Origin of the sequence: Pseudarthrobacter sp. BRE9 (genome assembly GCF_031844305.1) — a bacterium.
GTDB lineage: Bacteria > Actinomycetota > Actinomycetes > Actinomycetales > Micrococcaceae > Arthrobacter.
Window position 1 is genome coordinate 1 of the sequence record NZ_JAUZUY010000007.1, and the last position, 226398, is coordinate 226398.

At 66.4% G+C, this 226398-nt stretch carries 195 protein-coding genes, 8 tRNA genes, 1 pseudogene and 1 riboswitch; of the genes and pseudogenes, 125 read left to right on the plus strand and 79 right to left on the minus strand.

Going from position 1 to position 226398, the window contains the following annotated elements:
• Positions 1–224 precede the first annotated feature (224 nt).
• From Q9R31_RS13470 to xerD, 9 genes are read left to right on the plus strand one after another with little or no spacing between them, the layout of a single operon-like run.
• Positions 225–2150: a hypothetical protein gene (locus tag Q9R31_RS13470; RefSeq protein WP_311263239.1), complete on the plus strand. Its 1926-nt coding sequence runs from the start codon at positions 225–227 to the stop codon at positions 2148–2150.
• 5 nt (positions 2151–2155) lie between these two features.
• Positions 2156–3145, plus strand: a complete 990-nt coding sequence (locus tag Q9R31_RS13475; protein ID WP_311263240.1) for an HAD-IIA family hydrolase — start codon at positions 2156–2158, stop codon at positions 3143–3145.
• Positions 3146–3154: 9 nt separating this feature from the next.
• Entirely contained in the window at positions 3155–3406 is a 252-nt protein-coding gene (locus Q9R31_RS13480; RefSeq protein ID WP_311263241.1) for a hypothetical protein, read from the plus strand.
• The gene (locus tag Q9R31_RS13485) at positions 3406–4221 is read left to right on the plus strand and encodes a TlyA family RNA methyltransferase (RefSeq protein WP_311263242.1); all 816 of its coding nucleotides are present in this window, start codon (positions 3406–3408) and stop codon (positions 4219–4221) included. The genes Q9R31_RS13480 and Q9R31_RS13485 overlap by 1 nt, the downstream gene beginning before the upstream one ends.
• A 13-nt stretch (positions 4222–4234) precedes the next feature.
• Positions 4235–5260, plus strand: coding sequence for an NAD kinase (locus tag Q9R31_RS13490; RefSeq protein WP_311263243.1), 1026 nt, complete (start codon positions 4235–4237; stop codon positions 5258–5260).
• A gap of 4 nt (positions 5261–5264) precedes the next feature.
• Positions 5265–7004, plus strand: a complete 1740-nt coding sequence (gene recN / locus Q9R31_RS13495) for a DNA repair protein RecN (protein ID WP_311263244.1) — start codon at positions 5265–5267, stop codon at positions 7002–7004.
• A 27-nt stretch (positions 7005–7031) separates the two neighbouring features.
• Positions 7032–8822, plus strand: a complete 1791-nt coding sequence (locus tag Q9R31_RS13500; RefSeq protein ID WP_311263245.1) for a CTP synthase — start codon at positions 7032–7034, stop codon at positions 8820–8822.
• Between the two features lie 25 nt (positions 8823–8847).
• Positions 8848–9507, plus strand: coding sequence for an NUDIX hydrolase (locus Q9R31_RS13505; RefSeq protein ID WP_311263246.1), 660 nt, complete (start codon positions 8848–8850; stop codon positions 9505–9507).
• Positions 9507–10544: a site-specific tyrosine recombinase XerD gene (gene xerD, locus Q9R31_RS13510; protein WP_311263247.1), complete on the plus strand. Its 1038-nt coding sequence runs from the start codon at positions 9507–9509 to the stop codon at positions 10542–10544. The genes Q9R31_RS13505 and xerD overlap by 1 nt, the downstream gene beginning before the upstream one ends.
• Before the next feature lie 46 nt (positions 10545–10590).
• On the opposite strand, the gene Q9R31_RS13515 is transcribed toward xerD, so the two are convergent.
• The gene (locus Q9R31_RS13515; protein ID WP_311263248.1) at positions 10591–10905 is read right to left on the minus strand and encodes a hypothetical protein; all 315 of its coding nucleotides are present in this window, start codon (positions 10903–10905) and stop codon (positions 10591–10593) included.
• The gene (locus tag Q9R31_RS13520; RefSeq protein ID WP_311263249.1) at positions 10895–11278 is read right to left on the minus strand and encodes a hypothetical protein; all 384 of its coding nucleotides are present in this window, start codon (positions 11276–11278) and stop codon (positions 10895–10897) included. Before Q9R31_RS13520 ends, Q9R31_RS13515 begins: the two co-directional genes overlap by 11 nt.
• Before the next feature lie 78 nt (positions 11279–11356).
• On the opposite strand from Q9R31_RS13520, the gene Q9R31_RS13525 reads away from it, so the two are divergent.
• Entirely contained in the window at positions 11357–11839 is a 483-nt protein-coding gene (locus tag Q9R31_RS13525) for an NUDIX domain-containing protein (RefSeq protein WP_311263251.1), read from the plus strand.
• A 113-nt stretch (positions 11840–11952) separates the two neighbouring features.
• On the opposite strand, the gene Q9R31_RS13530 is transcribed toward Q9R31_RS13525, so the two are convergent.
• The 6 genes from Q9R31_RS13530 to Q9R31_RS13555 form a co-directional block, all read right to left on the minus strand.
• Positions 11953–13092: a bifunctional 2-methylcitrate synthase/citrate synthase gene (locus Q9R31_RS13530; RefSeq protein WP_311263252.1), complete on the minus strand. Its 1140-nt coding sequence runs from the start codon at positions 13090–13092 to the stop codon at positions 11953–11955.
• 76 nt (positions 13093–13168) lie between these two features.
• Complete coding sequence (prpB, locus tag Q9R31_RS13535) at positions 13169–14071, minus strand: methylisocitrate lyase (protein ID WP_311263253.1); 903 nt, start codon at positions 14069–14071, stop codon at positions 13169–13171.
• Positions 14072–15592, minus strand: a complete 1521-nt coding sequence (locus Q9R31_RS13540; protein WP_311263254.1) for an MmgE/PrpD family protein — start codon at positions 15590–15592, stop codon at positions 14072–14074.
• Positions 15585–16241 carry a GntR family transcriptional regulator gene (locus tag Q9R31_RS13545; protein WP_311263255.1) on the minus strand — a complete coding sequence of 219 codons (657 nt, stop codon included), beginning with the start codon at positions 16239–16241 and terminating at the stop codon, positions 15585–15587. Before Q9R31_RS13545 ends, Q9R31_RS13540 begins: the two co-directional genes overlap by 8 nt.
• A 155-nt stretch (positions 16242–16396) precedes the next feature.
• On the minus strand, positions 16397–17110 hold the full coding sequence (locus Q9R31_RS13550) for a response regulator (RefSeq protein WP_311263256.1): 714 nt from the start codon (positions 17108–17110) through the stop codon (positions 16397–16399).
• A complete protein-coding gene (locus Q9R31_RS13555) occupies positions 17107–18741 on the minus strand; it encodes a sensor histidine kinase (protein WP_311263257.1) in 1635 nt (544 codons plus the stop codon). The genes Q9R31_RS13550 and Q9R31_RS13555 overlap by 4 nt, the downstream gene beginning before the upstream one ends.
• A gap of 158 nt (positions 18742–18899) precedes the next feature.
• Between Q9R31_RS13555 and Q9R31_RS13560 the strand changes: the two genes are divergently transcribed.
• From Q9R31_RS13560 to Q9R31_RS13605, 10 genes and pseudogenes are all read left to right on the plus strand, one after another.
• Positions 18900–20246 (plus strand): cation:dicarboxylate symporter family transporter, encoded by a 1347-nt coding sequence (locus tag Q9R31_RS13560; RefSeq protein WP_311263258.1) that lies wholly within the window; start codon positions 18900–18902, stop codon positions 20244–20246.
• 230 nt (positions 20247–20476) lie between these two features.
• Positions 20477–21376: a ParA family protein gene (locus tag Q9R31_RS13565; protein WP_079597205.1), complete on the plus strand. Its 900-nt coding sequence runs from the start codon at positions 20477–20479 to the stop codon at positions 21374–21376.
• A gap of 7 nt (positions 21377–21383) precedes the next feature.
• On the plus strand, positions 21384–22199 hold the full coding sequence (locus Q9R31_RS13570; RefSeq protein WP_311263259.1) for a ScpA family protein: 816 nt from the start codon (positions 21384–21386) through the stop codon (positions 22197–22199).
• A gap of 119 nt (positions 22200–22318) precedes the next feature.
• Entirely contained in the window at positions 22319–22888 is a 570-nt protein-coding gene (locus Q9R31_RS13575) for an SMC-Scp complex subunit ScpB (protein ID WP_311263410.1), read from the plus strand.
• A gap of 135 nt (positions 22889–23023) precedes the next feature.
• Positions 23024–24232, plus strand: a complete 1209-nt coding sequence (locus tag Q9R31_RS13580) for a pseudouridine synthase (protein ID WP_311263260.1) — start codon at positions 23024–23026, stop codon at positions 24230–24232.
• A 3-nt stretch (positions 24233–24235) separates the two neighbouring features.
• Complete coding sequence (locus Q9R31_RS13585) at positions 24236–25345, plus strand: prephenate dehydrogenase (RefSeq protein WP_311263261.1); 1110 nt, start codon at positions 24236–24238, stop codon at positions 25343–25345.
• Positions 25345–26058: a (d)CMP kinase gene (gene cmk / locus Q9R31_RS13590; RefSeq protein ID WP_311263262.1), complete on the plus strand. Its 714-nt coding sequence runs from the start codon at positions 25345–25347 to the stop codon at positions 26056–26058. Before Q9R31_RS13585 ends, cmk begins: the two co-directional genes overlap by 1 nt.
• 31 nt (positions 26059–26089) lie before the next feature.
• A pseudogene (locus Q9R31_RS13595) lies at positions 26090–26768 on the plus strand (lysophospholipid acyltransferase family protein).
• Between the two features lie 10 nt (positions 26769–26778).
• The gene (gene der / locus Q9R31_RS13600; protein ID WP_311263263.1) at positions 26779–28326 is read left to right on the plus strand and encodes a ribosome biogenesis GTPase Der; all 1548 of its coding nucleotides are present in this window, start codon (positions 26779–26781) and stop codon (positions 28324–28326) included.
• 137 nt (positions 28327–28463) lie between these two features.
• A tRNA-Pro gene (locus Q9R31_RS13605) sits at positions 28464–28540 on the plus strand.
• Between the two features lie 97 nt (positions 28541–28637).
• Here Q9R31_RS13605 and Q9R31_RS13610 read toward each other — a convergent pair.
• A complete protein-coding gene (locus Q9R31_RS13610) occupies positions 28638–29507 on the minus strand; it encodes a DNA-formamidopyrimidine glycosylase family protein (RefSeq protein ID WP_311263264.1) in 870 nt (289 codons plus the stop codon).
• Between the two features lie 166 nt (positions 29508–29673).
• On the opposite strand from Q9R31_RS13610, the gene gcvH reads away from it, so the two are divergent.
• From gcvH to Q9R31_RS13635, 5 genes are all read left to right on the plus strand, one after another.
• Positions 29674–30060 carry a glycine cleavage system protein GcvH gene (gene gcvH, locus Q9R31_RS13615; RefSeq protein ID WP_018763524.1) on the plus strand — a complete coding sequence of 129 codons (387 nt, stop codon included), beginning with the start codon at positions 29674–29676 and terminating at the stop codon, positions 30058–30060.
• A 156-nt stretch (positions 30061–30216) separates the two neighbouring features.
• Positions 30217–30693: an FHA domain-containing protein gene (locus Q9R31_RS13620; protein ID WP_142121243.1), complete on the plus strand. Its 477-nt coding sequence runs from the start codon at positions 30217–30219 to the stop codon at positions 30691–30693.
• 23 nt (positions 30694–30716) lie between these two features.
• Positions 30717–31433, plus strand: coding sequence for a MerR family transcriptional regulator (locus Q9R31_RS13625; RefSeq protein ID WP_018763526.1), 717 nt, complete (start codon positions 30717–30719; stop codon positions 31431–31433).
• Complete coding sequence (locus Q9R31_RS13630) at positions 31433–31936, plus strand: bifunctional nuclease family protein (RefSeq protein ID WP_056331728.1); 504 nt, start codon at positions 31433–31435, stop codon at positions 31934–31936. The genes Q9R31_RS13625 and Q9R31_RS13630 overlap by 1 nt, the downstream gene beginning before the upstream one ends.
• A 232-nt stretch (positions 31937–32168) precedes the next feature.
• Positions 32169–32762 (plus strand): MerR family transcriptional regulator, encoded by a 594-nt coding sequence (locus tag Q9R31_RS13635; protein ID WP_018763528.1) that lies wholly within the window; start codon positions 32169–32171, stop codon positions 32760–32762.
• Positions 32763–32819: 57 nt separating this feature from the next.
• Here the strand turns inward: Q9R31_RS13635 and Q9R31_RS13640 are convergent, their stop codons facing one another.
• Positions 32820–33638 (minus strand): ParA family protein, encoded by an 819-nt coding sequence (locus Q9R31_RS13640; RefSeq protein ID WP_311263265.1) that lies wholly within the window; start codon positions 33636–33638, stop codon positions 32820–32822.
• A gap of 302 nt (positions 33639–33940) precedes the next feature.
• Here Q9R31_RS13640 and Q9R31_RS13645 point away from each other — a divergent pair, with 302 nt between their 5' ends.
• Positions 33941–37339, plus strand: coding sequence for a pyruvate carboxylase (locus Q9R31_RS13645; RefSeq protein WP_311263266.1), 3399 nt, complete (start codon positions 33941–33943; stop codon positions 37337–37339).
• A 210-nt stretch (positions 37340–37549) separates the two neighbouring features.
• Here Q9R31_RS13645 and Q9R31_RS13650 read toward each other — a convergent pair whose 3' ends face one another.
• Positions 37550–39358, minus strand: a complete 1809-nt coding sequence (locus Q9R31_RS13650; RefSeq protein ID WP_311263267.1) for an AMP-dependent synthetase/ligase — start codon at positions 39356–39358, stop codon at positions 37550–37552.
• Positions 39359–39529: 171 nt separating this feature from the next.
• Between Q9R31_RS13650 and Q9R31_RS13655 the strand changes: the two genes are divergently transcribed.
• Positions 39530–40618, plus strand: coding sequence for an ROK family glucokinase (locus Q9R31_RS13655; RefSeq protein WP_311263268.1), 1089 nt, complete (start codon positions 39530–39532; stop codon positions 40616–40618).
• Positions 40619–40646: 28 nt separating this feature from the next.
• On the opposite strand, the gene Q9R31_RS13660 is transcribed toward Q9R31_RS13655, so the two are convergent.
• From Q9R31_RS13660 to Q9R31_RS13670, 3 genes are read right to left on the minus strand one after another with little or no spacing between them, the layout of a single operon-like run.
• Positions 40647–41216 carry a hypothetical protein gene (locus Q9R31_RS13660; RefSeq protein ID WP_311263269.1) on the minus strand — a complete coding sequence of 190 codons (570 nt, stop codon included), beginning with the start codon at positions 41214–41216 and terminating at the stop codon, positions 40647–40649.
• The gene (locus Q9R31_RS13665; protein WP_311263270.1) at positions 41203–42009 is read right to left on the minus strand and encodes an alpha/beta fold hydrolase; all 807 of its coding nucleotides are present in this window, start codon (positions 42007–42009) and stop codon (positions 41203–41205) included. The genes Q9R31_RS13660 and Q9R31_RS13665 overlap by 14 nt, the downstream gene beginning before the upstream one ends.
• Positions 42006–42794, minus strand: coding sequence for an alpha/beta fold hydrolase (locus tag Q9R31_RS13670; RefSeq protein ID WP_311263271.1), 789 nt, complete (start codon positions 42792–42794; stop codon positions 42006–42008). The genes Q9R31_RS13665 and Q9R31_RS13670 overlap by 4 nt, the downstream gene beginning before the upstream one ends.
• A 111-nt stretch (positions 42795–42905) precedes the next feature.
• On the opposite strand from Q9R31_RS13670, the gene Q9R31_RS13675 reads away from it, so the two are divergent.
• Together Q9R31_RS13675 and Q9R31_RS13680 are read left to right on the plus strand one after the other, a co-directional pair.
• On the plus strand, positions 42906–43730 hold the full coding sequence (locus Q9R31_RS13675; protein WP_311263272.1) for a lysophospholipid acyltransferase family protein: 825 nt from the start codon (positions 42906–42908) through the stop codon (positions 43728–43730).
• Positions 43731–43828: 98 nt separating this feature from the next.
• Entirely contained in the window at positions 43829–45220 is a 1392-nt protein-coding gene (locus Q9R31_RS13680) for a class II 3-deoxy-7-phosphoheptulonate synthase (RefSeq protein ID WP_311263273.1), read from the plus strand.
• A gap of 74 nt (positions 45221–45294) precedes the next feature.
• On the opposite strand, the gene pknB is transcribed toward Q9R31_RS13680, so the two are convergent.
• Together pknB and Q9R31_RS13690 are read right to left on the minus strand one after the other, a co-directional pair.
• Positions 45295–47388, minus strand: a complete 2094-nt coding sequence (gene pknB / locus Q9R31_RS13685; RefSeq protein ID WP_311263274.1) for a Stk1 family PASTA domain-containing Ser/Thr kinase — start codon at positions 47386–47388, stop codon at positions 45295–45297.
• Positions 47389–47487: 99 nt separating this feature from the next.
• Positions 47488–48879 (minus strand): LysM peptidoglycan-binding domain-containing protein, encoded by a 1392-nt coding sequence (locus tag Q9R31_RS13690; protein ID WP_311263275.1) that lies wholly within the window; start codon positions 48877–48879, stop codon positions 47488–47490.
• A gap of 249 nt (positions 48880–49128) precedes the next feature.
• Here Q9R31_RS13690 and Q9R31_RS13695 point away from each other — a divergent pair, with 249 nt between their 5' ends.
• Positions 49129–49482, plus strand: a complete 354-nt coding sequence (locus Q9R31_RS13695; RefSeq protein WP_311263276.1) for an Rv2175c family DNA-binding protein — start codon at positions 49129–49131, stop codon at positions 49480–49482.
• Positions 49483–49491: 9 nt separating this feature from the next.
• Here the strand turns inward: Q9R31_RS13695 and Q9R31_RS13700 are convergent, their stop codons facing one another.
• On the minus strand, positions 49492–50586 hold the full coding sequence (locus Q9R31_RS13700; protein ID WP_311263277.1) for a polyprenyl synthetase family protein: 1095 nt from the start codon (positions 50584–50586) through the stop codon (positions 49492–49494).
• Positions 50583–51107 (minus strand): hypothetical protein, encoded by a 525-nt coding sequence (locus tag Q9R31_RS13705; protein ID WP_311263278.1) that lies wholly within the window; start codon positions 51105–51107, stop codon positions 50583–50585. The genes Q9R31_RS13700 and Q9R31_RS13705 overlap by 4 nt, the downstream gene beginning before the upstream one ends.
• Positions 51108–51230: 123 nt before the next feature.
• Between Q9R31_RS13705 and dinB the strand changes: the two genes are divergently transcribed.
• The 23 genes from dinB (at position 51231) to dnaE (ending at position 78216) form a co-directional block, all read left to right on the plus strand.
• Positions 51231–52463: a DNA polymerase IV gene (gene dinB / locus Q9R31_RS13710; protein ID WP_311263279.1), complete on the plus strand. Its 1233-nt coding sequence runs from the start codon at positions 51231–51233 to the stop codon at positions 52461–52463.
• A 253-nt stretch (positions 52464–52716) separates the two neighbouring features.
• Positions 52717–53088, plus strand: a complete 372-nt coding sequence (locus Q9R31_RS13715) for a DUF3040 domain-containing protein (protein ID WP_311263280.1) — start codon at positions 52717–52719, stop codon at positions 53086–53088.
• A 356-nt stretch (positions 53089–53444) separates the two neighbouring features.
• Entirely contained in the window at positions 53445–53873 is a 429-nt protein-coding gene (gene mraZ, locus Q9R31_RS13720; protein WP_018763545.1) for a division/cell wall cluster transcriptional repressor MraZ, read from the plus strand.
• Positions 53874–54040: 167 nt separating this feature from the next.
• A complete protein-coding gene (gene rsmH, locus Q9R31_RS13725) occupies positions 54041–55033 on the plus strand; it encodes a 16S rRNA (cytosine(1402)-N(4))-methyltransferase RsmH (RefSeq protein WP_311263282.1) in 993 nt (330 codons plus the stop codon).
• Positions 55030–55758, plus strand: coding sequence for a hypothetical protein (locus Q9R31_RS13730; RefSeq protein ID WP_311263283.1), 729 nt, complete (start codon positions 55030–55032; stop codon positions 55756–55758). Before rsmH ends, Q9R31_RS13730 begins: the two co-directional genes overlap by 4 nt.
• A gap of 48 nt (positions 55759–55806) precedes the next feature.
• Complete coding sequence (locus Q9R31_RS13735; RefSeq protein WP_311263284.1) at positions 55807–57612, plus strand: penicillin-binding protein 2; 1806 nt, start codon at positions 55807–55809, stop codon at positions 57610–57612.
• Between the two features lie 96 nt (positions 57613–57708).
• Complete coding sequence (locus Q9R31_RS13740; RefSeq protein WP_311263285.1) at positions 57709–59340, plus strand: UDP-N-acetylmuramoyl-L-alanyl-D-glutamate--2,6-diaminopimelate ligase; 1632 nt, start codon at positions 57709–57711, stop codon at positions 59338–59340.
• Positions 59341–59346: 6 nt separating this feature from the next.
• Positions 59347–60810: a UDP-N-acetylmuramoyl-tripeptide--D-alanyl-D-alanine ligase gene (gene murF, locus Q9R31_RS13745; protein ID WP_311263286.1), complete on the plus strand. Its 1464-nt coding sequence runs from the start codon at positions 59347–59349 to the stop codon at positions 60808–60810.
• On the plus strand, positions 60807–61916 hold the full coding sequence (gene mraY, locus Q9R31_RS13750) for a phospho-N-acetylmuramoyl-pentapeptide-transferase (protein WP_311263287.1): 1110 nt from the start codon (positions 60807–60809) through the stop codon (positions 61914–61916). Before murF ends, mraY begins: the two co-directional genes overlap by 4 nt.
• The gene (gene murD, locus Q9R31_RS13755) at positions 61898–63475 is read left to right on the plus strand and encodes a UDP-N-acetylmuramoyl-L-alanine--D-glutamate ligase (RefSeq protein WP_311263288.1); all 1578 of its coding nucleotides are present in this window, start codon (positions 61898–61900) and stop codon (positions 63473–63475) included. The genes mraY and murD overlap by 19 nt, the downstream gene beginning before the upstream one ends.
• Before the next feature lie 2 nt (positions 63476–63477).
• Positions 63478–64842, plus strand: a complete 1365-nt coding sequence (gene ftsW, locus Q9R31_RS13760) for a putative lipid II flippase FtsW (RefSeq protein WP_311263289.1) — start codon at positions 63478–63480, stop codon at positions 64840–64842.
• A gap of 6 nt (positions 64843–64848) precedes the next feature.
• A complete protein-coding gene (gene murG / locus Q9R31_RS13765) occupies positions 64849–65949 on the plus strand; it encodes an undecaprenyldiphospho-muramoylpentapeptide beta-N-acetylglucosaminyltransferase (RefSeq protein ID WP_311263290.1) in 1101 nt (366 codons plus the stop codon).
• Positions 65946–67322 carry a UDP-N-acetylmuramate--L-alanine ligase gene (gene murC, locus Q9R31_RS13770; protein WP_311263291.1) on the plus strand — a complete coding sequence of 459 codons (1377 nt, stop codon included), beginning with the start codon at positions 65946–65948 and terminating at the stop codon, positions 67320–67322. The genes murG and murC overlap by 4 nt, the downstream gene beginning before the upstream one ends.
• Positions 67315–68235 carry a cell division protein FtsQ/DivIB gene (locus Q9R31_RS13775; RefSeq protein WP_311263292.1) on the plus strand — a complete coding sequence of 307 codons (921 nt, stop codon included), beginning with the start codon at positions 67315–67317 and terminating at the stop codon, positions 68233–68235. Before murC ends, Q9R31_RS13775 begins: the two co-directional genes overlap by 8 nt.
• A gap of 184 nt (positions 68236–68419) precedes the next feature.
• Positions 68420–69673: a cell division protein FtsZ gene (gene ftsZ, locus Q9R31_RS13780; protein ID WP_141940876.1), complete on the plus strand. Its 1254-nt coding sequence runs from the start codon at positions 68420–68422 to the stop codon at positions 69671–69673.
• An 8-nt stretch (positions 69674–69681) separates the two neighbouring features.
• Positions 69682–70371, plus strand: coding sequence for a polyphenol oxidase family protein (locus Q9R31_RS13785; RefSeq protein WP_311263293.1), 690 nt, complete (start codon positions 69682–69684; stop codon positions 70369–70371).
• Positions 70364–71116: a YggS family pyridoxal phosphate-dependent enzyme gene (locus tag Q9R31_RS13790; protein WP_311263294.1), complete on the plus strand. Its 753-nt coding sequence runs from the start codon at positions 70364–70366 to the stop codon at positions 71114–71116. The genes Q9R31_RS13785 and Q9R31_RS13790 overlap by 8 nt, the downstream gene beginning before the upstream one ends.
• A 90-nt stretch (positions 71117–71206) precedes the next feature.
• Complete coding sequence (locus tag Q9R31_RS13795) at positions 71207–71737, plus strand: cell division protein SepF (RefSeq protein WP_311263295.1); 531 nt, start codon at positions 71207–71209, stop codon at positions 71735–71737.
• 134 nt (positions 71738–71871) lie between these two features.
• Positions 71872–72159, plus strand: a complete 288-nt coding sequence (locus Q9R31_RS13800; RefSeq protein WP_056331668.1) for a YggT family protein — start codon at positions 71872–71874, stop codon at positions 72157–72159.
• 174 nt (positions 72160–72333) lie between these two features.
• Positions 72334–73020: a DivIVA domain-containing protein gene (locus Q9R31_RS13805; protein WP_056331667.1), complete on the plus strand. Its 687-nt coding sequence runs from the start codon at positions 72334–72336 to the stop codon at positions 73018–73020.
• 94 nt (positions 73021–73114) lie between these two features.
• Positions 73115–73687: a signal peptidase II gene (gene lspA, locus Q9R31_RS13810; RefSeq protein ID WP_311263296.1), complete on the plus strand. Its 573-nt coding sequence runs from the start codon at positions 73115–73117 to the stop codon at positions 73685–73687.
• Entirely contained in the window at positions 73680–74606 is a 927-nt protein-coding gene (locus Q9R31_RS13815; protein WP_311263297.1) for an RluA family pseudouridine synthase, read from the plus strand. The genes lspA and Q9R31_RS13815 overlap by 8 nt, the downstream gene beginning before the upstream one ends.
• Positions 74607–74655: 49 nt before the next feature.
• Entirely contained in the window at positions 74656–78216 is a 3561-nt protein-coding gene (gene dnaE / locus Q9R31_RS13820) for a DNA polymerase III subunit alpha (protein ID WP_311263298.1), read from the plus strand.
• Between the two features lie 92 nt (positions 78217–78308).
• Here dnaE and Q9R31_RS13825 read toward each other — a convergent pair whose 3' ends face one another.
• Positions 78309–78809 carry a flavin reductase family protein gene (locus tag Q9R31_RS13825; RefSeq protein WP_311263299.1) on the minus strand — a complete coding sequence of 167 codons (501 nt, stop codon included), beginning with the start codon at positions 78807–78809 and terminating at the stop codon, positions 78309–78311.
• Between the two features lie 129 nt (positions 78810–78938).
• On the opposite strand from Q9R31_RS13825, the gene Q9R31_RS13830 reads away from it, so the two are divergent.
• From Q9R31_RS13830 to nrdR, 3 genes are all read left to right on the plus strand, one after another.
• A complete protein-coding gene (locus tag Q9R31_RS13830; protein WP_311263300.1) occupies positions 78939–79472 on the plus strand; it encodes a hypothetical protein in 534 nt (177 codons plus the stop codon).
• 4 nt (positions 79473–79476) lie between these two features.
• A complete protein-coding gene (hisD, locus tag Q9R31_RS13835; RefSeq protein WP_311263301.1) occupies positions 79477–80844 on the plus strand; it encodes a histidinol dehydrogenase in 1368 nt (455 codons plus the stop codon).
• A gap of 143 nt (positions 80845–80987) precedes the next feature.
• Positions 80988–81491: a transcriptional regulator NrdR gene (gene nrdR / locus Q9R31_RS13840; RefSeq protein WP_311263302.1), complete on the plus strand. Its 504-nt coding sequence runs from the start codon at positions 80988–80990 to the stop codon at positions 81489–81491.
• Positions 81492–81543: 52 nt separating this feature from the next.
• Here the strand turns inward: nrdR and ppgK are convergent, their stop codons facing one another.
• Both ppgK and map read right to left on the minus strand, forming a co-directional pair.
• Complete coding sequence (gene ppgK / locus Q9R31_RS13845) at positions 81544–82347, minus strand: polyphosphate--glucose phosphotransferase (RefSeq protein WP_311263303.1); 804 nt, start codon at positions 82345–82347, stop codon at positions 81544–81546.
• Positions 82348–82454: 107 nt separating this feature from the next.
• Positions 82455–83333 (minus strand): type I methionyl aminopeptidase, encoded by an 879-nt coding sequence (gene map / locus Q9R31_RS13850; protein WP_311263304.1) that lies wholly within the window; start codon positions 83331–83333, stop codon positions 82455–82457.
• Between the two features lie 120 nt (positions 83334–83453).
• Between map and Q9R31_RS13855 the strand changes: the two genes are divergently transcribed.
• Positions 83454–83618 carry an SPOR domain-containing protein gene (locus tag Q9R31_RS13855; RefSeq protein WP_307090788.1) on the plus strand — a complete coding sequence of 55 codons (165 nt, stop codon included), beginning with the start codon at positions 83454–83456 and terminating at the stop codon, positions 83616–83618.
• 180 nt (positions 83619–83798) lie between these two features.
• Here the strand turns inward: Q9R31_RS13855 and panB are convergent, their stop codons facing one another.
• The gene (panB, locus tag Q9R31_RS13860) at positions 83799–84710 is read right to left on the minus strand and encodes a 3-methyl-2-oxobutanoate hydroxymethyltransferase (RefSeq protein ID WP_311263305.1); all 912 of its coding nucleotides are present in this window, start codon (positions 84708–84710) and stop codon (positions 83799–83801) included.
• 294 nt (positions 84711–85004) lie between these two features.
• Here panB and glnA (Q9R31_RS13865) point away from each other — a divergent pair, with 294 nt between their 5' ends.
• The 4 genes from glnA (Q9R31_RS13865) (at position 85005) to Q9R31_RS13880 (ending at position 90747) form a co-directional block, all read left to right on the plus strand.
• On the plus strand, positions 85005–86345 hold the full coding sequence (gene glnA / locus Q9R31_RS13865; RefSeq protein WP_056331789.1) for a type I glutamate--ammonia ligase: 1341 nt from the start codon (positions 85005–85007) through the stop codon (positions 86343–86345).
• A 9-nt stretch (positions 86346–86354) separates the two neighbouring features.
• Complete coding sequence (locus Q9R31_RS13870; RefSeq protein ID WP_311263306.1) at positions 86355–89366, plus strand: bifunctional [glutamine synthetase] adenylyltransferase/[glutamine synthetase]-adenylyl-L-tyrosine phosphorylase; 3012 nt, start codon at positions 86355–86357, stop codon at positions 89364–89366.
• Between the two features lie 4 nt (positions 89367–89370).
• Positions 89371–89916 (plus strand): GNAT family N-acetyltransferase, encoded by a 546-nt coding sequence (locus Q9R31_RS13875; protein ID WP_311263412.1) that lies wholly within the window; start codon positions 89371–89373, stop codon positions 89914–89916.
• Between the two features lie 324 nt (positions 89917–90240).
• The gene (locus Q9R31_RS13880; protein ID WP_311263307.1) at positions 90241–90747 is read left to right on the plus strand and encodes a hypothetical protein; all 507 of its coding nucleotides are present in this window, start codon (positions 90241–90243) and stop codon (positions 90745–90747) included.
• A 152-nt stretch (positions 90748–90899) separates the two neighbouring features.
• Here the strand turns inward: Q9R31_RS13880 and glnA (Q9R31_RS13885) are convergent, their stop codons facing one another.
• A complete protein-coding gene (gene glnA / locus Q9R31_RS13885) occupies positions 90900–92324 on the minus strand; it encodes a type I glutamate--ammonia ligase (protein ID WP_285242527.1) in 1425 nt (474 codons plus the stop codon).
• 281 nt (positions 92325–92605) lie between these two features.
• On the opposite strand from glnA (Q9R31_RS13885), the gene Q9R31_RS13890 reads away from it, so the two are divergent.
• The gene (locus tag Q9R31_RS13890) at positions 92606–93043 is read left to right on the plus strand and encodes an RDD family protein (protein WP_311263308.1); all 438 of its coding nucleotides are present in this window, start codon (positions 92606–92608) and stop codon (positions 93041–93043) included.
• A gap of 35 nt (positions 93044–93078) precedes the next feature.
• Here Q9R31_RS13890 and Q9R31_RS13895 read toward each other — a convergent pair whose 3' ends face one another.
• From Q9R31_RS13895 to lipB, 5 genes are all read right to left on the minus strand, one after another.
• Positions 93079–94059, minus strand: coding sequence for a DMT family transporter (locus Q9R31_RS13895; RefSeq protein ID WP_311263309.1), 981 nt, complete (start codon positions 94057–94059; stop codon positions 93079–93081).
• Between the two features lie 18 nt (positions 94060–94077).
• Positions 94078–94431 carry a DUF3817 domain-containing protein gene (locus tag Q9R31_RS13900; protein WP_311263310.1) on the minus strand — a complete coding sequence of 118 codons (354 nt, stop codon included), beginning with the start codon at positions 94429–94431 and terminating at the stop codon, positions 94078–94080.
• Between the two features lie 146 nt (positions 94432–94577).
• Complete coding sequence (locus Q9R31_RS13905; protein ID WP_311263311.1) at positions 94578–95330, minus strand: DUF4191 domain-containing protein; 753 nt, start codon at positions 95328–95330, stop codon at positions 94578–94580.
• A gap of 88 nt (positions 95331–95418) precedes the next feature.
• Positions 95419–96438 carry a lipoyl synthase gene (lipA, locus tag Q9R31_RS13910; RefSeq protein WP_311263312.1) on the minus strand — a complete coding sequence of 340 codons (1020 nt, stop codon included), beginning with the start codon at positions 96436–96438 and terminating at the stop codon, positions 95419–95421.
• Entirely contained in the window at positions 96435–97103 is a 669-nt protein-coding gene (gene lipB, locus Q9R31_RS13915) for a lipoyl(octanoyl) transferase LipB (RefSeq protein WP_311263313.1), read from the minus strand. Before lipB ends, lipA begins: the two co-directional genes overlap by 4 nt.
• A 135-nt stretch (positions 97104–97238) precedes the next feature.
• On the opposite strand from lipB, the gene Q9R31_RS13920 reads away from it, so the two are divergent.
• On the plus strand, positions 97239–98897 hold the full coding sequence (locus Q9R31_RS13920; RefSeq protein WP_311263314.1) for a protein kinase domain-containing protein: 1659 nt from the start codon (positions 97239–97241) through the stop codon (positions 98895–98897).
• Here the strand turns inward: Q9R31_RS13920 and Q9R31_RS13925 are convergent.
• The gene (locus Q9R31_RS13925) at positions 98894–99796 is read right to left on the minus strand and encodes a TIGR01777 family oxidoreductase (RefSeq protein ID WP_311263315.1); all 903 of its coding nucleotides are present in this window, start codon (positions 99794–99796) and stop codon (positions 98894–98896) included. The genes Q9R31_RS13920 and Q9R31_RS13925 overlap by 4 nt on opposite strands.
• Before the next feature lie 73 nt (positions 99797–99869).
• On the opposite strand from Q9R31_RS13925, the gene Q9R31_RS13930 reads away from it, so the two are divergent.
• Positions 99870–103409, plus strand: coding sequence for a S41 family peptidase (locus Q9R31_RS13930; RefSeq protein ID WP_311263316.1), 3540 nt, complete (start codon positions 99870–99872; stop codon positions 103407–103409).
• Positions 103410–103491: 82 nt separating this feature from the next.
• Here the strand turns inward: Q9R31_RS13930 and Q9R31_RS13935 are convergent, their stop codons facing one another.
• From Q9R31_RS13935 to Q9R31_RS13955, 5 genes are all read right to left on the minus strand, one after another.
• Complete coding sequence (locus tag Q9R31_RS13935) at positions 103492–103920, minus strand: OsmC family protein (protein ID WP_142121343.1); 429 nt, start codon at positions 103918–103920, stop codon at positions 103492–103494.
• A gap of 186 nt (positions 103921–104106) precedes the next feature.
• Complete coding sequence (locus tag Q9R31_RS13940; protein ID WP_142121345.1) at positions 104107–104460, minus strand: hypothetical protein; 354 nt, start codon at positions 104458–104460, stop codon at positions 104107–104109.
• A 147-nt stretch (positions 104461–104607) separates the two neighbouring features.
• Entirely contained in the window at positions 104608–106383 is a 1776-nt protein-coding gene (gene sucB / locus Q9R31_RS13945; protein ID WP_311263317.1) for a 2-oxoglutarate dehydrogenase, E2 component, dihydrolipoamide succinyltransferase, read from the minus strand.
• Positions 106384–106499: 116 nt separating this feature from the next.
• Positions 106500–107882 (minus strand): dihydrolipoyl dehydrogenase, encoded by a 1383-nt coding sequence (gene lpdA, locus Q9R31_RS13950; RefSeq protein WP_311263318.1) that lies wholly within the window; start codon positions 107880–107882, stop codon positions 106500–106502.
• 266 nt (positions 107883–108148) lie between these two features.
• Positions 108149–109669 carry a leucyl aminopeptidase gene (locus tag Q9R31_RS13955; RefSeq protein ID WP_311263319.1) on the minus strand — a complete coding sequence of 507 codons (1521 nt, stop codon included), beginning with the start codon at positions 109667–109669 and terminating at the stop codon, positions 108149–108151.
• Positions 109670–109924: 255 nt separating this feature from the next.
• Here Q9R31_RS13955 and Q9R31_RS13960 point away from each other — a divergent pair, with 255 nt between their 5' ends.
• The 4 genes from Q9R31_RS13960 to Q9R31_RS13975 all read left to right on the plus strand — a co-directional run bounded on the left by Q9R31_RS13960 (position 109925) and on the right by Q9R31_RS13975 (position 115359).
• The gene (locus Q9R31_RS13960) at positions 109925–110863 is read left to right on the plus strand and encodes a PAC2 family protein (RefSeq protein ID WP_311263320.1); all 939 of its coding nucleotides are present in this window, start codon (positions 109925–109927) and stop codon (positions 110861–110863) included.
• Positions 110864–110941: 78 nt separating this feature from the next.
• Positions 110942–112288, plus strand: a complete 1347-nt coding sequence (locus Q9R31_RS13965) for an MFS transporter (RefSeq protein ID WP_311263321.1) — start codon at positions 110942–110944, stop codon at positions 112286–112288.
• A gap of 95 nt (positions 112289–112383) precedes the next feature.
• A complete protein-coding gene (locus tag Q9R31_RS13970) occupies positions 112384–113730 on the plus strand; it encodes a DUF4192 domain-containing protein (protein WP_311263322.1) in 1347 nt (448 codons plus the stop codon).
• Between the two features lie 315 nt (positions 113731–114045).
• On the plus strand, positions 114046–115359 hold the full coding sequence (locus tag Q9R31_RS13975; RefSeq protein ID WP_311263323.1) for an RNA polymerase sigma factor: 1314 nt from the start codon (positions 114046–114048) through the stop codon (positions 115357–115359).
• A gap of 211 nt (positions 115360–115570) precedes the next feature.
• Here Q9R31_RS13975 and Q9R31_RS13980 read toward each other — a convergent pair whose 3' ends face one another.
• Complete coding sequence (locus Q9R31_RS13980) at positions 115571–115792, minus strand: hypothetical protein (protein WP_013600696.1); 222 nt, start codon at positions 115790–115792, stop codon at positions 115571–115573.
• A 255-nt stretch (positions 115793–116047) separates the two neighbouring features.
• Between Q9R31_RS13980 and Q9R31_RS13985 the strand changes: the two genes are divergently transcribed.
• Positions 116048–118156 (plus strand): DNA topoisomerase IV subunit B, encoded by a 2109-nt coding sequence (locus tag Q9R31_RS13985; protein ID WP_311263324.1) that lies wholly within the window; start codon positions 116048–116050, stop codon positions 118154–118156.
• Between the two features lie 86 nt (positions 118157–118242).
• Here Q9R31_RS13985 and Q9R31_RS13990 read toward each other — a convergent pair whose 3' ends face one another.
• Together Q9R31_RS13990 and Q9R31_RS13995 are read right to left on the minus strand one after the other, a co-directional pair.
• Positions 118243–119235, minus strand: coding sequence for a M56 family metallopeptidase (locus Q9R31_RS13990; RefSeq protein WP_311263325.1), 993 nt, complete (start codon positions 119233–119235; stop codon positions 118243–118245).
• A 6-nt stretch (positions 119236–119241) separates the two neighbouring features.
• Entirely contained in the window at positions 119242–119625 is a 384-nt protein-coding gene (locus Q9R31_RS13995) for a BlaI/MecI/CopY family transcriptional regulator (protein ID WP_311263326.1), read from the minus strand.
• A 260-nt stretch (positions 119626–119885) separates the two neighbouring features.
• Here Q9R31_RS13995 and Q9R31_RS14000 point away from each other — a divergent pair, with 260 nt between their 5' ends.
• From Q9R31_RS14000 to cydD, 3 genes are read left to right on the plus strand one after another with little or no spacing between them, the layout of a single operon-like run.
• Positions 119886–121490 carry a cytochrome ubiquinol oxidase subunit I gene (locus Q9R31_RS14000; protein WP_311263327.1) on the plus strand — a complete coding sequence of 535 codons (1605 nt, stop codon included), beginning with the start codon at positions 119886–119888 and terminating at the stop codon, positions 121488–121490.
• Positions 121491–121505: 15 nt separating this feature from the next.
• Positions 121506–122555, plus strand: coding sequence for a cytochrome d ubiquinol oxidase subunit II (gene cydB, locus Q9R31_RS14005; protein ID WP_311263328.1), 1050 nt, complete (start codon positions 121506–121508; stop codon positions 122553–122555).
• Position 122556: 1 nt separating this feature from the next.
• A complete protein-coding gene (gene cydD, locus Q9R31_RS14010; RefSeq protein WP_311263329.1) occupies positions 122557–126006 on the plus strand; it encodes a thiol reductant ABC exporter subunit CydD in 3450 nt (1149 codons plus the stop codon).
• Positions 126007–126028: 22 nt separating this feature from the next.
• On the opposite strand, the gene Q9R31_RS14015 is transcribed toward cydD, so the two are convergent.
• Together Q9R31_RS14015 and Q9R31_RS14020 are read right to left on the minus strand one after the other, a co-directional pair.
• Positions 126029–126547 carry a DinB family protein gene (locus Q9R31_RS14015; RefSeq protein WP_311263330.1) on the minus strand — a complete coding sequence of 173 codons (519 nt, stop codon included), beginning with the start codon at positions 126545–126547 and terminating at the stop codon, positions 126029–126031.
• Between the two features lie 35 nt (positions 126548–126582).
• Entirely contained in the window at positions 126583–129102 is a 2520-nt protein-coding gene (locus Q9R31_RS14020) for a DNA topoisomerase IV subunit A (RefSeq protein ID WP_311263331.1), read from the minus strand.
• 76 nt (positions 129103–129178) lie between these two features.
• Between Q9R31_RS14020 and Q9R31_RS14025 the strand changes: the two genes are divergently transcribed.
• From Q9R31_RS14025 to Q9R31_RS14040, 4 genes are read left to right on the plus strand one after another with little or no spacing between them, the layout of a single operon-like run.
• The gene (locus Q9R31_RS14025) at positions 129179–131863 is read left to right on the plus strand and encodes a GNAT family N-acetyltransferase (protein WP_311263332.1); all 2685 of its coding nucleotides are present in this window, start codon (positions 129179–129181) and stop codon (positions 131861–131863) included.
• A gap of 41 nt (positions 131864–131904) precedes the next feature.
• Complete coding sequence (locus Q9R31_RS14030; protein ID WP_311263333.1) at positions 131905–132648, plus strand: DUF5998 family protein; 744 nt, start codon at positions 131905–131907, stop codon at positions 132646–132648.
• A 1-nt stretch (position 132649) separates the two neighbouring features.
• Positions 132650–133888 carry an alkaline phosphatase family protein gene (locus Q9R31_RS14035; protein WP_311263334.1) on the plus strand — a complete coding sequence of 413 codons (1239 nt, stop codon included), beginning with the start codon at positions 132650–132652 and terminating at the stop codon, positions 133886–133888.
• Positions 133881–134624, plus strand: a complete 744-nt coding sequence (locus Q9R31_RS14040; RefSeq protein WP_311263335.1) for a thymidine kinase — start codon at positions 133881–133883, stop codon at positions 134622–134624. Before Q9R31_RS14035 ends, Q9R31_RS14040 begins: the two co-directional genes overlap by 8 nt.
• An 85-nt stretch (positions 134625–134709) precedes the next feature.
• Here the strand turns inward: Q9R31_RS14040 and Q9R31_RS14045 are convergent, their stop codons facing one another.
• On the minus strand, positions 134710–135495 hold the full coding sequence (locus tag Q9R31_RS14045) for a hypothetical protein (protein WP_311263336.1): 786 nt from the start codon (positions 135493–135495) through the stop codon (positions 134710–134712).
• Positions 135496–135907: 412 nt separating this feature from the next.
• On the opposite strand from Q9R31_RS14045, the gene Q9R31_RS14050 reads away from it, so the two are divergent.
• Positions 135908–137422, plus strand: coding sequence for a DUF222 domain-containing protein (locus Q9R31_RS14050; RefSeq protein ID WP_311263337.1), 1515 nt, complete (start codon positions 135908–135910; stop codon positions 137420–137422).
• A gap of 110 nt (positions 137423–137532) precedes the next feature.
• On the opposite strand, the gene Q9R31_RS14055 is transcribed toward Q9R31_RS14050, so the two are convergent.
• From Q9R31_RS14055 to Q9R31_RS14065, 3 genes are all read right to left on the minus strand, one after another.
• Entirely contained in the window at positions 137533–138141 is a 609-nt protein-coding gene (locus Q9R31_RS14055) for a dihydrofolate reductase family protein (protein ID WP_311263338.1), read from the minus strand.
• Between the two features lie 98 nt (positions 138142–138239).
• Positions 138240–139562, minus strand: a complete 1323-nt coding sequence (sepH, locus tag Q9R31_RS14060) for a septation protein SepH (protein WP_311263339.1) — start codon at positions 139560–139562, stop codon at positions 138240–138242.
• 150 nt (positions 139563–139712) lie between these two features.
• Positions 139713–140201 (minus strand): DUF3093 domain-containing protein, encoded by a 489-nt coding sequence (locus tag Q9R31_RS14065; protein ID WP_311263340.1) that lies wholly within the window; start codon positions 140199–140201, stop codon positions 139713–139715.
• 104 nt (positions 140202–140305) lie between these two features.
• Between Q9R31_RS14065 and dut the strand changes: the two genes are divergently transcribed.
• The 4 genes from dut (at position 140306) to Q9R31_RS14085 (ending at position 142772) form a co-directional block, all read left to right on the plus strand.
• Positions 140306–140824: a dUTP diphosphatase gene (dut, locus tag Q9R31_RS14070; protein WP_311263341.1), complete on the plus strand. Its 519-nt coding sequence runs from the start codon at positions 140306–140308 to the stop codon at positions 140822–140824.
• 106 nt (positions 140825–140930) lie between these two features.
• Positions 140931–141644, plus strand: a complete 714-nt coding sequence (locus tag Q9R31_RS14075) for a DUF3710 domain-containing protein (RefSeq protein ID WP_311263342.1) — start codon at positions 140931–140933, stop codon at positions 141642–141644.
• Positions 141616–141999: a hypothetical protein gene (locus Q9R31_RS14080; RefSeq protein ID WP_311263343.1), complete on the plus strand. Its 384-nt coding sequence runs from the start codon at positions 141616–141618 to the stop codon at positions 141997–141999. The genes Q9R31_RS14075 and Q9R31_RS14080 overlap by 29 nt, the downstream gene beginning before the upstream one ends.
• Positions 141996–142772 carry a DUF3159 domain-containing protein gene (locus Q9R31_RS14085; protein ID WP_311263344.1) on the plus strand — a complete coding sequence of 259 codons (777 nt, stop codon included), beginning with the start codon at positions 141996–141998 and terminating at the stop codon, positions 142770–142772. Before Q9R31_RS14080 ends, Q9R31_RS14085 begins: the two co-directional genes overlap by 4 nt.
• Before the next feature lie 51 nt (positions 142773–142823).
• Here Q9R31_RS14085 and Q9R31_RS14090 read toward each other — a convergent pair whose 3' ends face one another.
• Entirely contained in the window at positions 142824–143612 is a 789-nt protein-coding gene (locus Q9R31_RS14090; protein ID WP_311263345.1) for an NAD-binding protein, read from the minus strand.
• Complete coding sequence (locus Q9R31_RS14095) at positions 143609–144283, minus strand: TrkA family potassium uptake protein (protein WP_311263346.1); 675 nt, start codon at positions 144281–144283, stop codon at positions 143609–143611. Before Q9R31_RS14095 ends, Q9R31_RS14090 begins: the two co-directional genes overlap by 4 nt.
• A 118-nt stretch (positions 144284–144401) precedes the next feature.
• On the opposite strand from Q9R31_RS14095, the gene Q9R31_RS14100 reads away from it, so the two are divergent.
• From Q9R31_RS14100 to Q9R31_RS14150, 11 genes are all read left to right on the plus strand, one after another.
• Complete coding sequence (locus Q9R31_RS14100; protein ID WP_311263347.1) at positions 144402–146378, plus strand: APC family permease; 1977 nt, start codon at positions 144402–144404, stop codon at positions 146376–146378.
• Positions 146375–147763 (plus strand): TRAM domain-containing protein, encoded by a 1389-nt coding sequence (locus tag Q9R31_RS14105; RefSeq protein ID WP_311263348.1) that lies wholly within the window; start codon positions 146375–146377, stop codon positions 147761–147763. The genes Q9R31_RS14100 and Q9R31_RS14105 overlap by 4 nt, the downstream gene beginning before the upstream one ends.
• Positions 147764–147928: 165 nt before the next feature.
• A complete protein-coding gene (locus Q9R31_RS14110) occupies positions 147929–150754 on the plus strand; it encodes an aconitate hydratase (protein ID WP_311263349.1) in 2826 nt (941 codons plus the stop codon).
• Positions 150755–150883: 129 nt separating this feature from the next.
• Positions 150884–152857 carry a 1-deoxy-D-xylulose-5-phosphate synthase gene (dxs, locus tag Q9R31_RS14115; protein WP_311263350.1) on the plus strand — a complete coding sequence of 658 codons (1974 nt, stop codon included), beginning with the start codon at positions 150884–150886 and terminating at the stop codon, positions 152855–152857.
• A complete protein-coding gene (locus Q9R31_RS14120) occupies positions 152854–153471 on the plus strand; it encodes a DUF402 domain-containing protein (protein WP_311263351.1) in 618 nt (205 codons plus the stop codon). The genes dxs and Q9R31_RS14120 overlap by 4 nt, the downstream gene beginning before the upstream one ends.
• Positions 153468–154028 (plus strand): hypothetical protein, encoded by a 561-nt coding sequence (locus Q9R31_RS14125; protein ID WP_311263352.1) that lies wholly within the window; start codon positions 153468–153470, stop codon positions 154026–154028. The genes Q9R31_RS14120 and Q9R31_RS14125 overlap by 4 nt, the downstream gene beginning before the upstream one ends.
• Positions 154029–154037: 9 nt before the next feature.
• Positions 154038–155015: an aldo/keto reductase gene (locus Q9R31_RS14130; RefSeq protein ID WP_311263353.1), complete on the plus strand. Its 978-nt coding sequence runs from the start codon at positions 154038–154040 to the stop codon at positions 155013–155015.
• Between the two features lie 6 nt (positions 155016–155021).
• On the plus strand, positions 155022–156047 hold the full coding sequence (locus Q9R31_RS14135) for a nucleoside hydrolase (protein WP_311263354.1): 1026 nt from the start codon (positions 155022–155024) through the stop codon (positions 156045–156047).
• 186 nt (positions 156048–156233) lie between these two features.
• Complete coding sequence (locus tag Q9R31_RS14140; RefSeq protein ID WP_311263355.1) at positions 156234–157100, plus strand: ECF transporter S component; 867 nt, start codon at positions 156234–156236, stop codon at positions 157098–157100.
• Positions 157101–157110: 10 nt separating this feature from the next.
• Entirely contained in the window at positions 157111–157899 is a 789-nt protein-coding gene (locus Q9R31_RS14145; protein ID WP_311263356.1) for an energy-coupling factor transporter transmembrane component T, read from the plus strand.
• The gene (locus Q9R31_RS14150) at positions 157892–159517 is read left to right on the plus strand and encodes an ABC transporter ATP-binding protein (protein ID WP_311263357.1); all 1626 of its coding nucleotides are present in this window, start codon (positions 157892–157894) and stop codon (positions 159515–159517) included. The genes Q9R31_RS14145 and Q9R31_RS14150 overlap by 8 nt, the downstream gene beginning before the upstream one ends.
• 62 nt (positions 159518–159579) lie before the next feature.
• Here the strand turns inward: Q9R31_RS14150 and Q9R31_RS14155 are convergent, their stop codons facing one another.
• The 9 genes from Q9R31_RS14155 to Q9R31_RS14195 form a co-directional block, all read right to left on the minus strand.
• Positions 159580–161742, minus strand: a complete 2163-nt coding sequence (locus tag Q9R31_RS14155; protein ID WP_311263358.1) for a 3-hydroxyacyl-CoA dehydrogenase NAD-binding domain-containing protein — start codon at positions 161740–161742, stop codon at positions 159580–159582.
• Positions 161739–163016 carry an acetyl-CoA C-acyltransferase gene (locus tag Q9R31_RS14160; RefSeq protein ID WP_311263359.1) on the minus strand — a complete coding sequence of 426 codons (1278 nt, stop codon included), beginning with the start codon at positions 163014–163016 and terminating at the stop codon, positions 161739–161741. The genes Q9R31_RS14155 and Q9R31_RS14160 overlap by 4 nt, the downstream gene beginning before the upstream one ends.
• A 120-nt stretch (positions 163017–163136) precedes the next feature.
• The gene (locus Q9R31_RS14165) at positions 163137–164471 is read right to left on the minus strand and encodes an HRDC domain-containing protein (protein WP_311263360.1); all 1335 of its coding nucleotides are present in this window, start codon (positions 164469–164471) and stop codon (positions 163137–163139) included.
• A 12-nt stretch (positions 164472–164483) separates the two neighbouring features.
• Positions 164484–165191, minus strand: coding sequence for a DUF3000 domain-containing protein (locus Q9R31_RS14170; RefSeq protein ID WP_311263361.1), 708 nt, complete (start codon positions 165189–165191; stop codon positions 164484–164486).
• 58 nt (positions 165192–165249) lie between these two features.
• Positions 165250–166347, minus strand: coding sequence for a low specificity L-threonine aldolase (locus Q9R31_RS14175; RefSeq protein WP_311263413.1), 1098 nt, complete (start codon positions 166345–166347; stop codon positions 165250–165252).
• Between the two features lie 58 nt (positions 166348–166405).
• Positions 166406–167176: an SDR family NAD(P)-dependent oxidoreductase gene (locus Q9R31_RS14180; protein WP_311263362.1), complete on the minus strand. Its 771-nt coding sequence runs from the start codon at positions 167174–167176 to the stop codon at positions 166406–166408.
• Positions 167173–168540, minus strand: coding sequence for a DUF6421 family protein (locus Q9R31_RS14185; RefSeq protein WP_311263363.1), 1368 nt, complete (start codon positions 168538–168540; stop codon positions 167173–167175). The genes Q9R31_RS14180 and Q9R31_RS14185 overlap by 4 nt, the downstream gene beginning before the upstream one ends.
• 184 nt (positions 168541–168724) lie before the next feature.
• Positions 168725–169261, minus strand: a complete 537-nt coding sequence (msrB, locus tag Q9R31_RS14190) for a peptide-methionine (R)-S-oxide reductase MsrB (RefSeq protein WP_311263364.1) — start codon at positions 169259–169261, stop codon at positions 168725–168727.
• 14 nt (positions 169262–169275) lie between these two features.
• Positions 169276–169767, minus strand: a complete 492-nt coding sequence (locus Q9R31_RS14195; protein WP_311263365.1) for a hypothetical protein — start codon at positions 169765–169767, stop codon at positions 169276–169278.
• 169 nt (positions 169768–169936) lie between these two features.
• On the opposite strand from Q9R31_RS14195, the gene Q9R31_RS14200 reads away from it, so the two are divergent.
• From Q9R31_RS14200 to Q9R31_RS14210, 3 genes are all read left to right on the plus strand, one after another.
• Positions 169937–171208 (plus strand): alpha/beta fold hydrolase, encoded by a 1272-nt coding sequence (locus Q9R31_RS14200; RefSeq protein ID WP_311263366.1) that lies wholly within the window; start codon positions 169937–169939, stop codon positions 171206–171208.
• Between the two features lies 1 nt (position 171209).
• Positions 171210–172811: a succinic semialdehyde dehydrogenase gene (locus Q9R31_RS14205; RefSeq protein ID WP_311263414.1), complete on the plus strand. Its 1602-nt coding sequence runs from the start codon at positions 171210–171212 to the stop codon at positions 172809–172811.
• A gap of 218 nt (positions 172812–173029) precedes the next feature.
• The gene (locus tag Q9R31_RS14210) at positions 173030–174814 is read left to right on the plus strand and encodes a multicopper oxidase domain-containing protein (protein ID WP_311263367.1); all 1785 of its coding nucleotides are present in this window, start codon (positions 173030–173032) and stop codon (positions 174812–174814) included.
• Here Q9R31_RS14210 and ybaK read toward each other — a convergent pair.
• Genes ybaK through Q9R31_RS14225 form a run of 3 tightly spaced genes read right to left on the minus strand, consistent with a single transcriptional unit; the run spans position 174804 to position 176758 of the window.
• Positions 174804–175328 carry a Cys-tRNA(Pro) deacylase gene (ybaK, locus tag Q9R31_RS14215; RefSeq protein WP_311263368.1) on the minus strand — a complete coding sequence of 175 codons (525 nt, stop codon included), beginning with the start codon at positions 175326–175328 and terminating at the stop codon, positions 174804–174806. The genes Q9R31_RS14210 and ybaK overlap by 11 nt on opposite strands.
• A 10-nt stretch (positions 175329–175338) precedes the next feature.
• Entirely contained in the window at positions 175339–175800 is a 462-nt protein-coding gene (locus Q9R31_RS14220; protein WP_311263369.1) for a SufE family protein, read from the minus strand.
• A gap of 31 nt (positions 175801–175831) precedes the next feature.
• Positions 175832–176758, minus strand: coding sequence for a sulfurtransferase (locus Q9R31_RS14225; protein WP_311263370.1), 927 nt, complete (start codon positions 176756–176758; stop codon positions 175832–175834).
• A 214-nt stretch (positions 176759–176972) separates the two neighbouring features.
• Here Q9R31_RS14225 and zapE point away from each other — a divergent pair, with 214 nt between their 5' ends.
• Complete coding sequence (gene zapE / locus Q9R31_RS14230) at positions 176973–178010, plus strand: cell division protein ZapE (protein ID WP_311263371.1); 1038 nt, start codon at positions 176973–176975, stop codon at positions 178008–178010.
• A 10-nt stretch (positions 178011–178020) separates the two neighbouring features.
• Here the strand turns inward: zapE and Q9R31_RS14235 are convergent, their stop codons facing one another.
• The 7 genes from Q9R31_RS14235 to Q9R31_RS14265 all read right to left on the minus strand — a co-directional run bounded on the left by Q9R31_RS14235 (position 178021) and on the right by Q9R31_RS14265 (position 180355).
• Positions 178021–179238, minus strand: a complete 1218-nt coding sequence (locus Q9R31_RS14235; protein ID WP_311263372.1) for a benzoate/H(+) symporter BenE family transporter — start codon at positions 179236–179238, stop codon at positions 178021–178023.
• A gap of 180 nt (positions 179239–179418) precedes the next feature.
• Positions 179419–179682, minus strand: a complete 264-nt coding sequence (locus Q9R31_RS14240; protein ID WP_311263373.1) for an antitoxin — start codon at positions 179680–179682, stop codon at positions 179419–179421.
• Between the two features lie 141 nt (positions 179683–179823).
• Positions 179824–179895, minus strand: a tRNA-Val gene (locus tag Q9R31_RS14245).
• A gap of 33 nt (positions 179896–179928) precedes the next feature.
• Positions 179929–180001 (minus strand) — tRNA-Gly (locus Q9R31_RS14250).
• A gap of 53 nt (positions 180002–180054) precedes the next feature.
• Positions 180055–180126 (minus strand) — tRNA-Val (locus Q9R31_RS14255).
• A gap of 38 nt (positions 180127–180164) precedes the next feature.
• A tRNA-Cys gene (locus Q9R31_RS14260) sits at positions 180165–180235 on the minus strand.
• A 47-nt stretch (positions 180236–180282) separates the two neighbouring features.
• Positions 180283–180355 (minus strand) — tRNA-Gly (locus tag Q9R31_RS14265).
• A gap of 327 nt (positions 180356–180682) precedes the next feature.
• Between Q9R31_RS14265 and Q9R31_RS14270 the strand changes: the two genes are divergently transcribed.
• From Q9R31_RS14270 to hisF, 14 genes are all read left to right on the plus strand, one after another.
• Positions 180683–180754 (plus strand) — tRNA-Val (locus Q9R31_RS14270).
• Positions 180755–180858: 104 nt separating this feature from the next.
• A complete protein-coding gene (locus Q9R31_RS14275; protein WP_311263374.1) occupies positions 180859–181719 on the plus strand; it encodes a cytochrome in 861 nt (286 codons plus the stop codon).
• A gap of 76 nt (positions 181720–181795) precedes the next feature.
• Positions 181796–182398: a peptide deformylase gene (def, locus tag Q9R31_RS14280; RefSeq protein ID WP_311263375.1), complete on the plus strand. Its 603-nt coding sequence runs from the start codon at positions 181796–181798 to the stop codon at positions 182396–182398.
• Positions 182395–183315: a methionyl-tRNA formyltransferase gene (gene fmt / locus Q9R31_RS14285; protein WP_311263376.1), complete on the plus strand. Its 921-nt coding sequence runs from the start codon at positions 182395–182397 to the stop codon at positions 183313–183315. Before def ends, fmt begins: the two co-directional genes overlap by 4 nt.
• The gene (locus tag Q9R31_RS14290) at positions 183312–185021 is read left to right on the plus strand and encodes a transcription antitermination factor NusB (protein WP_311263377.1); all 1710 of its coding nucleotides are present in this window, start codon (positions 183312–183314) and stop codon (positions 185019–185021) included. The genes fmt and Q9R31_RS14290 overlap by 4 nt, the downstream gene beginning before the upstream one ends.
• Positions 185022–185163: 142 nt before the next feature.
• Entirely contained in the window at positions 185164–185841 is a 678-nt protein-coding gene (rpe, locus tag Q9R31_RS14295; protein ID WP_311263378.1) for a ribulose-phosphate 3-epimerase, read from the plus strand.
• Between the two features lie 39 nt (positions 185842–185880).
• Positions 185881–186029, plus strand: a riboswitch (FMN riboswitch).
• Between the two features lie 167 nt (positions 186030–186196).
• A complete protein-coding gene (ribD, locus tag Q9R31_RS14300) occupies positions 186197–187336 on the plus strand; it encodes a bifunctional diaminohydroxyphosphoribosylaminopyrimidine deaminase/5-amino-6-(5-phosphoribosylamino)uracil reductase RibD (RefSeq protein WP_311263379.1) in 1140 nt (379 codons plus the stop codon).
• Entirely contained in the window at positions 187336–187998 is a 663-nt protein-coding gene (locus Q9R31_RS14305; protein ID WP_311263380.1) for a riboflavin synthase, read from the plus strand. Before ribD ends, Q9R31_RS14305 begins: the two co-directional genes overlap by 1 nt.
• Positions 187995–188753, plus strand: a complete 759-nt coding sequence (gene ribB, locus Q9R31_RS14310; protein ID WP_397428247.1) for a 3,4-dihydroxy-2-butanone-4-phosphate synthase — start codon at positions 187995–187997, stop codon at positions 188751–188753. Before Q9R31_RS14305 ends, ribB begins: the two co-directional genes overlap by 4 nt.
• The gene (gene ribA / locus Q9R31_RS14315; protein ID WP_311263381.1) at positions 188750–189487 is read left to right on the plus strand and encodes a GTP cyclohydrolase II; all 738 of its coding nucleotides are present in this window, start codon (positions 188750–188752) and stop codon (positions 189485–189487) included. The genes ribB and ribA overlap by 4 nt, the downstream gene beginning before the upstream one ends.
• Positions 189488–189536: 49 nt before the next feature.
• Positions 189537–190025: a 6,7-dimethyl-8-ribityllumazine synthase gene (ribH, locus tag Q9R31_RS14320; protein WP_311263382.1), complete on the plus strand. Its 489-nt coding sequence runs from the start codon at positions 189537–189539 to the stop codon at positions 190023–190025.
• 105 nt (positions 190026–190130) lie between these two features.
• Positions 190131–190394 (plus strand): phosphoribosyl-ATP diphosphatase, encoded by a 264-nt coding sequence (locus tag Q9R31_RS14325; RefSeq protein ID WP_311263383.1) that lies wholly within the window; start codon positions 190131–190133, stop codon positions 190392–190394.
• 83 nt (positions 190395–190477) lie between these two features.
• On the plus strand, positions 190478–191338 hold the full coding sequence (gene hisG, locus Q9R31_RS14330) for an ATP phosphoribosyltransferase (protein ID WP_142031030.1): 861 nt from the start codon (positions 190478–190480) through the stop codon (positions 191336–191338).
• A 40-nt stretch (positions 191339–191378) separates the two neighbouring features.
• Positions 191379–192155, plus strand: a complete 777-nt coding sequence (gene hisF / locus Q9R31_RS14335) for an imidazole glycerol phosphate synthase subunit HisF (RefSeq protein ID WP_311263384.1) — start codon at positions 191379–191381, stop codon at positions 192153–192155.
• An 80-nt stretch (positions 192156–192235) separates the two neighbouring features.
• On the opposite strand, the gene Q9R31_RS14340 is transcribed toward hisF, so the two are convergent.
• Positions 192236–192880: a TIGR03085 family metal-binding protein gene (locus tag Q9R31_RS14340; RefSeq protein WP_311263416.1), complete on the minus strand. Its 645-nt coding sequence runs from the start codon at positions 192878–192880 to the stop codon at positions 192236–192238.
• 112 nt (positions 192881–192992) lie between these two features.
• Between Q9R31_RS14340 and hisI the strand changes: the two genes are divergently transcribed.
• The 11 genes from hisI to pyk all read left to right on the plus strand — a co-directional run bounded on the left by hisI (position 192993) and on the right by pyk (position 208387).
• Positions 192993–193448, plus strand: a complete 456-nt coding sequence (gene hisI / locus Q9R31_RS14345) for a phosphoribosyl-AMP cyclohydrolase (protein ID WP_397428248.1) — start codon at positions 192993–192995, stop codon at positions 193446–193448.
• 105 nt (positions 193449–193553) lie between these two features.
• Complete coding sequence (locus Q9R31_RS14350) at positions 193554–195116, plus strand: anthranilate synthase component I (RefSeq protein WP_311263385.1); 1563 nt, start codon at positions 193554–193556, stop codon at positions 195114–195116.
• The gene (locus Q9R31_RS14355; protein ID WP_311263386.1) at positions 195116–195775 is read left to right on the plus strand and encodes a Trp biosynthesis-associated membrane protein; all 660 of its coding nucleotides are present in this window, start codon (positions 195116–195118) and stop codon (positions 195773–195775) included. Before Q9R31_RS14350 ends, Q9R31_RS14355 begins: the two co-directional genes overlap by 1 nt.
• A 104-nt stretch (positions 195776–195879) precedes the next feature.
• Entirely contained in the window at positions 195880–196167 is a 288-nt protein-coding gene (locus Q9R31_RS14360; RefSeq protein WP_311263387.1) for an HGxxPAAW family protein, read from the plus strand.
• Entirely contained in the window at positions 196167–196988 is an 822-nt protein-coding gene (trpC, locus tag Q9R31_RS14365) for an indole-3-glycerol phosphate synthase TrpC (protein WP_311263388.1), read from the plus strand. The genes Q9R31_RS14360 and trpC overlap by 1 nt, the downstream gene beginning before the upstream one ends.
• Before the next feature lie 135 nt (positions 196989–197123).
• On the plus strand, positions 197124–198443 hold the full coding sequence (gene trpB, locus Q9R31_RS14370) for a tryptophan synthase subunit beta (RefSeq protein WP_311263389.1): 1320 nt from the start codon (positions 197124–197126) through the stop codon (positions 198441–198443).
• A gap of 29 nt (positions 198444–198472) precedes the next feature.
• Entirely contained in the window at positions 198473–199321 is an 849-nt protein-coding gene (trpA, locus tag Q9R31_RS14375) for a tryptophan synthase subunit alpha (RefSeq protein WP_311263418.1), read from the plus strand.
• 3 nt (positions 199322–199324) lie between these two features.
• The gene (gene lgt / locus Q9R31_RS14380; RefSeq protein WP_311263390.1) at positions 199325–200491 is read left to right on the plus strand and encodes a prolipoprotein diacylglyceryl transferase; all 1167 of its coding nucleotides are present in this window, start codon (positions 199325–199327) and stop codon (positions 200489–200491) included.
• A 264-nt stretch (positions 200492–200755) separates the two neighbouring features.
• Positions 200756–205369: a glutamate synthase large subunit gene (gene gltB, locus Q9R31_RS14385; RefSeq protein ID WP_311263391.1), complete on the plus strand. Its 4614-nt coding sequence runs from the start codon at positions 200756–200758 to the stop codon at positions 205367–205369.
• Entirely contained in the window at positions 205362–206819 is a 1458-nt protein-coding gene (locus tag Q9R31_RS14390) for a glutamate synthase subunit beta (protein ID WP_311263392.1), read from the plus strand. The genes gltB and Q9R31_RS14390 overlap by 8 nt, the downstream gene beginning before the upstream one ends.
• A 71-nt stretch (positions 206820–206890) precedes the next feature.
• Positions 206891–208387, plus strand: coding sequence for a pyruvate kinase (pyk, locus tag Q9R31_RS14395; RefSeq protein WP_311263393.1), 1497 nt, complete (start codon positions 206891–206893; stop codon positions 208385–208387).
• A 71-nt stretch (positions 208388–208458) separates the two neighbouring features.
• On the opposite strand, the gene Q9R31_RS14400 is transcribed toward pyk, so the two are convergent.
• Positions 208459–209064 carry an ANTAR domain-containing response regulator gene (locus Q9R31_RS14400; RefSeq protein ID WP_009358190.1) on the minus strand — a complete coding sequence of 202 codons (606 nt, stop codon included), beginning with the start codon at positions 209062–209064 and terminating at the stop codon, positions 208459–208461.
• A 201-nt stretch (positions 209065–209265) separates the two neighbouring features.
• On the opposite strand from Q9R31_RS14400, the gene Q9R31_RS14405 reads away from it, so the two are divergent.
• Positions 209266–209347: transfer RNA gene (locus Q9R31_RS14405), tRNA-Leu, on the plus strand.
• 736 nt (positions 209348–210083) lie between these two features.
• On the opposite strand, the gene Q9R31_RS14410 is transcribed toward Q9R31_RS14405, so the two are convergent.
• The 7 genes from Q9R31_RS14410 to Q9R31_RS14440 form a co-directional block, all read right to left on the minus strand.
• The gene (locus Q9R31_RS14410; RefSeq protein WP_311263394.1) at positions 210084–210905 is read right to left on the minus strand and encodes a fumarylacetoacetate hydrolase family protein; all 822 of its coding nucleotides are present in this window, start codon (positions 210903–210905) and stop codon (positions 210084–210086) included.
• A gap of 111 nt (positions 210906–211016) precedes the next feature.
• Complete coding sequence (locus Q9R31_RS14415; protein ID WP_311263395.1) at positions 211017–211931, minus strand: CoA ester lyase; 915 nt, start codon at positions 211929–211931, stop codon at positions 211017–211019.
• 16 nt (positions 211932–211947) lie between these two features.
• Positions 211948–212259, minus strand: coding sequence for a hypothetical protein (locus Q9R31_RS14420; RefSeq protein ID WP_311263396.1), 312 nt, complete (start codon positions 212257–212259; stop codon positions 211948–211950).
• Positions 212256–213335 (minus strand): tartrate dehydrogenase, encoded by a 1080-nt coding sequence (locus Q9R31_RS14425; protein WP_311263398.1) that lies wholly within the window; start codon positions 213333–213335, stop codon positions 212256–212258. Before Q9R31_RS14425 ends, Q9R31_RS14420 begins: the two co-directional genes overlap by 4 nt.
• Before the next feature lie 36 nt (positions 213336–213371).
• The gene (locus Q9R31_RS14430; protein ID WP_311263399.1) at positions 213372–214319 is read right to left on the minus strand and encodes a phosphoglycerate dehydrogenase; all 948 of its coding nucleotides are present in this window, start codon (positions 214317–214319) and stop codon (positions 213372–213374) included.
• 116 nt (positions 214320–214435) lie between these two features.
• Positions 214436–215812, minus strand: a complete 1377-nt coding sequence (locus tag Q9R31_RS14435) for a cation:dicarboxylate symporter family transporter (RefSeq protein WP_311263400.1) — start codon at positions 215810–215812, stop codon at positions 214436–214438.
• Between the two features lie 93 nt (positions 215813–215905).
• The gene (locus Q9R31_RS14440) at positions 215906–217072 is read right to left on the minus strand and encodes a mandelate racemase/muconate lactonizing enzyme family protein (protein WP_311263401.1); all 1167 of its coding nucleotides are present in this window, start codon (positions 217070–217072) and stop codon (positions 215906–215908) included.
• 222 nt (positions 217073–217294) lie between these two features.
• Here Q9R31_RS14440 and Q9R31_RS14445 point away from each other — a divergent pair, with 222 nt between their 5' ends.
• Entirely contained in the window at positions 217295–217969 is a 675-nt protein-coding gene (locus Q9R31_RS14445; RefSeq protein WP_311263402.1) for a GntR family transcriptional regulator, read from the plus strand.
• A 315-nt stretch (positions 217970–218284) separates the two neighbouring features.
• Here Q9R31_RS14445 and Q9R31_RS14450 read toward each other — a convergent pair whose 3' ends face one another.
• The 5 genes from Q9R31_RS14450 to Q9R31_RS14470 form a co-directional block, all read right to left on the minus strand.
• On the minus strand, positions 218285–218443 hold the full coding sequence (locus tag Q9R31_RS14450; RefSeq protein ID WP_157238407.1) for a hypothetical protein: 159 nt from the start codon (positions 218441–218443) through the stop codon (positions 218285–218287).
• 342 nt (positions 218444–218785) lie between these two features.
• Entirely contained in the window at positions 218786–220108 is a 1323-nt protein-coding gene (locus Q9R31_RS14455; RefSeq protein WP_311263403.1) for an NtaA/DmoA family FMN-dependent monooxygenase, read from the minus strand.
• 83 nt (positions 220109–220191) lie between these two features.
• Entirely contained in the window at positions 220192–221520 is a 1329-nt protein-coding gene (locus Q9R31_RS14460) for an NtaA/DmoA family FMN-dependent monooxygenase (RefSeq protein WP_311263404.1), read from the minus strand.
• A gap of 3 nt (positions 221521–221523) precedes the next feature.
• Positions 221524–222012, minus strand: a complete 489-nt coding sequence (locus Q9R31_RS14465) for a flavin reductase family protein (protein WP_311263405.1) — start codon at positions 222010–222012, stop codon at positions 221524–221526.
• A 58-nt stretch (positions 222013–222070) separates the two neighbouring features.
• A complete protein-coding gene (locus Q9R31_RS14470; protein ID WP_311263406.1) occupies positions 222071–223549 on the minus strand; it encodes an MDR family MFS transporter in 1479 nt (492 codons plus the stop codon).
• Between the two features lie 191 nt (positions 223550–223740).
• On the opposite strand from Q9R31_RS14470, the gene Q9R31_RS14475 reads away from it, so the two are divergent.
• Together Q9R31_RS14475 and Q9R31_RS14480 are read left to right on the plus strand one after the other, a co-directional pair.
• Positions 223741–224364 carry a TetR family transcriptional regulator gene (locus Q9R31_RS14475; RefSeq protein ID WP_311263407.1) on the plus strand — a complete coding sequence of 208 codons (624 nt, stop codon included), beginning with the start codon at positions 223741–223743 and terminating at the stop codon, positions 224362–224364.
• Positions 224310–225119: an NADPH-dependent F420 reductase gene (locus Q9R31_RS14480; protein WP_397428249.1), complete on the plus strand. Its 810-nt coding sequence runs from the start codon at positions 224310–224312 to the stop codon at positions 225117–225119. Before Q9R31_RS14475 ends, Q9R31_RS14480 begins: the two co-directional genes overlap by 55 nt.
• Positions 225120–225201: 82 nt before the next feature.
• On the opposite strand, the gene Q9R31_RS14485 is transcribed toward Q9R31_RS14480, so the two are convergent.
• Positions 225202–225963, minus strand: a complete 762-nt coding sequence (locus Q9R31_RS14485) for a glucose 1-dehydrogenase (protein WP_311263409.1) — start codon at positions 225961–225963, stop codon at positions 225202–225204.
• Positions 225964–226398 lie beyond the last annotated feature (435 nt).

A 226398-nucleotide genomic window follows, 5' to 3' on the forward strand; every position in this document is an offset into this window, starting at 1 on the left:
ATGAGCTGGCGTCCCAGGAAAACCCGCCACAAATGAGCGGGCGTTGCCTGTGAAGATGGCCACGATACCGCTGCCAGGGCTCCCACTGTCTTGGGAGATTTTGTGGCTCCACTAGAATTGATGAAGATGTACGGACTTCGAAGCGCTTGATTTCGGGTCGCGTAGGAAACGAAACGAGCGGCTGCAGTTGCGCCAGTGGTCGGCTCACAACAGGAGGAATCCATATGGCCGAGCACAACGGGGGCAACCGCGGGAACGACCGTGGCGCGTTCCGCGGCAACAACAACTCCGGTGGGGATCCCCGCGGATTCCGGTCCAGGTCCGACCGCGACGGCAACAGCTCCTCCAGAGGTGGATCTGCTGGTGGCGAACGTAAGCCTTTCGGTGACCGTGATCGCAAGCCGTTTGGTGATCGCCCGCGCCGCGATGGCGAAGGTGACCGTCCGCGCCGTGATGGTGAGGGGGAGCGCCGCCAGTTTGGTGACCGTGACCGTAAGCCCTTTGGTGACCGTCCGCGCCGTGATGGTGAGGGGGAGCGCCGCCAGTTCGGTGACCGTGACCGTAAGCCTTTCGGTGACCGTCCGCGCCGTGATGGTGAGGGGGACCGCCGCCAGTTCGGTGACCGTAAACCGTTTGGTGATCGCCCGCGCCGCGATGGCGAAGGTGATCGCCCGCGCCGCGATGGCGAAGGTGACCGTCCGCGCCGTGATGGTGAGGGGGAGCGCCGCCAGTTTGGTGACCGTGACCGTAAGCCTTTCGGTGACCGTGACCGTAAGCCTTTCGGTGACCGTGACCGTAAGCCTTTCGGTGACCGTGACCGTAAGCCTTTCGGTGACCGTGACCGTAAGCCCTTTGGTGATCGCCCCCGTCGCGATGGCGAAAGCGACCGCCGCCAGTTCGGTGATCGTGATCGTAAGCCCTTTGGTGACCGTCCCCGTCGTGACGGCGAAGGCGACCGCCGTGGCTTCAGCGGCGAGAACCGCAAGCCGTTCGGGGACCGGCAGGACCGGGCGCCGCGCAGCTTTGACCGCGGTGACTCGCGTGCTGAATCCGGTCGTGGCGGCTCCGGCCCCCGTGGCTTTGGCCGCGACCGCCAGGAGGAACGCCCTGCCCGCGTGCCCAACGCCGCCGACCTTCGCAGCGCCAACCGTCCTGACCGGGAACGCTCACCTGAGATCGATGAGGACGTCACGGGCAAGGAACTGGACCGCGCCACGCACCACCAGATCAAGACCCTCGAGCCCAAGAGCGCTGAATGGGTGGCCCGCCACCTGGTGATGGCCGGCCGTCTCATCGACGACGAGCCCGAGCTTGCCTTCCAGCATGCCCTTGCCGCCAGCCGCCGCGGCGGTAGGCTCGCTGCCGTCCGTGAAGCCGTTGGCCTGACTGCCTACGCTGCCGGCCATTATGGTGAGGCACTCCGCGAGTTCCGCACCTTCCGCCGGATCAGCGGCTCCAACGTGCACCTTCCGGTGATGGCCGACTGTGAACGTGGCCTGGGGCGCCCCGACCGTGCCCTCGATGTTGCCCGCTCGGAGGAAGCCCAGGACCTTGACGCTCCCGGCAAGGTGGAACTGGCAATTGTCGCAGCCGGTGCGCGGACCGATCTCGGCCAGCCGGACGCGGCCGTAGCCGAACTTGAAATCCCCCAGCTGGACATGAACCGTGCCTTCTCCTACAGCCCACGCCTCTTCCGCGCCTACGCCGATGCACTGGCAGCGGTAGGACGCCAGGAAGAGTCGGAAAAGTGGAGCCGCCAGGCCGTAGTGGCAGAAAACGCCCTGGGCCAGGGTGTGGACGAAGAGCCCGAAATCATCGACCTCGGCTGGGACGAGGAAGAAGAGGCGCGCGAAGAGGCCGAACGGCGGAGGTTGCTGGAGCGCGCCTCCATGGCCGGCGCAGAAGCCCCCGCTGAAACCGGCACAGCCGGCTCGACGGCGGCCCAGGAGGAAAGCGGCCGTTCCACCGAAGCGGAGGCAGTGCAGGACAGCAACGTCGACGACCAGGAAGCGGACTACTTCGTCTCCGATGACGCCGAATCGGACCAGGACTCGGTGGAACACGACGAGCTCGGTTCCGCAGCTGCTGAGGACGCTGACGCGGAGGACAGCGGTGACACCCAGCATGATGAAGAGCGCCGGGAAGACTAACAGTCATGAGTGACGTTTCACTGGTCTCCCGCTTCGATGCGCTCCTCGCCGACCTGGACGGTGTGGTCTACGCCGGTCCCAACGCGATTCCCGGAGCTGTAGATTCGCTGCAGCAGCTTTCCGGCCTGGGCATCGGCCTGGGCTACGTGACCAACAACGCCTCCCGCTCCCCGGGGGAGGTCGCAGCCCATCTCCGCGAGCTCGGTGCGCCGGCCGAGGACAACCAGGTGGTGAGTTCCTCGCAGGCGGCGGCCGAACTGCTCGCCTCGCTGCTCGCACCGGGGTCCAGGATCCTCATCACGGGCAGCCCGGCGCTTGCTCGGGAAATTGAGCTCGTAGGCCTGGTGCCCGTAGGTAGCCAGGCCGAGGAACCTGTGGCCGTGGTCCAGGGCTTCAGCCCTTCCATCGGCTGGAAGGATCTGGCAGAAGCCACGTATGTGGTGTCCGCCGGGGCGCTTTGGGTGGCCACCAACACGGACATGTCCATTCCGCAGGCGCGAGGCATTGCCCCGGGAAACGGCACGCTGGTGGCCGCCGTCGCTGCCGCCACCGGCCAACAGCCCCTGGTGGCCGGTAAGCCCGAGGCGCCGCTGTTCCATTCGGCAGCCAAGCGCCTCGGGGCCGAGCGTCCGCTGGTGGTGGGCGACAGGCTGGACACGGACATCCTTGGCGGCAACAATGCCGGCTTTGCCACCGCGGCTGTCCTGACCGGCGTCGACACGCGCGAAACCATTCTCGCCGCGAGGTCAGCCGAACGGCCCAACTACATCATCGAAAACCTGGCTGACCTGCACCGCCCGTACCCCGACGTGACGCACGACGACGGCACCTACGCCTGCGGCCGGTCAACGGCGCGCGTAGCCAACGGAGCGGTGGGCATCATTGGCAGCAAGGACAACCTCGACTCCTGGCGGGCCGCATGCGCGGCCTGGTGGGCGGAGACGCCGGACATCGCAGCCCCCCAGGCGCCCAAGCTGGTCTGGCTGGATCACTAGACTGGTTCAATGACTGAGCTGACCGAACCGGACGACGCGACAGCCCAGCCGGCACCGGAGTGGCCGCAGCCAGGCGCGCAGGACATCCCGGATCCGCAGGTGGCGCAGGCCATCGCCAGGCTTTTGGACGTACCCGGGATCCCTGTCGCGGACCACGAGACTGTCTACGACGGGCTTCATGATGAACTGCTGGCCGCCCTCAACAGCGATCCTGCGGAGACTGGCCCCACCGTGACCGGGCCCGCCGGCGGTGCAGCCTGATGCCGGTGCGCCTCGACCAGGCATTGGTGGCGCGCGGGCTGGCGAGGTCGCGGACGCATGCCGCGTCGCTGATCGGCGAAGGCAAGGTCAGCTCCGGCGGCCAGGTCCTCACCAAAGCCTCGCTTCAAGTGGACGACAGCCGGGATCTCGCCGTCGAACCCGATGACCGGGACACCTACGCCAGCCGCGCCGGCCACAAGCTGGCCGGCGCCCTCGACGCCTTCCCCGATGTTTCGGCGGAGGGCAAAAGGTGCCTCGACGCCGGTGCCTCCACCGGGGGCTTCACGGACGTCCTCCTTCGGCGAGGCGCCTCGCACGTGGTGGCCGTCGACGTCGGACACGGCCAGCTGGTGCCGCACCTCCGTGACGACCCGCGCGTGGACGTCCACGAAGGAATGAATGTCAGGTACATGGCGCCGGCAGACATTGGCGGCCCGGCAGCGCTGACCGTCGCCGACCTGTCGTTCATTTCGCTCACCCTCGTGGTCCAGCCGCTGGCGGACTGCACCGAACCCGGCGGCGACCTGGTGCTGATGGTCAAGCCGCAGTTTGAAATCGGCAAGGACCGCCTGGGGCGCACCGGCGTCGTCACCTCGGAACGCGAGCGGCGGATGGCCGTGGAGAAGGTGGCCAGGGCAGCGCTCGACGCCGGCCTGGACCTCTGCGGCCTGGCGGCCAGTCCATTGCCCGGCCAGGACGGAAACGTCGAATACTTCCTGTGGATAAAACGCAGGATCAGCAAAGACTTGCCTAAGATCGAAGAGCGAGAGGCAGCAGCCGCTGCGTTGCTCGGACAAATCTGGCCGAACCACTAGAGAGCGGAACCTGATGAGCAGGCGTGTACTGGTCCTTGCCCACACCGGCCGCGAGGAGTCACTGAAAGCCGCCTGGGAAGCCTGCGCCCTGCTGCACGCCTCAGGCATGGTCCCCGTGATGCAGGAGTCCGAACTGGGGGACATGGAACGGTTCTTTGGGCACCTGGCCCAGCCGGTGGAGGTCCTCCACGACCATGTCCAGCTGCCCGATGTGGAACTGGTCATGGTCCTTGGCGGCGACGGAACCATCCTGCGGGCCGCCGAACTGGTCCGGGAAGTGGATGTGCCGCTGCTGGGCGTCAACCTGGGGCACGTGGGCTTCCTGGCCGAAAGCGAGCGTGCGGACCTGGCCCAGACCGTCGAGTGGGTTGCCAGCCGCGAGTACACGGTTGAGGAGCGGATGACCATCGATGTGCAGGTGTGGGTCCGCGGCCAGAAGATTTGGCACACCTGGGCGTTGAACGAGGCCGCCATCGAGAAGGCCAACCGCGAACGCATGCTGGAAGTCGTGACCGAGGTGGACGAACGCCCGCTCACGTCCTTCGGCTCCGACGGCATCGTGCTGGCCACCCCCACCGGCTCCACGGCGTACGCGTTCTCCGCGGGTGGACCGGTGGTTTGGCCGGAGGTGGAAGCCCTGGTGATTGTGCCGATCAGCGCCCATGCGCTCTTCGCCAAGCCCCTCGTAGTGTCGCCGCGGTCAAAGCTCGCTGTCGAGGTGCTGGGCCGTACCGACGCCCAGGGGGTGCTGTGGTGCGACGGCCGGCGCTCCGTCGACCTGCCGCCCGGCGCACGCGTGGAAGTGACCAAGTCCGCCACTCCCGTCCGGCTGGCCCGTACACACCAGACACCGTTCTCGGCCCGCCTTGTCCGCAAGTTCGAGCTGCCTATCCACGGCTGGCGGGGGCCGGTGCCCAAGTCCGATGCCGTGCACACCGGCCCCATTCCGATCGTGCGGACGCCGCGGCCCATGCCGCCGCTGCCGGTACCGCACGTGGAGAACCCCGGCAGCGAACCCGATCCGTCGACTGCAAAGTGAATCCATGCTTGAAGAACTGAGAATCCGCGATCTCGGCGTCATTACGGACGCAACGCTTCCGCTCGGCCCGGGACTGAGCGTCGTGACCGGTGAAACCGGCGCGGGCAAGACCATGGTGGTCACCGCTGTCGGACTGCTGCTGGGCGCCCGTTCGGATGCCGGGGCTGTCCGCAGCGGTGCCAAGAGCGCCACCGCCGAGGCTGTGCTGAAGCTCGACGCCGGGCACCCAGCCATTGCCCGTGCCCTTGATGCCGGCGCCGAGGCGGAGGAGTTCGACGGCGGCACTGAGCTGATCCTGGCCCGGCGCCTGGGTGCGGATGGACGCAGCCGCGCGTTTTTGGGCGGCCGGGCCGCCCCCGTGGGTGTCCTGGCGGAGATCGGCGAATCCCTGGTGGTGGTGCACGGCCAGTCTGACCAGATCCGGCTCAAGAGCGCCACGGCTCAGCGTGAAGCCCTGGACAAGTTCGCCGGCGACAACCTTGCCGGTCCATTGACTGGCTACCAGGACCTGTACAGCCGGTGGAAGTCCAGCCAGGCAGAACTGGACAGCCTCCGCAGCGCCGCCCGCGACAGGCTCCGCGAGGCAGAATCCCTGGAGGCAGCCCTCGCCGAGATCGACGATGTGGATCCGCAGCCGGGGGAGGACGAGCAGCTGAAGGCCGAGGCTGTGAAGCTCGCCAACGTGGAGGAGCTGCGGATCGCCGCGAGCACCGCGCACCAGGCCCTCATCGCCGAGGACTTCGGCGAAACCGGGGACGCCACCACACTCGTGGATTCCGCCAAACGCACCCTGGAGCACGTGGCGGAACACGACGCCGAATTGGGGTCTGCGGCCGCGCGGCTGGCAGAGGTGGGCTTCCTGCTCAACGACATCGCCACCGAACTGGCCAGCTACCAGGCCGGCCTGGACTCGGAGGGCCCCGAACGGCTCGCCGAAATTGAGGACCGGCGGGCCGCGCTGGCCAAGCTGGTCCGCAAATACGCCCCCACTATCGACGAAGTGCTGGAGTGGGCGGAAAAGGCGCGCGTCCGCTTCGACGAACTGCAGGACGACTCGACACGCATCGAGACCCTGGACGCAGAAGTGGTGCGCGCCGAGGCGGAGCTGAAAAAGCAGGCAGCCGCCATCAGCAAGATCCGCGCTAAGGCCGCCAAGGACCTGTCCGGCCGCGTCAGCGCGGAGCTCAAGGCCCTGGCCATGGCCGATGCCACGCTGGTGATCAACCTTGAGCCGGCCGGGCAGCTGGGCCCGTACGGTGCGGACGAGATCAGTTTCCTCCTGCAGCCGCATTCCGGCGCCCCGGCCCGGCCGCTGGGCAAGGGCGCGTCCGGTGGTGAACTGTCCCGCGTCATGCTGGCCATCGAAGTGGTCCTGGCCGCCGTCGACCCCGTTCCGACCTTCGTTTTCGATGAGGTGGACGCCGGCGTGGGCGGACGTGCCGCCGTCGAGATCGGCCGGCGCCTGGCCATGCTGGCCCGCCACGTCCAGGTCCTGGTGGTCACACACCTGCCGCAGGTTGCCGCCTTCGCGGACCAGCACATCACCGTGACCAAAACCTCCGTCAGGGGAGCCGACGGCAAAACGGCCACCGGCTTCACCTCAAGTGATGTCCGCCTCCTTGACGGCCCCGAACGGGTCCGCGAGCTGGCCCGGATGCTGGCCGGCCAGGAGGACTCGGAATCGGCCCAGGCGCACGCCCAGGAACTGCTGGACGACGCCAAGCTCCTGCCGCAGCGGGCCTGACGGAACAGCTACGGGAAGGCGCAATTGATGATAGGCTCGAATTCCGTGGTGCAGCGATCAAATTCCCGTGTAAATTCCCGGTTCCCGGGCTCCTCCAAGACGACCAAGCACATTTTCGTCACCGGCGGTGTGGCGTCCTCGCTCGGCAAGGGACTGACGGCGTCCAGCCTTGGTCATCTGCTGCGGGCACGCGGCCTGTCCGTGACCATGCAGAAGCTCGATCCCTACCTGAACGTGGATCCGGGCACAATGAACCCCTTCCAGCACGGCGAGGTCTTCGTCACAGACGATGGCGCCGAGACGGACTTGGACATCGGGCACTACGAGCGCTTCCTCGACGAAAACCTCGAAGGTTCCGCCAATGTGACCACCGGGCAGGTGTATTCCACGGTGATTGCCAAGGAGCGCCGCGGCGAGTACCTCGGAGACACCGTCCAGGTCATCCCGCACATCACGGATGAGATCAAGCGCCGGATGCGCCTGCCTGCCGAGGGCAAGAACGCCCCGGACGTCATCATCACCGAGATCGGCGGCACCGTGGGCGATATCGAGTCCCAGCCGTTCCTCGAATCCGCGCGCCAGGTCCGCCAGGACATCGGCCGGACCAATGTCTTCTTCCTGCACGTTTCGCTGGTTCCGTACATTGGGCCGTCCCAGGAGCTGAAGACCAAGCCCACCCAGCACTCCGTCGCCGCGCTGCGCTCCATCGGCATCCAGCCCGAAGCGATCGTCATCCGCTCGGACCGCGAAGTGCCCGAGGCCATGCGCGAAAAGATCGGCCGGATGTGCGACGTCGACATCGACGCCGTGGTGAACGCCGCCGATGCGCCCAGCATCTACGACATCCCCAAGACCCTGCACTCCCAGGGGCTGGACTCCTACATCGTGCGGGCCCTGGACCTTCCCTTCAAGGACGTGGACTGGACCAGCTGGGACAAACTCCTTGAAGCTGTCCACAACCCCAAGCACCACGTGGAAATCGCGCTCGTTGGCAAGTACATCGATCTGCCGGACGCCTACCTTTCAGTCACCGAGGCCCTGCGTGCCGGCGGGTTCGCGAACGACACCAAGGTCAAGATCCGCTGGGTTCCCTCGGACGAATGCGAAACCCGGGAAGGCGCCGTCAAGGCACTCGACGGGGTCGACGCCATTTGCGTGCCCGGCGGCTTCGGCATCCGAGGCCTCGAAGGCAAGCTCGGCGCGCTGAAGTTCGCCCGCGAAACTAAGCTGCCCGTGCTGGGCCTGTGCCTTGGCCTGCAGTGCATGGTCATCGAATATGCCCGCAACGTGGTGGGCCTGGAGGGTGCCTCCTCCAGCGAGTTCGAGCCGGATTCCAAGTACCCCGTGATCGCCACCATGGAGGAGCAGCTGGAGTACGTTGAAGGCCGCGGCGACCTCGGCGGCACCATGCGCCTTGGCCTCTACGAGGCAAAACTCGACGAAGGCTCGGTCATCGCCGGAACCTACGGCAAGACCACCGTCAGCGAACGCCACCGGCACCGCTACGAGGTCAACAACAAGTACCGCCAGCAGATTGCCGACAAGGGCCTGGTCTTCTCCGGTACCTCCCCGGACGGCAAGCTCGTCGAATTCGTGGAACTTCCTGCCGACGTCCACCCGTATTACGTGGCCACGCAGGCACACCCCGAGCTGAGCTCGCGGCCCACCCGCCCGCACCCGCTGTTCGCCGGCCTGGTCGAGGCTGCCCTCAACCACCAGAGCGCAGGCCGCCAGGGCGCAGGCCAGGAGGGCGTTGCCGACACGGCTGTGCCCGCGGCCGGGGAGCCTGCGGCATCGGGTACCGTTACCGCTAAATAGTCAAGAGAACAAAAAGGACGGCGCGATGCCTGGTACACCTGAAGCCACCCCTGCCAAACAGGTTTCGGATGCACCAAGCCCGCGCCGTCTTTTGTCCACCGAGAAGGTCTACCAGGGCCGGATCTGGGACGTCGTCAGTGACACGTTCCAGCTCTCCGAATCCGGCGACGCCCTCACCCGCGATTACATTGACCACCCCGGCGCAGTCGCGGTCCTGCCCATGAATGACGCGGGCCAGGTCCTTCTGTTGAAGCAGTACCGGCACCCGGTGGGCATGGACCTCTGGGAGGTTCCCGCCGGACTGCTGGATGTCGAAGGCGAAGGCTTCGTGGAGGGGGCGGCGCGCGAACTCGCCGAGGAGGCAGACCTGGCGGCCGCCACCTGGAACGTCCTGGCCGATGTCTTCAATTCCCCGGGATCCTCCAGCGAGGCCATCCGCATCTACCTGGCCCGTGACCTCACCGAGGTGCCGCACCACGAACGCCACGAACGGACGGACGAGGAAGCGGAGATCGAGTTCCACTGGATCAGCCTGGATGATGCCGTGGCGTCCGTCCTGGCCGGGCGCCTGCACAACCCGTCCGCCGTCGTCGGGATCCTTGCCGCCGCTGCCGCCCGGGCCGCCGGCTACGAAGGACTCCGTCCCGCCGATGCCCCCTGGCCCGCACACCCCAGCCAGCGCTGATGGCCGGTGTGTCGGTAAGCGCGGGTCTTTCGGCTGAAGAAGCACCCGCGGTGGGGCCGGCTCCGGATGCAGGAGCGGTTGCCGCGGCCCCGGCACCAGTGCCTCCCGCCATCGACCGGGGAATCACCGATTACCTCCAGCACATGGGGGTGGAACGGGGACTCGCAGCCAACACGCTGGCAGCGTACCGCCGCGACCTGGCCCGGTACGCCCGCTACCTCGCCGCGGCCGGCTGCACCCGGCCGGAGGACATCACCCGGCATCATGTCACCGGTTACGTCCGCGCCCTTTCGGACGGTTCCGACGGCGGGTCTGCCCTGGGTGTTCGCTCCGCGGCAAGGACGGTGGTGGCGGTGCGCGGCCTGCACAAGTTCTGGGCCCTCGAGGGCTACACACCGGCCGATCCCGCCCGCGACGTCCATCCACCCATGGCCGGCAAGCGGCTGCCCAAGGCCATCAGCGTTGACGAAGTAACCCGCATCCTCGAGGCAGCAGGAACGGACACCGCCGCCGGACTGCGGGACCGTGCCCTGCTCGAATTCCTCTATTCGACGGGCGCCAGGATCAGTGAAGCGGTGGGACTGGACGTTGATGACATCTCGCTCGCAGGCGCGGAATCCGGGCCTGCCATTGTCCGGCTGTTCGGCAAGGGATCGAAGGAACGGCTGGTGCCGCTGGGCTCCTACGGTGCCCGGGCGCTGGACGCCTACCTGGTCCGCGGCCGGCCGCTGCTGGCTGCCAAAGGCAAGGGCACACCCGCGCTGTTCCTGAATGCCCGTGGAGGCAGGATCAGCCGGCAGAGCGCCTGGACCATCCTGAAAGCGGCGGCGGAGAAGGCCAACATCACCCGGGATGTCTCACCGCACACGCTTCGGCACTCCTTCGCCACCCACCTGCTTGAAGGCGGCGCGGACGTCCGGGTAGTGCAGGAGCTCCTGGGCCACGCATCCGTGACCACCACCCAGGTCTACACGCTGGTCACAGCCGATACGCTCCGGGAGATCTACGCGGCAGCCCATCCCCGGGCGCTCGGCTGAAATTCCCCCCAGCTGTGGACCCCCGGCTGCCTGGGTCCAGGGACAGCTAGAACAGCGCCTCGATGGTCAGTTCCACGGGGCCCAGCAGGAAAGCCAGCACGGAGGTGCCCATGCCGGCGAGCAGCATCAGTCCCGGATGTGCAAGGCCAATCACCACCCGGCGCAGCCGTGGCCGGCCGCGGAGGAACGATTTCGGTACCCGCGAGAGCGTGGGCACCTGCCGCCAGCCGCGAAGCCTCCGCAGGAACCAGGCGCATCTGGCAACAAACCCCAGCCACAGGATGGCCACCACCAGCGGGGCCAGGGCTGCCATCAGGGTGAAGCCCAGAGCGGTCACCTCGCGCTCGGAGTCACCGGCCACGGCCTGGATGGTGGTGGAGATGGACGATGAGCACTACCGAGATGGCCCAGACCATGAATGCCGCAACGAGGGCCAGGAAACGCACGAAGAACAAGCCCAAAACCGACTCCCTTGCGGCCTTCACCTGCTGCCGGGGAGTCACGTGGAGCACTGCCAGGGTGCTGAGCAGCGTCGGCAGGGCCGCCCCGGCCACCAGCAAATACCACGTCCAGCCTGCCAGGTCCACGAATTCATCGGTAACAATCAGCGCTGTCCAGAAAGATGCCCAGGCCCAGCCCCAGTACAAAGGGTTGCGTACCAGCCACTCCGGCAGGCGGGCGTCAATGGTCGAGTTGCGGGCCGGCCGTACCCCGGGTGCTGTCTCGGGAATCACACGTAGAGTTTGGCATATCCTTGCGCTCCCTGGGGCCGCGTCCCGCTGACAACTTCCGGATCCCCTAGGCTTGAACGCATGACCGGCGCCGCTGTGACCCTTTGTTTCCTGCTCCGTGACGGGGCCGGCGGTCCCGAGGTTCTCCTTGGGCTGAAACAAACCGGCTTCGGCAAGGGCAAGATCGTGGGCATCGGCGGCCATGTGGAACCGGGGGAGTCGGACGCGCAGGCCGTCATCCGGGAGGTCCTGGAAGAAACCGGCGTAGTGCTGCAGGTGGAGGACCTGGCGGACGCCGGATCGGTCCACTTCGTCTTTCCGTCCCGGCCTGAGTGGAATATGCAGACCAGGCTCTTCACCGCACGGACCTGGCAGGGCGAGCCGGCACCCAGCGAGGAGATCCTGCCTGAATGGTTCCGCGTGGATAGGCTGCCCGTGGACCGGATGTGGCAGGACGCCGACCACTGGCTACCGGTGGTGCTGGAAGGCCGCCGGGTCAATGTCGTGGTCACCATGCATACTGACAACGAGTCCGTCGACTCGTCCCAGAGCCTGCTGGAGTAGTCAGGCAACCCAGGCAGGCAGACAGCCAGCCGCTTAAACGCCCGACGGCGGCCCCGGCACCGTTCGCATTCAAGCTAGGGTGCCCGCCCGCCGTCGGACGTTCCTTCCCGAAGCTAGGGAAGGTGCCGCTCCTCCGGGCCGATGTACTCGCTCAGCGGCCTGATCAGGGAGTTGGCGTCCCGTTGCTCCATGATGTGCGCGGTCCAGCCCGTAATCCGGCTGGCCACGAACAGGGGAGTGAACGTCGCCGTATCAAAGCCCATCAGGTGGTAGGTGGGCCCGGCCGGGTAGTCAAGGTTCGGCTTGATGCCTTTTGCCTCGTCCATCGCCGCCTCCAGGCCGTTGTACAGCCCCAGCAGTTCGGGCCGGCCGTAGTGGGCAATCATTTTGTCCAGTGCGGCCTTCATGGTGGGCACCCTGGAGTCGCCGTGCTTGTAGACACGGTGGCCGAAGCCCATGACTTTCTTCTTCTGCGCCAGGGCATCCGCCATCCATGTTTTGGCCCGGGCCGCTGCTTCTTCCAGGGACTCCTCCTGCCGGATGCCAATCTCGTCGAAGGTGTGCATCACGGCTTCGTTCGCGCCGCCGTGCAGCGGACCCTTCAGGGCCCCGATGGCACCGGTCACGGCTGAATGCAGGTCCGAGAGCGTCGAGGTAATGACCCTGGCGGTGAAGGTGGACGCGTTGAAGGAGTGCTCGGCGTAAAGGATCATCGAGACGTTGAAAGCCTCTACCACCTCCGGCACCTGTTCCTCGCCGAAGGTCATCCACAGGAAGTTCGCCGAGTAGCCAAGGTCTTCGCGGGGTTCCACTACATCCTGCCCGTGGCGGCGGCGCTGGTCGTAGGCCACTACCGCCGGCATGGCGGCGAAGAGGTCAACGGCCTTGGCCATGTTGGCTTCCCTGGACGAATCCTCCGCCAATGGGTGCCGTGCCCCCATGACGGAAGCGGCGGTCCGGCAGACGTCCATCGGGTGCGAGGTCGCCGGCAGGGCATCAATCACCTGCTTCACCACCGGATCAAGGGCGCGGCCGGCGCGCTCCTTCGCCGTGAACTCCGCAAGCTGGTCCCTAGTGGGCAGTTCGCCGTTCCAGAGCAGGTACGCCACTTCCTCAAAGCTGCACCTGGCGGCCAGTTCCTGGACAGGGTAGCCGCGGTAGAGCAGGGAGTTGGTGTCCGGGTTGACCTTGGAAACGGCGGTGTAGTCCACCACCACGCCGGCAAGGCCCTTTTTGATCTCATTTTCAGCCATGCTGAAACTCCTTTGTTCCTCAAGCCTGTTGGCCCGGCCGGGGCCGGGTTTCCGGTTGGATGTCAGGTGCCGGTTGTTACGTTCCGGGGATCTGGAAATTGAACACGCTGGTGTCAAAGCGGTTGTAGGCCTCATAGTCGACGAGGTCGTAGAGCCGGGCACGGGTCAGCATGCTTGGAACCTGTGCCTCCTGGGTGCCGTCGGATTTGATCGATTCCAGAGTACGCTCAGCAGCGCCCATGGCACTACGGAGCAGCGTGACCGGATAAATCACCATGTTCACGCCCACACCGGCCAGCTCATCCACCGTGAAGAGGTCGCTCTTGCCGAACTCGGTCATGTTGGCCAGGATCGGCACGTCCACCGCGTCCCGGATGGCCCGGAACTCGCTGAGGTCCCGCATTGCTTCGGGGAAGATCGCGTCCGCGCCCGCTTCAACGAGGGCCTTGGCGCGCTGCTGCGCGGCTTCCAGTCCGTCGGTGGCGCGGATGTCGGTCCGGGCCATGATCAGGAAGTTCGGGTCCCGGCGTGCGTCCGCGGCGGCGCGGATGCGTTTGGTTGCGGTGTCCAGGTCCACCACGTTCTTGCCGTCCAGGTGGCCGCAGCGCTTGGGGTTGAACTGGTCCTCGATATGGCAGCCGGCAAGGCCCGCGTTCTCCAGTTCCTGCACGGTGCGGGCCACGTTCATGGGTTCGCCGAATCCTGTGTCCGCGTCAACGATCGAGGGCAGGTCCGTCATGCGGGCAATCTGCCCGGCCCGGGTGGCCACCTCGGTGAGGGTGGTCAGGCCGATGTCCGGCAGGCCCAGGTCATTGGCGAGGACGGCGCCGGAAATGTACACCCCGGCGAAGCCCTTCTCCTCGATCAGCCGTGCCGAGAGCGGGTTGAACGCGCCGGGGAACTGTGCAATGGTCCCGGATGCGAGCAGCTCGCGGAACCGGATCCGCTTCTGCTCCGGCGTCGTCTTTGAGTACAGCATCTAGAACAGTCCCTTCGGCGCCGCCGCAAGGTCAATGACGCCGGGGGCGGCGGTGATGTTCAGCTGGTCCAGTTCCCCCGCGGCGAGGTGGGGGAGGCGTTCGACGGCGGCGAGGAACCGTTCGATTTCGGTCTCCTCCACCAGGCCCGCGGCCAGGGTCCGGAACTTGTTGATGTACTGTTCGCGGGCGAACGGGCGGGCGCCGAGCGGGTGGGCGTCGGCGACGGCGATTTCGTCAGTGATGACGGTGCCGTCCTTGAGCGTGATCTCCACCGAGCCGCCGAAGGCCTTTTCGGCGATGTCCAGGGAGTGGTAGCGGCGGGTCCATTCCGGATCTTCCACCGTGGTTACCTTGTGCCAGAGTTCCACGGTGTCCGGGCGAGTGGCGCGCTGCGGGGCGTAGGAGTCCACGTGGTGCCAGGCCCCGTCCTGGAGGGCGACGGTGAAGATGTACGGGATGGAGTGGTCCAGGGTTTCCCGGGACGCGGTGGGGCTGTATTTTTGGGGATCGTTGGCGCCGGAGCCGATCACGTAGTGCGTGTGGTGGCTGGTTTTGATCAGCACGGACTCGACACTGGCCGGGTCCGTGACCTCGGGGTGTCCGCGGTGCAGCTTGCGCGCAAGGTCGATCCAGGCCTGCGCCTGGTATTCGGCGGAGTGTTCCTTGGTGTACGTGTCCAGGATGGCGCGCTTGGCTTCCCCGGGAGTGGGAAGCGGAACCATGTAGGACGCGTCCGGGCCATCGAGCAGCCAGGCGATGACGCCGTCTTCGCCTTCGTAGATCGGCACGGGGGAGGTCTGGCCGCGCATGGCCCGGTCCGCGGATTCGATGGCCATCTTCCCGGCGAACGCCGGGGCATGGGCCTTCCAGGTTGAGATCTCGCCCTTGCGGGACTGGCGGGTGGCGGTGGTGGTGTGCAGCGCCTGGCCGACGGACTGGAAGATGGTTTCGACGTCGAGCCCCAGCAGGGTGCCGATCCCGGCGGCCGCGGAGGGGCCAAGGTGCGCGACGTGGTCGATCTTGTGTTTGTGCAGGCAGATGGCCTTCACCAGGTTGACCTGGATCTCGTACCCGGTGGCGATGCCGCGGATCAGGTCGTGGCCGCTGCAGCCAACATGCTGGGCGACGGCGAGGATCGGCGGAATGTTGTCACCGGGGTGGGAGTAGTCGGCAGCGAGGAAGGTGTCGTGGTAGTCCAGTTCCCGGACGGCCACACCGTTGGCCCAGGCAGCCCATTCCGGGGCCACGCGTTCCTCGATGCCGAACACCTTGGAACCTTTGCCTCCTGTGCTGGGACCGTGGGTCAGCGCCTGTGCACGGGCTGCCACGATGGGAGCCCGGTTCAGCGAAGCGATGGCCACGGAGGCGTTGTCTATGACCCGGTTAATCACCATGTCGGTCACTTCGTCAGTCACTGCCACGGGGTCCGCCGCGACCTGCGCGATCTTGTATGCGAGCTGGTCCTCACGGGCGAGGTTTTCTTCACTCCGGTAAACGCGGACGTGGTGTTCCTTAACCATGGTGCTCCTTTTGATGGGATGTGTGGGTTGCTTTGACGTGGGAGAGGCTGCGGTGCAGGTGGACAATGGTGGCCGCCTCGGCGAGCCTGGGATTGCCTGCCGCGATGGCCTCCGCGATGGCGGCATGCTCTGCGGCTGCGGCGGTGAGGCGGCGGGCGTCGTCTGCCGCAAGCCGGCGGATCCGCACCAGATGCACACGCAGGCTCCGCATGGCCTGGGCCAGGTAGGAGTTGGAGATGGCGGCGTCAATGGCTGTATCCAGCCGGCCCACCAGTTCGTAGTATTCGTGCAGGGCGGGATGGTCGCCACTGATCAACTGTGGAGCCCCGAGCAGTTCGCGCTGAAGGCGCTCGAATGTCCCGGCGTCCCCGCGGCGCGCGGCCAGGGCGGCAGCCCTGCCTTCGAGGGTTTCGCGGAGCTCGAACAGTTCGTCTATGTCTTCAAGGGAGATGTCGCTGACCACTACGCCGCGTCCGCCCGCCGTCGTCAGGCCTTCCGCCGTAAGGCGGCCCAGGGCTTCCCGCAGCGGCGTGCGCGAGACGCCCAGGCGCTCGGACTGTTCCACCTCGGCAAGGACCGTACCGGGCGCCAGGCGCCATTCGATGATGTCGTCGCGCAGGGCGGCATATGCCTTGTCACTGGCGCGCATCCCCGTCTCCTTCTTCGGTTGATTGCATCAGTGTATACACACCCCCTGCTTATTTGAGAAGAAGTTTGTGAAGAGGCGGTTCTAGGAGCTGTTTGTATACATAGCGGCGCCGACGCCTGCTGAGGGCATGGCCGGGACACCCAACCCCGAACGCCTCAGCGTGCGTTCCAGCGGTATTCGTTCTCCGGCCTGCCCGGGGTGCCGTACCGGGAGGTCCGGGATACCGTGCCGGCGTCGGCGAGATATTCAAGGTAGCGCCGCGCCGTCACCCGGGACATACCCAGGGCATCCATGACTTCCGTGGCGGACACGGCTTCCGGCTGCCCGCGGAGGAACTCCTGGACCGAGCCGAGCGTCGAGCTGGAAAGGCCCTTGGGGAGCGGGAGCTCGGACGGTGCCCGGAGGCTCGCAAACGCCTGGTCCACCTCGCTTTGCGAGGCACCCCCCTTGCCGTGGCCACCGCTGGAACCGGTCAGTTGCTGGCGGAACTGGCGGTAGTTCTCCAGCTTGTCCGAGAACGTGGCGAAGGTGAAGGGCTTGATCAGGTACTGGACCACCCCGATTGCCACGGCGCTGCGGACAATGGCAAGTTCGCGCACAGCGGTGATGGCGATAATGTCCGCGAGGATCCCCGCCGAACGCATCCGCCGCGCGATGTCCAGGCCGTGCAGGTCGGGCAGGTTCATGTCCAGCAGGACCAGTTCCACAGGCTTTCCCGCAGCAACGAATTCGTTCATTAGCCGCAGGGCTGACTGGCCGTCGGGGGCTGTCCCCGCGAGCTCGAATCCTTCCAGCCTCCCCACGTAGGCGGCGTGGGCCGCCGAAGCGATGGCCTCGTCTTCGACGACAAGGACCCGGATGTTGCTCACCGTCTGTGCTCCTTCTCCACGGTCACCGCTGCGGGCAGGAATACTTCGAACTTGGCGCCGCGCCGGCCGTTGATGGCCAGCGTACCGCCCAAACGCTGCACAGCCTGCCGGACCAGCGCAAGGCCGATGCCCCGGCCCCCGGCCCCGGCCGGCTTCGTGCTGAATCCGTGCCGGAAGATCTTTTCTGCATCGGCGGGGTCAATGGGAGTCCCGGAATCGTTGACGGCGATGTCCAGGCCTTCCTCATCGGCCTCCAGCGCCAGTACCACACTCCTGGGAGGCGGTGCATCGGCGGCGGCGTCGATCGCGTTGTCCAGCAGGTTGCCCAGGATGGTCACCAGGTCCTGGACGGCCAGCCCGGGTGCCGTGCCGGAGCCCAGGGTGGAGACTTCCAGCTGGACGCCGCGTTCGTGGGCCTCGGCCACCTTCCCCATGACCAGTGCACCCACCACCGGTTCATCGATTGAACCCACCATTTCATCGGTCAGCTGCTGGCTCAGGGCCAGGTCCTGGGTGGCAAAGTCCAGGGCTTCCCCGGTCCGGCCCAGTTCCAGGAGCGAAACCAAGGTGTGCAGCCGGTTGGCGTGTTCATGGGTCTGGGCGCGCAGCGCGTCGGACAGGGTCCGCATGGTCTGCAGTTCATTGCCCAGCGCTTCGATTTCTGTCCGGTCCCGGAGCGTGGCCACCGTGCCGTATACGGGGACCCTCCCTCGCGTCCCGTGGGACTCGGGACCCCGGGCCGGCCCCTGATTGACCACCAGCACGCGGGAATCGGTCAGGACCATCTCGTCCTTGGTGGTCCGCCCGGACTGGAACAGGCTGCGCAGTTCATCGTCCAGGGGAAGGTCTGCCAGCGAAGGGGGCCGGGTGGGATCGTTGCTGCCGGTGTCCGCCAGGCCCAGCAGTTCGGCGGCCTGGTCGTTGTACATCACAACCCGCTTGCGCGCATCGATGAGGATCAGCCCTTCGCGGACGGAGTGCAGCACCGATTCGTAGTAGGCGAACAGCTGCGCCAGCTGCTCGGGACCCCAGCCCCTGGTGACCCGGCGCAGGTACCTGCCCAGCAGCCATGACGCCAGGGAACCTCCCACCAGGAGGGCAATTCCTACGGCCAGCAGGACGGGAAGGCGTCCGGCGAAGGCGATGTCGACGCTGCGGACGGTAACGCCCACCGCCACAAGCGCCCTGACAGTCCCCGCGGAATCCTTGACCGGAACAATGGTCCGCACCGACGGGCCCAACGTGCCTGCCGTGACTTCGGTGAATGTCTGGCCCCGGAGGGCGGCGTCAATGGATCCGATGTACGGCCGGCCCAGTTCCTCATCCCTTGGGTGGGTCCAGCGGGTACGGTCCGGAGCCATGATGGTGACGAAGTCGACGTGGGCCGCGACGGTTACATCCTTGGCATATGGCTGCAGGAGGGCGGACGGGTCCGGCGTGGCAGCGGCCTGGAGCACCAAAGGATTGGCGGCGATGGACGCTGCCACCCCTTCCATCCGGCGGCCGGCTTCGTCATACGTCCGGTCCCGCGCGTCCACGTAGGCAGCCGTCCCCACGATGGCGATAAAGGACACGACGATCAGCAGGTTTGCCAGGAAGAGCCGGCGGGCAATACTCCAGCGGTGGATCATGCCTGCCTCCCTTTGAGCCTGAGCGTGCCGCGACCAATATGAACGCAACCGTGAGCTGGATCACGGGGTGCCCAATGATGGATATCACATTGGACGGACGTGTTGAGCCCAGAGACTGCGCCGCAGCGTCTATCAGAATATCCACAAGGAGACACATCATGGCTTCTCAACGAGGAGAGTCGCTCGAGACCGCGACCCCGCGGCGCAAGGGACTGGACAAGTCCCACTATCTCTACATTGCCGTTATCGCCGCCGTCGTCCTCGGCGCGGTGGTGGGCCTGCTGTTCCCGGAGGTGGGCAAGTCCCTCAAGCCCCTCGGTGACGGCTTCGTCAAGCTCATCAAGATGATGATCGCGCCGGTCATCTTCTGCACCATCGTCCTGGGCATCGGCTCCATCGCCAAGGCAGCCACCGTCGGCAAGGTCGGCGGCCTGGCCCTGGGCTACTTCATCATCATGTCGACCTTCGCCCTGGCCATCGGCCTGGTGGTGGGCAACATCATCCACCCCGGCGAAGGCCTGAAGCTCACCCCCTACGACCCCAACAAGAAGGCGGCCACTGACAGCACCGTCGACTTCCTGCTGGGCATCATCCCCAGCGATGTCCCCGTCCTGCCCACCCTGCTGGCAGCCATCCTGGTTGGCTTTGCGCTGCAGAAGATGGGCACCCAGGGCGCTCCGATCCTCAAGGCCATCGGCTACGGCCAGGCACTCGTGTTCCGCATCCTCATCATGATCATGTGGCTCGCTCCGGTGGGTGCGTTCGGCGCCATCGCCGCCGTCGTGGGCGCAACCGGCGTCCAGGCCATCGTCAGCATGTTCACCCTGATGATCGCCTTCTACATCACCTGCGCGCTGTTTATCGTTGTCATCCTGGGCGGCCTGCTCCAGGTGGTGGCCGGCGTCAACATCTTCAAACTGATGAAGTACCTGGCCCGTGAGTACCTCATCATCTTCTCCACGTCGTCCTCCGAAGCCGCACTGCCGCGGTTGATCGCCAAGATGGAACACCTCGGTGTCTCCAAGCCGGTCGTCGGCGTCACCGTTCCCACGGGCTACTCCTTCAACCTGGACGGTACGGCCATCTACCTGACCATGGCCTCCCTCTTCGTGGCCAACGCCATGGGAACCCCGCTGGACCTCGGCGCCCAGATCTCCCTGCTGGTGTTCATGATCATCGCCTCCAAGGGCGCCGCCGGTGTCACCGGCGCCGGCCTGGCCACCCTTGCAGCAGGCCTGCAGGCGCACCGTCCCGAACTGCTGGGCGGCGTGGGCATCATCGTCGGCATCGACCGCTTCATGTCCGAGGCCCGCGCACTGACCAACTTCACCGGCAACGCCGTTGCCACGGTCCTGGTGGGCACCTGGGTCAAGGAGATCGACGGCGGCCAGGTCACCCGGGTGCTGTCCGGCGAAGAACCTTTCGACGAGGCGACCATGATGGTCCACCACCACGGCGAGATGGCCCCGAAGGAAGAGGGCGCACGCGAGGCCGCCAAGGCCTAGCCGCGACCTGCGCACCCCGCGAGACCGCCCCCGCAGCCATGCTGCGGGGGCGGTTTCGCGTTCCCCGGCACCTCAACCTTCGACCTCAGCTAGAGGGTCAAGGCTCAACATCCGCGGAAAGTCAAGTTCCGTCGAATACCGTGTCGGGCGCTGTAACCTAGGGAGCAGAACGAAGGGCGCTGGTGAGCCAGCGGCAGGAAATCACCGTCATCGAAAGTGTGGACAGATACGTGAGCAGCGAACAGGGTTCAGCAACTCTGGAGGGCACGGAATTCGACCTGGAAAACGCGGTGATGGGGCCCACGGGGCGCCCATACCGGGAGTTCCCGGAACCCGCGCCGCTGTCCTCCCACGGTCCGGCCCGCGTGATCGCCATGGTCAACCAGAAGGGCGGCGTGGGGAAGACCACCTCCACCATTAACCTTGCCGCGGCGCTCGCCGAGTACGGCCGCCGTGTCCTGCTGGTGGACTTCGACCCCCAGGGTGCGCTCTCTGCCGGCCTGGGCGTCAACCCGCACGAGCTGGACCTCACGGTGTACAACGTCCTGATGGACCGCAAGGTGGATATCCGCGACGCCATCCATCAGACCGGCGTCGAGAACGTCGACCTGCTGCCGGCCAACATCGACCTCTCCGCAGCGGAAGTCCAGCTGGTCAACGAGGTGGCGCGGGAGCAGGTCCTGGACCGTGCGCTGAAGAAGGTCGAAGACGATTACGACGTCGTCCTCATCGATTGCCAGCCCTCTCTGGGTCTTCTGACCGTTAACGCCCTCACGGCAGCCCACGGCGTCATTATTCCGCTCATTTGCGAGTTCTTCGCCCTTCGCGCCGTGGCGCTGCTGGTCGAAACCATCGATAAGGTCCAGGACCGGCTGAACCCGCGGCTGCAGGTGGACGGGGTCCTGGCCACCATGTACGACGCACGGACACTGCACAGCCGCGAGGTAATCACCCGGCTGGTGGAGGCGTTCGGTGACAAGGTCTTCGAAACCGTCATCAAGCGCTCCATCAAGTTCGCAGACGCCACCGTGGCTGCGGAGCCCATCACCAGCTACGCGGGAAACCACGTGGGCGCCGATGCCTACCGCCGGCTGGCCAAGGAGCTGATCTCCCGCGGCGGCGCACCCTAACCACATCGTGGCCGAATCCAAACCCGGCTTCGAGGTGCGGCTGGCCAACTTCACGGGTCCGTTCGATCTCCTGCTGGGACTGATCGCCAAACACCAGCTGGACATCACCGAAGTGGCCATCGCCACCGTCACCGACGAGTTCATCAAGTACATCCGGAAACTGCAGCAGCTCGGCGAAGAATGGGCCCTGGACGAGGCGAGCGAGTTCCTGGTGATTGCCGCCACGCTGCTTGACCTCAAGGCAGCGCGGCTCCTTCCCGCCGGTGAAGTTGAGGACGACGAGGACATCGCCCTGCTGGAGGCGCGGGACCTGCTCTTTGCCCGCTTGCTGCAATACAAGGCCTTCAAGCAGGTGGCAGGCATCCTGGGCGAAACCCTGCACCGGGAAGGCCGGCGCTTTCCACGCCAGGTGGCCCTGGAAGAGCACTTCGCGGCGATGCTCCCCGAACTGGTCTGGAAACACACGCCCCGGCAATTCGCGGCGCTGGCCGAGGCCGCTCTCCGGCCAAAAGAGCCGGCCCAGCAGCCGCAAGTGGCACTCGGCCACCTGCATGGCAGCAACGTCAGCGTCAAGGAACAGGCCCGGATGCTGGGGCTTCGCCTTCAGCAGGAGTCGCCACAGACTTTCCGTTCCCTGATCGCCGATGCCGATTCCACCCTGGTGGTGGTGGCCCGGTTCCTGGCGCTGCTGGAACTTTTCCGGGACCGGGCGGTCTCGTTCGACCAGCTGTCCCCGCTGGCAGAGCTTGCCATCCACTGGACTGCCGAAGGCAGCGGCTGGTCGGCAGAAAACCTGAGCGAAGAGTACGAGGAGCAACCGTGAACCCCACACCGCAGGACTTGACGCCAGCGGAGGACAGGGCGCCCCAGCAGGACCTGGACTACGGCCCGGACTTCGACGACCTCCCCGGGGGTGCCAAGGCGGCCCTCGAAGCGGTCCTCATGGTCCTGGACGAACCCGCCACGGAGGAGGAGCTGGCCGCCGGGGTGGGCCTGACGGTCAACGCGGTCCGTTCCCTCCTGGCAGAACTGCAGCGTGAGTATAACGGCTATACTGTTAAAGCCCCGGAGATGGAGGATGCCAGCCACGCTGGCATCGGTTCCAGCCCCCGGGGTTTTGAATTGCGGAACATCGCCGGTGGCTGGCGGATCTACTCGCGCACGGAGTTTGCCGACATCGTTGGCAAGTATGTGCTTGAGGGGCAGACCGCCAGGCTTACCCAGGCGGCGCTGGAAACACTGGCAGTCATCGCGTACCGCCAGCCCGTCTCCAGGGCCAGGGTGTCTGCAATTCGCGGTGTCAATGTTGATTCCGTCGTACGGACGCTTGCCCAGCGCGGGCTCATCGAGGACGCGGGAACGGATCCCGAGTCCGGCGCAATCCTCTACCGGACCACGTCCTATTTCCTCGAACGGATGGGAATCAGTTCAGTGGGGGAGCTGCCCCAGCTGTCGCCGCACCTTCCGGGGCTCGACGGGATCGCAGAGTTCTACGACGCCGGGACGATGTAGGCAGAGGCCCTGCCGGCACCGTTCCATCAGCAGGTTTTATTTATTTGGTTTTTATCAGGGCAGACGAAGTCTGCACGGCTGGCTAGGGTTGTCCTTGGACATCTCTGCCGGCCAAAACACATTGAAGGACGGGTCATGACACAGGCGGGACGCCAGGGTTCACCACGTAACGGTTCGGGACGCGGCGGCAACGAACGCAACAACTCCCAGCAGCGCAGCACACAGGGCGGCGGCTTCAGCGGAGGCTCCCGCGGTGGGACGGGCAAGCGGGCCGCAGGTTTCGGCGGGGACCGGCCGCACCGCGCCCCCAAGCCGCGCGAGGAACGCTTTATCGACCCCGATCTCGCCGGGGACCAGCAGGGACGTGCACCCGAAGGTGCCCGCGGCGCCAAGCCGTCGTCGCGCAAGCCCGCTGCCCGGAAGCCCGGCGCGAAGAAGGCCCCCGGCACTCCCGGGGCCCCCAAGCAGAAGCCGCGGACCGGCGCCCCCGGGGCAGCCGCCTCACGCGCCTTCGGCAGCGAACGCTTCGGCCAGAACCTCGGGCCGATCCGCAAGCCGTCGCGCAAGAAGGGCCCGCGCGGTGAAGTTCCACAGTCCGAACTCCACGACGCCGACGGCGTGCGCCTCCAGAAAGTGATGGCGTCCGCGGGCGTCGCGTCCCGGCGCGTCTGCGAAGAAATGATCGCGGAGGGCCGCGTTGAGGTGGACGGCCAGGTGGTCACGGAACTCGGCATGCGGGTGGACCCCAAGACCGCCGTGATCCATGTTGACGGCCTGCGGATCCAGCTGGACGAGAACCTGGTCTACATGGTGTTCAACAAGCCCAAGGGCGTGGTGTCCACCATGGAGGATCCCGAGGGCCGGCCCTGCATCAGCGACTTCCTGAAGAGCAACAAGAACACCGGCGAACGGCTCTTCCACGTGGGGAGGCTCGACGTCGCCACGGAAGGCCTGCTGCTGCTGACCAACGACGGCGAACTCGCCAACAGGCTGACCCACCCGTCCTACGAGGTTCCCAAGACCTACCTGGTGCAGGTGCGCGGGCCGTTCCCGCAGGGTGTCGGCGCCCAGTTGAAGTCCGGCGTGGAACTGGAGGACGGCTTCGCGAACGTTGACTCGTTCCGCCTGGTGGACTCCACCCCGGGCCACGTGCTGATTGAGGTTGTGCTCCACTCGGGCAAGAACCGCATTGTCCGCCGCCTCTTCGATGCCGTCGGCTTCCCGGTCCAGCGGCTGGTCCGCGTCAAGGTCGGCCCCATCGGCCTCGGCGACCAGCGCCAGGGCAGCATCCGCAACCTGGGCAAGCAGGAAGTCGGCCACTTGCTGGCATCCGTAGGACTCTGACGCATGTCCGCGTTCAGAAGCCAGGGCCCTGGCCACCTGGATGGCCCGGTGGTGGTGATTGGTACCGGACTGCTGGGCACCAGCATCGGGCTGGGCCTGCGGGGGCGCGGCGTACCGGTGTTCCTTTCCGACCCGTCGCCCACCAACCAGGCGGTGGCGGTGGACATTGGTGCCGGACGCCCCTTATCTGAGCTGGGCAGCGGCAAGCCCCAACTCGTGGTGGTTGCTGCGCCGCCGGACGTTACGGCCGACGTCGTGTGCCGGGCGCTGGCTGACTACCCCGACGCGGTCGTGGTCGACATAGCCAGCGTCAAGGCCGCCATCCTGGCCCGGCTGCGCAGCCTCGGTGCCGACCTCACGCGCTACGTGGGCACCCACCCCATGGCCGGGCGGGAAAAATCGGGTCCGGTCGCCGCGCGCGGCGAGCTTTTCACCTCGATGCCATGGGTGCTCTGCCCGTCGGAGGAAACCTCCGGCGCCGCCCTTCAGGTGGCACGGTCGCTCGCCTCGGACCTGGGGGCAGTCGTCTCGCAGTTCACCCCGGACGAACACGATGAGGCGGTCGCCCTGGTGTCGCACCTTCCCCAGGTCATGTCGTCCCTGCTGGCCAGCCGCCTCCAGGGAACTCCACTGCATGCCCTGTCGCTGGCCGGCAACGGCCTGCGCGACGTCACCAGGATCGCCGCGAGCGACCCCACCCTGTGGGTGCAGATCCTGGGCGGGAATGCGGCCAAGGTCGTCGGGATCCTCTACGGCGTCCGGGAGGACCTGAACCGCCTCATCGGGACCCTGGAACAGCCCTCGGCGCCGGGAGCCCGGCTGGACCTGGCACAGCTAATCAGTGAGGGCAACGCGGGGCAGGCCCGGATTCCCGGCAAGCACGGCGGGCCGCCGCAGGCATACTCCTGGCTCACCGTCCTGGTGGATGACAAGCCCGGCCAGATCGCGCAGCTGCTCACCGAAATCGGCGAAATCGGCGTGAATGTCGAAGACCTTCGGCTTGACCATTCCTCCGGACAGAACGTTGGCATGGTGGAATTGTCTGTGTTGCCGAACAAGCACGACCACCTGATCGAAGCTCTCAACGACCGCGGATGGCGGGTACTTCAGTAATGACACAGGAACTCCTCGAAACCATGCGCGCGCTGCGCATCGGCCGGCCGCTGGTGGTCGCCATCGACGGACCGTCAGGCTCCGGCAAATCGAGCGTGAGCAAGGAGGTCGCCCGCAGGCTGCGGCTGGCCTACCTGGACACCGGAGCGATGTACCGTGCCCTCACCTGGCACTGCGTATCCCAGGGAATCGACCTTGACGACGGCGCGGCCGTGGAGCAGGCCGCCCGGGATTTTGTGCTGGAACTGAGCACCAGCCCGCAGGAGGAATACGTCCGGGTGGGCGGCGTCGACGTCACGGACGCCATCCGTGAGCCGGCAATCTCTTCCGCGGTCAGTGCCGTGGCCACCACCCTCGGTGCCCGTACGGAGCTGATCCGCCGGCAGCGGGACCTCATCGAAAAGCACCACCGCCGCATGGTGGTGGAAGGCAGGGACATCACCACCGTCGTCGCACCCGGAGCCGAGGTGCGCATGCTCCTCACCGCAAGCGAGGAAGCCCGCCTTCGCCGTCGCGGCATCCAACTGGGCGGGACGCAGAACGCCGAGCAGCTGGCAGCGCAGGTGACCCACCGGGATGCCAAGGACTCAACCGTCGTGAACTTCACCCAGGCCGCTTCCGGCGTGGTAACGCTGGACTCCTCGGACCTGGACTTCGAGCAGACCGTCAACGCCGCCCTCGTGATCGTCACCAAGGTCCTCAACCGTGACTGACGCCCAGGCGAGCCTGCCGTCCGGCCTGACCATGGCATGGAGCAGGCCGGTGGGCTGGATCCTGGACCACCTGGTGTACCGCACCACCGTCACGGGCAGGAACAACGTCCCTACCGGCGGGCCGGTAATTTTCGCCGCCAACCACATCAGCTTCCTCGATGGGCCGGTCATGTTCGGCGCCTCGCCGCGGCCCATGCACATCCTGGTGAAACAGGAAATGTTCAAGGGTTTCCTTGGCCGGGTGCTTACCGCCTCCGGGCAGCTGCCGGTGGACCGGCAAGGGGACCGGGCTGCGCTGCAGCGCTGCAAGGACGTGCTCGACGCCGGGCGCTGCGTTGGGATTCTTCCGGAAGGGACGCGGGGGAGCGGGGCAGCGGCGGACATCAACGGCGGCGTGGCCTGGCTGGCGCTGAACTCCGGAGCGCCGGTTGTTCCGGTCGCCATCCTGGGCACGCGGCAGGGCGATGAGCACCTGGACTTCGTTCCGCGGCCGGGGCGGCGCTTCCACGTCAGCTTCGGGTCAGCCCTTACCCTGGCCCGCCGGGCCGGTGAAAGCGGGCGTGCTTCAATGGACAGGGCGGCGCAGGACATCCGTGCAGCGCTGGCAGGGCACGTCCAGGACACCATCCAACTCAGCGGGCAGCCCCTGCCCTTCGCTGACCACAACGACCTGACAGCAGTAGCCGGGGACGCCGGCAGATGACCACTAAGGACAGTGCAATGAGCGACACCACCCAGACTTCCGGGCCCTCCGGCGCCGAGGACGAATACACGCCCACCGGGACCGACCAGGTTGCCGAACGCCTGGCAGCAATTGACGACGACGAAGCGGAGATGCGTGCCGCCTCCCTCCGGGCCGGCCTCGAGGACTACGACCTTGACGAGGACGACGCCGCCCTGCTGAGCGGGGAATACGGCGACGAGGACTTTGACGGTCCGGTCAAGCTCGACCCCGTCCTGGCCATCATCGGCCGTCCCAACGTGGGGAAATCCACGCTGGTCAACCGCATCCTGGGCCGGCGCGAAGCAGTGGTGGAGGACACCCCCGGCGTCACCCGCGACCGCGTCATGTATTCAGCCAACTGGAACGGCCGCAACTTCACCCTGGTGGACACCGGCGGCTGGGAACACGACGCCCGCGGCATCCACGCCCGGGTGGCCGAACAGGCCGAGATGGCCGTGGAACTCGCAGACGCCGTGCTTTTCGTGGTGGACTCCGCCGTTGGCGCCACTGCCACGGATGAAGGCGTCATGAAGATGCTGCGCCGCAGCAAGAAGCCGGTCATCATGGTGGCCAACAAGGTGGACGACTTTGCCCAGGAAGCGGACAGCGCCGCGCTGTGGGGCCTCGGTTTCGGTGAACCGTACCCGGTCTCGGCACTGCACGGCCGCGGTGTGGCCGACCTCCTGGACCACGTCATGGACGTGCTTCCGGAGTACTCCACCATTGAGGGAACGGACCGCTCCGGCGGCCCGCGCCGCATTGCCCTCATCGGCCGGCCCAATGTGGGCAAGTCCTCGCTGCTGAACAAGCTCGCAGGATCCGAACGCGTGGTGGTGGACAACACCGCCGGAACCACCCGCGACCCCGTGGACGAATTCATCGAACTCGGCGGCCGGACCTGGCGCTTCGTGGACACTGCCGGCATCCGCCGCCGCCAGCACATGGCCCAGGGCGCCGACTACTACGCCTCACTCAGGACGCAGGCTGCGCTCGAAAAGGCGGAGGTCGCCGTCGTGCTGCTCGCCGTGGACGAGGTCCTCAGTGAACAGGACGTCCGTATCCTGCAGCTGGCCATCGAGTCCGGCCGCGCGCTGGTCCTGGCCTTCAACAAGTGGGACCTGCTGGACGACGAACGGCGCCGCTACCTGGAGCGCGAAATCGAGCAGGACCTGGCCCACGTCGAATGGGCGCCGCGGGTCAACATTTCGGCAAAGACCGGCTGGCACAAGGACCGCCTGGTCCCGGCCCTGGACCTTGCCCTGGAGAACTGGGACAAACGCATTGCCACCGGCCGCCTCAACGCCTTCCTGGGCGAGCTCGTGGCCGCGCACCCCCACCCGGTCCGCGGCGGCAAGCAGCCGCGCATCCTCTTCGGCACGCAGGCCTCCAGCCGGCCGCCCAAGTTCGTGCTGTTCACCACCGGCTTCCTGGACCCTGGGTACCGCCGGTTCATCACCCGCCGCCTGCGCGAGACCTTTGGATTCGAAGGCACGCCGATCGAGGTCAGCATGCGCGTCCGGGAAAAGCGTGGCCGGAAGCGTTAATTGCGACACACCTCGGAGCTGATCACCGGAAAGTGTCACTGGCACCCCTCCGGATCGTGTAAGCTCTTCTAGGTGGTTCGGCCGGACTGCTGATGAAAATCCTTGGATTTGAGTTCAGCGGAGAACGGCGGAACCAGCGGGCTGTAGCGCAGCTTGGTAGCGCACTTGACTGGGGGTCAAGGGGTCGCAGGTTCAAATCCTGTCAGCCCGACCAGAAAGCGGAAAGCGCCGGAGAATTTCTCCGGCGCTTTCCGCTTTTTTGGCTTTTCGCCGGTGTTTGCTTCCTGCTTTTTTGGCCATCCCACAGGTTCCTACTTCAGGAACTTGGATGTCCTCCGGTCCGCCAGGATCTTGCCTTTCGTCTGGCAGGTGGGGCAATACTGCAGGGCAGTGTCCGCGAACGAGACTTCCCGTACCGTGTCGCCGCAGACGGGGCAGGGCTGCCCGGTCCGGGCGTGAACGCGCATGTGGCTGCGTTTGACGTCCTTGAGGTCCTTGGGCGGCTTGCCGGCTGCCTCCGCCAGCGCCTCGCCCAGCACGCTGTGGATGGCGTCGTACAGCACCTGCACCGTCTCCCGGTCCAGGGATTTTGCGATGGCGAACGGCGAGACCCGGGCGGCGTGCAGGATTTCGTCGCTGTAGGCATTGCCGATGCCGGCGATGACGCTTTGGCTGCGCAGGAGTCCCTTGATCTGCTGCGAACTGCCGGCCAGAATCGCAGCAAGCATGTCGGCGTCGAACGCCTCGGTAAAGGGATCCGGACCCAGCGTGGCGATGCCCGGCACCTCCTGCGGATCCCGCACCACGTAGACGGCGAGGCTTTTCTTGGTGCCCGCTTCCGTCAGGTCCAGGCCGCGCGGCCCATCAGGGCCGGAGAAAGCCGCCCGGACCGCGATGAGGCCCTTGCCCATCCGCAGCTGGCTGCCGGCCGGGGAGTCGGTAAACCGCACCCAGCCCGCGCGCGCCAGGTGGAACACCAGGGAAATGCCGTCAGTGTCAATGCTGATGAACTTTCCGAAGCGGCGGACGCCGGACACGGTGCGGCCCTCGATGGCATTGAACGGCGGGTCGGCCGTCTTGAGCACGGCGAAGGAGACAACCTGCAGTTTGCTGACCACGCAACCCCGCAGCTGTTCGTCAAGGAACGCGGCCAGGCCGGCGACTTCGGGCAGTTCCGGCATCGCCTACCTGCCCCGTCCCCGGCATGCCGCACCGGTGCTTGCACTCATGGGTCCCATCTTGTCAGAAAGGCCCGCGCCGGCCCCGGCACTTGTGCCTATACTTTCACCGGCGGCCCGTTTTGCGGGCCCCTTTGACATTGGCGCGTACCCCGATGAAAGGCCCCCCATGAGCAACATTCCCGAAGACCTGTCCTACACCGCCGAACACGAGTGGGTTACGGCCCCGAATGCCGACGGCGTGGTCCGGGTGGGAATCACCGACTTTGCCCAGGACGCCCTTGGGGATGTCGTTTACGCCCAGATGCCCGAAGTCGGCACGAAGATTACGGCAAACGAAGTGGTGGGCGAGGTCGAGTCCACCAAAAGTGTGAGCGACATCTACGCCCCCGTTTCCGGCGAGGTTGTGGCCCGGAACGACTCCCTGGACAGCGATTCGGCCCTGATCAACACCGATCCGTACGGCGACGGCTGGCTCATCGAGGTCAAACTCGCCGAACCTGACGCCGTTGAGTCCCTGCTCAGTGCATCCGAGTACGAACAACAGGTAGGCTAAAGCTAACCGGGAATTCCGGTCCGGCCCCGCGCCGCAGGCACAGCGTCTCCGCACGTCAGCGCCGGGATCGGGTGCCGGCGCCGGACCTGCTGGCAGGGCCGGGGAGTAAACGTTGGTTGCGGGTTTGATGCCCGCAACGTCAAAGAGGAGGAATCCATGGCTGGCCACAGACACAACCCTGCCGATGGGGATTACGGCACGGGTGCGGCTAAGGCGTCGGAGACCACCTCGATCCATCTCACCCCCGTCACCGATGAACCCACCATCGCCCCGAGGCTGTCCTTTGACGAGCGCAACTCGGTAGAAGCCCTGCCTGCCGGCTCGGCGCTGCTCGTGGCCCACAGCGGCCCGAATGCCGGCGCCCGGTTCCTGCTGGATTCGGACGTGACCACTGCAGGCCGCCACCCGGACGCGGATATCTTCCTTGACGACGTCACGGTTTCGCGCCGCCACGTCGAATTCCGGCGGACGGCCCGCAGCTTCGAAGTCGTGGACAAGAACAGCCTCAACGGCACGTACGTCAACCACGACCGTGTGGACCGCGTGGAGTTGAAGTCCGGCAGCGAAGTCCAGATCGGCAAGTTCCGCCTCACCTTCTACCTGAGCCCTGCCACGGCTGCAGGCCGCAGCTGAACCGGGGACCGCTGCCTGTGGCAATGGCACAACCGGAACGCCGGGGCCCCCAGGTCCTGAACATTGGCGAAGTCCTCGCCCAGCTGAGCGCCGACTTCCCGGGCATGACTGCGTCGAAGATCCGGTTCCTTGAGGAAAAGGGACTGATCAACCCCCGGCGCACTCCTGCCGGGTACCGGCAGTATTCCGACGGCGACGTGGAGCGGCTGCGCTTCGTGCTGGCCCTGCAGCGGGACCAGTACCTGCCCCTGAAAGTCATCAAGGACTACCTTGACGCCATCGACAGGGGAGAGCGGCCGGAGAACCTGCCGCCCGGCGTCGTGGTTTCCCCGCGCATTGTCTCGGACGAACTGGCCGCCGAGTTGCAGAACCGCGGCCGGAAGCTGAGCGAGGAACAGCTGCGGACCGAATCCGGCGCCAGCGTGCCCCTGCTGCAGTCACTCCTGAGCTTTGGCCTCATCAGCCACAGCAACGGCCAGTTCGACGAACATGCCCTCCAGGTGGCCCGCGCCTGCGTCCAGCTGGAAAGCCACGGCCTGGAACCCCGGCATCTGCGGCCCTTCCAGGCAGCGGCCGAACGTGAATTCGGCCTGGTGGAACGCGCCGTGGCGCCGCTTGCCTCGCGCAAGGACTCCGCATCACAAGCACGTGCGGCGGAGGCCGCCCGCGAGATCAGCGACCTCTGCCTCACCCTGCACCGGGCCCTGGTGCAGGACCACATCTCACGCATGGACATCTGATGATCGAAGTCGAGATTGTAGGCGTTCGCATCGAACTGCCTTCCAACCAGCCGTTGGTCCTGCTCAAGGAGATGCATGGCGAACGCCACGTCCCCATCTGGATCGGCACGCCGGAAGCCAGTGCCATCGCGCTTGCCCAGCAGGGCGTGGTCCCGCCCCGCCCCATGACGCATGATCTCCTGGTGGACGTCGTGGAGTCATTGGGCCACTCCGTCGTCAGCGTCAACATCGTTGCGGTGGAGGACAACATCTTCTACGGACAGCTGCAGTTCGAGAACGGCACGACGGTGAGCTCCAGGGCTTCGGATGCGCTTGCGGTGGCGCTGCGCGCAAAGTGCCGGATCTGGTGCGCCGATTCGGTCATGGATGAGGCCGGCGTCCGCATTACCGAACACGACGAGGGCGAGGACGCGGAGCCGGGCCCCACCGTGGATGAGGAGCGCGAACTGCGCCGCTTCCGCGAGTTCCTTGACGACGTCGAACCCGAGGATTTCGACGGCTAAGGTCACGTTAAGGTTAAAGTTAAGCCTGAAAGTTTCGACACGCCTCTTCCAAGGCCCGAAGGTCTTTGACCTCGGGACCCGCCGGGCCTAACGTCGAAGTATCAAGTTCCCTTGCTTACGGCAGCCGCGCAAGTCACACTGGAAAGTGCGCCCCGCGGAAAAATTACACCCATGGTCTTCATGCCAAGGCCGCCGTATCAGTTCCGGGGAGCGTACGACAAGGAGGATCCAGGTGAGTCCCAAAGGCGAAGCAGGCGGGCTGAAACAGCCCACGGCTGGTGTTGCTGTGCCCGTGAGCGGTGCCCAGGGCCTCCTGTTCACCGAGGACCTGCCCGTACTGGACGAGGACGCCGGCTACCGTGGGCCCACGGCCTGCAAGGCAGCAGGCATCACCTACCGCCAGCTTGATTACTGGGCCCGCACGGGCCTGGTTGAGCCCGCCGTGCGCGGCGCGGCAGGATCCGGCTCGCAGCGGCTGTACGGATTCCGCGACATCCTGGTGCTCAAGGTGGTCAAGCGGCTCCTCGACACCGGCGTATCCCTCCAGCAGATCCGCACCGCCGTGGAACACCTTCGGGAACGCGGCGTCGAGGACCTGGCGCAGATTACGCTGATGAGCGACGGCGCCAGCGTCTACGAGTGCACGTCCGCCGACGAAGTCATTGACCTGGTACAGGGCGGCCAGGGCGTTTTTGGTATCGCCGTCGGGCGGGTATGGCGCGAGGTGGAAGGAAGCCTGGCATCCCTGCCCAGCGAGCACGCCGCCGAGCAGTCCTTTCCGGACGACGAACTGAGCAAGCGGCGGGCCGCCCGCAAGATCAGCTGACGCTTTAACTGCAGAGGCCGCCCCTTGGAGGGCGGCCTCTGCAGTTAACGGGACGTTCTAGCGGGTGCGGCTGCGCAGGCCCTTGCCGGCTGCCATCAGGTTGGACAAGAGCTCGTCAAACAATCCGGCCGCGGACTTTGCCGAGTCCCCGGGCCAGTGGTGGACGGGGTGGGCTGCACCCTGGATCTGTTGCCAGTTGGCCTGCTCGGGAATGCGCGGGCTTAGCAGGAGTTCGCCGAACATGGACTCCATCTCGGCCAGGCGGTAGGTGTGCTCGGAAGAGCCGCTGCGGACGCGGTTGGCCACGATGCCCGCCGGCGACAGGTTGGGCGCAAATTCCTGCTTGAACAGCTGGATGGCCCGCATGGTGCGTTCCGTGCCGGCCACCGAGAACAGGCCGGGTTCGGCAACCAGGGCAACCTTGTCGCTGGCGGCCCACGCCATGCGCGTCAGGCCATTGAGGGACGGCGGGCAATCGATGAGGACCAGCTGGTAATCGTCGGCGCCGGCGAGCACGGCGGAAAGCCTGCGGAGGTCGCGGCGGCCAAGGTCCGGCCGGTCGTAGATTCCGGTGTAGGCAGAGCCGACGGCGACATCCAGTACGGCGCGCCCGGCACCGTCTGGCGGGGTCCGGTCAGCCCAGCTGCTGCGCACCACGTTCTCGGCCAGTTTCGCCCTGCGGGGGCTCTTCAACATCCTGCCGATATCCAACTGGTCGCCCGGCTGTACGCCGAGGGCCGTCGTGGCGTCGGCGTGCGGATCGAGGTCCACCACCAGCGTGGGAACTCCGGCGGCCAGCGCCGCAGACGCCAATCCTGTGGTGACGGAAGTCTTGCCGACTCCACCCTTGAGGCTGCTGATGCTGACTACTTGCACTTGAGAGACCAAAACCTAACGCCGGATGCCGTGTTGGGGGTAATGTTTGCCTCGGCAGAGCCGAAGCCGGACGGTCCTGCCGCCCTACTCATCATATGTTGATGCGTCGGCGAATCCTGCTTTACCGGGCGTCGGCATGGCACCGGCTGTGGTGCCGGGGCGGTTTCCGCCAGGCAGGCTGAAAGCGATCAGGACATGACGGGAAAATCTGTGACTGGGGCCACAAAGATTTGTGTTTGTCCTTGTAGGTCCTAGACACTGTGACCACTCATCGATCCACCCCGCAATGATGCAGGAGAAGCATGTTTTCCAAAATTCTGGTGGCCAACCGCGGTGAAATCGCGATCAGGGCCTTCCGCGCCGGCTACGAGCTTGGCGCCAAGACCGTTGCCGTTTTTCCCCAAGAGGACCGAAACTCGATCCACCGCCAGAAAGCGGACGAGGCGTACCTGATCGGCGAGGAAGGCCATCCCGTCCGGGCGTACCTTGACGTGGCTGAGATGGTCCGGGTCGCCAAGGAGTCCGGCGCGGACGCCATCTACCCGGGTTATGGCTTCCTGTCCGAAAACCCTGACCTGGCCCGGGCGGCAAAGGAAGCCGGTATCACCTTCGTGGGCCCGCCGGCCGAGGTGCTGGAGCTTGCCGGCAACAAGGTGGCCGCGTTGAAGGCGGCCCGCGAGGCGGGTGTGCCGGTCCTGAAGTCCAGCGAGCCGTCCAAGGACCTGGACGAGCTCCTGGCTGCGGCCGATGAGATCGGATTCCCCATCTTCGCCAAGGCTGTGGCCGGCGGCGGCGGCCGCGGCATGCGGCGGGTGGATACCCGGGAGGCCCTGCCTGAGGCCCTTAAGTCCGCCATGCGCGAAGCGGACGCCGCCTTCGGTGACCCCACCATGTTCCTGGAGCAGGCGGTCCTGCGCCCGCGGCACATCGAAGTCCAGATCCTCGCGGACGCCGAGGGCAATGTCATGCACCTTTTCGAGCGTGACTGTTCCATCCAGCGGCGGCACCAGAAGGTCATCGAGATCGCTCCGGCGCCCAACCTGGACGAGGGCATCCGCCAGGCCCTTTACCGCGATGCCGTGAAGTTCGCCAAGGCATTGAACTATGTCAACGCCGGCACCGTCGAGTTCCTCGTGGACACCGAGGGTGAGCGGGCAGGCCAGCATGTCTTCATCGAAATGAACCCTCGCATCCAGGTGGAGCACACGGTCACCGAGGAAGTCACGGACGTGGACCTGGTCCAGGCCCAGATGCGGATCGCCTCGGGCGAGACCCTCGCCGACCTGGGCCTCTCACAGGACACGGTCAAGCTTCGCGGCGCCGCGCTGCAGAGCCGCATCACCACCGAGGATCCCGCCAACGGTTTCCGGCCCGACGTCGGAAAGATCACCGGTTACCGCTCGGCCGGCGGCGCCGGTGTACGGCTGGACGGCGGCACGGTCTACTCCGGTGCTGAGATCAGCCCACACTTCGACTCCATGCTGGTCAAGCTCACCTGCCGCGGCAGGGACTACCCGGCAGCCGTTGCCCGTGCCCGCCGTGCCCTGGCCGAATTCCGCATCCGCGGTGTCTCCACGAACATCCCCTTCCTGCAGGCCGTGCTGGATGACCCGGACTTCATCGCCGGGGATGTGGCCACCAACTTCATCGACCAGCGACCGGAGCTGCTCAAGGCCCGCGTCTCGGCCGACCGCGGCACCAAGCTCCTCACCTGGCTGGCCGACGTCACCGTCAACAAGCCCAACGGCGAACTGGCAGTGCACTCCAATCCCGCCCTCAAGCTGCCCGACGTCAAAGGCAAACAGGCAGCACCGGGTTCACGCCAGAAACTCCTTGAGCTGGGCCCGGAAGGCTTCGCGAGGGCGCTGCGTGAGCAGAATGCGGTCGCCGTCACCGACACCACCTTCCGTGACGCGCACCAGTCCCTGCTGGCCACCCGCGTCCGCACGCGGGACCTCGTTGCCGCCGGTCCTGCCGTCACGGCGCTCCTTCCGCAGCTGCTGTCCGTAGAGGCGTGGGGTGGAGCAACTTATGACGTCGCACTGCGCTTCCTCGGCGAGGACCCGTGGGACCGGCTCGCTGCCCTGCGTGCCGCCATGCCGAACGTCTGCATCCAGATGCTGCTGCGCGGCCGGAACACCGTTGGCTACACGCCTTACCCGGAAGAGGTGACTGAGGCGTTCGTCAACGAGGCCGCGGCCACGGGCATCGACATCTTCCGTATCTTCGACGCCCTGAACGACGTCAGCCAGATGGCACCTGCCATCCGCGCCGTCCGTGCCACCGGCACCGCCGTCGCCGAAGTGGCCCTCTGCTACACCGGGGACATGCTGGACCCGGACGAGAAGCTGTACACCCTGGACTACTACCTGGGGTTGGCGCAGAAGATCGTCGACGCCGGTGCCCACATCCTGGCCATTAAGGACATGGCCGGCCTGCTGCGTCCTGCAGCCGGGGCCAAACTGGTCGCAGCCCTCCGCGAACGGTTCGACCTGCCGGTCCACCTTCACACACACGACACCGCGGGCGGCCAGCTGGCCACACTCCTGGCAGCCGTCGACGCGGGTGTGGACGCCGTGGATGTGGCCTCCGCCTCCCTGGCCGGCACCACAAGCCAGCCCTCGGCGTCGGCCCTTGTTGCCGCTCTTGCCCACACTCCGCGGGACACCGGCCTCAGCCTCGACGCCGTGAGCTCGCTCGAGCCCTACTGGGAAGCCGTGCGGCGCGTCTACGCACCGTTCGAGTCCGGCCTGCCGGGCCCCACCGGCCGCGTGTACAAGCACGAGATCCCGGGCGGCCAGCTGTCCAACCTGCGCCAGCAGGCCATGGCACTGGGGCTGGGGGAGCGCTTCGAAGCCATCGAGGACATGTACACCGCAGCGGACCGCATCCTGGGCCACCTGGTCAAGGTGACGCCGTCCTCCAAGGTGGTGGGCGATCTCGCCCTGCACCTGGTGGGCCTCAATGCCGATCCCGCAGATTTTGAGGCGAACCCGCAGAACTACGACATCCCGGATTCCGTGATCGGATTCCTGTCCGGCGAGCTCGGTGATCCTCCCGGAGGCTGGCCGGAGCCCTTCCGCACTAAGGCCCTCCAGGGCCGCAGCGTGAAGGTCCGCGACGTCGAGCTCAGCGCCGAGGACAGCGCCGCGCTGAAGTCCGATTCGAAGACCCGCCAGCACACGCTGAACCGGCTGCTCTTCGACGGGCCCACCAAGGACTACCTGAAGAGCGTGGAGACGTACGGCAACATTTCCGTTCTGGACACCCGCGACTACCTTTACGGGCTCCAGCGCGGAACCGAGCATGAGATCCAGCTGGAGCGTGGTGTCCGGCTGATCGCTTCCCTGGAGGCCGTCTCGGAGCCGGATGAAAAGGGCATGCGCACCGTCATGTGCACCCTCAATGGCCAGTCCCGTCCGGTCGTGGTGCGCGACCGTTCTGTGGTGAGCAACGTCAAGGCCGCCGAGAAAGCCGATCCCGCCCAGCCCGGCCAGGTCGCCGCACCGTTCGCCGGTGCCGTCACGGTCACGGTCAAGCCCGGCGACACCCTGAAGGCAGGAGACACGGTGGCAACCATCGAGGCCATGAAGATGGAAGCATCCATCACGACGCCGGTGGGCGGCAAGGTTGCCCGCCTCGCCATCTCAGCCGTGGAGCAGGTCCAGGGCGGAGACCTCCTGCTGGTCATCGAACAGTAAGCCGAGGCTGCACGCCAGAGACACAAAGAGGGCCGCTCCCCAAGCATGGGGAGCGGCCCTTCCGTACTCTGGCGGCCCGCGGTAGAGGCGGGGCCCGATCCTCTGCGTGCTATTCCCCACGCCCCGCTGAGGCCGCTTCGCGGCGAGCGGGGGCGTAAGGCCCCTTTTACGCACGCTGCCGGACCGGGCCCCGCCTCTTCTGATGCCTCGCTACGAGCGCGGGGCGGAGTACATCTCTTCGATGACGGTTTCGAAGTCCTTCATGACCTGGGCCCGCTTCACCTTCATCGAGGGGGTCAGGTGTCCGGAAGCCTCCGTGAAATCTGCCGGGACGATGCGGAAGGACTTGATGGCCTCGGCTTGTGAGACCGACGTGTTTGCTGCGGTGACCAGGTCCTGCACTGCTGCCTTGACCACCGGATTGTCCGCAGCCTGCTCCAGGGTGGTGTCCGCCGGAAGGCCGTGGCGCTGGAGCCAGCCCGGAAGGGCCTCCTGGTCGAGGGTCACCAGTGCTCCGATGAAGGGCCTGTTGTCGCCCACCACCAGGACCTGCGACACCAGGGCATCCGCGCGGATCTGGTCTTCAAGCAACGCGGGGATGACGTTCTTGCCGCCGGCGGTGACGATGATCTCCTTCTTGCGGCCGGTGATCCAGACGAAGCCTTCGTCGTCCAGCCGGCCGATGTCACCGGTGTGGAACCAGCCGTCGGAGAACGCATCCGCTGTCAGGTCCTCCCGCCGGTAGTAGCCCCGCATGACGCAGACTCCCTTGGCCAGGATCTCGCCGTCGTCGGCAATCTTTACGGCATTTCCGGGGAGGGGCTTGCCCACCGAGCCGATCTTGATGCGTGACGGTGTGTTCACCGTGATGGGGGCCGTGGTTTCGGTCAGGCCGTAGCCTTCCAGCACCTGCAGTCCGATGCCCTGGAAGAAGTGCCCCAGCCGTTCGCCAAGGGGGCCGCCGCCGGATACCGCGTGGGCGACGTGTCCGCCCATGGCCGCCCGCAACTTGCCGTAGACCAGTTTGTCGAACAAGGCGTGCCGGAGCTTCAGGCCAAGCCCCACCCGTCCGTCCTGGCGGGCTTTGGAAAATGCGATGGCCGTTTCGGCGGCCCGGTGGAAGATGGCGCCCTTGCCGCCGTCCTCGGCCTTCGTCAACGCGGAGTTGTAGACCTTTTCGAAGACCCTGGGCACCGCCAGGATGAACGTCGGTTCGTAGCTTTGCAGGTCGGCCAGAAGGTTCTTGATGTCCGGTGTATGGGCCACGGTGGTTCCCGCAGCCATGGCAAGCACTGAGATAAAGCGGGCAAACACGTGGGCCAGCGGCAGGAACATGATGGTCTTGGCGTTCTCGTGGACAATGTCGCCGATGATGGACAGTGCGTTGTCCGAGAGTTCAACGAAGTTGCCGTGCGTTAGCTCGCAGCCCTTGGGGCGCCCCGTGGTTCCGGACGTGTAAATGATCGTGGCAACGTCGTTGAGGCCGGCTGCACTGCGGCGCGATTCCAGTTCTTCGTCACTGACGTCCCTGCCGGCGTCGCGAAGGCTGTCCAGGCCTTGGCCCTCGAGCTGCCACACGTGCTGCACGGCCGTAAGGCCCTCGGCCGTGACCGCCTGGCGGATGACGTTCTCGTGGTGGGCAGACTCGCCGAACGCGGCCACGGCACCGGAATCGCCCAGATTCCAGGCAACCTGGGAGGGGGAGGAGGTTTCATAGATGGGCACCGACACGGCACCCGCGAACCAGATGGAGAAGTCAACAAGTGCCCACTCATAACGGGTGCGGGACATGATGCCAACGCGGTCACCGGCACCGACTCCACTGGCGATGAGCCCCTTGGCCAGGGCCTTCACGTCGGCAAGGAATTCGGTAGCGGGCACGTCACGCCACGAGCCTGCTGAGTCCAGGCGCGAAAACAGTGCCGGGTTGCCGGGCTTGGCCGCCTGCCGCAAGACCAGATCGGTGATGTTGGTTTCGGGTGGGACAACAACCAGGGGCGGAACACTGAATTCGCGCACTATAGCTCCTTTGATATCTGAAGTCCCGCGCAGGGGTTTGCCTAAAGACTAGTACCCCTGCCGGTACTGTGCAGTACACAAACCTACTGGCGAGTAACTTAGCAGTCAATGGACCCGGCGTGCGGAGCTTCATGTCAAGACAATCCTTGCGCCCGCCTAGAATGGTGCACTATGTACGGACCCTCGTCCGGCGATCAGGCCGGCCCCCTCAAAAGACCAGCGCCCTGGCGCCGCCGTCCCGCCGCGCACCGTGCCGGACAGCTGCACGGGGGTGTCGGCGGGCACCTTCGCCTCGGCCGCAAGGGGCTCGCCATCGGGATAGACATCGGGGGAACCAAGGTAGCCGCCGGCGTCGTGGACGCCGAAGGCAGGATCCTCAGTGAGGCACGCCGTTCCACCCCGGGAACTGATCCACGGGCGGTGGAGCAGGTCATCGTGGAACTGGTGGCGGAACTGGGCCGGGGGCATCGCATCTGGTCCGTGGGCATTGGCGCTGCCGGGTGGATGGACCTGGCCGGCGGCACTGTGCTCTTCAGCCCGCACCTGGCCTGGCGCAACGAACCGCTGCGTGAGAACCTCCAGCGGCTCCTCCGCCGTCCGGTGCTGCTGACCAACGACGCCGACGCTGCGGCGTGGGCCGAGTGGCGCTTCGGCGCCGGGCAGGGGGAGGACCGGCTGGTCTGCATCACGCTGGGCACCGGCATCGGGGGCGCCATGGTGATGGACGGCAGGGTGGAACGCGGCCGGTTCGGCGTGGCAGGAGAGTTCGGCCACCAGATCATCGTGCCCGGTGGCCACCGTTGCGAATGCGGCAACCGCGGATGCTGGGAACAGTACGCGTCCGGCAACGCGCTGGGCCGGGAAGCCAGGCTCCTTGCCCGGTCGAATTCGCCGATGGCCCAGGACCTGCTGGCAGCCGTGGGCGGCCATCCCGACGCCATCACCGGAGCCGTCGTGACCGAACTGGCACTGGCCGGAGACCCCGCCTCACGGGAGTTGATCGAGGAAGTCGGCGAATGGCTCGGTTTGGGGCTTGCCAACCTGGCGGCGGCGCTGGACCCGGGCCTCTTCGTGATCGGCGGCGGGCTGTGCTCAGCAGGTGACCTGCTCGTGGAACCGGCACGCAAAGCGTTCGCCCGGAACCTGACGGGCCGCGGCTTCCGTCCGGCCGCGGGGATCGAACTGGCAGCCCTCGGCCCCAACGCCGGCCTTATCGGCGCCGCCGACCTTTCGCGCGTAAGCAGCCGGGTCCACGGTTGACGACGGCGGCGGGACGGCGGGAAAGACGCTAGACCCGTGCGCCGTCGTCGTCCCCGTTCTTCTCGTCGGGCAGCTTCATGATCAGGTACACCGTCCCCAGCACGAACGCGGCAACAATGCCGACGAGGGCCAGCAGGGGCGCGGTGCGCCAGAACATCGCCGACAGCAGCAGGGCCACGGGTCCGCCTACGGCCCCGAGCCACGCCAGCATAGTCAGGGGATCCGTGCCGGCCAGGCTCGGCGGCTCCTCCGGCACGAACTCCTCGCCGTCGTCGTCCACCGCATAGTCCCGCGGTCCCTCCGGAGATTCGTCTGCCGTGTGGGCGTTCGGCCCGTCTCCCGCCGCCTGGCGCTGCGCTGCCGACAGTTCGGCGGGCGGCGTCCCCGCCAGGCCCAGGGGATCGAAGTCGCGGAAGGAGGGCGGCACCGGCGTTTCCGGCGCAGCGGGTGCCGTCCCGATGGGCAACTGCTCTCCGGTTACCGGGGAATCGGGGCGAATGGCCACAGTATCCGATTCGAGCCGTGCCACCAGGTCCAGCCACACGGCGTCGTCCTGGTTGGCACCCTGGTCCGGCTGGCCGGAGTCAGGCCTGTTCACTGCGGACCTCCTGTCCCGGTTCCGCCGGATTCTCCGGGCCGGACTCCAGCACCCGCCGGATAAAGTCCACCGACCCCTCGAAAATGCGGTCGGCGTCGTTATCCAGGGTGGCGACGTGGTAGCTGTTCTCAAGCCGCACCACTTCCAGGGGAGCGTGTGCCAGCCAGCGCCGAAGAACCTCCATGCTCGCGTCAGACACCACATGGTCCACGTCGGAACGGTACACCTGGACAGGTGCCGTGACCCGGGGGAGGAGCCGGACCGTGTCCTTGAACATCTTGTTGAGCTCATGCGCCGCGGCCACGGGGGTGCGGGCATAGGCGCCCTCGTCCACCCCTGCCTTGAGGATGTCATTGCCAATTGAGGGTGTGCTCTTCAACACCAGCTTGAGGAGTCCGGCCAGGGACGCCCGGGGATCGTCAATCACCAGGGCGGGGTTTACCAGAAGCACTCCGGCGACCGGGCGGGTGGCGGCGATGCGCAGGGCCAGGGCCCCGCCCATGCTCAGGCCCGCCGCGAAGACCTGGTCGCACTCGGCATCCAGTTCCAGGAAGGCGTCATCCAGGGAGCCGTGCCATTGCTGCCAGCGTGTCCGCGCGAGGTCCTGCCACCGGGTCCCATGGCCCGGCAGCAGTGGCATCCGGACGGCAAAACCAGCCGCGGCAAATGCCCTGGCCCAGGCACGCAGCCCATGGGGGCTTCCCGTGAAGCCGTGGGAAAGGACGACGCCCGCACGTGGCCCTTCGCCGCTGAAGGCGCTGCTGAAGGGGCTGTGGTCCGGAACGGACGTCATGTCGTCTCCAAAGTGCTGGTGCGGCGGGCGTGGGCGGCGAAGAAATCTGCCGAGCTGGTGAAGATTTTGGGCGCGTCAACGTCCAGAGTAGCCACATGCCCGCTGCTGGCAAGGCCGGTCACCTCCACGAGGTTCCGGCCCAGCCCTTTGCGCAGCAGTGCCAGCGACGTCGGCGGAACAACGGCGTCGGTGCGCGACTTGAAGACCTGGACGGGGGCGTCCACGCGGGGCAGCCCCCGCACCGCTGCCCCGAAGAGTTTCTTGAGCTCATGCACGGCAGCCAGCGGAGTCAGTGAATAGTCGCCGTCGTCCGTGGCTGGTGCCCCGGTCTGGTCCTCCTGGATGGGGATGGTGGTCCGCTGGAAGTATTTAAGGAGGCCGATGATCCGCACGCGCCGGTCATAAAAGCTCAGGCCGGGGTTGACCACGCTGACCCCTGCGACGGGGTGGCGGGACGCGGCGAGCAGCGCGATGGCGCCGCCCATCGACAGTCCCGCGGTGAAACAGGCGTCGGTCCGCCCTGCCAGCTCGAGGAATGACTCCTCGTAGCTGCGGTACCAGTCCTTCCACCCTGTCCGTGCAAGCTGGCGCCAGTCCGTGCCGTGCCCGGGCAGCAGGGGTACGGACACCGCATACCCCAGCTCCGCCAGGTGCTGCGCCCACGGCAGGATGCTCAACGGGCTGCCTGTGAATCCGTGGCAGATGGCCACTCCAATGCCGGCATTGGCGCCGTGGCCTGGATAGCTGAAAGCGGCCGGACGGGACGGGATGCTGCTTTCAGTCATGACTCCATCGTGTCACTGTTCCAGCCAAATCTCACTAGAGTAGGGTTGCATTGAATCGCTGGCCAGGCCCGATGCAGGGCCAGGGGGCTGCCTTCCGGAGAGGTTCACCACGTGTTCTATTGGGTCATGAAAAGGATCTTCCTCGGTCCGGTGATCAAGCTGCTGTTCCGGCCCTGGGTCAAGGGCCTGGACAATATTCCGGCGCAGGGGGCCGCCATCATCGCCTCCAACCACCTGTCATTTTCCGATTCCATCTTCATGCCGCTCATGGTGCGGCGGCCCGTGGTCTTCCTGGCCAAATCGGAATACTTCACGGGCACGGGAATCAAGGGCAGGCTTACGGCTGCGTTCTTCCGCCTCACCAACCAGTTGCCCATGGACCGGTCCGGAGGCGCTGCCTCCGCCGCATCTTTGAACGCCGGCATGGAAGTACTCAGCGGAGGCGGCCTGCTGGGCATTTACCCGGAGGGCACACGCAGCCCCGACGGGCGGTTGTACCGCGGCAAGGTGGGTGTGGCCAGGCTGGCCCTGCAGGCCGGCGTCCCAGTGATTCCGGTAGCCATGATCGGCACTGACAAGGTCCAGCCCATCGGCAAGCGGCTGCCAAACATCCGGAGGATAGGAATGATCTTCGGCGAACCGCTGGACTTCAGCCAATACCGGGAGCAGGCGGAGGACAGGACAGTCCAGCGCAAGGTCACGGATGAGATCATGTCCAACCTGTTGAAGCTGTCCGGGCAGGAATACGTGGATGAATATGCCGCGGTGGTGAAGCTGCGGCTCGCCGGCAAGCCCGGCGAATCAGTCGCCGCAGCCGAGCCACTCGCCGCTCCCGTGGCTGCCGAGGGCAAATTCGTCCAGGACGCCGGTTCCCGCAGCCCGGCCGCCGGGGACCCCGGTGTGGAGGACGACGCCGGCACATCAGCGGCAGGGTAGCGCAACCTTCGGCGGGACGCACCACGGTTGTGACGGAGGGAGCAGGCAGCGTGACGGCCCGGTGCCCGGCGGCCCCGCCCTCACGTTAGTCTTAGAGGGTGACTGAGCTATCTGCAAAACCCGCCTTTTCGCTGTCCAGCACCGCCCAGAGCGGAGCCGCCAACTATCCCGGACTGGACGACTGGCGGGACCTTCCCATCTCCCAGCAGCCCAGTTGGCAGGACCGGGATGTTTTTGAGGCTTCGGTGAAGGAACTGTCCGTCCTCCCGCCGCTGGTGTTCGCCGGCGAAGTGGACGTCCTGCGTGAGCGCCTCGCTGCTGCCGCCCAGGGCAAGGCGTTCCTGCTGCAGGGCGGCGACTGCGCCGAAACCTTCGAGGCCGCCACGGCTGACAAGATCAGCGCCCGCGTCAAGACCATCCTCCAGATGGCGGTGGTGCTCACCTACGGCGCAGCGATGCCCGTGATCAAGATGGGCAGGATGGCGGGCCAGTTCGCCAAGCCCCGTTCCTCCAACGACGAAACCCGTGACGGGGTCACCCTGCCTGCCTACCGCGGCGACATCGTCAACGGCTACGACTTCACCCCCGAGTCGCGCGGTCACGACGCGTCCAGGATGCTGCGTGCCTACCACACCTCGGCGTCCACGCTGAACCTGATCCGGGCCTTCACGCAGGGCGGCTTCGCGGACCTGCGCTCGGTGCACCAGTGGAACAAGGGCTTCACTGAGAATCCGGCCCATGCCCGTTACGAGTCGCTGGCCCGGGACATCGACCGGGCCATCAAGTTCATGGCGTCCTGCGGGGCCGATTTCGAAGCACTCAAGCGGGTGGAGTTCTTCGCAAGCCACGAGGCGCTGCTGCTTGATTACGAACGCGCCCTGACCCGCATCGACTCCCGCACCGGCTTCCCGTACGACACCTCGGCGCACTTCCTCTGGATCGGGGAGCGCACCCGGGAGCTGGACCACGCCCACGTCGACTTCCTTTCACGGGTGCGCAACCCCATCGGCGTCAAGCTCGGGCCGTCCACCACCGGTGATGACGCCCTCCGCCTCATCGACAAGCTGGACCCGGAGCGCGAACCCGGCCGGCTCACTTTCATCACCCGCATGGGCGCCGCCAACATCCGCGAAAAGCTCCCCGCCGTCGTCGAAAAGGTCACCGCTTCCGGCGCCCAGGTCCTCTGGGTCACGGACCCCATGCACGGCAACACCGTCACGTCTCCCAACGGCTACAAGACGCGTAATTTCGACGACGTCATTGACGAGGTGCGCGGCTTCTTCGAGGTGCACCACGGGCTGGGGACGGTGCCGGGCGGCCTGCACGTCGAGATGACCGGCGACGACGTTGCCGAGTGCCTCGGCGGCGCGGACCCGATCGACCAGGAGGCCTTCCTGGACCGCTACGAGTCAGTCTGCGATCCCCGCCTGAACCACATGCAGTCCCTTGAGATGGCGTTCCTGGTGGCCGGCGCCCTCGCCAAGCACTAGGGACTTACCCAAATACACCACCAGGGAAAGGGTGGGCCGGCGGCGCCGGCCCACCCTTTCCCTGCATGCCGTGGCTACACCACGGTGATGGTGATGACCGAGCCCTCCGGAACTTCCCTGTTCACCGGCGACTGGTCACGGACCGTGCCGAAAAAGCCGCCCAGGATGTTGTTCACGTTGACTTGGAAACCCAGGGCCTCCAGCGCCTTGCGGGCTTCGGCTGCCTGCTTGCCGATGTAGCTTGGCACCGCCACCATTTTGGGGCCCTTGGAAACGGTCAGGGTGACAGTGCCGCCACGGGTCAGTGTCCCGTTGGCAGGGGACTGGCTGACGACGGCGCCCGCCGGGATCTTCCGGTCGAATACTTTCTCCGGGGCGACTTCGGCCGTGAGGCCTGCTGCCTTGACCGCGGCCACGGCGTCATCGGCTGACTTCCCAACCACCGAGGGGACGGGGATGGGCTGCGGGCCCTTGGAAACAACAATCGCTACGGGTGTACCGTGCCGGGCTGGGGTGCCGGCAGCAGGGTCCTGCGACAGGACGGTGCCGGCTGCTGTCTTGTCGTCGAATTGTTCAGTGACAGTGCCTAATGCCATTTGGTCGGCATTGAGGGAGTTCTTCGCCTCCGCCAGGGTTCCGCCGGTGAGTTTGGGCAAAGGAAAGAGCTGGGGGCCTTTTGAAACCAGCAGGGAGACGGGCTGGAACTTCCGGATTTCCGTCCCTGCGGCGGGCTCCGTGCCTACCACCAGTCCTGTAGGCACCTGGTCGTCGAAGACGTCGCTCGTGGTGGACCGGAAGCCCACCCCGCCCAGCAACTGCTGGGCCTGGGCCACCGTCTTGTTGGCGACGGCCGGTATGGCGGCGGCAGCCCCCGGTCCCATTCCGAAGAACCATCCGGCACCCGTGGCCAGGAGTGCGGCGATGATGAGGACCAGGACCCACAGGATGCCGCGGCGGCGGGGATTCCCCTCGCGCAGGGAGCGCACGGGCGTAGCGGCGGCCAGTGCGCGGAGTTTCTCGTCTTCCTTGTCCGCCCGGCGTTGGGCCCGCTTGCCCAGCCGGGGCGGCGGGGGAGACCATCCGCTGTCAGCATCGTCGTCGTCGGGCAGTGCCAGCCCGGGACGCCGCTGGTAGTCCACCTCGGCGGCCGGCCCGGCCTCTACCGGCCCGGCCAGTGCCCCCGGCTGCCGTCCCGGCGGGTAGGCAGGCGCGGCGGGACGGGAGGGAGGCATCAGCGTTGTGGGGTTGCTGCGGCGGGCAAGGACCTCCGTCTGGTGCTGGGAAGTGGCGGCAGCGGCGGCAGGAGGCTGCAGGTCCAGTTCGGCATCAGTGAGGTTGGTCCGGATGTGGCGCAGTTCCTGCAGCAGCGCATTGCCGTCCACCGGCCGGTTCTCCGGATCATTGGCAGTACACCACTGCACCAGTTCGTCCACTTCCCCGGCGAGCCCCGGAACCAGGGCCGATGGAGGGCCCACCGTTCCGTTGACATGCTGGTAGGCCACCTGGATAGGGACTTCACCCTCAAACGGCTGCCTGCCGGTCAGCATCTCGTACAGCATGATGCCCACGGAATAGACGTCACTGCGCGCGTCCGCCGGCTTGCCCAGCACCAGTTCCGGCGAGATGTAGGCCACGGTTCCGATCAGTGCCCCGGTGCTGGTTGAGCTGGTGACGGCGCGGGCCAGCCCGAAGTCACCAATCTTGATCCTGCCGTCATCGGCGATCAGCACATTCTCCGGTTTCACGTCACGGTGGATGAAACCGGCGGCGTGCGCCGCGCCCAGTCCCTCCACCACCGGATCGATCAGTGCCAGTGCCAGCCGGGGTGGCAGGGCGCCCCGGTCCCTGAGGACGTCCCTCAGCGTGTGGCCTTTGATGTATTCCATGACGAGGTAGGCCGTGGTGCCGTCGTTGCCCTGATCCAGGACGCCCACCACGTGCGGATGCGACAGCCGGGCGGCCGCCTTCGCCTCCCGGCCCAGCCTGTCCAGGAAGTTTTCGTCAGCAGCGAGGTGGGGGTGCAGCACCTTCAGTGCCACCTCACGGTCCAGCCTTTGGTCCACGGCCAGGTAGACAGTGGACATTCCGCCACGGGCAAGCCTGGAGGTGACTGCATAGCGGTTGTCCACCAGGGTCCCTGCAACTGGGTCTGAGACGTGTTCCTGCACCTTACGATCCTAATCCCGCAGCAAAACGCATCCGACACGAAAACGGGTCCGAACCGGTAACGGTTCGGACCCGCACTCAGGAACTGGCCTGTGGCCGGTTCAGCTGAAGTTTTTCTGGTGCGCCTTGATGGCAGCGAGGTACGCCTTGGTGTCGTCGTACATGCCGTACTTGCTCACCGAGTATTGGCCCTGGTAGTAGCCCGCGATGGCGGTGTCCTGGTCCTTGCTGGTAGCCAGCAACTGCCGGATGATGGCCACGCCGGCAGTGGCATTGTCGTACGGGTCCAGCAGGTTCAGCTTCCGTCCCACCAGGTCCGAGGCCCATTGCCCGGAACTGGGAATGACCTGCATGGTGCCGATGGCATTGGCCGGTGACACGGCCCGCTGGTTGAAACCCGATTCCTGGAAGGCGAAGGCAAGGGCCAGGGAAGGGTCCACGCCCATCCGCCGCGCTGTGTCGGCAACGATGTTCTTCATTTCGTCCCGGGAGGGAACGGGCGAGGCATTCAGCAGCGCCTTGTTTTCATTGGCGGAGCTGACCACGGCGGCCGGGTAGCTGAAACCCAGGAAGGAACTGGGCACCAAGGGAGCGGCGGCAGGCTGCGGTGCCGCAGCCGGCTGCGGAGCCGGCTGGCCGGAGCCGCCGGGGATAGTCAATTTGCTGCCGGGGTAGATGATGCTGGTCATGCCCAGCTTGTTCGCGGAGAGCAGGTCTGCGAGCTTCACCCCGTGCCGGGATGCAATCGCCGAGAGTGTGTCTCCGGCTTTGATGGTGTAGGAGCCCGCTGCCGGTGCTGAGGTTGTTGCCAGCGCAGGTGCCGGAGCGGCCGGGGCGGGCGCCGCCGGGGCAGGGGCGGTGTCGCCGCCACCGACTTTGATCTTCTGCCCCGGGTAGATGATGGAGCGCATGGAGAGGTTGTTCCAGGCTAAGACGTCGGAGAGGGCCACGTTGTGCTTTGCTGCGATGGCACCCAGGGTGTCGCCCGGCTTCACCGTGTAGGTGGCCCCACCCGCAGGGGATGGAGCTGCAGGGGCAGCCGCCGGTGCAGGAGCGGCCGCGGGTGCAGCCGGTTCGGCCGGGCCGGACAGCTTGAGTTTCTTCCCGGGGTAAATGATCGTGTTGGCCTGCAGGTTGTTCAGCTTGAGGATTTCCCCGGTGTCCAAGCCGAAACGGGCCGCAATCGCACTGACGGTGTCGCCGCGGACAATCGTGTACTCGGCAGGTGCCGCCGGTTGAGCAGGCTGGAAGGCCGCCGGGATGGTGGTGGAGACAACAGCAGCGGGGATGACCGTTCCGGCCGCCTTCGCGGCAGCCTGGGCTTTCATTGCTGCAGCCAGGCTGCTGGGGATGTTCCGCGCTGGCTGCTGTGCCGTGGCCGGCTGGGCCAGGGCCAAGGATGACAATACGACCGCTGGCAGCGCCGCAGTGGTGGCGGCAATCATCGGCAGGCTCGGCTTGGGGGGCTGCTTGGGCGAGCGGGACATCGTCATCGGAAGGAATCCTCTTCTCAACTGCGGGTGCGGACGCGGACGGGGGTGCCGCTGTCAATCTTGATACTACTGTGACTTAAGTTATTAGTGTTACAACAGTGATGAATGTGAATCTCTCACGAATTTGCGATTAGCACAAGAATTTTGGGATTCCGGGTAATGCCCTGTTTATCGGAGTGTCCGCAGGCCGAGGCCGGAATGGATGGCCCCGACTAGGCGTCGCGGTGGGCAGCGTGGCAACCTTGATCCGTGAATAACGTAGAAAACCTGGTAGGCGAGTGGTTACCCCTGCCCGACGTCGCCCGTTTATTGGATGTTTCCGTGACCAAGGTCCACAGCCTGATCGACGAACACGCCCTCGCGGCATTGCGCGTTGGCGAACGGAAGATCCGGTCGGTTCCGGCGGAATTCATCCAGGACGGCCAGATAGTGGACAGCCTTAAGGGGACCATCGTCGTGCTGGCAGATGCCGGCTATTCGGACGAAGACCTTATTGGGTGGCTTTTCACCGCCGACGAGTCACTGCGCGGCCGTCCTATTGATGCCCTGCGCGAAGGCCGAAAGACCGAAATCAGGCGCAGGGCCCAGACGCTGGCCTGGTAGGTGCCGCTGTCAGGAGGCTCGGCTGACAGTCGCTTCAGCCAGCCTCCGCAAGGCGGTTTTGGGCAACTCTTCCAACTCAAGCCCGTCAAGGGCTTCGAATGCTGCCGCGCCGAATTCGGTAATAAGGACTTCGGTGGCCTGCAGCGCACCGGAATCCTCGATAATCCGCCGAATGTCGATGATGTCCGATTCGGAAAGGTCGGGCCTGCCCAGGCTGGCATCGATGAATGCTGACTCGTCCGGCGAAGCCTGGTCCAGGGCTAGGGCCACCAGGACGGTCCGCTTCCCTTCGCGCAGATCATCGCCGGCCGGCTTGCCGGTGGTGAGCGGGTCTCCAAACACGCCCAGGACGTCGTCGCGGAGCTGGAAGGCTTCGCCGAGCGGCAGGGCGAACGCGGAATAGCCGCGGAGCAGGTCGTTGGACGCTCCGGCCAGGGCTCCACCTAATGCAAGGGGGTGCTCGGTGGAGTACTTGGCACTCTTGAACCGGATGATTGATTGCGCCCTGCCAACGGCGCCGGCGCGGTCCCGGACCGGGCCCGCCACTTCTTCCAGGATGTCCAGGTACTGTCCGGCCATGACCTCGGCACGCATCAGGTTGAAGATCAGCCTGGCCCTGCTTCCCGATGCGGCCCGCTCGCCGATATCGGTGAACGCTTCCTCGCTGAAGGACAGGCAAAGGTCGCCCGCAAGGATCGCTGCCGCCTGGCCAAACCGTTCGCTGTCCAGCGCCCAACCCTGGGAGGTGTGCAGCTGGCTGAAACGGCGGTGCACGCTGGGGCCGCCGCGCCGGGTGTCCGAACGGTCGATGATGTCATCGTGGATCAGCGCGGCCGCCTGGAACAGCTCGAGCGCAGCACCGGCGGTGACCACCTGGCCGGCCCCGGCTTCCCCGCCGGCACCCCGCCACCCCCAATAGCACATCAGGGCACGGAGGCGCTTGCCGCCGGTGACCAAATTGGAGATCGATCCCATGATGGGTTCAATATCCGGGGAAATGCCGGCCATCACCGACTGCCGCGCAGTGAGGAAGCCGGTCAGCTCACCGGCAACCCCTGCCACAAAATCAGCCTGTTCATGTCTCAACTGCTCCGCGGCCGTCACTTGGCTGACTCAGCTGCCACGTTGGCACCGATGGTGAAGGTGGAAACGCCGGCGGCTTCCACCACGGAGAGGTTGACCGTCTCGTTGTCACCGCGGACGAAATCCTTGGACGCGACCCCGCCCACTTTGTCCCCGGGCACGGCCTTGAAACCCTGGCCTTCCAAGGCCTTGGAATAGAAGTCCATGACGGAAGCCGTGGGGGCCGTGACACTCCCCACGAGTGCGGCCGTTGCGGGCGCCGAGGCCTTGTCAAAGCTGCTTGATACCACCGTTGCCCCCGGCATCAGTGGCAGGAGTTGCTGGGGGAATCCCTCCACCACGGCTCCCACGGTTGCAGAAGTGTTGGGCGACGCCGATGGGCTGGGGGAAGCTGTCAGGGTGGACCGGGTGGCGGCAATGGAAGTCGACGGGGCTGTCTCTGCCTGTCCGGACGGGGTCTGGCTGCACGCCGCCAGGGTCAGTGCCCCAATGGCGGCAAGTGCGGCCAGGCCAGCTGGCTTGAAGTTTCCAATGGCCGTCACAGAGACTTTCCTCCTGGTGTTGTTGGCGGAACCAGCCTCCAGTTTAGCCAGCCTCCACTACTGTCCTGACAAACGGTGCAGTCCTGCCGAACCGATAGGATTGGGTCCGTGGGGCCCGCAGGTATGAACCAGCCAACCGCCGCGCGCCTTCCTGGCCGCCGGCTCACGTGCATCATGCACGTGGACATGGATGCTTTCTTTGTTTCAGTGGAGCTCCGGACGCGCCCCGAACTCCGCGGCAAGCCCGTCATTGTCGGCTTCCCGGGGGAACGTTCCGTGGTCCTCTCAGGGTCCTATGAGGCCCGCGCCTTCGGGGTTAAGTCGGCTATGCCCATGGCTGTGGCAATGCGCATGTGTCCGCAGGCGGTAGTCATTGAACCGCGGCACAAGCTGTACTACGAGGTGTCCGGCCAACTGATGGCCATTTTCGAATCCATCACAGGACTTGTTGAGCCGCTCAGCGTTGACGAGGCCTTCCTGGACGTCACGGGAGCGCTGCGGCGGCTTGGGCCGCCCAGGGGAATTGGCGAACTCATCCGGCGGCGCGTCGCAGCCGAGCTCGGCATCACCGCATCGGTGGGAATCGCAGAAACCAAGTTCGTGGCGAAGATCGCCTCCACCCGGTGCAAGCCCGACGGTCTGCTGCTCATCGGCCCGGACGAAACCGTGCCTTATCTTCACAGCCTCCCGGTAGGTGCCCTCTGGGGCGTCGGCGCCAAGACCGGAGAAGTGCTGGCGAAGATGGGAATCAGGACTGTGGCGGATGTGGCGGCGACCCCCGTGTCCTCCTTGAAGAAGGTCCTCGGTGCCACAGGGGAGCACGTGCACCAGCTCGCGTGGGGGATCGATCCCCGTCCCGTTACCCCGGTGCGGCTGGAAAAGAGCATTGGCGCCGAAGAGACCTTTGCAGTGGACACCACCGATGATGCCCTCCTTCGCCGGGAACTGCTGCGGCTGTCCCACCGCACCGCAACCCGCCTGCGGAGCTCTGGAATGGTGGCCCGGACCGTGGCGCTGAAGCTGCGCTTCGCCGACTTTTCCACCATCACCCGCAGCCGGACGGTCCAGACTCCGGTGGACAGCGCCCAGCTGGTCTACGCAGTGGCACTGCAGCTCCTGGAGTCGCTCGGGACCCGCGCCATGGCCGTGCGGCTGGTGGGGGTCAGGGCCGAGCAGCTGGAGGAAGCGGCCCGTACCTCGCTCCAGCTGAGCATTGACCGCAGGGAAGAGAACTGGCGGGCAGCCGAGCAGGCGCTGGACGAGGTGACGCGGAAATTCGGCAGCAAGTCCGTCCTGCCCGCGCGCCTGATGGAGCAGGAAAACCGGCCCGGAGACAGTTCCCAGCGGTCCGTTTGAGGGGTCCGCCAAAGTCATTGCCGTCTTTCAGATCAGCCCTCAACAATCTATCCTTATAAATACATAGTTTTCGAGTGAATGGACTTACTGCCGGACCCTCTTGGACATGCTCCCGCTCCCGCGTACGCATGCTGCATTCCTGTTCTGGCCACTGTCGGCGAGGCGGGAACTTTCCAGCAACAGCAGGCGTTTCAAGGAAGTAGAAGTAGTGGCTGGGATCAGCCCGGACGTTGGCCTACAAAAGGAGGTCGTGATGCCGCTGTCGGAGCACGAACAGAAGCTGCTGGAGCAGCTTGAAAAGCAGCTTCACGAGGACGACCCGAAGTTCGCGAACTCAATGGGTTCGGACCCGGGACGTTCCTGGTCCACGAGGCACGTGGTTATTGGGGTCCTTTGCGCACTTGCCGGCGTCTTCCTGTTGCTGGTTGGTGTCACCCTCCAGAACATATTCGTCGGCGTATTGGGCTTCGTGGTGATGGGTGGCGGCGTGTACTTCGCCACCATGCGCAGTTCCCGCGGCGCAGCCGGCTCCAAGGCCGGCGGGGGAAAGCCCGGCAAGCAACGGAGTTCGTTCATGAGCAACCTGGAAGAGCGCTGGGACGAGCGCCGCAGAGGCGAACCCTAAGCAGTCAGGACCCACGCCGGGTACCCGGCCCCTCCATTTCGCTCCCCTGGCAACGGGGGACCGCACGAAAAGACCCGCTACTGCGGGTCTTTTCGTGTTTAAAGGCAATTCCAGGCGTGTGCCGCTGTTCCGGCGGGTCTCGGACATCGTGGCCACGCTGCCCGAAGCGAAAAGTCCTCCACTTCCCACCACCGCCCGGAAACCGCGCCACTTCAAGGGCTTTTTCCCATTAGTCGACTGGCCAGGGGAGCGTTACGCGTTGACTGTGGTGGAAAGTGGAGTAATGTGGAGGACATAAGAGGGTGGTTGCAACATAGGGGATGTGCAGTTCCTGACAGCGGACAGGCGGTGGGCCAGTGTTTCTGGGCACTCACTCGCCGCGTCTGGATGAAAAGGGACGGATCATTCTCCCCGCCAAGTTCCGGGAGGAACTTGCCAGCGGTCTGGTGCTCACAAGGGGCCAGGAACGTTGCATCTACGTCTTCAGCGAGAAGGAATTTGCACGGGTCCACGAGCAGATGCGGGAGGCGCCAATCTCCTCCAAGCAGGCACGTGACTACATCCGCGTATTTCTCTCTGGAGCCTCGGACGAGGTACCTGACAAGCAGGGGCGCGTGACCATTCCACCGGCGCTCCGGGAGTATGCAGGACTCGGAAGGGAACTTGCCGTTATCGGCGCCGGTACCCGCGCCGAGATCTGGGACGCCCAGGCTTGGAATGAATACCTCGCGGAGAAGGAAACAGCCTTCTCCGAAACTGACGATCCCATTCCGGGCATTCTCTGAATTCCGGAGCGGGGCGGCAGGTGGCTTCTTGGATGAGATCTCCAGCCGGCCCACCGGCTGCCAACCTGGCTCACCTTCCCCGGAGCCAGGCGGGCGGAACGGTAGGCGCGGATGGGGATCTGGTCCCAGAAGCAGCAGGTGACAACGACGGCGGGAAAGGACCAGGCATGACCGATCAACCCAAGCCCACGTCCGAACGCCATGTGCCGGTCCTCCGCGACCGGTGCATTAATTTGTTGGCACCGGGATTCGAAGCAGCAAGGCTCCGTGGCGAAACCCCCATTGCGGTCGACACAACCCTGGGCATGGGCGGTCATTCCGAGGCAATGCTCCAGCGGTTCCCCGACCTCCACCTCATCGGCATTGACCGTGACGAGGAAGCGCTGTCCCTGGCTGGGCAGCGGCTGGCTCCGTTCGCCGCCCGGACCGACCTGGTCCACGCGGTGTACGACGAGATCCAGGACGTCGTGGAAGACCTCGGCGTGGCGGAAGTGCACGGGATCCTGATGGACCTGGGTGTGTCCTCCCTGCAGCTGGACGAGCGTGAGCGCGGCTTCGCCTACTCGTTTGATGCGCCGCTGGACATGCGCATGGACACCAGCCGGGGCCAGACTGCAGCGGACGTCGTCAATACCTACAGCGAAGAGGACCTCGTCCGGATCATCCGCAAATGGGGCGAGGAAAAGTTCGCCGGACGGATCGCCAACAGGATCGTCGCGGCACGTGCCGTCAAGCCATTCGCCACCACCGGAGAACTGGTGGAGCACATTCGTTCCGTTGTTCCCGCCTCCGCGGCGAAGTCTGGTGGACACCCTGCCAAACGGACCTTCCAGGCCCTGAGGATCGAGGTCAACGAGGAACTCGACGTCCTGGAACGTGCCGTGCCTGCCGCCGTGGCTTCCCTGGCCCTCGGCGGCCGCATCGTGGTCATGTCCTACCACTCGCTGGAGGACAAGATCGTCAAGGGTGTGTTCCAGGCCCGCTCCAAGTCTTCCGCTCCCCTTGGCTTCCCCGTTGAGCTGGAAGAGCACAAACCCGAACTCAAGACCCTGACCAAAGGCACCGAGGTGCCCACCGCCGTCGAAATCGCCGAAAATCCACGCGCTGCCTCCGCCAGGCTTCGCGCGGCAGAACGAATCAGAGCCAGGAGAGCTGCATGAGCACCGCCGCCGTCAAGAACTTTCCCGTTGTCTCCGGCAGTTCGGCGGCCGATACCAGGCGCGCGGCTGAACCCGCCGGGGGACGGAAGGGCCGAACCCCGCTTTCCGTGGTCCGCACGGCGCCGCAGAAGCGGAGGGCGCCGTTTGTCGTCCTGTGCTTTGCCATGCTCGCCGTGGCATTGATGGCAGTGCTGGTCCTGAACATCTCGGTCTCTACCGCCCAGTACCAGCTGGTGGAGCTGCGCGCCAAGCAGAGCACATTGACCAAGACGAACCAGGACCTGACCCAACAGGTGCAGAACTTCGAGGCCCCCCAGAACCTGGCAGCCAAGGCCACGGAGCTGGGAATGGTGGCATCCACCGTCAAGGGCCAGATAGACCTGTCCACGTTGTCGGTGACAGGAAAAGCCACCCCTGCGGTCAAGGGTGCAGCAGCAGGAGCCGTGATCCCGTCGCCGGCGGTGGCCGGCCAGCTTATCGTGCCGCCTGCATCCAAGGGTCCAGATTCCAAGGGTGCCGAGTCCAAGGGTGCCGAGTCCAAGGGCGGAGCCGCGGACAAGTCAACGACGGCGGACGCCGGCAAGGCTCCTGCCTCCGCTCCCTCCGCCGATGCTGCCCAGGCGGCCGCTGCCCAGGCCGCCGCTGCGGCCGCTGCGGCGAAACCGGCCCCCGAGCTTCACGGTGGATCTGTTCCCGCGCCCCAGCAGAAGGTCCCCGGACAGTAGGCCAACAGGCAGGACAGGCAACAGCGTCGAGCAGCAAGGAATATCACGGTGGCGGAGACGACCGGCAAGGCAGGAACAAGGAAGGCCCCCAACGCCACCAAGCGCTTGCGACTGGGACTGGGCGTCATGCTCACACTCCTGCTCGTGGTGGGCGGGAAGCTCTTCCTGGTCCAGGGGCTGGACGTCGGCGGCATGGCCGAGGCGGCACTGAACAGCCGGATGACCTCGGCGATCCTCCCGGCCGAGCGCGGCAGCATCCTGGACTCACGCGGCACCGTCCTGGCCAACAGCGTGATCCGCTACAACATCGTGGTTGACCAGCGCGTCAACACGAAAACGGAGACTTACAAGCGGCTCGAGCCCCAGGCTGACGGGCACGACAAGCTGGTGGACGTCAGCCGCGACCGGGCGATCTCCGAACTTGCCGCGGCGCTTGGCATGGACACGAACGCCGTCCGTGACGCGGTGACCGGGCAGCAGCCCTATTACATTGTGGCCAAGGACGTGAAGCCCGACGTCGAAGACCGCATCTCGAAGCTCCAGGTCCCCGGCATCGTCGCCGAGGGCGTCAGCAAGCGCGTCTACCCGAACGGCGCCGTGGCCGGGGGAGTCGTGGGCTTCCTCCAGGACGGCACCACCGGGCAGGCCGGCATCGAGCAGACGCAGGACGACCAGCTCAAGGGCAAGGACGGCAAGCGCCTGTTCGAGATCGGCGCTGACGGGCTCCGCATCCCGGTGGGCCTTGACGAGCTGACTCCGCCGCAAAACGGCAAGGACGTCAAACTCACGCTCAACTCGGATCTTCAGTACTTTGCCCAGCAGGCCATCCAGAGCCAGGCGGACAAACTCAGCGCCGAATGGGGCGTCATCATCGTGATGGACGCCAAGACCGGGAACCTGCTTGCCCTGGCCGACACCAACTCCCCGGACCCCAACAACCCCGGGCTGGTGGCAGCCAAGGATCGTGGCGTCCGCTCCGTGACGGCTGCCTACGAGCCCGGCTCGGTGGAAAAAATGATGACGGCCGCAGCCGTGATCGATGAAGGACTGGCCAGCCCCCTGGACCGCTTCACCATTCCGCCCACCTACACGGTGGACGGCCAGACCTTCAGTGATGCGTTCACCCACGGCACCGAGGAACGGACGCTGGCAGGCATCATCGGGTACTCCATGAACACCGGAACGGTCATGGCCGGCCAGCGGCTCAGCAAGGAGCAGCGGTACGACTGGCTGAAGAAGTTCGGCATCGGCGAGGCGCCGGACGTCGGGCTTCCCGCCACCGCCTCGGGCATCCTTACACCGCCGGACCAGTGGGACGGACGCCAGCAGTACACCGTCCTGTTCGGGCAGGGCGTTTCCCAATCCACTCTCCAGACCGTCCGTGCCTACCAGAGCATCGCCAACAACGGCGTCATGCTGCAGCCGCGGCTGATCGATTCGTACATTTCCCCTGACGGCGCCGAGGAGAAAGTACCCGCGCAGCCGTCGCAGCAGATTGTTTCCGAAGGCACGGCCCAGCAGGTCCAGGACATCCTGGAAAGTGCCGTCACCGAAGGCGAAATCAAGGACGCAGGGATCGACGGCTACCGCGTGGGAGCCAAAACCGGCACATCGGAATCACCCTGCGACGACGGCAAGTCCGGCTACTGCGGGTACACGGCCTCCATCGTGGGAATGGCGCCGATGGATGATCCGCGGTTTATTGTGGAGGTGGTGCTCCAGCGGCCGAAGGGCAGCATCTACGGCATCACAAACGGACCGGTGTTCCGGTCCGTCATGAGCCAGACGCTGCGGACCTACAATGTCCAGCCTTCGACCGGCGAGCCCGCCAGAATGCCGCAGTACGCCAAGTAGCCGCTGCGCCACGCCGGAAGTACCAGCAGCATCCAGCGCATCACAGTGCCCGGCGCGAACCATGCCGGGCACGCACTAGCACCATCGGAGATCCCCTTGTCAGAGTTCACCACGCCCGGCAGCGACACTGCCCGGGACGAAAGTCCGGCCCGCTTCCGGCCCGCAGCCGTGGCGGCGGTCCCGCTGGCCGCCGTCGGGCAGGCCGTTGGCGTAGCCGTTCCTGCTCCAGCCGCCGACGTGGAAATCACTGGCATCTCAATCAACTCGCGCACAGTGGAGCCCGGCGACCTGTATGTGGCCCTGCCCGGGGCCAGCAGGCACGGCGCTGACTTCGCCACGGACGCCATTGGGGCCGGGGCCGCAGCCGTCCTCACGGACGACGCCGGCGCCCGCCTCCTTGCCCTGGCCGCGGACACCCCCGTGCCCGTGCTCGTCGTCGACAAGCCGCGCAACGAGGTGGGACCACTCTCCGCGATGATCTACCGGAGCCAGGCTGCCGACGGCCGTCCGCTGCAGCTTTTCGGCGTCACGGGGACCAACGGTAAAACCACCACCACGTACTTCATCACGTCGCTGCTGCGCGCGCTGGGGCGGCAGTCCGGCCTGATTGGCACCATCGAAATCCTGGCCGGCGGGGAGCCGATCCCCAGCCTGCTCACCACGCCGGAATCGGCCGAAGTCCACGGACTCCTAGCCCTCATGCGCGAACGCGGGCTCAATGCCGCAGCCATGGAGGTGTCCTCCCACGCCATCTCGTACCAGCGCGTGGACGGCCTCCTCTTCGACGTCGCCGGATTCACCAACCTCACCCAGGACCACCTGGACCTGCACCACACCATGGATGGCTACTTCGCCACCAAAGCGGAGCTCTTCACACCCGGGCGCGCCCGCACGGCCGTCGTGACGGTCGACGACGAGTGGGGACGCCGCCTGGCCGGCAACACGCAGGTGCCGGTCACCACGCTCAGCACCAGCGGCGGGGCTTCGGCGGACTGGACCGTCAGCGCTGCCTCGCCCCGCGGGCTCGGTACCGACTTCACGCTGACAGGGCCCGCCGGTGCCGTCCTGAATATCCACACCGGTTTGCCCGGCAGCTTCAACGTTGCCAATGCCGCACTGGCCACGCTCATGGTCCTCACGTCCGGGGTGGATGCGTCTGAGCTGCAGGCCGCGCTGGACAGCGCCGACCCGTTCACCGTGGCCGTGCCGGGACGAATGCAGCTGATCGCCGAGGAGCCCGCCGCCGTGGTGGACTTCGCCCATAACACCGACGCCCTGGCGCGGGCCCTGGAAGCAGTCCGCTCCCCGGAACCGGACTCCCGCCTGATCGTTGTCTTCGGCGCCACTGGACAGCGGGACCAGGGCAAGCGCCCGGCCATGGGAGCCATCGCCGCCCGGCTTGCCGACACCGTGATCATCACCGACGACGACCCGCACGACGAGGACGCAGCAGCGATCCGGGCCGACGTGCTGGCGGGCGCGCGGGACGCCGTGGAAAAGGAGTCACTGCGCGCCGACCTGCTGGAGGTCTTCCCGCGGGACGAGGCCATCCGGCACGCCGCAGGTTTGGCACGGTCGCACGACACCATCCTCGTGGCAGGCCGCGGCCACGAGGTCTGGCAGGAAGTGAAAGGCGTGAACCTCGCCCTGGACGACAGGGTGGAACTCCGCAACGCCTTGACAGCCAGGGGATTCAACGTTCTCCATGATGACCGGATAGAGTCCTAGACCGAGATGATTGCATTTACTGCGGCGGAAATCGCCGAAATCACCAGCGGGCGCCTGGACGCCGATCCCGGAATTACGCCCCTCTCGGTGGTGACGGATTCACGCGAAGCCACGAACGGTTCGCTTTACGTCGCAAAGCCGGGCGAGCACGCCGACGGCCATGACTTCATCGACGCCGCCTTTGCGTCCGGCGCCGTCCTGGCACTCGTCGAGCGCCGGGTGGAAGGCCCGGAAGGCACTGCCTACCCGTCCATCGTGGTTGCAGACGCGGTCCTGGCAATGGGCGCCCTTGCCGCGGAGGCGGTCCGGCGCATCCGTGCAGCCCGGGCAGAAGCGGGGGAGCAGCTGACGGTCGTGGGGATCACCGGTTCAGCGGGCAAGACCACCACCAAGGACCTGCTTGCCGGGATCCTTGCCACGCAAGGCAACACTGTCGCGCCCCAGGGCTCCTACAACGGTGAGGTTGGCGTTCCGCTGACCGTCTTCCGGGCAGACGCCGACACCCGCTACCTGGTCATCGAGATGGGGGCCACGGGGATCGGCCACATCCGCTACCTTGCGGAGATGGTCAAGCCGGACATCGGAGTGGTCCTGGCAGTGGGCACCGCACACGCCGGAGAGTTCGGCGGGGTGGAGAACATTGCGCTGGCCAAGGGCGAGATGGTTGAAGGCCTTTCCGGCGCCGGCACCGCCATCATCAATCTCGACGACGAACGCGTCGCCGCCATGCGCAGCCGTACCTCGGCCAAGGTCCTTGGCTTTTCCGCCGACGGGCGCCAGGACGCCCAGGTGCAGGCACTGAATGCTGACACGAACGCCGGGGGCAGCCCCGAATTCGACCTCCAGCTGCCGGACGGCGATGGCCCCCGCCACGTCAGCAGCCGGCTTATCGGCGCACACCACACCGGAAACCTGCTGGCAGCCGCGGCAGCCGCATGGGCTGCGGGTGTACCGGGAGACGATATTGCGGCCTCGCTGAGCAGCCAGTCCGCCGCCAGCCGCTGGCGGATGGAACGCACGGAGCGGCCGGACGGCGTCACCATCATCAACGATGCCTACAACGCCAACCCCGAATCCATGCGTGCCGCTCTCCGGACGCTGGCAGACCTCGGCCGGGGACGCCGCACCTGGGCGGTCCTGGGAGCCATGCTGGAACTGGGGGAAGACTCCATCCGCGAGCACACGGCCGTGGGCACCCAGGTGGTGCGACTCAACATCTCCCGGCTGCTGGTGGTGGGCCGGGAAGCGCGCGCCCTCTACGTTTCCGCCGTCCAGGAAGGGTCCTGGGGCGACGAGTGTCTCTTTGCCGATACCGTGGATGAGGCCCGCGAAATCCTCGACGCAGAACTCCAGCCGGGTGACCTGGTGCTGTTCAAGTCCTCCAACAGCGTCGGGCTTCGGCATTTGGGCGACCGGATAGCATTACCCCCAACCCCGACCCCTGCCGACGAAAGGAGCACTCTGCTGTGATTGCTCTGCTGATCGGCGCAGGCCTGGCCCTGCTGTTCGCCCTTGTGGGCACCCCTCTTTTCATCCGCCTCCTGGTGCACCGCGGCTACGGCCAGTTCATCCGCGACGACGGCCCCACGTCGCACCACACCAAGCGTGGAACGCCCACCATGGGCGGAACCGTCGTCGTGGCTGCCGTCCTGCTGAGCTACGGGCTCACCCACCTCATCATGCTGATGATGAACCCGGATTCCCCTGGGCCTTCCGCTTCAGCACTCATCCTGCTGTTTCTCATGGTCGGCATGGGCCTGGTGGGCTTCCTGGACGACTTCATCAAAATCTCGCGGCAGCGAAGCCTGGGCCTCAACGCCAAGGCGAAGCTCATCCTTCAGGCAGCCGTGGGCATCATCTTCGCCGTCCTGGCGTTGAACTTCCCCAACGGTGCAGGCTTGACGCCGGCATCAACGAAGATTTCCCTGGTCCGCGACCTGCCGTGGCTCGACCTCGCCTTTGGCGGAACTGTCCTCGGGGCAATCCTGTTCGTCATCTGGTCCAACCTGATAGTCACCGCCGCCACCAACGGAGTGAACCTCACTGACGGTCTCGACGGCCTCGCCGCCGGCGCATCGATCATGGTGTTCGGTGCATATACCCTCATGGGCATATGGCAGAGCAACCAGGCCTGCGGCTCGCCCAGGGAGGCAGGCAGCGGCTGCTACCTGGTCCGGGATCCCCTGGACCTGGCGCTGCTCGCGGCGATCCTGAGCGCTGCCCTGGTGGGCTTCCTTTGGTGGAACACCTCGCCGGCGAAGATCTTCATGGGCGACACCGGATCACTGGCCATTGGCGGTGCGGTGGCTGGTTTCGCCATCCTTTCCCGGACCGAACTTCTGCTGGGCATCGTGGGCGGCCTCTTCGTGCTGATCACCCTGTCCGTCATCATCCAGGTGGGCTACTTCAAGGCCACCGGCGGAAAGCGCGTTTTCAAGATGGCGCCGCTGCAGCACCACTTCGAACTGAAGGGGTGGGCCGAAGTGACCGTCGTGGTCCGGTTCTGGATCCTGGGCGGACTCTTCGTCGCTGTGGGGCTTGGCATCTTCTACGCAGAATGGGTTGTACTGCTGTGACCGTTTCTCCCCGCCTGGCAAACCTTGTCTCCTGGAACTCCGACTGGGCCGGCCTGCGCGTGGTCGTGACCGGCATCGGCGTCTCCGGCTTCGCAGCCGCAGACACCCTGATCGAACTCGGTGCACGCGTGGTGGTGGTGGACGCTGCCACTAGCGACACAGCGCGTGCACATGCCGACACCCTGAAAATCGTGGGCGCCGCCGATGTGCTGCTGGGTCCGGACGCCGTCACCCACATACCGCGCATCGACGGTGAACTTCCGGAACTGATCGTCACGTCGCCCGGATGGCGCCCGGACCAGGCCCTGCTGGCTGCAGCGGCCCGGGCACACATTCCCGTCTGGGGCGACGTCGAACTTGCCTGGCGGGTGCGGACCCGGGAAGGCCGAAAGACGGCCGACTGGCTGGCCATCACGGGGACCAACGGCAAAACCACCACGGTTGGGCTCACCGAATCGATGCTCCGGGCAGCCGGGCTCAAGGCGATCGCCGTCGGAAATGTCGGTACTCCCATCCTGGATGCCCTCCGCGACCCGGTGGAGTATGACGTCTTCGCCGTCGAACTTTCCAGCTTCCAGCTGCACTGGGCGGAATCCGTGTCGCCCGTGGCCAGCGTCTGCCTCAACGTGGCCGAAGACCACGTGGACTGGCACGGTTCCTATGACTCGTACCTCGCGGACAAAGCCAAGGTCTACGAGCGGACCCAGAAGGCCTGCATCTACAACGCGGAGCAGGTGGAAACCGAGCGCATGGTGGAAAACGCGGATGTGATCGAAGGCTGCCGCGCGGTTGGCTTCACCACCGTCACTCCCGCGGTCAGCATGCTCGGAGTGGTGGAAGGTCTCCTGGTTGACCGGGCGTTCATCGAGGAACGCAGGAACAGCGCGGCGGAGCTGGCCTCGATGACCGACCTTGGTCCGCTGGCTCCGCGCCACATGGTAGCCAACGCCCTCGCCGCCGCCGGCCTGGTCCGCGCCTATGGGGTGGACGCCAAGGCTGTCCGCCAGGGCATCCTTGACTACGTCCCGGGCGACCACCGCATCCAGCCAGTGGCCCGCCTGAACAGCGTCCTTTGGGTCAACGACTCCAAAGCCACCAACCCGCATGCCGCGTCTGCTTCCCTGTCAGCCTTCAGCAACGTCGTCTGGATAGCCGGCGGGCTCTCAAAGGGCGTGAGCTACGACGACCTGGTGAGGGAGCACGCGGCCAGGCTCAAGGCCGTGGTACTGATCGGAACCGACACCTCCCAGCTCCGGGAGGCCCTCCGGCGACACGCGCCCGATGTCCCGGTGATCGAGCCGGGGGCAGGTGACACTGAGGGAGTGCAGACTGCTTCGGCGCCCGGTGGCACGCCCGCCGGTTCCCCCGGCAACGGAGAACAGGTGATGTCCCGGGCCGTTGCGTCAGCAGCACGGCTTGCCGAACCCGGCGATACCGTGCTGATGGCTCCGGCAGCTGCTTCCATGGATCAGTTCTCTTCCTACGCTCACCGTGGTGGTACTTTCATCGACGCTGTCCGCGAGCTGGTGGAAGGGCAGGCCCAGACCGGCGAGGAGTAACAATGGTCAGCACGCCCACCCGCCCCCAGGGCAGAAAGCCCCAGGGCGGCAAGCCCCGGGGTGGCAAGCCCCGGGGTGGCACGCCGCGCCCCGGCGCCACCGCCACCCGGCAGCCTGCTGTGGCGGGCGCGAAGCTGCGGACCATCTACCGCCGGTTCTGGTCGGCGCTGGAGGGAACGGGCACGTCCCGGAACGGTTCCACCTACTACCTCATCCTCGGCGCCACGCTGGCGTTGACGGCCATCGGGATCATGATGGTCCTCTCCGCCTCCAGTGTTGAATCCATCGCTGCCGGAAAGTCACCCTACGGCGACGCGCTGAAGCAGGGTGTCTTCGCTGCGATCGGCATCTTCACCATGTTCGTGCTCTCGCGGATCAACGTCGTGTGGCTCAAGCGGCTCGCCTGGCCGGCCGTCGGGGCTGCCGTGGTGCTCCTGGGCCTGGTGCAGGTGGTGGGTGACGAGGTTAACGGCAACCGGAACTGGATCGACCTTGGCGGCATCACCTTCCAGCCTTCCGAAGCGGCCAAGCTTGCCCTGGCACTTTGGCTGGCCACGGTGCTGGCCAGGAAGGGCAAACTGCTCAGCCGGTGGCAGCATGTGCTGGTACCCGCAGTGCCCATGGCGGCCATCATCATCGTGCTGATCCTGGTGGGCAACGACCTCGGCACCGCCATGATCATCATGATGATCGTGGCGGCGGCACTGTTCTTCGCGGGTGTTCCGCTCTACCTCTTCGGCTTCGCGGGCATCATCGCCGCAGCCGGCACCGCTGTAATGGCCATCACCAGTTCCAACCGCATGTGCCGCATCACCTCGTGGTGGACCGGACAGTCCTGTGCCGACGGCATCGACGCCAACTACCAGGCCACCAACGGCATGTACGGCCTTGCCTCCGGCGGGTGGCTGGGCGTGGGCCTGGGGCAAAGCCGGCAAAAGTACAGCTGGATCCCGGAAGCCCACAACGACTTCATCTTCGCCATCATCGGCGAGGAACTCGGCCTGGTGGGAACCGTCGTCGTCCTGGTCCTCTTCGCGATCCTGGGCGCGGCGATCTACCGTGTGGTGGTGGCGCAGGAGGACATGTTCCACCGGGTCCTGGCCGGCACCATCATGGTCTGGCTGCTGGGCCAGGCCACCGTGAACATGTCCGTGGTCACCGGTTTGATGCCGGTCATCGGCGTGCCGCTGCCGTTCATTTCCTATGGCGGTTCGGCGCTGCTGATGTCACTGTGCGCCGTCGGGGTGGTGCTCTCGCTCGCGCGGGAGCAGATGGCGCCGGCCATGCGGCCCAAACGGATGCTGAAGTTCAAGGCCAGGCCAGGGCGGGACAAGAACCAACCAAAGAATTCCAGAAAGCGTGCCTAACCCCACATGACTCCGACACAACCCTCCATCGTCCTGGCCGGCGGCGGAACGGCGGGCCACATCAGCCCGTTGCTCGCCATCGCCGCCGCCCTCCGCAGCGTTGCCCCCGACGCCTCCATCCTGGCGGTCGGAACGCCCACGGGCATGGAAACCCGGCTGGTTCCGGCCGCCGGTGTCCAATTGGCCACCATCGACCGCGTGCCCCTTCCGCGCAAGCCGTCCGCGGACCTGCTCCGCCTGCCTGCCAGGCTGGCCGGCGCAGTCCGCCAGGCCGGCGCCATCCTGGACCAGGCACGGGCCGACGTGCTGGTGGGAGTCGGCGGATACGTTTGCACCCCCATGTACCTGGCGGCCCGGAAGCGCCGCATCCCCATCGTCATCCATGAAGCCAACGCCCGTCCTGGGCTCGCCAACCGCGTGGGGGCCTTCCTGAACGGCCGGGTTGCCGTGGCCTTCGAAGGCACCCCGCTGCGCAACGCCGTGCATGTGGGCATGCCCATGCGGAAGGAGATTTCCGGCCTGGACCGGAAGAGCGCCCGAGACGCGGCGCGGAAGTCCCTTGGGCTCGATCCCCACCAGCCAACCCTGATTGTCACCGGCGGTTCCTCCGGCGCGCAAAGCATCAACCGGACCATCGCTGCGGCCGTGGACCGCCTTGCCGACGCCGGCATCCAGACCCTCCACATCACCGGCCGTGGCAAAACAGTCCTGGACCAGGCCGGCAAACCCCTCACTGCGAAGGGCTACCGGCAGGTGGAGTACATCGACGGCATGGAGCTTGCCTACGCTGCGGCCGACCTGCTGCTGGCACGGTCGGGCGCGGCCACGGTCAGCGAAGTGGCCGCCGTCGGGGTCCCGGCGGTCCTGGTGCCCCTGCCCATCGGAAACGGGGAACAGGCGCTGAACGCAGCGGGCCTGGTCGCCGCAGGCGGAGCGCTGCTGGTGGCCGACCGCAACTTCACGGCGGAATGGGTTGACCAGGAGTTGATTCCCCTGATCAGCGACAAGGCACGGCTTGCCGCCATGGAAGCCAAGTCCTACCGGCTCGGAATCCGAAACGCCGACCAGCGCATGGCTGGTCTTGTCCTGGAAGCGGTATCTGCATGAGCCCCCACAACACCCCCACGCTTGAATCGCTGGGAAAGGTGCACTTCATCGGCATTGGGGGAGTAGGCGTGTCCGCCGTGGCCCGCATCATGGTGGCGCGGGGGGTCCCGGTCAGCGGATCCGACGCCAAGGACCTGCCCGTCATGGCCGACCTTGCCGCAGCCGGGGCGCGCATCGCTGTCGGCTACTCCGCCGGCAACCTGGCCGACGCTCAGACCGTGGTTGCCGGGTCGGCGATTCGGGAGGACAACCCCGAGCTGGCGGCGGCACGGCAGGCGGGGCTGCCCGTGCTGCACCGGTCCCAGGCGCTGGCAGCCACCATGGGCGGGGACACTGTGGTGACGGTCGCAGGAACGCATGGCAAGTCCACCACGACGTCGATGGTGACGGTGCTGCTGCGCGCGGCGGGACTGGATCCGTCCTTTGCCGTCGGCGCCAACATCCCCGCGCTTGGCGTGAACGCCGCGCACGGCACGTCCGGCATCTTCGTTGCCGAGGCTGATGAATCCGACGGCTCCTTCCTGAACTACCGGCCGCACATCGCCGTCGTCACCAACGTGGAGCCGGACCACCTTGACTACTACGGCACCGCTGAAGCCGTCTACGAGTCCTTCGACCGCTTTACCGCCCTGCTGCCCGCGCACGGCCTCCTGGTGGCCTGCGCCGACGACGCCGGCGCGCTGGCCCTGGCGGAGCGGACCAGGGCGCGGGGCAACACCCGGGTGGTCCTGTACGGCACCAGCGACGCGGCGGACGTCAGGCTTGACGACGGCGGCCCGGGACAAGTTGCCATATCGGCAGCCGGTGCCCGGTTCCCGTTGTCATTGCAGGTGCCCGGACGGCACAACGCACTGAACGCCGCAGCCGCTTTCGGCGTGGCCCTCGAGCTCGGTGTTGACGCGGCCGCCGCAGCCGCCGGCCTGGCGCATTTCTCCGGAGCATCCCGCCGCTTTGAACTGAAAGGCGGAGCAAGGGGAGTGCGGGTGTTCGACGACTACGCCCACCACCCCACGGAGGTCCGCGCCGCCCTCACCGCGGCCCGTTCGGTGGCGGGCGGCCACAAGGTCCATGTCCTGTTCCAGCCGCACCTGTTTTCCCGCACCCGCGAATTCGCCGCGCAGTTCGCCGATGCCCTCAACCTGGCCGACACCGCCCTGGTCCTGGACATCTACCCTGCCAGGGAGGACCCGATCCCCGGCGTCACGAGCCAGCTCATCGCCGACCACCTCACGGAAGGCGGACGGCTGGTTTCCGCTGACGACGCCGTCGACACCCTGGCCGACGCCGCGGGGGACGGGGACGTTGTCCTCACCGTGGGCGCCGGTGACGTCACAGCCTACGGTCCCAGAATTGTGGAGGCACTGCGTGCCTAGCTCCCGCCGCCCCACCTACGCTCCGCCCAAGCGGAACAGCCGCCCCGGTGCAGGGAACGGCAACAGTGCTGAACCCCGGAAGGGTACGGCAACGGAAACCCCGGCCGCCGGCGGTGACGTGATTACCGCATCCCGCAGCATCCCGGACCAGGCGTCCCCGCAGCCGGCGAAGGAACAGAAGCCTTCCGGGGCGACCGTCCTGGCGTTCCCTGAGCCGAAAGGCCGGCGCCGCCGGAAGAAGGTCCTGCTGGCCGTGGGAACAGTGATCGCTTTGGTGGCCGGGCTGCTGGCCGCGGCCGTCTACTCGCCCGTCCTTGCCCTGCAGACCGTCTCGGTGACGGGCACACGGCTTGTCACACCGGCCCAGGTGCAGGCCGCGCTGGAACCCCTGCGCGGCAAACCGCTGCCGCAAATCAGCGACGACGACGTCCGCGGGCTCCTTGGCCCTTTGATCCAGGTCAAATCCGTTTCCGTCGAGGCGCGCCCGCCGTCCACCCTCGCCGTCGCGGTGCACGAGCGCGTGCCCGTGGCGCTGGTCAAGCAGGGGGAGCAGTACCAGCTGGTGGACGTCGACGGCGTCCAGCTGGCCACCACGGATGATCCGGCATCGGCGTCACTGCCGGTCATCGACGGCGGTGCCGGCGCCATTGGCCAGGACCTGTTCCGCGCCACCGCGGCTGTCCTGGGGGCGCTGCCGGCCGACGTGCTGGCGAAGCTGTCGAACGCGTCCGCGCAGTCCATGGATGCCGTGGAACTCAAGCTGGTGGACGGCCAGACGATCGTGTGGGGCAACGCTTCCGAGAAGGAACTCAAGGCCAAGGTCCTGGCCGCCCTCCTCAAGGCTCCGGCCGATCCCAAGAACCCGGTCAGGGTCTACGACGTCAGCGTGCCCCGGCACCCCGTGACGCGCTGAGCGCTTTCTTTCCCGGTATTAATCCGACACGCGGACCCGGTTATTGAATGTCGGAACCAGAGGAAATACCGTCACAGACAAGAGTTACTTGACATAACTATAACCTTCAACTCGAAGGTTAAGGTTTCAGGCTTCAAGCTCTCCATCAGTTTTCGCAATAAGACACGAACAAGGGACACGTAACGTGGCAGCTCCGCAGAATTACTTGGCCGTCATCAAAGTCGTCGGCATCGGCGGCGGTGGCGTGAACGCAGTCAACCGCATGATCGAGGTCGGCCTCAGGGGTGTTGAATTCATCGCCATCAACACCGACGCCCAGGCCCTGCTGATGAGCGACGCCGACGTGAAGCTCGACGTCGGACGGGAGCTGACCAGGGGACTGGGCGCCGGCGCCAACCCGGAGGTGGGCAAGCAGGCTGCCGAGGACCACGCTGACGAGATCGAGGAAGTCCTGCGCGGCGCCGACATGGTCTTCGTCACCGCAGGCGAAGGCGGCGGCACCGGCACCGGCGGCGCGCCCGTCGTCGCCCGCATCGCCCGCTCGCTCGGCGCCCTGACCATCGGTGTGGTAACCCGCCCGTTCACCTTCGAGGGCCGGCGTCGTGCCGGTTCCGCCGAGGCCGGCATCGATGCCCTGCGCGACGAGGTCGACACCCTGATCGTGATCCCCAACGACCGTTTGCTCTCCATCAGCGACCGCAACGTGTCCGTCCTCGATGCCTTCCGCTCCGCGGACCAGGTCCTGCTGTCCGGTGTCCAGGGCATCACCGACCTCATCACCACCCCCGGCCTGATCAACCTGGACTTCGCGGACGTCAAGTCCGTCATGCAGGGTGCCGGGTCGGCGCTCATGGGCATCGGTTCCGCCCGTGGTGAAGACCGCGCCGTCAAGGCGGCCGAACTGGCCATCGCCTCGCCGCTGCTGGAAGCATCCATCGACGGTGCCCACGGCGTGCTGCTGTCCATCCAGGGCGGCTCGGACCTCGGCCTCTTCGAGATCAACGAGGCCGCGCGGCTGGTCCAGGAAGTGGCCCACCCCGAGGCAAACATCATCTTCGGCGCCGTCATCGACGACGCCCTGGGCGATGAGGCACGGGTCACGGTTATCGCCGCCGGGTTCGACGACGTCAAGGCCACCTCGCCCTCCATGGACCAGTCCCAGCCGCAGGCCGCCCCGCAACGGCCCGCTGCCCCTGCGGCGGCACCCGCCTCGGCCCACCCCCAGGGCGGAAACCACCAGGGCAACGGCAACCACCAGCAGAACGTCCAGCCGATCCACGCCGGCGTCGGTGCCGCGGGACTCAGCAACTGGGGCCAGCAGCGTCCCTCGGCCGTCCCCGCTGACTCGGGCTTCGACGTCGACCTGCCCTCCGTCGTGGAGCCGGACCTGACCGGCACCCACCCGGATGACCTGGATGTCCCCGACTTCCTGAAGTAGGCAGCGGCTTGTTCCATTGGCGCGCCGACATCATGCCCGGGGTGTCGGCCGCATTCACTGACGTGCAGGCGGGAAACCTCGCCCTGCATGTGGGAGACGATCCCGCTGCGGTCCTGGACCGCCGGGCCCGTCTGGAGCAGTCCATCGGCGTCGGGCCCCGCTCGCTTCGCTTCATGAACCAGGTCCACGGCAATACCGTGGCGGTGATGGACGCGGTTGCGCCTGCCCCCGAAGCCGACGCCATGGTGTCCCGCGGACTTCCCCTCGCCGTCATGGTAGCGGACTGCATTCCGGTGCTGCTCGCGGGGGAGTCCGCCGCCGGGCCGGTCCTTGCCGCCGTGCACGCAGGCCGCCCCGGCATCGCGAACGGTGTCCTGCCCGCCGCCGTGGACACCATGCTGTCCCGTGGCGCATCCCGGATCCGGGCCTGGCTGGGACCCTCGATCTGCGGGTCCTGCTACGAAGTCCCTGCAGCACTGCGGGACGAGGTGGCCGCCCTGGTCCCTGCCACCCGGAGCGCAACCTCCTGGGGAACGCCTGCCCTGGACCTACCCGCCGGCGCGCGGAGCCAGCTCGAGGCTGCCGGCGTGCGCGTGGAATACGCCGGTGCCTGCACCCTTGAAACGGAGGCGCTCTATTCATACCGCCGGGACCGGAACACCGGCCGTTTCGCGGGATTGGTCTGGTGCCATGACTGAGCCTGAACCTACAGGGCAGGGCCGGGCGGATGATCCGCGCAGTGCGCACCTGGCCGAACGGCTTGCTGCCGTCCGGCAGCGGATCGCAGCGGCAGCCCTGGACGCAGGCCGCGAAGGACCGCTGCCATCCCTGATCGTGGTCACCAAGTTCCACCCGGCGGAGGACATCCGGCGCCTCGCAGCCCTGGGAGTGACGGATGTGGGAGAGAACCGGGACCAGGAGGCCGCCGCCAAAGCCCTCGAGCTGGCCGACCTTGGCCTGACGTGGCATTTCGTTGGCCAGCTGCAGACCAAGAAGGCCAAGTCCGTGGCGCGCTACGCCTCGGCGGTCCATTCGGTGGACCGGCCGCAGCTGGTGGAGGCCCTGGCGAAGGCGGTTCGCCATGAGATGGACGCCAGTGGGCGGGCGGCGCTGGACTGCTTCATCCAAGTCAGCCTTGATGACGACGGCGGCACGCACCGCGGCGGCGCAGACCCCGCCGAGGTGCCCCTTCTGGCAGAGCGGATCGCCGGATCGGAGGGCCTGAACCTGGCCGGCGTGATGGCAGTTGCCCCGCTGGGTGCGCCGCCGGAGCCGGCGTTCGAACGGCTCGCGGGGATTTCCGCCCGGCTGGCCGCGGCCTACCCCGATGCCACGGCAATCTCGGCAGGCATGAGCCAGGACCTTGAGGCCGCCATCACGTTCGGAGCGACACACCTGCGAATCGGCTCGGATATTCTCGGTTCCCGTCCCGCCGTGGGGTAGCGTCTGACCTATTGGAAGTGATGGGCGGGGGACTCCAGTGCTGTCAAATCATTGGGCGGCCCGCTTACGGGACACGATTAGGAGTCGACCATGGCCGGCGCTCTGCGCAAGACAATGATCTATCTTGGGCTCGCCGACGGCGATGAGCATTACGAGTCCGAGCAACAGACCACACGTAAGGATGAGGACGAACCGATGGAAGTTGACCGCGAGGAACGCCGCGCTCCGGCGCCGGTCCGCGAAGTCAGCCGCGAGGCGTCCTACGCCCCTGAAGAGGAATACCGCGCCCCTGTGACCCCCATTAAGCGTGCGGCTTCGAGCCGCGAAGAGAACACCGGACTTCGCCAGATCACTACCATCCACCCACGCTCCTACAACGATGCCAAGCTCATCGGTGAGAGTTTCCGGGACGGTATTCCGGTGATCATGAACGTCACCGACATGGGTGAGGCCGATGCCAAGCGCCTGGTGGACTTCTCGGCCGGACTTGTCTTTGGCCTCCGGGGAAGCATCGAGCGGGTGACCAACAAGGTGTTCCTGCTCTCACCGTCCTACGTTGAAGTGATCGGTGACGACAAGAAGGCCAGCGAAACGCAGGCAAGCTTCTTCAACCAAAGCTGAGCGCGAAGACTGCACAAAGATGCCAGGCAGGGACACCTGTCTGGCATCTGTGCTGAAATAGACAAGACAACAGCAGGACAACAGCGGCCTCCACCATGGATGCTCCGCACGAATATGGAGATATGGAATAAGTCATGGGAATTGTTTTCGGACTTCTCTATCTCGCCCTGCTGCTGTTCTTCGTCGCCCTCATCATCCGCCTGGTGTTCGACTGGGTGCAGATGTTTGCGAGGGAATGGCGGCCCCGGGGCGCAGCCCTGGTGGTGGCGCACGCCGTGTACTCCATTACGGATCCGCCGCTCAAGGGACTGCGGCGGATGATTCCGCCGCTCCGGCTTGGCGGCATCTCCCTGGACCTGGGCTTCCTGATCCTGTTCATCGGCGTCAGCATCGCCATGAACGTCACCAGGGGACTGGCCTGATTTACCAACCAGACCCGGCAATGCAGGGTGTTCCCCCGCGGAACGGCTACTGTAAAGCGAAGAACCTCCCGTTTGACACCGCAGTGTTGAATTAGAGTAAGCAGACCAAATTTAGGTACCGTAGTTTTGACGGCCGGAAGGCCTACTGACTAACCAGACCAGTGAGGTGACCAGATGGCTTTGACGCCAGAAGACGTTGTCAACAAGCGCTTTCAGCCCACCAAGTTCCGCGAGGGCTATGACCAGGACGAAGTTGACGACTTCCTGGACGAAATCGTCGTTGAACTCCGCCGCCTGAACCAGGAAAACGATGAGCTCCGCAAGAAGCTCGCCGAAGCAGGTTCGAGCGTACCGGCAAGCTCAGCTGCCGCCCCCGTGGTGGAGAAGGTCCCCGCGCCGGTCAAGGCCGACAAGGACGAGGCCCGCGAGAAGGCAGAGGCCGAGGCGAAGGCTGCCGAAGCCAACAAGAAGAAGGATGTCCAGCCGGCTGCCCCGGCTGCCGCCGCACCGGCTGCGCCCGCAGCTGTCGCCACTCCTTCCGCTGAATCCGCTGCCGGCCTGCTGGCCATGGCGCAGCAGATGCACGACCGCCACGTCGCCGACGGCCAGGCCCAGAAGGACAAGATCATCGCCGAAGCGCAGATCGAAGCCAGCAGCCTCGTCAACGACGCCCAGGAGAAGTCCCGCAAGATCCTTGGTGCCCTGGAGCAGCAGCGCTCCGTCCTGGAACGCAAGGTGGAGCAGCTCCGCGGCTTCGAACGCGACTACCGTTCACGCCTGAAGGCCTACATCGAGGGCCAGCTCCGCGACCTGGATGCCCGCGGCTCCGTAGCAACCCCGGAAGTCAGCGAAGCCAACTAAGTCTGGCAGCACGTATTCTGAAAGCCGGTGGCTGAGGATTCCTCGGCCACCGGCTTTTTGGCATTGACACCCAGCTCCACGAATTGAAAGCACCATGACTGACGAACTCGCTGCGGATGCGGCACGCCCTGTCCCACCCTCACCGCGCCCGCGCCGGGCAGTGCTGCTGTCCCTGTTCACCGGGTTCGCGATATTCGCCTACGTCCTGGACCAGCTGACCAAACTCTGGGTCACGTCCACCATGGTGGAGGGGGAGCGCATCCCTGTTCTGCCGCCCCTCCTGCACTGGTATTTCATCCGGAATTCGGGTGCGGCGTTTTCCATCGGCGAGAACGTCACGTGGGTGTTCTCCATCATCATGGCCGCTGTGGCCCTCGCGATCCTCTTCCAGGTGCGCAGGCTGGGTTCGGCCTGGTGGTCCCTGGCCCTGGGCCTGCTGCTCGGCGGGGCCCTCGGCAACCTCACCGACCGGCTCTTCCGTGAGCCGTCCTTCGGCATGGGCCACGTGGTGGACTTCATCCAGCTGCCCAATTTCGCCATCTTCAACATCGCCGACTCGGCCGTGGTTTCCGCCGTCGGCATCATCTGCATCCTGACCATCCGTGGAATCGCACTGGACGGAACGCGCCTGGGGAACGCGCCCAAGGAAAAGCCCGCCCATGACTGAGCACCTTGTCGTGGCCGAAGAGTACGGTGGGACGCGGGCAGATGCCGGGCTGGCCGGCCTCCTGGGGGTGTCCCGCTCCGTCGCCGCGTCCCTGCTGGCGGAGGGCCATGTCCTGATCCGGGGCAAAGCGTTGGGCAAGTCGGCAAAACTCGTTGCCGGGGACGTCCTGGACGTCACCGTCCCGGAACGGCGGGACCCGTTGGAAGTCGTGGAGGAGATTGTGGAAGGCCTGAACATCCTGCTCGACGATGACGATTTCGTCGTCGTTGACAAACCTGTGGGCGTGGCAGCCCACCCGTCGCCCGGATGGGTGGGACCAACGGTGGTGGGCGGCCTTGCTGCCGCCGGCTACCGCATCTCCACTTCGGGTGCGCCGGAACGGGCAGGCATTGTCCACCGGCTCGACGTCGGGACCTCCGGCGTGATGGTCGTGGCGAAGTCCGAGCGGGCCTACACAGCCCTGAAACGGGCCTTCAAGGAGCGCACCGTGGACAAGGTCTACCACGCGGTGGTGCAGGGCCTTCCCGATCCCCTGACCGGGACCATCGACGCCCCCATCGGGCGCCACCCCGGGCATGACTGGCGTTTTGCCGTCATCGAGGACGGCCGCGCTTCGGTGACCCATTACGAGGTGCTGGAGGCATTCGGCAAGGCCAGCCTGGTGGAGGTCCACCTTGAGACCGGCCGCACCCACCAGATCCGGGTCCACTTCTCCGCCCTCCGCCACCCCTGCGCGGGCGACCTGACCTATGGCGCCGACCCCCGCCTTGCGGCAACCCTGGGGCTCACGCGGCAGTGGCTGCACGCCCGGGAACTGGGATTTGACCACCCTGTGACGGGGGAGCGAGTCACGGTCACCAGCGACTACCCGCGGGACCTGGCCTACGCCCTGGAAGTACTGGAATCGGGACAGGCCTGACACGGACCGCCTGGCGGGGGTGCAAAGCGGCAGCGCTTAGAATGGTGCGGTGAGTTCCAGCAATGATTCGTTTGTCCACCTGCACACCCACACCGAATATTCCATGCTGGATGGAGCTGCCCGCCTGGGGGAGCTGTTCGACGAAACCGAGCGCCTGGGCATGCCTGCCCTCGCCACGACGGACCACGGCTACCTGTTCGGCGCCTTCGACTTCTGGCGAAAAGCCACGGACAAGGGCATCAAGCCGATCATCGGCGTCGAGGCCTATGTAACTCCCGGCACCGCACGGACGGACAAGGAACGCGTCCGCTGGGGCGATGAATCCCAGCGCAAGGACGACGTCTCCGGTGGCGGTTCCTACACCCACATGACGCTCCTGAGCTACAACAACGTGGGGATGCGGAACCTCTTCCGGGCCTCCTCCATCGCCTCCCTTGATTCGGTGTTCGGCAAGTGGCCGCGGCTGGACCGTGAACTGCTCAACACCTACTCGGAAGGGCTCATTGCCACCACCGGCTGCCCCTCCGGCGAAGTCCAGACCCGGCTCCGGCTTGGCCAGTACCGCGAAGCCCTGGAAGCGGCGGCTGAATTCCGGGACATTTTCGGCGCGGAAAACTACTTCTGCGAACTGATGGACCATGGCCTGGACATTGAACGGCGGGTCACCGGCGACCTGCTCCGGCTTGCCAAGGACCTGAACCTGCCGCTGGTTGCCACCAATGACCTCCACTACACCCACGAGCACGACGCCAAGGCACACGAGGCCCTGCTGGCCATCCAGTCCGGCTCCACGCTGCTGGAACCCACCTATGACAACGGCGGGTCGCGGTTCGCGTTCTCCGGCAGCGGCTACTACCTGAAGTCGCCGCAGGAGATGCGGGAGCTCTTCCGCGACCACCCGGAGGCCTGCGACAACACGCTGCTCATCGCCGAGCGCTGCGAAGTGTCCTTCAACACGGACGCCAACTACATGCCGCGGTTCCCTTGCCCGCCCGGCGAGGATGAGACCTCCTGGCTGGTCAAGGAAGTGGACAAGGGCCTGAAGTACCGGTACCCGGGCGGCATTCCGGACGAGGTCCGCAAGCAGGCCGACTACGAGCTCGGCGTCATCACCTCCATGGGCTTCCCGGGCTACTTCCTGGTGGTGGCCGACTTCATCAACTGGGCCAAGAACAACGGCATCCGCGTGGGTCCGGGCCGTGGTTCCGGCGCCGGCTCCATGGTGGCGTATGCCATGCGCATTACCGACTTGGACCCGCTGCGCCACGGCCTGATCTTCGAACGCTTCCTCAACCCCGACCGCGTCTCCATGCCTGACTTCGACGTCGACTTCGATGACCGGCGCCGTTCAGAGGTCATTGACTATGTGACCCGGAAGTACGGCGACGAGCGTGTCGCGATGATCGTCACGTATGGCACCATCAAGACCAAGCAGGCCCTCAAGGACTCCTCCCGCGTGCTCGGTTACCCCTTCAGCATGGGCGAAACCCTCACCAAGGCGCTGCCGCCGGCCGTGATGGCCAAGGACATCCCGCTCGCGGACATCCAGAACCCGGAGGCGAAGCGCTATGGTGAGGCCGGGGACTTCCGGCAGCTCATCAGCACCGATCCGGAAGCGGCCAAGGTGTTCGAGACAGCACTCGGCATCGAGGGGCTGAAACGCCAGTGGGGCGTCCACGCCGCCGGCGTGATCATGTCCTCGGACCCGATTATCGACGTCATCCCGATCATGCGCCGTTTCCAGGACGGCCAGGTGATCACGCAGTTCGACTACCCGACGTCCGAGGGCCTTGGCCTGATCAAGATGGACTTTTTGGGCCTGCGGAACCTGACGATCATTTCCGATGCCCTTGAGAACATCAAGATGAACCGGGGCATCGACCTGGACCTGGAAAACCTTGAGCTGGACGATGCCCCGTCCTACGAACTCCTGGCACGCGGCGACACCCTGGGTGTCTTCCAGCTCGACGGCGGTCCCATGCGGTCGCTGCTCAAGCTCATGAAGCCTGACAACTTCGAAGACATCTCCGCCGTCCTGGCGCTCTACCGGCCGGGCCCCATGGGCGCCAACGCGCACACCGACTACGCGCTGCGGAAAAACGGGATCCAGGAAGTCATCCCCATCCACCCGGAACTGGAGGAGCCCCTCAAGGAGATCCTCGGCGGAACCTACGGCCTGATCGTGTACCAGGAGCAGGTGATGGCCGTGGCGCAGAAGCTGGCCGGGTACTCGCTGGGCCAGGCAGACATCCTCCGCCGTGCCATGGGCAAAAAGAAGAAATCCGAGCTGGACAAGCAGTTCGCCGGCTTCTCCCAGGGCATGCAGGACAACGGCTACTCCATGGAGGCCGTGAAGACCCTGTGGGACATCCTGCTGCCCTTCTCCGACTACGCCTTCAACAAGGCCCACTCGGCAGCCTACGGCGTGATCTCCTACTGGACCGCATACCTCAAAGCCCACTATGCGCCGGAGTACATGGCCGCGCTGCTGACCTCGGTGGGCGATGACAAGGACAAGTCCGCAATCTACCTCAACGAGTGCCGGCGCATGGGCATCACGGTGCTTCCGCCGGACGTCAATGAATCAGCCTTGAACTTCACCCCTGTGGGGAACGACATCCGCTTCGGCATGGGCGCCATCCGCAACGTCGGCGTCAACGCCGTCGAGGCCATGGTGGCCGCGCGCGAAAGCGAGGGCGCCTTCACCTCCTTCAAGGACTACCTGATGAAGGTTCCGGCCGTGGTCTGCAACAAGCGGACCATCGAGTCCCTGATCAAGTCCGGCGCCTTCGACTCACTGGGCCACCACCGCCGTGCCTTGGCAATGGTCCATGAAGAGGCCATCGACTCGGTCATCACCCTCAAGCGCAACGAGGCGATCGGCCAGTTCGACCTCTTCGCCGGGTTCGAGGACGCCGGGGCGGAGTCGTCCTCCCTGAGCATCGAGATTCCGGACCTGCCCGAGTGGGAGAAGAAGGACAAGCTCTCCTTCGAGCGGGACATGCTCGGGCTCTACGTCTCGGACCACCCGCTGCAGGGCCTGGAGGGCCTGCTGGCCCAGCATGCCGAGATGAGCATCACCACCATCCTGGGCGAGGACGGTCCGCAGGACGGTGCCATCATCACCATCGCGGGCATGATCACCTCGCTGAGCCGGCGCATCGCAAAAGCCAGCGGCAACGCTTACGCCCGGGCGGAGGTGGAGGACCTGGGCGGCTCGATCGAGGTCATGTTCTTCGGGCAGGTTTATGGGCCCATCGCCTCCGTTCTTGCCGAGGACCTGATTGTGGTGGTCAAGGGCCGCCTGCAGAAGCGCGACGACGGCGCCATCACCCTGAACTGCATGGAGCTGTCCGTTCCGGACCTCAGCGAGGGGCTGAACGGACCCCTGGTGATCACCATGCCCACCCACAAGGCCACCGAGGCCGTGGTCACCGAACTGGGCGATGTGCTGCGCACCCACCGGGGCAACTCGGAAGTGCGGCTTCACCTGCAGGGCGACACCCGCACGGAGATCATGGGCCTGCCGGTCCACCTCCGCGTGAACCCCAGCCCGTCGCTGTTCGGGGACCTGAAAGTCCTGCTGGGCCCCGCCTGCCTGGACGCCTAGGAAGACTGGACGCCTGACAAAAGAAGCAGCCGACGGCGGCGGGTACATGCCGCCGTCGGCTGCTGCCTGGGTGCTTGCGCGAGCGGGTGGGGCTAGATCTCGTAGTCCAGCGGCACGGGCTGCCCGTACGCGCCGCCGTGGTACAGCAGGGGCGATCCCTCGCCCCCCACCTGGCCGTCCACCACCTGGACCACCACCACCGCGTTGTTTTCGAAGGAAAGCCGCATCTGGATCTCGCCGATCAGCCACCCGGCGACGTCCTTCAGGATAGGTACCCCGTGGGGCCCGATTTCCCAGTGGTTGCCTTCGAAACGGTTGCCCGGCAGGGCAAAGCGGGCTGCCAGTTCCTGGTTCTCCAGCCCCAGCATGTGGACCCCCAGGTACTGCGTGTTGGCCACGGCCGGCCAGGACCTGGAACTGCGTGCCATGTTGAATGTGAACCGGGGCGGCTTGGCGGACAGCGACGCCACTGAGGTGGCGGTAAAGCCGTAGGGCTCGTCCTGGTAGTTCACGGTGATGATGGCAACGCCCGCAGCGTGGCGGCGGAACATCTCCCTGAACGTCTGCTCGAACGGCTCGCTGGTGTCGGTCACCGGAACTCCTGCACTAAGTGGTGTAACTCTTTCTCCAAGCGTATTGGCCCGCGGTCCCGGCGGGAAAACAGGCAGCGGTGTTCCTCCCGGCCGAACGACCTGCCAGGAACCTTTGTTAAGGTGTGTTGCATGACAAACTCCGCCCACCCCGCCAGGCGGCTGCTTCCGTGGTCCCTGCTGCTGGTCCCCGCGGCAGCCGGAATTCCGGCAGGAATCCTCTGGTGGCTCCTGGCGCCGGGCGGATTGAACCTGATCACGCGGGATCCCGCCCTGGCATCGGGCACTGTTCCCCTGGTGTGGCTGCCGCGCGACCTCACCCTCGCCGGGATCCTGGTGCTGGCCGGCTGCCTCCTGGCCGTGTTCCTGTCCGACGGCAGGCGGCAGGACCCGCAGGCGGCCCTGCTGACCGGCCTGGCCGGGGCGCTGGCAGGCAGCGTCCTCGCCTGGGGGACAGGGATCCTGGCAGCCCGGCTCTTCGGTCCTGTTGTCGAGGCCTCAGCCAACGCCAGCATCGCCTTTTCCCTCCGGGCCTGGCCGGTGCTGCTGCTGTGGCCTGCCGCCACGGCCGTTTCCGTCTTCGTGCTGGAGCTGGTGGGCGTGGCGGGCAGGAAACCGCAGGGGGAGGCGGCGGAACGGGCACGCGGATTTAGCGCCGTAAAATAGTCCGGTGACCACTTTCCCGGAATTTCCCGCCCCCGCGGCCGCCGCCGTCGATTTCCGCACCGTCGACCTTCGTGGCCGTAACCTGACGCTCGCGGCCCTGCGCGGCGCCGTTCCCCGCGCCAAGGGCCAGACCATGGCGGATGCCGAGGAAAAGGTCCTGGGGATCATCTCCGCCGTGCGGCAGCGCGGCTTTTCGGCGCTGGCGGAGCTGGCGGAGAGGTTCGACGGCGTAGCGCAGGACCACCCGCTGGTCCCCAGGGACGCGATTGACGCAGCACTGGACCAGTTGGATCCGGCGGTGCGGGCCGCCCTGGAGGAATCCATCAGCCGGGCACGGAAATTCGCTGATGCCCAGCGCCCCCGCAACGTGGACGTCGAACTGGGCGACGGCGCGGTGGTCAGCCAGAACTGGGTACCCGTGGCACGCGTGGGACTGTACGTTCCCGGCGGCCTTGCCGTCTACCCGTCATCGGTGATCATGAACGTTGTGCCCGCACTCGCGGCAGGCGTGGAGTCCATTGCCCTGGCCTCGCCGCCGCAAAAGGAGTTCGGCGGGCTGCCGCACCCCACCATCCTCGCAGCAGCAGCGCTGCTGGGTATCACCGAGGTCTACGCCATCGGCGGGGCGCAGGCCATCGCCGCCTTCGCGTACGGCATCGAAGCCTCGCCGGCCGGTCCAGCCCTGGAGCCCGTGGATGTGGTGACCGGGCCCGGGAACATCTTCGTCGCCACGGCCAAACGGCTGGTAAAGGGCGTTGTGGGAATCGACTCCGAGGCGGGAACCACGGAGATCGCCATCCTTGCCGACGACTCCGCCCGGCCCGCGCTGGTGGCCGCCGACCTGCTCAGCCAGGCCGAGCACGATCCCAAGGCCGCATCGGTCCTGATTACCGATTCTGAAGAGTTGGCCGCGGCCGTTCGCGCTGAACTGGAACTGCAGGCCGCTGCAACCAAGCACTCGGCGAGGGTGCAGGAGGCGCTGTCCGGCCCGCAGTCCGGCGTCGTGCTGGTGGATGGCCTGGAACAGGGGATCGCTGCCTGCGACGCCTACGCGGCCGAGCACTTGGAAATCATGACCCGGGACGCCGCAGCCGTGGCCGCACGGATCCGGAATGCGGGCGCAATTTTCGTTGGTGACTACAGCCCGGTAAGCCTGGGCGACTACTGCGCCGGCTCCAACCACGTACTGCCCACCAGCGGCACCGCGGCTTTTTCGTCAGGACTCAACGTCACCACCTTCCTCCGCGCCATCCAGGTGGTTAATTACAGCCGGGAAGCCCTGGCAGAGGTCAGCGGACACATCGTGAGCCTGTCGCGGGCCGAGGACCTTCCCGCCCATGGTGACGCCGTCACTGTTCGCTTCCCCGGCTAAGGGCGGCACCACTACATGTAGTAATTACAGGATTGTTATTACCCCACATGCGCCCGTAAACTGGGAGGCGCCACAGCATTGCCCCCCGGCGGTGCTGCTGGCTTCCAAGACGTTGCACACCACAAGCGAAAAGGGGGAACGCCATGTACTGTCCGTTCTGCCGCAACCCCGATTCCCGTGTGGTGGACAGCCGGATGGCAGATGACGGCTCAGCCATCCGCCGGCGCCGGCAATGCCCCGAATGCGGCCGTCGGTTCACCACCGTTGAAACCACCAGCCTCTCCGTGATCAAGCGGTCCGGCGTGGGCGAGCCCTTCAGCCGGAGCAAGGTCATCAACGGGGTGCGCAAAGCCTGCCAGGGCCGGCCGGTGAGCGAGGATGACCTCGCCATGCTGGCCCAGGAAGTGGAAGAACAGATCCGGTCGTCGGGAGCCGCCGAAATCGACGCCCACGAGGTGGGCTTGGTAATCCTCGGGCCACTGCAGAAACTCGACAAGGTGGCGTACCTTCGCTTCGCCAGCGTGTACCAGGCGTTCGAGTCCCTTGAGGATTTTGAAACCGCCATCGCCCTGCTCCGGCACGAGGCCGAGGAAGATGCCAAGGGCGCGGCCCCCGGCGCCAAGAGCTCCGAGAAGAGCCCCCTTTAGACTCCGGTGGCGGCAGCGGAGGGGAAGCCGCAGCCGCCACCGGCACCACTGCCTACTTGGCCAGCTTGTGCTTCAGGGCGATTTCCAGTGCAGCGCCCACAATCCCTGCCTCGTTGCGCAGCACGGCCGGGACAATCGGGGTGCGCAGCTTGAGGTTGGGAAGGTACTCGTCCGCGCGCTTGGAGATCCCGCCGCCCACGATGAACAGTTCCGGCGAGAACAGGAACTCGACGTGGGAGAAGTAGCGCTGCAGCAGCACGCTGTACTCGTCCCATGACAGCCCGTCCCGTTCCCGGGCCACCGCGGATGCCTTCGATTCGGCATCGAAGCCGTCAATCTCCAGGTGGCCCAGCTCCGCGTTCGGGACCAGTTTGCCGTCGAAGATGAAGGCGGAACCGATGCCGGTGCCAAGGGTGATGACCAGTACGGTGCCGGAGACGCCGGCGCCGGCACCGTAGCGGGCTTCGGCCAGGCCGGCGGCGTCGGCGTCGTTGATGACCTCCACCGGACGGCCCAGCCGCGCGGTGAGGAGGGCATCGATGTCGGTGTCCAGCCAGCTCTTGTCCACATTGGCGGCCGAGTGGACCACGCCGTGCTGAATGATCCCCGGGAAGGTCACGCCCACGGGGGAGCCGGCTTCGGGGGCCTCGGGGCGTGCCGAAAGCTCGGCAACCACCAGGGCCACAGCCTCGGCGACGGCCTCAGGGGTGGCAGGCTGGGGGGTGGGCACGCGGAACCGGTCACCCAGGAGCTTGCCCTTCTTCAGGTCGACAATGCCGCCCTTGATGCCCGTACCACCGATGTCGATGCCGATCAGCGGTGCGTTCTTGTGCGACTTTTCGTCCTTCTTGGCCAATGGGATTCCGTTCGTGACTGGGGCGGGCAGGAAAAGGGGCCGCTTGCGCGGCCAGTAACAGGTGTCCGGGTCTGTGCCGGCAGCATGCCCTGCGGGCATGGGACGGGCTAGGGGAGGGTGAGGATCTCGGCGCCGGTCTCGGTGACCAGCAGGGTGTGCTCGAACTGGGCGGTGCGCCTGCGGTCCCGGGTGACCACTGTCCAGTCGTCGCTCCACATGTCCCACTCCACGGTGCCCAGGGTGAGCATCGGTTCAATGGTGAACACCATGCCGGCCTCGATCACCGTGTTGTACGCAGGGGCGGCATCGTAGTGCGGAATGATGAGCCCGGTGTGGAATGCCTCGCCGACCCCATGGCCCGTGAAGTCACGCACCACGCCGTAGCCGAATCGCTTGGCATAGGACTGGATGGCCCGGCCGATGACGTTGATCTCGCGTCCCGGCGCCACCGCTTTGATGGCCCGGTTCAGCGACTCCTGGGTTCGCTCCACCAGCAGCCGGGATTCCTCGTCCACGTCCCCCACCAGGAAGGTGTAGTTGGTGTCTCCGTGGACGCCGTTGATGTAGGCGGTGATGTCGATGTTCAGGATGTCGCCGTCCTCGACGACGGTGCTGTCCGGGATGCCATGGCAGATGACCTCGTTCAATGAGGAGCACAGCGATTTGGGAAATCCGCGGTAACCCAGCGTGGACGGGTAGGCGTGGTGGTCCAGCAGGAACTCGTGGCCCACCCTGTCCAGCTCGTCAGTGGTGACGCCCGGCTGGATGTGCTTGCCCACTTCGACGATGGCCTGGGCCGCGATCTTTCCGGCGATCCGGATCTTCTCGATGGTCTCCGCGGACTTGACTTCGGAGCCGGTGAATTTGGCGGGGCCGGGCTTGCCGACGTACTCCGGACGGGGGATGGACGCCGGGACGGGACGCTGCGGACTCACGGTACCCGGGGTGAGGGTGCCAATGGGTGCAGTCGAGGCAAGGGAAGGCATAGATTGATCATATAAGGCACCGCAGAACGCCTAACAACCGACAAGCGGCGGAGAACACACGTAAGTGTTTGTGTTACGTGGATCACGCGGCTTTCCCTGTCGCCGGAACGAGGAGCAACGATGACTGAGTACTGGTTCAACATCAAGACCCATGAGGTGGAAGAGGACCGGCTGTCGGACTGGAGCCAGCTCATTGGGCCGTACAAGACCCGGGCGGAAGCCGAACACGCCCTGGAGAAGGTCAAAGCGCGCAACGAGGCCTGGGAAAAGCAGGACGACGACTGACGGAATTGTTGGATGGGCAGGGCGCCTTGTCGCCTTGGCGGCACTGCTCCGCGGACTGCCTCGGCCGCGGGCGTCCTCACCTTGACGTCCGCTTCCGCAGTACCCCCAAGGCGCCGCAGGCCGGGCCGGCAATTCTGTCAGGTCGCCGGTTCCGCTGCGTCGTGGGGACAAAAATAGAAGTTAAAACGAGTGTTCCGGGCCGGGGAACTGGCCGGACCTGACGTCCTCACCGTAGGCGGTGGCGGCGTCGATCAACGTGCTGCGCAGGTCCGCGTACTGCTTGACGAACTTGGCCATCCGGCCGCCGCGCAGGCCTGCCATGTCCTGCCATACAAGGACCTGGCCGGTGGTCGCCTTCCCGGCGCCGATGCCCACCGTGGGGACACTGACCGCCGCGTCAACTGCCGCCGCCGTCCCGGCGGGCACCATTTCCATCAGCACGCAGAACGCTCCGGCGTCCGCCAGCGCGACGGCGTCGTCAATCAACCGCTGGGCATCGTCGCCGCGGCCCTGGACGCGGTATCCGCCGAGGGCGTGTTCGCTCTGGGGGGTGAAGCCGATATGCGCCATGACCGGAATACCTGCCTGCACCATGGCCCGGACCGTTGGCGCGTAGTACTTCCCGCCCTCGATCTTCACGGCGTGGGCAAGCCCTTCCTTCAGGAAGCGGACACCGGCGGCCACCGCCTGTTCCGCGCTGACCTCGTAGCTGCCGAACGGAAGGTCCGCCACCACCAAGGCGCGCTTGGCGGACCTGGCGACTGCCCGGCACAGGGGGAGCAGTTCGTCCACGGTGACCGGAAGGCTTGTCTCATTGCCAAAGACGTTGTTCGACGCCGAATCGCCAACCAGGAGCACCTCGATGCCGGCAGCGTCAAAAATCTCGGCCGTGTACTGCTCGTACGCGGTGAGCATGGCGAACTTCGTGCCGTCGTTCTTGGCCTGCTGCAGGTGGTGGATTCGGACTTTTGCCGGTTTCCGTTCGGCCGGTGCAGCAGCGGCCGGGGCCGGAACGGGTGTGCCGGGGCCGCTTCCGTAGGGGGCGGGTACTTCTGCGGACGCGCTGGAGTCGGAGCTGTTGCTGGAGGCCATGGGATGAGCGTAATGCGGTACCCGCCGTACTAGCTACCGCGGGCAAGGCGGCGCAAAGGTGATTAGCGTCATAGCGGCCGGTGGGGACGCTCTCCACTCGCCGCCGGAAACCCCGGCCGTCGGTGGCCTGGACCAAGGCGCCCAATCGGCAGGACGCCAGGTTAATGCTGTGTTACGCACGGCGCAGGCTCAAGCATCGGCGTCGAATGATTAGTACAGTGTTGATGAACTGCTGCCGGCTTTCCCCTTTGCGCGGGCCCCGGAGCATGAACGTTGACCGGAGAAGAGGCCATCATGGACCGCCAGCAAGAATTTGTCCTGCGCACAATCGAAGAGCGCGACGTACGTTTCGTGCGCCTGTGGTTCACCGACGTCGTGGGTTCGCTGAAGTCCGTGGCGCTGGCGCCGGCGGAAGTCGAGGGAGCGTTCGAGGAAGGCCTTGGCTTCGATGGCTCCTCCATCGAAGGCCTGGCCCGCGTCTTTGAATCGGACATGCTGGCCCAGCCCGATCCTGCCACCTTCCAGATCCTGCCGTGGCGCGGTGAGACCGAACAGACCTCGCGGATGTTCTGCGACATCCTCACCCCTGATGGCGAGCCTTCCGCGGCTGATCCGCGCAACGTGCTCAAGCGGACGCTGGCCAAGGCCGCGGACATGGGCTTCACCTGCTACACACACCCCGAGATCGAGTTCTACCTGCTCAAATCGCACGAGCCGGGTCCGGACGGCGCGCCGGTGCCGGTTGATGAAGGCGGCTACTTTGACCACGTGCCGGGCGGCGTGGCCCAGGACTTCCGCCGCACTGCCGTGACCATGCTGGAATCCGTGGGCATTTCCGTCGAATTCAGCCACCACGAGGCGGGCCCCGGCCAGAACGAAATCGACCTGCGCTACGCGGATGCCCTGCAGACGGCCGACAACATCATGACGTTCCGCACCGTCATCAAGGAAGTGGCCCTGCAGCAGGGCACGTACGCCACGTTCATGCCCAAGCCCTTCACCGACCACCCCGGATCCGGCATGCACACGCACTTCTCGCTGTTCGAGGGCGACAGCAACGCGTTCTTCGAGGCAGGTGCGGAGTTCCAGCTGTCCACGACTGCACGGCAGTTCATTGCGGGCATCCTCAAGCATGCCCCCGAGTTCACGGCGGTCACCAACCAGTTCGTCAACTCCTACAAGCGCCTGTGGGGCGGCGGCGAGGCACCCAGCTACCTGAGCTGGGGGCACAACAACCGCTCCGCCCTGGTCCGCGTGCCGCTGTACAAGCCGGGCAAGGGCCAGTCCGCCCGGATCGAGTACCGCGGCATCGACTCCGCAGCGAACCCCTACCTGGCTTACGCCGTCCTGCTCGGTGCGGGGCTGAAGGGCATCGAGGAAGGGTACGAGCTGCCGGCAGCCGCCGAGGACGACGTCTGGTCGCTCAGCTCCGCCGAGCGCCGCGCCATGGGCCACGATCCGCTGCCTGCAAGCCTGCACGACGCGATCCGCTCCATGGAGGACTCGGAGCTGATGCCGCAGATCCTGGGCGAACAGGTCTACGAGCACTTCCTCCGCAACAAGCGCGCCGAATGGCAGGACTACCGGCTGCAGGTGACGCCCTACGAGCTGCAGCGCAACCTCGGCATCCTCTAGGTGCCCGGCGTGAGCCTGGCACGCCGCCTGATCGCGGCCGGATTCAGCGACCTGGAGAAGGGCGAACGGTTCCTTGCCGCTCGCGAACTCGAGGGGCTGGACCAGGAAAGGCTCTTTGCCGGGCTGCACTTGGCGGCCAGCCCGGACACCGCTCTGCAGTCCCTGGTCCGGCTGATCGAAAAGCACCCGCAGCTGCGGGAGCTGGCCGCCGCCGAGCCGGAGGCCAGTGAACCGTTGTACCGGGTCCTGGGGGCCTCGGAGGCCCTGGGAGAGTTCCTCATCCGCCACCCCGAGCATCTGGAGGCCTTCCAGGTCCGCGCCAGTCCCGAGCCGCTGCCCGCGGACCCGGGGCGGTTGCGTTCCACGCTCCTGCAGTCCGTGGGCGCCGACCCCCGCGCCGCCCGTCCCGTTGCCGCCGTTACCGGCGTGGACGCGTACGCGGCCCTGCGCACCGCCTACCGGCGCGGCCTCGTCGATCTTGCCGTCAAGGACCTGTGCGCCGCAGATCCCCTGGACTTCCTGCCAGCGGTGGGCGGGGAACTGGCGGACCTTGCCGCTGCCGCCATCGAGGCCGCCCTCGCCGTTTCCCGCGCCGAGGCCGCGGAGCAGCACAGCGCTGCCGACGTCGCCGACGTCGGCCTTGCCGTGATTGGCATGGGCAAGTGCGGGGCCAGGGAGCTGAACTATATCTCCGACGTCGACGTGATCTACGTGGTGGACGCGGGCAGCCTGGAGGACGCGCAGGCCAACACGATCGGCACAGCCCTGGCGAGTGGCATCTCGCGGGCCATTTCATCGGTGGCCAGGGAACCGGGGTTATGGGAAGTGGATGCGAACCTGCGGCCCGAGGGCAAGTCGGGGCCTCTGGTCCGCACCCTCGCCTCCCACGAGACGTACTACGCCAGGTGGGCGGAAAGCTGGGAATTCCAGGCGCTCCTCAAGGCCCGTGCCATCGCCGGCGATGCTGCCCTGGGCCGCGCGTACGAGGAAGCCGTGTCGCCTCTGATCTGGAACTCGGCCGGGCGCGAGGGCTTTGTTGAGTCCGTCCAGGCGATGCGCCGCCGGGTGACCGAGCACATCCCCGCCGCCGAGGAGCAGCGCCAGATCAAGTTGGGGCGCGGCGGGCTGCGTGACGTCGAATTCACTGTCCAGCTGCTCCAGCTGGTGCACGGCAAGGCGGATGAGTCATTACGACGGCGGGACACCACCTCCGCGATCGCCGCCCTGTCAGCCGGAGGTTACATCGGCCGGTCCGATGCTGCCGCGTTCGACAACGCCTACCGCTACCTCCGGCTGCTGGAACACCGCATCCAGCTGTTCCAGCTGCGCCGCACCCACCTGATGCCGGTGGCGGAGCCGGCGCTGCGCTCACTGGCCAAAGCCGTGCTGGGACCCTTCTCCAATGAGCGGCCCAGCCCGGACTCCCTGCTGTCCGCGTGGCAGCGCACCAAGCGTTCGGTCCGTGAGCTGCACGAGCGGATCTTCTACCGGCCGCTGCTGAACACCGCGGCCAAACTCAGCTCCGAGGATGCCAAACTGACGCCCGAGGCGGCGCAGGGGCGGCTGGCCGCCCTCGGATACCGGGACCCCCAAGGGGCCATGCGCCACATCGAGGCGCTGACCGCCGGGGTAAGCCGCCGCGCAGCCCTGCAGCGCCAGCTCCTGCCCATCCTGCTGGACTGGCTCGCGGAAGGCGTGGACCCCGACGCCGGCCTCCTTGCCTTCCGCCGGGTCAGCGAGGCCCTGGGCACCACGCACTGGTACCTGGGGCTGCTCCGTGACTCCAACGCCGCCGCCGAACGCCTGTGCCACATGCTGTCCAATTCCCGGCTCATTGCCGACCTCCTGGAAGTCTCACCTGAGTCCGTGGCGTGGCTGGGACAGGACAAGGACCTGGTGCCCGTGGGCTTCGAAGCGCAGTGGCAGGAGATCACTGCGAAGATGTCCCGGCACGCCGACCCCGAGAGCGCCATGCGCCTGATCCGGCTGATCCGGAGACGGGAAATCCTGCGTATCGCGATCGCTGATTCCGCCGGCCTCCTGGACCAGGAACAAGTGGGCAGGGCGTTGGCCGACACGGACCGGGCTGCGGTCCTGGGAGCCCTGCGGGTGGCGGAAGGAATTGTCTCCGCCAGCGGGCCGCTCAAGACCACTGTGCTGGTGGTGGCCATGGGCCGGCAGGGCGGCCGCGAGATCGGCTACGGCTCTGACGCCGACGTCATGTACGTCCACCGCGCACTTCCGGGCTTTTCCGAAGCGGAGGCGCAGGAACAGGCCGCCCGTATCGTGTCCAAAATATCCAGCCTGCTCACCCAGCCGCTGAAACCGGCCATCATGGCAGAACGCGTCCTCCGGATGGACGCGGACCTCCGGCCCGAGGGCAAGAACGGGGCCATGGTCCGCTCCCTGGACTCCTTCGCCGAGTACTACCGCCGCTGGTCCCTGATCTGGGAAGCGCAGGCCCTGCTGCGGGCACGCCCCATGGCCGGCGACGATCTCCTGGCCGCTGATTTCGTCAAGCTCATCGACCCCATCCGGTACCCGGAGTCCGTCTCCGAGCAGGACGTGCGCGAAATCAGGCGCATCAAGGCGCGGGTGGAATCCGAGCGGCTGCCGCGCGGAGCCGACCCCGCCCGGCACCTCAAGCTGGGCCGCGGCGGCCTCAGCGACGTCGAGTGGCTGGTGCAGCTCCTGCAGCTACAGCACGCCGGCAAGCATCCAGAGCTCCGGACCACGTCCACCCTTGACGCGCTGGCAGCCGCAGCGGAACTAGGCATGCTGGACGGCGGCGACGCCGCGCTCCTCGCCGAGGCCTGGCGGCTCGCCAGCCGCATCCGGTCCGCCAATGTCATCTGGAGCGGCAAGGCCTCGGACCTCCTGCCCTCCTCGCGCCGCGATCTTGAAGCCGTGGCCCGCTGGTGCGGCTACGAGCCCGGACACGCCGCCGCGCTGGAGGAGGACTACCTGAGGGTGAGCCGGCGGGCCAGGGCTGTCTTTGAGCGTGTCTTCTATGGGCACTGAACCTATGGGCACTGAGCCGCCGGCGTGGGTCTGGCTCATCCCGCTGGCGGAACTGGACTCCGACGCCCAGGCCATTCAACTCGACGCCGTCTCGAACATGTCACTGGTGCCGGGCCAGGACCGTTTCGTAGGCGACCCGCTGCGAATGGCCCTGGCAGGGCTGGCGGAAGAATCACGGCGGCCTTACGTGGTCGAGGCGGGAGGAAGCGCCGTGGGCCTGTTGACCCTGCAGGCCGGGGCGGCAAAGCTTGCGGGCTGGCCTGACGACCAGTCGGCGTGGCTGCTGCGCGGGTTCCTCATCGACCGGCGGCACCAAGGCAAAGGCCTGGGTACGCTCGCCGCTGCCGCCGCTGTGGAGGCAGCGCGCAAGCTGACCGTGCGGCACCAAAGCGGCGAGTCCGGCGTCGTACTGTCCGTTAACCAGGAAAACCCTGCCGGCCTGTCCGCGTACCGCCGCGCCGGCTTCGTCGACTCAGGGCCGTATCCCGGCGGCTCCGCAGGGCCGCAGCGAACCATGTTCCGCAGCTTTTCCGCAACGGCACCGGCGTAACGGGCCGCACCGGCATTGCGCTCAGCAAGCGTTTGCCCGATTATGTGGATTGGCGGTGTTCTCCAACCTTGTTGGGGGGAAGGCTGGATAGTCTTCGTCTCGGGGGGCATTCGTCAGGGAGTCCGGCTCCCGGTCTCAGCACGTCTGGAGCCGGATTCCCACCTTACTAGCGAAGTGTGGGAAGCCATGAAGCGGATCAGGATCGTCCTACCGGCCTTTGCCTTAATGCTCGCGGCCTGTTCCGCGCCCGCGCAGGACGTCCCGACAGCGGGCGCCGCGGGCTCAAGCCCGGTCTCGCCCCCAGCCACGGCAGCGCGGGAAGCAATGCCTGCAGGACCCTACAGGCTCACTGCAGCGTCGGGTGCCGAAATTACCTTCACGTTGCCCACAGTTGCAACGGATCCCGTCGTGGCGCCCATCGAGGCCTACAGAGTCAAGGTCGGAGCAGCGCCTGTCACTTATCTCGTAGCGGACGTGGACAACCGCAAGGGCACCGTGCCCGTCAATATGTACACGGTGACCGCCGTCAGTGAAGACGGACGCCAGTTCACATTCTCCAGTGTTGCCGGTGCCATCCAGGGCTGGGCACCGACATACAGCTACGATTACAAATGGTCCATGGCCGGCAGGGCTTTGGACGAGGCAGCAGGTGCGGCGCTGAAGCGTGAGGCCAATGAGTTGTACAACGCGGAGACAGCTGACGTGGAGATAGCGGAGCGAACCACTGTCATCCTCGCGTCCTCCGACGTTGAGCTGCCCGTGGAGTTCACCCGGGTCGCCGTACAGCCATCCCTTACGGGCAGTGAAGAGGAAGCACAACCGGCACGTTGACGCCGCGCTGCCCGAGCAGGCACCAGCGGTTCCGACAGATCCGGACAGCAGGAAAGGCCGGCGCCAAGGGGAAACCTTGAGGCCGGCCTTTCCTGTATTAAAATTCCCGCGGACGGTTGGCGGACTATGCCTGCGCCAGCCGCAGAGCGTGACTAGACGCCGTAGTAGAGCTCGAACTCGTAGGGGTTCGGGCGCAGGGACAGCGGGCGGATCTCGTTCTCGTACTTGTACTCGATCCAGGTGTCGATCAGGTCCTGGGTGAAGACGCCGCCGGCCTGCAGGAACTCGTTGTCCTCGCGCAGGGCCTCCAGTGCTTCCTCCAGGGTGCCCGGAGCCTTGGGGATGTCCTTGGCTTCCTCGGCCGGGAGCTCGTAGAGGTCCTTGTCGATCGGTGCGGGCGGCTCGATGCGGTTGCGGATACCGTCGATGCCGGCCATCAGTTGGGCGGCGAATGCCAGGTACGGGTTGGAGGAGGGGTCCGGAGCGCGGAACTCGATGCGCTTGGCCTTCGGGTTGGAACCGGTGATGGGGATACGGATACCGGCGGAGCGGTTGCCCTGCGAGTAGACCATGTTGACCGGTGCTTCGAAGCCCTTGACCAGGCGGCGGTAGGAGTTCACCGTCGGGTTGGTGAAGGCCAGGACGGCGGAGGAGTGCTTGAGCAGGCCGCCGATGTACCAGCGGGCAGTGTCGGACAGGCCGGCGTAGCCCTTTTCGTCGTAGAACAGCGGCTCGCCGCCGTTCCACAGCGACTGGTGGCAGTGCATGCCGGAGCCGTTGTCGCCGAAGACCGGCTTGGGCATGAAGGTGACGGACTTGCCCCAAGCATCGGCAGTGTTCTTGATGACGTACTTGAACTTCTGCAGGTCATCGGCAGCGTGGGTGAGGGTGGTGAACTTGTAGTTGATCTCGGCCTGGCCGGCGGATCCAACTTCGTGGTGGCTGCGCTCGACCTCAAGGCCGGCTTCGTCCAGGGCAACACACATGGCGTCGCGCAGGTCGGCCTGCTTGTCGGTGGGGGAGACCGGGAAGTAACCGCCCTTCACGGGGGTCTTGTAGCCGAGGTTTCCGCCCTCTTCCTCGCGGCCGGTGTTCCAGTGTGCTTCCTCGGAGTCGATCTTATAGAAGCTGCCCTGCGGGGAGGACTGGTACTGGACGTTGTCGAATACGAAGAACTCGGCTTCGGGAGCGAAGAACGCGGTGTCCGCGATGCCGGTGGACGCCAGGTAGGCTTCAGCCTTTTCGGCCACGCCGCGGGGGTCGCGGTGGTAAGGGTCACCGGTGCGGGGGTTGACGATCGAGAAGTTCAGCGCGAGGGTCTTTTCCATGCGGAAGGTGTCCAGGAACGCGGTGGTCACGTCCGGGATCAGCTGCATGTCAGATTCGGCGATGCCCTGGAAGCCGCGGATGGAGGAACCGTCGAAGAGCTGGCCGTTGACGAAGAAATCAGCGTCAACACTCTTGGCGGGGACGTTGAAGTGCTGCTGGACGCCCGGAAGATCGGTGAAGCGGATATCGACGAACTTTACATCTTCGTCCTTGATGAACTTGAGGACTTCGTCCGCAGTCTTGAACATCTATGCTCCTAACGCATATGTAAATATCTGGCATGGAAGCCATCTGATCCAGCGCAATCCAAAAGCAGGGAGAACGCGTGGTTTCCCTGCGGGTACCTGCCGGGGGATTGCTTGAAACTGCTAACAGACTATGGATGCGGCATTTCCCGTCCGTGTCCGCATTGTTTCGGGCAGGTTACAGAATGCCCTGCTATGACCACGCTATCGTCCGTCCACACTGTGGTCGAGCACTATCCATACTGTGGGCGCGCCGTCACCCCGGGGGTCGGTAAGCTTGGACGGTGGTAGATCGCAAAGACATTGGGTCCTGGCTCAGCGGACCGGACACCTCCGGCATCTCCAGGTATCCGGGGGAACGCCTGGGCCTGCCCGAGTCCGGTCCGGGCTCCATTGCCCGGGCAGGCCGCAGGATCACAGCCATTTGCATCGACTGGGGCATCGCACTGCTCATCAGCAACTTTGCCTTCGGCGGCGATTCCTGGGCCACTCTGGCGGTTTTCGCAATTGAGCAGACCCTGCTGGTAGGAACGCTCGGTTACAGCATCGGGCACCGCATCATGCGCATTGCCGTAGTGAGGCCGGGTGGCGGAACACCGGGACCCCTCGCGGGCTTGGTAAGGGCCGTGCTGCTCTGCCTCGTCATCCCCGCCGTGATTTTCGACCCGGACCAGCGCGGCCTTCACGACAAGGCCATGAATACGCTCCTCATCCGGCGCTAGCCGCCGGACGGCCGTTCTGCCCGTCCATCCAATCCTTAGCCTTGCACTCGCCGGGCTTTGCGCTGCCGGCGGAAATTCGGCGCATTCGTGACGACTACGCCTCCAATCACGATGGCGCCGCCCAGCAGTTGCGCGGCGGTGTGGACGTGCCCAGCAAGGATTGTGAGGACGGCGGTGAAGACCGTGATGAGGTTGAGGAAGACGCCCGCGCCGCCCGCGGGGAGGACGGTCAGGGCACGGTTCCACAGCAGGTAGGACAGCACCGACGGGAAAACAGCGATAAACAGCAGTGACGCCAATGCGTTGCCGGTTGAGGGAAGGGCCAGGCCGCCTGTCGCGAAGCGGACCGGAGCCAGCAGGACCACCGCCACCGCTGCCTGGACGGCCGTGGCGGTGATTGGTGGAATCTTCGGGGCCAGGCGGCCAATGACCGTGTACGCCGTCCAGACAACCACGGCCCCCACCATCAGCATCTCGCCGGTACCGAAGCCGGTGGCCAGCAGCCTGCCGGCATCTCCTCCGCTGATCACGATCAGGACGCCCGCCAGGGCGATGAGGACGCCGGCGACTGACAATGGTGTCAGCCGTTCACGCAGGAAAACGGCGGCGGCCAGTGTGATGAGTGCGGGATTGAAGGCGTTGATCAGCGAAGCGTTGAACGCGTCGGTGTGCTCCAGGGCGAAATACAGCAGGAGGTTGTAGCCGAGCAGCCCGCAGACGCTGAGCGCGAGCAGCCACGGCCACGCACCCAGGACGGACCGCCAGTGTGGCCGCTCCACCATCTGGGCTATCACGAGCAGCGGGACCAGTGCGATGGTCCAGCGCAGGAAGACCAGGCTCAGCGGCTCAATACTTTGGACCGCGCCGGCGCCCACGACATAGTTACCGGCCCAGAACAGCGTTGCCCCCAGGAGGGACAGCACCGCGACAACCCGTTTTCGGCCCTGGTCGCGCCCCGATGGAGCACCTGGGTTAGAGGACGGCTGTGGCTTCAGTTCTGCATCGATCGAGTCCATGGCTAATGACCCGTTCGCCTACGCCCGGCTGGACTCAAGGTCAGCGGCAGGCACATCTGCCTCCGGGGCACTGACGTAACCCCGCCGCCCCGCCCACCGCTCGAACAGGAGGGTGGCGAACGGGAAGACGGCGGAGACGCCCGCCAGCACAGCCACCACGAACGGCCAGCGCTGCACCCGCCACAGCATCAGCGCGGCAACCCCGTAGCCGATGAACAGCGCACCGTGAACCGGGCCCGCCACCTGGACGCCAAGCTCCGTGGTGCCGGCGATCCACTTGAAGTACATCCCGGCCAGCAGCGCGGCCCAACTGCAGGCCTCGGCCACGGCGAGGATATGGAAGGCGCGGATCACGGTTGTCCTGAAGTTCATGGTCACGTCCTGTCATAGGTTGATGGCACGGGTTGATTCAGTTCGGGGCCGATTCAGTTAGGGGAGGCGGCCGTCCAGGCGCAGGAGGTCGGGGCGCAAGAAAAAAGCCCCGGCCCGGCAGTGCCGGTACCGGGGCGTTCCACCAGCTAGCGTCCGCGGTTGGGACGGGCCTTGTAGGGATCAATGCCCTTGGGGATGGGCAGCCGGCTGCCCATCGAGGCAATACGCTTGGATACCGTGCTGACCTCCAGCTTGGTCAATTCGTTCTTCATCTTGCCCATCTGCTTGGCCACCTGGCTCAGCGGCACCTGGCCCTCGCCATGCCCGGTCTGGATGGTGTGCACCGGAACGTTGGGCAGGATCCGCGCCAGGCGCTTCCGCTCGGCGTCGAGCAGGGGCTTCACGCGGTGGGCGGGGCCTTCGCTGACCAGGACGACGCCGGGACGGCCCACGGCGCGGAACACGGCATCCTGCGTGCGGGGGTTGACAGCCACAGGCTGTTCCTCGGTGATCCAGCCACGGCGGAGCGTGCCCAAGGCAGCGCCGGAGGCGCCCGGCTGGTTTTCAATCTGCGCGAATGCGGCACGTTCGGCGCGGCGGGACAGAATGAAGGTCGCCGCCAGCAGGCCCAGCGGAATGCCGATGATCAGGCCGGTAATCCAGTTATCCAGCCAGAAGCCCACCAGGAAGCTGACCGCCACAACGCCCAGGAACGCCAGCAGCATGAGCCACGGAACCATGGGGTCGTGGCGGCGGGTCATGGTGAAGACCTCGCCGATCTGCTTGAGCCTGCTGGGCTTCTTGGCCTTTGCTTCCTTCGGCTTGCGCGTGAACAGGCCGCGCTTCACCGCGCTTGAGCCCGCAGGGGTGGAGTTGCTGGAGTCAGGGGATTTCGCCATAGTGCCTCAATTCTACGTGACTTAAACCCAAGGGCCGGACGCTGGAATCTTCCAGCATCCGGCCCCTGGCCACTTGAGGGTTGCGCCGTCAGGAATGCGCGGCGAGGAGGGTGGCGGCTTCCTGGCGGGTGGTGCCGGAGTCCTGGATGCCTTCTGCGATGTGGGCGAGTTCGGCGGGGATGTCGCGGCCTTTTTTGCGCATGGCGGTGGCCCAAAGGCGGCCGGCGCGGTAGGAGGAGCGGACCAGGGGACCGGACATGACGCCGAGGAAGCCGATCTCCTGGGCTTCGTGCTGGAGGTCCACGAATTCCTGGGGCTTGACCCACCGGTCCACGGGCAGGTGCCGTTCGGAGGGGCGCAGGTACTGGGTGATGGTGATCAGGTCGCAGCCGGCCTCGTGCAGGTCCTTCAGGGCTTCGCTGATTTCTTCGCGGGTTTCACCCATACCCAGGATCAGGTTGGACTTGGTCACCATGCCCAGGTTCCGGCCCTGGGTGATCACGTCCAGGGACCGCTCGTACCGGAATGCGGGGCGGATCCGCTTGAAGATCCGGGGTACGGTTTCGACGTTGTGCGCGAAGACTTCGGGGGCGGAGTCGCAGATCGCCTTGATGTGGTCGGGGTTGCCGGAGAAGTCCGGGATGAGCAGTTCCACGCCGGTGCCGGGGTTCAGTTCGTGGATTTTGCGGACGGTTTCGGCGTAGAGCCAGACGCCTTCGTCTTCCAGGTCGTCGCGGGCCACGCCGGTGACGGTGGCGTAGCGCAGCTGCATGGACTGCACGGACCGGGCCACCTTGGTGGGTTCGAACATGTCCACCGGGGAGGGTTTGCCGGTGTCGATCTGGCAGAAGTCGCAGCGGCGGGTGCATTCGGAGCCGCCGATCAGGAAGGTGGCTTCCTTGTCTTCCCAGCACTCGAAGATGTTGGGGCAGCCGGCCTCCTCACACACCGTGTGCAGGCCTTCCTTTTTCACCAGGTTCTTCAGCCCGACGAACTCCGGGCCCATCTGGACCTTGGCCTTGATCCACTCCGGTTTGCGCTCCACCGGGACTGCAGCATTGCGCTGCTCAATCCGCAGCATCTTCCGGCCTTCAGGTGCCAATGTCACAGTAGAGCTCCTTCAGGGCTCGAAACCAATGCTTCTTCATGTTTGCGGAATTCCTCCACGAACCGGTCCACGATATCTGCCGGCCGGATGTTCCGGCCTGTCTCCAGGGACATGGTGGTCACGCCGGCGTCAGTGATGCCGCAGGCAATGATCTGGCCGTAAGGTGCCAGGTCGTTGCTGCAGTTAATGGCGATGCCATGCATGGTGACACCATTCAGGACGCGGATGCCGATAGCGGCGATCTTGCGGTCAGGGCCCTTGGAATCGGCCTTGATCCAGACGCCTGCGCGGCCCTTGATGCGTTCGGCCTTGATGCCGTGGTCCGCCATGACGGTGATCATGATCTCCTCGAGCCGCTCCACGTAATCCCGGATGCCGGCGCGGTTCTTCAGCTTAAGGATGGGATAGGCAATGAGTTGGCCTGGACCATGCCAGGTGAGTTTGCCGCCGCGGTCCACAGCGACAACCGGCGTGCCGTCAAAAGGCCGCTCGTGGTCCTCGGTCAGCTTGCCTGCCGTGTATACGGCGGCGTGCTCCAAAAGCAGGACTGTGCTGGGGGCAACTCCGGCGACAACCTTGTCATGGAGTTCGCGCTGGGCGTCCCAGCCTTCCATGTAATCAACGAAGTCGGGGGCAAGACCCAGCTGTGAAAACTCAAGAGTCATGGCATCCAGCTTAGACCCCGGAGCCGGGCGGACCCGGTTTAGTGTCCAAGCTCACCGGCGGCCGCTTTGTGACCGCAGCAGCCAAGCCTGTGGATAAGTTCTGCAGCGCGGTCGAAACTCGACTAGACATGCAGTATGGACGATGTACAGGTGCCGGAGGTTCCCGGTTACGACGTCGGGCGGTTGCTGGGCCGGGGCGGCAGCGCGGACGTGTGGCTGGCCAGGGAACAACGGACCGGCAGGGAATGGGCGCTCAAGTGCTTCCGCGCCGCGGGCAGCAGGATCCAGGGCAGGGCAACCATCAGCGGGGAGGACCTGCGGCGGGAGATCCGGATCCTGTCGGTCCTGGACCACCAGCACCTCGTCAAGGCCCACGACGTCGTCCACGTGGCGGGACCCGTCAGCGGCACGGCCTTGACCATGGATTATGCCGCAGGCGGCTCGCTGGCCCAATTGGTTGCTGCCCGTGGCAGGCTCAGCGTGGGGGAGACGGTTACCATCCTGACGCCCATCGCCCAGGCACTGGGCTACCTGCACGGAAAAGGGGTCACGCACTCGGATGTTTCGCCAGGGAACGTGCTGTTCACCGGGCAGGGGAAACCGATGCTGTCCGACCTGGGTGTCGCCAGGATGCTTGGCGACCCGGGCGGCACGGTGTCCGCCGGAACGAGCGGCTTCCTGGATCCTTCGCCGGTGGATGCCGTCCGCGCAGGCCTCCAGCCGGGAAGTGACATCTACTCGGCGGCCGCCCTGGGCTGGTTCTGCCTCACGGGTGTTGCGCCGGGCCGCACCGCCGACCGTCCGCCGTTGTCCCTTCTGGTTCCCGGCGTTCCGCAGGATCTCGCGGCCGCCCTGGAAGCCGGACTGAACGAGGACCGGCGGCTGCGTCCCGACGCGCTGGCGCTGGCCACGGCCGTCTATCGCAGCGCCGAACCCCAGCCCGTGGACCTTTCGGATGCCGTCCATGCCACCGTCCTGCCCGAGCTGCTGACGCGGCGACACGTTCCCGCTGCGTCGAAGCGCAGCAGCCTCGGGACTAAATTCCAGGGCTTGCGCCGCCGGGCAGTAACGTCCCGCTGGTCCGCCCGGCCGGTGCCACGGCGGGACACGGGCATGCGGCAGCCAAGAGCGGCGGTGGCGTCCCGCGGAAAACATGCTGATGAGGCTGTTGCCCGCCGGGGCGCAGGCGTGTTTCTTCGTGCCATCGTGCTGGCCGTTGCCGCAGCCGCGGCGGGAATATGGTGGCTGTCCGCGCTCACCGGGCCGGGGATGTGGCCCGGCAATGCGGCAACCGGATCGTCGGCGGTATCGGCAGACCCATCCGGAGCCCTCGCAGGCGGGGCGGGGGCTGTTGCCCCCGTGGACGATGCCCGGCAGCGTGCCGAAGCAGCCGATCCCGTGCTTGCCGTCCAGGGGCTGGCGGCGCTGCGGGACTATGCTTTCAGCAGCGGCAAACTGGAGTTGCTGGCGGATGTGAACGCCCCCGGCTCCCCTGCAGCCGCCGCCGACGAGCGCATCGCCGGCCAACTGCATGCCGCTGGACACCGCCTGGAGGGTTTCACCAGCACGCTGACCGGGGTGGCGGCGGAAGCCGGGGGAACCCCGGTCCAGGCAGTTGTGCGGGCGACATCAGCCACCTCCGGCTACCACACCGTCACCGCGGAAGGCGTTGTGCTGGCAGCGGGGGCTCCGAGCCAGCCGCAACCCCTCCGGCTGGTCCTGGTGTCCGTCGACGGCCGCTGGCGGGTAAGCGACATCCTTGCGGTCCCGGGCGCCGACGAGGGGCCCGGCTAGGCACTGCCGTCCTTGCCGGCCACCCAGCGGACGGCATCTTCCAGGCACCCGTGCTGCCACTGGAATCCGGCCGATGACAGAACTGCAGGCTCCATCCGCTGGCTGGACAGCAACAACTCCTCGCCGAGGCCCCGCATGACCGTGCGCAGCACAGGGGCCGGGACCCGCAGCACGGCGGGGCGGTGCAGGGCGCGGGCGAGTGCTGCGACGATCGTGTTGATGTCCGCCTGATCCGGTGCGTTCAGATTGACCGGGCCGGAGACCGGTGACTCGAGGAGGAAGAGGAAGGCGGCGGAAACATCGGGAAGCGTCACCCAGGGCCAGAACTGCCGGCCGTTGCCAAACGGACCACCAAGCCCCAGGCGCAGCAGCGGAAGCAGCTTGCCCAGGGCCCCGCCCGAGCGGCTGAAGACCACCCCGGTGCGGGGCGTTACCACGCGTACCCCCGCCGGCGCCATCCGTGCAGCCTGCTCCCACTCAACGCAGATCTGCGACAACGTCCCGGAACCGGCAGGTGCATCTTCCCGCAGGACCGTACTGCCAGCATCGCCGTAGTAGTTCGAACCTGACTGGCTTATGAAGGTCGCCGGCGGGACATCCAGCTGTGCCATGGCGTGCACCAGTGTCCTGGTCGGTCCCAGCCGGGAACTGAACAGCTCCTCCACCCGCTTCCGCGTCCAGGGCTTGTCGCCAATGCCGGCACCCGAGAGATTGACGACGGCGTCAGCGCCGGCAAGCGCGCCGGGATCCAGGACGCCTGCGGCCGGGTCCCAGCGGATTTCGGCGGCATGGGCAGGCGGCCGGCGGACCAGGGTCGCCACCGTGTGGCCTGCACTGCGGAAGGCGGCTGACATGGAGGTGCCGATGAGCCCGGAAGCGCCGGCCATGACGATATGCATGGTCCATCTCACCACGGCAGCGCCGGTTGTGTACCTGCCGCGGCGCAGGGGAGGGGTTGACTATGATCGAACGATGACCTCTTCGAGCTACTTCCGTTTCCCGCATTTGCACGGCGATCTGGTCACTTTCGTGGCCGAGGACGACGTGTGGATTGCGCCCCTGGACGGCGGCCGCGCCTGGCGTGTCTCGTCGCTCCAGCTTCCTGCCCGCAACCCGCGTTTCACCCCGGACGGCAAGCAGCTGGTGTGGACGGTTGTGCAGGGAACGGCGCCGGAAGTCGTGTCGGCACAGGTCGACGGCGGCGGATACCGGCAGCTCACCTACTTTGGCCACAGCACCACGAAGGTTAAGGGGTTCACCTCCGGCGGTTCCGTCGTGGTCACCAGCGCCTTCCGCCAGGCTGAAAGCCGGCACACCCATGCCTACAGCGTCCCCCTGGAAGGCGGCTGGGCGCAGGAGCTCCCTTATGGTCCGGTGGAGTCCGTTGCGTTCGGCCCCGAGGTGGGCGATGAACGCCCCGTGGTGCTGGCGAGCGTGCTGTCCCGTGAACCGGCATGGTGGAAGCGTTACCGGGGCGGAACGGCCGGCAAGTTATGGATCGACCGGGACGGCAATGGTGAGTTCGAGCGCCTGCTGCCGGACCTTGACGGCAACCTCACCGATCCGCTGTGGGTGGATGGCCGGATCGCCTTCCTGTCCGACCATGAAGGGTACGGCAACCTGTACTCGGTCCTCCCCAGCGGAAAGGACCTGCGCCGGCACACCGACCACCAGGACTTCTACGTCCGGCATGCAGCCACGGACGGCAAGCGGGTCATCTTCGAATCCGCAGGCGAACTCTGGCTCCTCCGCGGTCTTGACTCGGAGGCGGAAAAGCTGGACATCACCCTCGGCTCGGCCTCACAGACCAGGCGTCCTGCCCTTCTTGATGCGGTCAAGCACCTGGGTACGGTGGCGCCCGATGTGACAGGTGCCGCCAGCGCGGTGGAGTCGCACGGAACCATCCACTGGCTGCGGCACAAGGACGGGCCGTCCCGCATTATCGAGGCCACCCCGGGGGTGCGCGGCCGGCTGCCCAGACCGTTGGGGGACGGCCGCATTGCCTACATCGCGGACCGCGACGGTGTGGAAGCGCTGCACATCAAGGACATTGCCGCGCCGGTTCCGCACAGCGCCGGGCACCGGGAAAACGGGAGCAAGGCAGCCGCAGCGTCTGAAACTCCAGCTCCCGAAACTCCCGGCTCCGGAGACACGGCGCAGGGCGGCCCGGCAGGGCCGGAAACGGTCAGCCTGCCGCAGCCTGTTCCGGCTTCCGGCGCGGCGGTGCTGGCGGGAGGCGCCTCCCATATGGCCGCAGACGATGAACAACAGGCAGATGTGGCACCGCACACCCCGGCCCCCGCGGCTGCCGCCCCGGAACCCGGGGCCCAGACGGGCATCGCCGTCCCCACGCCGGCACGCGCCAGTTCACTGGAAGCCAGCCCCGACGGACGCTGGGTTGCACTCGGGACCTCCTTTGGCGACGTGTACGTCCTGGACACCCGCAGCGGTGACCTCTCGCAGGTGGCCAGCATCGGCGAAGGCAGCATCTCGGAACTGGCGTGGTCGGCGGACTCGCGCTGGCTGGTGTGGTCCGAGCCGGTCACGTCCTTTGGCTCACGCAGCCGGCTGCGCCTGGCCACCGTGGACCAGCTCGACGCCGAGCCCGTGGAGGTTACCGACGGCCGTTTCCGCGACGCCTCCCCGGCCTTCACCCCTGACGGCAAATTCCTCGCCTTCCTGTCCAACCGCAGCTTCGACCCCGTGTACGACGGACATTCGTTCGACCTCTCCTTCCCCAGCCCCATCAAGCCGTACCTGGTGGCACTCGCCGCAGAGACGCCGTCGCCCTTTGGCCCTTCCGTTGATCCTGCGGGCGGGGAACCGGCCGCCACAACGGACGCGGACGCCACCGCGGGCGGAAACGCCCGGGATGATGAGGTGCCTGCCGTCCAGGTGGACGCGGAGGGCCTGGCGCACCGCGTCATCAGTGTTCCCGTGCCGCAGGGCAACTACAGCTCACTGAAAGCCGTTGACGGCGGCCTCCTCTGGCTCGACTCCGCCCTGGCCGGCGTGACCGGCGACGGAAAGGCCAGCCAGGAGGACAAGGACACCCGCCCCAGCCTGGTCCGTTACGACATCGGACGGCGCAAGCAGACCACACTGGTGGATGCCGTGGACAGCTACCGCCTCTCCGGCGACCGCGGCAAAGTGGTACTGGTGTGCGACAAACAAGTCACCGTGGTTCCGTCGGACGCCAAGGCGGATGAGGACTCCGGCAAGGTGGTCAAGGTGGACCTGGGCCGGATCCGCGTCCTCATGGACCCGCTCAGCGTCTGGGGACAGGCGTTCGATGAAGCCTGGCGCCTGCAGCGCGACTTTTTCTGGACGGAGGACATGGCGGGACAGGACTGGGAAGCCATCCATGCGCGCTACCGCCCCCTGGTTGAACGGCTGGGTTCACACGATGACCTGGTGGACCTGCTGTGGGAACTGCACGGCGAGCTGGGGACATCCCACGCGTACGTCCGCCCCGCCCTTGTCACCGAACCTGGCAGCAGGGGACAGGGCAGGCTCGGCGCGGACCTGGCGCACACCACCCGCGGCTGGGAAATCACCCGCGTCCTGGCCGGCGAATCCTCAGACCCCCTCGCCACCTCCCCGCTCACCGGGCCGGGCGTCGGCGCCAAGGCCGGGGACATCCTGCTGGCCATCGACGGCGTCCCGTTGTCCGAAGCCGTCACACCGGCCATGCAGCTGGTCGGAGCGGCCGGCCGCGCCGTGGAGTTGACCCTCCTCAACGGCCCCGGACACGGCGGTGCCGAAGGAACGCAGCGCCGGGTCGCCGTCGTGCCCGTCAAGGATGAGGAGCGCCTGCGCTACCAGGAATGGGTTGCCGGCAACCGGCGGACCGTCCGGGAGGCTTCCAACGGAACCTTCGGCTACCTCCACATTCCGGACATGATGGCCAACGGCTGGGCCCAGCTGCACCGCGATCTCGACACGGAAACAGCGCTGGACGGCCTGATCGTCGACGTCCGCCGCAACCGTGGCGGCCACACGTCCCAGCTTGTCGCGGAACTGATCGGCCGCAAGGTTACCGGCTGGAGCATGCCGCGCGGGGAGAAGCCGCGCACATACCCCCACCACGCACCCAGGGGCCCCGTGATCATCCTTGCGGACGAGTTCGCCGGGTCCGACGGCGACATCATCACCCAGGTGTCGAAGCTGCGGGGCATCGGCCCGGTCATCGGAACACGGACCTGGGGCGGTGTGGTGGGCATCGACAACCGGTTTGCGCTGGCGGACGGCACCGGCGTCACCCAGCCCCGCTATGCCAACTGGTTCAGCGGCGGCGTTGGCTGGAGCGTGGAAAACTACGGCGTGGATCCGGACATCGAGGTGGCCTACCCGCCGCATGCCTACGCCGCCGGCCGCGATCCCCAGCTGGAGTACGGCATTGGGGCGCTGAAGGAAATGATCCAGGAACTGCCCACCGACCGGCCGCCGGCACGCTCAGGCTACCGCCGCCTGAAGCCCGCACCCCTGCCGGCCCGCCGGCCGCAAAGCTAGCCCCACGGGCAACGGCAAACGCCCTGCCCTTTCCGGAATCTTCCGGGAAGGGCAGGGCGTTTTGTTTCGCTTGGGGAGGGGCCTAGGCCTCCAGTGTGGCGTCCAGCGTGATGTCGATGCTGGCGAGGGCGCCGGAGACGGGGCAGCCCACCTTGGCGTCCGTGGCGATCTTCTGGAACTCATCCTCTGAGATGCCGGGGACCCGGGCTGACATGGTCAGGTGGCTGCCGGTGATGCCCGTGCCCGGCACGAAAGTCACATCTGCCTTGGTGCGCACTTCCTCCGGTGTGTGGCCTGCGTTGGCAAGTTCATTGCTGAAGGCCATGGAGAAGCAGGCCGCGTGGGCTGCAGCGATCAGTTCTTCCGGGCTCGTTTTGCCGTTGGCCGCTTCAGTCCTGGCCTTCCACGTGACATCGAAGGTGCCCAGGCCTGAGGTGGCCAGGCTGGTGGTGCCGGAACCCTCCGTCAGGTTGCCGTTCCATACTGCGTTTGCTGAACGTGTTGCTGCCATGTCACTCCTCAGATTGGTCCTTACCGGGGCAGGCTGCTGCCAGGACCCCGCCGTTTCCCATCCTAGGGATTCGGCACCTTGGGCGCACGGGTTGTCCGCTGTCAGAGGATTGTGACCACGGCGTTTAGACGCCGACGGCGACGCCCCGCTGGGAAGGGGACGTCGCCGTCGGACATATGCAGCCGGTTACTGCCAGAGGGTGGCGATGGCGATGTTGATCAAAGCCAGCCCGCCGACGCCGTGGGCGAGTCCGGTGGAGACGGGCTGCCCGTTCTTGACCTTGCGGGTACCAATCACAGCCAGGACGGCAACCACGACGGCGATGACGAACTTGATGCCCAGCTTGGCGTAGTTCGGGTCGGAGTCCGGCAGGAATGGCAGGATGCCCATCATGGCGATGCCGGTGAGGAGCTGCAGGAAGGCGCCGTCACGCTGCCGCGGGTGGACCGTGGGGGTACGCATCGTGGCGATCCAGTAGCCCACGATCATGGCGGCTCCCACCACGTGCAGGAAGACCAGGATGTTGAAGAGAATATTCATGGCTCCAGCTTAGCCAGTCAGTTCTACGGCCCGTAGCAAAGCCACCCCGACATACTGAAGATGCGGGAAGTTAAACGCCGACGGCGGTGCAGGCGTTGCGCTGGTTTCCCACCGCTGCCTGCACCGCCGTCGTGCGGTTTTTGCAGGTTACAGTCCCAGGTCCGCTTCGAAGGCGCCTTCTTCGAGGCGTGCCTTCAGGGTCTGGAGGAACCGGCCGGCGTCGGCACCGTCCACCAGGCGGTGGTCGTACGTCAGGGACAGGTACATCATGGAGCGGATGGCGATCGAGTCGTCACCGTTTTCGTCAGCAACCACAACGGGCCGCTTGACGATGGCGCCGGTACCCAGGATGCCCACCTGCGGCTGGTTGATGATCGGGGTGTCGAACAGCGCGCCCACCGAACCGATGTTGGTGATGCTGAACGTGCCGCCGGACAGCTCGTCCGGGCCGATCTTGCCGTCGCGGGTGCGGGAAGCAACGTCCGCAATCTTGCCGGCGAGGCCGGCAAGGTTCAGGTTGCCGGCGTCGGCGATGACCGGAACCAGCAGGCCCTTGTCAGTATCGACGGCGATGGCCAGGTGTTCGGCGTTGTGGTAGGTGATTTCCTGCTTTTCCTCGTCGTACGCAGCGTTGAGCTTGGGGTGCTGCTTGAGGGCCTCGGCCACGGCCTTGGCGATGAAGGGCAGGAACGTCAGCTTGGTGCCGTTCTGGGCCTGGAACGAGTTCTTGGCCCGGGCGCGCAGCTTGGCGACCTTGGTCATGTCCACCTCGTGGACCTGGGTCAGCTGGGTGGAGATCTCCAGGGATTCACGCATGCGGCGGGCGATGACCTGGCGGATGCGCGGTGCCTTCTGCGTGGTGCCGCGCAGCGAGGAAACAGCGGCGTTGGACGCTGCCGGGGCTGAGGCGGCAGGGGCCGCGGCCGGAGCGGCAGCGGGAGCGGCCTTGGCCTCGGCGGCGGCGATGACGTCCTGCTTGCGGATGCGGCCGCCAACACCGGTGCCGGAGAGCGAGGCGATGTCCACGCCGTGCTGGTTGGCGAGCTTGCGGACCAGGGGAGTGACGTAGCCGGACTCGGATCCGCCGTTTGAGGGTGCTGCCTCCCGGGCTGCAGGTGCAGCAGCGGGAGCGGGGGCCGTCTTGGGCGCTTCCTGGGCGGGTGCCGGTGCAGGTGCTGCAGCCGGCGCAGGTGCTGCTGCGGGAGCTTCCTGCTTGGGGGCTTCCTGCTGGGGAGCCGCGGCCGGGGCCGGTGCAGCCTGGGGAGCAGGAGCTGCGGCAGCGCCGGAGCCGATCACGGCCAGGACGGAACCGACCTCAGCGGTCTCGTCCTCGTTGACCCGGATTTCCTGCAGGGTACCGGCAACCGGGGACGGGATTTCGGTGTCCACCTTGTCGGTGGAGACTTCCAGCAGGGGCTCGTCGACCTCAACGAAGTCGCCCACGGCCTTCAGCCAGCGGGTGACGGTGCCTTCGGTGACGCTTTCACCCAGGGCCGGGAGGGTGACCTCGTGGCCTTCGCCGCCGCCGGCCGCCGGCGCGTCCTGGGCGGGAGCTGCTTCAGCGGGTGCTTCCTGTGCGGGAGAAGGCTGGGCCGGGGCTTCCGGCGCCGGAGCTGCTTCAGCGGGTGCTTCCTGGGCCGGTGCGGCTGCGGGAGCTTCTCCGGCGGGGGCGGAACCACCGCCGGAGCCGTCACCGATGCGCACCAGGGGTGCGCCTACCTCGGCGGTCTCGTCTTCAGCGACCAGGATTTCTTCAATCACGCCAGCTACGGGAGAGGGGATTTCAGTGTCTACTTTGTCGGTGGAGACTTCGAGCAGCGGCTCGTCCACCTCTACCCGGTCACCTACCTGCTTGAGCCAGCGGGTGACGGTTCCTTCGGTGACGCTCTCACCGAGGGCGGGCAAGTTAACGGATTCAGACATGTCGTCCCCGTTCTCCTTATTGATCTTTAGTGCGGATGATTGCTGCCTTGTTGGCCAGCCTAGTGCACCCGGCATTTCGTGCCGGGTGCACCAGGCCCTTTGGTGCTTGGGGGAGACTAGCCGTGAAGGGGCTTGCCCGCGAGTGCCAGGTGGGCTTCGCCCAGGGCCTCGTTCTGGGTGGGGTGGGCGTGCACGAGCTGTGCCACGTCCTCCGGGTAGGCTTCCCAGTTCACGATCAGCTGGGCCTCGCCCACCTGCTCGCCCATGCGTGCGCCGATCATGTGGACGCCCACCACGGGGCCGTCCTTCTGGCGGACCAGCTTGACCAGGCCGGAGGTACCCAGGATGGAGCTCTTGCCGTTGCCGGCCAGGTTGTATTCCTGGGTCTGCACCTGGTCTTCGCCGAACTTTTCCTTGGCAGCCTTCTCGGTGTAGCCGACCGTGGCGATCTCGGGTTCGGAGTAGGTGACCTTGGGGATGTTGATGTCCTCGACCACCACGGGCTTTAGGCCGGCGATTTCCTCGGCCACGAAGATGCCCTGCTGGTAGCCGCGGTGGGCCAGCTGCACACCGGGGACGATGTCGCCCACGGCGTAGATGTTGCCCACGCCGGTGTGCAGGCGCTCGTTGGTGATGACGAAGCCGCGGTCGATGGTGATGCCGGCTTCCTCGTAACCGAGGTTGGCCGTGACGGGGCCGCGGCCGACGGCGACGAGGAGCAGGTCCGCCTCGAAGGTCTTGCCGTCCACCAAGGTGACCTTGACGCCGTCGTCATTCTGCTCGACGCCCTGGAAGAAGATTCCGGTGGAGAACTTGATGCCGCGCTTCTTGAAGGCGCGCTCGAAGTTCTTGACGATGGTGGCGTCCTCGTTGGGGACCAGCGAGGGCAGGCCCTCCACGATGGTGACGTCCACGCCGAAGGACTTCCACACCGAAGCGAACTCGACGCCGATGACGCCGCCGCCCAGGATGATGGCGCTCTTGGGGATGTAGTCCATGGTCAGGGCCTGGTCGGAGGTGATGACCTTGCCGCCGATTTCCAGGCCGGGAAGGGTGCGCGAGTAGGAGCCGGTGGCCAGGACGATGTTCTTGCCCTTGTAGGCGGTGCCGTTCACCACGACGGTGTCGGTGCCCTGGAGCTTGCCCTCACCTTCGATGACGGTGATGCCCTTGGACTTGATGAGGCCCTGGAGGCCCTTGTACTTGCCGGCGATGATGCCGTCCTTGTACGCGTTGACAGCGTTGATGTCGATGCTGTCGAGGGTGACGTTCACGCCGTACTTGGCGGAGTCACGGGCGTGGTCGGCCAGCTCTGCGGAGTGCAGCAGGGCCTTGGTGGGGATGCAGCCGTTGTGGAGGCAGGTGCCGCCCAGCTTGCCCTTCTCCACGAGGCCGACGGTGAGGCCGAGCTGTACCGCACGCAGCGCCGCAGCGTATCCGCCGCTGCCGCCACCGAGTACCAGGATGTCGAATTCTTGCGCAGTTGCCTGATCGGCCACTAAAACGCTCCCTCGCGTGAACGATGACGCGTTCTGCGCGCATCATCTGGTCTTGGAACTTGCCCTGCCGTGATTATGTCAGCAGGGCAATTCTCTTGCATTTGTGACTACCGTGGTTCACCTTAGCGAACCACCTATCCATGCTCCACCTTGGCGCTGCGTTTGTGGAGCGCTTGTGTCCAGTGTCACGCGGCCCTGTGGCAGAGGAATCACTCCACCGCAAAGCCGCGTGACATCGGGGCGGCATCCTTCGCCCGGGCAGGTGCTCAGGCCGCGGCCAGGATGTCCTCCACATACGCAACCAGGGTGCGGACAGTGCATCCGGTGCCCTGCTTGTGGGTGTAGCCGTAGGGGCTGCCGTTGTTAAAGGACGGCCCCGCGATATCGATGTGCGCCCAGGGGATCTGTTCGCCCGCCTTGTCCTTACCCACGAACTCGCGCAGGAACACAGCGGCGGTCATCATGCCGCCGTGGCGTTCGCCGATGTTGGCCAGGTCCGCCACCTGGGAATCCAGGCTGGGGCGCAGCTCCTCGGGCAGGGGCATCGGCCAGACCAGTTCGCCGGCGCGGTCGGCCGCTGCCTTGAGGGCACCCGTAACGATCTCCGAGCCCATGACACCGGCAGTGCGGTTGCCCAGTGCGATGAGCTGCGCGCCGGTCAGCGTGGCCACGTCGATGATGGCGTCCGGGTATTCGCGGCTGGCAGCGACAATGCCGTCCGCCATCACCAGGCGCCCTTCCGCGTCTGTGTTGAGGACTTCGACCGTCTTGCCGCCGAACATGGTGAGCACATCGGCAGGGCGCGAGGCGCCGCCGCCGGGCATGTTCTCTGCGATGCACAGCCAGGCGGTCGCCTTCACCGGCAGGCCGAGGCCGGCCAGGGCCAGGACAGTGTTAAGCACGACGGCGGCGCCCGCCATGTCGCTCTTCATGTCGCCCATGTTCAGGGCCGGCTTGAGGGAGATGCCGCCGGTGTCGAACGTGATGCCCTTGCCCACCAGGGCCACCTTGGCAGTGGCCTTGGCGGGGGAGTACTCCACCTTGACCAGGCGCGGCTGCCGCGTGGAGCCCTTGCCCACGCCCATGATGCCGCCGAAGCCTTCCTTCTCAAGGCGCTTTTCGTCCCAGACGGTGACCTTGACGGGGAGGCCCTTGGCGAGGTCCTTGGCGGCTTCCGCGAAGGACTCCGGGTACAGGTGGCTCGGCGGCGTGTTGACAAGGGACCGGGTGGCGTTGACAGCCTTTGCCACCAGCGCGGCGCGCTTGAGTGCGGCATCCAGGTCCGGGCCGGCCAGTTCCGTGAAGATGACGGCATTGCGGACGGGATCCTTGAGCCCGTCCATGGAAGACCGGAACTCGGTGAACGAGTAGGCGCCGAGCGCGGCACCCTCGGCGACCGCCGTGACATCCTGCACTGTCGCCGTCGGGAACGCCAGGGTAACAGTGGCGAGGCCGGCCAGCTGCCGGACGGCCGATCCTGCTGCCCGGCGGAGCGACTCGCCCCCGAGCGGGCTGCTGTCAGACACCTTTCCTACCCCGGCGAGGACCAGGATGCCGGCACCGGTCTCGGGCAGGCCGGGGAGGCGGACGAGCTGGTCCGCCGCGCCGGTCAGTCCGAGCGCCTTGAGGGAGTCAGCCAGGGCCTCCGCGGACTTCGCCGTCAGGGGGTTGTCCAGCAGGACGGGCCCGTCGCTTCCCTGCCCCACCCCGATAACCACTGCATCGCTGGGGTGCTTCTTAAGGTCCCGCGAGACGGTACTAAGGTTGACTTCAGTATTCTTGACCACAGGGATGAGTCCTCAATTCTCGAAACGTTCGGGCAGGGATGCATGTTGGGCGCTCTGCCATGGTGGCCCGGATCCGGCCGTTCTGGACGGTGTCCGGGTGCGTGCAAGCCCGCCTGGCAGGCCAGTTCCGATCGTAGCCCTTCCCCTGCACAGCGGGAGAATTTCCTGAGATGTGCGCCACACCGTGCCGCGGAATGCCGGGTGCCCCTGCCGCGTTGTGAAAGATAGCCACCCGTACCCTGAAAGGAACACGCCGTGCTTGAACGGATTTCCGGCTCCCTGCTGGACCCCGACGCGCTTTATGCCAGCAACATCGAGCTGTTCCACAGCCCCGGTCTGCAGGGGCTGAACCTGGTCATGGGTTTCACCGGTTTCGCCGATGCCGGCCATGTGGTCAAGCAGATCAACGCCGAACTGCTGGACACCCTCGATGCCCAGCCGGTTGCGGTCTTCGACGCTGACCAGTTGATCGACTACCGGTCCCGCCGCCCGCACCTGACCTTCGTGGAAGACCACGTGCAGGACTACCAGGAGCCGCGGCTGGCCCTCTACCGGCTGGTCGACGGACTGGGCAAGCCCTTCCTCCTCCTGGCCGGCTTCGAACCCGACCTGCAGTGGGAACGGTTCGCCCGCGCCGTGGTGAATATCGTGGAACAGCTGGACGTTAACCTGGTCACCTGGATCCACTCCATCCCTATGCCCGTGCCGCATACCCGGCCCGTTGGTGTGACGGTGCACGGGAACCGGCCCGAGCTGATCGAGGGCATCTCCGTATGGAAGCCCACGGTCGAAGTGCCCGCGGCTGTTGGCCACATCCTGGAGCTGCGCCTCGTGGAGGCGGGACGCAATGTTGCCGGGTACGTCATCCACGTGCCGCACTACCTTGCTGAGGCCGAGTATCCCACCGCCGCCGTCGCCGGGCTGGAGTACCTGGGCGCCGCATCGTCCCTGATGCTGCCCACCGACCGGCTCCGTGAGTCCGGCCGCGAGGTCAGCCGGCAGATCGCGCAGCAGATCGAGGCGTCCGAGGAGGTCCAGCAGGTGGTCTCCCGCCTCGAAACGCGGTACGACGAGAAAGCGGACGGCATGGTGCGCCGGTCGCTCCTGGCGAATGAGAATGATGAGCTTCCCGACGCCGACGACCTGGGTGCCGCCGTGGAGGCCTACCTGGCCAGGGAGAACCCTGGGCAGTAGCACCCGGCAGCAGCACCGGGCAGGAGTTCCGCGTCACAGCTTCCGGGCCGGCCGGCGCCGGCCGGGCATAATGAAGGAGTGACTGCTCCCCGCGCCTGGCTTATCTGGACCATTGGAATTTTCGGGTACCTGGTGGCCGTGGCACAGCGGACGTCCTTTGGTGTCGTGGGGCTCGAAGCCACGGAGCGGTTCCACGCCAGCGCCTCCGCCATCTCCTTCTTCACTGTCCTGCAGCTGCTGGTCTATGCCGGGCTCCAGATCCCGGTGGGCCTGCTGGTGGACAGGTTCGGCTCGCGCGCCATGATCGCAGGCGGCGCAGTCCTGATGGGGCTCGGGCAGCTGCAGCTGGCGTTCGCTGAAAGCATTCCCGGGGGAGTCCTGGGCCGTGTCCTCGTGGGAGCCGGCGATGCCATGACCTTTATCTCGGTGATCCGGCTCATCCCGCTGTGGTTCGCCCCCGCCCGCGTGCCCCTGGTCACCCAGCTGACCGGCATGTCCGGCCAGTTGGGGCAACTGTTCAGTGTCCTGCCGTTCGCGCTGGTCCTGCACCTGTCCGGCTGGACCCCCGCTTTCCTGATGCTGGCAGGGATGTCCGCCCTCGCCGTCGTGCTGGTACTCCTGCTCCTGCAGGATGCGCCGCCCGGGACCGGGCGGCCGCACGCCCGGCAGGGACTTCGGGCCACAGGGGCCTCGCTGGCCCGCGCCTGGCGCCAGCCCGGGACCCGGCTGGGGATGTGGAGCCACTTCACCATCCAGTTCAGCGGTACCGTCTTCGCGATGACGTGGGGCTATCCGTTCCTGATCTCCGGCCAGGGCCTGGACGCCGGTACTGTTGCCGCCCTTATGGCGCTGTACGTCGCCGCCGCCATGGCCGTGGGCCCGTTCATCGGGCGCTTCGTTTCGCGCCACCCGCTGCGCCGTTCCACTATGGTGCTGCTGATCGCCGGCGCCACCGCCGCAGCGTGGGCCGCGGTGCTGCTGCTGCCCGGACGCGCCCCGCTGTGGCTGCTGGCCGGCCTGGTGGTGGTGCTGGCAATCGGCGGACCCGGTTCAATGATCGGCTTCGACTTCGCCCGGACCTTCAACCCCGCGCACCGGATCGGCACTGCGACGGGCATCGTCAACGTTGGTGGCTTCATCGCTGCCCTGGTGTCCATCTTCCTGATTGGCCTGGTGCTCGACGTCCTCTACGCCACCGGGTTTTCGCAGGGGGTGCTCTACGGCCTGGCCCCCTTCCGGCTGGCCCTGAGCGTCCAGTTCCTGCTCATGGCGATCGGTGCCGCGGCCATCGTGGCCTCCCGGCGGAAAGTACGACGGCAAATGGCCGCCCAGGGGATCGTGGTTCCGCCGCTGCGCAGCGCCATCGCCCGGCAGCGCCGGGAGAGCCTGGCCCGTCGCCGCCAGCCAACGCCCACCGACGACTGAGCCTGCACCTTTCACTCGTCCTCCACTGCACCGGTTACCCACATAGCCGAAAAGGCCACTGTCCGCGTCATCGCCTGGCGGCGAATGCTGGAGCCATGACAGCTTCAGAACGATTAGTAGTCCGCGGGCCGGAAGACATTCTTGGCTTCATTCCACATTCGCTCGGGTACTGGCCAGCCGCCAGCCTGGTGGCCATGACGCTGCACGGCACCAGGCTGGGAGCCACGCTGCGGCTTGACCTTCCGGGGCCGGAGGCACAGGCGGACCCCGCCATGTTTGCCCGTGCCGTCCGCCGCTACCTCCAATCAGACCAGGAGGCTGACGGCACTTTGCTGGCGGTGTTCACCAGTGATGCCGGAATGGAACGGCCCTCCGCGTACGACCTTTTGGTCTGCACGGTCCAGAGGGTGCTGGACCGGGCAGGGATGCCCGTCCGTGATGCCTGGTTTGTGGGCGATGAGTACTGGCGGGACGCTTTTTGCAGCGATGCCGCGTGTTGCCCGCTTCCAGGACGTCCGGTGCAGCAGATCAGGGACAGCATGCTGAATACGGAAATGGTGTACCGGGGCAGCAGTGTTGGGCCCGCCCCAAGAGCCGGGACGGCGCCGGAAGCTCCCGTCCCGGCCATGCACCTGGCGGCCGTTCTGGAGGCACAGGCCGGCTGGGAGGGGGAGCTTGGCGGGCTGTCCCGGAGCCGGGCACAGTTCACCGCGGTGCTCGACTTCTGGGAGATGCTGCTGGACAGGAGCCATGACGGGCCGTGGATTCCGGATGTTGAGCGGGACGCCTTCCTTCGCGCAACGCTGCTCGTTCCCACCTGGCGTGATGCCGTGCTCGTGATGGCCGCGGCCGGCAGGGCAGCGGCGGAGGCAGGCGCAGAACAATTTGGCGTCCTGGCGGACGGGGGCGGGGGCGGCAGTGACGCTTCCGTGGTGGCCCTGCCGTTGCTGCCTCCGGCGGAATTCTCCGGCCGGAAGCAGCGGGCGACAAAACCGGGGACAACGGAACTGCGGGTGGAAACGGACCGGGCATCAATCCGTGCGGCGGGAGTATGGCGAGGGACGCGCAGTACCGATTCCGATCCCGCTTCCGGCACTGTTCCTGCCGGGTACGGCGAGGTCCTCATGGGCCTGGCGCCGGAGGTGCCCGACTGGGCCGGACTGGACGCGCTGGACAGGATCCTGGGGCAACTGGCAGTGCTCGGCGGGGCCCCGGCCGCCGCGGCGCTGACGCTCCGAGGCTGGGTTGCCTGGTGCCGGGGCCGCGGCTCCTACGCCGCTGCCCACCTGGGCCAGGCCCTTCAGCTCGAGCCGGAATACAGGCTTGCGGAACTCCTGCTGGATCTCGTGGGCCGGGGAACGCTCTGTGGCTGGGCCGCACGCAAGGATGCGGCCTGGCAAAAATTCCGGAAGGATCCCGCAGGGGAAAAGGAAACGCTGTGAATGGGGGTCAACCGGACTGACGCGCGGAGTACTTGGGACCTGCGGTGGTGGGCCGGCCAAGGGCAGCAGGAACGGATGGCGGCAGGGGAGGCCGGATCCGGGCAAATCGTGAGACAATGGATGCCGAGACCCGGTTGGGTCCGTGTATCGAGTGCTTGTAACCGTCCCCGCAAGGGAACATTACAGCCGCTCCGGGAGTTGTCTTAAGTGACTCTGCCGGCCGTGGTGGTGCTTGGTTTTCACCACGGACTTGACAGGGTCATAGTGGTGTTGCCCGTATGGTGATTCCACAGACCACCGCTAGAAAGGTTTTCTGTGACCCCGTCTTCCACGAAGAAGGATTCCGCCGCCCAGGATGTCTTGTCCCCTGAGGAGAAGCAGGCCGCGACCAATGCCAAGCGGGCAGCCACTCGGGCCGCCAACAAGGCTTCGGCCGGGGAGGCTGCAGGCGACGGCAAGCGCGAGCCCAAGAAGCGTGGGCCCAAGCCCGGCGCAAAGGCTGCAGCCGAGGCTGCGGGAAAGTCCGCCGGTGACGTTGACCCGGACGAGGTCGAAGACGTCGAGGAAGACCTCGACGACATCGTCCTTGAAGGTCCGGATGCAGCAGAGGACGCCGACGCCGATCCCGTTAAGGGTGCCGCCGGCAGCGGCAAGGGCTTCGTCTACTCCGATGCAGACGACGATGACGCCCCTGTGCAGCAGGTCATGTCCGCCGGTGCCACGGCTGACCCCGTCAAGGACTACCTGAAGCAGATCGGTAAGGTGGCGCTGCTCAACGCGGAGCAGGAAGTCGACCTTGCACTGCGGATCGAAGCCGGGCTGTTCGCCGAGGAAAAGATTGCCGCAGACGACGGCTCCATGGATCCGAAGTACAAGCGTGAGCTTGAGTTCATCATCCACGACGGCAAGCGCGCCAAGAACCACCTGCTGGAGGCCAACCTCCGCCTGGTGGTCTCGCTGGCCAAGCGCTACACCGGCCGCGGCATGCTGTTCCTGGACCTGATTCAGGAAGGCAACCTTGGCCTCATCCGCGCCGTGGAGAAGTTCGACTACACCAAGGGCTTCAAGTTCTCCACCTACGCCACCTGGTGGATCCGCCAGGCCATCACCCGCGCCATGGCCGACCAGGCCCGCACCATCCGTATTCCGGTGCACATGGTTGAGGTCATCAACAAGCTGGCGCGTGTACAGCGCCAGATGCTGCAGGACCTGGGCCGCGAACCCACCCCTGAAGAGCTTGCCCTCGAGCTGGACATGACGCCCGAAAAGGTTGTCGAGGTCCAGAAGTACGGCCGCGAGCCGATTTCGCTGCACACCCCCCTGGGTGAGGACGGCGATTCCGAGTTCGGCGACCTGATCGAGGACTCGGAAGCTGTTGTTCCGGCTGACGCCGTGAGCTTCACCCTCCTGCAGGAGCAGCTGCACTCGGTCCTGGACACCCTTTCGGAGCGCGAGGCAGGCGTGGTCGCCATGCGGTTCGGCCTGACCGACGGACAGCCCAAGACTTTAGACGAAATCGGAAAGGTCTACGGCGTCACCCGCGAGCGGATCCGCCAGATCGAGTCGAAGACCATGTCCAAGCTCCGCCACCCCTCCCGGTCCCAGGTGCTGCGGGACTACCTGGACTAGGTCTCTTCCGCCCAGCAGAGCAGGGGCCGTTCCGAACCACTTCAACAGTGGATTTCGGAACGGCCCCTGCTCTCTTTGTCCCGGCTGGTCTTTGTCCCGGCTGGCCGGCAGCGGCGTTTGCCCTCGGTGCCTTTAGCCTTGCCCTTAAACGCCTGCGGGGCCCTTCCGTGGTGGAAGGGCCCCGCTGGGTTCGTTGTTACCGATGCCTCATCTAGTCGATTTCCACGGCAGCTTTCTCGTGAAGCTTTCCCGTTTCATCGTGCCAGTCGGAGCTCAACGGCTTGAGCGTCGCCTCGACTGCACGGGCGTGGTGGCCGCAGAACAACAGCTCACCGCCGGAGGACTCGAGTACAACCCGCACATATGCCTGGGCTCCGCAACGGTCGCACCGGTCGAGTGCGTTTAGTGTGCGGTCTGCCACTGCTGTTGTCATGTCGGCCTCCTTAGTAGATCAGTACATCTATATAACCAGTATTCGTATCCGAACCATCGCAAGGATGGGGCAAGTTCGCTGTCCGCGTATCCGCAAGGTTAGGTCAAGAATTACCCAGTTCCGCGCATCACGGGGGCTGGTGGCGCGCCGCACAGGGGACCGGGGGTGTGGCAGGCGCCTGTCGCCGCTGCCGCCGACTACCCTAGAAGGTGCGGTCACGCGCCGCTTCCACGTCCCTGAAGGAGTTCATCACCAGTGGCACCAAGCTCTGAGTACACCGCCCGGCACCTTTCCGTACTGGAAGGCCTCGAAGCCGTCCGCAAGCGCCCGGGCATGTACATCGGCTCAACCGACTCACGTGGCCTCATGCACTGCCTCTGGGAAATCATCGACAACTCCGTGGACGAGGCCCTGGCCGGGTTCGGCCACGACATTCGCATCATCCTCCACGCGGACAATTCCGTGGAGATCCACGACGACGGCCGCGGCATTCCCATCGACAAGGAACCCAAGACGGGACTCACCGGCGTCGAAGTGGTGTTCACCAAGCTGCACGCAGGCGGCAAGTTCGGGGGCGGCTCCTACACCGCCTCCGGCGGCCTGCACGGCGTCGGCGCGTCGGTGGTCAACGCCCTCTCCTCGCGGCTTGACGTCGAGGTGGACCGCGGCGGCAAAACCTACAAGATGTCCTTCCGCCGGGGCGAGCCCGGCCGCTTCAAGGACGTCGGATCCAAGATCGACCCGGCCGCACCCTTCACCCCGTTCGTCGACGACTCGGTGCTGGACATTGTGGGCAAAGCCAAGCGCGGAGTCACCGGCACCCGGATCCGCTACTGGGCAGACCGGCAGATTTTCACCCCGGATGCCAAGTTCTCCTACGACGACCTTGTTGCCCGTGCCCGCCAGACGTCCTTCCTGGTGCCCGGCCTCAAGCTCACCGTGCGCGATGAGCGCAAGCTCCCCGGAACCCCGGGCGAGGCCGGTCCGCATGAGGAGGTCTTCCACCACGACGGCGGCATCTCGGAATTTGTCGAGTTCCTGGCCGCAGACCCGGCCGTGACCGATGTGTGGCGGCTGCACGGCTCAGGGAAGTTCAAGGAGACTGTCCCGGTACTCGACGAACGCGGACACAGCCAGCTGGCCGAGGTTGAACGGGACTGCGAAGTGGACGTGGCGCTGCGCTGGGGCATCGGCTACGACAGCAGCGTGCGCAGCTTCGTGAACATCATCGCCACCCCGAAAGGCGGCACGCACCAGTCAGGGTTCGAGCAGGCGCTGGTCAAGACGTTCCGGAAAGCCGTCGAGACTAACGCCCGCAAGCTCAAAGCCGGAAACGACAAGATCGAAAAGGACGACATCTTCGCCGGCTTGACGGCGGTGCTCACAGTACGGCTCGCGGAGCCGCAGTTTGAGGGCCAGACCAAGGAGATCCTCGGCACAAGCGCCGTTCGTGCCATCGTGGCCCGGGTGGTGGAGCGTGAGATCTCCGCCAAACTGTCCTCCAGCAACCGGAACGACAAAGCCCAGTCCGCCCTGCTGCTGGAAAAGATCGTCAGCGAGATGAAGTCGCGCATCTCGGCCCGCGTGCACAAGGAAACACAACGGCGCAAGAACGCGCTGGAAACCTCCTCGATGCCCACCAAGCTCGCCGATTGCCGGACGGACGACGTCGAACGTTCCGAACTGTTCATCGTGGAAGGCGACTCCGCGCTGGGCACCGCCAAGCTGGCCCGCTCCTCCGACTTCCAGGCCCTGCTGCCCATCCGCGGCAAGATCCTCAACGTCCAGAAGGCGTCGGTGGGGGACATGCTCTCCAACGCCGAATGCGCCGCCCTTATCCAGGTGGTGGGCGCGGGCTCCGGCCGCAGCTTCGACATCAGTGCCGCCCGGTACGGCAAGGTGATCCTCATGACCGACGCCGACGTTGACGGCGCCCACATCCGGACCCTGCTGCTGACCCTTTTCTTCCGCTACATGCGGCCCATGATCCTGGAGGGCAGGGTGTTCGCCGCGGTTCCGCCGCTGCACCGGGTGGAGGTCATCAACGCCGGCCAGAAGGCCAACGAAATGATCTACACCTACTCCGAGGCCGAACTCCACGTCCTGCTGGCCCGCCTGGCCAAGGAGGGCAAGCGGTACAAGGAACCGATCCAGCGGTACAAGGGCCTGGGGGAGATGGATGCCGAGCAGCTGGCGGAAACCACCATGGACCCGCGGCACCGCACCCTGCGCAAGGTGGGAATCGACAACGCGCAGCAGGCGGAGGAGATCTTCGACCTGCTGATGGGCTCGGACGTTTCCCCGCGCAAGGACTTCATCATCGCGGGCGCGTCCAGCCTGGACCGGGAGCGCATCGACGCCTGACCGGTGGGTGAGCTTGTCGAAACCAGGGTCTCGGCAGCCCAACCACCGGTAGGTGCGGCCCAGGGCAGGGCGTACGACGGCGGGACTCAGCCCAGCAGGCCCGGAACCACCAGCAGCGCAGTGGGCAACGCCAGCAGCAGGACGGAGCCGGCCAGGACGGCGCTGCGGACGGCGGCGGGAAGCTGGGGCTGCGGCGTCAGGAGGCGGCTGACCCGCGAGGCTGCGGTCCTGACCGCATCCGAACCCGGTCCGCCCGACGCCGCCTCCAGCCCGGTCAGTGCCAGCGTGGGCGAGGACTGCCGGATGTCGCCGGCGCCGGCGCTTCCCGTAGAGCCGCTGGCCACGATGGCGATCGCCTTGATGAGGGTGGCCTTGCTCTCGGTCCGCAGGGCGACGTCGTCGGCGAGCATCTCGATCAGCGAGTTGACGGATTCCTGGGCCAGCCGGGTGGTGGGCAGCCACGGGAGGGCCTGACGCCAGGCGGCGAAGGCCCAGAGCAGCAGGTGGTGGCGCTGGCTCAAGTGGGCGTTCTCGTGAATCAGGACGGCGCGCAGCTCGGCCGGTTCGAGGGCAGCCATCAGGCCGTCCGACAGGACGGTCACGGAGCGGGCGCCGCCCGGAAGGCAGTAGGCGACCGGGGAGTCGTGGCTGATGACCAGCGTTCCGGCATCCTGGGCCGATGGGGAGGCCAGCAGGGCGAGCAGTTCCCTGTGCCTGCGCCGCTGCCGCTGGATTTTGTAGTACGTCAGCAGCAGCGTGAAGACCAGGTGGGCCGTCAGCAGGGCAGCTGTGGACAGGGCAAAGATATGCCAAAAGCCCAACGCCGTGGTGGGGGCGTTGAACAGCACCATGCCTCCCAGTGCGCGGAGCCCTGCGATCAGGTTGTCACCGATTGGTTCCAGGCCGTAGACCAGCATGGCGCCGATCATGGACAGTCCACCCGCGAGCGCGATCGCCTGCCACAGCACCATTGCCGTGAACGGCGACCTGGCCGGCCATTGTGCCCGTGACAGGAGGATTGGCACCGGCCAGGCCAGTATTATCGCAAGGACCGCCAGCAGGTATGAGGCCCAGAACATGGTGTGCTAGAGGTGGCCCAGCAGTTTGCGCAGCGTCTCGGCTTCACCTTCGGACACGGACCCGATGAAGCGGGCCAGGACGGCCTCGCGGTCCGGGGCTGATCCGAGGACCTCATGCATCAGTTCGGCGGTGTGGTCGGCACGGCTGGACACGGCCTGGTACCGGTGCGGGCGGGTTCCGCGTTCGCGTTCAACCAGCCCTTTCTTTTCCAGGCGGGAGAGTACGGTGAGTACCGTGGTGACGGCCAGTTCCTTGCCCTCGTGGCCCGGCCCGCCCTGCGCATCGGACGTGCGCGCCAGCTGGTCCCTCAGGGTATTGGCCGTAGCCGCTTCCTGGCCCGCCCAGAGCAGGTCCATGACTGCCCGTTCCAGTTCACCAAGACTAGCCATTTCACTTTTCCTTTTATTTCCCCGCACCGTGCTCTTGAGTGCCCGGTGACGCCACGCTGTTGTTCAACTACATCACTAAATCTACCCTGAAACCGCCCTGGGTTCTACACCGGGTAGAACATGTGGCGCGCGGGCGCCTGCCGGGCCATGCTGGGTAAGGACAACTGGTTTTCGTCCGCCGCCGCCGATGTTCTACACTTTGTAGAAGTTACATTTCTACGGAGCGTAGAAGACTGCATTGGCTAACAGTAGGGACTGCCATGGACGCCTTGGAAATCGCACGCTGGCAATTCGGTATCACCACGGTCTACCACTTCATGATGGTGCCGCTGACCATTGGCCTGGGCCTGGTGGTCGCCGTCATCCAGACCGCCTGGTACCGCACCGGCAAGCCCGAGTACCTGCGCATGACCAAGTTCTGGGGCAAGCTGTTCCTCATCAACTTCATCATGGGCGTGGCCACCGGCATCGTGCAGGAATTCCAGTTCGGCATGGCCTGGAGCGAGTACAGCCGCTTCGTGGGGGACGTCTTCGGCGCCCCGCTGGCCCTTGAAGCCCTCCTGGCCTTCTTCGTCGAATCGACGTTCCTGGGCCTGTGGATCTTCGGCTGGAAGCAGCTCAAGCCCGCCATCCACCTTGCCTGCCTCTGGGTGGCCGTCATCGGATCAGCCCTCTCCGCCTACTTCATCATCGTGGCCAACAGCTGGATGCAGCACCCGGTAGGGGTCGAAATGATCAACGGCCGGCCCGTCATGACCGATGCCTGGGCCGTCTTCACCAACAACACCGCGCTTGTGGCCGTCCCGCACACCCTGTTCGGCGCCCTCGCCGTAGCCGGCGGTTTCCTCCTGGGCATCGCCTGGTACCACCTCTGGCGGCGGCGGCACGACGGCGTCGACACGGTGGGTGCCGACGGCAAGGTCATCCCCGGTGAAGACGTCCGCATCCCCGGCCGTGACCGGGCAGACCACAGCGTGTGGATCCGCTCCCTGCGGATCGGCGCCGTGGTGGCCATGATTTCCTTCGCCGGCACTGCCGTGACCGGTGACCTGCAGGGCAAGCTGATGTTCCAGCAGCAGCCCATGAAGATGGCCGCCGCGGAGGCGGCCTGCCACGACGGCACCGGCTTCTCCGTCCTGAGCGTCGGAAACGTGGGTTCCAGGAACTGCGACGACGTCGTGGCCGTGATCGAGGTCCCGGGCATCCTGTCCTTCCTGGCCAAGGGCGACTTCACCACCGAAGTCAAGGGCGTCAACAGCCTGCTGCCCGAGTACAAGGCCAACTACGGAACCACCCTCCCGGACAACCCCATTTACGGTGAGCGCGCGGGCCAGGACATCGAATACGTGCCCGTCATGGAAGTCACCTACTGGGGATTCCGGATGATGATCGGTTTTGGCGGTCTGGCCGCCCTGGCAGCACTGGTGGCACTCTGGCTCACCCGAAAGGGTACCGTGCCGGAGCCGCGGTGGCTGATGCGCCTGGCAGTCTTTGGCATCCTGGCCCCCTTCGGCGCGAACGCCGCCGGATGGATTTTCACCGAGATGGGCCGCCAGCCCTTCGTCGTGGCGCCCAACCCGGATCCCAGCGGCATCGACCAGGTGTTCATGTTCACCGCGGCCGCCGTATCACCGGGCGTCTCCGCCGGCGAACTGATCGCCTCCCTCGTGGCATTGACCGCCGTCTACGCAGTCCTGCTGGTGGTTGAGGTGAAACTCCTGGTCAAGTACATCCGCGGCGGCGTGGTTTCCGCGATGCCTGAACTCGCGCACGCACCGGTGGACGAGAACGAGGACGCGACGCCGGGCACCGGCGGCAACGGGGACACCAAACCGGCCGACGACGTCCTGGCCTTCGCCTACTAGCAGAGGAAACAAACTATGGAACTGCTGCCCACCATATGGTTCATCGCCATCGCGGTGCTGTGGACCGGCTACCTCTTCCTGGAGGGCTTCGACCTGGGCGTGGGGATGCTGATGAAGCTCTTCGCCCGCAACAACACGGAGCGCCGGGTGCTGCTGAACACCATCGGACCTGTCTGGGACGGCAACGAGGTGTGGCTGCTGACCGCCGGCGGCGCCACCTTCGCCGCCTTCCCGCTCTGGTACGCCTCGCTCTTTTCCGCGCTCTACCTCCCGCTGCTGGTGGTCCTGCTGGCACTGATCTTCCGGGCGGTGGCCTTCGAATACCGCGGCAAGGTGGACAGGGACAGCTGGCGGAACCGGTGGGACTGGGCCATCGCCCTGGGTTCATTCTTCGCCGCCTTTGGCGTGGGCGCTGCGCTGGCACTCACCACCACCGGCCTTCCGCTGAATGCCAACGGCGACCGCGAGGGCGGCCCCATGGCCTGGTTCAGCGGCTACGCCCTGCTGGGCGGCATCGCCGTCGTGGGGTTCGCACTGCTCCACGCCCTGGCGTTCCTGGCACTCAAGACCGATGGAGAGGTACGGCACCGCGCCCGCCAGTGGTTCGTGCGGCTCCTGCCGGTCCTGCTCCTGCCCATCGCGGCGTGGGCCCTCGCCATCCAGTTCATGGACGGCAGCCCCTGGACCTGGGCCGCCGTCGTCCTGGCCGTTGCTGCCGCCGTCACCGCCTGGCTCCTGGCCCGGAAGGGCTCCGAAGGCCGGGCCTTCCTGGCCCTGGGTGCCTTCCTGGTCCTGGGCACCGCGTCCATCTTCGGGGCCGTGTTCCCGGTGGTGCTGCCCTCCACGCTGGACAGCGCCTTTGACCTCACCATCTCCAACGCCTCCTCCTCGGACTACACCCTGGGACTGATGAGCATCGTGGCAGCCTTCGGCCTTCCCCTGGTGATCGCCTACCAGGCCTGGACCTACTGGGTCTTCCGCCGCCGCGTCAGCGCCGCCCACATCCCCGAGGCCCACAGCTTCGTCCCGGCAGTGGCCGCCAGGGCGTTCACCACCAAGGGCTGACGTGCGGCCAACCTTTCCTGCCGGCCCGGCAACCCGTTCAGCCATCTACTGGCTGGGAGTCCTGGCCGCCCTCAAGGCCCTGTCCCTGGTCCTCATCGGCCAGGCGGTGGCCTCCATCCTGGCCGGACTCGCCGCCGGGAACCCTGCCTGGGCAACCCAGCTCGCTGCCGGACTCGCCGGCGTCGTCCTCCGCTCCCTGACCGTCTGGGGCCAGGCCGTCGCGGCCCGCCGCGCAGCGCTGGGGGTCAAGGAAGAGCTCCGGGCGGAGCTGCTGGAGCGTGCCCTGCGCACGGGCGTCCGGACCTCAGGCCCGGCCGACGGCGGCCTGACGGTGCTGGCCACCCGAGGCCTGGACGCCCTGGACAGCTACTACACCCAGTTCCTTCCCGCGCTGGTCAACTGCGCCGCCGTGCCGCTGCTGCTGGGCGCCCGGATCCTCTTCGCGGACTGGGTGAGCGCGCTGGTCATTGTGCTCACCGTGCCCCTGATCCCGCTGTTCATGGTGCTGATCGGCCGGTACACCGAGGACAACGTCCGGCAGGCCCAGGCATCGCTCGCCCGGCTGTCCGCCCACATGCTGGAGCTCGCCAAGGGCCTGCCGGTCCTGGTGGGACTGGGCCGGGCCGCCGCGCAGCGCAAGGCCCTGGAGGAAATCTCCGAGGAGTACCGCTCCCGCACCATGGGCACCCTGCGGACCGCGTTCCTGTCCGCCCTGGCGCTGGAGCTCATCGCCACCATTTCGGTCGCCGTGGTGGCCGTCTTCATCGGTGTCCGGCTGGTCCACGGGGACATGCCACTCGAAGCCGGCCTGCTGGCACTGCTCCTGGCACCGGACTGCTACCTTCCGCTGCGTGAACTGGGCACCGCCCACCATGCCAGCGACGACGGCCGGGTGGCACTCGCGGAAACAGCCGCCGTGACCGGCGCGCCCGAGCCAACCCCCCTGCCGGCGGCAAAGGCCGGCAGGCCCGGCGCCCCGCTCGAGGTCACCGGACTCACGGTGACCTACGCCGGACGGTCCGCTGCCGCCGTCGGGCCCCTCACCTTCACCGCGCCGCAGGACAGGATCACCGCCCTGGACGGACCCAGCGGCGCCGGCAAGAGCACTGTCCTGGGCGTACTGGCCGGAACCATCGGTGCCGGCGGCGGGACGGGCATTAGCGGATCCATCAGCGGACTGGACCGCCGCACCGTGGCCTGGGTGCCGCAGCACCCGGTCATGGTGGCAGGAACCGTCCTGGATGAGGTGCTGCTGTACCTTTTGCCGGACCCGGGCCGGGGGACTGACCGTTCGGCCGCCGAAGAGACTGCCCGCCGCTGCCTTGACCGCGCCGGCGCCGCCCACCTGGCAACGAAGCACCAGGCGGAGCTGAGCCCGGGCGAGCTGCGCCGCGTGGCACTGGCCCGCGGGCTGGCCAGGATCGAGGCCGGCGCAGCCCTCCTGCTTCTGGACGAGCCCACGGCACACCTGGACGATGCATCTGCGCTTATTGTGGAGGACGCCATCCGCGGGCTCCGCGGCCAGGCCACCGTGATCCTGGTAGCCCACAACCAGCGCACACGCCAGCTCGCAGACCTGCTGGTGCCGATGGGAGCGGAAAGCCAGGCCGCGCCGGCAACACCACGGGATGGCAGCCCTGACCGCGTCCTGCCCGTTGCGACCACGGAAAGCCACGCCATCACAGCAGGCGCTGCCACAGCAGATGCCACAGCAGATGCCTCACTGGGCAACCCCGGCCACGACAGCGCCGGCATCGCCGTACCCGGCCAGGCCGCCCCGGGCACGGCTGGCCTCCTTGCTGCCCTCCTGGCGCCGGTCCGGGGCCGATTCGCGGCCGCTGCCTTCGTCGGCACCCTGGCGGCCGTCTTCGCCGTCGCGCTGTCCGGCCTGTCTGGCTGGCTCATTATCCGGGCCAGCGAGCAGCCGCCCATCCTCTACCTCCTGACCGCCATCGTGGGCGTCCGGTTCTTCGGGATCGGCCGGGCCGTCTTCCGCTACTGGGAACGGCTGCTGCTGCACGATGCCGTGTTCGCCGCGCTCACCCGCCTGCGCGGCCGGCTCTGGGAGTCACTGAGCCGCAGGGCGCTGTCGCTGCGGCGGCTCCTGCAGGGCGGCAACGTGCTGGGGACGGTCATCGACGACGTCGATACGGTCCGTGACCTCCTCCCACGCGTGGTCCTGCCGCCCGTCACGGCGCTCGCGGTGTCCGTCCTGGGCGTTGCTGCGACCGCCGCCCTGGTGCCGGCGGCCCTGCCCGCAGTGGCCGGCGCGGTTGTCAGCGGCCTCCTGCTGGCGCCCGCGGCCGCCCTCTGGGGCGACCGCAAATCCGCCGGCGCCGAGCAGTCCCTGCGCTCCGGCGTCCTGCGCCGCGTCACGGCGGCCCTGGACGCGCGGGCCGAACTGCACGCAAACGGCGTGGCACCGCGCGTGCTTGAGGCGCTGCTGGCGGAGGACCGCGACGCCACGCGGGCGTCCCAGCGCTCAGCTTGGGCTGATGGGCTGGGACACGCTGTTGCCACAGCAGCGTGCGGCGCCGCTGCCCTGGCCGCCGCATGGCTGGCGGCTCCCGGAGTCCTCGGGGCCCAGGTTGCCCCGGCCACCGCAGCCGTGGTGGTCCTCCTGCTGCTCGCGCTGGTGGAACCATATACCGCGATGACGACGGCGGTCCGCCAGTTTCCCGCGCTCCATGCCGTTATGCGCAAGGTGGGGGAGTCGGGGGCCCTTGAGGGCGGCGGCGTGTCCGACGGGCTGCAGGCCGTTCCCTGCCGGGCCGGCGGTGCGCCCGGCGTTGAGCTGGCGGACGTGGCTGCGGCATGGCCGGGCGGCTCCCCGGTCTTCTCAGGAGTGGATGTGGTTGCAGCTCCGGGGCGCTGGCTGGCGGTCACCGGGCCGTCGGGTTCGGGAAAGTCCACCCTGCTCTCGGTGCTGCTGGGTTTCCTGCCGCCGGCGGCAGGACAGGTCCGCGTCACGGGCAGGGCGGCGTGGTGCCCGCAGGAGGCGCACCTTTTCGACTCCACCATCCGCGGCAACCTTCTGCTGGGCCGGCCGTCGGTCAATGATGCGCCAACCCCGCCGGACGACGAACCGGACGGCGAGCTGGACGCCGTCCTGGCCGCCGTCGGACTTGCGGGCCTGGTGGGGCGGCTCCCGGCGGGGCTGGACACGCGGATCGGCCCCGGCGGTGCCTTCCTCAGCGGCGGTGAGCGCCAGCGGCTGGCCGTGGCACGGACGCTGCTGACCGGTGCGGAAGTGATCCTGCTGGATGAACCCACCGCCCACCTCGACGCGGAGTCCGCGGCCGACATGCTCGCGGACCTGCGCGCGGGACTGCGGGACCGGACCGTGGTACTGGTCACCCACAACCCGGCAGACATCAGGGCAGCCGACGCCCGGCTGGACCTTTCGGCCTCATCCGGACAACCCCGCGGATCCCTGGCCGCTTCCCGCTAAAGGCCGGACTGGCTGGGTTTCGTCAGCCGTTGACGTCGTGAAGGTGGTGGACGACGTCGTGCAGGAAGTACTGGGAGAGCGTGAGGACGGTGAACTCCGAGCCGTTGCTGCGAAGCCCCTTGCGTCCCCAGTCCTCTTCACGCACGCCGGCGAAGGACTCGGCGGCCTGGTGTCCTTCTGCCGCCAGTTCCCGGGCCACCTCGGATGGGTCGGCGTTGGCGTAGTCCTTCTCAACGGCTGTCCGGTCCTGGTCCCAATCCTCGAACTGGGCGCCGTCCTCGGCCAGCATCAGGTTCAGCCGCTGGTCGAAGAGTGCGAAGACGTCCCGCACATGGCACGCGTACTCCAGCGCGGACCACGTGTCGTCATCAGGGCGCTGGGCCGCGTCCGGCCGGCGGAGGATGGCCCGCCAGCGGGGGAGCATGCTTTCGATGCTCCCGGGAACCGTTGCCGGCGTGGCCGTGGAGGCGTTGAAGGAGCATTCCGGGCAGGGGCGGGACAGGACCCAGGTCCAGTCCTTGGCATCAGGAACGATAGGCATGGGAGCAGTCTAAGCGGTGCCGGTGCCCTCGATGCCTACACCTCCGCCGCGGGTCCGTCCGTCCAGGCCATGGCCGGGCCTACCGCTTCGACGGCCTGGGAGAGCGGGACGCCCGAGCCGTCACGGCGGCCATGTTCCTGAGGCAGTGACCGTGCCACGCCGGCAGCCGATGAAGCCTTGGCCGGACCGTGGCCGGCCCAGGCCAGCAGCAGCATGTCCTCACCCTTGAGGAACCGGTGCGACCGGACCCCTGCGGTGGCCCGCCCCTTGGCCGGATACTCGGAGAACGCAGTGACCTTGGCCGTGCCCGGGGCCGTGCCCGGAAGGGCGCCGTTGGTGCCGGCGATGGTCACTACGACGGCGGCCTCGTCCTTAGGCTGGACGGCGCCGAAGAAGATCACCTGGTCGCCCGCGGCGAGTTTGATGCCGGCCATGCCGCCGGCGGTGCGTCCTTGGGGGCGGACCACGCCGGCGGGGAACTTCAGCAGCTGGGCTTCCCTGGTCAGGAACACCAGTTCGGCGTCGTCGTCACCGGCAGGAGCCACCCCCACCACGACGTCCTTGTCCTTGAGGGTGATGACTTCCCAGTCTTCGCGGTTCAGCGGGTAGTCCGGCTGGACCCGCTTCACCACGCCCTGCGCGGTGCCGATGGCCAGGACCTCATCCAGGCGAACGAACGCCACCAGGGTTTCGCCCTTCACCAGGGTGAGGAATTCCCTGGCCGGAACACCTCCGGCCAAGTTGGGCAGCCCGGCAACCGGAGGCAGGACCGGCATGTCCATGACCTGCAGCCGGAGCATGCGGCCCAGCGAGGTGACGGCAGCAATTTCGCCGCGCGCCGACGTCTTGACCACGGATGAGTACACGTCATGCTTGCTCCGGGGCCCGGCCTCGGCCAGCGGTTCCTGGTTGCTGGTGCGGGCCACCTGCCCGGAGGCGGTGAGGATGGCCCAGCAGGGGTCGTCAGCGATCTCCAGTGCCAGCGGCGCGGTCTTGCCTTTCTTTCCGTTGGCGGCCACAAGCTCGGCGGACGCCACCGTGGGGGACACGGCCTCGGATTCCAGCAGCACGGTCCGACGCGGGGTGCCGTGTTCCTCGGCAATGGCGGCGAGTTCGTCGGAGACCACGGTGCGGAGCAGTTCCTCGGAGTCCAGGATGGCCTGCAGTTCCGCGATCTCGCGGCGGAGTTCGTCCTGCTCCTTCTCCAGCTCGATCCGGGAGTACTTGGTGAGCTGGCGCAGGCGCAGTTCCAGGATGTAGTTGGCCTGGATCTCGGTGAGGTCGTAGATGGACATCAGCCGTTCGCGGGCCGCTGCGGCCTCGTCCGACGAGCGGATGATCTGGATGACCTCGTCGATGTCCACGATGGCGATGAGGAGCCCCTCCACCAGGTGCAGGCGGTCCTTCTTCTTCCCGAGCCGGAAGACGGTGCGGCGCCGGACCACGTTGATGCGGTGGTCGACGTAGACGCGCAACAGGTCCACCAGGCCAAGCGTCTGCGGCTGGCCGTCCACCAGCGTGACGTTGTTGATGCCGAAGGAGTCCTCCATCGGCGTGTAGCGGTACAGCTGATGCAGGACCGCGTTCGGGTTGAAACCGTTCTTGAGCTCGATGACCAGCCGCAGCCCGTGCTTGCGGTCCGTCAGGTCCACGATGTCACTGATGCCGGTCAGTTTCTTGGCATTGACGGCATCCTTGATCTTCTCGATCACCTTTTCCGGGCCCACCATGTAGGGCAGTTCGGTGACCACCAGGCCGGTGCGGCGCGCGGAGAGCTGTTCCACCTCCACCTTCGCCCGGGTCTTGAACGAACCGCGGCCGGTGGCGTAGGCGTCGCGGATGCCGTCCAGGCCGACGATCCGGCCGCCGCTGGGCAGGTCCGGGCCCGGGACGAACCGCATGAGGTCATCCAGGCTTGCGTCGGGGTGCGCAATCAGGTGCCGGGCAGCGGAGATGACCTCCACCAGGTTGTGCGGGGCCATGTTGGTGGCCATGCCGACGGCGATGCCGGTGGCGCCGTTGACCAGCAGGTTGGGGAAGGCGGCGGGAAGGACATCCGGCTGGGTCAGCTGGTTGTCGTAGTTGGGGACGAAGTCCACCACGTCTTCGTCGAGGTGGTTGGTGAGGGTGAGGGCGGCCGCAGCCAGCCGGGCCTCCGTGTACCGCGGCGCTGCCGGGCCGTCATCGAGCGAGCCGAAGTTTCCGTGCCCGTCAATCAGCGGCAGCCGCAGCGAGAAGTCCTGGGCCATGCGCACCATGGCGTCGTAGATGGCAGCATCGCCGTGCGGGTGCAGCTTGCCCATGACCTCGCCCACCACGCGGGCGCTCTTGACGTGGCCGCGGTCCGGGCGCAGCCCCATGTCGCTCATCATGTACAGGATGCGCCGCTGTACCGGCTTCAGGCCGTCCCGGGCATCAGGGAGGGCCCGGGAGTAGATGACCGAGTACGCGTACTCCAGGAAGGAGCCCTGCATTTCGGACGTGACATCGATATCGACGATGTTCTCCGTGTAATCGCTCTCCACAATGGGCTTGGAACTTTGGCGGCGGGCCATGGGGTTTGGTGAATCCTTCTGGGTTTACTGCGCAGCCTTGGGGTGTGCTGCGATAGTTTTTGGCTAGGCTAAGCCTATGGTGGATCAGCCCGGGGACGGCGAATATCCGGAACATTGGGAAGCCGATGTCGTCCTTCGCGACGGCGGGACAGCACACCTGCGGCCCATCCACCCGTCAGACGCGGACGCTGTGCAGGCCTTCCACACCGGACAGTCGCAGAATTCAATCTACATGCGCTTCTTTGCGTTCAAGGCCCGGCTGTCCGCGAAGGAGCTCAAGCGCTTCACGGAAGTGGACTACAAGGACCGGGTGGCGTTCGTCATCACCATCCGCGGCGAAATCATCGGCATCGGCCGCTACGACCGGCTGCCTGACCCCACCGAGGCCGAGGTCGCCTTCAACATCGCCGACGCCCACCAGGGCAGGGGGATCGGTTCCATCCTGCTGGAGCACCTGGCCGCCGCCGCGCACGAAAACGGGATCCGGAAGTTCACCGCCGAGGTGTTGCCGGAAAACCGCAAGATGCTGATGGTTTTCTCCGACGCCGGCTATGACGTCAAGCGCCACTTCGACGACGGCGTCGTGAGCCTCGAGTTCAACATCGACCCCACCGAGAAATCGCGCGCCGTGATGGAATCACGCGAGCACCGCGCCGAGGCGAGGAGCGTCCGGGACCTGCTGGCGCCGTCGTCCGTTGCCGTGATCGGTGCCAGCCGCAAATGGGGCACCGTGGGGTACCAGCTGCTGGAGCACATCATCGAAGGCGGCTTCCACGGGTCCGTGTACGCCATCAACCCGGAGGCGCTGGAGCTGGCGGGGATGATGTCCTACGGCAAGCTCTCCGAAGTTCCCGAACCCGTCCAGCTTGCCATCATCGCAGTTCCCTACGAGGAAGTGGCCGGCGTCGTGGCTGAGTGCGCCGCGGCGGGCGTCAAAGGCGTCGTGATCGCCTCGGCAGGCTTCGCGGACGACGGCGAGCGAGGCCTGCTGCGGCAGCGCGCCCTGGTGCGCCAGGCCCGGGCCAACGGAATGCGGGTGATCGGACCGGCATCGCTGGGCATCGCCAACACCCACCCGGAGGTGTCACTGAACGCCTCGATGGCGCCCACCATGCCGCTGCGCGGCAGCCTGGGCCTGTTCAGCCAGTCCGCGGCCATCGGCGTCTCGCTCTACGCCGCTTCCAGCCGGCGCCACCTGGGACTGTCCAGCCTCCTCTCGGCAGGCAACAGGGCTGATGTCTCCGGCAACGACATGATGCAGTACTGGGAGGACGACGCCGACACCTCCGCCGTCGGCCTCTACCTGGAATCGATCGGCAACCCCCGCAAGTTCTCCCGCATCGCTCGGCGCCTTGCCCGCACCAAGCCGGTCATCGTGGCCAAGTCGGACACGATGGGACTCCGCCTGCCGCCCGGACACGCGGTCCGGACCACGCAGGCGCCGGCCGGGGCGCTGGATGCCATGCTGCGCCAGTCGGGCGTGATCCGGGTGGAAACCGTGGAAGAGCTGGTGGATGTGGCCCAGGTGGTGTCAGGCCAGCCATTGCCCGCAGGACCGGACGTCGCCATTTTCAGCAACTCCCAGGCGCTGGGAAACGTGGTGGCGGACAGCGCCGCAGCACACGGGCTGGGAGTGGCCCGGGTGGTTTCCGGACTGGACCTCGATGCCGGCCAGTCGGTGGCCCTGCCCGCACTGCGGAAGGCCCTCCTTGACGCGCTGGCCTCGGATGCGGTGCACGCCGCCGTCGCTGCACTGCTGCCGTCCCGCGGACTGACCGCCGAAGCCGTGGCGCAGGTCCTGGCGGAATGTTCGGCAACTTCGGGCAAACCGGTGGTGGCCGCCTTCACCGGCATCCTGGACCCCGCCGTCAATGTGGAGGGCCTGGTGGGGGCGGAGGGCTGTACCGTCCCCTGCTTTTCCAACCCCGGGGCCGCCGTGGCCGCGCTCGCGGCCGTGGTCCGGTACGCGAAGTGGGCCGCCCGCGACCAGGGGCACTTCGTCGAACCCGCCGGCTGCGACCCCCGGCAGGCGGAGGCCGAACTCGACGCCATGCTGCTGGACGTGAAGGGCGAACAGCTCAAGCAACTGGACCCGGCAGCAGCTGCTTCCCTGCTGCGGCATTACGGCATCTCCGTCCTCCCCTCTGCAGGCTTCACCACCCCGGATGAGGCCGTGGCAGCAGCAGACACGCTGGGTTGGCCGGTGGTGCTGAAAACCACCGACCCCGCACTGCGGCACCGGCTGGACCTTGGCGGGGTTCGCCTTGGCATCGAGGACGCCCAGTCGCTGCGACAGAATGTGGTGCAGATGCGGCGGGCGCTGGCCGCCTACGGCGACCCCGCCCTGGAAGTGCAGGCGATGGCACCGGTGGGGCAGGCCTGCACCTTCCGCGCCATCGAGGACCCCCTGCTGGGCCCGGTCATCTCGTTTGGCCTCGCCGGTGACGCCGTCAACCTCCTCGACGACTGGTCGCACCGGGTACCGCCGCTCTCCGCGGCGGACGTACACGACTTCATCCGTGCCCCCAGGGCGTCCCGGAAGCTCTTCGGCTACCAGGGCCTGCCGGCGGTCGACGTGCAGGCGCTGGAGGACCTCGCCGGGCGGCTGGCCTGGATGAAGGACAACCACCCGGAGATCGCGCTGGTGGAATTCAACCCCGTTTTGTGCGGCACCTCAGGGGTCACCATCCTCGCCGCTGATGTGCGCATCGGCAATGCCGCGCAGCGCACGGACAGTGCCCGGCGGGCCATGCTGGGCTGACGCGGTTAGCAAGTGACCGGACGATCTGTGAAAATGGGGGCATGAGCTTCCAGCCTCCCGCTTCGGCGCCCGAAACGCCCGGCAATGAAAACCAGGCAGTCCGCCAACACAGCTCACACAACCACGGAATCCAGGGCCAGAGCCTGGAAGACGCGCTGCAGAAGGCCGGGTTCTACCCGCGCCTGGTGTCCGACGTCGTCGACGACGCACTGGACGGCCGGGACTGTGTGGCCCACCTGGTGCACCTGGAAACCCACTTCGACCGGGCGGAGGTGCGCCGTCACATCACCGTGCTGGTCCTCACCGCGGACATGCTGGTGATCACCCATGTTGACGACCAGCAGCTGGACGAGGCGGGGGAGCAGATCGTCGCCCAGATCTCCACCGAGTCCGTTCCGGTGGCCCAGATCCGGTCCGTGGTCCTGAGCTACATGTACGCCCAGCCGCAGAACTACAAACCCTCGGACCCCGTCCGGGAACTCACCTTGTCCATCGCATGGTCAGGTGGGCAGCGGCTGGACATGGGACCTGCCAGCTGCGGCGATCCGCAGTGCGAGGCGGACCACGGCTACACCGGAACCATCGCGCAGGAAGACATCGTGCTCCGCATCAGCGCGGAGGCGGACGGCCTGCAGGCAGTCCAGGACGCCAAACTCTTTGCCAGGGCTTTGCGGGCGGTCAATACCGGGTCCGCCGCTCCCGTATCCCACGCCCAGTCCATGGCGCCGCGGCCGCGTGCCGGGGTGTTCGGCAACCGGCTCAGCCGCGGGCACCAGCAGCGCTGAGATGCCGGAAGACCGCCTACCTGCCATTCAAGCCTCCACAGCAATCGGCCGCACCCCCGACCTTCCGCCGGCCCCCGCCTACGGGCACCGTTCCATCGCCGAAGTCCTCACCAGCGCCGCGGCCAGCCTCGGCGTGGAGGGCTTCACCAACACGCTGGGACTCCCGGCCGCCTCACGGGTCTGCGTTGTACTCGCCGACGGCCTGGGCCGGAACCTGCTGAAGCAAAAGGCGGCCCACACGCCCTTCCTGCGCTCCGTGATGCAGGCCGGGCAGGGCGAGGTCCCCGTGTGGCTGGATTCCGCCTTCCCCTCCACCACCGCAGCCGCATTGTCCAGCTTTGGGACCGGACTTCCGCCGGGTCAGCACGGCATGGTGGGTTATGACGTCCTGGACCCTGACCAGGACAAGGTGGTCAACCTGTTGGGGAACTGGGATCCGGGCGTGGACCCGTCCACCTGGCAGCCTTTCCCTACGGTGTTTGAACGGATCGCCGAACACGTCGATGCCAGCACCGTCAGCCTCTCCCAGTTCGACGGCTCACCCATGACCCGCGCAGCCCTGCGCGGCGGCAGGTTCATCTCCGGCACCACCGCCCACGCCCGGACTGCTGCCGCCGCCGACGCCATGGCGGCCTCCGGTCCGTCCCTCATGTACTTCTATGTCAACGACCTGGACAAGGCGGGCCACCGCCACGGCTGCCGTTCCGAGCAGTGGGAATACCAGCTGGAAGAGCTTGATGCCACGGTCAAGCGGCTCAACTTCTCGCTTCCCGCCGGCACCACGATCCTGCTCACCGCAGACCACGGGATGCTGGATGTGTCCGAACCGCAGCGGATTGACTTCTCGACGGACCCGGAACTGGTCGACGGTGTCCGCCACACCGCCGGTGAACCGCGTATGGTGCACCTGTACCTGGAAGAGGCGGACCTGGAAGCAGGGAGCGGGGCCACGGAACGGCTGCTCGCCGCCTGGAAGGCGCGCTTCGGTGACCGGGTGTGGGCCTTCACGCGCGAGGAGGCCGTTGCCGGGGGACTCTTCGGTGACGTCCGGCCCACTGTTGCGGGCAGGATCGGTGACGTGATGATCGCCGCCCGTGACGCCGTCGCGCTTTACGATGGCCGGCGCATGCGGCCCACTGCCATGGAAGTGGTGGGCCAGCACGGCTCGCTGACGAAGGCGGAGCGGGAGGTCCCGCTGCTCTGCTTCACGGCCGAAGGAAGGAACCGCGGGCGTGGCTGAACTCATCTTCTTCTCCGGCACCATGGACTGCGGGAAGTCCACCCTGGCCCTGCAAATGGACTACAACCACCGGGTCCGCGGGCGCGGCGGCGTACGCTTCAGCCGCAACGACCGGGCCGGAGAGTCGCGGATCTCAAGCCGGCTGGGCCTGGAGACCGACGCCGTGGAAGTATTTGACAGCACCGACTTCTGGGAGGAAGTCATGCTTCGCCGTACCCAGGGCCAGCGGATCGACTACCTGATCTGCGACGAGGCCCAGTTCTACACCCCGGAGCAGGTGGAGCAGCTGGCCAAGGTGGTGGACGAAATCGACGTCGATGTCTTTGCCTTCGGCATCACGGCAGATTTCCGCACCCGGCTGTTTCCGGGTTCGCAACGCCTCATAGAGCTTGCCGACCGGGTTCAGGTCCTGCAGGTTGAAGCGCTGTGCTGGTGCGGGCGGCGCGCCACGCACAACGCCAGGACGGTCGACGGCGTCATGGTCACCGAGGGTGCCCAGGTAGTGGTGGGCGACGTGGACATGGTGGTTGAGGCCGCCGCCGCCCCGGACGCGGAGCATGTGCCGGTGGTGGGCTACGAGACGCTGTGCCGGCGCCACTTCATGCGTAGGGTAACCGCGCACGGCGCCAACCTGATGGCCCAGCAGGACCAGTTGCTGCCGTTCGACGTGGATGCCTGCCTTTGGCGGGGTTCAGGCGGGCCCGGGGAGAGCCGTGGGCCGGGGAGTAAAGCCTAAGCGCCACCGCGACGGGTACCGGCGGTTAGTGTACGGGCGCCGCCCTCACTCGCGAGTGGTGCGCTGCGCGCCGCGAGACGCTCGCTCAGGTGTCGGTGGGCCGTGGACGGGTCGTTAGCGGTGACCAAGCAGATGCCTTTTCCAAGTTGATCGCTTGAGACCCTTCAGCCAGCGGCAGGTCGTCCTCGGGGGCGAACTCTGTCCATGCCGGGTTTGCCGTGCTGGGATCAACGGTGGCAAGGAGTGCCCGCACTTCTTCTCCGCCGGTGCAGTCGGGGCCATGGCCAGCTTCCGACGGGCTGATTTCTGCGACCTTCGCGCCAGCTTCCCGGAAGACCGTACAGCGGAGAAATCGCCCATCCTCAGATTCAAGGATCAGATAGCTGCCGCCCTTATAGGCAGCCAGGACAAGACGGGCGAGCAGCGAGACCCTCGACATCCCCAGTGCCGCGGACACCTGATTACCCATCCGCTCGGTGGCAGTGATCGCCTGCCTGACTTCGTCGTCGTCGAGCGCACCAGGGTTCATCTGCAACTCGGGAAAGCCGTGATCGCGCGTCCATTCCCAAGCTGCGTCTGCGATTCCCGCCCAGTCGTACCCACGGGAGTTCTTCCGCTTTACGATCGGCCAACCAAGCGCGTAGAGATTTGACTCTGCCCAGAATTGAATCGCCTTCACGGTTGCCCAAGGGAGGCTGTAGGCCCATTCCGGGTGGTCCTCGCCGGTCTGGTAGTTGTAGCACCTGGCTGCCAAATAGATCTGCACCAAATGCCTTGGTTCCAGCGTCCCGGTCAGGATCTCGTCGACAGGGGTGAACGTGTAGTCTGGCTCGGCACTTTCTTCCTGGTAGTAATTGGGAGACCGCCACATTGTTGAAGTTGGCCAGTGCTTCCCCGATCGATTGTGCTGTGGCAGTGTCCTCGAAGTCGAAGAAACGGTCCGCCATCTTGCCGTTTCGGATCCTTCGGGCGGCGGTCGCCAAGAGGTCGATCAGATCCGCGCCGACAACAAATGAGCTCAAAACGGTCCCCCTGTCTTCCGAGCCGCGGCCGGCCCGGTTTTCGCAGCATATCTACCGCAAATCAATCCTGCCTTGGGGGTGACTGTCGACCCGGCCAAAGGATTCAGCAGGCGGGCGATGTGCCGCTATCCGATCTACGGTTGGGGAGCTTTACCTCCGGCACCCGAATTCGTGTCATGGCCAGCCCACTCTCCCCGAGTATGGGTGAACAGCTACAACTGAAGGTGCCCTAATGTCAGACCCTCCCGCGATGATGGGTTTGTGGGGAAAGCAGTGGTGGCGAAGGCGTTTGAGGACATCCGTGCTGCCCTTGCTGTGCTTGATGCGGAGGTGGATGGGGCGGGTTTGGAGCCGTTTTCGGCGGCTGACCCGTTGGCTGGTTTGGTCGATGGGTGTCTGGATGTTCTGGCTGGTGCCCGCGAGGTGGAGGCCGGGATTGCGGGGTTGAAAGCGAAGGCCGCGGTGAAGTATTCGGACACTGCCTGGGCTGTTGCGGGGCCGGATGCGCCGGTGGTGGCTCAGGAGATGGCGGTCGCGGCGGAGATCGGGTGTGTGCTGGCTCTGGGCCCGCGGGCCGCGGGCGCGTTCCTGGCCACCGCGCATGCCCTGACCGCCGGTTTGCCGCGGACCCTGGCGGCGCTGCAGGCGGGAACGATTTCGTGGCAGCACGCGGTGGCCATGGTTGATGAGACGGCCAGTCTTGATTCTGCGGGGGCGGCGGCGTTGGAGGCGCATTTCCTGGATCCTGACGTGTTGGACCCGGCCAGGGGGTGCCCTGTGGGGGAGATGCCTGCCCACCGGTTCAGGGTCAAGGCCCGCAGGTGGCGGGAACGGCACCATGCCGAGTCGATCGAGAAGCGTCATGCCAGGTCTGTGGCGGACCGGCGGGTGGAGTACCGGCCGGACCAGGACGGGATGGCCTGGCTCAGCGCGTGTCTGCCGGCGGATCAGGCGTTGGCCGGGTGGAACCGGCTCACCGCTGTCGCCCGTGCCTTGCAGGGGCCGGAAGAGTGCCGAAGCATGGCCCAGCTCCGGGCCGACACCTTTGTCGACGCAATCCTCACGAGTGAGCTGGGCGCCGGCGGCAACACCAGCGGGACCGGTGCCGGCGCCACAGACGACGTCGTTGGGACCGGTGACGGAGCCGATGTCCCGTGCTCGACGATCAGGGCGCAGGTGCTGGTCACTGTTCCCGTGTTCTCGTTGACGGGCCAGACCGATGAACCGGCAACGCTGCACGGGTACGGGCCGATCCCGGCGTCCATGGCACGGCGGCTCGTCGCGGACGGCGCCGGTTCCTTCCACCGGGTCCTGGTGGACCCGCGGGACGGGGCGCCGCTGGAGATCGGACGGACCAGCTACCGAATCACGAAAGCGATGCGGGCCTGGCTGAGGATGCGGGACGGCAAATGCCCGTTCCCCGGCTGCAGCAACAACTCCCTGGACAACGAAGCCGACCACATCCTCGCCTGGCACAAGGGCGGCACCACAGGCATCAGCAACTTGGGACAGCCCTGCCCGAAACATCACAGGCTCCGGCACACCACGGACTGGAAACCCACGCCGGCCACCAAAAATGAACCACCCGGCTGGATCTCACCCACCGGCAGGCACTACAAAAGCGAACACCAGGACTGGGAACCACCACACTGGCCTCCCGGGTTCTTGCCTCGCGAACAAAGCAAACTTAAAGAACGGATCCCATTCAAAGAACCGATCGCTCTCAGAGATCGCAGCCTCTTGGAAGAAGCTCTCCTTCAACACCTCGCCCAATGATCCGGCAAACTGCAGGGCAGCGCTCAATTGCGCGGCCCGCCGTTTTGCTGCTGAGCGTGTCGGTGCGGACTCGTTCTACTGAGCGGCGTTCTTCGACCCGCCGGGGCCTTCTACCGGGGGATCCGGCGGTAGCGGATGTGGGTGGCCAAGGGTGAGTGGAGCACCTCGGCGGGTTCGAAACCAAAGGATTCAATGCCGTCGAAAATCCGTTCCCCTGAACCGAGGAGGACCGGCGTGATGTCGAGGGTCAGTTCGTCGACCACTCCGGCGGCCAGTGCCTGCCTGACGGTGGACGCTCCGCCTGCAATATCAATGCCCATGCCGCCGGCGGCGTCGAGGGCGGCAGCGTACGCTGCATCGAAACCGTCGGTGATGAAGTGGAACGTCGTCCCGCCATCCATGGGGATGGGGTCATGCGGGTGGTGCGTCAGGACGAACACCGGTGCGTGATAAGGCGGTTCCGGGCCCCACCAGCCGTTCCATTCCTCATCCCAGCCGCCCCGGACCGGCCCAAACATGTTCCGGCCCATCACATAGGCGCCCCGGGGACGCATCAGCCATTCGGCGGCCACTTTGTCGGCGTCGTTGGCACGCGGATCGCCAATATGCCATCCGTGCAGCTCCAGCCCGCGCTTGCCCAGCGGGTTCTCCATGCTTTGATCAGGACCGGCGACGAAGCCGTCCAGTGACATGGACATGTGGCAGGTAGTGTCCGGCACGGCGAACCTCCATGATGGGATGGTCAGGGCCGACATCGGCCCATGCTGACGGATCGTAGCATTTGGGCGCCGCGTTGCCCATGGAAATGAGCAGCCTCTTAGTCGCTCCGGGTACCGAAGACGATCTCGTCCCAGGACGGTACGCTGGAGCGCTTGGGCCGTGCAGGCCGTTCCGGTGCCTCAGTTTCGGGCAGCTGGCCGGTCGCCGGGGATGCATCATCGGGCTTGGCTGCAGAACGGCGGGGATTGCTGCCCAGGAGCTCGTCCAGGCCGGCTCCGCCGGACGGGGCGGACCCTGTTCCCGGGGTGGAACCGGACGGCTTTGCCGGGGACGCCGCAATGGTGATTTCCCTCGTGTCGGTGCTGACGCCGTCGTGAAGCCGCAGCGCGTCGTCGTGGTTGTCACGGTGCGGCGGAAGGAGGCTGAGCCTCGACAGCATGGAAGGCCTGGTATCCCTGCGCCTGATGAAGGAGTCGCCCTGGGCGGCCGGCGCATCGCGCTGGTCATCCTGCGCTTCCGGCTCCTCAGGCTCAGGTTCAGCCGCCACCTCTGAAGGGCGGGGATGGGCGGCGGGTACGCCATGCGTGAGCAGCAGCGCCAGGGCGTCGTCCGAGTCTTCATCCACGCCTAGGCGCTGGCCGCGCCGTGACCGGAGCATGTCCAGGAGGCCGTCGGATTCCTTGCCGGAATCCTGCGCGGGCCCTCCCTGGCTGCTGGTTGAGGTCCTGGACGCATCAGCGTCAGTCTCGAAGTCAAAGGGGCGGTCGGAAACCGCGGTGAGCCGGCGGGCAGGAACGGGCCCGTCCAGCGGCTCAAGTTCGCTCAGCTGCTGCGCCCACCGGTTGGTGTTCTGCAGCGACTTCCGTCCCGGGTTGAAGGTCCAGAGCGCGGGCGGTTCTTCGCCGATACCCGAAGCGCCCCCGGGCTTGGCCTCAAAGCTTGCCGAGACAGTCCATGTACCGTCCTGGCGGCGCCATGAGTCCCATTCCACTGTTGCGGGGTCGATGCCGTGGGCGGACAGGCGGTGGGCCACCATGTCATCCAGTGTTGCCGGGTTGTCTCCGAAAGCGGAGCGGTAGATGTCGTGGCCGGGGGAGGGCGCCGCGACTTCAACTTTCCTCGCCTGCTGTGCAACGTATTCGCGCTCGGCCAGGACGGGGCCCTCGTAGCGCTCCACCTTGGCCAGCGGCATCCCGGACAATTCAGCGACGTCGGCAGCCGTGGCACCGGCACGAATCCGCGCCTGGATGTCCCTGGGGGACATGGGAACGGCAGGCCTTTCCGCCCGCGGCTTGGCCGTGGGCCGGCTGGCCGTCCTGAGAGCCTCATCGATCGGCAGCTGGAACATCTCGCCGCCGGCCCCGCTCAACAGGAGATGCGTCCCGTCGTCGTGCACGCCTACAAGCCGTAGATCCTGCATACAAATCCTCCACCCTGGCATTACTATCAATCGAAACTCTGCCACCCGGCGGCGGGGATTTGGCTCAAGGAGCAGGGCGCGCCGTGATTTTCCGCTGGAACCAGGCCGGAAAGGCGGGTGCAGGGCGCAAAAGCAGGCAGCCCGGCAGTGTCAGTGCCGTGTCAGGGCAGCCGTCAGCTGGTCCGGGTGACGGGTGGAGGCGAGCCAGTAGGGGGTCCGGTCGGCGGGGTCCGTGATCTCGATTTTTACGACGGGGTCGATCCAGCCGCGGATGCACAGGTAGGCGAGCCCGTTGAGCCGGGTGCCCCGTTCCGCCGTCGCCTCCTCTGCCCTGAAGTGCTCTACAGCGCCGACGAAACGGCGTTCAATCGTGGCGCGTCCAACGGTGAGGGCGTCCGGCGTCACCATGATGACGGGCGTGGAAACAATCAGGAGGACAGCGATGATGGCGAAGAGCACCAATGCCGCGGTGTAGCCCGCCGCCATGCTGATGGGGGCGAAAACCAGGATGCCCGCTGCGGAGACGCCGGCTGCGATAATCCAGATCCAGGCATTCGGCCACAATTTTTCCCTGTAAATAAATGCAGTCCCCGCGGAGGGTGTGCTGGGAACGGACGCAGGCGAGCTTGAATCGGGCATAGCCCAAGCTTTCCACCTTTGGCCGGCTATTTCACCTTGGGGCAGGCTCCCCCGGCCCGGCGTCCCTAGGAGTGATTTGGGGGCGCGGGTTAGAGTGAGTGACTGTGACTGATCATCCCGCCACGGTAGACCTTGTCCCGGACGCAGCATTGCCCGCCCCCGCAGTTCCCACCCTGCAGGTCCAGTTGAAGATGCTGGATCCGGAGCTCGAGGCACCGTCCTACGCACATCCGGGCGACGCCGGCGCAGACCTCCGTGCCCGCGAGGACGTGGTCCTGATGCCCGGGGAGCGCAAACTGGTCCCCACCGGCGTCGCCATTGCCCTTCCTTATGGGTTCGTGGCGCTGATCCACCCCCGGTCCGGCCTGGCCACCAAGCATGGACTGACCATCGTGAACGCCCCCGGCACCGTTGATGCTGGCTACCGGGGCGAGATTTCCGTAACGCTGCTGAACACTGATTCGTCCCAGCCGATAGAGCTCCGCCGCGGCGATAGAATTGCCCAAATGGTCATCCAGCGCGTGGAGCATGCCCAATTCATTCCTGTCAGCGAACTGAGCGGATCCGTGCGGGGCACGGGAGGCTTCGGGTCCACCGGCGGGTTCAACGTCCCCGGGGCCTGACCTTAGGCTGCACCCGCAGCCACGCCGGCATGCACGACGACGGAACCTCCAACGTTGCGCCGGCAGGTTTCAGGACTGGCACATTTCCAGAATTAAGGAGTCACCCATGGTCTTTGGGTTCGGCAGGAAAGCAAAGAAGGACGAGGCGGCAGAGCCGGCCGATGAGCTGACGGTTGCGGAGGGCGAAGAAAGCTCATCCGCCACCGTCGCCCGCCGCCAGGACGGACCTTTCGACGAGGCCGAGATCAGCAGCCGCGACGGGTATGTGGACCTTGGTGCCTTGCTGATCACGCCCAGCGAGGGCCTGCAGCTCCGCCTCGAAGTGGAGGAGGCCACGCAGCGGGTGGTGGCGGTGACCCTGGACCTGAACGGCTCCAGCCTTCAGCTGCAGGCCTTCGCGGCGCCCAAGACGGAGACTTTGTGGGATGAAATCCGCGAACAGATCGGCCAGTCGGTCGGTGCGCAGGGCGGCCAGGTTGAAGAGGTGGAAGGTGCTTTCGGTACCGAACTGGTGGCCAAGCTGCCCGCCGGACTCCCGGACGGCAGCCAGGGCTACCGCGTGGCCCGCTTCATCGGCGTCGACGGTCCCCGCTGGTTCCTGCGCGGCGTCCTGGGCGGACCTGCGGCGCTGGAACGCCCCGCCGCGGAACCGCTCGAGGCACTGTTCCGGCAGGTCGTCGTGGTCCGCGGCGACAGCCCCATGCCGCCGCGCGACCTCTTGCAGCTGAGGCTGCCCAAGGACGCTTCCGCCACTCCTCCACCCGCCGCGCCCACTCTGGAGGAGCCCGAACGTGGTCCTGAAATCACCCAGATCGGCTGATTCCCCCCACGGCGATCCTGTCCACGCGTCCGGCGGCATCACACCGCTGGGGCAACTGCCGGACAAGGGACGCGTCATGTGCCAGGGGCACATTGAATCAGTGACCTTTGTTCCTGCCGACCGGACTCCTGAATTCAGTGCCATCCTTTCCGAGGATGACGCCGAACGCCCCGCCCCGGGTCCGAAGCGGGGTAGGCCGCCGCGGCTCCGTGTCGTCTGGCTGGGCCGCCGCCGCGTGCCGGGCATCGAAGCAGGCGTGCAGATCCGGGTTGAGGGGACACTGGCCCGGGGCTTGGACATGCCCACCATATTCAATCCCCGCTACGAGATACTGTCCCGCCAGGAGAACGAATGACCGCCCAAGAGCCCGAACAGCCATCCGGTCCTGCCCAACCGGCCGGAGGGCAGCAGGGCGGGCAGGGCGGGCCGCAGGCTCCCGGACCGTCACCGGTGGCCGGCCTCGCCGCAGAGTATGCCGCAAAGGCAGGGCTGCACCGCACCCACGACGGGCGGGTGGATGTCCTGCGCAGCGCCGGGGGAGCGCAGGGCATTGCCGAGAGCATCGTTCCCGGCCTCGTGTTCCTGGTGGCGTTCACCATCACCCGCGAACTCACCTTGTCACTGGTGGCAGCCCTGGCATCGGCAGCCGTGTTCACCGTTGTACGCCTGATGCAACGGCGGCCGCTGACCCAGGCCCTGGCGGGCGTGGCCGGCGTCGCCATTTCCGCCTGGCTGGCCAACACCACCGGCAAGGCCGAAGACTTCTACCTTCCCGGCTTCTTCACCAACGCCGCCTATATCCTGGCCATGGTCATCTCCATTGCCGTCAGGTGGCCCGTGGCCGGGCTGCTCTTTGGTTTTATCCGCAACGAGGGCGTGGAGTGGCGCAAGGAACCGGACCGGGTGAGGGCCTACCGCCTGGGCACCTGGATCATCGTGGCCGTCCTGGCGCTCCGGCTCATCGTGCAGGTGCCCCTCTACCTGATGGGCACCGACGGCCTGGCCGCCCTCGCCACCACGCGCCTCATCATGGGCGCACCCCTGTACATCCTCGGTGTCTGGGTAGCCTGGCTCGTAACCCGGCCTGCTGCGGCTGAACCTGAAGCCGGTAAAGACCAGGCCGCCTGAACCCGCTTTTACAACAGCCAGGCTTCCTGCCGCAGGGGTGCGGCGCCGCGCCTAGCCGTCGAAACCGTCGTCGTCCGGGGCATGCCCGTGGCTGCCCGCGGTGGCGGGCTGGGCGTTGTTCGCAGGCTGGTCCCCGGCGTCGGTGCCGCCTGTGTTGAGGCTGCCTGTGTTGATGCTGCCGGGAGCGGAGGAGAGCAGCTCACGCAGCCTGTCCTCAGCGGCGATGGTGGTGACGAAGAAGAGTTCGTCGCCGCCGTCGATCACGTCGTCCCGGCTGGGGGTGATGGGTGCCTGGTCCCGCAGGATCGCCACCAGTGTGGCGTCCTCCGGCCAGTGGATGTCGCCCACGGTCATGCCGATGACATGGGAATCATGCGGAACCGTGAATTCCACCAGCGACGCAACGCCCGTCTGCAGTGTCAGCAGGCGGACGAGGTCGCCGATCTCCACTGCCTCTTCCACCAGGGCGGTCATCAGCTGCGGGGTGTTCACGGCGACGTCGACGCCCCATGAATCATTGAACATCCAGTCGTTCTTGGGGTTGTTCACCCGGCCCACGGTACGGCCAACCCCGAATTCGGTCTTGGCCAGCAAGGACACCACCAGGTTCACCTTGTCGTCGCCCGTGGCGGAGACCACGACGTCGGCGTCCTCCACCTTCGCGCCCTGCAGGGTGGAGAGCTCACAGGCGTCGCCCACCAGCCAGTGGGCGCCCCGCAGGCCGCTGCGCCCGATCACCTCGGGCTTGAGGTCGATCAGGAGGATGTCGTGCTTGTGCGCCAGCAGTTCCCGGGCAATGGACGATCCGACACTGCCGGCGCCGACGATAACGACTTTCACTGGTACTCCTTGGCGGGGGCTTTGGCGAGGATCTGGGCGATCTGGGCGCTGCGGTCAACCTGCAGCATGGCGTGCACGGTGTCGCCGTCCTGGTAGGCGGTTCCGGCGTCGGGCAGCAGGCCCTCGCCGAAGCGGGTCAGGTACGCCACACGGACATCGGCTGCCTTTTCAATGCTGCTGACGCGATGCCCGATCCAGCCGGCGTCGAGGTCCAGTTCGGCCAGGACCAGGCGTCCGGAGGGTTCGCGGAAGTCGCCCGCGAGGTGCTGTTCGGGAAGGATGCGGCGCAGCACCTGGTCGGCGCTCCACCGGACGGCGGCCACCGTGGGAATGCCCAGGCGCTGGTAAATCTCGGCACGTCCCGGGTCATAGATCCGGGCGACGACGTGCGGGACGTGGAAGGTCTCGCGGGCCACCCGGGTGGCCAGGATGTTGGAGTTGTCGCCGCTCGAGACGGCGGCGAAGGCGTAGGCCTCACCCACCCCTGCCTGCTTGAGGGTGTCCCGGTCAAAGCCGACGCCAGTGACTTTCCGTCCGGTAAAGCCCTGGCGGAGCCGGCGGAAGGCGCGGTCGTCCTGGTCGATGATGGCCACGGAATGCCCGGCATCCTCCAGCGTGTGCGCCAGCGTTGCCCCCACCCGGCCACATCCCATGATCACGAAATGCGCCACCGTATCTCCTCCATATGTAAGTCAGGATCGTGCAGCTAGAACTCTACCGGCACGGCCCCTGTTAGGCCTGGCCGGGACCCGTCATGACATCGTCAGCGATTCAGACTAGCTTTGTGGGGTGTTGACAATACTGAACGCCGTCAAACGCGTGCTGGTGGGCAGGCCGTTCCGGAACGACCGGCTGGCCCACACCCTGCTTCCCAAAAAGATCGCACTGCCGATCTTCGCCTCCGACGCCCTTTCCTCCGTAGCCTACGCGCCGGACGAGATCCTCCTGACCCTTGCCCTGGCAGGCGTCAGTGCCGTGGCGATCTCACCGCTGGTGGGCCTGGCCGTGATGGTGGTGCTGCTGACCGTCGTCGCTTCCTACCGGCAAAATGTCCACGCCTACCCGTCGGGCGGGGGAGACTACGAGATCGCCAACGTAAACCTCGGCAAGTACGCCGGGCTGACCGTCGCCTCGGCCCTCCTGGTGGACTACGTCCTGACCGTGGCCGTATCCATGTCCTCGGCAGCCGCCTACCTCACCACCGCTGTACCGTCCCTGCACGGTGAGCAGGCCGTCATCGCCACCATCGGCGTCGTCATCCTTGCCCTGGTGAACCTGCGCGGCATCAAGGAAGCGGGCAGCGTATTCGCTGTTCCCACCTACATCTTCATGGCATCCATCCTGGGAATGACTGCCGTGGGCGTGTTCCAGGCCGCAACCGGACAGTTGGGGGAGGCGCCGTCCGCGGCCTTCACCATCGTCCCGGCGGAGGGCTTCGACCAGGGCCTGGTGGGCCTGGCCGGTGCCTTCCTGCTGCTCCGGGCCTTCTCCTCCGGCGCCGCGGCGCTCACGGGCGTGGAAGCGATCAGCAACGGCGTCCCCAATTTCCGGCACCCCAAGAGCAAGAACGCCGCCACCACCCTGCTGCTCCTGGGCGTCATCGGCGCCGCTATGCTGGCCGGCATCATCTACCTGGCCAACGCCACCAAGGTCCACATCGTGCTGGATCCGGCGAAGGAATTCCTGCTGAACGGCAACCCGCTGCCGGAGGGATACGTCCAAAACCCCGCCATCAGCCAGATTGCCGAGACCATCTTCGGCGCGGGCAGCATCCCCTTCTACGTCGTGGTGGCCGCCACCGGCGTCATCCTGGTGTTCGCGTCCAATACAGCCTTCAACGGCTTTCCGGTCCTGGGCTCCATCCTCGCGCAGGACGGCTACCTGCCCCGCCAGTTGCGGACCCGCGGCGACAGGCTGGCGTTCAGCAACGGCGTGCTGGCCCTCGCGGCAGGCGCCCTGGTGCTCATCATTTCCTTCGACGCGGACGTCACCAAGCTCATCCAGCTCTACATCGTGGGCGTCTTCATCTCCTTCACCCTCAGCCAGCTCGGCATGATCCGGCACTGGGGGCGCGAGCTGAAGCTCGCCAAGGACAAGGCCGTACGGCGCCGGATGATGAAATCCCGGGCCATCAACAGCATCGGCTTCGGCATGACGGGGCTGGTGCTGGTCATCGTCCTCATCACCAAGTTCGAGCAGGGCGCCTGGATCGCCCTGCTGGCCATGTTCATCCTGTTCCTGATCATGTGGAGCATCCGGGCGCACTACGACAACGTGGCCAAGGAACTTGCGGTGGACGAGGACTCCTCGCCCCGGGCCCTGCCCACCCGGGTGCACGCCGTCCTGCTGGTGTCGCACGTCCGCAAGCCCGTCCTGCGCGCACTGGCCTACGCCCGTGCGTCCCGGCCCTCCCGGCTGGACGCGATCACGGTGGACATCGACCAGGAGGAAACGGCCCACACCATCGCCGACTGGGAAAAGCTCGAAATCCCGGTTCCGCTGACCGTCCTCGCCAGCCCTTACCGCGAGACCGTCACGCCCATCATGGACTACATCAAGCAAATGCGCCTGGACTCCCCGCGGGACCTCATCGTGGTCTATATCCCCGAATACGTGGTGGGCAAGTGGTGGGAGCAGCTGGTGCATAACCAGACCGCCCTGCGCATCAAGACCCGCCTGCACTTCGAACCCGGAGTCATGGTGGCCAGCGTTCCCTGGCAGCTCAAATCATCCGAAGAAGCCAAGAACCTCCAGGACGTCCTGTGACCGCAAGAACTTCCACCACCATGCCGCAGGCACCCGAGGCCGCCGGGCATGCGGGCGAAGAGGCGGTGCTCGACGTCGGGCCCGTAGCCCATGGCGGGCACTGCGTGGCGCGCCACGGGGGCAGGGTGGTCTTTGTCCGGCACGCCGTTCCGGGAGAGAAAGTCCGGGTCCGGCTCACCGACGCAGGAGACGACGCCAAGTTTTGGCGGGCGGACGTCATCGAAGTGCTGGAGGCTTCCGCGGACCGGGTGGAGCACTTTTGGCGTCCGGCCGATTCCCCCCGGGCATGGAGCCACGGCCACCCGCCGGTGGGCGGCGCCGAATTCGGGCACATAACCCTGGCCAGGCAGCGCAGCCTGAAGGCGGACGTCCTGGCCGAACAGCTCACCCGGCTGGCCGGCTTTGAGCAGCTACCGCCGGCCTGGACGGGCCGCGTGGAAGAGGTGGGGGAAAACTACGACGGCGGCAGCGGCCTTGGGTGGCGCACGCGGGCCAGCTTCTCGGTCACCCCCGCCGGCAGGCTGGCGATGCACGCCCACCGCTCCAACCACATCATCCCTGTGCGCGAGATGCCCCTGGCCAGCGCCGCCATCAACGCGCTGCGCTTGTGGGACCTGGACCTGCAGGGCATCGAGCGGGTTGAAGTGGCCGCACCGGCCAACGGTTCCCGGCCCCTGGTGCTCCTGGCCCCGGCGCCCGGGACCAAGGACAAACGGCTGCGGACCATCGCGGCCGCAGTGCCGGAGGACGCTTCCGTCGGGGTCTTCGATCCGCTTACCGGCGCCGTGTCGCAGCTTCGGGGGCGGACCTGGGTACAGGAATCGGCCGTGGGCCACGACTACCGGGTCACTGGAGAGGGCTTCTGGCAGATCCACCGCGACGCGCCCGGGACACTTGTGGGGGCTGTCACAGAATTCCTGCAGTCGGGAAACTTCCTTCGCCCCGGAGCGGTGGTGGCCGACCTCTACGCGGGCGCCGGGCTCTTCACGGCAGTCCTGGCCGATGCCGTGGGAGAGTCGGGGTCCGTGCTCTCGGTCGAGGGCGCGCCCGGAACCAGCCGCGACGCCCGGAAAAACCTCCACTCAGCACCCCAAGTGGAGGTGGTCCAGGGCCGCGTGGAGCGGGTATTGCGCCAGAAACCGCGGAATTTCGATGCCCTGGTCCTTGACCCGCCCCGGGCCGGAGCCGGGAAAGCCGTCGTCGGCCAACTTATTGCGTCGCAGCCCCGCGCCATTGCCTACGTCTCCTGCGATCCGGCGTCGTTCGCCCGTGACCTCGGTTACTTCCGCCGCTCCGGGTGGGGCCTCGCCCAGCTCCGGGCCTTTGACCTCTACCCGCACACCCACCACCTCGAGACGGTGGCGCTGCTGACTCCGGCTCCATGATGCGGCGGCTGTTTTGGACTACGATGGCCGTAGTAGTCCCACGTCGCGCCCGTATTCTCGGCCGGCCGTGTGCAATTTTCGGGCCCTGTAACTACTTAGGGCGTCCTAACTAGCAGGCGGTCAACCGCGCGACAAAGATGAAACTGTTGCGAGAGGAGTCCTGCGATGAGCACTGTGGACAGCTTCGGTTCAAAAGGCAAACTTAATGTAGCCGGAACCGAATACGAAATTTTCCGGTTGAACTCCGTTGAAGGTGCAGAAGCCCTTCCGTTCAGCCTCAAGGTATTGCTTGAAAACCTGTTGAGGACCGAGGACGGCGCGAACATCACTGCCGATCACGTCCGCGCTTTGGCAGGCTGGGATCCGAATGCGGAGCCCGATACAGAAATCCAGTTCACGCCGGCACGCGTGATCATGCAGGACTTCACCGGCGTTCCCTGCGTGGTTGACCTTGCCACCATGCGTGAAGCGGTCAAGGAACTCGGCGGGGACCCCAAGCGGGTCAACCCGCTGGCGCCGGCCGAAATGGTCATCGACCACTCGGTCCAGATCGACGCCTTCGGCAACTCCGGCGCACTGGAGCGCAACATGGAGATCGAATACCAGCGCAACGGTGAGCGCTACCAATTCCTGCGCTGGGGCCAGACCGCGTTCGACGACTTCAAGGTGGTCCCCCCGGGAACCGGCATTGTGCACCAGGTCAACATTGAATACCTGGCCCGCACCGTGATGACCCGAGAAGTGGACGGCGCACTCCGCGCCTACCCCGACACCTGCGTCGGCACCGACTCGCACACCACCATGGTCAACGGCCTGGGCGTGCTGGGCTGGGGCGTTGGCGGCATCGAGGCCGAGGCAGCAATGCTCGGCCAGCCCGTCTCAATGCTGATCCCGCGCGTCGTGGGCTTCAAGCTCAGCGGCAGCATCCCCGCCGGCGCCACCGCAACCGACGTGGTGCTGACCATCACCGAGATGCTGCGCAAGCACGGCGTGGTGGGCAAGTTCGTGGAGTTCTACGGCGAAGGCGTCGCGGCTGTGCCGCTGGCCAACCGCGCCACCATCGGCAACATGAGCCCGGAATTCGGTTCCACCGCAGCCATGTTCCCCATCGACGACGTCACCCTGGACTACCTGCGCCTCACCGGCCGCTCCGAGCAGAACGTCGCCCTCGTGGAGGCCTACGCCAAGGAACAGGGCCTCTGGCACGACGCGTCCCGCGAGATCAAGTTCTCGGAATACCTGGAACTGGACCTGTCCACAGTGGTTCCGTCCATCGCCGGGCCAAAGCGCCCGCAGGACCGCATCGAACTCACCGAGGCCAAGGACGAGTTCCGCCACGACCTGCTCAACTACGTCTCCCACGATGCTGACGCCGGCACTTTGGACGAATCGCTCGAGGAGACCTTCCCGGCCTCTGACTCGCCCTCCTTCACCAGTGGCGCAACCCACGTCTCCGACACTGACCGCGAGCCGCCGAAGTATTCGGCAGCGCACGGGGGAGCGGGACGCATCACCAACCCGGTTCCCGTGAAGATGGCGGACGGACGCGAATTCGAACTGGACCACGGTGCAGTGACCATCGCCTCCATCACCTCCTGCACCAACACGTCCAACCCCTCGGTCATGCTGGCGGCAGCGGTCCTGGCGCGCAACGCCGTCGAAAAGGGCCTCACCGCCAAGCCGTGGGTCAAGACGTCCGTTGCTCCCGGCTCCAAGGTGGTCACCGACTACTACGAGAAGTCCGGCCTGACCCCCTACCTGGAGAAGCTCGGCTTCTACATCGTGGGCTACGGCTGCGCCACCTGCATCGGCAACTCCGGTCCGCTGGAAGCCGAAATCTCCGAGGCCGTCCAGGCCAACGACCTCGCCGTCGCGGCCGTCCTCTCGGGCAACCGCAACTTCGAAGGCCGGATCAACCCGGACGTCAAGATGAACTACCTGGCCTCCCCGCCGCTGGTCATCGCGTACGCCCTGGCCGGTTCCATGGACTTCGACTTCGAAACCGACGCCCTGGGCAAGGACGAGGCCGGCAACGACGTCTTCCTGAAGGACATCTGGCCCAACCCGGTTGAGGTCCAGCAGGTCATCGATTCCTCGATCGACAAGGAAATGTTCGCCAAGGGCTACGAGGGCGTCTTCGACGGCGACGACCGCTGGAAGGCACTCGACACCCCCGCCGGTGACACCTTCGCCTGGGATCCGAACTCCACCTACGTCCGGAAGCCCCCGTACTTCGAGGGCATGCAGGCGCAGCCGGAGCCGGTCAAGGACATCACCGGTGCCCGCGTGCTCCTGAAACTGGGCGATTCGGTCACCACCGACCACATCTCCCCGGCCGGTTCGTTCAAGTCCGACACCCCCGCCGGCCAGTACCTGCTGGCCAACGGTGTGGAGCGCAAGGACTTCAACTCCTACGGCTCGCGGCGCGGCAACCACGAGGTGATGATCCGCGGCACGTTCGCGAACATCCGCATCAAGAACCAGCTCCTGGACGGTGTTGAGGGTGGCTTCACCCGCGACTTCACCCAGGCTGACGGCCCGCAGGCATACGTCTACGACGCCGCACAGAACTACCAGGCAGCCGGCACCCCACTGGTGGTCCTGGCCGGCAAGGAGTACGGTTCCGGTTCGTCCCGCGACTGGGCAGCCAAGGGTACCGCCCTGCTGGGTGTCAAGGCTGTCATCGCCGAGAGCTACGAGCGCATCCACCGCTCCAACCTCATCGGCATGGGCGTCCTTCCGCTGCAGTTCCCGGCCGGCGAGAACGCTGCCAGCCTGGGCCTGGCCGGCACGGAAACCTTCTCGGTGGAGGGCGTCACCGCCCTGAACGAGGGCACCACGCCCAAGACCCTGAAGGTCACTGCCACCGCCGAGGACGGATCTGCAAAGACGTTCGACGCCGTGCTGCGCATCGACACCCCGGGTGAAGCGGACTACTACCGCAACGGCGGCATCCTGCAGTACGTGCTGCGCCAGATCTCCGCGAACTAGCGGTTTCTGCCGCCAGTCAGTATCCTCCCGAAGCCCCGGCCGGTCACCGACCAGCCGGGGCTTCGGCTTTGCAGCCAAAACCAAGGCGTTAGAGTTAAACGGCACGTCTACCACCCGAAGGAGGGGTCATTGGGAATCTTGGACACCATCCGGAATCCGCAGGACCTGAACGAGTTGACCGAGGAACAGCTGGCACAGCTGGCCTCGGAGATCAGGGAGTTCCTGATCACGAACGTTTCCCAGACGGGCGGCCACCTCGGACCCAACCTCGGCGTCGTAGAACTGACGCTGGCCGTGCACCGCATCTTCGAATCGCCCCGCGACAGCATCGTCTTCGACACGGGCCACCAGTCCTACGTCCATAAGCTGCTGACCGGGCGCCAGGACTTCAGCACCCTCCGCCAGGAAGGCGGGCTCTCCGGCTACCCTGCCAGGGCCGAGTCAGAGCACGACATCGTCGAAAGCTCCCACGCATCCTCGTCCCTGTCCTGGGCCGACGGCATTTCCCGCGCCCGCCAGCTCACCGGAGAAGGCGACCGGCACGTCGTCGCCGTCGTAGGCGACGGCGCCCTCACCGGCGGGATGGCCTGGGAAGCCATCAACAACATCGCCGCGGACAAGAAGCGCCGCGTGGTCATCGTGGTCAATGACAACGGCCGCTCCTACGCACCTACCGTGGGCGGATTCGCGGACTACCTCGCCTCGCTGCGCCCCACCATCGACTCCTTCCGCGCCGCCCCCGCCTATGAGGGGGCCCTGGACTGGTGGAAGAAGAAGCTCCAGAACGGCGGCCCCGCGGGCCAGTTCACCTACAAGAGCCTGCATGCCATGAAGAAGGGCATCAAGGACTGGTGGGCGCCGCAGGGCATGTTCGAGGACCTCGGCATGAAGTACATCGGCCCGGTGGACGGCCACAACCTCCAGGCCATGGAGCACGCGCTCTCCACCGCCAGGAACTACGGCGGTCCCGTCATTGTCCATGCCATGACGGAGAAGGGCCACGGCTACGCCCCCGCCCGCGCCCATGAAGCCGACCAGTTCCACGCTGTCGGCATCATCGATCCTGAAACCGGCGAACCAACCGGCAGCGCCGGGGCACAGTCCTGGACTTCCGTGTTCGCGGACGAAATCGCCGCCATCGCCGACGAACGCGAAGACATCGTCGGCATCACCGGGGCCATGCTGATTCCAGTGGGCCTGCACAAGTTTGCGGCCAAGCACCCCGAGCGCGTCATCGACGTCGGCATCGCCGAGCAGCACGCGCTCACTGCGGCCGCCGGGATGGCGTTCGGCGGCCTGCACCCGGTGGTTGCCGTCTACGCCACCTTCCTGAACCGTGCTTTCGACCAGTTGCTGATGGACGTCGCACTCCACAAGGCCGGCGTCACCATCGTCCTGGACCGGGCGGGCGTCACCGGCCCGGACGGCGCCAGCCACCACGGCATGTGGGACATGGCCATGGTCCAGATCGTCCCCGGCCTGCACCTGGCCGCACCCCGCGACGCCACCAGGCTCCGGGAGGAACTGCGCGAGGCCGTGGCCATCAGCGACGCCCCCAGCGTAGTCCGCTTTTCCAAGGGATCCGTGGGCCCCGCAGTCGAGGCCCTGGAACGGCTGAGCGACGGCGTGGACGTCCTGGCCCGCCGCCCCTCCGGTTCAACCGAGAACGACGTTCTGATCGTCAGCGTCGGCGCCATGTCAGAGCTGGCCCTCGACGTCGCCAACCGGCTCGGCGCGCAGGGCATCAGCACCACCGTGGTGGACCCGCGCTGGGTCCTTCCGGTCCGCCGCTCCATCATCGCGCTGGCCTCGCACCACCGGCTGGTGATCTGCATCGAGGACGGTGTGCGGGCGGGCGGCGTCGGTTCGCGCATCCGGCAGGAGATGCGCGCCGCAGGCGTGGATACGGCCCTGAACGAGGTGGGCCTGCCCGTGGAGTTCCTGGAGCACGGCACCCGAAGCCAGGTGCTGGAGCGGGTTGGGCTGACCGCCCAACAGATCACGCACGACGTCGTCGCGCAGGTCCTGGGGACCAAGGTTCCGTTTGCGCGGCCCCTGCCCGGGCAGCAGCACCCCACCACCGGCAGCCTTCCGATCCTGTGAAGGACGAGGATGAACTGAAGTACCCCGGCCCCGCGGGGGAGTCCGGACCGGTCCTGCACACCACCACCACCCGCGTTCCCAACGGACTGCAGCCGGGCCAGCTGGTGGTTTCGCGGAACCGGAAATGGAACGGCAAGGCCCACTGGGTGGTGCCGGGACGGTACCTTGGGGAAGACCAGCACGGGTGGTGGATCTTCCAGGGCACCAACGAGTTCTGTTCCCGTCCCGGTGCCGCGTTCTACACGCGCTCCGACGCCGTCCTGCTGGTGCCACGCGACGGTGACTGGGTGGCTACGTTCTACGACTCCGCCCACCCGGCCGGAGTGCAGGTCTACATCGACCTGGCGGTAGGCCACGAATGGACCCACATCCGGCCGGCAGTGACCGAGTTCCATGTCATCGACATGGACCTGGACGTCATCCGGACCGCTGACCGAGGCGTCTTCATCGACGACCAGGACGAATTTGCGGAGCACAGCGTCTCCATGCGCTACCCACACGAACTGATCGAGGACATCCAGTCCTCCGCGGACACTCTGTACCACGCCGTGAAGGCACAGCAAGCTCCATTCGACGGCACCGACGTCGAATGGTTTACAAAAGGACGCACATGAGCGGCATTGTCAGGGTCTACAAGCGCGACGACGAGGGTACCCTCCACTTCCGGGAGGCCTGGTTCGATGAGGACTACTCCCAGTTCGTCATGAATTTCGGCGTGGTGGGGCACCAGAGCAAAACCGAGGAAACCGACGTTCCCGATGATGCCGCGGCAGAAGGCCTCCTGGACGCCTTCGCAGCCCAGTGCTCCGAGGACGGGTTCGCCGAGATTCCCACCGAGGAGCAGTTTTGGGTGGTGGCGCAGTTCGCGCTCAAGACCCGGGAGGGCACGGACCGTGACCGCTACCTGGAGCAGAAGGCCACCGATGCCCTGATCAGCCACCTCGCCTGGCGGGGCCTGGGCACGGTGGAGCGTTCCGAATTTACTAACTACAAACTCAACATCTTCTGCCTTTGCCCGGATGTGAACAAGGCCGTCAATGCCATCAAGGTCTGCGCCCGCGGGGAGGACCTGGACTTCACCAAGCTCAGCATCGGCGCCGCCCCCTACAGCGACCCGGACCACTACAAACTCAAGCACTCAGCCAAGCCGGCCAGCAGCTTCACCCTCTAGGAGGCATCCTTGACCAGTTACCGCCGCGTTGGAAAATCAGGCCTGACCGTCTCTACGGTGGGGCTTGGCTGCAACAACCTCGGCCGCGCCAGGACCGCCACCGAAACGCAGGACGCAACGGACGCCGTCGTCCATGCAGCGGTGGATGCGGGCATTACCCTGTTCGACGTCGCCGACACCTATGGCCGGGAGCCCGGGCTGAGCGAAACCATGCTCGGCAAGGCCCTCGGCAACCGGCGCTCAGGCGTGGTCCTGGCTACGAAGTTCGGCATGGACATGAAGGGTGCCAGCGGACCGGACTTCGGGGCCCGCGGGTCACGGCGGTACATCATCCAGGCCGTGGAGGCTTCGCTGCGGCGCCTGGGCACGGACTGGATCGACCTCTACCAGTTCCACACCCCGGATCCGCTGACCCCCATCGACGAGACCCTCGCTGCGCTGGACACCCTGGTCCGCAGCGGCAAGGTCCGTTACATCGGCCACTCCAACCGGTCCGGCTGGCAGATCTCCCAGGCAGAGTACGTGGCCCGCGAACTGGGCACCGCCCGCTTCATCTCCACCCAGAACCACTACAACCTGCTGGACCGGCGTGCCGAGCTCGAGGTGACCCCCGCGGCGGAGGAGTTCGGGCTCGGTGTCCTGCCGTACTTCCCGCTGGCCAACGGACTCCTGACCGGCAAGTACTCGCCGGGCCATGCGCCGGAAGGGTCCAGGCTCAGCCACACCCGCACCAACATGGTGGACGACGCCGACTGGGACCAGCTGGGCCGGTTCAGCGCCTTCGCGAAGGAACGCGGGCTGACGGAGATCGAGGTGGCCTTCTCCTGGCTCGCCGCCCAGCCTTCGGTGGCCAGCGTCATCGCCGGGGCCACCAGGCCGGAGCAGGTCAAGGAGAATGCGCAAGCGGCGGACTGGGTCCCCACACCCGAAGACCTGGCTGCCCTGGACGCGATCTTCCCGGCCGTGCCCAAGGTCGCGCTCTTCTAGGCAGCCGTGCCCGCCTACCTCCTGGACGTGGACACCGGGATCGACGACGCCCTGGCCCTTGCCTACCTTTCAGCGCTCCCGGATACGGAGTTCGTGGCGGTCACAGCCACTCCCGGAAACGTGGACGCGGACCAGGTGGCCCGCAACACCCTGGCGCTGCTGGAACTGTGCGGACGGTCCGGCGTCCAGGTGGCCGTGGGTTCCCGCAAGCCACTGTCCATCCCGCTGGTCACCACCCCCGAGACCCACGGGCCGCAGGGCATCGGCTACGCAGTCCTGCCCGAACCAGCCGGCCGGATCAGCGAACTGGACGCCGTGGACCTGTGGATTGAACACGCCAGGGCGAGGCCGGGGGAGCTCACCGCGCTCATCACGGCCCCGCTGACCAACTTCGCCCTGGCACTGCGGAAGGAACCGCACCTGCCCGACCTCCTTGCCAAGGTGGTAATCATGGGCGGGGCCTTCTACCACCAGGGCAACACCACGCCCACCGCAGAGTGGAACACGCACGTGGACCCGCACGCAGCAAAGGAGGTTTACGCCGCGTACCGGGGAAGGCCGCTGGAAAAACTGCCCATCGTCTGCTCACTGGACACCACCGAGCGCATGGAACTCCGGCCGGCCCACGTCGCGGCGCTGGCCAGGGCCGCAGGTGCGGGCGTTCCCGAACTGGTGCTCCCGGAACAGCCCGAAGGCCAGCGCAGCAGCTCCGACAACCTCCTCATCCGCCACCTTTCGGATGCCCTGCGGTTCTACTTCGAATTCCACCGGCTCTACGACCAGGGGTACCTGGCCCACGTCCACGACTTTTTCGCCGCAGGAGTCGCGGCAGGCACCCTCGAATACACGGCGCGCCCCGCCACTGTGGACGTTGAAACGGAATCGCTGCTCCTGGCGGGAACCACCGTGGCCGACTTCCGCGGGCTCTGGGTCACACCCCCCAACGCCAGGATCGTTTCCAGCAACAACCCGGAGCAGGCGTTCGGCGAGCTGGTGTCAGCCGTCGGGAGCCTGGCCCGCCGGGTGGGCTGAACCGGCAGGCGCGCGGTGCCCCGTCAACAGGGCATTCCGCAGGGGACGCTGCCGCAGATGGCCGGTAGAATGGGGCACGGACCGGCCCGGCGCAGTTGCCGCCGGCTGCTGCCGAGGTGACATAGGCAGCCACACTCCGGCCCGGCGCCGCCGGGCCACCTCCTGCACCCCAAAGGAACAATCCCCATGTCATCGCCCTCTTTGACGCTCCCGTCCCAGGAACGCCCCGCGGCCCGTCGCCGGCTGCTGGAGATCCTCGGCGCCCTGGCCATCGCCGCCACCTATGTCTACCTTGTGCTGAACCAGCCGGCAGACATCACCGGAGGTCCGGGCAGTGCGTCGGCCCTGATTGCCCTCACCGGTTTCCTGGCGGGTGCGGTCCTGCTGATCGTCGCCGTCCTGCCCACGCTGCCGGCGTCCACCCTGGTGCTGATCCCGGTGGCGCTGGTCCTGAACATCGTGCTCGGCCAGTTCGTTGGCAGCACCCTGGTTCCCTTCTACCTCGACGCCATCGGCACGGTGCTGATCGCCGTCCTGGCCGGCCCCGCTGCGGGCGCAGCCACGGGCGCGCTCAGCAGCATCGTCTGGTCCTTCTTCAACCCCACCGTGCTTCCGTTCGCCGCAGGCGCGGCACTTATCGGGTGCCTGGCCGGGCTGGCAGCGCGCTACGGCCTCTTCCGCCGCTTCTACCTGGCTCCTGTGGCCGGCTTTGCGACCGGGATCATCGCCGGCGTGGTGTCTGCCCCGGTGGCCGCCTTCGTCTTCGGCGGAACCTCGGGCGTGGCAACGGGGGCGATCGTCAGCGCGTTCCGGGCCATGGGCGACACCCTCCTGGCCGCCATCACCAAGCAGGCGCTGATCTCCGACCCCATGGACAAGGCAATCGTGTTCACCATCGTTGCCATCCTGGTCTATGCGCTGCCCCGCCGGGCCCGCCAGCAGTTCCCGTTCATCCGGCGCCACCGGGTCCTGGCCGGCGGCACGTCTGCAGCTGATGCTCCCGCGCAGGGTTCGGCGCAGGGGCCCGCCCAGGATTCCGCACGGAAGGGCTGAACATATCCCTGTGACGGCATCATCGGCAGGCAGGACGGCAGTGCCGGCAAGACGGGGACGGGTTAACCCGCTGACGTCGCTCACGGCTGCGGCGGCCACGGCGGTCATTACGACGGCGGCCGGCAGTTGGCCGTTGTCCCTCGCCGTGGTTGCCGCGTGCCTTGGCCTGTCCGTAGTGGGCGGCACGGCGCGCCGGGTGCTCCCGGCGGCCGCAGCAGTCCTGGTTCCGCTTGGCCTGTCACTGCTGTGGCTGCATGGGCTGTTCTTCCCGGAGGGCAGGACCGTCCTGGCAGAGTGGGGACCTGCCCGGATCACGAAAGAGGGCCTGGATTTCGCCGGGCAGCGCATCCTGCAACTGGCCGCCGTGGTCCTGGCCCTGCTGCTGTTCTCCTTCAGCGTCCGGGTTCCGGACCTCGTGGCCGCCTTGTCGGCGCGCGGAGTACAGGGCCGGTTCGGCTTCGTCCTGGCCTCCACCCTGACCCTGCTGCCCGCCATCGCCGCCCGGGCACAGCGGATCCGGCAGGCACAGGAATCACGGGGCCTGGTGATCTCCCGCAGCCTGGTGTCCCGGGTGGCGGCGTTCCGGCTGCAGGCCGTTCCGCTGGTCCTTTCCCTGATCGATGACGCCGGCACCCGCGCTGCGGCTCTCGAAGCCCGCGGGCTCAGCAACACCGGGCCGCGGACCAGCTACCGCGAGGTGGCCGATTCCGGCCTGCAACGGGCAGCACGCATCGCCCTGGTGCTGGCAGCCCTTGCGGCAGTTGTCCTCCGGGTGATGCAGGCGGGCACAGGTGGCTGAGCCCATGGTGACCAGCGGCCCAAGCAACGCGGACAGTGCCAGCAATACAGGCGGTTCAGGCAAAGCGGCCCTGGCAGCCGGGATCGGAAACTTTACCTTCCACGACGGCCAGGCCCCGGCCCTGCAGAACGTTGCTGTTTCCTTTGCGCCGGGCTCCTTCACGGCAATCCTGGGCGCCTCCGGAAGCGGCAAGTCCACCCTGGGCCGGCTGCTGGCCGGCTGGCTGCGTCCGGGCGGCCAGGGAACGATGGCAGGTTTCCTTGAGCTGTCAGGTACCCGGCTGGAGTTCGACGGCGGCACGGGGGATCCGCGGATCGATCCCGCCCAGTGGGGCCGGCACGTGGGCTTTGTCCCGCAGGACCCCGGCGCCGTCCTGTCCACCGTCCGCGCCACGGTGGCCGAGGAACTCGCCTTCGGACTGGAAAATACCGGCACGGAGCGCGTTGACATGCAGGCGGCTGTGGAGCGCACAGCCGGGCTGCTGGGGCTTCGGAACCAGCTGGACCAGGATCCTGCCCGGCTCTCCGGTGGCCAGCTGCGGCGCCTGGCCATCGGCTGCGCCATCATTGCCGGGCCTCCCGTGCTGGTCATGGACGAGCCCTTCGCCTCCCTGGACGCGGCAGGGGCGAACGATCTTGGCACCCTGGTCCGGGACCTGCTGACGCGGGGCACCGCCGTCGTGATCCTCAGCCAGGTGATCGACCCCCTGCTCCTGGACGCCGACACCTGGGTGGTGCTGTCGCGCGGTACGGTCACGTCGGACGGGGCTCCTGCCGGCCTGGGGACCGGACAGACCGCAGGCAGCAATGGCCCAGCGCTGCCCCGGGCAATCCGGCATCCTGCCGGACTGGAACCTGCAGCGCCGCCAAAGCCGCGTGCAGTGCAGCAGACGGGTCCCGCGGCACTGCAACTCCAGGGCGTGTCCTTCGCGTACCCTCAGCCACACAGCCCTGGCAGAAGATTCGGCAGAAGACGCGGCAAAGCCGGGCAGGCGGGGCAGCCGAACGCCGGTACCCCCGTGTTGCGGGACGTCCACCTGGCGGTCCACCCGGGGGAGATCGTGGCCGTCACCGGGCCAAATGGAGCCGGAAAATCCACACTGCTGCGGCATTTCAACGGCCTGCTGAGGCCCACGGCGGGAACTATCCTGGTCAACAGCAATGACATTTCCGGTGCGCCCGTTGGACGGACAGCGGCATCAGTGGGCCTTTTGTTCCAGCAGCCGCGCGACCAGTTGTTTGAACGGACGGTACTGCGTGAGGTCAGCTTCGGGCTTGACCGCTTGGTGGGTCCGGGCATGGCTGCGGGGCGCGCCGCTGCGGCGCTTCAGGCGGTTGGCCTGGCGGCGGCCGCCGACGAGCACCCCGCCGAGCTCCCGGCCTCCGCCCAGCGCCTCCTGGCACTGGCCACCGTCCTGGCACGCAGGCCGGCGGTCCTGGCGCTGGACGAACCCACCGTGGCACTGGACGGCGACGGGCTGGCCCTGCTGGACGCCGCGGTGGGTTCGGCAGCAGCGGAGGGCGCCGCCGTCGTGCTGGTCACCCATGACCTGGGCTACGCACGGACGGCGGCGCACCGCATCCTGACGCTCGACGGCGGGCGGCTCGCGCCGGCCTGACCGGCGGTACGTCTTCCCGCCGGTCCGACGCCCAGCCTGCGGCAGCCGCCGCGCCAATCCGCTTAGCCTGCGGCGGGGAACGCGACGCCCGGCGCCAGGAAGCGCTTGCCGTTGATCCGCTCAGAGGCCCCCACCCGGTCCAGGTAGGGAGTAATGCCGCCCAGGAACATCGGCCAACCGGCACCCAGGATCATGCAGAGGTCGACGTCCTCCGGGCCGGCGACGACACCTTCGTCCAGCATGAGGCCGATTTCCTCAGCCAGGGCATCCTGGACGCGGCGCAGCACCTGCTCTCCAGTGGAGGCGCTGGAGCCAAAGGACAGCATTTCAAGCGTGGAGTCGGGGATGGCCCGGGAGCCATCCGGGGCGGTCTCCCACAGTGCCTTGACGTTGTTGTCGATAAGCTTCTTGAGGTTGGTGGAAACCGGGAAACGGTCGCCGAACGCGGCGTGCAGCGACTCCTGGACGTGCTGCGCCACGGGCAGGCCCACCATTGCCAGAAGCGTGAACGGCGTCATGGGCAGCCCCATGGGCCGCAGCGCGTTGTCCGCCACATCGGCGGGGGTGCCCTCATCGAACGCGGCCGTGACTTCCCCCATGAGCCGGAGCAGGATGCGGTTGACCACGAACGCGGCGGCGTCCTTGACCAGAACCCCGGTCTTTTTCAGTGACTTGGCCAGTTCGAAGGCGGTGGCCAGCACGGCGTCGTCGGTGCGCGGGGCACGGACAATCTCCAGCAGCGGCATCACGGCCACCGGGTTGAAGAAGTGGAACCCCACCAGCCGTTCCGGGTGCTGCAGGTCCGCGGCCATTTCCGTTACCGAGAGCGAGGACGTGTTCGTGGCCAGGATGCACTCCGGACCCACGATGCCTTCCAGCTCCGCGAAGACCTGCTTCTTGATGTGCAGTTCTTCGAAGACCGCCTCGATCACGAAGTCGGCGTCAGCGAAGACATCCTTCGACACCGAACCCGTCACCAGGGCCTTGGTTCGGTTGGCCGCGTCCTGGCTGATGCGCTGTTTCGCCAGCAGCTTGTCCACCTCGGCGTGGACGTAGGCAACGCCCTTGTCCACCCGCGCCTGGTCGATGTCGGTCAGGACCACGGGCACCTTCAGCTGGCGGGCGAAGAGCAGGGCCAGCTGGCCGGCCATCAGCCCGGCGCCCACCACGCCCACCTTGGTGACAGGACGGGCCAGCTTGCGGTCAGGGGCGCCGGCCGGGCGCTTTGCACGCTTCTGCACCAGGTCGAGGAAGGCGTAGACGGTCGAGCGGAACTCGTCCGTCTGCATCAGCTCAGCGAGCGTTTCGCATTCCAGTGCGGCGGATTCCGCCGCCGTCATGGTGCGGTTCGCCTCGAGGATGTCCAGGACCTTGGCGGGCGCAGGGGAAGCATTGGAGGTCTTGGCCTCAACAAACGCACGCCCGGCCTCCACCGCCGCGGCCCACCGGGTTGCCGCGTCCGGGGAGGAAGGGTCGACGGCGTTGGCCCGCTCCGGGACGATCCCGCCGGAGATGACACCGGCCGCCCAGGCCAGCGACTGCTCCAGGAAGTCGGCCGGCTCGAAGAGGGCGTCGGCGATGCCCATGCCGAACGCCTGGGCGCCGGAAAGGGTCCGGTTGTTGCTGAGCGGGTTCTCGATCATGACCTTCACGGCATTTTCCGGCCCCACCAGGCGGGGGAGGATGTAGACACCGCCCCAGCCGGGCACCAGGCCCAGAAACGCTTCCGGAAGCGCCAGGGCACCGGCGCCCGTGGATACCGTGCGGTACGTGGACTGCAGCGCGATTTCCAGGCCGCCGCCCAACGCGGTGCCGTTGATGAAGGCGAAGCTGGGGACGCCCAGATCTGCCAATGTTGCATAGACGTCGTGGCCCAGCTGCGCCATCCACAGCCCGTGCTCACGCTGTTCCAGCGACTTCACTGCGGAAAGGTCCGCGCCTGCCACCAGGTAGTGCGGCTTGCCGGTCACGCCGACGCCCACGATCTCGCCCCGGGCTGCACGCTCGCGCAGGCCCTCCAGGACGGTGCCGAGTTCCACCAGGGTGTTGGGGCCCAAGGTGGTGGGCTTGGTGTGGTCCAGGCCGTTGTCCAGGGTGACCAGGGCGAACGTGCCCGGGCTTGGCCTGCCCGCCGAGCCTGGCAGGGCGATGTCCTGCACGTAGGAGTGGGTCACGGTTTCGTTGGGGAACAGGTCCGCCAACTTGCGGTAATCTGCGGCGCTCATGCCATGGCTCCTTCGGAAACGGTAGCTGCGGTCTCCCCGGAGGGGGTTCCACTGTAGTCGGGGTGGTGCGGGTTCTCCCAGATCACGGTGCCACCCATGCCCAGGCCTACGCACATGGTGGTGATCCCGTACCGCACGGAGGGATCCTCTTCGAACTGGCGGGCCAGCTGGATCATCAGCCGGACACCGGAGGAGGCAAGGGGGTGCCCGACGGCGATGGCGCCGCCGTACCGGTTGACCCGGGGGTCGTCGTCGGCGATGCCGTAGTGGTCAAGGAAGCTCAGGACCTGCACGGCGAACGCCTCATTGATCTCGAACAGGCCGATGTCATCGATGGACAGCCCGGCGTTGTTCAGCGCCTTTTCGGTGGCCGGGACGGGGCCGATGCCCATGACCTCCGGCTCCACCCCGGCGTAGGCATAGCTGACCAGCCGCATCCTGACGGGCAGTCCCAGTTCGGCGGCGGCGTCCGAGGATGCCAGGAGTGCGGCGGTTGCGCCGTCGTTCAGGCCGGCGGCGTTTCCGGCGGTGACCCGGCCGTGGGCGCGGAAGGGAGTGCGCAGGCCGGCGAGGTCAGCCAGTGTGGTGCCCGGACGCGGCGGTTCGTCCTTGCTGTGGACGGTCCAGCCCTCGCCGGGCTTCCGGGCGGCAACGGGAACAAGGTCCGGCTGGATTTTTCCGTCCCGGTAGGCGGCAGCCAGCTTGTCCTGCGATGCTACCGCGTAGGCGTCGGTGCGCTGTTTGGTGATGGCGGGGAAACGGTCGTGCAGGTTCTCTGCCGTATTCCCCATGTTCAGGGCTGCCGGGTCCACCAGCCGTTCGGACATGAACCGCGGGTTTGGGTCGGTGCCGGAACCCATGGGGTGGTGCCCCATGTGCTCCACGCCGCCGGCAACCACCACGTCGTAGGCGCCAAAACCGATGCCGCCGGCCGTCGTGGTGACGGCCGTCATCGCGCCGGCGCACATCCGGTCGATGGCGAAACCGGGGACCGTCCGCGGGAGGCCGGCCAGCAGCGCCGCGGTCCGGCCCAGGGTCAGCCCCTGGTCGCCGCTCTGGGTGGTGGCGGCAATGGCCACTTCGTCGATCCGCTCCGACGGCAGGGACGGATTGCGGCGAAGCAGGCCGCGGATGCATTTCACGATCAGGTCGTCGGCCCGGGTCCCGGCGTAGATTCCTTTCTCACCGGCCCTGCCGAAGGGTGTGCGGATGCCGTCCACAAAGACGACGTCGCGGACAGTGCGCGGGGATGCGCCGCTTCCGTGTTGGCTCACGTGTAACTCCTCATCGAGACGTAGCGCGCCGGTGCATGCCGGAGTGCGGCACTTATCTGGCGTCGGTTCCACCGATGTTACTCGTGAGTAACTTAGCCTGCAAGGGTTGTTGTGGAACGGTTATTGGCCGCCTGCGGCAGCAACCTGTTTGGGTTCCTTGGGCGGAAGTGGCTGCGGGTTCAGGAAGGCGGCGGTGATCAGCGGAGCCGTGAGTTCCACTTGCCAGGGGCGGGCGCCCAGAGTCCGCAGTTCGGCGGAGATGGACTCTTCAGTGACGTCAGCGGGCGGCCGCCAGGCCACGCGCCGGAGGTAGTCGGGCGTCAGGAGGTTTTCCAGGGGGAGGTTCAGCTCCCCGGCTTTCTCCTGGAGCAGGGGCCGGGCCGTGGCCAGCCGGGCAGCGGCTTCCGGATCGCGGTCTGCCCAGACCCGTGGCGGCGGCGGCGCGTTCGTGGCCAGGTGGAGGGGCGGCAGTTCTTCCAGGTCCCGGGCCGCGGCGATGCAGCGCAGCCAGCGGGGAGCTTCGCGCTGGGCGGCGCGTCCGTGGAACCCCTTGGTGCTGAGCAGTTGGGGGACCGTGGCGGGCATGGCCTTCGCCGCGGCAACGAGGGCTGAGTCCGGGAGGAGCCGGCCGGGCGCTACGTCGCGTTTCTGCGCCAGGGAGTCGCGTTCCAGCCATAGTTCGCGGACGGCGGCGAGCTGGCGCCGGTCCCGGATCTGGTGCAGCCCGGAGGTCTTCCGCCAAGGATCAACGCGCGGGGGAGCGATGCCTGCTTCGAGGATGGCCGCAAATTCCTGCTGGGCGTATTCCAGTTTTCCGTCCGCCTGCAGCAGCTCGATGAGTTCCTCGCGCAGCTCGGTCAGGACTTCCACGTCCAGGGCGGCATAGCGCAGCCAGGGCTCCGGCAGGGGGCGGGTGGACCAGTCGGCGGCAGAGTGTTCCTTGGCAAGTCCAAACCCCAGCAGCTGCTCGATGACGGCGGCCAGGCCCACGCGGGGCAGCCCGGCAAGGCGCGCGGCGAGTTCTGTGTCGAAGAGCTTGTCCGGCCACATTCCGAGTTCGGAGAGGCAGGGCAGGTCCTGGCTGGCGGCATGCAGGATCCATTCGACACCGCGAAGGGCCTCGTTGATGATCTCCAGGTTCCCGAAGGGCTCGGGATCGATCAGCCAGGTTCCGGCGCCCTCGCGGCGGATCTGGACCAGGAAGGCGCGCTGTCCGTAGCGGAAGCCGGAGGCGCGCTCGGCGTCCACGCCGGCGGGTCCGGTGCCGGCGGCAATGGCAGCGGCGCAGCGTTCCAGGCCGGACTGCGTTTCAATGACCAGTGGAACGCCGTCCCGTGGCGAGTCAAGGTCGATGATTTCGGGGATGGGGCTGTCAAAGCCCTCCACCGTGATGTGGGGTGCGGCAGCAGCAGCCGGGACGCCGGCTGTGGTGTTTTCCGGAATGTTTGGGGTCATGATGCCCTCAGTTTACCGGCCTGCCCCATAACCGTTTTGCTGGCTTCGCCGCCGGGGCGGGAGCGCGGTGACGCCGTCGGGGAGTGGCGGGAGTCCGGCGAACGTGCACACCATGTCGGACCAGGCCTCAAGGTGGGCCTGGACGTCGGAGGAATCGGGTGTCCAGGAGGCCCGGAGTTCGATGTCAATGGACCCGGGGCGCCCGGCCAGGGTCCCGAAGCTTTCGGAGAGGACGCGGGTGGCGGTGCCGCCCGCTGCCCGGTACGCCGCCTTGTGGTTCTCCAGTGCCTCGACCAGCCAGGTCCACGCCACGGTTCCCAGCATCTGGTCGTTGCCCATTTCCGGTTCCAGTTCGGCGCGGATATAGGTGACAATCCGGAACTCGCCGTCCCAGACGGCCGAGCCGTCCGGATCATGCAGCAGGATGAAGCGTCCGGTGGCGAGTTCCGTTTCGTCCTCGTCCGCCGTTCCCGAAGCCCCGGGCCCCGAAGCGGCTGTTCCGGATGCGGCGGCAAAGGCCATGGCCGCTGGTCCGTGGACGGGTGTGGCGGGGGTGCCGGCGCCGGGCGCCATCACTTCGGCGCCCAGCGCGACGGCGAAGGGTGCCAGCCGCGCGGGGGCAGGGATCTCCGCGAGGCGCAGTTCCTTCCGGCAGCGGGCTTTCCTGAGGGTTCCCAAGGCGTGGAGAAAATCCGGGGGAACCTGGTCCAGTGCGTTCACCTTGGCAGATTACGGGGCGGGACGGGCCGGGGCAGGAAGGCTCGCCGTCAGCGGCCGCTCACCCGGCCTGGCCGGCCCGGTAATCCCGGAGTTCATGGCGGATCGCGGCAGCAAAGGTATCGACGTCCTCCTCCGTGGTGTCAAAGGAGCACATCCAGCGGACTTCCCCTGCCGCCTCATCCCAGTCGTAGAACCGGAAGGATTTTCGCAGCCTGTCCGCTGTCCCGGGGGGAAGGACGGCGAAGACGCCGTTGGATTCGGTCTTCTGGGTGGGCCGGACGCCGTCAATGGTGTCGACGGCGGCACGCAGCCGTGCGGCCATGGCGTTGGCGTGTGCGGCGGAGCGCAGCCACAGGTCGCCGTCCAGCAGGGCGATGAACTGGGCGGACATGAACCGCATCTTGGAGGCAAGCTGCATGTCCATCTTGCGCAGGTAGACCAGGCCGTGGGCGGCCTCCGGGTTCAGGGCCACCACCACTTCGCCGTAAAGCAGCCCGTTCTTGGTGCCGCCAAAGGAGAGGATGTCCACGCCGGCGTCGCGGGTAAAGGCCCGGAGGGGAACGTCCAGGTGGGCGGCAGCGTTGGCCAGGCGTGCCCCGTCCATGTGCAGCTTCATGCCCTTGGCGTGCGCATGGTCGGCAATGGCACGCACTTCTTCCGGGGTGTAGCAGGTGCCCAGTTCCGTGGTCTGGGTGATGGAGACAGCGAGCGGCTGGGCCCGGTGCTCGTCGCCCCAGCCCCAGGCCTCCCGGTCGATCAGTTCTGAGGTCAGCTTGCCGTCCGGGGTGGGGACGTGCAGGAGCTTGAGGCCGCCGATGCGTTCCGGGGCCCCGTTCTCGTCCATGTTGATGTGGGCGGTGGAGGCGCACACTACGGCGCCCCAGCGGGGGAGCAGGGACTGCAGCGACAGGACGTTGGCGCCGGTGCCGTTGAAGACCGGGAAGCATTCGATGCCGGCGCCGAAGTGGTCAACCATCAGTTCCTGCAGCCGCGCGGTGTAGTCGTCCTCGCCGTAGGAGACCTGGTGCCCGTCGTTTGCGGCGGCAAGTGCTGCAAGGACTTCGGGGTGGACGCCGGAGTAGTTGTCGGAGGCAAAGCCGCGCACGTTGGGATCGTGCAGCCGCAGCCCCGTGCGGGTTTCTGCTGTTGTCGTCATAGGGTTGCTCACGCTTTCAGTTTAGGGACTGCCACATCAGGTGCCGCGTCATCGCCGGTTATTCTGCCAGCCGGAGCCGGGCACCGTTGATTTCGGCGGATGGGGTGGCAAAAAGCCGGACGACGGCGGAGGCCAGGTCAGCCACGTCGGTCGCCCCCGGGAATTTGCGCTCCGGGTGGGTTCGGCGCAGTTCGTCGTCCACCAGCGCCTTAACCACCAGGATGCTGGCGGCGGCTGGGCTTCCGCCGGCCCCGCCGGCCCCGGCGGCCCGGCGGAAGCCGTCGGCCATGGCCATGGTCCAGGCTTCCGCGGCCGCCTTCGCCGCCACGTAGCTGGCCGCAGCCGCAGTGGGTTTGTCCAGGGAAGTGGAGGAGACCATCGCAAACCTCCCCGAGGCGGAAGCGGCGAGGCCGTCGAAGAAGACGCGTGACACGTTTCGCAGCGTGGTGATGGCCCCGCGCTCCAGGAAGTCCCAGTCGTCGTCGGACTGGTCCGCTATACCCTTGGCCCCGCGCCAGCCGCCCACCAGGTGGATCACGCCGTCCACCGCCCCCAAGGCGCCGGTGACGTCGTCGCGCAACTGCCGGACGTCCGCCAAAACCGCGAGGTCGCACGTAAAGGGCGTGACGCCGTCGCCCGCTTCCTGCGCTGCCTGATGGATCCGCGCCTGGTCGGAGCCCGCCGTGGCCACCCGGTGGCCGGCGGCAGCCAGTGCCCGCGCCACGGCGATTCCTGAGGCGCCGCTGCCGCCGGCCACCAGGACGGTGAGCGGCTGGGCCTTGAGGCTCTGGGCGCCCTGACCGGGCTGCGTGGCGCCGGCGCTGCTCACAGTGCGGAGCGGCCGGTGATCCCGGCGGTGGACTCAATGACAGGGCGCATCTTCTTCTCCAATGCTTCGTAGAACATGGACAGCGGGAATTCGTCGTCCAGCACCTGGTCGGTGAGGCCGCGGGGCGTTCCCGCCAACGGCAGCGCGTCGGGGCCCTTGGCCCACACGGACGCCGGGTTGGGGGTGACCGTCGCCGAGACCAGCTGGTAGGCCGCCAGCCAGTGTGCGGTCTTGGGGCGGTCGATGGAGCGCCAGTACAGGTCGTCGATGCTGGCTCCGAGGGCGATCACAGCGTCCGCCACCTCATCCCAGTCGATGGCAAGCCGTGTATCGGTCCAGTGCAGCACGTGCTGCTGGTGCAGCCAGGCAAAGAGGAGCTGTCCGCCCAGGCCATCGTAGTTTCGGACGCGGCTGCCGGTGATGGCGAAGCGGAAGATGCGGTCGAAGATGATGGCGTACTGCACGAGCTTCGCGTGCCGCCGGGCTTCAGGATCGGCGTCGTCGTCCTGTTCGATGCGGACCGACTCGCGGAACGCCGTGAGGTCGCAGCGCAGTTCTTCCAGCGAATACAGGAAGTAGGGCATCCGCTGCTTGATCATGAACGGATCGAACGGCAGGTCCCCGCGCATATGCGTCCGGTCGTGGATCAGGTCCCACATCACGAAGGTGGCTTCGGTGAGGTCCTGGTCCGCGAGCAGTTCCGCGGCGCCCTCGGGCAGTTCCAGGGACGTGATCTCCGCGGCGGCCTTCAGGACGCGGCGGAACCGGGCGGCTTCACGGTCGGCAAAGATGGCGCCCCAGGTGAAGGTGGGGGTCCGGCTGACGGCCACCGTTTCGGGGAAGAGGACGGCCGAGTTGGTGTCGTAGCCCGGGGTGAAATCGACGAAGCGGATGGGGACGAACAGTTTGTTCGAGTAGTCCCCGGCTTCCAGGCCGGCGATGAATTCGGGCCAGATGACCTCGACCAGGACCGCCTCCACCAGCCGGCTGCTGCTGCCGTTCTGGGTGTACATCGGGAACACCACAAGGTGCTGCAGCCCGTCCCGGCGATGCTCCTGCGGCTGGAACTCAAGGAGTGAGGAGAGGAAATCGGGCACTGCGAAGCCGCCGGCAGCCCATGCTTGGAAGTCTGCGCAGGCGGCGTTCAGGTAATCGGCGTCGTGTGGAAAGGCGGGGGCCAGGGCCCGGACGGCATCCACAATGGTATCCACGCAGCCGGCCGCCTCTGCCTGGTCCGCGGGGTCGGGGACGGACCCGTCCTGGCCCTGGAGCCCCTGCAGTGCGGTGGCGGCGGCCTTGAGCCGGAGCCAGTCGTGGTTCTGCGCGGAAATCCCGGTAACGGCGGTGGTCAGGGTCTCTGTCATCGTCGGCTGCCTTTCTGGTTGCTTGCTTCTCTGGCGAGCGTAACAAGCAACCAGCAGGACTTATGCCAAATCAGCTCTTTAGTAAGAAGAGCTTAGCCTCAAAGGTTTCTTGCAGGCATCGAGACAGTCCTTCGCTGTGGGGTCAGCACCCCGACAGTCTCCACCCGGAAGTGAGCCCAATGCCTTAGCTTTGGGGCGCCCCGTCCCGGTCAGCATCCTTGGCAACCAGCCGGAGGGATACTGAGTTGATGCAGTAGCGCTGGTCGGTGGGGGTTCCGTAGCCCTCGCCCTCAAAGACGTGGCCCAGGTGGGAGTCGCAGGAGGCGCAGCGCACCTCGATCCTTTCCATGCCCAGGGTCCGGTCGTGGATGTAGCGCACGTTGCCTTCAGCCAGGGGAGCCCAGAAGGAAGGCCAGCCGCAGTGCGAGTCGAACTTCTCGTTGCTGGTGAACAGTTCGGCGCCACAGGCCCTGCACTGGTACACACCCGCGGTATGGGTGTCCCAGTATTCGCCGGTGTAAGGGCGCTCGGTGCCGGCCTGCCGCAGCACGTGGTACTCCTCCGGCGTCAGTTCCTCCCGCCATTGGGCATCACTTTTCGTGACGGTGGTTTCCACGTTGTCAGCGTCCTGCTTGCCCGCGTCCTGGGTTCCCGGGGCCGGTGACCCGCCTGCAACGCCTGCCGCTTTGTTCCCGAAGATACTGTTTCCAAAGATGCTCATAGAATTCCCAACGCTCAGGAGTCGCCGATAAATCCCGAGCCCGCGTACAGGTGCAGCACGGGGACGCCGAGCTGGTCCTGCGCCTTGTTGGCCCAGTCGGTGTGGAAGGTATCGGACACGGCGTGCGGCCTGGTGATCACCACGGCCTGGGAGGCGCCGGTTTCCCGGACCTTCGCCACCAGGCCGTCCACTGCCTTGCCCTCCACCACCTGGCCGCTCACGCCGGAGCCCAGGCCTTCCAGCGCCGCGAGCGAGGCAGCGAGGATTTCATCTGCGTGCGCCCGCTCCGTGGCGGCGTCCGGGTTGCGCGCTCCGAGTTCCCGGAACGCCTTGGCAACGTCCAGCATGGAGAGGTTTTCGAGGAAGTCCACAATCAGGTGCCGCTCGGTGTTCGCCGGCACCAGGACCAGCAGCCGGTTGTCCGCCCCATCCACCAGCCGTTCAATGTTCACGCGGTCATCCGCGCCCAGGGGTTCTTCGGTCAGGATGATGATGGGATCACTCATGGCCTTAGCCTAGCGCCGCCCGCGAACGCCCGCACTGCAGTCGTGAAAGTGCCGGAACGGTCCGGGTGGGCCGCGTGCCGCCGTGCCGTTGCTGCCCGGGAATGCGGGTATCGGCGGCAACGCCGGTAAGAATAGTTCCATGGCACCTTTCCGGCGAGCGCGCCCTGCAATGACTGCATCCACCAGGGATACCGGCGGAATGTCCCCGGGGGCAAAGTGGGCTATTGGCGGCGCCATCGCCGGCGGATCCGTGGCCAGCCTGCTGGGAGCCGGTTCCTCCGCGCTCGCCGTGTACTTTGCCCGCCGCGTCATCACGCCGGCGCGGCAACGGGCCGCCGACAAGGAACTGCTGGCCGTGATCCGGGACGGGCAGAAGCAGCAGGTAATCCTGGCGGCCAATGACGACACCACGGTGGACGGGGTCTACGGATTCTTTTTCGACGGCGGCAAGGGCCACGCGCGCATCGGCCGCATTGTTTCCTACTCACCCGCCGAACGGACAGTCCTGCGCGAGGTGGAAGCCGTCTACAGCGGTGACCTGTCCACGGCCCGCTGGGGATGGTGGAGCGGCGCCACCTACCCGGACCCGGCCGCCGTCGGAATTCCTGCCGAGGACGTACTCATACCGGTGGAGCGCGGTGAAGCTCCTGCCTGGCTGGTCCGGGCAAAGGGGACAGCGCGCACCTGGGCCATTATGGTGCATGGGCGCGGGGCCACGCGGCAGGAAGCGCTGCGGGCGGTGGGACCGGCGCTGGAGCTGGGCCTGACCAGCCTGCTGGTGTCCTACCGCAATGACGGGTTGGCGCCGTCGGCCGATGATGGACGGTACGGCCTGGGATCAACCGAGTGGCAGGACATTGAAGCTGCCATTGAGTACGCGCTGGGCCATGGCGCCGAGGAGATCGTCCTGTTCGGCTGGTCCATGGGCGGGGCGATCTGCCTGCAGACCGCGGACCTGTCCCGGTACCGGCATCTGATCCGGGCCATGGTGCTCGATGCACCCGTGATCGACTGGGTCACCGTGCTCGCCCACCATGCCCAGTTGAACCGGATTCCGTCGCTGGTGGGCCGCTACGGGCAGCTCATGCTCGGCCACCCGCTGGGCCGGCGCCTCACTGGCCTTTCGGCGCCGGTGGACCTGAAGGTCATGGACTGGGTCTCCCGGGCCGTCGAGCTGCGGACGCCCACGCTGATCATCCACAGCGTTGACGACGAGTACGTTCCCTACGGACCCTCCGCCCTCCTGGCCGAGCGGAACCCGGAAATGGTCACCTTCGAAACGTTCAGTCACGCACGGCACACCAAGGAATGGAACGTGGACCCCGAACGCTGGGAACGGCTGGTCAAGGCCTGGCTCCGGCAACAGCTCGCTCCCCGCCTCAATCCCGGTTCGGGGCTTAGCCAGGGAACGCTGGCCGGGCAAACCTCTGCCGGTGCGTGACATGGCGGAACGGCTCCATGGCGGGCGGCGCCGGACAGAACAGCGAACTGCAGGGACCTTGGGCGAACGTGGCCGCGACCTCGCCGCGGGACTTTCGGGACTCGTCACGGCAGCCCCGGGCGGGCCAACCCAGGCTTCGCACGCACCCTTTGACGGCACACTGCTCGGTGAAGTGCCAGTCTGCAGCGCGCACGACGTTGATGCCGCCGTCGGCACAGCCCGCCTGGCGCAACGGAATTGGGCCGGTGTTCCGGTCGCTGAACGTTGCGCCGTGATCCGGCGCTTCCGCGGGCTGGTGCTGGACCGGGAGCAGGACATCCTGAACCTGGTGCAGGCGGAAAGCGGGAAGTCCCGATTAAGTGCCTTCGAGGAGCTCGCGGACGTGGTCCTGACGGCGGACTACTATATGCGGAACGCTGGGCGGTACCTTGGGCCGCGCCGCCGGAAAGGCGCCGCGCCGGTCCTGACCCGCACCACCGAATACCGTATTCCGAAGGGGGTGGTGGGGGTCATCAGCCCTTGGAACTACCCGCTGACCCTTGCCGTCTCGGACGCCCTTCCGGCACTGCTGGCCGGAAACGGCATCGTCCTGAAGCCGGATTCACAGACACCCTTCACAGCCCTGCTGATGCTCAAGCTGCTCCGGCAGGCCGGGCTTCCCGCAGACCTGTTCCAGGTGGTCACCGGGCCCGGCACTGCGATTGGCCCCGCTTTGATTGAACGGGTCGATTTTTTGATGTTCACCGGTTCCTCGAAGACCGGCAAGACCGTGGCCCGGCAGTGCGCTGAGCGGCTGATCGGCTTTTCCGCCGAACTCGGCGGCAAGAACCCCATGCTGGTCCTGGCTGACGCCGATGTTGGCAAAGCCGCCGCGGGGGCAGTGCACGCTTGTTTTTCCAACTCCGGACAGCTGTGCGTGAGCATCGAACGGATCTACGTGCATACGGACATCCATGACAGCTTCCTCGCTGCCTTCACAGCCGGGGCCAAGCGTCTCCGCATGGCTCCCGGACCGGACTGGGACATCGGCATGGGGTCCCTCACCAGCGCGGCACAGCTTGAACGGGTGGACGGCCACGTCCAGGATGCGCTGGCGAAAGGCGCGCAACTGGTCACCGGCGGGCGGCGCCGGCCGGACCTGGGGCCGCTGTTTTACGAGCCGACGATCCTCACCGGAGTCACCGGGGAGATGCTCCTGGCCCGGGAAGAGACATTCGGACCGGTAGTGGCCGTCTACCGGGCAGCGGACGACGACGAGGCCACCGCCCTGGCCAACGATTCGGACTTCGGGCTGAACGCCAGCGTCTGGTCCGCACGCCGGGGCGAGGCAGTGGCCAGAAGGATCCTCGCGGGCACGGTCAATGTCAATGAAGGCTACGCAGCCACCTGGGCGTCCCACGATGCACCAATCGGGGGCATGAGGGAGTCAGGCGCGGGCCGCCGCCACGGCCGGGAGGGCATCCTCAAATACACCGAGCCGCAGACCATCGCCGTGCAGCGGCTGCTCCCGGTGGCACCCGCACCGGGCATGTCCAACCGGGCCTACGCACGAATCATTAAAGGGGCCCTCAGGTTGATGGACCGCTTTCCCCGAAGCCGCTGACGGACGCGGCCCGCACGTCTTTGACCGGGCCATGGACGTGCTGGGGGTCAACCGGATGATGGACCAACTTCACCGGACGTGCTGTGGGGCGGCCAGAAGGGAATTAGGGGTAAGGCCTACCCTCCTTCATTGGGGACCCGTGACCCTATGACAGACCAAAGCCCGGGTCTATCCTGCTGCCCAAGGGGGATGCCGGTGTAGAGAAATGGGGCCCCGAAATGCGCATAACAAGACGACAACTGCTGCAGGCCGGTGCTGTTGCCGGCGCCGGGCTGCTGGCTTCGCCCGGCTCCCCGGCTGCCGCGGCTCGTGCACCTGCCGCCGGGCAGCAAGCCATGTTTACCGAGCAGCTCCCGACCATGGATGAGCTTGGAGTGTTGGACATGCAGGGTGGCGGCAGCACCTCGTTGTGGGTCCGCAACGCCTGCCACCGGTTCCAGGAACAGATGGGCCTGACGGACACCTTGGCCTACCAGGAGGCCGGCTCATCCCGGACGTACCTTGGACCCGTCATCATTGCCCGGAAAGGTACTCCGTTCGAGCTGACGGTCCACAACCGGGTCGAACGGCATCCCCTTGCCTTTGCCATTGACAGCGAGCTGGTTCCGCATGGCAGCAACGATGCGAAGCGGCCGCGGATGTCCGTCCATCTTCACGGCGGCAACACCAGCCCGCGGTCCGACGGCGGCCCGGACCGGGCGTTCGGTCCCGGCGCCTCCTACACGTACCGCTATGCCAACAACCAGGATGCTGCCGGGCTCTGGTATCACGACCATGCGCTGGGCATGACCCGCCTCAGCGTCTACGCAGGACTGGCCGGCGGGTACCTGCTCCGGGATACCCCCGGGCCGGGGGGATCAGGGATCGATACCGGGGACGGCACCTATCTGCCCCCGCCGCCTTACGAGGTTCCCCTGATCATCCAGGACCGGATGTTCCACCTGGACGGCTCGTTTGCCTACCCGCCGAACCCGGACCTCACGGGACCCGACGGCGGCCCCCGCCCCTGGGCTCCGGAGTTCTTCGGCGATGTGGCCACCGTCAACGGAAAATGCTGGCCCAACCTTGATGTGGCCCGCGGAAAATACCGCTTCCGGATAGTCAACGGCTCCAATGCCCGCTTCTACGACTTGAAGTTCGGTGCCGGCGGCCAGGCGGTCCCCTTTCACCAGATAGGGTCCGACGGCGGCCTGCTTGATGCTCCCGTCCGGCTCAACAGGCTGGTGCTCGGACCGGCCGAACGGGCCGACATCGTGGTGGACTTCGCCGGACTCAAGGCCGGCTCGAGGGTGATCCTGGCCAACAGCGCCCCGGTTCCATATCCGGACGGTCCGGAATCCGTCCAGCGCGGCGGCCTCCCGCTCCCGCAGATCATGCAGTTCACCGTGCAGGGGAACTCCGGCTACACAACTCCGCTGCCCGCCCGACTCCGGTCCCGGCCCCTTACCCGGCTTGTCGAACTGCCCACCGTGGCCACCAGGTCCATGGCCTTGGTGGAAGTGGCGAACGCCGACGATGTTCCCACCATGGCGCTGATCAACAACAGGATGTTCGACAGCCCGGACGTCACCGTGGTGAAGATGGACACCTTGGAACAGTGGGAACTCATCAACACTACCGAGGACGCGCACCCCATCCATCTGCATTTCACCCAGTTCCAGCTGCTCAACCGGCAGAAGTTTGATGCCGGGGCGTATTTGGAGGCGACGGGCTACGTGAATCCCGCAACTGGCCTCGTCACGCCCGGGCGGGGCAGTGCCGTCTCCGTCAAGCCATTCCTGACAGGACGCCCCAAAGACGCGCCTGCGAACGAGCAGGGGTGGAAGGACACTGTTGTGGCGTTCCCCGGCGAGGTCACCAGGATTCGGGTTCCCTTTGGTGCAGCCGCGGCGGGCGGGCTTCCGCTGGCCATCGGCTCATCCTTCAAGGGCGAATACGTCTGGCACTGCCACATCCTGGAGCACGAGGACAACGACATGATGCAGCGCTACGTCATTGAGTAGGGGACGCGGGGCCGCTTCCAGCTGTGGGCGAGCCGATCGGTGCCGTAACAGCGTTCGTCAGCCGGATGAGGTCGGCCGGAGCGAGTTCAATGTCGAGGCCGCGGCGGCCGCCGGACACCAGCATCGTGTCCAGCGCCAAAGCGGTGGAGTCCAGCACCGTGGGGGAGGGCTGGCGCTGGCCGATCGGAGAGATGCCGCCCAGGACATAGCCGGTGCGGCGCTGGGCCGCGGCAGGATCGGCCATGGCAGCTTTCTTGGCTCCGAGTGCGGCAGCCATTGCCTTCAGGTCAAGGGTTCCGCTGACCGGCACGATGCCCACCGCGAGCCGGCCCTCTACGTCCACCATCAACGTCTTGAAGACGCGGGAAAAATCGATGCCCAACGCTTCGGCAGCTTCGGCGCCGTAGCTCTGCGCGGAAGGATCGTGGGTGTACGGGTGCAGCATAAAGCGAACCCCGGCAGCGGTCAGGGCCGCTGTGGCCGGGGTTCCCTGGGAGCCGTTCCTGCGTGCCATCGAGGCGGGGTCAGGCCCGCACCCTGGAGGCGGCCGCTACCTTGCGCTTGATCCTTCCCAGCATGGCGGTCATGCCCCTCATGCGCAGCGGCGTGATGGCGCGCGTGAGTCCCAGCAGTTCCGGCATGTCATCGGGCACGGACAGGATTTCTTCCGCGGACAGGCCGTCCAGGCCCTCGTGCAGGACGCCGGCAAAGCCCCGTGTGGTGGGAGCCTCGGCCGGGGCCTTGAAGTAGAGCCGGACTGCGGCTGCGGGGCCGGCGTCGTTCTTCTCTGTCTCAATGGTGAGGAACAGCGGCGACTGGCACTCCACAACCTGCTCAAGGAGTTCGGGGTGGTCCTTGAGCCGGTCGGGGAGCTCCGGCAGTCCTTCGGAGAACTCCAGCAGCAGCTGCAGCCTTTCGGGTTCGGACAGGGCCTGGAAGTCGTCCACGATCGCCGCCAGGGCGGATGGCAAAGCTTGAGTAGTCATCATTCCAAGTCTACGCGGGGCGGGCGCTGCGTCAGGCTCCGACGGCGACGGGAACGGAACCGCGCTCGGCGCCCTTGATGATCGGTACGCGCACGGCATTGCCCCACTCGGTCCAGGATCCGTCGTAGTTGCGGACGGAATCAAAGCCCAGGAGGTACTTCAGGGCGAACCAGGTGTGGCTGGAACGCTCGCCAATGCGGCAGTACGCCACCACGTCGTCACCCTCGGACAGGCCGGCCTCGCCCAGGTAGATGGCCTCCAGCTCCTCCCTGCTGCGGAAGGTGCCGTCTGCGGCAGCGGCACGGGCCCAGGGGATGGACGCAGCTGTGGGGATGTGGCCGCCGCGGAGGGCGCCCTCCTCCGGGTAGGCCGGCATGTGGGTGCGCTGGCCGGTGTATTCCTCGGGGGAGCGGACATCGATGAGCGGACCGGTGCCGAGGTGCGCCAGGACGTCGTCCTTGAAAGCGCGGATGGGGGCGTCGTCGCGCTCAACCACCGGGTAGCTGCCGGGGGCGGGGGCGGGCCGGTCCTTGGTCAGTTCGCGGCCTTCGGCAATCCACTTGTCCCGGCCGCCGTCGAGCAGCCGGACATCCTGGTGGCCAAAGAGCGTGAAGACCCAAAGCGCATAGGCGGCCCACCAGTTGGATTTGTCGCCGTAGATGACCACGGTACTGTCCCGGGAGATGCCCTTGGACGCTGCGAGTTCCGCGAAGGCTGCGCCGTCAATGTAGTCGCGGGATATTTCGTCGTTCAGGTCGGTGTGCCAGTCGATCTTGACGGCGCCGGGGATGTGGCCCGTCTCGTACAGGAGCACGTCCTCGTCGGATTCCACCACGACGAGCCCGCCGTCGGCCGCTGCGCCGTCCTTGATGGCAGCCGCGAGCCACTCCGTGGAAACGAGCCGCTCCGGGTGGGCGTAGGCTGCGAACTTCTCATTCTGTTCAACCGGGTAGGGCATGGCTTGGCCTTTCAGTAAGAGCACGGGAAACCGTGGAACATGCATTGGAACCTGTTCCCACCCTAGCCAGCGCCCGGAAGGTTGTCCGTATTCCGTTAACAGGGCGAAATGTTGCCTTCGTCACGCCTGCGGCGGGAGGGAGGCTGCCAGCCCGGGGACGGCCGGCATTGCCGGTATCCTTTCTGGGGACCAACCACCAGCAGAACGGACCACCTTGGTACAGATCGAACAGCTTGCCGCCCGCACTCCGGCAGTTTCGGTGGACGAACTCCTCAAGGGCTTCTACCCATCGCCGCGGTTCGGGGAAGTCTCCTTTGCGAGCTACCGCCCGGACCCCAAGCAGCCCAGCCAGGCCGCGGCCGTGCGGGAACTCCAGGGGTTTGCCGACGGCGTGGGGTCGGGTAACGGTGGCGGCCTGTTCAGGAAGCTGTTCGGCAAGAAGGACGATTCCCGCGCCGGCATTTACCTTGACGGCGGGTTCGGCGTGGGCAAAACCCACCTGCTCGCGTCCCTGTGGCACGCGTCCCCGGGCCCGAAAGCCTTCGGCACGTTCGTGGAGTACACCAACCTCGTGGGCGCCTTGTCCTTCCGCAAGACCGTAGATGCCCTGAGCGGCTACAAGCTGGTCTGCATCGATGAATTCGAACTGGACGATCCGGGCGACACCGTTTTGATGTCCCGGCTCATGCGGGAACTGGCCGATGCCGGCGTGAAGCTTGCCGCCACATCCAACACCTTGCCCGGCTCCCTGGGTGACGGCCGCTTTGCCGCTGTGGACTTCCAGCGCGAAATCCAGGTCCTGGCCGACCAGTTCGAGGTCATCCGGATCGACGGCGAGGACTTCCGGCACCGCGGCCTGCCCGCGGCCCCGGCCCCGCTGAAGAACAGCGAACTCAACCACCACATGAAGGCGGAGTTCGACGGCAAGACGGTTGCCCAGGACGAATTCTCCACCCTGATCCACCACCTGGCAGGTGTGCACCCCAGCCGGTACCGCCAGCTGATCGACGGCATCGACGGCGTGGTGTGGCGCAACGTGGAAACCATCAAGGAGCAGGCGGTGGCACTGCGGTTCGTGGTCCTGGCGGACCGGCTCTACGACAAGGACGTCCCCATCCTGGCCAGCGGCGTCCCCTTCGACCAGCTGTTCACCGAGGAAATGATGACCGGCGGGTACATGAAGAAGTACTTCCGCGCCGTCTCCCGCCTGACGGCACTGGCGCGCGAAGGCCAGAACCACGAACCCTCCTGACCAAACCCTTCTACGGGGACGTCCTGCTGCGTCCCGGGGTCAGTGCCCACCGGACGGCGAGCCCGGCCACCAGCGCCCAGAACGCGGAACCGATTCCGGCAAAGGCGAGCCCCGAGGCGGCCATCAGGAACGTGACCGCCGGGGCAATGCGTTCTTCGGGGTCAGCCAGGGCAGTAGAAATTGACGAGGCAAGTGTGCCCAGCAGGGCCAACCCGGCCACGGCTTCGAGCATCCCTGCCGGCGCCCGGCTCACCAGCGAGACCAGGGCTGTGGAAAAGGCAGCCAGCACCAGGTAGGCCAGGCCGGACGTAAAGCCGGCGATCCACCTCCTGCTTCGGTCCGCGCCTGCTTCGGGACCGGCGGCAAGGGCTGCGCTGAGCGCTGCGAGATTGATGGCGTGGCCGCCGAAGGGCGCTCCCACAACGGTGCCCGCTCCCGTGACCAGCATCGCCGGCCGCCACGGGGTCTCATATCCGAATGAACGCAGCACAGCCACTCCGGGAACGTTCTGCGACGCCATGGTCACCACGAACAAGGGGACGGTAATGCCGGCGAGGGCCTGCAGGCTGAACGCGGGCGTGGTCCAAGCCAGTGCGGGCATGAATCCTGCCGGATCCACCGGCGTACCGGCCGAGGCCAGGGAAGTCCCAATCACGGCCAGTGCCACCAGCAATGCTGCTGGAACCGCCCAGCGCGGAGCGAACTTCATCATCAGCAGCCAACACAAAATGACGGGCGCAACAAACATGGGGACCGTGCCAAGGGCTTTGAAAGGAGCCAGGCAGAGCTGCAGCAGGACCCCGGCCAGCATCGCCTGCGCCAGGGAGGACGGGATGCGCGCCATCAGCCTGCCAAGCGCCGGCACCATGCCGGCCAGGGCCAACAGCAGGCCCGTGGCCAGGAAGGCCCCGACGGCGGCCGGCCACCCGCCGTCGGGAATTCCTGATGCGGCCAGCAGCGCCGCCCCCGGCGTTGACCAGGCCAATGTCACCGGAACCCTGGAGCGCCAGGCGAGAACCAGGACGCCAAGTCCGACGGCGAGGGTCAGGGCCAGCAGGCCGGATGCGGCCTGGGCGGAGTCGGCACCCACCGCGGTGAGGCCGGCCAGGACCACGGCAAAGGATGAGGTGAAGCCCACGAGGGCTGTGACGATCCCGGCGACGATGGGCCGGGAATCGACCTGGGCCCGGGCCGTCTTTGCCTTGGAGGGTGCGGGGGAGTTGGGCATACCGGCAGGTTACCGGCGGCGCTTAAGGAAACGGCAATCGGGGGAGCAAAGGCGCCGTTGTGCGCGGAAACCTTTTGGGGGACGCCAAAAGCGGCTTTAAACGCCAAAGGCGCGGGCGCCGCCTCTCGGCGGGACCCGCGCCCCGGTTGACGTGCTGGGGCAAAGCCCTGGCCAAATCCTTTACGGAGCCCTGTCGACCGGCGGAACCGGATTTTCAGGAGCTGCCGGGGGAACCTGCCCGGCGGCAGGTGCCTGACCCGGGGTTCCGTTCTTGTCAATGAGCTTGGAAGCGCCATCCTGGATCTTGTCGACGTGCCCTGCGTACTTGCCGCTGGTCTTCGTGTCGACGAAATCGCCGGCCTTGCTGATGCCGTCCTTGATGGCCTGCTCGTTGCCGCGGATGAGACCCTGAGCCTTGCCCTTTAGATCGTCAATCAAACCCACGAGCACCTCCCTTCGATCGCGGAGCCAGGTCGCTCCTCGCGCTTTCGATCCTATCGGCGCGCGAAAGGTGTGCCAAGGGAGTTCGCCGGCAGCGGATGCCGGTTAAACGAAAAAAGCAGCTCCGCGGAGCTGCTGTTCGTGTGGGCGATACTGGGATCGAACCAGTGACCTCTTCCGTGTCAGGGAAGCGCGCTACCGCTGCGCCAATCGCCCGGAACCGGAAGACCGGCTGATGGGATACAAGAGAGCGGACGACGAGATTCGAACTCGCGACATCCACCTTGGCAAGGTGGTGCTCTACCAGCTGAGCTACGTCCGCGTGTGCAGGTTGGACCGGTAAACCGGTGTACTGCGGGCAAGTTTCCTTGCCAGTGGGCGATACTGGGATCGAACCAGTGACCTCTTCCGTGTCAGGGAAGCGCGCTACCGCTGCGCCAATCGCCCATTGAATCCGGAGAATCCGGAAACCATGGTTTTCACCGAGGTGGGTACGGGATTCGAACCCGTGTATACGGCTTTGCAGGCCGCTGCCTCGCCTCTCGGCCAACCCACCGTGTTAGCGTCAATTCCGAAGAATGTTTGCTGTGACAGTGTCCTGCGAGCGGACGACGAGATTCGAACTCGCGACATCCACCTTGGCAAGGTGGTGCTCTACCAGCTGAGCTACGTCCGCATTTTGGAGGGTTGATTCCCTGCCGTTTCCGGCATTTCCTCGCGTTCCAACGAGTAAAAACAATATAGGAGGTTCGGGGATTCTCCAAATCGCTCCGCACCGCCACCGCGACAGTACCCCCGCATGCCTGTAACTGCGCGGGTTTCGTGAGTTACAGCCGTGTAATTTCCGACGGCGGGAAGGCGCCGTGGTGGGGCAAGATGCGTCCCGCCGGGCTGCTTTTGGTTATTTCCCGCCGGGCAAACCGCTCGGCCGGGTGCCCGTTCCATAGGCGCTCCGTTCGATTTTTGAAATAGGGCGGAGGTGGGCTAGCATTCAAATGCATCGGGGCGATTGGCGCAGTGGTAGCGCGCTTCGTTCACACCGAAGAGGTCACTGGTTCGAACCCAGTATCGCCCACCGCAGAGGTCCGTTTCCGCTCATCAGCAGCGGAGACGGACCTTTTTTGCGTGCAGCTCCTGGTCCCGGAGCTTTTGTCGGCCCCCTGTGAAAGAGTCTTTTGTATGACTGATCCGCTTCTCGCCCACGCCACCGAATACGGCCGGATGTATGCACGGTCAACGTCTGAGCAGTTTTCGGTACCTTCCATCACAACCGTGATCAGCCAGCAGCCGCACGGCCTTGATGGCTGGTTCGGTTACATGGGTGCAAGCAGCCTGGCCAAGGATCCGCTGCTTTCGGACTGCCTGGGCAGCCCTGCCAAAATCAAGCAGGCCATTAACCGTGCCGCCAAGGCTGCCGAAACCTATCGGGATGATGCCGCCAGACGGGGGGACCGCGTCCACAACTACTGCGAGCAGGTGGCACTCCGGGCGCTCGGACGCCCCCATGCCATGAAGGAAGCCCGTGAGGCATTGGCTGCCAACGGGGAGGAAGCCTTCGCCGTCCGGTTCGACGAGTGGTGGGAACTTTTCCAAGTGGAGCCCATCGCCCCCGAAATCACCGTCTGGAACAACTCCGTGGGGTACGCCGGAACCCTGGACCTTGTGGCCCGCATCAATGGGCGTATTTGCCTGATCGATTACAAAACCAAGGGCACCACCCGGGACGGCCTGGTCAAGCCGCTGGACGACAAAGTGGTCATGCAGCTGGTGGCCGGCATGAAGGCGGAGGAAAGCCTGGTGGATCCGGAAGCCGGGACCTGGGAGCCGTGGAAGTACGGCGAAAATCCTGTCCTGCTGGCCGTCGCCATCGGCGAGACCGAGGTCCGTCCCGTCCGTGCCAACCCCGAGGTCCTCAAGCACCACTGGTGGAAGTTCTGCGCCCTGCGCCGGGTCTGGGAATTGTCCGCGGACACCATCAGTGCCGGCACTGCGCTGCTGCCCATCGCACCCCCGCCGCTGGCACAGGCCCGCACCGCCTAGCGGCTGACGGACCTGGAGTGACTGCACCTAAACTGGATAGGTTCCCTTTGCCGCCAACCGTGAGGACAAACAGCGCATGGCTATTCTGAATATCCGCATCATCGGTGATCCTGTGCTGCGCACAGTTGCCGATCCCGTGACGGAATTCGGACCCGAGCTTGCCAAACTGGTGGCCGACATGACCGAAACCATGGAGGACGTGGACGGTGCCGGGCTTGCGGCTCCACAGGTCGGTGTCAGCAAGCGCGTCTTCACGTACCGCATCGACGGTGTGAAGGGGCACGTCATCAATCCCGTCCTGGAGAACAGCGAGGACTACCAGCCGGACCACGTGGAGGGCTGCCTGTCCATTCCGGGCCTCGGCTTCCCCGTCCGCCGTTTCCGCGCCACCCGGGTTACCGGCGTGGACATGCACGGGAATCCGGTCTCCATTGATGGGGAGGGGATGCTGGCACGCTGCTTCCAGCATGAAAATGACCACCTGGACGGCATCCTCTACACCGACCGCCTTGAGGGCGAAGACCGGAAGGCTGCCCTGCGGTCCATCCGCAACGCCAATTACGACGCCGTCACCGGGCGCACCACGGCCAAGCGCGCCAAGAGTGTCGGGTCGAGTTTCGGCGGGGCCAGCTTTGGCGGAACCAGCGCCCCCGGCTCCAGCTTTGGCACAGCAGGGTGAGGGTCCTCTTCGCGGGGACGCCTGCCGTCGCTGTGCCGTCCCTGGACGCCCTGGTCAGCGCCGGCTTCAACGTGGTCGCGGTCCTGACGCGTCCCGACGCACAGGTGGGCCGCAAACGCGTGCTGACGCCGTCGCCGGTGGCGCAACGGGCCGCGGAACTGGGCATTGAGGTCATCCGCGCCGCGCGCGTCGACGCGGATGCCGTTGTTGCCATCTCCGCAGTGCAGCCGGATGTCGCGGCCATCGTCGCCTATGGCGGACTGGTACCCCCTGCGGCGCTGGGCATACCGCGGCACGGCTGGGTCAACCTGCATTTCTCTCTCCTGCCCGCCTGGCGCGGCGCGGCACCGGTCCAGCGTTCGGTCATGGCCGGGGACGACGTCACCGGTGCCGTTACGTTCCAGCTCGAGGAAGGGCTGGACACCGGCCCCGTTTTTGGCACGCTGACCGAAGCGGTCAGGCCTCACGACACTGCGGGGGACCTGCTGGAGCGGCTGTCCCACAGCGGTGCCGTTCTGCTGGCGCAGACACTGTCGGCCATCGAGTCCGGAAAAGCGTCGCCGCAGCCGCAGGCCGGCGACGTCTCGCTCGCACCCAAACTGACCCTGGAAGACGGACACCTTAACTGGTCCCATCCGGCCCTTGCCATCAACAGGCAAGCACGCGGAGTCACTCCTGAGCCCGGTGCCTGGACCCTGCTGGACGGGCAGCGGGTCAAGCTCGAGCCTGTCCGGCTTAGGCCGGATATTTCAGGGCTTGCCCCCGGCGCAGTGGAATTGCAGGGGAAAACTGTGGTGGTGGGAACAGGTTCGCACGCCGTGGAACTCACCCGGGTCCAGCCCGCAGGGAAAAAGATGATGGCTGCTGCCGATTGGGCACGTGGCATGGCTTCACTGGAGGGTGTGGTGTTCGAATGAGCGGGTCCGACGGCAATACGGGTGGACGGAGCACCGGCGGACCGAACGGCGGCGGAGGGGGAAGCGCCGGCGGCCGCGGCGGGAGAAGCGGTCAGGGCGGCAGCGGCTCTCCTGCAGGCGGCGGCCGCGGCAAGGGCGGACCCCGCGATGCCAGCAGGAGGGACGCCAAGGGGCGGGAACGCAACCGCGGGCCGCAGCGGAGCTTCACCGACCAGGCGCCGTCGCAGCGGACCAGGCGCGCCGACCCCGCCCGCCTGGTGGCCTTCGAAGTGCTGCGCGCCGTGGCGGAAGAGGACGCGTATGCCAACCTGGTGCTGCCCGCGCGGATCCGGCATCACCGCCTGGACAAACGGGACGCCGGCTTCGCCACGGAACTGAGCTACGGGGCCCTGCGCGGCCAAGGCACCTACGACGCCATCCTGGCGCGGTGTGTGGACCGGCCCCTGGCCCAGCTTGACCCCGCCGTCCTCGACGCCCTCCGCATCGGCGCCCACCAACTGCTGGCCATGCGCGTCCCGGCACACGCCGCCCTGGACCAGACGGTGGGACTTGCCCGTGCTGTCATCGGAGCCGGCCCTTCGGCACTGATCAACGCTGTCCTCCGCAAGGTCGCCGCCCATCCCCAGGAGGAATGGCTGGACCTGCTAGTGGAAGGCGAAACCGACGAGACGAAGATTGCCTCGCTTCGGTACGCGCACCCCGAATGGATTGTCCGGGCCATGCGCCAGTCGTTGGTGGCCCATGGCCGGCCCGCAGCCGAGATCGATGACCTGCTGGAGGCGGACAACGCCGCCCCGGTTGTTAACCTTGTGGCCCTTCCGGGGCTGGGCAGCCTCGACGAGGCCCTGGAAAACGGTGCCACTCCCGGTGAACTGGTGGAAGGCTCCGCACTCTCCAGCGGCGGTGACCTGGGGCGCCTGGCATCCGTGCGCAACGGTACCCTCCGGGTGCAGGATGTTGGTTCACAGCTGGTGGCCAGGGCCCTGGCCGCCGTGGACCTTCCCGCTGTGAACCTCAGCCGGGCCGGCGGCGCTCCCGGAGACAATGCCGGCGCCGATAGTGCCGCATCGGCCGCCGCCGCCGGCGCCGGCGCCGATACCTCTGCCGGTGAAGCGTGGCTCGATCTCTGCGCAGGCCCCGGGGGAAAGGCTGCCCTCCTCGGTGCGCTGGCACACCAGCGGGGCGCCACACTTCTTGCCAACGAGCCCGCCCCACACCGCGCGAAGCTTGTCAGCCAGGCACTGTCCGCCGTACCCCAGGACAGCTGGCAGGTCCGGACCGGCGACGGCCGGGATGTGGGTGCCGAACAGCCGGAACAATACTCCCGCGTCCTGGTCGACGTTCCCTGCACTGGCCTGGGAGCGCTTCGGCGCAGGCCCGAGTCCCGGTGGCGGCGCTCTCCCAAGGACATCGCAGACCTGGGCCCCCTGCAGCGCGAACTGCTGAACTCCGCCCTGGCCGCGGTCCGGCCCGGGGGAGTCGTGGCCTATGTGACCTGTTCACCGCACCCGGCAGAAACCACGGCTGTCGTGGCTGACGTCCTCCGGAAGCGCAGCGACCTGGAACTCCTTGACGCAGGTGCCGCCCTTGACGCCGTCAGCCTGACCGGAAGCCTCGGCGCCGGCCATGAACAGACCGCCCAGCTCTGGCCGCACCTCCATCACACCGACGCCATGTTCCTGGCACTGATCCACAAGAAAGCCTGACAGGTAAGAGACCCTGCAGTTAAGAAACCCTGCAGGAAAGAGACCCTGACTTTCCAGCCTGTGGGCAACCAGTCCAGCCTGCTCCCGAGGGCGGGCCGGAATTTTCCATGAGACCAACGCACCTTCAGCGAAAGGCACCCCTGTGACGCAATGCTGCATCAACCCGAGCATCCTCTCCGCCGACTTCGTCAACCTTGAGGCCGAACTGCAACGGATCAGCAACGCCGACGCCGTGCACGTGGACGTCATGGACAACCACTTCGTCCCCAACCTGACCATCGGGCTGCCCGTGGTGCAGCGGATCCAGGCCGTCAGTCCGGTTCCGCTCGACGCCCACCTGATGATCGCCGATGCCGACCGATGGGCGCCGGGGTTCGCCGACGCAGGCCTGGCATCGGTCACGTTCCACGCAGAGGCATCCATTGCGCCCATCAAGCTGGCGCGGGAACTGCGCAGCAGGGGATCCAAAGCGGGGATGGCGTTGCGCCCCGCCACCCCGGTGGAGCCGTACCTGGACATGCTGCCGGAGTTGGACATGCTGCTCATCATGACGGTGGAACCGGGCTTCGGCGGCCAGGCGTTCCTGGACATCACGCTGCCCAAAATCCGCCGGGCCCGCGCGGCCGTGGAAGGCTCCGGACTGGAAGTGGCCATCCAGGTGGACGGCGGGATCACCGAAGACACCATCGCCCGCGCCGCTGAAGCCGGAGCCAACGTCTTTGTGGCCGGCTCCGCCGTCTACGGCGCCGACAACCCCGCCGCGGCCATCGACCTGCTGCGCGACAAGGGCACCCGGACATTACGCGGGGCGACGGAATAACCGGAAGCCCCTGCCGGTTGTGGCACAATAACAACACACATACGTGCTCCGGGGTCGGTGTAAGTCCGAACCGGCGGTGACAGTCCGCGACCCGCGAGCCGGCATTCTCCCAGGAGGATTCCGGCAGACGGTTGAACCGGTGGAATTCCGGTACCGACAGTTAAAGTCTGGATGAGAGAAGCACGTACAGCTGTATCAGTGGGCCCATGGGCCCGCAACGTTCTGCTGTCGTATCCCCGGAGCCATCGCGGTTCGACAGGGAAGGAACGACACACATGAACCCCCAGCGATGGCTCTTAGACGCCAAAAATCCTGCCGCCTCCAAGGCAGCCACCCAATCCCTCCCGGCTGCCGCATGACGGGCGCCGTGGAACTGAAGCCCACCGCCGGGGTGGTCACTGCCTTCAGCACTGACGAAACCCGGGCCATGGAGCACGCCCTGCAGGCAGCCCTGCAGGGGCCGCGCGGTGCGAATCCCCTGGTGGGCGCCGTCGTCGTCGGTCCTGACGGGCGCCGGCTGGTCACCGGCTACCACCGCGGCGCCGGCACGGCGCATGCCGAAGCAGACGCAATTGCCCAAGCCGCCGCCGTCGGCCTGGATCTCTCCGGATGCACCATGGTGGTCACGCTGGAACCCTGCAACCACGTAGGCCGCACCGGTCCGTGCACGGAAGCGATCATTGGCGCCGGAATCACCGACGTGGTGTACGCCGTCGACGATCCCCATGACCCTGCTGCCGGTGGCGCCGCAACACTGCGGGCCGCGGGCGTGCGGGTTCGCAGCGGCCTCGGCGCCGACGAGTCCCTGGACCTGAACCGCCAGTGGTTTGAGGCCGTTGCCGCCAAGCGCCCGTTCGTCACCCTCCACATCGCCCAGACCCTGGACGCCCGGATAGCTGCCGAAGACGGCACCAGCCAATGGATCTCCAGCCCGGAGTCGCTGGCGGACAACCACGGAATCCGCAGCCGCATCGACGCCATCCTGGTGGGCACCCAGACCGTGCTGGTGGACAACCCGCGCCTGACCGCCCGGGAACCCTCCGGCAACCCTGCACCCAAACAGCCGGTCCGGGCTGTGATGGGACTGCGCGGAATTCCGGACGACGCCGCCATCCGGGGCGACGACGGCCTGGCCGTCCACCTTCCCACCCGTGACCCGCGCGAAGCGTTGACCATGCTGTATCAAGCCGGCATCCGCCACGTCATGGTCGAAGGCGGCTCACGGATCCTCAGCTCCTTCCTCTCGGCAGGCCTGGTGGACGAACTCATCGTCTACCTGGCCCCCACCCTGCTCGGATCCGGCACCGCCGCCCTGAACGGGCTCGGCATCACCACCCTCCCGGACGCCCAGCAATGGGAATGGGACGAGGCCGAAGGCGGCGCCGTCCGGACACTCGGCCGGGACCTCAGGCTTCACCTCAGACCGCAACGGAAAGTTGCACTCGACCACCAACCAACCCGCGGCAGCGCGGAGCAAGCCCAGGGAGGCTACTGATGTTCACCGGAATTGTTGCCGAGCAGGGGCAGGTGCTGTCCATCGAGCGCGACGGGCACACCAGCGCCACGGTACGGCTGCACGCCCCCGGCTCCACCGATGGGCTGGCACTCGGCGGCTCCATTGCCGTGAACGGGGTCTGCCTCACGGCAACCGACATTGACGGCCAGGAGTTCAGCGTGGACGTCATGGGCGAAACCCTGGTCCGGAGCACCATCGGCGAACTCGTTGCCGGGGATTCGGTCAACCTGGAACGCTGTGTCCCGGCAGGCGGCCGCCTGGACGGGCACGTAGTGCAAGGCCACGTGGACGGCGTGGGAGCCCTGCTGGAACGTGAAGCCCAGGGCAACTGGGAGCGGCTGCGCTTTGGCGTCCCCGCGAACCTGGCCCGCTACATTGCCGAGAAAGGCTCCATCGCCATCGACGGAGTCTCCCTCACCGTGACGGCCGTCAGCCCGGCTTCTGAGCAGGAACCCTGGTTCGAAGTGGGCCTGATCCCCACCACCCTGGCCGAAACGGGCCTGGGGACCAAAACCACCGGCAGCCGGGTGAACCTGGAGGTCGATGTCCTGGCCAAGTACACCGAACGGCTGCTGGCCTTCCGTGACGCCGGCGCAGCAGCCGGTACCGCGGGCGCCGCGGTTGCCGGAGGTGCACAGTGAACGCCGCGGTACACCTGGAATCTTCCACTGCCGCAGATGCTGTGAACACCGATGCTGTCTCCACCGTCCGGCCGGCCGCGCCAGCCAAGGGACTGGACTCCATTGAGGAGGCAGTACGCGCCATGGCCGCAGGCCGCCCCGTCCTCGTCGTCGACAACGAGGACCGCGAAAACGAAGGCGACATCATCTTCGCCGCCCAGCACGCGACGCCGGCCCTGATGGGCTGGACGATCCGGTACAGCTCGGGCGTGATCTGCGTGCCGCTGACCGGAGACCGCGCGGACGCTTTGGCGTTGCCTCCCATGACGGCCGTCAACGAGGACGCCAAAGGCACCGCATACACAGTGTCCTGCGACGCCGCCACGGGAGTCAGCACGGGAATCTCCGCCACCGACCGGGCCCTGACCGCCCGCATCCTGGCCGACCCGCAGGCCGGACCGGCCTCCCTCACCCGCCCGGGGCATATTTTTCCGCTCCGTGCAGTTGACGGTGGTGTGCAGGAACGCCAGGGCCACACAGAGGCCGCGGTGGACCTGTGCCGCCTTGCCGGCCTTGATCCGGTCGGGGTGATCGCGGAAGTGGTGTACGACGACGGTGAAATGATGCGCCTGGACGGCTTGCGTTCGTTCGCAGCGGAACATGGATGCCCCCTGATCTCCATTGAGGACCTGGTGGCGTATCTTGAAGCCGGGGCCGGGGGAGTTCCGGAGGAAGATGCCCGGGTAGTCCCGGGTGAAGAGAAGGAGAAACGATGACGGCAGCGGCAGCCAGCGACGACAGCCGGCAGAACGGTCACCGGAAGCCCCACGCGGTGTCCGGTGAGGCGCCCCATCCCGTCAATGGAGGGCCGGTCGTGCAACTGCCCACCGCCTTCGGCGACTTCGTGGCGCAGGCGTGGACGGACCTCGTGACCGGTGTGGAACACCTGGCCGTCAGTTCCCCCAACGCCCCCACGGACGGAAAAGCACCACTGGTCCGGCTGCACTCCGAGTGCCTCACCGGCGATGTCTTCGGTTCCTACCGCTGTGACTGCGGGGAACAGCTTGCCTTCGCGCTCGAACTGATCCGGGACAACGGCGGCACCCTGCTCTACCTGCGCGGCCAGGAGGGCCGCGGCATTGGCCTGGCCAACAAGATCAAGGCCTACGCGCTGCAGGAAGCGGGCTTCGACACTGTGGAAGCCAACGAGCAATTGGGCCTGCCCGTTGACGCCCGCTGCTACAAGGCCGCAGCCCAGATCCTCGCTGAAATGGGCCTGCACGAGGTGCGGCTGCTGAGCAACAACCCGGACAAGCAGAACAGGCTGGCGAAAGCGGGGGTGAACGTGGTGGAGATGGTGCCCACCGAGGTGCCTTCCCGCGACCAGAACATCCGGTACCTGCAGACCAAAAAGGACCGAATGGAGCATCGCCTGGTACTGGGCGACCATGTGGGCGGCGTGGTGCCCGTCACCAGCCCCGACACCTCCTTTGACCACGAACAAGACTGAACAGCACCCTGCTGCTGAACCACCAAAAAGAACGGAACAGTACTGACTTATGAGCGGACACGGCGCCCCCGACATCGACCTCACCACCCTTAACCCGGCTGAAACGTCCCAGCTGAAGCTGGCCATCGTCGCAGCCAGCTGGCACACCCAGATCATGGACGGCCTCCTGGACGGTGCACTGCGCGCAGCCAAAGACGCCGGCATCGCCGAGCCCACGGTGCTGCGGGTTCCCGGCAGCTTCGAGCTCCCGGTTGCTGCAGCCCGCCTCGCACCGCACTTCGACGCCGTAGTGGCCCTCGGCGTCGTGATCCGCGGCGGCACGCCCCACTTCGACTACGTCTGCCAGGCCGCGACGTCGGGCCTCACCGACGTCAGCGTGCGCACCGGCGTGCCGGTGGGCTTCGGCGTGCTCACCTGTGACAACGAACAGCAGGGGCTGGACCGGGCGGGCCTGCCCGGCTCCAAGGAAGACAAGGGCCATGAGGCTGTGACCGCGGCGCTGGCCACCGCCGTGATCCTCAAGCAGTACCAGGGCTAGGAGCAGCCCGCTGAACGGGCGCGGTGTGTGTATTCGCTCACATCGCGCCCGTCATGCAACGGCCCGGGAAGCGCCGCTGCGGCCGCAGCAAGTAGGCTGGAGGGCGTGAAGAATTTCGAGACGCTGTTCGCTGAGCTCAGCGAGAAGGCAGCCACCCGCCCGGAAGGCTCCCGCACCGTCGCTGAATTGGAGTCCGGTGTTCACGGCATCGGCAAAAAAGTCGTTGAGGAAGCAGCCGAAGTGTGGATGGCTGCCGAATATGAATCCGATGAAGCCGCGGCCGAGGAAATCTCCCAGCTGCTGTACCACCTGCAGGTTCTGATGCTCTCCAAAGGCCTGACCCTGGAAGACGTCTACAAGCATCTGTAGCCACCGGTCCGGCGCACTGCCGCCGGGCCCGCTGTGGCCTGCATTGCCTGAAACCTAGACCTTCCACCCAGAAAGAGTTTCCCATGCTGCGAGTAGCCGTCCCCAACAAGGGCTCCCTGTCCGAAGCCGCCTCCGCCATGCTCTCCGAAGCCGGATACCGCCAGCGCCGCGACAGCCGCGAACTGGTCATGGTGGACCCCGACAACGACATCGAGTTCTTCTTCCTTCGTCCCCGCGACATCGCCGTGTACGTCGGCCAGGGAACGCTCGACGTCGGCATCACGGGACGCGACCTGCTGCTGGACGCCGGGGTGGAAGCCGAAGAGCTGCTTCCGTTGGGATTCGCCGCCTCCACCTTCCGCTTTGCCGGACCCGTCGGCGACTTCGGCTCCGCCGCCGAACTTGACGGCAAGCGGCTGGCCACCAGCTATGACGGACTGCTGCGCAGCTACCTGGCCGAACGCGGCATCAACGCCAAAGTGGTCCGGCTGGACGGGGCAGTCGAATCCTCGGTCCGCCTCGGCGTCGCGGACGCCATCGCCGACGTCGTGGAAACCGGCAACACCCTCAAGGCCGCCGGCATGGAAATCTTCGGCGATCCCATCCTCAAGTCCGAGGCCGTCCTGATCCGCCGCACCGGCAACGGGGGCGCCGCCAACGGCACTGCCAGGGAAATCGACGTCCTCATCCGCCGGCTTCAAGGCGTCCTGGTGGCGCGCCAGTATGTGCTGATGGACTACGACATCCGCAAGGAGCTCGTGGAGAAAGCGGCCGGCCTGACGCCCGGCCTCGAATCGCCCACGGTCTCGCCGCTGCGCGACTCCGATTGGGTGGCCGTCCGGTCCATGGTTCCCAAGAAGGAAACCAACCGGATCATGGACGAACTGTACGACCTCGGCGCCCGCGCCATCCTGGTCAGCAGCATCCACGCCTGCCGCATCTGAGCCGGCCCCGCAGCAACCACCAGAAACTCCAGGAGTTCCCATGGCAGTAGCAGTACGCGTCATTCCCTGCCTTGACGTCGACGCCGGACGCGTCGTCAAGGGCGTCAACTTCGAGGGCCTGCGCGATGCCGGCGACCCCGTGGAGCTCGCGCACCGGTACGACAACGCGGGTGCTGACGAACTGACGTTCCTTGACGTCACGGCGTCCTCGGGCAACCGCGAGACCACGTTCGACGTGGTCCGCCGCACCGCGGAGGAAGTATTCATCCCGCTGACGGTCGGCGGCGGGGTCCGCGGCGTGGCCGAGGTGGACAAGCTCCTGCGCTACGGCGCGGACAAGGCCTCCATTAACACCGCGGCCGTGGCCAGGCCCGACGTCATTGACGAAATCACCCGGCACTTCGGTTCCCAGGTGCTTGTCCTGTCCGTTGATGCCCGCCGCACCCGCCCGGGGTCCCAGCCCACGCCGTCGGGATTTGAAGTGACCACCCACGGTGGCCGCACCGGCACCGGCATCGACGCCATCGCGTGGGCCAGGGAAGCCGCCGACCGCGGGGTGGGGGAGATTTTGTTGAACTCCATCGACGCCGACGGCACCAAGGACGGCTTCGACCTCGAACTCATCAAACTGGTCCGCGCTGCCGTGAAGGTCCCCATCATCGCTTCCGGCGGGGCAGGGGAGCCAGCGCACTTCCCGCCGGCCGTCGCCGCCGGCGCAGACGCGGTCCTGGCTGCGTCAATCTTCCACTGGGGCCCGGACGACATGATGTCCCAGGTCAAGGAAGCCATCCGGGAAGCCGGCTTCGAAGTCAGGTAAGACTGGACCACGCTCGCCCGGTGGGCCCACGCCCGCAGGGTTCCCTGGCCGAGCTTGCGAGGTTAGGGAGCGGGTGGGGACTAGAGCCCTACTTCGGCTGACTGGAGGAGGGCGACGGCGTCCGGCTGGCCTTCGAAGGTGACCAGGGCGTGGCGGGTCCGGCCGTGGGCGTGCATCAGCAGTTCGCCCGGCTCGCCGACAATCGCCACCGAAACAGGCGCCCGCTTGGCGACATGGCGCGGACCGGACGGACGGACCAGGACAATGCCCAGGTCCACGCCGCGGTAAAGGATGGCGGCGCGCTTGACCAGTTCGTCCCACAGCGCGTCCGAGTACGCCTCATCAAGTGCCCTCGGCGCCCAGCGGTCCACGGCCCGCCGGACGTCTTCGGTGTGCACGAAGTATTCGATCAGGTTGGCGCTTTCGTCCAATGCCTTGATGCTCATGGGCGAGAGCGCCGGGGGACCGCCGCGGAAGGTGTTCACCAGCCGGGCGTAGTCCTCGTTGCTGGCCAGCTTTGCCGCCAGCTTGGCGGTTGCCTGGTCCGATGCCTTGGCCAGGCGCTTGATGATCAAACCCAGCCCGACGGCGGCCTTCCGCTCGCGCAGGTACAGGTGCGCGGCAAGGTCCCTGGTACGCCAGCCCTTGCAGAGAGTGGGCGCATCAGGGCCGGCCGCAAGCAGGGTCTCGGCCAGGACTTCTCGGGACGGTTCGACGAAATGCATCACTTGTGAAACTAGCACGAGAGGCGCGGAGTTGGGCAGCACTGCAGCGGCCGGTGGCGTGCCGTTGTTCACAACAGGAGGACGGGCGCGTGTTGGCACTAGACTTGACCCGATGTCTGAGCAGCCAACCCCCGTCCCAACCGCAGGATCCGCCGTCTCCCAGACCATGGAATCCGTCCCGCCGTCGTCCGCGGAATCCGCGCCGGCGGCCGGCCCGCTTCCCCAGGAGGTGGCTGCGGCGCTCAAGCGCGACGGCGCCGGCCTGGTAGCCGCCGTGGTGCAGCAGTACGACACCAACGAAGTCCTGATGCTTGGCTGGATGGACGACGAAGCCCTGCACCGCACCATGACCAGCGGCCGCGTCACCTTCTACTCCCGCTCACGGCAGGAGTACTGGCGCAAGGGCGACACGTCCGGGCACGTCCAGTGGGTCAAATCGGTAGCCATGGACTGCGACGGCGACGCACTGCTGGTGCGCGTGGACCAGGTGGGCGCGGCCTGCCACACGGGAACCCGCACCTGCTTCGACGGCCGGACCCTGGACGTGGTGGCAGGCCAGGCGGGCTAACCCGATACTCTGCCCGGCCTTCCTTCACGGCCCCGGCCACCCAGCAAGAACACCAAGGCGCCCGGCAATGCCGGCCCTTTCGAGAACAGGCGGACAAGCATAACCATGCAGGACCTTGGAACCATCAGCCCGAGCCTCGAGGAATTCCGGGAACTCGCCGGCCACAGCCGCGTCATTCCCGTCAGGCTCAAGGTCCTCGCCGACGCCGAAACCCCCATCGGACTGTACCGGAAGCTGGCGCAGGGCCAGCCCGGCACCTTCCTGATGGAATCGGCAGCGGTGGGCGGCGCCTGGTCCCGGTACTCCTTTATCGGCGCCAGGTCCCGCGCTACCCTGACCACCAAGGACGGCGAGGCGCACTGGTTGGGCGAACCACCCGCCGGTGTTCCGGTCAGCGGCAGTCCGGTGGACGCCATCCGCGACACCATCGACGCCCTGCGCACCGACCGGTTCGACGGGCTGCCGCCCTTTACCTCCGGCCTGGTGGGCTTCCTCGGCTGGGAGACGGTCCGCCACTGGGAACGGCTGGTCAGCCCGCCCGAGGATGACCTGCAGCTGCCGGAAATGGCCCTGAACCTGGTCACCGACATGGCTGTGCACGACAATGTGGACGGCACGGTCCTGCTCATCGCCAACGCCATCAACTTCGACAACAGCTCCGAACGGGTCGACGAAGCATGGCACGACGCCGTCGCCCGGGTAAAGGAACTCCTGGCCAGGATCAGCGCCCCCGTGGTGCAGCCCGTGTCCGTGCTGGCGCCGGCGGCTTTGGACTTTGCGTCCAGTGTCCAGGAACGCTGGGACGAGGCCGAATACCTGGCCGCACTGGACAGGGGCAAGGAAGCCATCGTGGACGGCGAGGTCTTCCAGGTGGTCATCTCGCGCCGTTTCGAGATGGAGTGCAAGGCATCCGCGCTGGACGTCTACCGGGTCCTGCGCAACACCAACCCCAGCCCCTACATGTACATCTTCAGCCTCCAGGACGCGGAAGGCCGGGAGTACTCCATTGTCGGGTCCTCGCCGGAAGCGCTGGTGACGGTCACGGGCGAGGAAGTCATCACCCACCCCATTGCCGGCTCCCGTCCCCGCGGGAAAACCGTCGAAGCGGACAAGGCCCTGGCCGAGGAGCTCCTGGCGGACCAGAAGGAACGCGCCGAGCACCTGATGCTGGTGGACCTGTCCCGCAATGACCTGTCCAAGGTCTGCGTGGCCGGCACGGTGGATGTCACCCAGTTCATGGAGGTGGAGCGCTTCAGCCACATCATGCACCTGGTGTCCACCGTGGTGGGCCGGCTTTCGCCGCAGGCCAAAGCCTACGACGTACTGAAGGCCACCTTCCCAGCCGGCACCCTCTCGGGCGCCCCCAAGCCCAGGGCGCTGCGCCTCCTGGACGAGCTGGAACCGCACCGCCGCGGCATCTATGGCGGTGTAGTGGGTTACCTCGACTTCGCCGGCGACATGGACATGGCCATCGCCATCCGGTCCGCCTTGATCCGGGAAGGACGCGCCTACGTCCAGGCCGGGGGCGGCATCGTGGCTGACTCGGTCAACCCCACCGAGGCCCTGGAAACCGTCAACAAGGCCGCCGCCCCGTTGCGCGCGGTGCACACGGCCGGATCGCTGCACAACATTTCCGCGGAATCCCTTCCCGGCGGGACGGCTTCCTGATGTCCGATCCCGGGGTTGCGGCACCCCAGGCAGGGAGTCCCAAAAAAGCCAGAGCAGTGCCGGTCTGGGCACGCAAGTCCACGCTGGTGCTGCTGATCGCCCTCCTGGCGCTGGCCGCATTCGGCACCACAACCCAGACCTGGATGACCGCCACCCTGGACCCTAACCAGGTGGGCCAGGCCGGGGCCGCCCAGAGTGTGATCCAAGTACAGGGCAGCAAGGCAGCCACCACCGTGACGGCTTTGGCCCTGGTGGCCCTGGCCGGCGGACTCGCGGCGGCCATTGCGGGCAGGATCGCCCGGTGGGTCATCACCGCCATCATTGTCCTTGCCTCGGCCGGCGTGGTGACCGCCGCGGCCACGGTCCTGGCCGACCCGCTTGCGGCGGCGCAGGGATCCATTGCATCCGCCACCGGCGTCTCCGGCAGCCAGGCGCACGTGGAGCTCACGCCGTTCCCGGTGCTCGCCGTCGTCGCCGGCTGCCTCCTCGCCCTTGCAGCCCTGCTGATCCTGCCGGCCTCCCGTTACTGGAAGGCACGCACCAAATATGACGCCGCCGGCGCCGCGGGGACCACAGCTGCGGGCGCGGCGGCACCGGCCGGGCCCGTGGACGAAATCGACAGCTGGGACCGGCTTTCCCGCGGTGAGGATCCCACCTAACGCCGGTGGGTGCCCGGGCCGGCAGGGGCGGCAAGCCCCGCCGTACACGGGCGCCAGCCAAAAAATGGCAGAATGTAAGCAGTATCCATCCTGAGGAGATTTCCATGAGCAAAGCACCTGCGTCCGTTTCCAAGTCAGGCACCCGCACGGTGGCCCCCGGCGCCATTGACCACAGCCAGGAACTGGGCCATGGCAACAGCCCCGCCGCCTGGACCTGCGTCATCGTCATGCTCGTAGGCGCGCTCATCGCAGCCATCGCCTTCGTCATCGCCAGCACGCCCATCTTCGTTGGCGGCATCGCTGTCATGATCGTCGGCCTGATCCTCGGTTTCATCATGCGCAAGGCAGGCTACGGCGTCGAGGGCAGCAAGCTGAAGAACTCCGGCCACTGATGGCAACTGTTCTCGACGACATCAACGCCGGTGTCAGGGAGGATATGGAGGCCAGGAAGCGGCTTGTTTCCCTGGCCGAGCTGAAGGACCTGGCCCAGGCCGCGGCGCCTGCCCGTGACGCCTGGGCAGCCCTCGGCGGGACCTCCCCAACCCGGGAACAGCTGAAAGTCATTGCCGAAATCAAGCGCCGCAGCCCCTCCAAGGGTGATCTCGCCAGCATCGGGGATCCGGCGTCGCTCGCCAGGCAGTACGCCGACGGCGGTGCCGCCGTCATCAGCGTCCTCACCGAACAGCGCCGCTTCAAGGGATCGCTGGCCGACCTCGATGCCGTGCGCGCCGCCGTCGACATCCCGCTGCTGCGGAAGGACTTCACGCTCGACGAGTACCAGATCTGGGAGGCCCGTGCCCACGGCGCCGACCTCATCCTGCTCATCGTGGCCGCCCTGTCGGACGCCCAGCTCGCTGAATTCAGCGCCCTCAGCCGGAACCTTGGCATGAACGTGCTCGTCGAGACCCACACGGAAGAGGAAATCGAACGTGCCGTCGCGGCCAACGCCCGCATCATCGGCGTCAACGTGCGCAACCTCAAGACCCTCGACGTCGACCGTTCCCTCTTTGCCTCACTGGCAGGGCTGATTCCGGCCGGGGCTGTGGTGGTTGCCGAATCCGGCGTCCGCGACGCCGATGACGTCACGCACTACGCCGGCAGCGGCGCCAACGCCATACTCGTGGGCGAGGCACTGGTAAGCCACGCCACGCCCCGGGAACGCATCGCCGAGTTCACTGCCGCGGGTGCCGCCGCCATCGCCGCCCGCGGCTGACGGACGCACCACAAGGCTTCCTGCGGGCCGGCATGCCGGCCCCGGCACTCCGGCCCGCGGGACAGGCACACCATTGGCGGCCACACCGCCGGAAGAGCACTTTTTGACCAACCACCACCGAACAGGACAGGACTGATGGCTGACGCACCCTCAGGAAACGCTGACAACAACACCGCGGAAGCATTCCTGCAGGGCGGATCCCTCCGCCACGCCCCGGGGCCGTACTTCGGCAACTATGGCGGCCGATGGATGCCCGAGTCCCTCATCGCCGCCCTGGACGAACTTGAAGAGACCTTCGACAAGGCCAAGGACGATCCTGAATTCCGGGCGCAGATCGCGGACCTGAACAAGAACTACTCCGGCCGGCCGTCCCTGCTGACCGAAGCCAAGCGGTTCTCCCAGGAGGCCGGGGGAGTCCGCATCTTCCTCAAACGCGAAGACCTGAACCACACGGGTTCGCACAAGATCAACAACGTCCTGGGCCAGGCACTGCTCGCCAAGCGCATGGGCAAGACCCGCATCATCGCCGAGACCGGCGCCGGCCAGCACGGCGTGGCCAGCGCCACCGCTGCGGCCCTGATGGGCCTGGAGTGCGTGGTCTACATGGGTGCAGAGGACTGCCGCCGCCAGGCGCTGAACGTCGCCCGGATGGAACTCCTGGGCGCCAAGGTCATTCCCGTGACCAGCGGATCCCAGACCCTCAAGGACGCCATCAACGACGCCCTCCGGGACTGGGTGGCCAACGTTGCCAACACGCACTACCTGCTGGGGACCGCCGCCGGAGCGCACCCGTTCCCCGCCATGGTCCGGTACTTCCACGAGGTCATCGGCGAGGAAGCCCGCGCCCAGATCCTGGAGCAGGAAGGGCGGCTCCCGGATGCTGTCTGCGCCTGCATCGGCGGCGGCTCCAACGCCATCGGCATCTTCCACGGCTTCCTGGACGATCCCTCCGTCAAGATCTACGGCTTCGAGGCCGGCGGCGACGGCGTCGAGACCGGGCGGCACGCCGCGACCATCACTCTCGGCAAGCCCGGCGTGCTCCACGGCGCACGCTCCTACCTGATGCAGGACGACGACGGGCAGACCATCGAGTCCCACTCCATTTCCGCGGGCCTGGACTACCCGGGCGTCGGCCCGGAGCACTCCTACCTGGCCGACATCGGACGGGTCAGCTACGAGCCCATCACGGACAGCGAAGCCATGGAAGCCTTCCGCCTCCTGTGCCGCACCGAAGGCATCATTCCCGCCATCGAGTCCTCCCACGCCCTGGCCGGCGCGATCAAGGTGGGCCAGCGGCTTGCCGCCGAGGACCCGGCCTCGGCGGCCGAAAAGATCGTCATCGTCAACCTGTCCGGACGCGGTGACAAGGACGTTGCCACCGCAGCCGAGTGGTTTGACCTGTTGGACAAGAATTCCGCCGAATCCGAAATCGGCAAAGAGGGGGAGCAGCTGTGAGCAGTGCAGAAGAGTCGGGCGCGGCAGAGATGGCCAGTGCAGGGATGACCAGCAAGTCGGCAGCAGCCATTGACCGGGCACGTTCCCAGGGACGCTCCGCCCTCATCGGCTACCTCCCTGCCGGCTACCCCAGCGTGGAGGACACCATTGCCGCAGGCATTGCCCTGGCGGAGAACGGTGCGGACCTGATCGAGATCGGCATTCCGTATTCGGACCCCGTCATGGACGGCCAGGTCATCCAGGCCGCCACCACCGAGGCACTGGCCAAGGGCTTCCACGTACGCCAGGTGTTCGACGTCGTGGCCGGCATCACCAGCAAGACCGACGCCGCCGTCCTGGTCATGACCTACTGGAATCCGGTGGTCCGGATGGGCGTGGACGAGTTCTCGCGCCGGCTGGCCGAGGCCGGGGGAGCCGGGCTCATCACCCCGGACCTGATCCCGGACGAGGCCGCCGAATGGATGGAAGCCTCTGACAAGTACGGCCTGGACCGCGTGTTCCTCGTGGCGCCGTCCTCCACTACGGAACGGATGCAGCGGACCGTGGATGCAAGCCGCGGATTCGTGTACGCCGTCTCCATCATGGGTGTCACCGGTGCCCGCACATCCGTCAGCACCGCAGCCAAGGACGTTGTGGCGGCAGCCCACGCGGCGGGCGCCGAGCGCGTCTGTGTTGGACTGGGTGTCTCCACCGCGGACCAGGTCCGCGAAATCGCCGCCTACGCCGAAGGCGTCATCGTGGGCACCGCCCTGGTGGCGGCCCTCCGCGACGGGGGAGTGGACGCCGTCGCCGCCCTCACCAAGGACCTGAGCACCGGTCTTACCCAGGAACCAGGCCTGGCCCAGCAACCCGGCCTGACCCACGAAACCGGGGCCTAGAGCATGCAGCCACTCCTTCAGGCAGCCGCGCTGGTGTCCACCATGGCGCCGGCCAGCATCCCCAGCCCGGACTGGTCCGGCTTCGACATTCCCCTACCCTGGGGCAGCCTCAGGATCCACGCCTACGCGCTGTGCATCCTGGCGGGCATCGTCGTCGGGCTCTGGCTGACGTCCGTCCGCTGGGCAAAGCGCGGTGCCCCTGAAGGCAGCGTCTGGGACATCGTCATCTGGGCCATCCCCTTCGGCATCATCGGGGGCCGGCTGTACCACGTGGTGTCATCACCGGACGCCTACTTCGGGCCGGGCTTCGACGGCACCGGCGACCTGTCGCTGATCCCGCAGATCCAGCGCGGCGGGCTGGGAATCTGGGGCGCCGTCCTCCTGGGTGCCGTCGGCGCCTGGATCGGCTGCCGCCGCAGCGGTGTGAAGCTGAGCGCCTTCGTCGACGCCGCGGCACCGGGCCTGCTCCTGGCCCAGGCCGTGGGCCGGTGGGGCAACTACTTCAACCAGGAACTCTTCGGCGGTCCCACCACGCTGCCGTGGGGCCTCCAGGTCGACGCCGACAACCCCAACTTCCCTGCCGGCATGCCCGTGGACACACTGTTCCACCCCACGTTCCTCTACGAATCGCTGTGGAACCTGGCCGGCGTCGTGGTCCTGCTGGCCCTTGACCGGCGCTTCAACTTCCGCCGGAGCCGGCTCTTCTGGCTGTACGCCATGTACTACACGCTGGGCCGGGTCTGGATCGAGGCCATGCGCATCGACGACGCCGAACAAATCAGCATCTTCGGCATCACCACCAGGCTCAACGTGTGGACCAGCATCTTCGTGTTCCTGGCGGCCCTGACCGCCTTCATCCTCCTGGGCCTCAAGGGCCGGCCGGACCCGGACAGCGTGTACCTGCCGGGCCGCGAACCGGAGGAAACTGCGGCGCCGGCGCCAGCCGTGGGGGCCGATCATGACGTCCGTGATCCGGACGGTGTTGTCTCAGATAGTGATTCGCGTGGTAATCTCCCTGATAACCACAGCGGTTCCAGGCATGCTTCCGACCCCACGGAAGAAGCCGCGGCGGCATCGGCCGGCTCAAAGCCAGGAACGGATGCAACGGCTGCCGGACATTCCGGCAGCACAGCCACAGGTTCCGCACCGGAGGCCGGCACCGGCAAGTAGGGCGCCGGCCAGGCAGGGCAGCAGAGCCACCGCTCGAAGCGCCCGAAAACCACAATGTCGTGGCATGGGGCACCGTTCCGCCAGCATGGATTTGCTGGCTGATGATGCCTCGGGCAGGGGCCTGCGTAACCGTTAGTTCAGCAGGCTGCGCTGACCTACAATTTCCAGTAATCAACACTTTGTTGTGCCCACCGCAGCGGCGCCCGACGAGTGGGGCCAACGGTGTCCCTTCCATACGCACGATCAGGAGGAAGGACGTCTCCCATGACCCAAACTCTTAACACTCCCAGCTGGTCCGAACCGGATCAGCCTGAGACTGCCATGTCGCCGTTCAAGCGCTTCGCAGCCATGCCGGAGGCCGCCGGGCTCTACAACCCGGAACAGGAGAAGGACGCCTGCGGACTCGCGATTATCGCCACCCTGCGCGGCGAACCCGGGTATGACATTGTCGACGCCGCCCTCACCGCCCTGCGCAACCTGGAGCACCGCGGTGCCGTGGGTGCCGATGAGGGCACGGGCGACGGCGCGGGACTGCTCATGCAGATCCCGGACGAGTTCTTCCGTGCGGTCACCGAGTTCGAACTTCCCGCCCCCGGCCAGTACGTTGCCGGTACCGCTTTCCTGCCCGCCGAGCAGCGCGAAGCCGACGCCGCGAAGTCCGGCATCGAAGGCTTGGCCGCCGATGAGGGTCTGAAGGTCCTTGGCTGGCGTGAAGTGCCGGTGGTCGCCGACCTCGTGGGCGCCATGGCCCGCGCCTGCATGCCCTACTTTTCCCAGCCGTTCCTGGCCTCCGCCACCGGCGAGGAACTGGACCGCAACGAGCTCGACTCCCGCGCCTGGCGGATCCGCAAGCGTGCCCAGAACAAATTCGGCGTCTACTTCCCGTCGCTGTCCTCGCGGACCATCGTCTATAAGGGCATGCTCACCACCGCACAGCTGGAGCCGTTCTACCCGGACCTCTCGGACAAGCGGTTCAAGACCAAGCTCGCGATCGTGCACTCGCGCTTCTCCACCAACACCTTCCCGTCGTGGCCGCTCGCGCAGCCGTTCCGGACGATCGCCCACAACGGTGAAATCAACACCGTCAAGGGCAACCGGAACTGGATGCGTGCCCGCCAGTCCCAGCTCGCCAACCCACTGCTGGGTGACTCGCCGGAAGAGCTGTACCCCATCTGCACTCCGGGTGCCTCCGACTCCGCGTCCTTCGACGAGGTAGCGGAGCTGCTGTGGCTCTCCGGCCGCCCCATCACGCATTCGATCATGATGATGATCCCGGAGGCCTGGGAAAACCACGCCACCATGGATCCGGCACGGCGTGCGTTCTACGAGTACCACTCACTGCTGATGGAGCCGTGGGACGGCCCCGCAGCAGTTTCCTTCACCGACGGCAACCTCGTGGGCGCCACCCTGGACCGCAACGGCCTGCGCCCCGGCCGCTTCTGGATCACCGAAGACGGCCTGATTGTCTTCGCCTCCGAGGTGGGCGTGATCGACGTCGAGCCCTCCAAGGTGGTCAAGAAGGGCCGTGTGTCCCCGGGCAAGATGTTCCTGGTGGACACCGAAGCCGGCCGCATCATCGACGACGAAGAGGTCAAGGCCGAGGTTGCCGCCGCCAATCCGTGGGCGGAGTGGGTCAAGGACAACCTGATCGACCTCAACGAACTTCCCGAGCGCGAGCACGTGGTCCACACGGCTGCGTCCGTGAACATCCGCCAGCGGACCTTCGGCTACACCACGGAGGAACTGAAGATCCTGCTGGGCCCGATGGCCCGCACCGGTGCAGAGCCGCTGGGTGCCATGGGCTCGGACACCCCGGTGGCCGTGCTGTCCAAGCGCCCCCGGCTGCTCTTTGACTACTTCGTGCAGTCCTTCGCGCAGGTGACCAACCCGCCGCTGGACGCCATCCGTGAAGAACTCGTCACGTCGCTGACCTGTGCCATCGGCCCCAACGGCAACCTCCTGGACACCAAGCAGGTCCGCCAGCCCCAGGTCCAGCTGCCGTTCCCGGTGATCAACAACGACCAGCTCGCCAAGATCGCCAACATCGAGGACGCAGACGGCAACCGCGTGGCCATGAAGGTCCGCGGCCTCTACCGCCCCGAAGGCGGCGAGAACGCGCTCCGCGCACGGCTCACCGAAATCTGCGAGCAGGTCTCCGGCGCCATCAACCGCGGCGTGCAGTACATCGTGCTGTCCGACCGCGACTCCAACGCCCAGTGGGCGCCCATCCCGTCCCTGCTGCTGGTCAGCGCCGTCCACCACCACCTGCTCCGCAGCGCCAACCGCACCAAGACCGCCCTGGTGGTCGAGGCCGGCGACGTCCGCGAGACGCACCACGTTGCCGTGCTCATCGGTTACGGCGCCTCCGCCGTCAACCCGTACCTGGCCATGGAATCCGTGGAGCAGCTGATTGCTGCCGGTGATGTCACCGGCGTCACCCCGCAGGACGGCGTCTACAACCTCATCAAGGGCCTGGGCAAGGGCGTCCTGAAGATCATGTCCAAGATGGGCATCTCCACCGTGGCGTCCTACACCGGTGCCCAGACCTTCGAGGCGCTGGGCCTGGGCCAGGAACTGGTGGACGAATTCTTCGCCGGCACGCACTCCCAGCTGGGCGGCGTGGGCCTGGACGTCATCGCGGCCGAAGTCTCTGCCCGCCACCAGATGGCGTACCCCGAGGGCGGCATCGAGCAGCCCCACCGCCCGCTCCTGGGTGGCGGCGAGTACCAGTGGCGCCGCGACGGCGAACCTCACCTGTTCAACCCGGAGACGGTCTTCCGGCTGCAGCACGCCACCCGTGAGCGCCGTTACGACATCTTCAAGGCCTACACCAGGGGCGTGGACGACCAGTCCACCAACCTGATGACCCTGCGCGGCCTGCTCAAGTTCAAGAACGACCGCCCGTCCGTTCCCCTTGAGGAAGTGGAGCCCGTCTCCAGCATCGTCAAGCGGTTCTCCACCGGCGCGATGAGCTACGGCTCCATTTCGCAGGAGGCCCACGAGACGCTGGCCATCGCCATGAACCAGCTGGGCGGCAAGTCCAACACCGGTGAAGGCGGCGAGGATGTCGATCGCCTGCTCGACCCCAAGCGCCGGTCTGCGGTCAAGCAGATCGCGTCCGGACGGTTCGGCGTCACCAGCCTGTACCTGACGAACGCCGACGACATCCAGATCAAGATGGCCCAGGGCGCCAAGCCCGGTGAAGGCGGCCAGCTGATGGCGCAGAAGGTCTACCCCTGGGTGGCCCGGACGCGGCACTCGACCCCGGGCGTCGGGCTCATCTCCCCGCCCCCGCACCACGACATCTACTCGATCGAGGACCTGGCGCAGCTGATCTACGATGCCAAGCGCGCCAACCCCTCCGCGAGGGTCCACGTGAAGCTTGTCTCGGAAGTCGGGATCGGCACCGTGGCGTCCGGCGTGACCAAGGCCAAGGCTGACGTCGTGCTCGTTTCCGGCCACGACGGCGGCACCGGTGCCTCACCGCTGAACTCGCTGAAGCACGCCGGCGTCCCCTGGGAGCTCGGCCTGGCCGAGACCCAACAGACGCTGATGCTCAACGGCCTGCGTGACCGCGTGGTGGTGCAGGTGGACGGCCAGCTGAAGACCGGCCGCGACGTTGTCATCGCCGCGCTGCTCGGCGGTGAAGAGTTCGGCTTTGCCACTGCCCCGCTGGTGGTGGAAGGCTGCATCATGATGCGCGTCTGCCACCTGGACACCTGCCCCGTTGGCGTTGCCACGCAGAACCCCGAGCTGCGGGCCCGCTTCAGCGGCAAGCCGGAGTTCGTGGTCAACTTCTTCGAGTTCCTGGCCGAGGAAGTCCGCGAGATCCTGGCCGAGCTTGGCTTCCGGAGCCTCGAGGAGGCCATCGGCCACGCCGAGGTCCTGGACACCCGCGAAGCGATCAACCACTGGAAGGCCGACGGCCTGGACCTGGATCCGATCCTGCACGGCCTGGAGTTCGACGACGACGCGCCGCTGCGCAACATGACCGGCCAGAACCATGAGCTGGACAAGCACTTCGACCAGCGCCTGATCACCATGGCCACCGAAGCGCTGACGGACCGCAGCCCGGTGAAGATCACCGTGGACGTCATCAACACGGACCGTTCGGTGGGCACCATGCTGGGCCATGTGGTCACCAAGACCTTTGGCACCGATGTGCTGGCCACTGACACGATCGACATCACGCTTAACGGCACCGCCGGGCAGTCCCTGGGCGCCTTCCTGCCTGCGGGCATCACCCTGCGGCTCTACGGCGACTCGAACGACTACGTGGGCAAGGGCCTCTCCGGCGGCCGGATCATCGTCCGCCCGGACCGGACCAACGTCTTCAAGGCGGAGACCAACGTCATCGCCGGCAACGTCATCGGCTACGGCGCCACCAGCGGCGAGCTGTTCCTGCGCGGCCAGGTGGGCGAACGTTTCCTGGTCCGCAACTCCGGTGCCACCGCCGTCGTCGAAGGAATCGGCGACCATGGCTGTGAGTACATGACCGGCGGCCAGACGCTGATCATCGGGCGCACCGGCCGCAACTTCGGCGCCGGCATGTCCGGCGGCACCGCTTACGTCCTGGACCTGGACACTGCCAAGGTCAACAAGGACGCCCTGCAGTCCGGCGAACTCCAGCTCCGCGAACTGGACGCCGAGGACCGCGACATCGTGCACGGCCTCCTGGTCAAGCACGTGGAAGAAACTGACTCCCAGCTGGCGGCGCGCCTCCTCGAGAACTTCGATGACACCGCTGCCCGCATCACCAAGGTGCTGCCGCGCGACTACGCGGCCGTGCTGCAAACCCGTCTCGACGCCATCGAAGAGGGCCTTGACCCCGACGGCGAAGAAGTATGGTCTCGAATCCTGGAGGTTACCGGTGGCTGACCCACGCGGATTTCTGAAAGTACGCCAGCGTGAAACCCAGCCGCGCCGTCCCGTTCCCGTCCGCATCATGGACTGGAAAGAGGTTTACGAGGCGCAGGAAAAGGGCACGCTGAAGGCGCAGGCCGGCCGCTGCATGGACTGTGGCGTCCCGTTCTGCCACCAGGGCTGCCCCCTGGGCAACCTCATTCCCGAGTGGAACGACCTCATGTGGCGGGACAAGGGCGAGGAAGCGATCGAGCGCCTGCATGCCACGAACAACTTTCCCGAGTTCACCGGCCGGCTCTGCCCGGCACCCTGCGAGGCGTCCTGCGTGCTGGGCATCAACCAGCCCGCCGTCACCATCAAGCAGGTGGAAGTCTCGATCATTGATGAGGCATGGGACAACGGCTGGGTCAGCCCGCTGCCGCCCGCACGCCTGACCGGCAAGACCGTTGCCGTCGTCGGCTCCGGGCCCGCCGGCCTGGCCGTCGCCCAGCAGCTCACCCGCGTGGGACACACCGTCGCCGTCTACGAGCGGGACGACAAAATCGGCGGCCTGCTGCGCTACGGCATCCCCGACTTCAAGATGGAAAAGGAGCAGGTGGACCGGCGCGTCGAGCAGATGAAGGCCGAAGGCACCCGCTTCCGGACCGGTGTCTCCGTGGGTACCGACGTCACCTGGGAGCAGCTGCGCAGGCGCTACGACGCCGTCGTGGTCTGCACTGGTGCCACCGTTCCGCGTGACCTGCCCATCCCGGGCCGCGACCTCGATGGCGTCCACTTCGCCATGGATTACCTGGTGCCCGCCAACCGCGCGGTTGCGGGGGAGACCGTCGGGAACCAGATCAACGCCCACGGCAAGCACGTGGTGATCCTGGGCGGTGGCGATACCGGTGCTGACTGCCTGGGCACCGCGCACCGGCACGGCGCCGCCTCGGTCACGACCCTGGCGATCGGCAAGCAGCCGCCGTCCGAGCGTGCCAGCCACCAGCCGTGGCCCACGTTCCCCACCCTGTTCGAGATGGCCAGCGCACACGAGGAAGGCGGCGAACGCACCTACCTCGCCTCCACCGTCGAGTTCGTTGGCGAGAACGGCAAGCTGACCGGCGTCAAGGTGGCCGAGACCGAGTTCGTTGATGGCAAGCGCCTCCCCAAGGCCGGCACAGAGCGGATCATTCCGGCCGACCTGGTGTTCCTGTCCCTGGGCTTTACCGGCGCTGAACCTGCCGGCATCTCCGAGCAGGTGCACGCCGAGTTCGATGGCCGCGGCAACGTGGCCCGCGACGGCTACTACATGACCAACACCGAAGGTGTCTTCGTGGCCGGTGACGCCGGCCGCGGCCAGTCCCTGATCGTGTGGGCCATCGCCGAGGGCCGTGCCGCTGCTGCCGCCGTCGACAAGTACCTGATGGGAAGCACCATCCTTCCCGCTCCCGTAGCGCCGACGGACCGCGCCATCGCCGTCCTCTAATGCAGCACCGGGGGGCTTAAGTTCACCCCCGCGACAACTTAACCAATGCAAGAGACCAATAGGGTAGGTATATGAGACGCGCAAAAATTGTGGCTACGTTTGGCCCGGCAATTGCCAGCTACGAAAACACCCTCGCGGTGCTGGAAGCCGGCGTTGACGTCGCCCGCATGAACATGAGCCACGGCGACTACACCGTGCATGACAACACCTACGAAAATGTCCGCAAGGCGGCGGCGGACCTGGGCAAGGCCGTGGCGATCATGGCCGACCTGCAGGGCCCCAAGATCCGCCTGGGCCGTTTCGTTGACGGTCCGCACGCCCTGGCCGTGGGTGACATCTTCACCATCACCACCGAGGACGTTCCCGGCACCCAGGAAATCTGCTCCACCACCCTGAAGAGCCTCACCGAGGACGTCAAGGTTGGCGACGCGCTGCTGATCGACGACGGCAAGGTGGCACTTCGCGCCATTGAGGTCGACGACGTCAAGGTGGTCGCCGAGGTGACCGTTGGGGGCATGGTGTCCAACAACAAGGGCATCAACCTTCCCGGCGTGGCCGTGAACGTCCCCGCCCTCAGCGAAAAAGACGAGGACGACCTCCGCTGGGCCATGCGCCGCGGTGTTGACCTGGTGGCCCTGTCCTTCGTGCGTGACGCCTCCGACATCAGCCGCGTGCACGAAATCATGGACGAGGAAGGCCGCCGTGTTCCGGTGATCGCCAAGATCGAAAAGCCGCAGGCCGTTGAGCAGCTGCCCGAGATCATCGACGCCTTCGACGCCATCATGGTGGCCCGTGGCGACCTCGGCGTGGAACTTCCACTGGAGGAAGTGCCGATCGTGCAGAAGCGCGCCATTGAACTGGCCCGCCGCTGGGCCAAGCCGGTCATCGTGGCCACCCAGGTCCTCGAGTCCATGATCGACAACCCGCGCCCCACTCGTGCAGAGGCGTCCGACTGCGCCAACGCCGTCCTGGACGGTGCCGACGCGGTCATGCTCTCTGGCGAGACCAGCGTGGGCAAGTACCCGATCGAGACGGTCAAGACCATGGCCCGGATCATCGAATCCACCGAGGTCCACGGCCTGGAGCGCGTCCCCCCGCTGGGCACCAAACCCAGGACCCGTGGCGGCGCCATCACGCGTGCCGCCGTCGAAATCGCCGACCAGCTGGACGCCAAGTACATCTGTGCGTTCACCCAGTCGGGTGACTCGGCCCGCCGTCTTTCCCGCCTGCGTCCCATCAAGCCGGTCTTCGCCTTTACCCCGGTGGAGCAGGTATGGAACCAGATGGCTTTGACCTGGGGCATCCAGCCGGTGCTGGTGCAGATGGTGGACCACACCGACGCCATGACCGCACAGGTTGACCGCAGCCTCATGGAGATGGGCCTCGTCGAGGACGGCGACCTTGTCGTCATCGCCGCCGGTTCGCCTCCCGGAAAGGCCGGATCCACGAACTCCCTGAAGGTGCACAAGGTGGGCGACCTTGCCGACTCCACCCGTGCCGGAGACGTTACAAGCAACAAGGAAAAGCTCGGCCCCTGGCCGGAAAAGAAGAAGAAGGCACAGGCCTAGACTTCAGAACTAAAAAGGGAGGATCCCCACCGGTTGGTGGGGATCCTCCCTTTTTCTGTGCTGTCGGTGGCTTAGTTGACCTGGTTGATGATGGTCTCGGCAACCTCGCGCATGCTGAGGCGGCGGTCCATGGAGGTCTTCTGGATCCAGCGGAAGGCTTCGGGTTCCGTCAGGCCCATCTTGGTGGTCAGCAGGCTCTTGGCGCGTTCCACGAGCTTCCGGGTGGCGAACTGTTCCTGCAGGTCGGACACCTCGCTCTCAAGGGCCTTGATTTCCTCATGGCGGGAAAGTGCGATCTCGAGGGCCGGGATGAGGTCGGCGGGCGTGAACGGCTTCACCACGTACGCCATGGCACCGGCGTCGCGGGCGCGCTCCACCAGTTCCTTCTGGCTGAAGGCGGTCAGCAGCACCACGGGAGCGATGCGGGCCTTGACGATCTTTTCGGCCGCAGAGATGCCGTCCATGACGGGCATCTTGACGTCCATGAGGACCAGGTCCGGCTTAAGTTCCTCGGCGAGCTGGACGGCCTTCTCGCCGTTGTCCGCCTCACCCACAACGTCGTAGCCTTCGCCGCGCAGGATCTCGATGATGTCGAGGCGGATGAGGGTTTCATCCTCTGCCACAATGACGCGGCGCGCCGGCTGGGATGTGGGCTTGGACTCCGTCTGTTCAGTCACGGGATCTCCTTGAAAAGGTACGGCGGGACATCACTATCTTAGGTGCCACCGCTGCTGTACTTGGTGTGCAGGGTTCGTTTGCGGCGACGGCGGCGCGATTCTGGAATTCAGCCTATCTGCATGTAGAGTAATTCCGCGTACGTGAAGCGATCGCGTTGCTCACAGTCAGCTGTGGGCGTACTTTGGCTCCACGTAATCCGCGCCCGAGTGGCGGAATTGGCAGACGCGCCGCACTCAAAATGCGGTATCGAAAGGTGTGTGGGTTCGAGTCCCACCTTGGGCACGCAAACCCCCTCGTCAGAGGGGGTTTTTGCTTTAAGCGTGTGTATAAAGCTTTGTCCGTTGACTCTGACGGTGGTTTGCGGCCGTGGCCTGGCCGCCGCTTGGCCTATGCAGATGTGTGGGGTGGCGGGTCGGTGCCCTGACTGACGGGCCCTCCGCCTGCTCTTTACGGGTGCGGGTGGTTCCTCGTTCCGGTTCTGCCGGGTTGGTCTGGGGTGGCCAACACCTGTTCATGGCTTTGCGGTGCCGGAACGACATGACGAAGCCTCTCTGGTGCGAAACGGTCTCGGAAAGCCGCTTCTGGTTGCGCGGGGGAGTCGTGGTCGTGGATTTCTCTGCCAGGGAAGATGTGGACAGCGTTCACATAGATACTTCGGCTTCTTGGAGCGGGCGTAGGGTTCGTGTCCACTTCTGGTTCGGGTGCATGAGTTCTTTGCTCCCGGCGTCAGAAAATGAAGAGACGAGCCCAACCGGACACCCTTCACACCGCCGGCTGACGATAGGTTGGGGCGAACCCTATTGAGCCGGTGAAGCTCCTGTGGACGCTCAGATTTGGCGGCTTCGTCGCAGCGTTTGATCGGAGTACCAGTGGCTACCGAGCGGCGCTTATGGGACATGTGTCCTGCGATGAGTTGCTATGACGCAACTAACTTCTGGATGCTGCAGTTGCGGCTCCGCGCTTATAGCTTGGCGTTCAAGACGCTGTTGTTTTTCGAGACGTCTGATGCGGGTTCGCGTCAGCCGCGTTCCGCCTTGCAGGTGTTGGTGATGCTGCCGACTCCTTCGACTGTCACGGTGATGGTGTCGCCGTCTTTGAGGAACAACTGGGGGTCTCGGCGGTATCCGACTCCGGATGGTGTGCCTGTTAGGATGACGTCTCCTGGCTCCAGTGTGGTGAATTCTGAGATGGTCGCGATGAGCGTGGGGATACCGAAGATCAGGTGGGAGAGGTCGGATTTTTGAACGACTTCCCCGTTCAGTGTTGTGCTGATGCCGGCCTTGGTGATGTTGGCCTCTGCAGGGGTGACGATGTAGGGGCCGAGCGGGGTGGTGTTGTCCCAGATCTTGCCCTGCAACCATTGGTGGGACTTGTTCTGGAAGTCGCGCATGGTCACGTCGTTGGAGACGCAATAGCCAAGAACGTAGTCCATGGCGTCCTGCTCGGCGATGCGGCGGCCTGTCTTGCCAATGATGACGGCGAGTTCGCCCTCAAAGTCGACCTGGCCGGATTCCGGGGGCAGGACGATGTCGCCCGCTGGTCCGATGAGCGTGGATGCGTACTTAGGAAAGAGGACGGGAAAGACGGCCGTGCTGACCTCGTCTGCATGGTCTTTGTAATTCAGGCCCACGCACAGGATCTTCCCGGCCCGTGGTGACGCAGCGCGCAGGGTGACGTCCGAGACGCCAACACGGGCATCGGTCAGACGGGCGGCGCTGGCAAGGAGATCAGCTGATGTTTCCGGTCCGATGTCGGTGAGCCCGGCCAGCGGGATGAGGTGCTCGCCATGGACTTCGCCGATGAAGTGGTGACCTTTGTATCGGTAGTTTGCGTAGGCCATTCTTCTTCTTCCTGATATTGGTTGCCAATTACGGCAGTGTGCGGACCTGCCAAGGACATGTGTTGTTGGCCATGTGCGCCCACTCAGCCATCTGGCCGGGTGGGGGAGGCGCTAGAGCGCTGGCTGCACCCCGAAGGCGACGGCGAGCTTCATGATTTTCTCGGCGCGGCCCAGCCGGGGCAGGTCGGATCCGTCGCGGATGACGCGGCCGTTGGCTTCGAAGTCCGCCATGAAGTCGGTGGCCCAGGCGACATCGGACGGCGTGGGGCTGATGACCTCGTTGATGACGGGGGTCTGGTCGATGGCCAGGCACAGCTTTCCGGTCATGCCCATCATCACGGTGATGCCGGTCTGCTCGCGCAGGATGGGGTGGTTGGTGCCCACGGTGGGGCCGTCGATGGGGCCCGGCAGGTTGCCCACCCGGATGGCGACCACGAGCTTGGCGCGCGGGTAGGCCATCGCTTCGGCGGTGGCGGCCATGCCGGTATCGCGGCGGAAGTCGCCGGAGCCGAAGGCGAGGCGGAACGCGCCCTGGGCCTTGGCGATGTGGTTGGCTTCCTCGATGCCGACGGCGGATTCCACCAGCGGGATGACGGGGGTTTTGCCGTCCATGCGGTGGAAGGATTCGGTGACCTGGTCCGCGGACTCGGTCTTGGCCAGCATGACGCCAAGCAGGCCCGGGGTGCCTCGCAGGCCGGCGAGGTCGTCCGCCCAGAAGGGGCTGGTGGCGTCGTTGATGCGGACCCAGGCCTTGCCGCCTGCGGTCAGCCAGTCGATCACATTGTTCCGCGCCTGGTCCTTCTGCGACGGGTCCACGGCATCTTCAATATCCAGGATGATCGAGTCGGCGCGGGACACTGCCGACTGGTCAAAAAGCTCGGGCTTCATCGCGTTCACGAGGAGCCAGGAACGGGCGATCTCTGCTGGGATATTGCGTTCGGGGGTGAAGTTCGGGAACGCATCACTCAGTTCTGGGGAAGAGAAAGCATCTGCGGTGCTTTGGGGCAAGTAAGTGGGCTGCGTCATGGGTCTCCCTGCTAGGTCAGTTACGTGCTGGTGCGGTGGATGTCATGCTGTAGCAGAGCCCGTCTTCGACTTCTTCCGGTTCTGCCCACACCTCGATCCCGCGCGCGGCTTCGTACATGGTGCGTGGTTGTGCGGCGTCTCCTGCAATCCAGAGTGTTGTGGAGTCTGCCATGGCATCATCGATGGTTCCGGTGCGGATGATCCTGCCGTTTTGGCGGATCTGGACCCTCGCTCCGATGAGCCGGTTCCAGTGGAGGTATTGGCGGAGCATGATCCGATCTCCGAAGACAGGTGCCTGCTGCTTGCTGGCTCCGGTTGATGGGGTCATGGTGCGGTCAGGGCTAATGCCACTGCTTTGCCCAGTGTTTCTGTGGTGGCGTTGCCGCCCATGTCCGGTGTGAGTGCCTGGTGCCCGTGGGCGAGTACCGTTTCCATGGCGGTGGTGATGGCGGCTGCGGCTTCGGGTTCTCCGAGGTGGTCGAGCATCATGGCGGCGCACCAGATTTGCCCGATGGGGTTGGCGATGCCTTTGCCGGCGATGTCGGGGGCGGAGCCGTGGACGGGCTCGAAGAGGCTGGGGAATTTGCGTTCGGGGTTGATGTTGCCGCTGGGGGCGATGCCTATGGTTCCGGTGCAGGCTGGTCCGAGGTCGGAGAGGATATCTCCGAAGAGGTTGCTGGCGACGACGACGTCGAACCAGTCGGGGTGCATAACGAAGTTAGCGGCCAGGATGTCGATGTGGTACTTGTCCACGCTGACGTCACTGAAGTCCTTGGCCATGTCCTGGACGCGTTCGTCCCAGTAGGGCATGGTGATGGAGATGCCGTTGCTCTTCGTGGCGGAGGTGAGGTGCTTTTTGGGTCGGCTCTGGGCGAGATCGAAGGCGTATTTGAGGATGCGGTCCACGCCGGTGCGAGTCATGACGGTTTCCTGGACCACGGTTTCGCGGTCGGTGCCTTCGAAGATTTTCCCGCCGATGCTGGAGTATTCGCCTTCGGTGTTTTCGCGCACGACGTAGAAGTCGACGTCGCCCGGGGCGCGGCCGGCCAGGGGGCTGGGGACGCCGGGGAGGAGTTTGACCGGGCGGAGGCTGACGTACTGGTCAAAGTGACGGCGGAACTGCAGCAGGCTTCCCCACAGCGAGATGTGGTCGGGGACGACGTCGGGCCATCCGACGGCGCCGAAGAAGATGGAGTCGAACTGGTTTAACTGGTCGAACCATCCGTCGGGGAGCATTTTGCCGTGCCGGGTGTAGTAGTCCGCGGAGGCGTAGTCGAAGTGCTCGTATGTGAGGTTGAGGTCGAAGGCTGAGGCTGCGGCGTCGAGGACGCGCAGCCCTTCGGGCACGACTTCGGTGCCGATTCCGTCGCCGGGAATGACTGCGATGCGGTGGGGTTTCGACATCAGGGATCCTTCGTTGCTTTGATTCGGGGGTTCGGGTTAGCGGTCGACAGGGTGTGCCGGTTCGCGGTTTTCGAGGACGTCGATGACGGCGTGCGCGGCGGCCAGCCCAGCCCGGGTCCGGGCCTGGGTTGTCTGGCCGGCGAGGTGGGAGGTGATGAGGATGTTGTCCAAGCGCAGGAGGGGGCTGTCCGCGGGCAGGGGTTCGTTCTCGAGCACGTCCAGAGCGGCGCCGGCGATGGTGCCGTCGTAAAGCGCGGTGGTCAGGGCTTCTTCGTCCACGAGTGAGCCGCGGGCTGTGTTGATGAGAACGGCGGTGCGTTTCATCGCCTTTAGCCGGGACGCGTCGATAAGTTTGCCAGCGGACTGTCCTGCGCGGGTGTGCAGGGAGAGGTAGTCGGCCTCGCGAATGACGGTGTCGAGGTCGGCGAACTGGACCGCGGTGTTCTCGGGGTCGGGGTGGGTGGTGCTGACCAGGACGGTCATGCCGAGGGCGACGCCCAGGTTTGCGGTGGCGCGTCCGCTGGGGCCGTAGCCGATGATGCCGAGGGTGGAGCCGCGCAGTTCGTGGCCGGCTTCCCGGGGCCAGCCGCCCTTGCGGACCGCGGTCGTGACATCCAGGAGGCGGCGTGCGGTCATGATGATCAGTCCGATGGTGAGTTCGGCGACGGAGTGGTGGTTTGTTCCGGGGGCGTTGCAGACCCGTATCCCTTGTGCGGCAGCGGCCTGGATGTCGATGGAGTCATACCCGACGCCGCTGCGTGCGATGACTTTCAGGGATGCGGCGCCGGTGAGCATGTCGGCGGTGACCGGTTCGCTGGCAAGGATCGCACCGGAGATGCCGTCGAACAACGAGCGGCGTTCCTCAAGGGTCCGTGGGCCCCGGGAGGGTGCGTAGACGGGTTCCAGACCGTGTTCGCGCAGGAGCTGGTCAACGGTATCTCCCGGGTGGAGGTAGTCGGTGGTGATCAGGATGCGGGCGGCCATATGCAGGTGGGTTCCTAATTTGGTTCGGGCGGAGGCGCTGCCGTCAGCGGCTGTGGGTTTACGGTTCACACGGGGCAGGGCCGCCGCGGTGTGCGGCGGCCCTGCATGCTGCGGTGTTAGTGGACGTCTACCTTGTCCGCTTCCACGGTGGTGGGTGTCTTTGGATCGATTTCGTTCTTTTTCTGGCCTGCGGCGTGGAGGGCTTCGCGGGCCTGTTCGGGGTCGTAGTCCTTCTCCCACTTGCCGACGACGACGGCTGCCATGACGTTTCCGAGGACGTTGATGAATACCCGGCCTTCGTTCAGGAGCCGGTCGATGCCGACGATGAGGGCGAGAGCGGCGAGCGGGATGCCGCCGACGGAGCTCAGGGTGCTGGCCAGGACGATAAACGCGCCGCCTGCGATTCCGGCGGTGCCCTTGCTGGTGAGCATCATGACGCCGACCATGACGAGCTGCTGTTCCCAGGAGAGGTCGATGCCGACGGCTTGGGCCAGGAACACGGAGGCCATGGTGAGGTAGACGGCGGAGCCGTCGAGGTTGAAGGAGAAGCCGGACGGGATGACGATGCCGACGGTGGATTTGCCGACGCCCATGGCTTCGAGCTTCTTGATCAGCTGCGGGAGGACCGCTTCGCTGGAGCAGGTGCTCAAGGCGATCAGCAGTTCGGCCTTGAAGTACCGCATCACTGTGAAGATGTTCAGTCCGCAGGTACGGGCGATGATGCCCAGAACTACCAGGACGTAGAGGATGCAGGTTCCGGTGAACAGCAGGACGAGGTAGCCGAGTTGCTGCAGACTCTGGGTGCCGTAGTTGGCGACGACGGCGGCCAGGGCGCCGAAGGTGCCGATGGGGGCGAGGCGCATGACCCAGTTGACGATCTTGAAGATTACCGTGGACAGGGCCTGGATGCCCTTGGTGAGGAAGGCTCCGGCCTCGCCGGAGACATTCATTGCGGCGCCGAAGATAATCGAGACCATCAGCGCCGCGATGATGGTGTGGCCGGTCAGTGCGCCGAACAGTGATTCGGGGATGATGTTGCTGACGAACTCAAGGCCGTCGAAGCCCTTGTTAGCGGCTGCTGGAACCTTGCTGGAGTCCAGCTGGGACGGGTCAATGTTCATGCCGTCGCCGGGGCGGAAGACGTTGGCGACGACCAGGCCGATCAGCATCGACACCAGCGAGAGGGCGAGGAAGTAACCGAGGGCCTTCACGCCGATACGGCCTGCCTTGCGCAGGCTGTCCATGGAGGCGATGCCCAGGGAAACGACGCAGAACACCACCGGAATGACGATCATCTTGACCAAGGCGATGAACCAGTCGCTGAGGGGGGTGAGCTGTTTACCGACGGAGGGCAGGAGCAGACCGACGGCGATGCCCAGGACTGCACCCAGGACGACTTGGAACCAGAGTTCGCGCATCAGCCGGCCGAACCGGGATCGCTGCTTGGGCGGGTGGGCGGAATGTTGCGGGTTCTGCATGGTGTGGGACGACATCTTGGGTGCTCCTTTGCACGACAGACAGAGAAAATTTGAGAGGTGCGGTCCCGGGCAGTATCACTGCCCGGGACCGGGGCACTACCGGAGTGGTTAGCTGTGCAGTTCGCGCAGGACTTTGTAGAACTCGGCCTTACCTTCCAGGCCAATGCCCGGCAGGTCGCCCGGGGCTACGCGGCTGTTGACGATGACAGCGTCGTCGGTGAAGCCGCCCGTGGGCTGGAACTCGCCCGGGTAGGATTCATTGCCGCCGAGCTTGAGGGCTGCTGCGATGTGCAGGGAGAACTGATGTCCGCCGTGCGGGATGCAGCGGCGGGAAGACCAGCCGTGCTGGGCGAGCATGTCCTGGATCCGGCGGTATTCGGTCAGGCCGTAGCTGAGGGCCGGGTCGACCTGGATGAAGTCGCGGTCCGGGCGCATGCCGCCGTAACGGATCAGGTTGCGGGCGTCCTGGAGGGAGAAGAGGTTTTCTCCGGTGGCGATCGGGTTTTTGTAGTGCTCGGAGAGGGTGGCGTTCAGTGCGTAGTCCAGCGGGTCGCCGACTTCCTCGTACCAGAACAGTCCGTACTGGTCGATGGCTTTGCCGTATTCCAGCGCCGTCTCCAGGTCGAACTTGCCGTTGACGTCCACCATCAGGCGGGACCCGTCGCCGTCGAGGACCTCGATCACGGCTTCGATGCGGCGGAGGTCTTCGGCCAGGTCGGCGCCGCCAATCTTCATTTTGACCACGTCGTAACCCTTGGCCAGGAAGCCGCGCATTTCGTTCTGCAGGTCTTCAAGGCTCTTGCCGGGAGCGTAGTAACCGCCGGCGGCGTAGACGAAGACGTCCTTGTCCGGGTTGCCGTCACCGTAGTGATCCGAGATCCACCGGTACAGCGGGACGCCGGCGATCTTCGCGGCAAGGTCGTGCAGGGCCATGTCAGCCACACCGACAGCGACCGAGCGTTCGCCGTGGCCGCCGGGCTTTTCGTTGGACATCATCAGATCCCATGCCTTCTCCGGCGAAAGCTGGCCGTCCTCATCCAAAAGGTCCTCGGACGGGGCATCCATGATGCGCGGAAGAATTCGATCCTTCAGAATGCCCGTGGCGTTGTAGCGGCCATTGGAGTTGAACCCGTAGCCCACCAGGGGCTTTCCGTCGACGAACACATCAGAGACAAGGGCGATGATCGTGCAGTCCATCTTGGTGAAGTCAATGAACGCGTTCCGGATCGAGGAACTGATGGGGATGGTGCCGACGTGGGCGGAAACGATTTTCATCTTTGAAACTCTCCTGAGTAGTGATCTTATTTCTTATAAGACTCGGGTTGGGACCAATCCGAGGTGCGAGGGCTTTGCCGCCCATCGAACAAATATCTTATAAGAACTGCGATCAAGGTTAGCGGCGGGTGACGGGCCGCACAAGTCTTCGGAGGGAATTTCTTATAAGATGTGGATGGGAGCAGGGCGGCTCCACCGTTAGTGAGAGATTTGGAGCCTCAGATGAGCACCACGAACGTCTTTTCCAGTAAGGGCAGTCTGGCGTACAGCGAACTACGCCAAATGATCCTCTCTGGCGGCCTTGCACCCGGCTCACGCGTCTCCCAGTACGAACTGGCGGACAAGATGCAGATGAGCATCACGCCCCTGCGCGAAGCGATCCGTCGACTCTCAAGCGAGGGCCTGATCATCATGGATACCCACCGGGACTCCCGTGTGGCTGACGTGAGCGCTGCAGAGGCCCGCGAACTGCTCGAAGTCCGACTCTCCCTGGAGCCGTCAGCGACCGAGCTGGCGGCACACCGCCGGACCGAAGCTGACATCGTCGCCATGCGGATTGCAGCGGAGAGATTGCTGCCGGTCACCCGGGTCTGGGGCGAGGACGCCATCACGGCACACCGCGATTTCCACCGGGCCGTCTACGCCGCCTCCCACAACACCAGCATGATCAAGCTCCTCGATGACCTGTGGGACAAGTCCGACCGCTACCGCCGCCTCGGCCTGGAACTTCCCTCCGGTGATGAACCCCGCACCATCGACCTTAACCAGCACCACCAGATCCTTGAACTTGTCGCCTCCGGCGATGGCCCCGGCGCAGCCGAACTCGCCCGGACCCACATCGCCAACAGCCTCACAGCCTCAGTAACCGGAGCCCTGGAGGAACGCGAGAACGTCTGAGGTGTAACCCTGGAGAACACTGCCTGATATTCGCCGATGTTCAGGAACAGGCTACTTCTAACTGCCCTTGTACCGCACGGACTATTCAGCCAGAGATGTAAAACCTCACGGAACTGGGCTACATCGACGGTGCCATTGAATCTGGTGGAACGGTTGATCGCACGCCTGCGCTGAATTCCGGTCGTTAGCCCAGCGGAGCGATGTTGGCCCTGCCCATCGTTGACGCTGAGGCACCTTCCTGCCGGCAGCCATAAGTTGGCTTGGCGGTGACTTGTTTCGACATGGCCACCACCAGTCGAAAACGCGTCCCGAACGTCATACATGGGCTTCTTCAAGGAACAGCGGGAACAATGATGCCGTGCCCAACGTGATCCAGCGTCGATGGGAGTGCGGAAAGCGCTGGGAGTGCCTGAGGTTGAATTCGTAGGACCAGCGGGCGTAAACCTCGTCTTCGCGGCGAACATCTTCGATCACGCGGCCGGAACTGGTGGCGACTCTGATCCGTCCACGGCTGGGGTCAATTCAGGTTGTCCATGGCTGGAAGTTGGGAGCCGTTGGAGTAGCTCTCTGGCAACAGTAGCGGTGAAAAACTAATGAGAATTGCCCCCGGCTGTAGGTGGGCAGACTCGACTTCGAGTTCAAATGTAGATCAATTCCGGTTGTTCAGAGGACCCGGCAGGGGACCGTGTGTCAGCTTAGGGGTGCCTCAACTGGATGGAAACTCCGGGGCGAGACCGCCAATAACTTGGCCAGTCACTCCCGTTGGGCAAGAGGCGCACCACGAATCGTCGATCGTGAAGTCGGCGGTGATCCGCATCACCGTGTCACTCGCGGGTCGACGCCATATTGGGCTGGGATGTTCAAATGATCGCGCAGGGTGGCGCCGTCGTAGTCCCGATGGAACAGACCTCGGTCTTGGAGGATCGGCACCACGCTGTCGACGAAGGCATCGACTCCGCTGTCATAAATGTCCGGGGATACCCAGAAGCCGTCGACGGCGTCGGATTCGAACCATTCCTGCATGTGGTTGGCGGCTTCGGCTGCAGGACCGACGATGACGGGGTGGTAGTCGATTACGCCGTGCGCGAGTATGTCGCGGACGGTCCAGCCTTCACGCGCGATCTTTAGTGCGTGGATCGAGCGGGGGTCGGCCGGTGATGGTCTAGCTTCGGACAACTGCGCAGCGGAGAGTGGTTCATCTAGGTGTGCTGGATCAAGGTACAGGCCGAGCATTCTCCCGAGATACGCCGCGCGTTGAGGGAACGTTCGTCCGCTCAATGTGATGCGGCGATCGAGGCCTTCTCGCTTAGCGGGGGTGATCGTGGTCATCAGGCCGGCGAAGAACTTGATTTCGTCCGGGTTCCGTCCGGCACGTTTGGCCGCTTCACGGAACGCGGCGCGCTGTGCACGGGCATCGTCGATCGTGAAGGCCGCTCCGATGACGGCGTTGGCCCAGCGTCCGGCGAACTCGTGGGCGTTCGGACTGCCTCCGGCGTGGAAGATGACGGGTTGCCCCTGTTCGGACGGAGGAATGTACAGGGGCCCGCGGGAGGCGACGTGTTCGCCACCAAGGTTGATCGGTGCGACCTGCTCTGGGTCGGCGAAGCGGCCCGTGGCCTTGTCGTGTACCCAGGCGGTCTGGCCCCAGCTGCCCCAGAGGGCCTGCACGAGCTGGACTGTCTCGTGTGCTCTTCCGTAGCGTTCTGGGCTGGACGGAATATGTTGGCCGTAGTTGGCGGCGACGTCTTCGCCGCTGGACGTGACGGCGTTCCATCCCGTCCGTCCGTGACTTAGGACGTCGAGTGCTTTGAACTGTCGGGCAAGGTTGAACGGTTCGTTGAAGGTGGTGGAGCCGGTGGCGACGAGGCCGATATGGCTGGTTTCGCGGGCGATCGCTGCCAAGGTGACCATGACGTCGAGGTTGAAGTTGGGTGGCTCGTTCGCGATGTCGCCGACGTGGGTGGGGCCGTCGGGGAGGAACAGGAATTGGAGTCTTCCGCGCTCGGCGGCTTGGGCGTGCCGAACTTTCGCGTCGAAGCTCGTATAGCTTGTGGGATCGACTCCTTGGGCGCGCCAGGCGCCAGGCAGGTTTCCGTACCCGTTACCCAAGTGCAGGCCGATGAGCATCTGTCTGGTCATGATGTTTTCTCTCCGTGTGTAAATCTGAGCTGTCGTTGTTGTCGGGTGCGCTCTAGGTGTGAGCTGTGTAGGCGGACCCGTTGTTAGGGAGTCTGAGGTCGGCGCTGCGGGCCGTACTGGTGGTCGACGCCGAGATTTTCGCGGAGTGTCTCGCCTTCGTACTCGGTGCGGAACAGGCCGCGCTGCTGCAGGATCGGAATGACTCCGTCGACGAAGGAGTCCATTCCCTCGGGAATAACACCGGGGATGACCCAGAAGCCGTCCGCGGCATCAGCTTCGAACCATTCCTGCAGGTGATCGGCGATCACCTCGGGGGGACCGATAGGGGAAGGGTGGTAATCGATGACGGCGTGGTGGAGCACCTGACGCACGGTCCAGCCTTCCTTGGCGACCTCAAGCGCTCTGGGCGATCGCGGGTCACCAGGATTTGCGTACGCAACAGCCAGCTGATCCGCACTCAACGGGGCGTCAAGGTCCCTTGGCCCCAACGGCAGGCCGAGAAGCTGGCCGAGATGGCGCACCTGCTGCTCGATGTCGGGTTCGATCAGCTTTCCGCGTCGAGCAAGAGCCTCCGCGTGAGTCGACGCGATGGTGGGCATCACCCCGACGAAGAACTTGACGTCGTCAGGGCTACGACCGGCAGATTCGGCGGCGCGGCGCACTGCGGCGCGCTGGTGCCGAGCCTCCTCTATGGTGAAGACCTCACTGATAAGGATGTCGGCGTAGCGGCCGGCGAAGGCTAGGCTGTGCGGGCTCGTGCCGGCGTGGGCCATGACCGGCTGGCCCTGCTTGGAGGGCGGGATCTCAAGTGGGCCGCGGGAGGAGACGTAAGTTCCTCTGAGGTTCACGGGCGAGATTTTGGACAGGTCGGTGATCTTCCGGGACTGCTGGTCGCCGATCCAGGCATCCTCTTCCCAGCTCCCCCAGAGTGCCTGGACGATCTGAACGACCTCGTCGGCCCGGGCATAGCGAGTGTCGCGGTCCTCGATCGCGCGCCCGAAGTTCGCGGCGGCCTGAGGTGAGGAGGTGGTCACTGCGTTCCAGCCCATGCGCCCGCCGGAAACGACGTCGAGTGACTTGAGCACGCGGGCGATGTTGTAGGGCTCCTGGAAGGTGGCGCTGACCGTGGTGACGAGACCGATCCGCTCGGTAGCCAGGGCGATGGCGGTGGCAACGATGGTCGGCTCGAGGGTCTGGTTCGGCGCGTGCGCCTCGCTGCGCTGGGTCTGCGCGAGGAAGTCGCCGAGGAAAAGGAAATCGAACATGCCACGTTCGGCAGCCTGAGCGGCGCGCACCAGGACGTGAATGTTGTCGTAGTCGTGGGGATCGACCCCGGGTTCCAACCACGCGTACGGGCTGGCGCCGTAGGGAGTGGCACTTGCTGCGGCCAGATGCATCTTCTTACGGGACATCGTCTACTCTCTCTCGTGCTGGAGCACGGCGACCTGGCGGTTATAAAAGGTCAGGGGGCTCATGTCGTCGTAGCGCTGGTGGTCGATGACTTCGAAGAGTACGAGCTCGTGGTCACCAGCCGGCACATGCTGGTGGGGCCGAACGACAAAGGTGGCTGCCGCCTGCGGCAGGGTGCGTGCCTGGGCGGTGGCGTGATCCAGAGTGATGCCGTCGAGCCGGGCGGGGCCGGACAAGCGAAGCTGAGACACGAGGGCGAGGTGGGACTCTCCCAGAATCGTGATACCCAACTCCTGCGCTCGGCGAAGCCGGGGCCAGGTGGTCGAGGTATGGGTAAACGCCATGGAGACGAGTGGCGGGTCCAGAGAAACGCTGGTGAAGGAGTTCGCGAGCATCGCCTCGTTCTGGCCGTGAACCTCGGCGGCAATAAGTGCCATCCCGGTGGGGTAGGCGGCGAAGGAGTGACGCATAGTAGCGGCTGATGAGGTTTGCATTGTCGATATCTTCCCTATCGGATGATCGCAGTTGTTTCGGAGCAGACGGGAGTGATGCTCAGTGCCCGACGGGCACCGGGGCGCCGCTGGAGGCGGGCTCGCGGATGAAGAACGCGAGCGGGATTGCGATGAGCGAGAGGATCGCGCCGCAGAGGAACGCGGCGTGGATGCCGTCGGCCGTGGCCGCGATAACGCTGGCCCCGTCTTCGATTCGCGGTGTCGATGTCGCGGTCATCACCGTGATGAACACCGCGATGCCGACCGCGCCGGCGAGCTGCTGTACGGTGCTGACCGTGGCGCTGCCGTGGGAGTAGAACTGTGGGCTGAGCGATGCGAGCCCCGAGGTGAACAACGGGGTGAACGCGAGGGCCAGGCCGATACTCAGCACGATGTGGGCGACGAGGACCGTGACGATGCTCGACCCTGCGCCCAGCGTCGTCATGAACCACAGCGCACCGCTCACGATGATCGAGCCCGGAACGACGAGCACGGTCGGGCCGGCTTTGTCATAGAGGCGCCCGACGAACGGCGAGAGGAACCCCATCACAAGTCCGCCGGGCAGCATCAGCAAGCCGGTGGTCAGGGCATCGAGTTCGAGCACGTTTTGCGTGTAGATCGGCAGCAGCGTGAGAGTGCCAAACAGTATGGTCGTATAGATCGCGATCACGGCTATCGCGAAAGTGAAGCCCGAGCTTGTGAAGGTGCGCAGGTCAAGCAGTGCGCGGTCTGTGCGTTGCAGCTGCAACTGGCGCAGGATGAAAAGCGCGATGCCTGCTGCGCCACTGGCGAGTGGCGCCCAGCTGGTCGGGCTGGAGATTCCGGCCTCGGTCTCGCCGATGTGACTGAGGCCAAAAACGAGCCCGCCGAAGCCGATGGCCGAAAGAACGACCGACACGTAATCGAGCGGGGTCTTGCGCGGCTCGCTGACGTTGGGAATGTGCAGGACCCCGACCACGAGAGCAAGCACTACGACCGGCAGCACGATGATGAACATCCAGCGCCAGCTCAGCGCACTTAGGATGAGGCCCGATACGGTCGGGCCGACCGCGGGGGCGACAGAGATCACGATCGAGATGTTGCCCATCACGCGTCCGCGTCGCTCTGCCGGGACGAGGGTGAGCACGGTGGTGAAAAGCAGCGGGATCATGATCGCCGTGCCCATGGCCTGCACGACGCGTGCGCCGACCAGGATCTCAAAGCCGGGCGCAATGGCCGCGATGAGTGTGCCGGCACTGAACAACGACATGGCGCTGATGAAGATCGCACGGGTACTGACGCGCTGCAGCAGGAAGCCGGTGATCGGAATCACGACCGCCATGCTGAGGAGGAAGGCGGTGGTGAGCCACTGCGCCGCGCTTGCCTCGATGTCGAAATCGTCCATGAGGTGAGGAAGTGCGACGCTCATGATCGTTTCGTTCAGGATGACGACAAACGTTGAGGCGAGCAGCACACCGATCGCGAGCCGATTGCGCCCGTCGACCTCCTGCGGATGAGTATGCGCCACCTGAGGAAGCGATGCGGTGGAGGTGCCTGACATAGCTACGTTCCGTTCATTGAGAGGTTGATTTGGAGGCGACGACACCCGGTCATCACGCTGGATCGACGAGTCAGACCTGTGGTGACACACCATCGGTGACCAGCAGCGTGCTCTATAGTGGAGGGTGTCTCCCATTAGGTGAAGGACTATACGGAGACACTCCCCGTTTTGTCAAAAGTGAGGCAACCGTTATGTCCAGGACCGCTACGAGCAGCGCCCGCGCCCCACGGGCGGATGCCCGACGCAATCGAGATCACATCCTCGACGCCGCCGAGCAGTACTTCTCTAAGCACGGAGTGGGCGGCTCGCTCGACGCGATTGCGAAACAAGCAGGCGTCGGCGCGGGAACCCTGTACCGGCATTTTCCCAACCGGGAAGCTCTGCTCGCGGCCTTGCTCGCCGCGCGCGATGAGGCGTTGATGTCCCGCAGAGACGAGCTCCGCACCAAGGCGGCTAACGCGGCCGACGCACTCGACGGCTGGCTCGAAGCGCTAACCGAGTGGGCAGGCGCGTTCGACGGGCTGCCCGACCCCCTCCGCGCTGCGGCGGCCACCAGCACATCCCCGCTCGCAGTTACATGCGAAGGATTCATCACAACAACCGAGGAGTTCTTGCACGCCGCACAACGAGATGGAAGTGCCCGGAAGGAGATTCGGGCACGGGATCTCTTCTTGGTGGCACTGGCCACGAGCTGGGTCCGCGGAGCGGCTTTGGCCGATGGCACATCCGCCGCGGCCCTGGCCGGTATCACCAGAAACGGGTGGGAACTGAACTCGTCCCACACTCGCGGGGTGTCAGCGACAACCGCCGACTAGAACGTCACATCATATGGGACGGATCGACAACATTAACGGAGAACACCATGAACCGAATCGGAATCATCGGCAGCGGATCGATCGGAGCCGCCATAGCCCGACTGGCCGTAAGGGCCGGCTACGAGGTCCTCATCGCAAACTCGCGAGGACCGGAGACACTTGCCGGCCTGATCGAAGAGCTCGGCCCTCGGGCGCAGGCCGGCGACGTCCGCGCCGCAGTTGAGTTCGGCGACATCCCGGTCCTGGCCGTGCCGCTGGCCGCCTACCCGAACCTGCCTGTGGAGGCCTTCGCCGGGAAGACGATCCTCTCGACCGGGAACTACTACCCCCACCGTGAAGGCCGCATCGAGCAGCTGGACTCCCTCGAGAACACGACCGCCGAGTACGAGCAGTCGCTCCTTCCGAACACAGTGATCGTCAAGGCCTTCAACAACATCCTCTTCCACCACATCCCGAACCTCGCGCACTCCACTCCCCGGACCGCGCTGGCAATCGCCGGTGACAACGACGAGGCCAAGACGCGGGTCGCGGCGATCGTGGACGCCCTCGGCTTCGACACCATCGACGCCGGAACGCTCGCTGAGTCATGGCGCTTCGAACCGGACTCCGGTGCCTACACCCCGATCTACGCCGCCGACCTGGAAGGCATGAAGCGGGACTACCTCGGGGACCCCGGAGCGCCTGTCTCCGCAGAACGCCTCGGGGAGCTACTCGCCGCTTCACACCGCCCCGACGTCGCCGCGCGACAGTTCTGACCGCGACTTACTCCACAGGCCGAAAAACACCTCTGGCACCCCGGGAGAGCGCCCCGACGCGGGACTTTCCCGGGGTTCCGGTCTAGTGGGCGGCGTAGCCGCCGTCGATGATCAGTTCCTCACCGGTGACGAATCCGGCCTCGTCGGACGCGAGATACAGGATGCCGTAAGCGATGTCTGATGCCTCGCCGATGTGCGGCGGCAGAATCGAGTTGGCGGCATCCGCAGCCTGTTCTTTGGTGACGCCATAGTTCTTGATGAGCTTCGTGTAAATGGGCCCCGGGTGGACGGAGTTCACCCGGATACTGTCACCGGCGAAATAGTTTGCCGCGTGCTTGGTCAGGGATCGCACCGCACCCTTTGAAGCCGAGTAGGCGGCGCTGGCGCCATCGGCCGCCCCTGAGATGATTCCACCCAGCGACGACACGTTCACGATGGCTCCGCGCCCGGCGGTCCGCATGCTGGGAATGACGTTCTTCATTCCCAGCCAGGTGCCGGTGGTGTTGATCGCGAGTACCTTGTTCCACTCGTCGAGTTCAGTATCGAGAAGACCCTTGGCGAGGGCGATGCCAGCGTTATTGACCAGGATGTCGATGGTCCCCCACGCAGCAGTGACGTCCGCGACGACGCTCTTCCAGGACTCGGGCGAACTGACGTCGAGCGTATGTGTGAGCACCTCCGCTCCCGTGGCGGCAATTTCCTCAACCGCACGGGCGAGTGCATCCTCGGAGATGTCGGTCGCGACGACCTTGGCCCCCTCGGCGGCAAAGAGCTGGGCGGTGGCAAGACCGATACCGCTGGCAGCTCCGGTGATGATGGCAACCTTGCCTTTTAAGCGTGACATGTGATGTTTCTCTGTTCTCTCAATATGGTCTCGCCAATGACGAGCCACGCGGCTCTATGGCCGCTCGTTTGTCGGCCTGGTCGCACTCGGATGCGTCCGGGCCGGGTTCCAGCCAGGAGATGAGCGCGGCATTAGGATCGCCGGCCAGGAATGTGGGGCGACGTCGAAGTGATCGGACAAAGGATCGTCCCGGAATCGTGCGAGGGCTTATGACCCGGCTAGCCGCAGCGCCCCCTGCCTATTCAGGCTCTCGAGATTCACTCGTGTGCCGAACGGTTGATAGCGACCGTCTCGTCTAACGAGGGCATTGCCTCGAGTGAAGCGAAGCGCTCGCCCAGCTGGTCACGGGTCACGGGCGCCTTGTCTTTCTCGGCCGCGGCAATAGCCTTGGCGAGGTCTTCCAGGCCGAGCTCGGTGCAGTAGGCCGGGGTGCCC

Excerpts from the sequence above, each read along its gene's own strand:
- Q9R31_RS14125 (WP_311263352.1), top strand. The coding sequence starts at position 153,468 with ATGAGCGGCATTGTCAGGGTCTACAAGCGCGACGACGAGGGTACCCTC.
- Q9R31_RS14065 (WP_311263340.1), bottom strand. The coding sequence starts at position 140,201 with ATGCCCGATTCAAGCTCGCCTGCGTCCGTTCCCAGCACACCCTCCGCG.
- Q9R31_RS13920 (WP_311263314.1), top strand. The coding sequence starts at position 97,239 with ATGGACGATGTACAGGTGCCGGAGGTTCCCGGTTACGACGTCGGGCGG.
- msrB (WP_311263364.1), bottom strand. The coding sequence starts at position 169,261 with ATGAGCATCTTTGGAAACAGTATCTTCGGGAACAAAGCGGCAGGCGTT.
- Q9R31_RS13895 (WP_311263309.1), bottom strand. The coding sequence starts at position 94,059 with ATGGACTCGATCGATGCAGAACTGAAGCCACAGCCGTCCTCTAACCCA.
- Q9R31_RS14470 (WP_311263406.1), bottom strand. The coding sequence starts at position 223,549 with ATGTCAGGCACCTCCACCGCATCGCTTCCTCAGGTGGCGCATACTCAT.
- Q9R31_RS14485 (WP_311263409.1), bottom strand. The coding sequence starts at position 225,963 with ATGTCACGCTTAAAAGGCAAGGTTGCCATCATCACCGGAGCTGCCAGC.
- murD (WP_311263288.1), top strand. The coding sequence starts at position 61,898 with ATGGGTTGTACTGCTGTGACCGTTTCTCCCCGCCTGGCAAACCTTGTC.
- Q9R31_RS13540 (WP_311263254.1), bottom strand. The coding sequence starts at position 15,592 with ATGGTTAAGGAACACCACGTCCGCGTTTACCGGAGTGAAGAAAACCTC.
- Q9R31_RS13905 (WP_311263311.1), bottom strand. The coding sequence starts at position 95,330 with ATGGCGAAATCCCCTGACTCCAGCAACTCCACCCCTGCGGGCTCAAGC.
- gltB (WP_311263391.1), top strand. The coding sequence starts at position 200,756 with ATGACCCAAACTCTTAACACTCCCAGCTGGTCCGAACCGGATCAGCCT.
- Q9R31_RS14205 (WP_311263414.1), top strand. The coding sequence starts at position 171,210 with ATGGCGGAACGGCTCCATGGCGGGCGGCGCCGGACAGAACAGCGAACT.
- Q9R31_RS13560 (WP_311263258.1), top strand. The coding sequence starts at position 18,900 with ATGGCTTCTCAACGAGGAGAGTCGCTCGAGACCGCGACCCCGCGGCGC.
- Q9R31_RS14000 (WP_311263327.1), top strand. The coding sequence starts at position 119,886 with ATGGACGCCTTGGAAATCGCACGCTGGCAATTCGGTATCACCACGGTC.
- Q9R31_RS13790 (WP_311263294.1), top strand. The coding sequence starts at position 70,364 with ATGACTGAGCCTGAACCTACAGGGCAGGGCCGGGCGGATGATCCGCGC.
- Q9R31_RS14355 (WP_311263386.1), top strand. The coding sequence starts at position 195,116 with ATGTCCGATCCCGGGGTTGCGGCACCCCAGGCAGGGAGTCCCAAAAAA.
- Q9R31_RS13980 (WP_013600696.1), bottom strand. The coding sequence starts at position 115,792 with ATGACAACAGCAGTGGCAGACCGCACACTAAACGCACTCGACCGGTGC.
- Q9R31_RS13485 (WP_311263242.1), top strand. The coding sequence starts at position 3,406 with ATGCCGGTGCGCCTCGACCAGGCATTGGTGGCGCGCGGGCTGGCGAGG.
- Q9R31_RS13935 (WP_142121343.1), bottom strand. The coding sequence starts at position 103,920 with ATGGCAGCAACACGTTCAGCAAACGCAGTATGGAACGGCAACCTGACG.
- Q9R31_RS13625 (WP_018763526.1), top strand. The coding sequence starts at position 30,717 with ATGGCACAACCGGAACGCCGGGGCCCCCAGGTCCTGAACATTGGCGAA.
- Q9R31_RS14210 (WP_311263367.1), top strand. The coding sequence starts at position 173,030 with ATGCGCATAACAAGACGACAACTGCTGCAGGCCGGTGCTGTTGCCGGC.
- Q9R31_RS13990 (WP_311263325.1), bottom strand. The coding sequence starts at position 119,235 with ATGTTCTGGGCCTCATACCTGCTGGCGGTCCTTGCGATAATACTGGCC.
- Q9R31_RS14445 (WP_311263402.1), top strand. The coding sequence starts at position 217,295 with ATGAGCACCACGAACGTCTTTTCCAGTAAGGGCAGTCTGGCGTACAGC.
- lspA (WP_311263296.1), top strand. The coding sequence starts at position 73,115 with ATGACTGACGAACTCGCTGCGGATGCGGCACGCCCTGTCCCACCCTCA.
- Q9R31_RS14220 (WP_311263369.1), bottom strand. The coding sequence starts at position 175,800 with ATGACTACTCAAGCTTTGCCATCCGCCCTGGCGGCGATCGTGGACGAC.
- Q9R31_RS14440 (WP_311263401.1), bottom strand. The coding sequence starts at position 217,072 with ATGAAAATCGTTTCCGCCCACGTCGGCACCATCCCCATCAGTTCCTCG.
- Q9R31_RS13715 (WP_311263280.1), top strand. The coding sequence starts at position 52,717 with ATGCCGCTGTCGGAGCACGAACAGAAGCTGCTGGAGCAGCTTGAAAAG.
- Q9R31_RS13690 (WP_311263275.1), bottom strand. The coding sequence starts at position 48,879 with ATGACGATGTCCCGCTCGCCCAAGCAGCCCCCCAAGCCGAGCCTGCCG.
- ribD (WP_311263379.1), top strand. The coding sequence starts at position 186,197 with ATGACGGGCGCCGTGGAACTGAAGCCCACCGCCGGGGTGGTCACTGCC.
- Q9R31_RS13670 (WP_311263271.1), bottom strand. The coding sequence starts at position 42,794 with ATGACTGAAAGCAGCATCCCGTCCCGTCCGGCCGCTTTCAGCTATCCA.
- Q9R31_RS14020 (WP_311263331.1), bottom strand. The coding sequence starts at position 129,102 with ATGGCCCGCCGCCAAAGTTCCAAGCCCATTGTGGAGAGCGATTACACG.
- Q9R31_RS13930 (WP_311263316.1), top strand. The coding sequence starts at position 99,870 with ATGACCTCTTCGAGCTACTTCCGTTTCCCGCATTTGCACGGCGATCTG.
- map (WP_311263304.1), bottom strand. The coding sequence starts at position 83,333 with ATGCCTTCCCTTGCCTCGACTGCACCCATTGGCACCCTCACCCCGGGT.
- ribH (WP_311263382.1), top strand. The coding sequence starts at position 189,537 with ATGAGCGGACACGGCGCCCCCGACATCGACCTCACCACCCTTAACCCG.
- Q9R31_RS13880 (WP_311263307.1), top strand. The coding sequence starts at position 90,241 with ATGCCTGCAGGACCCTACAGGCTCACTGCAGCGTCGGGTGCCGAAATT.
- Q9R31_RS13875 (WP_311263412.1), top strand. The coding sequence starts at position 89,371 with ATGGGCACTGAGCCGCCGGCGTGGGTCTGGCTCATCCCGCTGGCGGAA.
- Q9R31_RS13730 (WP_311263283.1), top strand. The coding sequence starts at position 55,030 with ATGAGCACCGCCGCCGTCAAGAACTTTCCCGTTGTCTCCGGCAGTTCG.
- glnA (WP_285242527.1), bottom strand. The coding sequence starts at position 92,324 with ATGTTCAAGACTGCGGACGAAGTCCTCAAGTTCATCAAGGACGAAGAT.
- Q9R31_RS13470 (WP_311263239.1), top strand. The coding sequence starts at position 225 with ATGGCCGAGCACAACGGGGGCAACCGCGGGAACGACCGTGGCGCGTTC.
- Q9R31_RS13480 (WP_311263241.1), top strand. The coding sequence starts at position 3,155 with ATGACTGAGCTGACCGAACCGGACGACGCGACAGCCCAGCCGGCACCG.
- Q9R31_RS14110 (WP_311263349.1), top strand. The coding sequence starts at position 147,929 with ATGAGCACTGTGGACAGCTTCGGTTCAAAAGGCAAACTTAATGTAGCC.
- Q9R31_RS14360 (WP_311263387.1), top strand. The coding sequence starts at position 195,880 with ATGAGCAAAGCACCTGCGTCCGTTTCCAAGTCAGGCACCCGCACGGTG.
- Q9R31_RS14035 (WP_311263334.1), top strand. The coding sequence starts at position 132,650 with ATGCCGGAAGACCGCCTACCTGCCATTCAAGCCTCCACAGCAATCGGC.
- Q9R31_RS14455 (WP_311263403.1), bottom strand. The coding sequence starts at position 220,108 with ATGACCAGACAGATGCTCATCGGCCTGCACTTGGGTAACGGGTACGGA.
- rsmH (WP_311263282.1), top strand. The coding sequence starts at position 54,041 with ATGACCGATCAACCCAAGCCCACGTCCGAACGCCATGTGCCGGTCCTC.
- glnA (WP_056331789.1), top strand. The coding sequence starts at position 85,005 with ATGGACCGCCAGCAAGAATTTGTCCTGCGCACAATCGAAGAGCGCGAC.
- murF (WP_311263286.1), top strand. The coding sequence starts at position 59,347 with ATGATTGCATTTACTGCGGCGGAAATCGCCGAAATCACCAGCGGGCGC.
- cmk (WP_311263262.1), top strand. The coding sequence starts at position 25,345 with ATGACACAGGAACTCCTCGAAACCATGCGCGCGCTGCGCATCGGCCGG.
- sepH (WP_311263339.1), bottom strand. The coding sequence starts at position 139,562 with ATGCAGGATCTACGGCTTGTAGGCGTGCACGACGACGGGACGCATCTC.
- trpB (WP_311263389.1), top strand. The coding sequence starts at position 197,124 with ATGGCTGACGCACCCTCAGGAAACGCTGACAACAACACCGCGGAAGCA.
- hisF (WP_311263384.1), top strand. The coding sequence starts at position 191,379 with ATGGCAGTAGCAGTACGCGTCATTCCCTGCCTTGACGTCGACGCCGGA.
- Q9R31_RS13620 (WP_142121243.1), top strand. The coding sequence starts at position 30,217 with ATGGCTGGCCACAGACACAACCCTGCCGATGGGGATTACGGCACGGGT.
- Q9R31_RS14350 (WP_311263385.1), top strand. The coding sequence starts at position 193,554 with ATGCAGGACCTTGGAACCATCAGCCCGAGCCTCGAGGAATTCCGGGAA.
- Q9R31_RS14275 (WP_311263374.1), top strand. The coding sequence starts at position 180,859 with ATGACTGATCCGCTTCTCGCCCACGCCACCGAATACGGCCGGATGTAT.
- Q9R31_RS13505 (WP_311263246.1), top strand. The coding sequence starts at position 8,848 with ATGCCTGGTACACCTGAAGCCACCCCTGCCAAACAGGTTTCGGATGCA.
- Q9R31_RS13555 (WP_311263257.1), bottom strand. The coding sequence starts at position 18,741 with ATGATCCACCGCTGGAGTATTGCCCGCCGGCTCTTCCTGGCAAACCTG.
- cydB (WP_311263328.1), top strand. The coding sequence starts at position 121,506 with ATGGAACTGCTGCCCACCATATGGTTCATCGCCATCGCGGTGCTGTGG.
- Q9R31_RS14410 (WP_311263394.1), bottom strand. The coding sequence starts at position 210,905 with ATGGCCTACGCAAACTACCGATACAAAGGTCACCACTTCATCGGCGAA.
- Q9R31_RS14015 (WP_311263330.1), bottom strand. The coding sequence starts at position 126,547 with ATGCCTATCGTTCCTGATGCCAAGGACTGGACCTGGGTCCTGTCCCGC.
- Q9R31_RS14025 (WP_311263332.1), top strand. The coding sequence starts at position 129,179 with ATGGTGGATCAGCCCGGGGACGGCGAATATCCGGAACATTGGGAAGCC.
- Q9R31_RS13855 (WP_307090788.1), top strand. The coding sequence starts at position 83,454 with ATGACTGAGTACTGGTTCAACATCAAGACCCATGAGGTGGAAGAGGAC.
- ribA (WP_311263381.1), top strand. The coding sequence starts at position 188,750 with ATGACGGCAGCGGCAGCCAGCGACGACAGCCGGCAGAACGGTCACCGG.
- Q9R31_RS14435 (WP_311263400.1), bottom strand. The coding sequence starts at position 215,812 with ATGTCGTCCCACACCATGCAGAACCCGCAACATTCCGCCCACCCGCCC.
- ftsW (WP_311263289.1), top strand. The coding sequence starts at position 63,478 with ATGGTCAGCACGCCCACCCGCCCCCAGGGCAGAAAGCCCCAGGGCGGC.
- Q9R31_RS13995 (WP_311263326.1), bottom strand. The coding sequence starts at position 119,625 with ATGGCTAGTCTTGGTGAACTGGAACGGGCAGTCATGGACCTGCTCTGG.
- Q9R31_RS14460 (WP_311263404.1), bottom strand. The coding sequence starts at position 221,520 with ATGTCCCGTAAGAAGATGCATCTGGCCGCAGCAAGTGCCACTCCCTAC.
- sucB (WP_311263317.1), bottom strand. The coding sequence starts at position 106,383 with ATGTCTGAATCCGTTAACTTGCCCGCCCTCGGTGAGAGCGTCACCGAA.
- Q9R31_RS14075 (WP_311263342.1), top strand. The coding sequence starts at position 140,931 with ATGGTCTTTGGGTTCGGCAGGAAAGCAAAGAAGGACGAGGCGGCAGAG.
- Q9R31_RS13500 (WP_311263245.1), top strand. The coding sequence starts at position 7,032 with ATGATAGGCTCGAATTCCGTGGTGCAGCGATCAAATTCCCGTGTAAAT.
- murC (WP_311263291.1), top strand. The coding sequence starts at position 65,946 with ATGAGCCCCCACAACACCCCCACGCTTGAATCGCTGGGAAAGGTGCAC.
- Q9R31_RS13585 (WP_311263261.1), top strand. The coding sequence starts at position 24,236 with ATGTCCGCGTTCAGAAGCCAGGGCCCTGGCCACCTGGATGGCCCGGTG.
- lgt (WP_311263390.1), top strand. The coding sequence starts at position 199,325 with ATGCAGCCACTCCTTCAGGCAGCCGCGCTGGTGTCCACCATGGCGCCG.
- prpB (WP_311263253.1), bottom strand. The coding sequence starts at position 14,071 with ATGCTGTACTCAAAGACGACGCCGGAGCAGAAGCGGATCCGGTTCCGC.
- Q9R31_RS14340 (WP_311263416.1), bottom strand. The coding sequence starts at position 192,880 with ATGCATTTCGTCGAACCGTCCCGAGAAGTCCTGGCCGAGACCCTGCTT.
- def (WP_311263375.1), top strand. The coding sequence starts at position 181,796 with ATGGCTATTCTGAATATCCGCATCATCGGTGATCCTGTGCTGCGCACA.
- Q9R31_RS13630 (WP_056331728.1), top strand. The coding sequence starts at position 31,433 with ATGATCGAAGTCGAGATTGTAGGCGTTCGCATCGAACTGCCTTCCAAC.
- Q9R31_RS13665 (WP_311263270.1), bottom strand. The coding sequence starts at position 42,009 with ATGACGTCCGTTCCGGACCACAGCCCCTTCAGCAGCGCCTTCAGCGGC.
- nrdR (WP_311263302.1), top strand. The coding sequence starts at position 80,988 with ATGTACTGTCCGTTCTGCCGCAACCCCGATTCCCGTGTGGTGGACAGC.
- trpC (WP_311263388.1), top strand. The coding sequence starts at position 196,167 with ATGGCAACTGTTCTCGACGACATCAACGCCGGTGTCAGGGAGGATATG.
- Q9R31_RS13545 (WP_311263255.1), bottom strand. The coding sequence starts at position 16,241 with ATGCGCGCCAGTGACAAGGCATATGCCGCCCTGCGCGACGACATCATC.
- Q9R31_RS13815 (WP_311263297.1), top strand. The coding sequence starts at position 73,680 with ATGACTGAGCACCTTGTCGTGGCCGAAGAGTACGGTGGGACGCGGGCA.
- Q9R31_RS13475 (WP_311263240.1), top strand. The coding sequence starts at position 2,156 with ATGAGTGACGTTTCACTGGTCTCCCGCTTCGATGCGCTCCTCGCCGAC.
- Q9R31_RS13795 (WP_311263295.1), top strand. The coding sequence starts at position 71,207 with ATGGCCGGCGCTCTGCGCAAGACAATGATCTATCTTGGGCTCGCCGAC.
- Q9R31_RS13655 (WP_311263268.1), top strand. The coding sequence starts at position 39,530 with ATGTACGGACCCTCGTCCGGCGATCAGGCCGGCCCCCTCAAAAGACCA.
- ybaK (WP_311263368.1), bottom strand. The coding sequence starts at position 175,328 with ATGGCACGCAGGAACGGCTCCCAGGGAACCCCGGCCACAGCGGCCCTG.
- der (WP_311263263.1), top strand. The coding sequence starts at position 26,779 with ATGAGCGACACCACCCAGACTTCCGGGCCCTCCGGCGCCGAGGACGAA.
- Q9R31_RS13970 (WP_311263322.1), top strand. The coding sequence starts at position 112,384 with ATGACAGCTTCAGAACGATTAGTAGTCCGCGGGCCGGAAGACATTCTT.
- Q9R31_RS14185 (WP_311263363.1), bottom strand. The coding sequence starts at position 168,540 with ATGACAGAGACCCTGACCACCGCCGTTACCGGGATTTCCGCGCAGAAC.
- Q9R31_RS14415 (WP_311263395.1), bottom strand. The coding sequence starts at position 211,931 with ATGACGCAGCCCACTTACTTGCCCCAAAGCACCGCAGATGCTTTCTCT.
- Q9R31_RS13900 (WP_311263310.1), bottom strand. The coding sequence starts at position 94,431 with ATGAACTTCAGGACAACCGTGATCCGCGCCTTCCATATCCTCGCCGTG.
- Q9R31_RS14200 (WP_311263366.1), top strand. The coding sequence starts at position 169,937 with ATGACTGCATCCACCAGGGATACCGGCGGAATGTCCCCGGGGGCAAAG.
- Q9R31_RS13490 (WP_311263243.1), top strand. The coding sequence starts at position 4,235 with ATGAGCAGGCGTGTACTGGTCCTTGCCCACACCGGCCGCGAGGAGTCA.
- Q9R31_RS14475 (WP_311263407.1), top strand. The coding sequence starts at position 223,741 with ATGTCCAGGACCGCTACGAGCAGCGCCCGCGCCCCACGGGCGGATGCC.
- Q9R31_RS13530 (WP_311263252.1), bottom strand. The coding sequence starts at position 13,092 with ATGGCTGAAAATGAGATCAAAAAGGGCCTTGCCGGCGTGGTGGTGGAC.
- Q9R31_RS14420 (WP_311263396.1), bottom strand. The coding sequence starts at position 212,259 with ATGACCCCATCAACCGGAGCCAGCAAGCAGCAGGCACCTGTCTTCGGA.
- dinB (WP_311263279.1), top strand. The coding sequence starts at position 51,231 with ATGAACCAGCCAACCGCCGCGCGCCTTCCTGGCCGCCGGCTCACGTGC.
- Q9R31_RS13525 (WP_311263251.1), top strand. The coding sequence starts at position 11,357 with ATGACCGGCGCCGCTGTGACCCTTTGTTTCCTGCTCCGTGACGGGGCC.
- Q9R31_RS13575 (WP_311263410.1), top strand. The coding sequence starts at position 22,319 with ATGGTCCTGGACGAACCCGCCACGGAGGAGGAGCTGGCCGCCGGGGTG.
- murG (WP_311263290.1), top strand. The coding sequence starts at position 64,849 with ATGACTCCGACACAACCCTCCATCGTCCTGGCCGGCGGCGGAACGGCG.
- gcvH (WP_018763524.1), top strand. The coding sequence starts at position 29,674 with ATGAGCAACATTCCCGAAGACCTGTCCTACACCGCCGAACACGAGTGG.
- Q9R31_RS13610 (WP_311263264.1), bottom strand. The coding sequence starts at position 29,507 with ATGCCGGAACTGCCCGAAGTCGCCGGCCTGGCCGCGTTCCTTGACGAA.
- Q9R31_RS13800 (WP_056331668.1), top strand. The coding sequence starts at position 71,872 with ATGGGAATTGTTTTCGGACTTCTCTATCTCGCCCTGCTGCTGTTCTTC.
- recN (WP_311263244.1), top strand. The coding sequence starts at position 5,265 with ATGCTTGAAGAACTGAGAATCCGCGATCTCGGCGTCATTACGGACGCA.
- Q9R31_RS14195 (WP_311263365.1), bottom strand. The coding sequence starts at position 169,767 with ATGAGTGATCCCATCATCATCCTGACCGAAGAACCCCTGGGCGCGGAT.
- Q9R31_RS14045 (WP_311263336.1), bottom strand. The coding sequence starts at position 135,495 with ATGTGGCGGTCTCCCAATTACTACCAGGAAGAAAGTGCCGAGCCAGAC.
- Q9R31_RS13580 (WP_311263260.1), top strand. The coding sequence starts at position 23,024 with ATGACACAGGCGGGACGCCAGGGTTCACCACGTAACGGTTCGGGACGC.
- Q9R31_RS14085 (WP_311263344.1), top strand. The coding sequence starts at position 141,996 with ATGACCGCCCAAGAGCCCGAACAGCCATCCGGTCCTGCCCAACCGGCC.
- Q9R31_RS14235 (WP_311263372.1), bottom strand. The coding sequence starts at position 179,238 with ATGCCCAACTCCCCCGCACCCTCCAAGGCAAAGACGGCCCGGGCCCAG.
- Q9R31_RS13645 (WP_311263266.1), top strand. The coding sequence starts at position 33,941 with ATGTTTTCCAAAATTCTGGTGGCCAACCGCGGTGAAATCGCGATCAGG.
- hisG (WP_142031030.1), top strand. The coding sequence starts at position 190,478 with ATGCTGCGAGTAGCCGTCCCCAACAAGGGCTCCCTGTCCGAAGCCGCC.
- Q9R31_RS13805 (WP_056331667.1), top strand. The coding sequence starts at position 72,334 with ATGGCTTTGACGCCAGAAGACGTTGTCAACAAGCGCTTTCAGCCCACC.
- Q9R31_RS14140 (WP_311263355.1), top strand. The coding sequence starts at position 156,234 with ATGTCATCGCCCTCTTTGACGCTCCCGTCCCAGGAACGCCCCGCGGCC.
- xerD (WP_311263247.1), top strand. The coding sequence starts at position 9,507 with ATGGCCGGTGTGTCGGTAAGCGCGGGTCTTTCGGCTGAAGAAGCACCC.
- hisI (WP_397428248.1), top strand. The coding sequence starts at position 192,993 with ATGTCTGAGCAGCCAACCCCCGTCCCAACCGCAGGATCCGCCGTCTCC.
- Q9R31_RS14290 (WP_311263377.1), top strand. The coding sequence starts at position 183,312 with ATGAGCGGGTCCGACGGCAATACGGGTGGACGGAGCACCGGCGGACCG.
- Q9R31_RS14465 (WP_311263405.1), bottom strand. The coding sequence starts at position 222,012 with ATGCAAACCTCATCAGCCGCTACTATGCGTCACTCCTTCGCCGCCTAC.
- Q9R31_RS14305 (WP_311263380.1), top strand. The coding sequence starts at position 187,336 with ATGTTCACCGGAATTGTTGCCGAGCAGGGGCAGGTGCTGTCCATCGAG.
- pyk (WP_311263393.1), top strand. The coding sequence starts at position 206,891 with ATGAGACGCGCAAAAATTGTGGCTACGTTTGGCCCGGCAATTGCCAGC.
- Q9R31_RS13940 (WP_142121345.1), bottom strand. The coding sequence starts at position 104,460 with ATGAATATTCTCTTCAACATCCTGGTCTTCCTGCACGTGGTGGGAGCC.
- Q9R31_RS13830 (WP_311263300.1), top strand. The coding sequence starts at position 78,939 with ATGACAAACTCCGCCCACCCCGCCAGGCGGCTGCTTCCGTGGTCCCTG.
- Q9R31_RS14155 (WP_311263358.1), bottom strand. The coding sequence starts at position 161,742 with ATGAGCGCCGCAGATTACCGCAAGTTGGCGGACCTGTTCCCCAACGAA.
- lipB (WP_311263313.1), bottom strand. The coding sequence starts at position 97,103 with ATGACTCTTGAGTTTTCACAGCTGGGTCTTGCCCCCGACTTCGTTGAT.
- Q9R31_RS14165 (WP_311263360.1), bottom strand. The coding sequence starts at position 164,471 with ATGACCCCAAACATTCCGGAAAACACCACAGCCGGCGTCCCGGCTGCT.
- panB (WP_311263305.1), bottom strand. The coding sequence starts at position 84,710 with ATGGCCTCCAGCAACAGCTCCGACTCCAGCGCGTCCGCAGAAGTACCC.
- Q9R31_RS14175 (WP_311263413.1), bottom strand. The coding sequence starts at position 166,347 with ATGACGACAACAGCAGAAACCCGCACGGGGCTGCGGCTGCACGATCCC.
- Q9R31_RS14030 (WP_311263333.1), top strand. The coding sequence starts at position 131,905 with ATGAGCTTCCAGCCTCCCGCTTCGGCGCCCGAAACGCCCGGCAATGAA.
- Q9R31_RS13925 (WP_311263315.1), bottom strand. The coding sequence starts at position 99,796 with ATGCATATCGTCATGGCCGGCGCTTCCGGGCTCATCGGCACCTCCATG.
- Q9R31_RS14430 (WP_311263399.1), bottom strand. The coding sequence starts at position 214,319 with ATGGCCGCCCGCATCCTGATCACCACCGACTACCTCCACCCGGGAGAT.
- trpA (WP_311263418.1), top strand. The coding sequence starts at position 198,473 with ATGGCCAGTGCAGGGATGACCAGCAAGTCGGCAGCAGCCATTGACCGG.
- Q9R31_RS14225 (WP_311263370.1), bottom strand. The coding sequence starts at position 176,758 with ATGCCCTACCCGGTTGAACAGAATGAGAAGTTCGCAGCCTACGCCCAC.
- Q9R31_RS14425 (WP_311263398.1), bottom strand. The coding sequence starts at position 213,335 with ATGTCGAAACCCCACCGCATCGCAGTCATTCCCGGCGACGGAATCGGC.